This window comes from Amphibacillus cookii (assembly GCF_016908375.1).
Classification (GTDB): Bacteria; Bacillota; Bacilli; order Bacillales; family Amphibacillaceae; genus Amphibacillus_C; species Amphibacillus_C cookii.
This window is the reverse complement of sequence record NZ_JAFBDS010000007.1, coordinates 57672-263373: the sequence shown is the minus strand read 5'-3', so window position 1 is coordinate 263373 and position 205702 is coordinate 57672. Positions and strand designations below refer to the sequence as shown.

Below are 205702 nucleotides of genomic sequence, written 5' to 3'. Positions count from 1 at the left end.
CTATCTATCACCCTTTGCTCGTTTAAAGCACTAGCTTGCTTCTTACTTCTTTTCTTAACATACTGGTTGTTTTGTTCAGTTTTCAAAGATCAATTCAGTTGCTGTCTTTCTGCGACAGCTTTTATATTATATGATATACACCTATTCGATGTCAATACTTTTTTTGAAAAAGAATTGTTTTATATATAAAAGCGCAACTTTTAAAATATAACATAGTTGACTAGATAAAGTCAACTAAATATTTGCCTTGTTAAAGCAACGTGTATAACTATATCATGGCTAACAAGCTGTCGTCAACCATTTTCTTAAATTAAATTCAACCACATAAAACGAACCTTCAATCAGTGGTCGGAGAGCTACAGGATGTAGGTCATGCAGATGTTGCCACAGGACGTGGCGGTCTTAGTCTGTAATCCTTCTTAAAGATGTAGAAGTTTTTTACTCACCCACTAATGGGTAACAGGACATTAGCGTCCGCTAGCTCCCGACTAAATAGATGAGCTCTACTCCTATTTGGAGACAGACGCTTTACGGACGTTATCTGTGATAAAATAAAACAAATATTGACGTTTCTCTTCCTTAACTTATTAGATGATGGCGTCGACAAGGCAACTTTGCTAGTCGACGACCCGATACAACCGATGGAACACTGTTTTCCCCTTTGTCTCAGCAAGTTCTACCTTTATCACCTGCTTATCAACTAAATAATCTACCATCATACTTAAATCCAATTGGTAGTGAGTTAAATCAGGATGGACTTTTAAATCGCCAAACGTCCAGCTTTGCTCTTGGGAAGCCATAACACTACAGAGATGCTTTGAACCTAGTTTCACTTTGCTACTCATCGAAAAATCAATGGCAATCATCATTAACTCTATTCTTTCCGGTAAAGGTTCAGCACTTGTTAATAGTTCATCATATAATTTATATATGGCTGGATCGATTCTTTTTATCTGATTCCAGACAATAAGCTCAGGGTGATAACCCTCTTCAATAATGCTTAATCGTCCTAAGCTGTGTAATGAACTAATTACTTTATTATAGCTATCGAGATAGTTCTCCGTTTCGAATAACTGCTTGGCTTCTCGGTAACTTCGTGTTAATTTGGCAAATTCAATAGCTAACCTTAATTCACGCTTTTCTTCTGGAAATTCTGCCAGTTCAGATCTCAATTCACTAATATATTCATTACGATCAAAGATCACTTTACCTTCTGTTACCCATTGAACCATGCGACGGTATGAACTTGTATCTATCCAAAACAGCAGTTGGCGCTCTTCCACGATGTGCATGGCAGCTGTATAGTCCTTAAACTGATAATGCTTAACATACCACGGCTGTTCTGCCTGGCTAACAACTACTAATAAAATAGCATCAAAGTTATCCGTGATTGGACTTTCATTCAGCTTTTTTTCAATCATAAAGATACCCAATGTTCGGTCATCACTTGCACGTTCTTGATAAATAGATCGTAGTACATCTTCCACAATTCCAACCCCTATACATAAACTTCTCTTCATTAATAAATAGATTCGACACAAATAAACAAAAGTCCTTCAACGTTTGCGCTCAACTCAACTATTATAAAACGAACCTTCTAAGTGGGCGTTTTCGTTCTTCTACCACTGATGGCCAATTGAGGGAATCAGGACATTACGCCCGTTATCACCCTCACCCTCCTCAACCGATTTGCTCTACTCTCTAAATTGAGGGAGGTTTACCGACGGTTATCTGTGATAAAGACATGATTAAACAAGAAGAACCTCAGCTTGGCTCAATCAAATGAAATGTTATGAACGCTCCAAGTGATATAATTTAGCTCTTCAGCTCGAAGTCCAATTTTACCACATTTTTGCGTTTCACAAAAAAACGCCCTTTTTACCATAGGGCAAAAAAGAGCGTAAAGAATTAATGCGTCGTTTTACAATCTGGACATGTGCCGTAAATTTCCATACGGTGATGGCTTACTTCAAAGCCTGTGACTTTCTCTGCCAAGGATTCCACTTCATCTAAGCTTGGATAATGGAAATCAACAATCTTGCCACAAGACTCGCAAATTACATGATAATGCTTGGTTGTGTTGTAATCAAAACGGCTTGATGAGTCTCCATAAGTTAATTCTTTAACGAGACCAATTTCTCTAAAAACACGTAGATTATTATAGACTGTTGCTACACTCATATTAGGAAATTTACCCTCAAGTGCTTTATAGATATCATCAGCGGTCGGGTGGCTTTCAGCATTAATAAGAAATTCTAATACTGCGTGTCGCTGTGGTGTAATACGTACCCCTGAATCTTTCAGTCGTTCTACTGCTTCTTGAAGTTCATCATGCGTGTGATGTTCATGCATTGCCATCCACCTCACTTTCCACAAAATAAATTTAGACTGTACAAAATCACAATAAACGTTCTACATCTTATTTAAGTCTTGTTATTCAATAACTTCTATTATTATTTTATAATCCTTATAAATAGTTTAACTGGTCTATTGCTATTCTGTCAATAAAACGATGCAATTATCACTTATTTTTGCAGAAAAGTAAAGTCATTTGTGATCTAGGTCATTGATCTGGTCTAAAACCCTTTTCTTCATAGGCACTAAATGTATTAACATATCGAGCGGCAACAAATAATAAATCAGACAAGCGATTTAAAAAAGTTAACGTTAACGGATTAATATCAGCTTTAAGTCCTACCGCAATTCTTTCAGCTCGTCTAATTATCGTTCGCGCATGATGTAAATGCGTAACAGTTGGATGCCCAGTTGGTAAAATAAATTGCTCAAGCTTAGGCACCTTTTCTTCCCATTGATCAATGGCATCTTCTACACTGTCCACGTGGGATTGTGTAATCGGCCATGGAACTTCTTTTCCCTTCGGTGTAGACAATTCTGAGCCGACATGGAATAACAACCTTTGCACCATCTCCATACAATTCAAAAACTTTTTACGTTCCGACAATGACCATGTTAAACCTTGATCAACGACACTGCACGAAATACCGATTACTGCATTCGCCTCATCACTCGTTCCATAAGCTTCAACACGCAGATCACTTTTTGGAACACGCTCACCTGAAATTAAACTTGTTTCTCCTTGATCACCGGTTCGTGTGTAAATACGCATCCTAATACCCCCTACTTAAATTAACTTTATTAAGCGATGGTGTTATTCCCTGCATATAATCTTGTAAATTATTTGTAAATATTTCTAATGCTCTCGGCAAATAATGCGCCGATTTACCTGACACATGTGGGGTTAATGTGATTTTGTCATGCTCCCATAACGGACTATCCTTTGGTAAAGGCTCCACAGGGGTCACATCTAAAATCGCATGTTCAAATTGCTGGGCATCCAGCGCTTTAATTAAAACAGTTGGATCAACGGCATCGCCTCGGCCCATATTCAAAAAAATCGCGTCATTCTTCATTTTTTCAAAATGGTTATACTGATAATATCCTTTTGTCTCTGCCGTGCTTGGTAAAAGCGATACCACAAAATCAGCATTACTCAGTGCCTGCTCTAACTGGTGATTTTGATAAACATGATCAAAATATCGGCGTTTCCCACCTGAATGAGTAACAGCTATCGTCGTCATTCGAAAGGCTTGTCCAATCCGCGCCAGTTCTTGTCCAATCGCACCAGCACCAACAATCGTCAGTGTTCGCCCGCTAATTTCCCTGGTCGCTATCGTTGAATCCCACACTTTCTCCACTTGCTGCTCTGCAAAGACTTGATGTTGGCGATAGTGATTCAGTAACATTGCAATGGCATATTCGGCCATCGGAATTTGATGAATCCCTCGTGCATTTGTTACTAAAATATTCCGCTCTATAATCACATGAAAAGGGAGTTGATCGACACCCGCGGAAATGACCATGATCCATTTTAATGCTTTTGCTTTTTTTATATGCGCTTCTTTTATATCTTCCCCATAAGTGATCAAAATTTCAGCTTCAGCTAAAAATGGCTCGGCTTGATCAATATCAGCCATAAACTTAAAAGTTAGTGTATCAAAACGTTCCACTAACATTCTTTCTAAAGCATCTGTTAATTTTGTTGTTGATAATACGAGCATATCGACACCCTCACTCTCTATTCTATTTTCAAATGTAAAGCTATACAGTTGAAATGTCAAAATTAATCCTAAGCTAAGTATACATTAAAAAATCGCTAGCCCGATTCATGATAGAGCTAGCGATTATTCTTATGTTAAATGCTCTCTAATGAAATGCAAGGCATCCTCTACATGTCCATCCACTTTAACATCGTGATAAACTTTCTGCACGATGCCTTCTTTATCAATAATAAAAGTAGAACGTTGATTACCATAATATTCACGATTAGGCTTTTTCTTTAAAATCCAAACACCAAATTCGTCGGCAAGTTGATGGGCTTCATCTACAATTAATGTAAAGGGCAGATCATGCTTTTCTTTAAACTGTTCGTGACTTTCTTTCGAGTCCGGGCTTACACCTAAAATAACGGTATCTAAATCACTAAAGCTTTTATGATGATCTCGGAACGAACAAGCTTCCGCGGTACAGCCTGGTGTATTATCTTTTGGATAAAAAAACAAGACAATCGATTGGCCTTTAAAGTCTGGCAGAGAGAGGTGTTCACCTTCACTCGTTATAAATGGTAAATTAGGAACTGGATCGCCTACTTGAATCGTCATAATACGCCTCCTCAATTATAATTAATGTTAGCTTAACGAACTTTTAACCTTTTCACAAATCATTTGTTTCTTGATCATGTCTAACATAATGCTTATACATCGATAACTTCATAAAGAAAGTTATAGGTATTAAATACCCAATCATCGCTTCAATTAAACTTAAAGGACGAGCAATTCCTATTGGAATAATATCACCATAACCAATTGTAAATAAAGTTACACCAGAAAAGTAGATGCTTGTCCACAATCGATCTAAGAAAGAAGGGGCTTCGACATGACTTTCAGCGATTAAAAGTGTTGATTCTTCAGCTAACAAAGCATACAACAAAGCAAACCCAAATAAGATAGTCAAGTATAAAACAATTAATGTATTAAACAACTCATAGGAGAAATAACTTCTTCGATACGTTTTCGAAAAAATAAATTGATATAAACTGATTAAAATAAGTCCACTAATGATTAAAATAACACTAACTTTCACTTAAAGCCCCCCTGCGTCATCATATGTTTAGTGATAATCAATTATCACACAAACACGTTTCCGAAACAGATTTAGAAATGATATAATGAGATACAATGATATTATAGATGACGTGGAGGTTCGTTCATGGATGTTAAGCCAAGGTAACCTTTAGAACCTTATAAATATGAATCATGGTTCTTAACGATGACACATATAGATAAGGAAATTGACCAAATGATCAAGCCGTCAAGTATGCTTTCCAACAGATGATAGCCTAATTTTTATAATTGGTTACCAATAAATACTTTAGCTTTATTTTCTGATTTTTATACAAGATTATGAATATTTATTTAATTTTGAATTGATTATCAATTTGGAATGTGCTATGCTAATTTTGAAAAAATTATTTTTTTCATCTCATGCTTTATTTTGTCAATTTGTATGACTTCCCTTCAAAGCATGAAAGACATTGCCATCCAATGCTATTGGATGGCCTTTTTTGTTTAATAAATGGGGATTATGGCAATAGAAAAATAAACGGAAATTCCTTTTCCAACTAAGAAGGGAGCACTGATCAAATGAGATTTGGTGCTAGAATGTTTAAGACGGGCTTGGCCGTTGCAATCGCATTATATGCTGCTATGTTAATAGGGTTTCCATCTACTGTTTTTGCTGGATTTGCAGCGGTATTTGCAGTGCAACCCTCGATTTATCAATCTTTTAAAACGATCATTAAACAGCTTCAAGCAAATTTTATCGGTGTCAGTACAGCGACCATTGCATCTTACCTGATTGGAAATGATCCATTTGTCGTTGGGATTGCTGTTGTAATCGTCATTAGCCTATGTCGTTTTTTTAAATTAGAGAAAAGCGCGGTTTCAATTGCTTTGATTGCAGTCATATCCGTTATGGAAACGACAGATATGGAAATATACGAATTCGCTTTTATACGCTTTTCTTCACTGATGCTTGGTATCCTTTCGGCATTCTTGGTTAACTTATTATTTTTACCGCCGAAATACGAAACCACTTTATTCCAACATATCGATCAAGTAACTAAAGAAATATTACAATGGTTAAGAGTGACGACACGTCACCTTTCTGATGATCCTTCATTAAAAAAAGAAATCAAGCGCTTGAGTGGTGATTTAAGACGGATGGATGAGATTTATGCACTCTTCCAAGAGGAACGTGTTTACTTACAAAAAAACCGACTGATTAGAACGAGAAAACTTGTTGTATTTAGACAATTAATTAAAGTCACTCATAAAAGTTTTTCGGTACTTAAATCGATCCAAAGCGTTGACAATCGGGCGGACTTGATTCCTGATCATGTGCGAGAAGAGTTAGTCCAAGAGATTGACCATGTTCTTCATGCGCATGAACATATGTTATTAGGTTTCATGAGAAAAATTAAACGCCATGAACAACATCCCATTCAACATCTATCTGATTCAAATATCCCTAAACTTGTCGATGCCTTGCTGGATCTGTATCAAAAAAATGAGACAGATTACTTAACCTTTTTACCATTAGCGACCATGCTGATGACTTATCATTACGAATTAGAGCATCTGCAAACACTATTAAGTAGTTATGATCAATTCCATACGAGTGAAAAATTAGAAATCCTTCCAAAGCGTGATCTTGAATAGTTCGTGGATCGTTCGTTCTATCTGAAAAAAAGTGATTAAAATAAGCAAAGGATGAACATGAATAGTTGAGTAAATACCGATGATGGCATGCTCAATCTTTCTATTTTGCTCCTTTCCAACCTTGCTTTTATAACTATCAATTATGCTTGCCCCTCATGAATAAAATCTGCTCTTCATAAGGAGCTCACTGCCAAGAACAATTCCTAATATATCTCAATCCGTTCTGCTATCTGATAAAACGAACCTGTAATCAGTGTTCTTCTCCCACTGATTACAGGTTCGTTGAGTGAATCAGGACATGAGCGTCCGGTATCACCTACCTAATTTGCTCTACTCTCTATTTTGAGGAGGGATGGACGGTTATCTGTGATAATAACACGTCGTATAATCCTATTTAAATGTCGTCTGGAATATCTAAATTTTGCACCTGATACAAGTTATAATAATGACCCTGCTTGGCTAATAATTGGTGGTGTGTACCTACTTCAACGATTTGCCCGTGATCAAGAACGATGATCCGATCTGCGTGGGTTATCGTTGACAGACGATGTGCGACAATAAAAGTCGTGCGATTTGAAGCAAGTTTTTCCAAAGCTTCTTGAATAAGCTGTTCACTCTCTAGGTCCAAGGCGGATGTCGCTTCATCCAATATAAGCAGTGGAGGATTTTTTAAAAATATACGGGCGATTGCAATCCGTTGCTTTTGCCCCCCTGATAATTTAACGCCTCGCTCCCCTACCAATGTTTGATAACCATCTGTCAATTCAGTAATAAATTGGTGAGCATTCGCAGCCTTCGCCGCTTCAACAACACTTTCTTGCGAAGCATCTGGATTACCCATCCGAATATTCATTTCAATCGATTCACTAAACAGTAAATTGTCTTGTAACACCATGCCAATATTGTCTCGAATCGACCGTGCCTGAACATCACGAATATCCGTACCATCAATGCGAATGGCTCCAGCTGTCACATCATAGAAACGTGGAATTAGACTAATTAGTGTTGATTTACCTCCCCCACTCATGCCAACTAAAGCAATCGTCTCCCCTTGAGACACTTCTAAGTTAACCTCTTTTAACACCATTTCTTCATACTTTTGATATCGAAAATAAACATTATCAAATTGAACGTTTCCTTTTACTTCAGTTAGCCATGGTGCCCCTTCCTTATCTTCAATGTCATAAGTCTCATCAATAAATTCATAGACACGATCCATTGAAGCAATCGACTGAACTAAAGTGGTTGATGAAGAAATCAAACGGCGCAATGGAGAATAAACACGCTCCATATAATTTACAAACGCGACCATCGTTCCTATCGTTAAATCAGCAGTAATGACAAAATAACTTGCAAAGCCGACAACAAGTAACGGGCCTAAATCCGTGACGGTATTCATAACAGCGAATGTTCGAGCATTCCATTCTGTATGATCGAGGGCACGATTTAAAAAGTTTTTATTACGTTGATTAAATTGTTCTTGTTCATACTCCTCTAAAGCAAAGCTGCGTGTAACAGGGATACCTTGGACACGCTCATGCAAATGCCCTTGTACTTCTGCCAGTGCTTGGGATCGATTACGCGTTAATTGGCGCAATCGACCATAAAAAATTCTAACTGCGATGACATAGACGGGAAATAACATCAGTGAAATGAGGGTTAGTTTAATATCCATCGTCAACATAATGATAACTGCAATAATAATCGTAGACATGTCCAGCCAAATGTTCATAAGACCAGTCATTATAAAATTTTTGGTTTGCTCAACATCATGAATAACACGTGATATGATTTCACCCGTCTTTGATCTTGCATAGAAGCCCAAACTTAACTTCTGAATGTGTTCAAATAACTGTTCACGAATATCAAATAACACCCGATTTCCCACCCACTGAGCCAAGTACTGTCTTAAATATTCGATAGGTGGACGAATAATAGCAAAAATGAAGAAAGCTAGCCCTAATAATGAGAACAATGTATGCAACATCTCATGTTGTGATAAGCTATGATCACCAATGATATGATCAATAATGTAACGGACAAACAATGGCATTAATAAAGGAATACCAAACTTGATGATGCCAATAATAATGGTTAGAAAAATCCTTCCCTTATACGGTTTGACAAAGGATAAGTATCTTTTAATGCTACTCATAAACACCTCTCATTTCTATTAGAAAGCCTAGCACAGACACCCCCATAGCGAATTACTAGCTTTTCTTATACTTAGTCACTTCGTTGCTGGATTTAATACTTTTGCAGCATACAAAAACAAAGCCTTGTCGACTTGATGACAAGACTGCCAAGCATAACGTTATGATGCTTATTTATAACAAATAAGCTAATGAACAAGCCCTTAATATGAACGATAAGTTAAAAACAGCTCGTACAGTTGTTCAATTTGATCATGCGAAAAAGGACCTCTACGTTGTCGAATCATATGAATTAACTGATCAACATTATCCCACAAAATTCGATCTAACACCCCTGGATAATTCATCTTCTCGCGATGTAACCGATACTCATCTTCATCCAATAAGGTATAAGTCATATCAGGAAACACCTTAATATCAAGATCATAATCAATATACTTAACGGCGCCTGCTTCATATACAAAGGGCGAACTAATATTACAATAATAATGAATGCCATCTGAGCGCAACATACTGATTACATTAAACCAATACTTCGTATAAAAAAAACAGATTGCGGGTTCACGGGTAATCCAAGATCGACCGTCACTTTCAACAACACGAGTACGATCATTCGCTCCTATAACACGGGTACTCGTTGACTTTAAAACAGTCGTTTCCTGCCAAGTACGATGAAGCTGCCCATTATGTTTATAGCTTTGAATTTGTATTGGTAAACCTAATTTAGGGCCAGCCATCTTATCTTCCTTTCTTTATCTTATAGCTATTCATATTATAACTTTAATTCAACAGAAATGAAAATAAAACGAAACTTCTATCAGTGGGCGGAGGGCTACAGCACGTAGGTCACATAGACGTGGGCCTACAGGATGTAGGTTATGCAGACGTTGCCACAGGACGTGGCGATCTTAGTCTGTAATCCTTTTTAAAAATGTGGCGGTTTTAGTCTACGATCTTACCCACCCACTAATGGTGAGTTAAGTGAATCCGGACATGAGCGTCCGTTATCACCCACCTTCTACTGTCTATTTTGCGGGGAGATTTTACGGACGGTTATCTGTGATAAAAGGAGAACTATTTTTATCTATCGCTTTTTAAATCTACTATGTAGAAAAGGACTTTCGCTAAGCGAAAGTCCTTTTATGTGTAGGATTTAACAGTTATTGCTTATTTTGTTGCGATTTTTGATTTTGTTGTTTTACGCGTTGCGTATCTGTCTCAGAAGCAAATTCAGCGCCAAATTGACCTTGACCTTGTTGAGCTTGTTTATTTTGACGTTTTACTTGCTCAGCATTTGTTTTCTCTTGGTTTTGATTTTGGTTTTGGTTTCTCGCCATTTGATATCACCTCCACAAAAATAATTTAACCAATTTAGCAGAGGCTATTCTAAAAAAAGCGAACTTATTTTTGTAGCCGTTATATTTGTTTAATAATATGTTGATGTGGAACAGGAAAAGGGTAATCGTTTAATTGATTTAAGGAGACCCACTGGTGGCTTTGAGTTTGTATGTTTATATCCGTAACCTTTATACGATATACCTCAAGTTCCCAAATAACATGAGAAAAAACATGCCGTACAGGTTCTAATTGATTCACCTCAGTAATCGTGGTTTGCCACGATTGTTCTAAAAAGCTAGCTAGCAATTCCTTTTCTATTGCTTTTCTTTCTAACATTGGAAACTGCCAAAGACTTGCTAACAGACCTGTATCTGGCCGTTGTTCAATTAAATAGCGGCCTGACTGATTTTCTAATATAATGGCATAATAAGAGAGAACCTTTTGCTTCTTTGCCTTGGTCTTCACTGGCAATCTATCTTGACTGTTATTGACATAAGCCTGACAATGCTTTTGAACAGGACAAACCTCACATTTTGGAGACTTAGGACGACAGATTAAAGCACCTAATTCCATTAAACCTTGATTAAAATAGGACGGTTCTTGCTCTGATATGATTGATCGTACGGTCAGTTCAAAAATTTTCCGTGTCTTTGCTTTAGCGATATCATCTTCTATTTCTAATAAACGTGAAAGCACACGCATGACATTCCCGTCGACAGCTGGCTCTGGTTGATTGAATGCAATGCTCATAATCGCACCTAATGTATACGGTCCTATTCCTTTTAAATTTGCTAATTGTTGACGCTGATTGGGTACTTGTCCACCATACTTTTCTTTGACTTCTTTCACTGCTGTTTGAAGATTACGCGCTCGTGAATAATATCCTAATCCTTCCCATGCCTTTAGCACATCTTGCTGATCAGCATTTGCTAGCTCAGTTGGGGTTGGAAATTGGTCCATAAACCGTTTAAAATAAGGAATGACAGTATCCACTTGTGTTTGTTGCAACATAATTTCTGACACCCACACTTTATATGGATCTTGATCTAATCGCCACGGTAATTGACGTTGATTATCTTTAAACCAATTAATTAAATCTTGTTGAAAAGCATTTATATTTAATTTCTTTAAGTTGATCTTATACTCATTTGTTTGCATAAATGTCACCCTTTATGTATTGTTTCAATATTGTAAAATAACCATGAGAGGTTTAAGTGTTTATAAATTTGGCTACTAATAAGTATAACAACATTTAACCATTACGTATGATTATATAGATAACGGCAAATAAAAGAAAGGGGTGAGTGTCGATGGATACCGGTACCCATATTGCCATGGGTGTTGCAATTGGTGGTATAGCAACACTTGATCCCATTGTTGCACAAGATCCGATTGTTTTTGGTGCGGTTATGATCGGTACACTCGCTGGCTCACATGCACCTGATTTCGATACAGTACTCAAACTCAAAAGTAATGCCGTATACCTCCGTCACCATCGTGGGATAACCCATTCTATTCCGCTAATTATCTTTTGGGGATTAGCCATTTCGAGCCTGATTTACTTAGTCATACCAGGTCTACCCTTTTTAACTTTATGGCGTTGGACGGCTCTGGCTGTCGTTATACATGTATTCGTAGATATCTTTAACGCATATGGAACACAAGCATTAAGACCATTTTCTAATAAGTGGATTGCGTTAGGTTTTATCAATACCTTTGATCCTGTGATTTTTTCGGCACACATCATCGGATTTATCATCTGGGTATTTGGCGGACAACCAGCATACACCTTTTTAATCATTTACTTTCTTTTGATCCTTTATTACTTAAAACGATATTGGCAGAAGAAAGCACTTGAAAGAAAGATATTACTTTACTACGGTGAGGTTGAGGGTATTTTTACCTCGCCAACAATTAATCAAAATATATGGCGCTTGGCCATTGCTACTCGGAATAGTTTTTATGTTGCTCGCGCCGTCGATGGTAATATTCAGATTATTGACCAATTTGAGCGGATCCCAGTTCCAAATAACCGACTGATGGCAACCGCAAAAACAGATAACAATGTTGCTGCTTTTCTTTCCTTCTCATCGGTTTATCGTTGGGAACAAATTGAACATAAAAACTATACAGAAGTTCGTTTTATTGATTTACGTTATCGTTCTAAAGATCATTATCCTTTTGTTGCTGTCGTTAACGTGTCACATGACCTAAAAATTATTAACTCCTATACGGGATGGGTCTTTTCAGAGGCGAAGTTACAAGATAAATTATTAATTGAAGATATTTAGCACACCGCTTTGGTGGGCTTTTTTCTTTTCTTCATACGATTGAGATGTGTATACTGAAAAAAAAGAAAAGTCGAGGAGATACGATGATTAAATTATTTGTAACAGACTTAGATGGAACTTTGTTAAAAGACAATACATATGTAACAGAACAAGATCGACTTACTATTCAAGCCCTGTTCAAGCAAGGTATCGATATCGCTGTAGCCAGTGGAAGGTCAGATCAAGAAATTGTCCAACTATTTAAAGATATCGAGATCGATGGGCACCGCGTAAGCCAAAATGGAACGTTTGTCGTTGATGTTAATCATCAATTGGTTGTTAAGCAACACTTTGAAGCCAAACTCAGTCAAGCCCTGCTAGCTAAAGTAAAAACATATCCCGTTCATTATTTTATTTCAACTGCTGATCATATTCACTATGATAATGAGACCGATTTTGTCAGGGACGTTCAGAAGTTGTTTAAATTCCCTTTAAAACACTCACCAAATATTGCGGAGGAAATTGGAAGCAACTATAACATCTCTAAGTTTATGTTATTAGCTGAAAAAGAAACCTTATTACCCATTCAGAAAGAGATCAACCAAACATTCCCCGGACAAATTGAAAGCTTCATGTCCGCTTCAAGGTGTGTTGATATCGTCCCTGTCGGTGTTAATAAAGGGAATGGGCTTATTAAATTGATTAAAAAGCTGAACATAAAGCCTGAAGAAGTCGCTGTCGTTGGAGATGCTCATAATGATATAGACATGTTAAGAATGACACCACACAGTTATGTCATGAACAGCGCTGATGATGACGTGAAAAAACAAGCTCAACACGAAGTCGAGCATGTTCACCAAGCCATTAAAGATCTAAAAGAAAGGAAATTGCTATAAAACGAAACTTCAATCAGGGGGTGTCTTTCCCCGCTGATTGTTAGTTGAGTGAATCAGGACATTAGCGACCGTTAGCGCCCACCTATATAGAATGACCTCTACTCTCTATTTTAAATGGGCGGTTTACGGACGGTTATCCGTGATAAACACATCTATTCCCAGTATATAACCCCCTCACTCATCATCTAGATGCATATCAAGGTATCGGTCAATCACTTCGGTATCAAACCCTTTTTGATATAGAGCGGCTTTGATCTTTTGCTTTAACATATAACCACTATACTTCTTAGCTTGGCGTCTCTTTAGCTTTTCCCCTTGGTATAGAACAGCTTGCCATTCTTGTTCATTATCCTTTGGTTGCTCTAACAGTTGAAAGGCTTGATTAATAATCGTACTATCAAATCCCTTTTGAACAAGGGTTTGCTTTTGCTTTAACAAAACTTGCTTATATGAATAGCGACTTGACTTATTTGCTTGTTTCATTAACCATTGCCGAACGCGCTCAATTTGCTCCTCTGTCGTAAAAACCAATAAGGCTTGATCAATTTCTGATTGGTGTACGCCTTTTTCCTTTAACTCCAGTTGAATGCGTTGCGGACCTTTCAACGTTGTATTCTTTTTTGTTGACACGTATGCTTTAGCAAAAGCTTGATCATCTAAAAGTTTCTCACTTTCTAATCGATTAATGATCGCATCAATCTGGTCTTGATCAATCTCTTTCTTAATCAAATAATCTCTCATCTCTTTAATCGATCGCATACGATGCCCTAAATACGTCAATGCTTGACTATAACCTTTATATAATGTATCGGCCTGCAACAAGGCATCAATCGTCGTTTGATCTAGTTCTTGCCCTTTTTTTAAACCTTCTTTAATTAACGTTTCTTCCTCGACACTAAACCCGTACTGTTCTTGTCCTGAGCTGTTAACAAATACATTATAACGATTTTTATTATGCTTCTGGACAGTTATTCTCGTGACTTTCGGCATCTAGCTCACCTCTTTTACGTATTATATCATGGCAAGTAGACCATAAAACACACCTTCAATCAGTGGGCGGAGGGCTACAGGACGTAGGTTCATGTAGACGTGGGCCTACAGGATGTAGGTCCTGCAGACGTTGCCACAGGACGTGGCGGTTTTAGTCTATGATCTTCCCCACCCACTGATGGGTATCAGGACATTAGCGTCCGTTAGCTCCCGCCTAAACAGATGATCTACTCCCTATTTAGACGCGAGGATTTTACGGACAGTTATCTGTGATAAAAATCGATATTATCAAAACTGATAATATCGATTAACTTAATCCATATTAAAGATATCATCAATTAAAGCATTGAGCGAGATATCTTCACTTCTGTTCGCTTGGTTAAAGTAATAATCGCGTCAGCCTTTGCACGATCAAAGTTATCGCCAAAGCCATATCCAGTTGTTACATTTGCCCATTCAAGATCAAGTGCCATCTGCCATACTGGAATCTTAGAATCAGCTTGTACATTTATACAGAGCCATTCTGGATAATCAGCCAGGTGAACGACTTGAATATATTGGTCGAACGATGCAAAAAAATGCAAATCAAAACCGTTTTTCTTCCAATCTAACTTATTAATTAGTAAACACCCTACCATCTCACCACTCCTTTTAGTTCTTAATAAGAACATTTTACTACAAGAGTACCAAAAGAACAACAATATACCCATAAATTGGTGTAAATCATGGTAGGATTACGTCATGAATTGATATTTTTGATATAAATGATAGCGAGTGATAAAATAATGATGCTTAAATTGGCCACAAATATAAAATATTATCGCAAGCAGTATAATTGGACTCAGCAACAGCTTGCAAATGAATTAGCGATTTCAAGATCAGTTATAGCCAAATGGGAAAATGGTGATGTTTTACCAGATTTAATGGCCTTGATTAAACTAAGTCGCTTATTTAATCAAACGGTCGATCACTTGCTTGGTATAAATAGCCAAACTGATCAGCTGTTAAATGATTTTCAGCAGTTTTATCAAACGAACAGCGAAAATGAGCCCGTCATTGATGAAAATTTATTAAATACGATTGATTATTTAGTTAAAAATCCACTTTTAAAAGAACAAATTGAACGCCTAAGCCATTTATCGATTAAGCAACAAAAAGCTGTTCAGCGTATACTTCAAACGACGTTAAATGAGGCAGAACGATTATGATGACGAAGAACTTTTAAAATGCATCCCTTAATTGATGTTACTTTAAAAACGATCTTACAGTCACTACTTTTAATGGATAAGCAATCGCACAGTCTTACTACCAATATAGACCATGCTTCTGTTGAAACAGAAGCATGGTCTATATTTATCAGTTCACTCATTCGATTCTTCCTTAATGACATATTTACAGCTTCTTTCGCCCTTAGCAATACAAGCCACCCTTTCAACTTGTTCTGTTCCAAGGACTTCCTTAAATAACGCCAACTCACATTGACAAGGTTTATCATAACGGTCAGCAATGGCTGCAATCGGACAATTGAATTGCTCAAAACTAACACCATCGATGTTCTCGTCTTCATTAAATTCCGCCATGTAGCCATTATTCTGTTGCACTTCTACTAACTGCTTTACTCGCTCTACAAGGGGGTCATCTTGGTAAATACGACGTTGATACTTCTTACGCATCCGCTTCTCCCTATTATTAAAAAGGGTATCAATCGCTTCATTCCCCATGCTTTCTTGAATATCTTGTAAGATCTCAACCGCTACTTTGTCATAATTATTCGGAAAAAGCTTGTTGCCTTCTTCCGTTAAACGATAAAATATCACCGGTCGTCCCATCGGTTGACGAACGGTTCTTGAGCGAATCAGCTCTTCACCTTCTAATTTCACTAAATGCTTTCTTACCGCCATCTCCGTAATATCGAGATGCTCTTTTAAACCACTCACTGATAATTCTTGACATTTTTTTAATAATTCTAATATTGCTTGACGCGTCGACATATCTTTAGCCATTTCCAACACCTACCCTTATCACTATATTAACGAAAAAAGTTTGTGAAGTAAATAACAAACTCTATTTTTTATAATTATTTATCTGCTTAGTTTGCTAAAATGGTGAAATTTTTCACAAATACTTATGTTTGACTAACAAATATCTAAATTGCTAGATTGCGATTACACACTTCACTATCAATTTCAATCATGTACACGGCTTAATCTAAAATAAGCATAATAACTGACAGAATTCTAATATTAATATATAATGATAAATTTAGTATAGCATATAAGATTGGAGTGTGATTACAATCGGTATTGTTATTGTCGAAATATGCGAAAGTAATCTATTACAAACCATAGAAGCCGAGCAATTATTCGAATCAGAATATCCAGAAGTCTCTGTTCTCATTAGCGATTGTTTATCTTTTTGTGGACTTTGTCGCTTAAAACCATATGCCCTTGTAAACGGACATAGAATAAAAGGAAAAGACGTTGATGATTGTATAAATAAGATTCGGCAAGCGATCGAAGCGGAACTTACCCTTTATCAATAACTCAACGTTCGCACACTGAAAATAGTCATTCAATCTTCTCCTACGTTTAGCACGTTATGTCGTTCTGAAAAGCTAGGGATTCGCTTTTCGCGAGGGCTAACTTTAGAAGCTAAGAGCGCTTCTAAAGTCGATCTTCAACTCATCCTATTCCCGCAGAAGTCTCCCTTTGCTTATCTCCACTTAGACTGGGGATACTTCATGCGATTTCTCCATTTTGCGTGCGATCGTAACTAGCTTTCATACTGTGAAAGTTGAGTCAATAATATGTAACTAAAATATTTAATCCGTATGCCAATATTGGCATACGGATATTTTAACCATCATGTTCCTCCATAACGTAATACGGCGCATATGAATGTCTTGCGCTTTGGTAGTTACTACAAATTAAATTCCTTTACTAAATCAGTTAATTTCTTAGACGATTGACGTAAAGTATTGGCACCGTCAGATATCTCCTCAATTGCACTTGAAGCTTCTTCTACTGAGGCCGACGTCTGTTCAACTCCAGCAGCCGATTGTTCAGATATCGAAGCAATCTCTTGAACCGAACCATTAACTTGTTCGGTATCACTCGCTAATTGCGATAAACCTGACATGACAGTATCAACATGATTAGTCATATTAGAAATCGCCTGCTCAATTGCTTTAAAGCGCTCACCAGTTGCTTCAATATCAATCGTTCCTTGAGCAACTTCCTCATAGCCTTGCTTAAGCGTACCCGTCACTTCTTTGGACTCCGATTGAATCGTCATAACAATATTAGTTATATCTGTAACAGACTCACTGACTTGCTCTGCTAATTTTCTTACCTCATCTGCGACAACCGCAAAACCAAGACCTTGTTCACCAGCTCTTGCTGCTTCAATCGCCGCATTTAATGCCAATAAATTGGTTTGATCTGCAATATCTTTAATAACAGCAATTAACTTCGAAATTTGTTTGGTTTGTTGATCAAGCCCTTCAACTCTCCCTACCGCATTTTTCACAATTTGGTCAATACTGCTCATTTGCTTAATCGATTTTGTCATTGCTGTATTACCTGAATCTGTCTCTGTTAATACTTGATCTGAAGATGCATTAATGGTCTCACTACTCGTATGAAGCGCTGTCATTTTCTCAGCAAATGACCTCATGGTCTCAGCTAAATCTCCGGCATGATTCGCCTGCGTTTCTGTACCAGAAGCTAGCTCCTCCATAGTCGCAGCAATCTGCTCAGTACCTGATTTAACATCATCTGAAGATTGATATAATTGCTCACTCTGTCGATCAACCAACTGAGAGGTTTGTTTAATTTGATTGATCATTGTTATTAACTGCGTTCTCATCTGATTGATTGAACTTGACAAACGACCAATCTCGTCTTTTCCTTGATAATCAATTAATTCAACATTTAAGTCCCCTGTAGCAATCCGATCACTAATGTTAACAACTGATCTTAAATGTTTTGAAACATGACGACTTATGAGAATAACTAAGATAAGACCAATTAAAAATGATACAAGCATTGAACTTATTAAAATAACAAGCGCAAAGTTTTGGCTTTGTTCAGCATCCACTACCGCAGCATCTCGATCGTCAATAATATGCTCACGTAAATATTCAAAGTAAAGTGAAGTTGTTGAAGTTAAATTTGTATAACGATTCACATATAAGCGAACAGTCGTTTCAGCCTCACCAACAATTGGTACCAACTCTTCATAAAACATTTCATCCAAGCTCTGATTATGATCAACTACTTCATTGAAAAGCGTTTCTTGCTGATCGCCATTGATGCCTTCATCTAAATGATCCAATAAATAGTTGACACGTTCCTTTCTTTCTTCAAAATCATTCATATGTGTCTCATTACCAAATTGAACATAGGAAAGCGCCGCTAGTGCTTTAGCGTTGATTTCTGAACTCAATTCATTCGTTAATAAGGCACGATCTCCTTGTTCCTGCAACATTCTCATATCTGATTGGGATTGAATAACTGATAGAGCAACCAAGGTCGTTGAAATCATTAACAATATAAAAATAATTAAAATAGCTAGACCATATTTCCCACCAATCGAAATGTTATGTAAATGAAATGATTTTAATTTCCTTTCTTTTGTTATATCTTTCTTTTTCTTTAAACCGATAGTCTTTGTTATCTTCTTCTTTCTAAAAGGTTTAATCACCTTCACCGCCTCCTTTTGAAACGCTTACATTTTTTGTCGGAATGATAGTTTATCGGCCAAACAAACTATATCTAATATACTATACTGAAGATAATATGAATACAAGTAGTAATTTGATTTTGAATGCAGAAAAGGAAGAAAGTAATATAATAATAACTTGCTAACCTTATATGATTTTTAATCTTCTACAGCTCTTGTTCCTCAAGTTGTCTCCTATCTAAATGGATGAGCGCTGCTCTGTATTTTGAGGTGGGTGTTTTACATACGGTTATCTGTGATAAAGCTATCAAGTCATTTTAATTTCGTGTGTTTCTTAAGATTTATATTTGTTTGTTATTAGGCTAAATTACCTATGTTATTTTCAATCAAACATTGCGATAATAGTAAAAGACTTTCTAAACTTTTTAGTTCGTTTTAATAGACAAACACATTTTTATGCGCTAATATACTATATATAGTGATTGAAAGACATCGACATCACTATATATAGTATTTTTGTTTATCCATGCTTTCAAAGATAAGTCAGCGATACAGTAGAATTTTCAACATTCTTAAATATAAGAAAGACTTACCCCCATTCACTCAGTAACATCGAATGTGCGTTTGTCTATCTATTTTTATTTAATTACATAACTAGTGGAAAAATTCATCTGTAAGACATAAGGAGGACCCCTAAAATGGCAATAGTTACTGAACGTATTGAACAGAAGTTAGATGAGCTTGCTACAAAACACAATGTTGATCTAACTGCATTGAAGGACAAAGTTAATCAAGTGAAAAACAATGAAGAAGAAGCAAACCAAACAGCATTATTTTATGCATTGAACCAAATTGCAATGGATCAGCCGAATTGGACGTTTATTGCAGCCGATTTTTATTTAAATCAACTCTATCGTGAAGCAAGTATCAATAGAAGTTATCATCACCATTTAAAATATGGGAATTTTTCAAAATTAGTTGATCAATTAACAAAAGAAGGTATATATGATCAGGCATTACAACAAGCGTATTCAACAGAGGAGTTAAAGGAGCTAGAACAAGAAATTGTTCCTGAGCGTGATCAATTATTCAACTATATTGGTTTGTTCTTGCTTGCTGATCGCTATTTAGCTAGAGACCACGAGCGCAATCTTTATGAACTGCCACAAGAACGCTTTATGATTATTGCGATGACACTCATGCAAAACGAACCAGTAGACAAACGTCTCGATCTAGTTAAAGAAGCTTATTGGGCCCTATCAAATCTTTATATGACTGTAGCCACACCAACTTTGTCAAATGCTGGGAAAAGTTACGGCCAGCTCTCTTCATGCTTTATCGATACTGTCGATGATTCACTTGATGGTATCTATTTAAACAACTGGGACATCGCTCGTCTTAGTAAAGGTGGCGGGGGCATCGGGATCTATTATGGGAAAGTACGTGCACTTGGATCTGATATTAAGAAATTTAAAGGAAATTCATCAGGCATTGTTCCTTGGATACGTTTGATTAACGACACCGCAGTAAGCGTCGATCAGCTTGGTCAACGTCAAGGGGCCGTCGCTGTATATCTCGATGTCTTTCATAAAGACATCATGAATGGCTTCTTAGATTTAAAAACAAATAACGGTGATGAGCGTCGAAAAGCACATGATATTTTTACAGGCGTCTCTATTCCCGACTTATTTATGGAACAATTGCAAGTGACCGATGAAAATGGAAAGAGTATTGGTGAATGGCATACGTTCTGTCCACATCAAGTAAAGCAAGTGATGGGTTGGAAAGATGAAAATGGCCAACCGCTTGGATTAGAAGATTTTTATGATGAGGTAGACGATAAATACTTTTCAGAAAAATATCAAGAAGCGGTCAATCACCCACTATTACCAAGAAAAACTTATAGAGCAATGGATATTATGGCTAGAATAATGGTCGCACAACTTGAAACTGGAACACCTTATATGTTCTATCGTGATGAAGTTAACCGTCAAAATCCAAATAAGCATGACCGTGGAGTTGGACGTACATCCATTTATTCTAGTAATTTATGTACGGAAATTGCACAAAATATGTCACCAACTTCTATTGTAAAAGAATTTCAAGATCAAGATGGCAACATTGTCATCGTTAGAAAACCAGGGGACTTTGTCGTTTGTAACTTGTCTTCGATCAATTTAGCAGTTGCGGTGCCAGGACAAGTATTAGAGCGACTGATTCGAATTCAAGTACGAATGCTCGATAATGTCATTGATCTAAATACAATTAGTGTTGGACAAGCCCAAGCAACGAATCAAAAATATCGCGCCGTCGGTCTTGGTACATTCGGTTGGCACCACCTTCTTGCTTTAGAGCACCTTCATTGGGAGAGTGATCAAGCTGTTGATTATGCCGATCAATTATATGAGGATATTGCTTATTATACAATTCAAGCTTCAATGGAGTTAGCTGAAGAAAAAGGCGCATATCAGAAATTTGAGGGTTCAGAATGGCAAACAGGTCGGTATTTCGAACGTCGCAACTACACGAGTGAACGATGGACTCAACTTCGTAAAAAAGTGGCCAACAAAGGTTTGCGTAATGGCTGGTTAATGGCTGTGGCTCCTAATTCTTCAACAGCTAAAATTGGTGGTTCAACGGATGGCATTGATCCCATTTATGCGGTAGAGTACGCTGAAGAAAAGAAAAACTTTAAATTTAAAGTAACGGTTCCTGATTTAGATCATGTCACTTACACGTATTATCGTCGTGCACGTCACGAATTAGATCAGGTCTGGAGTATTAAACAAAACGCCCGCCGTCAACGTCATATTGATCAAGGGATTAGCTTTAATTTATATGTTCGACACGATATTAAAGCACGGGATTTATTGAATTTACATTTAGCTGCATGGGAACATGGACTAAAGACAACTTATTATGTACGCAGTACTTCCCAAACCGAAATCGATGAATGTGAAGCATGTCATAGTTAAGGAGGATTTTCTAATGAGCTTTGTCGATACACCTTTAACAAAAATAAAATTACTAAACCCAACCTATCCTAATAAATCAACAGGACTGATTAATGGTCAGTCCTCCGGTTTATTAAATTGGAATGATATCGCCTATCCTCAAATGTATGATTTGTATCAAACTTTGCTATCAAATTTTTGGAAGGCACAAGAAATTAATATGCAAGATGACATTAAACAATGGGACCATCTCACTGAGACTGAGCGTGATGTATTTTTAAGAATTAATACACAGCTCGCTTCACTAGATAGTCTACAAACACCAACAATGACACAAGTGATGGATTACGTGACTGACTCTAGCTTTAAAGCTATTTTTGCTGTTATTGCCCAGCAAGAAGCCGTGCATAACGAATCATATTCTTATATTTTAAGCTCACTTGTCCCAGTGGATGAACAAAATCAGCGTTTTAACCAAGCGAAAGCTGACCCTATTGTTCAAAAACGTAATCAACTAATTCTCGATAGTTATGATGCCTTTCATCAAGAGCCAACACCACAACGTTTATTTGAATTAGCGATCAATTCAATCAATTTGGAAGGGATTTATTTCTATGCGGGGTTTGCCTTTTTCTATCATTTAGCCCGCCAGCAAAAAATGTTAAAAACAAGTACAATGATTAGTTACATTCAACGTGATGAAATGCAACATGCCTATTTCATCTCACAATTTATTCGTATTTTATTAACAGAAAATCCTGAATTAAACACAGATGAGAATATTTCTTTTGCCTATCAAACGATTGATCATGCGGTTCAACTTGAAAAAGAATGGGCTGATTATATTTTAAAAGATATTGAGGGTATTGATCTTAATGAGTTCCATCATTACGTTGAATATCTTGCAAATAAACGATTTCGACAAATCGGCCTCGATAACTATTATCCTGAGCGCGACAATCCAATGGCCTGGATTCACGTCTTTAGCGACGAAATGATGAATGAAACCAAGTCTGACTTTTTCGAACAAAAATCACGCACCTATACGAAAGTTTCATCTTCAAATGGATTTGACGAGCTTTAGAAAGGAATGATCTGATGAAAGCCTTAGTCGTTTATAGTTCAGTCACTGGAAATACAAGCATATTAGCTGAAGCCATCTATCATGAAATGATTAAGCACATCGATCATGTTGATTTTTTAACGATTGACGAAGTTGATTATCAGCAATTGGCGACGTACGATGTATTAGCGATCGGCACTTATACATGGGGAAATGGTGAATTACCACCTGAGATGGACGACCTTTATTACGAAATCGAGCAACAAAGTGTCGGTCACCTGATGACAGGAATATTCGGTACGGGCGACAGCTTCTACCCTTATTTCTGTGGAGCTGTTGATCATTTTAGAGATATGCTTTTTGTTCATACCGAACTTGCCGTTACCTTAAAAGTTGAACTCGTTCCTCAAACAGAAGATTTGAACAAAGTCTCAACATTTTGCAGCCGTCTTGTTAGAACGCGTGTTACTGTATAATAAAAAAACAGCTAGAAATATGCTCTTTTACGCATCCTTTAGGAAATAAACGAGCTTATTTCAAGGTAAAAAGAAAGCGACACTACAATTGAAACCTTGTAGCGTCGCTTCTTCAGGTTCTTTGTCAAATGACGTTGGTGAGAATTATTGCCGATTTTATAAGTGGATGTTTGTTTGATTAGGTGCATTTTGGGCTGGTTTCGATTCAATAGATCTTAACTTAATTTAAATGTCTATCTACACGTAAATTCATACGGGTTCGGTCAGGAAGTGATGAGACTCCTGCAGGAATAGCACGAGCTGAAGATCCACTCATGTGCGCGTTTGGTGCGCACATGAGTTAGCTGAAGCCGTGCCTGCGGAAAGCGAATCACTGGATGACCGAACCCATTTCTATTTTTAGAGAAATAGAAAAGACGTTAGCGAAAGTCTACCCCCATTTCACAAACGCATGAAATGGAGAATTCCCTTCACCAACGTCAAATAGTATACAACCCTTCTTCATGCCTATTCTTCTATTTTAAATTGCTTCATTTGTTTTTCTAATGCTTCACCTGATGCCTGAAGACTTTCTGCTGATTCCGTCACTGTTTTTAATGCTTCCAATTGTTCAGAAGCAGATGCATCTACTTGTTCACTTGAAGCAGCTGTTTGTTGAAGAATTGAAGCAATATTGCTAATGGATTCAACGACATTTTCCTTGTATTGATCAATTTGATTAAGATCCTCACCTATTGTATTAATCGCATTAACCATACGCTGATTCTGTTCTGAGATGTCCTCGAATAATTGCGAAGATTCTTCTGCTACTTGATTTTGTTGAGACGTAATATCTTGTGTCGTAGCAATTTGATTGACGGCTTCATTTGAAACCTTTTGAATGCTCTGAATCATTTCAGATATGTTCGTTGTTGCACCAGAGGTTTGCTCTGCTAGCTTACGCACTTCTTCAGCTACCACTGCGAAACCTTTCCCTTGTTCACCTGCACGCGCGGCTTCAATAGACGCATTTAATGCCAGTAAATTGGTTTGTTCAGAGATATCACTAATCGTATTTACAATCGTACCGATCTCGACAATTTGAGTTGACAAATTATTCACTACAGTACCAATCTCATTAACGACTTGAAGAGATTGATTCGCTCCAGATTTTAACGTTCCCATTTGATCCAGGCCTCGCGTATTAATATCTGCAACTTCATTTGAATACTGCTTTAATTGGTCGGTTTGTTTAACGAGATTCGTTAATTGCTCTGATAAGTGAACCGTTTGCTGATTGGTTTGTTCGGCGAAATCGGCTGCTTCACTCGTTCCTTGCGACACTTGATTCATGGCGCGGCTAATTTCCTCACTAGAAGCAGTCGTTTGTTCTGACACAGCACTCAACTGCTCTGTTGCACCTGAAACCGTATGAACAGACGTATGCACTGATCCGACTAATCCCCGGATGTTTTTGACCATTTCATTAAAGTTACCCGTTAGTTCCCCAATCTCGTCTGATGTCGTTGGCTTGATATAAACCGATAAGTCACCCGCCGCAACATGACTAACTTTTTCATTCAAACGTTGGACAGGTTTTGTGATTCGATTAGAAAGAATAATCGCTATAATAATAAAAAGAATAATAATAACAACTGTAATGACAACCATTTGTACTAGCAACTGATTTAACGATGCATAAGCTTCTTGATCTGGAATAATTAGCCCTAACGTCCAATTAGTCCTCGGGATATGTTGATAATAAATATGCGCATCACCAGCATCCAACTCCGTTTGGTGAACACCTGATTCTTGACCGTTCAGCGCATCCATCAAGGAAGCAAGCTGAGAATCATCAGCCAAACTTCTCCCCACGCCATCATTACCATCAGGATGAACGATAAAGGATTGGTCGTCTGCTAATAAGAACGCCTCACCTGAAGTACCTGTATCAATACTTGCGATGAATTGTTGTAACTGGCCAATATCAATTTCACTTGAAATTATCCCTAACAATTCACCGTTCTCTTGATAAAAAGGAATACTTGTTGTAATTAAGCTTGTCCCTAGAACTTCAGAAAAATATGGTAAGGTCCATGAAACTTCACCTGTATCCGCACCAGCTAGATACCAATCATGTGACGGATAATCATAGTCTGGATCTTCAAATTCATCAGTAAAAATTATTTGATCTTGCTCTTTATAACTATAAGGGCCAAAATATTCGACGTCTTCATGATAGCTATACGGTTCGAACCAAACACCGATCCCATAAGTATCTTCATTTAATACAAGAAACTGTTCAAATACATCTGCATACTCGTCATGGGTTAAATTCGTTCCTATCGTTGATGCCAACGCCCCCATCGAATCCCCCAACCTTTGATGACTGACTAATTGCGTATCAGTAAAGTGAACAATGTCATTTGATAAATAATCCATCTTCTCAGCAATTTGTTGTTCCAATTCCTGTTCTGAGAATTTATAACTAAGGATAGACAGTACGAGCATACCTATGATAACCACGGGAATAAAGATTAAAATCTTTTTTCTAATACTAGTCTTTCTCATCTTGTCCCCTCTTTCTAAAATAAATTATTTTGCTTACCCTTAAAATATCGACAAAATTCGACTTTTGTGAATATAAATCATCATAAACATTCTTTGAAAAACATTCCATTTTAGCGCTAACTATATTTTCTATTAAATCTCCCTACATGCGAATAAGCTAGAAAGCTATTAAATAACACTTATCACAAGGAAGGTGTGGTGCTTAAGACGTGCCTTGAAGCATAGCGATTGTTGTCAACAAAAAGTAAATATTAAATAACGAAAAACCGGGTAACTGTCGTTACAGTTACCCGGTTCGATTTAAATAAATTGAGCTTGATGTAGACGACTATAGGCACCATCTTGTTCAATTAATTGTTGGTGTGAACCTTGTTCTTCGATGCCATTTTTCGTGACCACCACAATACGATCGGCATGTTTGATCGTTGCTAAGCGGTGGGCGATGACAAGCGTTGTTCTTCCTTGTGCCAATTCTTCTAAAGATTTTTGAATAGCGATTTCTGTTTCTGTATCAAGCGCAGACGTCGCTTCATCTAAAATTAATATGGGCGGATTTTTTAAAAACATTCGGGCAATCGACAAACGTTGCTTTTGACCACCAGATAATTTCACACCACGTTCTCCAATCACCGTTTCAAGCCCTTCGGGTTGCATTTGAATAAAATCATCTAAGCGCGCTTTCTTTGCGGCCGCTATGATTTCTTCATCCGTCGCATCCAATTTTCCATATGCAATATTTTCTCTAATTGTCCCCGAAAAGAGAAAGACATCCTGTTGGACAATACCAATTTGGCTTCGTAATGATGCTTGCTTAATATGGCGAATATCAACACCATCAATGGTAATTGCACCACCTGTCACTTCATAAAATCGAGGCAATAAACTGCATAACGTCGTTTTACCTGCACCTGAAGGTCCAACAAATGCAATCGTTTCTCCTGGCGAAATCGTTAAATCAATCTTATTTAAAACTTTTTCTAAACCTTGATAACCAAAATCAACTTGCTGATACTTGATCTCTCCAAGCATGTCTAAATCAATGGCGTCCTCAGCATCTTGAATCTCCGGTTCGGTATCCAGCACCTCAGTATAGCGCTTGAAACCTGCAAATCCCTTTGGATAACTTTCAATTACTGCATTAATTTTTTGAATCGGATTAATTAAAATATTAGTCAACAAAATAAAGGCGACAAATTCCCCGTGGCTTAGATCTGCTCCAATCACAAAGTACGATCCAAACATAAGAGCAGATAAAGTAATTAAGCGCATTAACATATAATTCGCTGTCACGTTTTGAGCCATAATCTTATAGGATGTTAGTTTCGTTCGACGATATTGACTATTATTCTCACCAAATTGCTTTTGTTCATGCGCCTCATTAGCAAAAGCTTTTACAACACGAATTCCACCAATGCTATCTTCCACACGTGCATTAATATCTGCTACATCGTGAAACATACGTCTAAATGTTTGCGTCATCTTTTTATTAAAATGAATCGCAAATATAACAATCAATGGAACGACTGTGAAAATAATTAAGGCGAGTTGAAAATCAATCGACATCATAATGATAAAGGAACCGATCAAAGTCATTAACGCCACAAATACATCTTCAGGTCCATGGTGAGCCACTTCACCTATTTCTTCTAAATCTTTTGTCAATCTGGAAATCGAGTGTCCTGTCTTATTATTATCATAATAACCAAATGATAGCTGCTGCATATGCTTAAACAATTTACTGCGCATATCTGTTTCAATATTAATACCTAGCATATGCCCCCAGTATGTCACAATAAAATGAAGCCCCGTATTTAGAACATAAATAGCCAGTAATCCTAGTGATGCCCATAAGATAACACTCCACTCACCAGCTGGTAATAATTGATCGATAACATAATTAACAGCTAGTGGAAAAGCTAATTCTAGTAAACCAACGAAAATAGCTGATATGAAATCTAAAAAAAATAAACCTTTGTAAGGCTTGTAATAAGCAAAAAAACGTCTTAACAATAGAAATTCCCCCTCTTTATTAACCTTCGAACCTCACTTACATAAAACGAAACTTCAATTAGTGGACGGTTTCGTTTTTTGCCCACTGATTGTTAGTTGAGCGAATCAGGACATTAGCGTCCGTTGCGCCCACCTTTATAGATTAACCTCTGCTCTCTATTTTGAAGCGGGCGGTTACCTGTGGTACAGAGAAGACTCAAAAAATTTAAACTTCATTATACCTATGAAGTTGAATTTTCACAAGAAAATAGCTTAACTTTCATATATAGTCAATTATCTTTTTAGCTAAAACCACCTTAATGTTGAAATGAGTATCTATAAAACGAACCTGCAATCCGCGGACGGAGGGCTACAGGATGTAGGTCATGCAGACGTTGCCACAGGACGTGGCGACCTTAGTCTGTAATCCTTCTTAAGGACGTGGCGGTCTTAGTCTGTCATCCTTTGGCGGTTTTAGTCTACGAGCTTACCCACCCACTGATGGGTATCAGGCCGTTAGCGTCCGTTATCATCCACCTCAATCGATTTGCTTTACCCTTTATTTTGAGGAGGATATTACGGACGGTTATCGAAAGCTGTCACTAGTCTATATATCGTTCTTTTTTTCAATATAGTTCCAATAATACTAAGTTGATTTTCCTTTTTCCTTTGTAAAAACAATCAAATCTCACTTTCACCAATGATTAACTAGGATAAAAAGACTATAAAATAGGAGCGAGTACTTTTAAAATACGCTATCAAACAAACGAATTAGATGGTTGATCAATCTCTTTATATCAACTTCTTTTGACAAATAACCACAATTATTATCATCTTTTTTAAGGCGAAATATCTAGAAATAAATGCGTCAAGATGACTAACGAAATTATGAGATAATATGAAAGGAATTTATACAATATTTTTACAGATAAGGATGGATAATAACTATGGAAAAGAAAAAGGTAAAAGTAGGTTTAATTTTTAGTAGTTTAGCATTATTAGCCGTAGCAGGCATATTATTTTACACGCTTTCGTCTTCACCTGAAGTTAAGCTAGCTCAAGCTTTAGGTAAATCTATTAATGCCTCAACCGTAACGGCTGAGAGTACTTTTGACATGACATTAAATTTTGAAAGTAGAGAAAGCAATGATAGCCTTTATAATGGTGGCTTTCTTGATTTTGACATGGAATCCGCAGTTGAAAGTTTCAACGAGTTAACCGGAACAAGCACCGTTCTGGTTGACAATGAAAATGATATTATTGAATTGTCTACTAATACTGAAATTGCAACTTCAATAGACGGACCAACGTTCAACTTGTCCATTCCTTTAAACATTTACATTGATCAATCCAACGATGAGGTGGCGATGGATTTAGATCCATATGCAACGCTTTTAAAAGATTTGATTAATCTTGTAGAAGGCGATGAGAACGTTACTGATGCTTATATTATGACTGAAGAACAAGAAATGTATGATGAATTAATAAATCTCGTCATCGCAACTGTAGAAGAGGCCATTGGCGGGAAAAAATACACAGATACATTGAATGATGAAAATTATGATTATGGCTATGATGAAGAAGTTGATCAGTTTTTCTTTGAACAAATGCTTAAATTCTTTGCTAAAGAGGAAGTGATTACGGAATCAGATGATCAGATTACTTTAACTGTAAACCAACATCTATTTCTTCAAGCATATGAACATGCAATTAACGAATTGGCTGATCACGATCAATTGTTAACTCGCTATGAAGAGGCTTATGGAGATATTAATGAGGTAATCGACTCAATTGATGAGTTAAAGGTAGCTTTCGAAGAAATAGATTTTGAATTAGAAGTAGCTTTTGAAATTGAACAAGAATTGATTATTGCAACAGACTTGACTTTTACGATGAGTGAAGACGATGGTTTAGAATTATTTGAAGTTGAGGTAACTGCCCATACGACTTATTTATATGATCAAGCGCTTGATTATGTATTTTATGGGGAAGATCGAGAACCGTTCACCGAATCAGACATTGAGTATTTAATGAGTGATATTGAATATGTTATTGACGATTTTCTGACGTCTAGTGCAGATGCTTATTATGAAGAAGCAATGGAAGACTATTATGAAACAGCTTTTACCGAAGAAGAATTAATGTTATTTGAAATGATTGAAGATCGTGAAGCATCACATGAAGACTTTTGGATGAGTGAACAAGAATTTTATGAGTGGATCTTAGAATTAGAATCGGTTGGCCTTATCGAAGAAGGAACAGCAGAATACTATAGACCATAAATGATTCAAGGAATGTCTATACTTCCCGTGCGCATTAGAAAAAACAGTTATCAAATCTCCCCCAATTATAAAATAATAATTGGGGGAGATTTTATTTAAGTACCAGTTGCCCTCAATAAACTTATCGAACAATATGGTGATCTCCAACCGCAAGGCGGATATCAAATTGAATCTAAAATCTCACAGATCGCTTACGGTCTCAACATTACCCATTTACTAAGTCAAATAGACCCTGATACTTTAGTATCTCTTTAAATACAAAGTGAAGCTTTGAGCTGAGGACTTCATCGGGCCATTAATTGCGGGTAAATTCTAAAAAGCGTAAAGCCTGTAATCTGTGACTTTACGCTTAAATTATATAAATCTAGCTTTAATATAATCATAAAAATACTTGAATTAACAAAAAGGCTAGACATAAAAAATCAATCTTATTCAGTGGAGATGTAGCTGCCCGTTAATTAAGATTCTAAATGGATGCACTATTTAGAAAGAGATGCATGGCAAGATTTCACTTACAGTAACCTTGTAATAACAAGGTGTGCAGAAACGGGTCTTGTTCCTCCAGCAACAGGGGTAATAGTTAATGCAGCTGCGTTACCAGCTGGGTTACGAACAGTGAGCACAGAGTTGATTGCTGTTGTTTCTACAATCGCTAATCCTACTATTTGAGAAGTACCGGTTGCACGTCCAACTACGGTATAGTCTAAATCCGCGCCATCAAGAGTCAAAATCAGCTGTCCAGCTTCAGTGACGCTAACTTGAAATAGCACCTGATAAAAACCGATTTCTGCTAGATTAAAGCTACTATCGTCAACACGGACTATTGACGTACCACTTGTTGGTCCATCCTGCGGAAAATCGACATCAGTACCAGGTGCAACTGTAGCTGTGTTATCAGGTGGCATCAAAGCAAAGAAATCTGCGAACTCAATGACTCCAGTCGGACCTGTCGCGCCTGTGGCTCCGGTAGCTCCTGTTGGACCTATTGGGCCTGTGGCTCCTGTGGTTCCTGCTGGGCCTGTGGCTCCTGTTGCTCCTGTTGCTCCTGCTGGGCCTGTGGCTCCTGTTGCTCCTGCTGGGCCTGTGGCTCCTGCTGGACCTATTGGGCCTGTAGCTCCTGTGGTTCCTGCTGGGCCTGTGGCTCCTGTTGCTCCTGCTGGGCCTGTGGCTCCTGTTGCTCCTGCTGGGCCTGTGGCTCCTGTTGCTCCTGCTGGGCCTGTTGGACCTATTGGGCCTGTAGCTCCTGTGGTTCCTGCTGGGCCTGTGGGGCCCGTTGGACCTGTTGGGCCTGGTATTGTTCTGATTATTCTAGCTGGCTTAGGTTCCGGCCTCTTTTGAGGTGGACAAAGTTTTCTTCCAGTTGGGCAGCAGATAACTTCTTTATAACAACATGAACTTTTTTTTCTGCCTTTTTCTTTTCTCACTTTATCACCTCCTTATATCTTAATCTATTCTCAATTAATTTAGGGAGAGACGGCTTATATAATTACTTAACAAGCCTTTATGTTTTACACATATTAAGGCTAGCTTAAAAATTAGATATTATTATAACGACAATTACTATCCTAAATAGGTAATATGTAGTTACAAAAATAAGATTGGAATATAGCGCACTGGAAAGCTAACAAAACTGCTTAAACCTCTCGCTGAAGCTCTTAAGATTGTAAAAGACTCAAAATACAGGGCAACTGTTCATTCTGATCAAGGCTAGCATTACCAACATAGGAAATGGGGTGAAAACCCTCAAGGATCATAAGGTATTCCAAAGTATGTCACGAAAAGGAAAACTGTATCGATAATTCACCAATGGAGAATTTTTTGGCTTATTAAAACAAGAGATGTATTATGGAGAAACACGCTGTATGTTCGAGAAATCAAGAAGAAAAATTGAAGAATATATTGCTTATTATAATAACAACCGTATAAAGAAAAAATTGGCAGTCATGAGCCCGGTTCAATACCGCTTTCACACCAACCAATTAGCTGCTTAATATAAAAACTCTAACTTTTTGGGGCACACCATAATTGAGAGAGATTTTATTTAAGTACACTCTATTTTCTTATACTAAATGACTTTTGAATACAAGATCCTAAAACATGACCACTTAACAATGACAATGATATAACTACGTTACTAGCTCCCATGTATTTAACTTATAGAAGCTAGCGGTTTACTCATATTTAAATGTCCCTAAGGCTAATAAACTAGATAAAAGCGCAAAACCAATTAACAGTGCCATACTTATAAAATAGCTTGATAAATCAATATTAATAGCTGCATGTAAACCATTGATAAACCATTGGTATGGATTAACAACTTGAAGCGTTTGAATCATTTTTGGAGCAGATTCAAGTGAATAAAAAGCATTGCTCAAGAAAATCATTGGCATAGTGATGATATTAGCCACTAAACTCATTTGCCCCTCGCTTTTAGCTAAACTAGAAACAAAAAAGCTTAAGATGACGTAACTAATTGCCGCCAAAAAAAAGACCGGAATAAATAACATAAACGTTTTAAATGAAATACGATCTTGAAACATGAGCAAACCAATTACGATAATACAAACACCAGACAAAATTGCTGTGATCGCGCGAGCCATTGACGTACTAACAATATATTTCCACAGCGGCATCGGTGTTATGTGCAAAAGTTGAAACACGCCCCTCTTTCGTTGCGACAAAATATGAAATGATGTCGTCATGAAAGCATACATCAAAACACTGACTCCAACAATACCACCAATTAAATAAAGGGATTCACTCACATGATCAAAAAAGTACCGAACGATGACTAAACCTATTACAGGTAACAGAATTGACCAAAACAGTAAATACATATCTCTCATCGTCGTTTTTAAGGTTAATGTGAAAATTTTCTTCATCTATTATCTCTCCTTATTTTTAAATCAATTGAAAAAATAGGGCTTCAAGATGATCAACGTTATGAGCGTGTAACAAGTCTGCTGGTGCACCTTGAGCTATGATCTCCCCCTGGCTAAGAAAGATAACAACGTCAGCAATCTTTGTCACTTCAGCCATATCATGTGAAGAGAACATAATCGTCATCCCTTTACCTTTAAGCTCTAGTAGCATATCACGTATCTTTTTTTGTGCTTGTGGATCTAATCCAGCTGTTGGTTCATCTAAAATAACAAGCTCCGGGTTGTGTAATGTTGTTACAGCAATGGCTAGCCTTTTTTGTTGACCAATTGACAAATGTGTTGCGTTTTTCTTCCGCATCGCTAACAAATCAAATGCCTTTAACTTCTCTTCTAACTTCACTTGGTCTAATTTGATATGATAAAAGCTAGCAAATAGTTGGAGATTTTCTTCAACAGTAAAGCCTTCAAAAAAAGGCGTTGCTTGGAGTTGAACACCGACCTTTTCTTTGAAATGTTCGCACCAGTGATTGATCGTTCCACTCGTTGGTGGAATAAGGCCGAGCAACAATCCAATTGTTGTTGATTTACCTGCACCATTTGGACCAATTAGAGCGATGGTTTTACCCTTTTCAATCTTCACATTCAAACATTTGATCACTTGATGTTCTTTAAAGCTTTTTGTCAGTTGTGTTGCTTTAATTAAATCCATTTTACTACCTCCTATTTAATAATGAATATTCAATGTTGAACATTAGAGGAAAATGAAATCGTCTTAATTAAAAGACGATATGTCACTGATCCTTTTCAATAAGTGCCAATGCTTTTTCTACAAAATCTTGCTGAAGGGTGATAACAGCGAACATATGATCAAAAATGAGTTGCGTCATCGGAGGAATCGCATTTTGCATAGCGGCTTTTTTTGTTTCTAAGCCAGCTTTCAATGAATCATACTCAAACTTCAGTGCCTGTTTTTGTTCTATTAGAGCGGTTTTTACATCCTTTGCTTGAATCTTATGCGCAAAAGAAAGACCTGCATAAAGTGTAGTAGGGTAAGTCATAGATGAGTCTTGTAAAGCCTTATAAATTAATGCTTTACTATGTTCTCTTCCTTTTTCTGTAATGTGGTAAATCGCTTTTTGCCTATGACCCGTTTGTTCAATCTGTTTGACTTTAATATAGTCTTCTTTTTCTAATTTTTTTAATGCATTATAAATTGAACCGATTAGTACACCTGCCCACCGCTCTGCATCATTTAACTTCAACATTTGTTTAATATCATACCCAGACATCGGTTGCAATTCTAACATGGCCAGCACTAATAATCGCGTCATCACATCCCTCCTCTTTCCGAATAGTCAACATTGAATAATCATAATATAATATTTTATTTTTTACATGTCAAGTTATTTTTAATACGATATTCAAATACAAAAACTTAGATCTTATATTAGAATCATTAAGCATGTCCGTTTAGGTGAAATGAGCCAGAGGAAAAGCACGCCTGGTGCACCGACGGATAAGAATAAGAGACAACTAATAGAGGATAAATTACAAGCCCAAAATTAACGGAGCTATTTTAGCCTAGGACATAGCCGCATTTCAATTGCTTTAGATAATTATATCCATTTTATCTCTTATATGCAAAAAACACCAAAGGCGTAAAACCCTTGGTGCTGTAGTGGAGCATAGCGGGTTCGAACCGCTGACCTCTACACTGCCAGTGTAGCGCTCTCCCAGCTGAGCTAATGCCCCAGAAATACATGTCCTAAATTATTATAGCGAAACCTCCTCTATTTCTCAACTATAAATCACTAATTTTATTGACAAATATGCCATCGCTTCGTTAAACTTGAATTAACATATAACGGAAGAGGTGAATGTTAGGCCGATGAAGTACTAATCCTATCAACTCATATGATTTTAAATTAAGAAAAGAAAACGAAGCGTCTTTGTAAGCTTTTTTCTTGTGGCTTAATTTAAATTTAGAGAATAGGATGATATCGGCAGAACATTTACACAATAGTATTGAGCGTTCGTTAACCTCTCAATACGTGTATAGCTATGTCTCCTATTCTCTTTGCAAAATAGGAGGCTTTTTTATGCTTCCAAACAGGAGCGGAGTGATAAACATGGCTGTTATTGAATTAGTAAATATTAAACAAGAAACGGATGGAAAACCCTTGTTCGAAATCGACCATCTTCAAATTAAAAAACATGCTCGGATCGGGTTGGTTGGCAGAAATGGTTCTGGGAAATCCACATTGTTAGCGTTAATCGCGGGACAGATGGAGCTAGGTCACGGAGAAATTAAGCGATTTGGCTCTGTTCAACTTTTACCACAGCTAAAAACAACCGAGACAACAGAAAGTGGTGGTGAAGTGACTCAGCGCTATATTGACAATGCGCTAGCACAAAAAACAGACGTTTTATTAGCTGATGAACCATCAACGAACCTCGATCATCAACATATTGAAAAATTAATGAAACAATTGAAGCGGTGGCATGGAGCTCTTATTCTTGTTGCTCACGATCGCGCTTTATTAGATGCACTATGTGATGAAATTTGGGAAATTAATCAACAAAAGTTAAGTGTCTACGTCGGTAATTACAGCAATTATCGCAAACGAAAAGAGCAAGAAGTAGCAGAGCAAGAAGCTGCCTACCAACAGTATTTAGAAAAGAAAAAACAATTAGAGCGGGCACAAATGCTAAAACAACAAAAAGCAGAACGAGCAACAAAAAAACCGAAACAACTAAGCCATTCAGAAGCAAAAATAACTGGTGCCAAGCCCTACTTTGCTAAAAAACAAAAAAAATTACAACAAACAAAGAAGGCATTAGAAACACGGCTGTCCCAACTCGAAAAAGTCGATAAACCTTACCAAACACGAGCAATCAAAATGGATTTACCTGATGCCAAAGGAATACATCAACGGCCGATCATTCGAGTAACCAATTTGGCGGGTCAAATCGAAAATAAAATGTTGTGGCAACCTGCCAGTTTTCAAATTAAAGGTGGCGATCATGTGGCGATAATCGGCGCAAATGGCGCCGGAAAAACCACGTTAATTCATATGATTATCAATCAAGTTCATGGTGTAGAAAACTCATCGGCAATAAAAATCGGTTATTTTCATCAAAAATTAAACACACTTGATCTGCACGCATCTATTTTAACGAATGTTAGTAAAGGAGCGATTCAATCAGAAACGTTAATTCGCACTTTATTAGCCCGTTTGCATTTTTTTGAAGACGATGTGAATAAGCCCGTAAGTGTGTTAAGTGGGGGCGAACGTGTAAAAGTGGTGTTAGCGCAATTAATGGTAAGTGATATCAACACATTAATTTTAGATGAACCAACTAACTTTTTAGACTTAGAAACGGTCGAAGCACTCGAAACACTACTAGCAGATTTTCCTGGCACTTTACTGTTCGTCTCACACGATCAATGGTTTATCGAAAGATTAGCAACAAAATTAATCGTGATCGAGAATCAAACGTTAAAATTATTTCCCGGGACATATCGACAATTTAAGGCACACGATCATCAGCATGATCAACAAGCAAATGATTTAATGATAATAGAAACCCGCCTTTCTGAAGTATTGAGTAAACTCAGTTTAAATCCGAGCGATGAGCTTGAACAAGAATTTCAGGCTTTGTTAAAACAAAAACAACAGCGATTAAACAAGTAATAGCAGCTGATCAGGTACGCACCAATATACCTGATCAGTTCTTTTTTTAGCATCTACATACAGAAAAGTTCTTTATGGTGCTTACCCATAAAACGAACCTTCAATCAGTCGGCGAATGGCTACAGGATGTAGGTTATGCAGACGTTGCCACAGGACGTGGCGGTCTTAGTCTGTAATCCTTTTTAAGGACATGACGGCCTTAGTCTGTAATCCTTCTTAAAGATGTGGCGGTTGTAGCCTACGATCTTACCCACCCACTGATTGGTGGTTGAGTGAATCAAGACATTATCGTTCGTTTGCCCCTGCCTCAATCAATTTGCTCTAATCTCTAGTTTGAGGCGGCGTTTTACGAACGGTTATCTGTGATAAAACAAGTTTTCAAAAACTTAATTGACAATATGAAATTTTTATTTTATTATTTAAGTAAATACTTAAACACTTAATTAATGAAGGGGGAAATGCTATGAAAGAAGCATTTAAGGCTTTATCAGACCCTACTCGAAGACAAATCTTAGATTTATTAAAAGATCGCGACCTTACAGCTGGTGAAATTTCAGAACATTTTAATATGTCGAAGCCAAGTATTTCTCAGCATCTGAAGATTCTTCGACAAGCCCAACTCGTTTTTGATAACAAAAAAGGACAGTTTGTATATTACACCTTAAATACGACGGTGTTTCAAGAATTAGTAGGTTGGGCTATGGATTTTATAAAGAAAGGAGAAAGTGAAAATGAATAAACATCGATTTCCTTTATTATTAATTGGGCTCGCTGTTCTCTTTTGGCTTGTATTTTATCAACAGTTGCCTGAAGATATGCCAATGCAATGGGGGGCAGATGGGTCTGTTAATTGGACTGCACCCAAAATAATTGCTTTTTTATTTAATATAGGCAACATGGCCTTAATGTATTTTATCTTGTACTTTATTCCAAAAATTGATCCTAAAAAGAAAAATTATCGACAATTTTCGAAAGGTTATTATGTAACAATGTATAGTATAGTCGTTCTTTTCTTCATAATCAACGTCTTCGTTGTATTAACTGGAGCAGGTTATGACTTTAATATCCATTTATTAATCCCTATTTTAGTTGGGTTGTTTTTTATCGTTTTTGGTAACTATATGCAAACGCTCAAGACGAATTGGTTTTTTGGTATTCGGACACCATGGACTTTAGATAATGAAACAGTTTGGCGCAAAACACATCGTTTGACAGCAAAAATTTTTATTATAGCTGGTGTTATTTTTATTATCATACCTTTTCTTGAAGAGTCAATCATTATACCACTGTCTGTGATTGTGCTTGCCATCATTTTTATTACACCGATTGCTTATTCTTATATAATTCACAAGAAAAGTCAGCACTAATCTTTAGGAGGTGAGGACATGGAGCAAGCTTTAGAGCTGATTAAACTATTATGGCCACTCATCCTTTTACAATTCATTTTAACGATTGCCGCATTAATTGCTTGGTATCGAACTGAAGAAACGAAAGGTGAAAAGTGGGTTTGGTTATTAATTATTCTATTTGCTAACACAATTGGCCCTATCTTATTTTTTATTATCGGAAGGAGAGATCGCTAGATGCCATTACAAGTGAAACAGTTAACGAAAATATTTGACCAGCACCAGGCTGTTGACCAGATCAGTTTCAGCTTAACCTCTGGAAATTGTATTGCCCTGCTTGGTGCTAATGGGGCTGGAAAAACAACAACTTTACGTATGTTGTCAGGGTTATTAAAACCAAGCTCCGGCTCGATTTCATTCAATGAACTCGCGCAAGGCAAAGATATACGAGAGTTTATTGGTTATTTGCCACAATATCCTGTCTTTCACAACTGGATGTCGGGAAGGGAATTTCTTATTTATGTCGGGAAACTTGGTCATTTATCAAAAGAACAAGCAACAAAACGAGCAGATCAGTTATTAGAACGTGTTGGAATTGCCGAGCAAAAAAATAAACGGATTGGAAAGTATTCAGGTGGGATGAAACAGCGTCTCGGAATTGCTCAAGCTTTAATCCACAAGCCAAAACTTATTATGCTTGATGAACCTGTATCTTCGCTTGATCCGATTGGAAGACGCGAAATATTAAGCCTTTTAGCCGATTTAAAAAATGAAATCACGATTCTTTTTTCTACCCATATTTTAAATGATGCTGAAGCAATTAGTGATGAAATCATCCTAATGCATAAAGGGAAAATTATTGAACAGGGGCTTTTATGTCACTTGCGCGAAAAATACCAAACAAGAAAAATAGAGCTTCATTTCAAACCGTTTGATCATGAAGAAATTCAAAAATTAGATAAATTACCTAGCGTTCTTGAAGTAACACCCCATCAAGAAGGTGTAACTTGTCTTGTTGAAGATACTGAAATAGCTAGGCAAGCGATATTAGAATTAGCGATTGAACAGCATTGGCCTTTAAGCCATTTTTCAATCGGGAAAATGACGTTAGAAGATATGTTTATGGAGGTGATTGATAAGTGAGTGTATTTGTTACGATATTTAAAAAAGAGTGCCTTGAATCTTGGCGTCAATTCAGTTGGTTTTGGGTACCGATTGTCTTTATCCTACTAGCAATTATGGATCCATTAACGACTTATTATATGCCTACTTTATTAGACGCTGTCGGCGGCCTACCTGAAGGAACGATTTTTGAAATGCCTGATGTTACAGCAGCAGAAGCAATGATGATGAGCCTATCACAAATGAGTATGTTTGGTGTACTGATTATCATTTTGTTAACGATGGGAACGATCGCGGGTGAAAGAAAAAGTGGTGTCGCTGAGTTAATACTAGTAAAACCCGTTAATCATTCTCTTTATATAACAGCCAAATGGTTAGCCAAATTAATCCTTTTTCTATCAGCTTTTTTCATCGCCATGCTTTTCAGTTGGTATTATATTAACTTATTATTTGGTACGATAACCTTTACTGATTGGTTTTATATGATGATATTTTATAGTTTATGGATTGGTTTTGTCATCTCACTTACTATTTTTTATAATACCTTTTCTAATAAACCTGGTCTCGTGGCAGCAAAAACAGTGGGAACGTTAGTAATTATGTCACTTTTCAATAGCATTCTTTTCCATCGTCTCCTTTGGTTTCCTAATAACCTTAGCGCACATATTGGACAGATGCTTAACGAAGGAAGCTTATCTCAGGACCTTTGGGCAACCGCGATTATTTTAGTGCTTTTAAATGGTTTGTTGCTTCTTTTTTCTTTTGCAACGTTTAGAAAAAGCACCCATTAATTTCCGGATGCCTTTACCGACCTTAATTTAAATAACTATAAACAAACGCATTCGCTAACGCTTAGTGAATGCGTTTGTTTACTGGTCAACACCTTACCACTTTCTTTTCACGAATAAGTTTCCTTGAATCTATCATTGCGCATCATCAGAGCGAACAATTGGCAGTGTACAACATCGATATGAACCGCCCGATTTAATAATTTCATCGAAAGGAACTTCGATCACCTCATAGCCTCTCTCTACTAATGCTTGGTTAACCTGTTTGTTCTCCGGTAAACTGATGACTTTCTTATCGCCAATCGATAAGACATTCGTACCTAATGTAAATTGTTCCTCTTCTGATACATGGATCAACTGGTAATTTGCTTTAAGTTTATAATAATCATCTTTAACCATCCCATCTTTGTACACTAAAGCGAGATTAGGTGCGATAATATTAAACGTACAGTCTAAGTGTAAAATATTTTCCTTTAACGTAATGGATTCAATTTGATACTGAGGTAATTGATTACTTAATACTTGAATGGCCGCTTCAGTTGTTCGGTCACTAATGCCGATCCAGATTTTCTTATCATCAATTAAGACATCGCCACCTTCAATCGAGTTAATTAATACCTCATGATAAGGAAGGTCTTCTTGTTCTAAAAAGGTCTTTAAATGACCTGTTTCTTCAATCCGTATGTGACTGTTCATTTTCGCTATAAACAGAAGATCTCCAATTGCAAAGCCAATATCTCTAGTAAATACCTGCTCATTCAAAGCTGGATCGGGTGTTATTTCAATAACTTTAACCCCATGATTTTTCATAACTTCAACAAAATAGTGGTGTTGTTTCAACGCTAAATCAATATTAATATTTTCCTCTTTATAACGTTTCTGTGTCTCATTAATTACTTTTTCAATTCGCATATAACGAGGTGATGCTACTATGACTTGCTTTAATCGAGCATATTCTGTGTGACAAGTAATTTCTCGCTTAACGAGCATATCGCGCTCTCCCCTTCTGACCTTTTTATCCAGTATAACAGAGTTTTTCCAAAATCCACCCCACTTAAACCAGATGGTAAACAGGACTAAAAACGAATATCTCATGATTATTCACATAATTAGCTGTATTATACGATTTAAACGGTTCTATTTACATTTAATTGAATATATATTCAATTTTGTTTTTTGAAAATTTTCTAACTTGAGAATAGATTCTCTACCACAATGACCAGATTCATACGAGTATAAAAAGCTATTCATCAGCTATATGAGAGAATAATAATTAACCTTTCCTTACACGCTTGCCGTCAACTCTATGAAAAATCAGTGGGCGTTTTACAGACGGCTATCTGTGAGAAAATCGATCGATTGCATACAAAACAAAAAAGTTAGCTTTTACACTAACTTTTTTGAAAACGCCCAATTATTCTTTTGTTACACAAATCTGATCATCTTTTAAATCAACATATATGCTTTGTATGTCTGCCTCATCTAGTAAGAGGTCTGTTATGCCATCTTCAACTGTTTCTTGAATTACTCGGCGTAATGGACGCGCCCCAAATTGTGGATCATAACCCTGTTCAGCAAGGTATTGTTTAGCTTGAGTGGTTACCTTTAATTGATAACCTTGTGCTTTGAGCTGGTTAGTAAGCTCTTCTAACATCAAATCTACAATCCGAAGCAAATGATCTGACGCCAACTGATTAAAGGTAATGATGGCATCAAACCGATTTAAAAATTCTGGCTTAAAGAACTCACGTAAATGCTCAAACGTTAAAACCACTTCATTATGATCTTTAGTAAAACCGACTGGGTTCTCTTTTATCGTTGAGCCAGCATTACTTGTCATAATAATCACAGTATCTTTAAAACTTACTGTACGACCATGACTATCTGTTAGATGACCGTCTTCCATAATTTGCAGGAACATATGGTGGACATCAGGATGAGCCTTTTCAATCTCATCTAACAAGATTAAACTATACGGTTTACGGCGCACTTTTTCAGTAAGCTGACCAGCTTGTTCATGACCAACATAACCTGGTGGCGAACCAATAATTTTTGAAACCGCATGTTTTTCCATATATTCACTCATATCCAATCGAATCAATGCTTCTTTCGTTCCAAATAACTCTTCTGCTAATACTTTTGTCAATTCCGTTTTTCCTACACCCGTCGGACCAACGAATAAGAACGAACCAATTGGACGATGAGCTGATTTTAAACCTGCTCGACTACGGCGGATCGCCTTAGCTACTTTATCTACAGCATGATCTTGACCGATGACTTTAGCGGCTAACTGTTTTTTAAGGTTTTTCATTTTCGTTTGCTCATCAGCTTGCATTTTTTTTACGGGTACGCCTGTTTTTTCTTCTATAATTGTTTGAATATCTTCAACAGCCACGTCGATAGATGGTGTATCCTCTGCTTGTGCTAATTGTTTCTCTAGTTTTAATTCCTGATGCCGTAAATGAGCAGCTTTTTCATAATCTTCTTTTTCAGCAGCTGCCTCTTTTTCTTTAGCAATGTCAGCCAATCGTTCTTCAAGCATTGACTTATCAGACTGTGCATGGACTAAGTTAAGACGTGAACCGGCTTCATCAATGAGATCAATCGCCTTATCTGGTAAAAAACGATCTTGTATATAGCGTTTTGATAATATGACTGCTTGTTCAATAACAGCATCTGAATAACGCACATGGTGATATTGCTGATAGCGATCTTTAATCCCTTGTAAAATTTGAATCGCTTCTTCAACACTCGGTTCATTTACCATGATCGGTTGAAAACGACGTTCTAAAGCCGCATCTTTTTCAATTTGCCGATATTCTTTTAGCGTTGTGGCACCAATTAATTGAAGCTCACCACGAGCAAGAGCAGGTTTTAATATATTACCAGCATCCATTTGTGAACTTTCCGCCGTTCCTGCACCTACAAGCAAATGAATTTCATCAACAAACAATATCACATTATTACGTTGTTGTAGCTCATTAACAAGCTGTTTCATTCGTTCTTCGAATTGCCCTCGCACGCCTGTATTTGCTACTAATGAAGCTACATCAAGCATGTATACTTCTTTGTTAGCTAACTTATTTGGCACGTTTCCTTCAATGATTTTGACAGCAAGACCTTCTGCAATGGCGGTTTTTCCAACGCCTGGTTCTCCTATAAGAACAGGGTTATTTTTATTGCGACGGTTAAGTGTTTCTATGACACGCTTAACTTCTTGATCACGACCAATAACCGGATCGATTAAGCCAGCTTTAGCTACATCTGTTAAGTTCCGACCTAGCTGATCGAGCAAACCTCCTCTACCTTTGTTTGCTTCCGTTTGATTATTCTGACCTTGAAAGGCAGCAAAGTTTGGGTCATGTCCTGTCTCATCACCTTGGCTGCCAAAAAAGCCTGAAGGGTTCATCGATTGTTGCCTTAATTCCGTGAAGCATGTTTCACACACATGTAAGTGTTCTGTATGTTGATTTATTCGAAGTGTTACATTAACAGTAGCGGGACGTGTTTGGCATTTTTGACAATTCATTTTACTCTCCTCCTTTATTTTGACTATCTTTGACCTTTGACTTTAGTATACTCTGACCTTTATTGACTTTCAAGTGTTTTGCATAAAGCGAAACTCCAATCAGAGGGTGTGAATCAGGGCATTAGCGTCCGTTAACGCCTGCCTCAATCGATTGACCTCTGCTTTATATTTCGAGGGGGCGGTTTATGGACGGTTATCTGTGATAAATATCTTTTAAAGCATTCATCATTGCCTCACGTTGATGGCAATCTGTGTTATGATAGAACTAACTAAAAGGAGGCGTTGAAGATGAAATGTACGATTCAAAGCCAAAAGAAGCAAGCCAAATTAACCGTGAAAAAGCTAACGCTATATCAAAGATGCAAAATCATCCATGCAAAGGGACGCTCTGGAGCTGATTATTACCTCGTATTTCACAAAGATCGATATATAAATACGGCTAAAATCAAACATTTAAAAGATGATAGTTTTATTAAGAAAGCTTTTGATCATGGATTGGTAATCAAAGGAGATCATCCAGCTGTTTATACATTAGTTAACGAGCACGTGTTTATGTGTACCCGTATGACACAAACCATTAATAAACTTAAGCAACGTCAACCCAACCTTGAACAATTAATTATTCTCACCTATTTTGATCAATTTATAGCAAAAGATGAACTGATTAATGCTTTTATTGATTGCTTTCGAGACTATCGACGCAAAGGGAATATACAAAAAGCCTATAATGTTCTTTCCCTATTAGAACACTATGATCGAAAAAATCAATTTGCTAAAGAAATGCTTGCTTCAATGACCTTCCAGGGCTATCAGTCAACATATGAAGAGTATTTTTATTACACACCTATAGATCCCCAACGTTTGTATGATATCTTTACACGTCATGAACGTTCCGTAGATTTATCTATTTTAGTCACCTACCGATTACTGAACCGTTTTTCCTTAACGGATTGGAATGTCTTTCATAATTTTTTATCTTCTTACCCCAAAGACGTACAAGCTAACACGCTTTTTCAATTATTTAAACAGAAGCAGGCGTTAATTAAGTATAGATCATTTGCAGATATTCTTTTAACCCATGCCAATACGAAGCAATTCTTTAAAATTATTTTTAAGGCACCCTATCCACATGACCTTTATCCACCATTATTTATTAAACATATGGGCAACGCCTCAGAAGAACTTATTATGGAGGTATTTAATAACAAATATCCATTACAAGAAGTGATTAAAGATTTTCCAATTAATAAGCAAGAACAAGCGGTTCGTCCAGTGGTTGAAATCATTTTAAAGCATACTTCAATTCATGAGGTGCTCGAATGGTTAAAGAATTTCAATCATACTTTTTCCTTCCAAGCCGCATTAGAGCAGATTAAACAACTTGAAGAAAATCCTGACCAACAAGATCGGCTTGGTGACTTATATAAAATGTTTAACGATCTGGACCATGCCATCAATTGCTACAAATGGGTAATCGAAATTAATCCTAATCATGAATTGACATTAAAAAAGTTGATCACACTACTAAAGCAAAATGATCAGATTGAGGAAGCTGAAGCATACCAACAGCAATTTATTCAGCAAAACAAATACACCAGCTAGCCATTTTGAATTCAAGGTGCGTTTACCGTATCTCACGACTTCCACATATTGACTGAATCGGCCTTCAAGTCGTGTTTTTTCTAGCGCCTGTTACGATCATTATTCTTCAACGAAAACGATCAAAATAAAACGAACCACGGTTTCGTTCTTCACCGACGGATTGCAGGTTCGTTGAGTGAATACGAACATTAGCGGCCGTTAGTTCCCGCCTAAATAGATCCTCTGTGCTTTCTATTTTGAGGCTGAAGTTTTACGGACGGTTATCTATGATAAATGAGAAAAAATTGAGGTGTTAATGTGACGGCAACAAATAAACGATTTAATGCGATTATCGATATTGGTTCAAACACAATGCGTCTGGTTATCTATCTCCAAGAAGAAACAGGGCGTTTTCGTAAAGTTGAAAACGTTAAAGCTGTGGCACGGCTGCGCAATCATCTCGATACGGAATTGAATTTAACCGAACAAGGGACAACGATCTTGATTAATACCTTAAAAGACTTTAGCGAGGTATTAAGTATTTACCCGTTAGAGCATTTTGCTTGTGTTGCTACAGCAACCATTCGGCAAGCAAATAATAAAAAAGCATTAATAAATCAGGTGAAAGCCGAATTAGGTTGGGATATGCGTATTCTCACTGATCAAGAAGAAGCTTTTTATGGTTTCTTAGCAGTTGTTAATTCTACCTCATTAAAAGAAGGAATCACTGTTGACATGGGGGGAGGAAGTACGGAAATCACTTATTTTAATGATCGAAAATTAATCCATGCACATAGCTTTCCATTCGGAACATTAACGTTAAGATCACTCTATAACGACGACCGAACCGATGAAGAAAATGCTGAAATTGTTAAAGGGTTTGTGAAGAAACAACTTAGCTGTCTGGATTGGTTAGCTGATCGACATGTTCCTCTTATTGCTATCGGGGGTAGCGCACGTAACATTGCCCAGATTGATCAAAATGATAAAGCCTATCCTATGGCAGGCTTGCATCAATATCAAATGTATGGTGAAGACCTTGACCGCATTGCGACTCATTTGAAGAGCTTATCACTTGAACAACGCCAAAAGGTTGAGGGACTGTCAAAGGACCGAGCAGATATTATTATCCCTGCAATTGAAACATTTTTGCTACTCTATCAGATTGTTCAGGCTAATGGTCTTATTTTAAGCCAAAAGGGATTAAGAGAAGGAATTAATTATCAATTATTATTAGCAGACCAAAAAGATTATTTGTTTCCCAATGTGCTTGAAGACAGCATACAAGAGTTAGTCATCGACTATGATTTGAATATGAAGCAAATTTTACATGTCCAATTCCTCACAAGAAAATTGTTCAACAAGCTAGTTGAAAAGCATTTAAACATGCTAACTAAAAAAGATTGGCTGTTATTAAAGCATGCAACTTATGTGTTTAATTTAGGCGAATATATTGATGCTGAATCAAACGCACAGCATACTTTTTATTTAATTGCCAATCGAACGATTGACGGTTTAATGCACAAGGATAAGTTGAAAATTGCCTTAGTCGCATCTTTTAAAAATAAAATGGTTTTCAAGCAATTTATCAAGCCTTTTAAAACTTGGTTAACTAAACAAGAGCAAAAAAAGTTGCAATTGCTTGGTGCATTATTAAAGTTCACCTATTCCTTAGACGCTACGAAACGGCAGGTTATCAAAGATTTTGACTTGAAGATTAAACGGAAACAAATGAAGCTCACCTTATATGGTAAGAGCAATGTGAGCGCGGAAATTTATAAAAGTGAAAAACAGAAGAAACATATTGAGAAAGTATTAGGAAAAGATATCGTTCTTAACTTTAAAACTTAACCATTCTTCATATAAGGAGAGAATCAGGTGGAGTTCCTAAATCATTCATTAAACACATTAAGCCATCCTAAATTATTTAATAATCGTGAAATTAGTTGGCTTCGATTTAATAAACGGGTTCTGGAAGAAGCAGTCGATAGCAATAATCCACTTCTTGAACGTTTACGCTTTCTTGCCATTTTTTCATCAAATTTGGATGAGTTTTTTATGGTTAGGGTAGCCGGTTTAAAAGACCAAGTGCAAGCGGGATTTAATCGTAAAGACAATAAATCAGGCTTAACCCCTTTACAACAGTTAGTTGCCATTAGCGAAGAAGTACATCCACTTGTCAAGCAACAACAAGTGTACTATCACTCAATTAAACAGGAATTAGCTAAATACGATATCACCATTTGTAAAATTGAAAAACTCTCCACGAAGCAACAGAAGTGGTTAGCAAAATATTTCGATAACATGGTCTTTCCAGTCTTAACACCGCTAGCTATTGATGCTTATCGTCCATTTCCTTTGTTAGCAAATAAATCTTTAAATATCGCCGTTGTCCTAAAAAATAAAACAAATGATAATCAAGTTAACACAGCAATTATTCAAGTCCCAGCTTTACTCGATCGCTTCATTCATGTCATCGGTAAACACACTTATGTTTTATTGGAAGATGTAATTATCTACTTTCTCAATAAGCTATTTAATGGATTTCAGGTTAAATCAACAACCATTTTTAGAATCACTCGAAATGCAGATATGAACATTCATGAAGAAGGAGCCAGAGATCTTTTAAAAGAAATTGAAAAGGAACTCAAAAAAAGACGCTGGGGGGCTGCCGTTCGTCTTGAAATAATGGGTGAGAAACACGATGGCCAACTGATCAACTTTTTACAACACGTTTTAGACATCGATGAACCTGATCTATACTTTCAAAATGAGCCATTAGATCTTAGCTTTTTATTTGACTTTTATCAGCATCTAAAAACAGATTACGAAGACTTAACATATCAAACACTGATCCCTCAACCAGCTAGAGAATTCAATTCAGCTCAAGATATTTTTGAACAATTGAAAGCTAAAGACATCATGTTACATCACCCTTATGAATCATTTGAAGTCATTGTCGATCTTATTGAAACAGCAGCACACGATCCCAAAGTACTAGCCATAAAACAAACCTTATACCGTGTAAGTGGTGATTCACCTATCCTCGAAAGTTTAAAGCAAGCGGCAGAAAATGGGAAACAAGTAACCGTACTCGTTGAATTAAAAGCTCGTTTTGATGAGGCAAATAATGTTCAATGGGCGAAAATGCTTGAAAAAGCTGGCTGTCATGTTATCTATGGGATTAATGGATTAAAAACACATAGTAAAATTACCTTGATTGTTCGTAGAGGTGATCAGCGGATCGAACGCTTTGTTCATTTAGGAACAGGAAATTATAATGATCAAACCGCTTCATTGTACACGGATTTATCAATCCTAACCGCCCGTCGTCAATTCGCAATTGATGCAACAAATTTCTTTAACTTTTTAAGCGGATATACAAATAAACCTGATTTCCATTATTTATCAATGTCTCCTTATTCGATTCGTGAAGATTTTATAAATTATATTGATGATGAAATTGCGTACCAACATCAATTTGGTAATGGCAGAATTATTGCAAAAATGAACGCATTAACAGACAAATCATTGATCATCAAATTTTATCAAGCTTCTCAAGCAGGCGTTAAAATTGATTTAATCGTTAGAGGTATATGTTGCTTGAAACCAGGTATTCCCGGTGTTAGTGAGAATATCCGTGTCCGTAGTATTGTTGGACGTTTTCTAGAGCACAGTCGCATCTACTATTTTCACAATAATGGTAATGAACGGTATTTGTTGTCTTCTGCTGACATGATGACAAGGAATATGGTCAAACGGATTGAACTCCTCTTTCCTGTTCTTGATCAAAACCATCATGAACGGTTAAAAACGGCTTTACAATTGTTTTTAAGTGATAATACAAACACAAGAGAGCAAGATGCCAACGGCTATTATCACTCCCCTTCATCATCAGATCAAACAAATAAACTTAACAGTCAATTAAAATTATTTGATTTTGCCTATAGACTATTGGATGATGAAGAATAAAATGAAACTTCAATTCATGGGGATTTGTCTCCGCCCACTGATGGCAGGTTCGTTGAGTAAATCCGGATATTAGCGGCCGCCTTAGCAGTTTGACCACTACTCTCTCGTTTGAGGTGGACGGTTATCTGTGATAAAATCAGCTGCGCATTCTTATATGGTCTAGCTAAGCTAAAACCGAATGATTATTTTACCTATCATTCGGTTTTAGCTTAATTCGTATTTATTTTTTGGTGTCATTTCTTTTGACTATGATAGATCGCTTATTAGCAATGAAAGCGAGCTAATGGTTTAATGGATCAGGCAGGTAATCTTGAATAACTAAATCATCTAAAGATTTAAACGTGTAACCTTGTTCGCGGAAAGTTTTAATCATGTGTACCAAAGCTTTTGCATTATCCTCTGAGACGGTATGCAACAAAATAATTGCCCCAGGATGAAGTTGTTTCTCCACTTGTTGATAGGCCGATTCCCAGCCTTTCTTTTGTTCACTATGCCAATCGACAAATGCTAGCGACCAGAAGACATGAATGTATCCAAGCTCACTTGCCCATTTGATCGTATCTTCATTAAATGTACCCCCTGGTGGTCTAAAGTATTGTAACTTATCTATCCCCGTTATTTTTTCTACCGCACGATCTAAATCGGTCAACTCTTTTTCAAAATCAGGTTTAGTCAAACCGGTGGAATCAGGATGATGATAAGAATGATTACCAAGGAGATGACCTTCTGCAACCATCCGCTTAATCAGTTCAGGTTCACTTCTAACATAATGACCAGTGACAAAGAAAGTAGCAGGAACTTGTTCCTCTTGAAGCACATCTAAAATACCTGCTGTATAACCTGCTTCATAACCATTATCAAATGTTAAATAAATATTTTTTTCCTCAGAATCATCAATATAATAGCCACCATATTGTTTTAGCAAATCACCATATGTTCCAACATCAGGCGGTTGATGATCATGCCCTTTTTTAAATCCCCAACCATAGGCATAGATTGACTGTGGCAACATGAAGTTAATGACAGTCATTATAAGTGTTACAAGCACCCACTTCTTCAAATCTTTCACCTGCTTTTTTCTTTAGCTTACCGAAAGATCGAATCAATTATGCAACGGTTTTATAAAATTAATGCAGCTAACCAACCAAAAATAATAAGTGGAATATTAAAATGGATAAACGTTGGTACACAGGTCCCCCAAATGTGATCATGTTTGCCATCTGCATTCAAACCAGATGTCGGACCCAATGTACTATCACTTGCCGGTGAACCTGCATCTCCTAATGCAGCAGACGTACCAATCAAAGCAGCAATCGCAATCGACGAGAAGCCAGCCGCAAGACCAATTGGCACATATAAGGCTGCTAAAATCGGTACAGTCGCAAATGAAGAACCCATGCCGAGTGTAATCAATAAGCCTACCAACAATAACACAATCGCAATTAACGCCTGGTTTGTTCCTAACATCGTTTCTGTCATTTCAACAAATGCTGTAATCGCGCCAACTTCTTGTAGTAAATGACCAAATCCAGCGGCAACAAGCATAACAAACGCAATGGTGCCCATCATCTTTATGCCTTCGGTCATCACACGATCACCTTCACGAAATGGAACAATAAGAAAAATAAACATTAGAATCAAACCGGTTAATGCGCCAATAACTAATGTTTCCGTTAATATCTGGACAATAAGTGCAGCTAAAATCGCGATTAGTGTTAGAGCATGCTTGCGATTAAAGCGTGGACTACTTTGTTTTTGATCATCCGCTGAAACATTGTCTTCTTCCTCGATTTCAATTGGCTTGCGATAGCTTATAAATACAGCAAATAATAAACCAAAAACCATTCCCAATCCTGGTAATGCTAATGATTTAGCTATATCGCCGATTGAGATGGCAAGGCCATTCGTAGCCATTCCTGATTGAATCGTTTGATGAAAAAGCAAACCATAACCGGCAGGTATCGTAACATAAGGTGCTTTCAATCCAAAAGTTAATGCGGTTGCTACAGCCCGACGATCGAGTTTCATTTGATCAAATAACTTAAGTAAAGGTGGAATTAATAAAGGAATAAAGGCAATATGAACAGGAACGAGATTTTGCGATAATGATGCAATCCCTGCAATAAACAACACCATAATCACGCGTTTCCCAGACATAAAATCAATTAAATAACGAACAAGAATAGTCGTAATACCCGTATAGGAGATAGCAACCGCGAATCCTCCTAAAATGATATAACTTAAGGCCGTACTTGATTGCTCTCCCATTCCATCAATGACCAAAAGTATCGCTTCAACTATCGACAAATTTGCCAGTAATCCTGCAATTACACTTGAAATTAATAGTGCAATTAATACATGTACACGTAGTAAACTTAATAATAATAAACTTAATACTGAAATAATAACAATCCATTCCATAACGTTGACTCCCTCTTTTTCTTTAATGCTTTACTATGGTAAAGCATTATTACAAAAAAATCAATCCCTTTTTAAAGGATTGATTGAAAAAATCATGTTAACTTTTGTTCCATCTCCTCAATTAATTTGATTAAACGATCAACGTCTTCTACTGACGCTTGACTCGGTTCCAATTTATCGAGTTGATTGAGAAAAGATTGTAATTGTTTTTTCAATTGATCGATGTTAACATCTTGGCACATATTGAAGCTCCTTTTTTAGCACAGATAATCGTCGGTAAACCGCCCGCCTCAAAACAGAGAGCAAAGGTCTATCGATATAGGTAGGCACTAATAATCTGGCCTGATTCACCCAACGAACCATCCGTGGGCAAAGAACGAAAACCCAAACGGATTGAAGGTTCGTTTTATTAATCCTTTCTATATTAAGTGAAAAAGTCGTGACTGTCCAATCACATTACAAACATGTTATAATGTAAACGAACTTTTATCACAGATAAGCGTTCGTTAACGGACGCTAATGTTCGGATTCACTCGGGCCAACAGGATGTTGGTCACACAAGCGTTTTCGCACGACGCGAAGACGTTAGCTTGTGTTCCATCAGTTGGGGAAAACGGAAACGCCAACGGATTGAAGGTTCGTTTTATTGGAGGTAAAGTAATGGATTTTTCTTGGCAGCGTTTTTTAGAGATCATGACGCTTATATTTGAAAATAATCTAACAAAAATAGCAATTGGTGGCTTAGTCATTTTAATTTTGGTTGCTCTACTTCAACGGCTTGTCCGTTCCATACTCTCTCGTACAACACTTATTGACGGCAAAGAGTCAACAACGATTATATCGCTCAGTCATTCTATTATTAAATATATTGGCTCAATTGGCTTTATCTTTTATGCCTTATCTGTGTTTGGCTTGGACATAGGTGGAATGCTTGCTGGTGCAGGTGTACTTGGTATTGTCATTGGTTTTGGTGCTCAAAGTCTTGTACAAGATCTATTAGCAGGACTCTTTATCGTATATGAAAAACAGCTCCAAAAGGGCGATTGGGTCATTGTAAATCAACAATATGAAGGTTTAGTAGAGGAAGTGGGTTTTCGGGTTTTAAAAATCCGAGCTTGGTCTGGGACCATTATTTCTGTTAATAATGGACAAGTACAAACCATCGAAAATTTCAATCGTGAGAAGATGCGACTAATTGAAACCATTACAACAAGCTTTTATGAGGATCCATCAAAAGTGATGCGTGTCTTGGAAGATGCTTGTGCAGAATTAAATCAACGACTTAGCGAATATCTTAAAAAAGATTTGTCCGGTGACCCTATTGAGCCATTTAAACTAATTGGCATGGGATCACTTAATGATCATTATCATGGCTATAATTATATCATTACCGGCTTATGTCAAGATTTAACCTTTTTTCCGGCATCACGTGAAGCCCGGACTATTATTGCCCAACATCTATATAAGCATGACATTCAGATGCCAGAACAACAAATTATTACGCGTCATAAAGAAACAAATAACTAATTAATTTAGAAAAGCTAGCCCATTCGCTTTTCCCTTAACGAATAGGCTAGCTTTTCTTATCCTATGTTTTGTTATCATGTAAAGCAGGTGATAAGGCATATATTACACATAAGCTACCAACACTCTATTTCTCACTAATAATTAACTCAGATGGAATGCTAAATAATGTTGAATCGGCAGCCATGTTACCACCTCTTCTTCTACAACATTTTTTACTTTAAGCGTTTGATTTCTACCAGTCATCGATAAGTAGACTTCTCCATAAGTTATCATACCTGATTCTTTGACTGCGGCTGCATATGCCTCTAACCTTTCTGCTCCTGCTTCATTTGTTAAAGGAATTTGTTTCTCCGTTGTTGCGCCAAAAGCAACTTTGTATGCAATCGGCCATTCAACGCGCTCTCTAACACTGTTTAAAACCATGGATTGAACCTGATCAGTATTGGCAACTTTATTTTGTGTTCCACCATTGACATGTGCTTCTTCGTTTTGTAAATAAGTGAGCGGGGCACCTGAGACAAAATTTTCATTAATTTTCTGATAAGCCCAATTAACAGACGTTTCCTTTGATTGATAATGAAGCGGCCATCTACCTAAGTAGACCTCACTTGAGTAACCAAATGCAAACTTCGAATTATTTACATCGGTGGCATTAAGTTGCTCAATAAAATGCGGATTGGTAATCTCAACTTCACTCTTTTTTAATAGTTTGTCAACAAATCCTTCAACATCAACATCTTTAATCGTTTCCTGCTTTTGTTCTACTGTGTTTTCTTCTTCTACCGATTGGACATGTGAAGGTAAGTTTTGCGAAAAAGTTGAAATAAAATCTGTTGCTGCGGTTACTGACGAAAATGAAAATGTACAAAGAAAAAAGAGAACTGATACCATATACTTCATCTTTTCGTTTCCTTTCAATTCATTTTTCAATAGTTTACGTCAAACCGATCATTTTTATGTAAAATTTACTTTCCTCTAAAATCTTTATTTACCAGATTTTATATCGATTAAAGCTAGAGAAAGCCCTCGAAGCATTTTACTGATTCAGGGCTATACTAGTTTATATTTCTTTTAATTCGCGATTAAAACCTTTTATGATTAACCATACAGCCATTACCATTTCCTGTAGAGCAAGCGGCATTAATAACAGTGTCGAAACTGATCCAAAAAAATCAAAGATACCTGTTAGTAAATAAAGCATACTTGCAAGAAGCCCCCAACTTGATAGCCATCTTGGTAAAAGTTTGAATTGATACAGTAAATAATAAAGCATTAGAGCGCCAAGACTAAAAACAACCATTGTTATCGAATGGATCAGTTCACCTGCGCCCGACAATAGATAGTCAATGTGTTGAAAAGTGTCGCTACTAGAAACATCTGTACTCATATTACTTAATAAAACAAGCCATAACCAAATAGCCGTTATGATATAAGTAAACGTCTCAAGTGCTCCGCGAAAAATGACATAGCCAGTTGCTAAAGTTTCATGGTACTTTCTGAAAATAGGATAGGTCACGACTGGAACCATTGCCAGTGAAAAGGCCATGATCAAGATAAATAATATGCCTACTTTGACCTCATTCTCACTAGCAGAAACATAGGCAACGTCACTTCCTGTAGTCCAACCTGTAAATACAACACTGAGTATGCCTGCAATTGTTCCAATAATATAAAGCACCCCAACAGACCGAGCGACCTTTTGATTAGCATTCATGTTTTATCCTTCTCTCCCCGCCATTTATTTGTCCTTGTCACTCATTTCATAACTGAACACTTCACCAATTTCGACACCAAATGCATCTGCAATCCGAAAAGCAAGTTCTAATGAAGGAGAATACTTCCCAGCCTCGATTGCGACGATCGTTTGTCTAGATGCGCCCACCTTTTCGGCAAGTTGCTTCTGTGTCATTTCATTTGCAAAAAAACGAAAGCGTCTAATGTTGTTTTTAATCTGCAATTTCTTAGCCATGTTTGATTCCCTTTCTGTAAAAATAAAGCTGTGTGATTGCTTCTAATAACGAACCGATATGAAATGAGATAAAGATAATTTGGATCATAACAGCTGCAGAATAGTCTAAAACGACAGCGATTAACGCGATAACAAAGCCAATTCCAGCAAAAAAGAAGCCAATTCTCATTGATTTAAGTTCAATTAATCGGTCCATTTCATCTGTTACCATTTCTGTTTCAATTGTTTTCTCGATCTCTTTATCATCACTTTCGCACCCGCTTGCCTTTTCTTGTATAGCAATCATAATCGAAAGTAATATGTTAAATACGATTTGAATCACAATCGTCGCCACAATGCTGATCGCAATAAAAAGAAGCATTGTCCTTGCCCAAAACATCAGATCATCCATGGCAACCACACCAGACTGATATTTTCCATAAGCATAAAAACAATAGGTTGTTAAAATCAATAAACCGGTTAAAATCGAGACGATCGTTTTCTTTTCCTGATAGGACATCATCTATCCCCCCTTTTTGATCACAAGCTCTCATGATTATTCAGAAAACCAGTTACTCCGTATTATAAAACGAACCTTCAATCCGGTGGTGTTTTCGTTTTCCCCAACTGATGGAACACAAGCTAACGTCTTCGCGTCGTGCGAAAACGCTTGTGTGACCAACATCCTGTTGGCCCGAGTGAATCCGAACATTAGTATCCGTTATCACCCACCTCAATCGATTTGGTCTATCTCTATTTTGAGGGGGGGTTACGGACGGTTATCTGTTATAAATAACCGGTGTTTTCCCTTTCCATTCCCTCCAGAGTGCATCGTCTGTTATGAGTTCAACGATAAAATGGCTGACATTAATTCTGCTCGTTTTACCTGCATTAAATATCGGACTTCTTACAGGAGATTCATAAACGTCATATTGACTTTCTTGCTCAATATCAACTAATGTATCAGGGCGAACGGCCGTCCATTCAATCCGTTCATCTTCTTCTACCATTTCAGTGACCAAATAATTGGCTGCCTTGATATTATCACGATGAGGTGGAAGTATGAGGCTTAGCAATGAAAAGATAAGTTTTTCTCCAACCGAATTTTTTTCTTGCACTAAATCATTTGTATAAGCTGTTGTACTCATGAGGACAAGTTTTAGCTTTTTGTCCTGCTCTTTTCCGACATTCTCCGTGATTTTTTTTAACGTATCAAAGACTAAATAACGTGGGTTTCCGAACATACCCTTCAACGTCATATTGTGACCAAGGCAGGAAATAATCGTATGGCAATCATATAGAAGTTGCTTCATCTCCGAATCATTTAACTCGCTCACATTACCTTTCACCACTTCTATATAAGGATTTTCTTGTATGTCATTTGGTAGAACTACTTTTTTTCTAATTAAAATCCGTGTCTTAATTTGTCTTTTCATTAATTGTCTGACGACTTGTTTACCAGTAGCACCACTGGCTCCGAAAACAATGACTTTCACCTTCCCCTCACCCTTTACTCATTTGATTTTCCTTCAAGCGGTGTAAACCCTTTGAAAATTAAAAATATAGCAAAGACAAGTTCACCTAAAGCTAATGGCGCATTCAAAAGAAAGTAGAACGGATCCATCAAAGAGATCACATTTAACATCAAAATAATCGTAGCCACAAACGTCAATACAGAACCAACTATTCCCCAAAGCGCTAAATACCTTGGAATAATTCTCATTTTGAATAAGCAAACATAAAGAATAAAGCCCCCAATACTCCATGGTAAAATCATTCCAATATGATTTACAATATCTCGCCCTTGTCTGAGCAATTCAGCAATGATTTCAACAGATAACAAATCCGTTTGACCTACAGCTAGAACACTTTGACTCAACCATAATAAAAGCAACAAAAAGCCAATGCCGAGAAACAAAAATCCTGCCCCAATCATTCGAAATCCGAAATAGGTAATCGCTAACGTTTTGTTATACCACTTTATGATTGAATAGAACAGGACAGCTATCATAACATAGACGACAGCCATTGACGCTTGAAAAAAAGTCGCGATCAAGACTTGACTTTCTATCGCTGGCAATTTCACAAGGTAATCCGCTTCTTCTAATACTGGAATTGAACTAAATATGCCAAATACGAAACTCACTATGAACAATAGTGCGATCGAAACAGCTTTTTTTTTAGTTAAGTTGATGATATCCCCTCCTTTTTAATGTAATTAATTTTATACACATTATATGTTTTATTTTACTTTGTGTCAAATATTTTTTACATTACAATCACATAATATCCAATTATATAAAATGACCCTGCAATCCGTGGGTGAAGAACGGATTGCAGGGTCATTGAGTGAATTGGGACATTAGCGTCCGTTTAATCGATTTGCTCTACGCTCTATTTTTGGGGGATTTACGGACGGTTATCTGTGATTAACATCCTTTTTGCTATGAAAGTTTGCATTCAAGCACACCCAAATAGAGGCTGACCCTCTAAAAGTCACTTTTAACGACCTTTTGGGACAGCCTTTTTTCATTTTACCTTTATCTCAACCCTTTAATTATTAATTTAGTGAAACTAATTCTAATGTTTCAACGATATCAATGCTATCTTCAACAGATCGAATAATTGCACACTTTGCCCGCGCTTTTTCTAGCACACGATAGAGCTTATCAATGTTTAAGTTTCTTCCTTTAACCACAAAATGCAACTTAATTCTTTTAATACGATTGCCATCTTTTTCATCTTTAGTCACTTCACTTCTAATAAAGAAATCATCAACGTGAGTATGATGTAATTCTAATAAATCGGTGAATTCTTGGGCACTCGAACCAGCAATGGCCGATACTAACAAATGTTCCGGTTTATAGCCATGGTATAAATCTTCCGAAACATCCAGAATACCATAAGCTAATTCAACACGAATACCTTCTTCTTTAAATTTAAATAACATAACATCGACTCCTTCTATTCCTTTGGTTATTTTTATCTACCCTTTTTAATTAAGCGATATGCTTTTTATGAAAATGGATTGTTTTTTAAGCGTTAAAGATTTAAAGTTATAGTGGCGCAAACGATTATACACTTTGGAGGTGAAACGAGATGTTCACTAACCAAGCACGTTTCTGGGTGCTGATTAGTTTTATTATGGTTTCAGGATTTGTACAAGGGATGCTACTCCCCTTATTAGCAATCATCTTAGAACAATCCGGTGTATCTTCTTCAGTTAATGGACTACATGCTACTGGTTTATATATTGGCATTCTGGTCGCTTCACCTTTTATGGAGAAACCCTTACAAAAATTCGGTTACAAACCGCTTATTCTATTTGGGGGCGCGATGGTATTTAGTGCTTTAACATTATTCCCTTTATGGCAAAATATTTGGTTCTGGTTTGTTCTTCGTTTCATTATCGGTATCGGTGATCATATGTTAAGCTTTGCTACACAGACTTGGCTGACATCGACTACCACCCAGAAAAACCGCGGTCGCACAATTGCCATCTATGGATTATTTTTTAGCCTTGGCTTCTCAATAGGTCCTTTAATGTCACAACTTGTTTCGATTCACGAACATATACCTTTTATCACAGCCGCTTTACTCTGCTTTGTTGTTTGGCTAATGGTCTGGTTTGTTAGAAATGACTATGTAACAGAAGACGGTACGTCAGTCACGGTTCAATTGGCTGTTACATCTACCTTAGGGAGATTTATAAAAACAACTAAAATAGCTTGGATTGCTTTATTAGCACCGTTCACTTACGGGATTTTAGAAGCATTGCTTCATAGCACATTTCCTATTTACGGTTTGAGAATTGGTCATGGTATCGAACGAATTTCATTGATTATTCCTACCTTCTCCGTGGCAACATTATTAACTCAAGTTCCACTTGGGGCGCTCAGCGATCGTGTTGGACGCGATCGAGTTCTCCCTGCAGTTACAGGATTAGGAGCAATTATCTTTTTACTTAGTGCTCAATTCGACGGCTATTTTTTCGGATTAACCATTACTTTTGCAATAGCGGGTATGTTACTAGGGTCGTTGTTTTCGATGGGTGTGTCTTATATGGCAGACCTATTACCACGTGCTTTACTTCCAGCAGGTAATATTATGTGTGGTATTACTTTTAGTATTGGAAGTATGATAGGTCCCTATCTAGGAGGGCTATTTATTAATTACTTCCCTAAGCTATCCTTTTTTTATATCATTGTAGTTGTTTTGTTTATTATAACTTTTTTATTTGCAATAAAAAAGCAACATGCTCTAATAAAGGAAAAAAATATCTAGCTATAGTAACACAGCTGAAGTAATCAATCTTTTGCTAGCTTTACTGATTTTTAAAAAAGAAGCTCCGAATCATGGCATGATTCGGAGCTTCTTTTTTACATTTATCATATTTATTAATCATATCTGTAAGAAAAGGTGATGATTAAATATAACAACATTTGATAGGAACAACTTGTTCTTTATTTTTTTATTTCTGATTAACGAAACGATTAAAGTATTGTTCTAATTGCTCTTGAACAAAAGCAATACAAATGCATAGTGGCCAGTAAATAAGTGCAACAAGGATATACATGGTTAATGTATCAAAAGTTCGTCCTCCTGCAATTTGCGTTTTCTGAAACAATTCAGGAACGGTAATAACAGCGGCTAGTGAACTCGCCTTAACTAAATCCAAGAAAATATTAGTTAATGGTGGTATGGCTATTCGAGCCGCCTGAGGTAAAATAATGCCAACCAATGCTTTTCGATAATTTAACCCTAATGTGAATGCCGCTTCCCATTGACCGTCATCTACGCTACTTAGCGCAGAACGATTAACTTCAGCTATGTAAGCTGCACTGTTAAGGCCAAAGCCGAGAATAGCGGCTTGAAAAGCAGTAAATTCAATTCGAACAGCAGGTAAACCAAAATAGATAATAAAGAGAAAGACGAGGATGGGCGTTCCACGCATAAAAGAGATGTAAAGACGTGCCGGCCAACGTAACCATCGATTCTGATGATGGCGAGCTAACGCTAACGGTAAACCAATCACCATGCCAATCGCCATACTAATAAATGAAACATAAATGGTCATTGGTAAGCCCTCTAATATAAGTGGTAAATTTTCAATTGCTAGTCTTACATCAAAAAAACCGACCAAACCCATCCTTCTCACTCCTTATTACAAATCTAATCCTTCAATGTCTTCAACGTCCTCTGTCGTTGGTTCAGAGGCATCTTCTTCATAAAATTGTATCGCTAACTCCGATAAAGTTCCATCAGCTCTCATTTCTTCAAGTACTTCATTAATAACATCAGTCAAACGATCTTCATCCTTTTTCATCACAATGGCCTGTTCAGTAGGATGGAATTTTAAATCTGGATGGATCATAATATCAAAATCAGGGAATGCAGCCACACCAAATGTTGACAAATAGTAATCATTGACAATTACATCCGTACGACCAGTCGAAACATCACGTAAGTAAGCCTCATTATTCGCATTACCATAAGTAACAACCTCAGCGCCATAATGTTCGGCAATTTGACTATAAATCGTTGTTGCGCCACCTCCTGCTTTTTTTCCATCTAAATCTTCAAGACTGTGAATACCTGAATAATCACTTTCTCTTACAACCATCGTTGAATAAGAATACTTGTAAGGCTCTGAAAAATTAAATTGTTGCTTGCGATTATCGGTCGCTTCAATATCATTAGCCGCTAAGTCAATCCGGCCACTATCAATCGCTGGTAACATACTATCAATACTCATTTCTTCAAATTGGACCTCTAAATCTAATCGGTCTGCAATTTCTCGGATCACTTCTACATCATAACCTGTTAACTGGTCTTGATCATCATAAAAAGACGCAGCAATAAGTGTCCCGGAAGTCGCTACTGTTAGCTCTCCAGATGCTTCTATTTCACTCCACAAGTCTCCTCCTTGAGTAACTTGATCTTCGTCACCTTGAGTATCCGTTTCGTTATCTTGCTCAGTTCCACACGCTGCCAATAAAAATACAGCAAATAATAGTAACATTAATGTCGTTTTAATACGCAATTTTTGGTCCCCCATTCATTATTTTGTTTGAGTCTGTTATAAAAGATAACAGTTCTTGTCTATTAAATCAAGAAAAAATGCTTCTGTATTATATTTTTTATTAATATCTGTTATATAACAAAATGTTACGAAGTGTTTGTTTTATGTCACAGAATGTTCAAAATTAATTTTCAGAACTAAATTTAAATTGTTTTATTATAAATTCATGATATAATCTAATTATAATAATTATTATTTAATATAACTAAACAAACCTTTATATATCAGTGTTAAATACTAATATTAATGATTATTATTATCAATTAGAAAAGGAGTTGATGATTTTTGTTTTCTTTAACTAAAATTATTACAAATAATAATCAGATTCATTCTCAATTAGAAAAGGATATTTTTTCTAGTGTCAAACATCATTCAGAGCTTATAGCTTCCCTTATCAGTGGGGGGTTAATCATTGTCGCTTGGTTATTCGCTTCATCTCTTTCAGACTTTATGTGGATAGCCATACATCTAGCAGCTTTTGCAATTGGTGGCTTTGCCAAGGCTAAACAAGGTATTCTTGATACATTTAACAACAAAACATTAAATGTGGAGTTGCTAATGATTTTAGCAGCCATTGGCTCTGCCACCATTGGTTATTGGTCAGAAGGTGCCATCCTGATCTTTATTTTCTCCTTATCTGGCGCACTGGAAACATATACGCTTCAAAAAAGCGAGCGTGATCTTTCAACATTATTAAAGTTACAACCTGATACTGCTTTAAGAATTAATGGTGGAGAAGAGAAAGTTGTATTGGTCGAAGATCTCGTAATTGGAGATTTACTTCTAATTAAGCCAGGTGAACGCGTTGCTGCAGACGGCATTGTAGCAACAGGGCGATCAACCGTTGATGAAAGTGCACTAACAGGGGAGTCGATCCCAGTCACGAAATCAATCGGTGATCATGTCTATGCAGGCACCATCAATAAGAACGGTCGCTTAACGATGGAGGTGACCACGGAAGCGAGTCAATCTTTTGTCCAAAAAATTATGGCATTAGTTCAACATGCTCAAAATGAAAAATCACCATCACAACTATTTATTGAACGTTTTGAAAGTATTTATGTCAAATCGGTATTAACATTGGTTGGTATGATGATTATTCTACCTTACTTCCTATGGGGTTGGAGCTTTACTGATACCATTTATCGAGCGATGATTTTACTTGTAGTAGCCTCACCGTGTGCTTTGGTCGCATCGATTACACCTGCTACACTTTCAGCCATTTCTAATGGCGCCCGGCACGGCATCTTATTTAAAAGTGGTGTTTTTATAGAGAATTTAGCGCACGTTAAAGCCATTGCTTTTGATAAAACAGGAACATTGACTATTGGTGCTCCGGAGGTTACTGACTTTTTGGTAAAACCAGGAGAGGATAATATAGAGATTATTAAAAGGGTTACGGAAATTGAAAAGGGATCATCTCATCCGTTAGCAGAGGCTATTGTTCAATATGCTGAAACTTACGAAACACATGAGCAGACTACAGAAATTAATGAAATGATGGAAGAGACTGGTATCGGCGTTAGAGCTGTAGTAAACCACGAGGCATGGGCGATTGGAAATGAAAAAATTGTTAGATCGGAGCAGCAACATGACTGGTTTGAAAGGGCAGCAAAACAGTTAACCACTGAAGCAAAGACCCTTGTATATGTAACCCGTCAAGACGAAGTGATCGCACTTCTGGCATTAAAAGATCAAATCCGCCATGATACGCTTGAAGCCATTCAAACCTTTAAAGATAGTGGGATTCATACAGTTATGCTTACTGGAGATCACAAAAAAACGGCTCAAGCGATTGCTAAAGAAATAAAAATTGACCAATACATCGCCAATTGTATGCCAGATGATAAAGTCCATGCGCTAAAGGCGTTGAAGAATAGGTATGCGACGGTTATGATGATCGGCGACGGCATTAACGATGCCCCTGCTCTCGCTACAGCAGATATTGGTGTCGCAATGGGCGCAGGTACCGATGTGGCATTAGAAACAGCAGATATCATTTTAATAAAAAACAGACTCGAAAAGATGTCGCATGCCTATAAACTGTCAAACCGTATGAATCGAATTATTAAACAAAACGTCTTTTTCTCGATTAGCGTCATTTTAGCATTAATTATTTCTAACCTTTTCCAAGTGATTAATTTACCTTTAGGGGTCATTGGCCATGAAGGAAGTACGATTCTTGTTATTCTTAACGGATTACGCATGTTAAAATAACAGGAAAACCGTCTCTATTTTTAAAGCTAACGCCAAAAGAGGAGCTGACTATTGATAGAAAGCTAAACATATTTGAGTAAAGTCGAGTGATTATGTTTAGCTTTCCCTCCTTATCCCCGCGCTTCATTAATGGACTGCTTTTGCATTATTTCTGTGTGTTTTCTCCCCCATTGATGCATAGCTTCTAATATAGGTTTTAAGGTCTCACCATACACAGTGATTGTATATTCAACTTTAGGTGGTACTTGTGGGTAAACTTTTCTACTAATAATGCCCTCTGCTTCTAATTCACGCAATTGCTTCGTTAGCATCTTCTGAGTCACATGCGGAATGCGATGTTTAAGTTCACTAAAACGCAACGTTCCCTCACTCAGTAGATGTAGCAAAATAATCGGCTTCCACTTACCTACTAATATATTTAAAGCATCACTCACTTGACATGCATTAGGTTCTATCATCATTATTCTCCCCCTCTTCTAATACTTTTTCAGTCTACTCATCTTACTCACTTTTCTGAATGACAGCTTAATAACGTCGTTACTTGTCATTGCTGGCGGACGCTTTCTGAACAGGTCTTAATAGTATCTTTTAAGATACTATACCACTTAAATGTACGTACTTACAAAGAAATGATTTATCACTTAAAATAAGGGTACTATACAGTATAAAGGTAGGTTGATAAGATGGAACAATATCGGATAAATAAGGATGCTGGTTTGGAATTCGGCATCTATACGCTAGGGGATCATTTACCTAACCCTAATCGTGACGAACGGATTTCAGCTTCACAGAGACTACAGGAAATTATTGCATTTGCTCAATTAGCAGATCAAGCTGGATTAGACTTTTTCAGCGTGGGAGAGAGCCATCAGTCATATTTCACGACACAGGCCCATGCCGTGGTGCTAGGTGCAATTGCTCAAGCGACAAATCATATTAAAATCGGGAGTTCTTCAACCATTATTAGTACGTCTGATCCCGTTCGTGTTTATGAAAATTTCGCTACACTTGATCTTATTTCACAAGGTCGAACAGAAATCATAGCTGGTCGAGCATCTCGTGTTGGTTTATTTGAACTACTCGGCTATGACCTTAATAACTATGAAGCATTATTTGAGGAGAAATTTGAACTTTTATTGAAAATCAATAAAGAACAGATCATCAATTGGGAAGGACAATTCCGCCCACCATTACAAGATGCTGAAGTATTACCACGCCCACTCAATCAGACACTACCTATCTGGCGAGCCGTTGGTGGTCATTCAGCAAGTGCGATTAAAGCAGGTAGACAAGGGGTTCCTATGTTCATGGCCCATTTAGGCGGTCCAGTGACCACCTTTAAGCAAACGATTGATGCATATCGAGAGGCGGCGAGTGAAAGTGGACATGATCCAGAACAACTTCCTGTTGCTACAGCGGGATTCTTCTATGCTGCTGAAACCTCGCAGCAAGCCTTAAAAGACTTGTATCCTCATATTAATGAAGGTATGAAAAAAACAAATGGACAAGGCTTCCCAAAACAACACTTTGCTCAAGGTATCGAACGCCATAATGTCATGAATATCGGAAGTCCGCAACAAATCATTGAAAAAATACTTTATCAGCATGAAATGTTTAACCACCAACGCTATATTGCACAAATTGATTTTGGTGGCATGCCATTCGATCAATTAAAGCGAAACATTGATATCATTGGCTCTGAAATTTTACCAGCTATACGCAAGTACACCAAAAAAAACGATAATTGATTACTTTTCACTCGGTCATATTAAGAAAGCAACTAGAAGGTTAAGGAGTTGAAGTTATATTATGAATATAGTAGCACTATCCGGTTCTAATGTCGGATCAAAAACAAAAATCGCAATAGACTACACGGTCGATAAATTAAAAGAAACTGAAGAAAATCACCAAATGGTTTCACTTGATTTATCAGCGTACGATATTCAATTTAGTGATGGGCGTAATTATTTAGATTATAAAGGGGATACCGCATACGTAGCTAAAACAATTATGGAAGCTGATTTAATTATTATCGGAACACCCATTTTTCAAGCATCTATTCCTGCAACATTAAAAAACATTTTTGATTTGCTTCCAACAGATGGATTACGAGATAAAATTGTTAGCATGATTGTCACAGCTGGCTCACAACGCCATTATCTAGTAGCTGAAATGCAACTTAAGCCTATTTTAAATTACATGAAAGCACATGTCGTTGAAAACTATGTTTTTATTGAGGAGAAAGACTACCACATGAAGAAAATTATTAATGATGATGTTTTCTTACGCATTGATCGTTTAATCGAAGATGCGTTCACTCTATCTGAAGTCTACCGTGGCATTCAAAAGAAAAAAGACGCAGCTTATGGTTTTTAATCACTTCGCAATCCATGGTTGTCGACCATTTAGCATGAGTTTTTTATCATAAAGCGAACTTTCTATCAGTGGGCGATGTTGTTCTTCGCCCACTGATAGCAGGTTCATTGAGCGAATCAGGACATTAGCGTCCGTTACCGCCCACCTTAATAGGTTGACCCCTGCTCTCCATTTTGTGGTAGACGGTTATCTGTGATAAAGCAAGAGTAGGCATTTACATATACCTGCTCTTGTTGTTTTTACAGCATGCATAACATATTTTACTTTCGCCCGCGATAAGCAGCAACCATCGCATTAATTTCACCACCGGTAATAATGATGATACCAGAGATATAAAACCAAATCATCATGACAATCACGCCACCTAGGCTCCCGTAAGTAGCCGAGTAATCACCCATCGTATTCACATAAAACGAAAAACCAAATGAAGAGACTTGCCAACCTAATGTCGCAAATAATGCTCCAAATAATGTATCTTTTATATAGACTTTCGTATTCGGTGCCAAACGATATAAATAGAGAAAAACAATAAAGAAAACAGAAGATGAAATAACCCACCTTAACGTATTCCATATTTCAATGAACTCTTCACTCGCACCGAAAAAGGAAAAGATATATAGACCAATCATACGTCCAAACACAGGTAGTAGTAAGGCAACCACAATTAGTATTAACACTGAAATTAACAAGGATATGGCAATTAATCGCCCAAATATAAAAGAACGATTCTCCTCAACACCATACGCCTTGTTTAATGCCCGCATAATGGCATTGATGCCATTAGAGGCTGACCAAAGCGTACCAATAATACCTAAAGATAATAATCCTCCACTACTGGACTGAACCACTTGATCTAAGCTGTTTTCAATCAATGTCATTGAGTCACTTGGAATGTACGTCCGCATCATATTCATGATTTCTTGATAATCAATCGGTAAATAACCTAGCAAGGTCACTAAAAAAATGAGTAGCGGAAATAAAGAAAGTAAAAAAAAGTAAGATAACTGTGCAGATAAACTCGTTACTTCATCATTGGAAAAACGTTTAAATAACGCTAATATAAACTCTTTAACCGAATCAAAATAGTTACTTTTAGCCATACAATGGCCCCCATTCTTTTGATTCTATTTGTGAATTCGTTTCTTTTCAAATTCATCAACTAATAATTCAAATTGCGTCGCCAAATGAATCGTTAAATCTAGGGTTTGCGATGTTACAGCAACAGCGGTATTCACCCCTTGAGAACAACGGTGCGCGATTTCACTGGGATGAGTAGAAACATATAATATATCACGTTTTGCTTTACTAATATTTTTGCTTAATGCTGCTCTTGTTTGAGGGTGTATCAGTGAAAGTGCACCACCTACACATGCCCCTACTAATATACTTTTATAAAAAAGATTTTGGCGCATCAAGTCACATCCTTTTATTTAATTTAGTTGGTTTATTTTTTTTATTTCATCAAGTAAGGCTTGACATCCTGCTTCTATTAATGCATAGGTCTGATCAAAATCACCCGTAAAATAGGGATCAGGGACATTTTTCGTCGAGCTATTATTTAAATAATCCATAAGTTTGGCAACAGAAGCCGCAGGTGCTTCTTTCTTTATCATTGTTAAATCTGAAATATTTTGATCATCCATAGCAATAACATAGTCAAATTCATCTAAATCATCTGCCGTAACTTGCCGTGCTGTAATCCCTTGATAAGAGATTTGTTTTTCATCAAGTTTAGTCTGTGTCCCATGATGAGGCGGTTTACCTGTATGCCAAGAACCCATTCCACCAGAATCAATCACAAAACGATCAGCTAATCCTTCATTTTTAACTAAATGTCTAAAATAGGCCTCGGCCATTGGTGATCGACATATGTTACCTAAACAAACAAATAAAACCTTTATCATACTCTATACCCCTTTTCTTGTTTTTCACACGCCAAACTCGACTAGCCTTTATGTAAATGAGCATATTCACATTGCTGTTAAAGAATAATAAAACGAACCTTCAACCCACGGGCGTCTTCGCTCTTCTTCCACGATTGCTTGTTGAGTGAATCAAGACATTAGCGTCCGTTAGCTCTCGCCTAAACAGATGAGCTCTTTGTGGCGGGCAGTTTACAGATGGTTATCTGTGATTAAAAACTTTTATCAAACCTGTTAACAGCTAACCGTCATCATTCCTTATGAAGTCACCTATTATGCTCGGTAAAGAATAGCTTCCAAATCTGTTGCAGGTAATGGACGACTATAATAATAACCTTGATAGTAATCACAATCATAATCCTGTAATAACTTTAACACCTGTTCTTCTTCAACGCCCTCAGCAACCACCTTAAGGCCAAATGTGTGAGCCAATTGAATCATGGCTTTAACAATTTCTAAGCTGCTCGGTTCTACTAAAGCACTTCGAATGAAAGATTGATCGATTTTTAGAAAGTGAATAGGGAATTTTTTCAAATAACTAAATGAAGAATAACCTGTACCAAAGTCATCAATTGATAAAGAAATGCCCATTTCCTTTAAAGTATGCATGGTTTTAATACAATCTTCAGTATTTTGCATGACACTATTTTCGGTAATTTCAATTTCTAAATAAGTAGGGTCCATACGGGTTTCAACTATAATTTGTTTAATTTGCTCAGCAAAATCGAACCTTTGTAATTCAATAGCAGATACGTTGACAGCAATCCTAATTGGGTCATGTCCAGCTTCTACCCAACGTACATGCTGGTGACAAGCCTCTCGAATCACCCAAGCCCCGATTTGAGTAATAATCCCACTTTCTTCTGCTAAAGGAATAAATGTTGCTGGTGATATCGCCCCCTTTAAAGGATGCTCCCATCGAATTAAAGCTTCTAAACCTGTCACTTCACCAGTTAAAACATTGAGTTGCGGCTGATAATAAAGCTCAAATTCGTTCCGTTGCAATGCCTTACGAATATCGGCTTCAAGCAACAAAATATCGTTATACATTTTATTCATTTTCGGTGTATAAAACAAGCTACTATTCCGTCCATTAACTTTACAATAATGCACAGCGATACTGGCATGATTGATAAGTTCATCATCTGAAAATGCGTCTTTTCCATAATAACTTATACCAATCGAAGAAGTGACAAAAAATTCATTTCCTTGTATGGCGATCGGTTGCTTTATGGCTAGAAGCATTTGTTCACTTAATTCACGAACCAATGGGTGGGAATCATGAATAATAAGACTGAATTCATCACCACCGTAACGGTATAAAACACCCCTTTGCTCAACAAATTGGATTAGCCTATTAGCAATGATATCAATTACTTGATCACCTATCGGTTCACCTAATGTATCATTAATATATTTTAAGCGGTCAATATCACAATACAATACTGCGAACGGTTCTTGTTCACCATTTATTACCGCCTCCTTTAAATCTTCACGAAATTTCGTCCGGTTTGGCAGCTGGGTTAGTGTATCAAAATAAGCAAGTTGCCTCACCCTTGCTTCTGCCTTTTCTAACGAGGTAATATTTATCGATGAACCCACCACTTCAATGACGTCATTATCCTCATAAATGGGTGACAGCATGGTATATAGCGATAATCCATGAAAGTGATGTTTGAAATGCATCTCCTCGCCTTCAAAAGCCTGATCGAAATAACGACTCACTTCAGCAACTTTGTCAGTAAAAAAGATGTTCTCAACCGCTTCCCTGCCTTGACCATTCAGTTTATCCATCAATTTATCAGCAAGCTTACCTTCAAACATTCGAAAACGGTAGCTACCGTTTGCCTTATGTCTATGGACACGAAAAGTCAAATTCATCAACTGACTAAATACCTTTCGATAATCATCATCTAATGCCTCAATTAGACGTTTGTCTTCATGTTTAACATCACTAATATCTGTTCGCAAAACTATAAAGGTAGTATATCGCCCATTCTGGTCAGCGATTGGGATCACACGGGTACGAAACCAAAACATCTCACCTTGTTTCGTAGCTGTACAAATATCGCCTTGCCATACTTCTCCTGAACGAATCGTGTGCCACATCTCTTCATAGAAATCGTTATAATGTACACCTGCATGAAGGATACGATAATGATGATGCAATAATTCTTCTTGTTGATAACCAAGCTGTTGGCAAAAATCATCATTAATAAAGATAATATACCCATCGACATCCATAACCAACATTTGAAAAGTTTTACTTATCATCGTTTTCAATGTCTCATTAAGTCCCAAATAATATTTGAGATAAGGGTAAACCTCTGTGTTGAACTTATCCTTAAGTTCTATTGCTGGCGTATGATATATTTGGTCGAGTATTTTTTCTGTTTTTTGATAGTCAAGCACATGATTAGTTATATTTATTGTCATCTTTTCACCTTTTAATCGAATTGTCTGCAACAACACGTTTTTACTTATTATACCTAATAATTTTAATAAAAAAAAGCAAGCAATGTAAATGATGACGATTATGGATTCATACGCTTATCGAGCCAGAACAAGAATCATCTCAAGTAAGCTACACATTTATTTTATTTGATCAGCAATGATCTGTTGTAATTCTTCGGCTAGTCGATTATGCTTCCACGTTTTATATTGTTTTGGGTATATAGCTTGGCCAATTGTTAAGGTCACATGCGCTGGCTGTACCTTTCCATCCTTCTCTTCTAACATTTTGTATGTCCCATCAATGGTGACAGGTACAATCGGCACTTCAGCTCTCGTAGCTAACCGTAAACTCCCTGATTTAAACGACTGAACAACACGCCCCTTACTTCTTGTTCCCTCGGGGAAAACCACCATCGATTGGCCTGCCTTTAAACTTTCTACACCATCATCAATCACTTTTATAGCAGCACGTCGATTCGAACGGTCAATAAAAACGCATTTTAACTGTATCATCCACTTACTTATAATCGGAATTTTTTTTATTTCTTGTTTTGCAATAAAACCAACGGGTTTATCCAAGTAGCCGAGTAAAACGAGAATATCAAATATTCCTTGATGATTGGCAACAACTAATACCGGTTGATCTGGAAGGTTTTCGCGGCCTTTTACCATTACGGTTGATTTTGTTTTTTCAATAACACGCTTCGAAACCTTTGCAGGCGTTTCAAAGATTTGTTTTGCTTTTTCTGAATAAGGATAATCAGGGGTATTAATAGCTTTTCTTAATTTGGTTAAACTTCCAAGTACTAAAATGGTTGAATATGCATAAATTAAAATGGTTTTCATTTTTAAAAATCTCCCTTTGTTTCTATCTTGTCACATCTGTTCATTATATAAGATTTACCAACGACTTTCGAGCACTAATCGTAACGATATCATATACTAAGGGATAAAATAAACGAACTTTCAATCACTGATTGGTCGTTGAGTAATTCAGGACATTAGCGTCCGTTTCACCTACCTCAATCGATTTGCTCTACTCTCTATTTTGAGGGAGGGATTTTATGGACGGTTAACTGTGATAAATTTTTATCAGCATGGTACTTTTTGCTTTTGTCCTTTGCCTAGAAGACATGCTATACTATTGAACACTGTGGATATAGGTCATACTATGTTCATGAACTCATTACAACTCAGATTACGTACTGGAGGAAAAACACGATGTTTAACCATACAGCAATTGGAATTGATCTTGGTACAGCGAATATTCTTGTTTATACAAAGCAAAAAGGGATTGTTTTTAACGAACCCTCAGTTGTAGCTTTGGACACAAAAACGAATGAGCTCGTTGCTATTGGACACGAAGCAAAAGAAATGATTGGTAAGACACCAAAAAATATCGCTTCGATCCGCCCTTTAAAAGAAGGTGTGATTGCAGATTACGATGTGGCCGCTCAAATGTTGAAAGCAATCTTGCGTAAAGTTGCAAAAAAAATTGGAATCTCATTAAGAAAGCCCATTGTCATCGTCTGTACACCATCTGGAAGTACAGCAGTCGAAAAACGCGCGATTGAAAATGCTGTTAAAAGTTTTGGCGTTAAAGAAGTCCATTTAATTGAGGAACCTGTTGCTGCTGCAATCGGTGCTGGACTTCCGATTAGCGAACCGATTAGCAGTGTCATTGTTGACATTGGCGGGGGGACAAGCGAAGTCGCGATTATTTCATACGGTGGTATTGTCACCTCGCGTTCGATTCGAGTAGCTGGTGATAAGATGGATGAAGAAATCATTCATTACATTCGGCAAAAAACCAACGTACTAATCGGCTATCAAACCGCTGAACGCATAAAAAAAGAAATTGGTTATGCCTTGATTGATCATGATCCAATTTCAATTCAAATTAGCGGACGAGACCTTGTGAGTGGACTCCCTAAAGAAATTACTGTCACTTCAGAGGAGGTTCAAACAGCGATTCGGGAATCTTTAGAGCATATTTTGGGTACTATTCATGCGACATTAGAGGATTCTCCACCCGAATTAAGTGGTGACATTGTCGAACACGGTATTACTTTAGCTGGTGGAGGCGCACTGTTAAAAGGGATGGAAGAGTGGTTGCGTAAGGAATTAGCTGTTCCGGTAAGAATAGCTGAAGATCCGCTAAATGCAATTGCAATTGGTACAGCAGAATCGATTAAACAAATGAGCAAATTTAAAAGGCTTGGGTAATAATACCCAAGCCTTACGTTCAATTATAAATGGACAGTCAATACTTCAGTTTCACCTTTAACAACGGTTTGATTAATATTTTTATCTACAGATGCTACATCACTGGTAATCACTAATGGTGTAATTGTTTTAGCCTTTTCTTGAACAAAATCAAGATCAACCGTAATTAGCGGATCACCTGCATTTACTTTATCCCCTTGTTGAATATGAGCAGTAAATCCTTCGCCATCAAGCATAACGGTGTCTAAACCAATATGGATCAAATATTCAACCCCTGCTTTTGACTTAATCCCCACCGCATGTAAAGTTGGGAATAAATTTACAATTTCACCACTTATCGGTGCCACAATCTTACCATCTGTCGGTTTAAAAGCTAATCCATCGCCCATCATTTTTTCAGAAAATGTAGGATCTGGTACTTCAGTGATGTCTACTGCTTCACCAGTAATCGGTGATACTAACACCTCTTTGTCTACTTTCTCTTCTTTACCAAATAACTTTTTAAACATTTATAGCTACCTCCCAAGATTTTCACTATAATTTGTATTTACCCTACTTCTGTCATTATAAAGCAAAATCAATTTAATTCATATCGATTTTGTTGAATAATTCTTTTAAATTCGACAATTCCTCTGCTGTGAACGTCATCCCTTTTCCCATTTTTTCATGATTTGGTGCCCAGTCTCGCAAATCGTATTTAGGCTCTCGATTGTTCCATGAAATGAGATTTAATTCTTTTTTCCATCCCGTAGAGGATTCTGATAAAACACCAAGCTCTTTTAAAATTTCAAATTGTATATTAGCCATTATCCTTCCTCCTTAATGATAGTCCAATCACTTAATGAATCAATCGTATAGGTTGGCTTAACCTTTATGCTTTTAAGCTCCTCTTTCGTTGTGACGCCAGAGAAAACAAGTAGTGAGTCAATGCCAGCCTGAATACCTGCTAAAATGTCTGTATAATAGTTATCTCCGACCATAACAGTTGAAGCTTTATTAGTACCTAATACTTCTAAAGCTTGTTCTACAATGATTGATTCTGGTTTACCAATAAATAGAGGTTCAACTCCTGTCGTGACAGATAAAACAGAAATAAGTGATCCTGCACCTGGTAAAAAGCCACGTTCACTCGGTAAGGCCACATCACCATTTGTGGCGACAAATTTTGCACCATTGCGGATCGCCAGTGCACCGATCGCTAATTTTTCATAAGTAATATTACGAGCGAGTCCCATGACAACATAGTCAATGGCTTCATCGGTTAGGGTTAAACCTGCTTCTTCTAAAGCTAACGTTAATCCTTCTTCTCCGATAGCGTAAACACGCGCGTTTGGCGCTTGTTCTGCAATATATGTAGCTGTTGCCATACTTGTTGTGAACACATCTTCTTCACGAGCAGGTACATCCATGTCTCGTAATTTCGCCGCTACATCACGAGGATGCTTGGTTGAATTATTGGTTAAAAAAAGATAAGGAATGTTTTGTTGCTTTAAATTTTTCACAAAATCAATGGCTTCCGGAATTTTTTCAGTTCCATTATAGACTGTTCCATCTAAATCGATTAAATAACCCGCATATTTTTTCATTTCGTAACCTCCGATAAAATTTCAAAATTATTTGTTATTTTCTGAATACATGATAATATAGTACATACGTAACTAAAAGAATTATAACTTTTCATATGGTTTAATGTAAAATAGTTTATCAAAATACATTTAAGTGGTATGTTAAGTATGGGAGAATATATAACATACACGTTCAAAATTTTTATATCAAAGAGAGGTAGTAAAAGTCAATGACACGTCATACGCCAAGAGCAATAATTGTTATTTTTGGAGCAACAGGGGATTTAGCTAATCGAAAACTATACCCTTCATTATACCGTTTGTACCGCAATCATAAATTATCTGATCATTTTGCGGTTGTTGGGGTAGCCCGTCGACCATTAACCAATGAAGATTTTCGCAATAATATTAAAAAATCAATTGCAGACTTTCAAGACGACCCAATTGATCACGACGCATTCGCCGCTCATTTTCACTACAATCCTTTTGATGCACAACATTTATCTGAATACCAAAAACTTGATAATTTTATAAATCAATTAGATGATAAGCATCAAGCAGATGGTAATCGTTTATTTTATATGGCAATGGCACCTAACTTCTTCGGGCCGATTGCTGCCAACTTAAAATCACAAGGATTAACTGATAATCGTGGTTGGTCACGCCTTGTCATTGAAAAGCCATTTGGACATAATTATGAGACAGCGCAACAATTAAATGAACAAATTGGGCAAGCATTTTCAGAAGATCAAATTTACCGTATTGACCATTACTTAGGTAAACAAATGGTGCAAAATATTGAAATTGTGCGTTTTGCTAACGCTATGTTTGAACCACTATGGAACAATCAATATATCGCCAATGTGCAAATAACTTCTAGTGAAGTACTCGGTGTCGAAGAACGCGGGCGTTACTATGACGAATCAGGTGCCTTACGCGACATGGTTCAAAACCATATGCTTCAAATCGTTTCGTTATTAGCAATGGAACCACCTGCTAAGCTTCACCCAGATGAAGTCCGGTACGAAAAGATCAAAGTACTTAGAAGCCTTCGGCAATTAGAAGAAAAAGATGTGAATGCATACTTTGTACGCGGTCAATATGATCAAGGTGAAATAGCAGGTAAAGCTGTCGATAGCTACCGTGATAGCAATGGTGTTGCGTCTGATTCTAACACAGAAACCTTTGTCGCTGGTAAATTTATGATCGATAACTTTCGTTGGGCTGGCGTCCCTTTCTACGTTCGTACTGGGAAGCGAATGGCTAAAAAGGCAACAGAAATTGTTATTCAATTTAAAGATTTACCGATTAATTTATACAAGGATAAAGGCGATACGATCGATCCAAATTTACTTGTTATTCGCATCCAACCAGATGAGGGCATCACCATGCACCTTAATGCAAAAAAAACCGATTATGAAACCACAAGCACCCCTATTGCCATGCACTATAATAAAGCTGATCAGAACACAGAAAGTCCAGAAGCTTATGAAGTCCTTATTAAGGATTGTTTAAATGGAGACTCAACGAGTTTTGTCCACTCTGATGAAGTTTCCTTATCATGGAAATTCGTTGACGTGATATCCAAAGTTTGGATGAATGAAAAAGCTGATTTTCCTAACTATCAGTCTGGTACAAACGGTCCAACACAGGCAACCGAACTATTAGCCCAAGACGGCTTCCACTGGTGGGAAATAAATTAAAAGCCAATAATAAAAAGAGCATGAGCCCCATTTTGGCTCATGCTCTTTATTTTGGTTGTTTGTCAAATACCGTTTAACTCACCAACGTTAATACCTTTTTTACCTTACTCCATCCATTCTGTGTGGAAAGTTCCTTCTTTATCAATACGCTGATACGTATGGGCACCAAAGTAATCACGTTGGGCTTGGAGTAAATTAGCTGGCAATGTTTCCGTTCGGTAACTATCATAATAAGCAAGTGCACTCGCAAAACCTGGAACTGGAATACCTCGCTCCATTGCGATGGCTAATACTTTTCTTAATGATGTTTGATAGTTCTCAACAATTTCTTTAAAGTACTCGTCTAACATAAGATTAGCTAGATGTGGATCACGATCATAGGCATCCTTAATTTTTTGCAGGAATTGCGCCCGAATGATACAACCCCCTCGGAAAATCATCGCAATTTCACCATAATTCAGATCCCAACCTCGCTCTTCTGATGCTGCACGCATTTGAGCAAATCCTTGAGCATAAGAAGTAATTTTACTCATATAGAGGGCTTGACGGATCGCCTCAATTAATTCATTCTTATCACCTTGATATGGCATATCCTGAGCTGATGGCCCGCTTAACACTTGACTTGCTTTAACACGTTCATCTTTCATCGCTGAGATAAAACGAGCAAACACCGATTCCGTAACAACTGGAAGGGGCACACCAAGGTCTAATGCACTCTGACTTGTCCATTTCCCTGTACCTTTCTGTCCAGCTGTATCAAGAATAACATCAACCATCGGCTTCCCTGTTTCATCATCTGTTTTTGTGAAAATGTCAGCAGTGATTTCAATTAAGTAGCTATCCAATTCACCTTTATTCCATTCTGCAAAGACGTTATGAAGTTCATCTGCAGATAAACCAAGAATATGCTTTAACATAAAATAAGCCTCACTAATTAATTGCATATCCCCATACTCAATACCATTATGCACCATTTTGACATAATGACCGGCACCATTAGGGCCAATATAAGTCACACAAGGATCACCATTAACTTTAGCAGATATAGCTTCGAAAATAGGTGCAACACGATCATAGGCAGCTTTTTGTCCACCAGGCATAATAGAAGGACCTTTTAGTGCTCCCTCTTCACCACCAGATACACCTGTTCCAATGAAATGAATACCTGATTGATCTAATTCTTTATTACGACGAATCGTATCCTCAAAGAACGTATTTCCACCATCAATGATGATATCTTCATCATCTAATAATGGTTTAAGTGTCTCTATCGTTTTATCTGTTGCTGGCCCTGCTTTAACCATTAACATAATTTTACGCGGTTTTTCTAATGAATCGACAAATTCTTCAATGGTGGTTGCCCCAAAGAAACGCTTCCCCTTTGCTTCGTTAGCCATGAAGTCTTCTGTTTTTTTATACGTACGGTTAAAAACAGATACAGAATAGCCTCTGCTTTCAACATTTAACGCAAGATTTTTTCCCATAACGGCTAAACCGATGACACCAAATTGTTGTTTTGACATGCTTTTTTAGCTCCTTTATCTATGTAATACTAGTTCTATCATACGTGGAAATAGACGTTTTCGCAACTTTGACTGATCGAACTATCCCCCTATATACTAACTTATAATAGATTAGATATGGATGCAATTAAATTTTTGAAAAATTCTATCATTTACCTCAAAGCGCTTTAACTTAAGATAAAATGTTCAATGGCTTGTGCAGCTCCATCTTGGTCAAGCTCTGCTGTCACCCAATCTGCCCTTTCCTTAACAAGCGCCTGAGCATTTCCCATTGCAACACCGACAGCAGCTGCTTCAATCATTTTTAAATCGTTAATGCTGTCACCAACCGCCATCACCTGGGAAAAATCCAAATTTAATTGTTGTAGTAAAAAGTCAATAGCCGAAGCCTTATGTGTGCCCTTTGCATTCAATTCAATATTGGTCAAACTCGAATTGCTGAGTTCAATGGTCGGTAGTTGTGTGAATTGCTCTTGCATTGCTGCCCTAATGGTATCATCTTCAACATCAAAACCAAATTTAATCCATTGATGTGCTAAATAATTATCAGGTAGTGCTTCTCGATAAACTTTCTCATGGGAGACTAACCAATAATATGTTTGATGTTGTTTATGGATCTCGATGATTTTTTCAACAGTCGGTTGGTCAATTGCTTGTCGTTTTAATAATTCCCCATCTTTTGTCCAGATCTCGCCTCCATTTAAGGTAATCATATAGTTCACGCCTAATTGCTCAGCAATTGGGAGACTTGTAGAACGATGTCTTCCTGTCGAAATGACGACTTCTATCCCTTGTTGTTGCGCTTTCTTGATGGCAGTAACCGTAGCTTCAGTCGCACGTTCACCACCATGGCCTACCAGTGTGCCATCTAAATCTAGTGCAACCAGTCTCAGCTCTTTATTCATAAATATTTCCCCCTTTTTCCTAGTTATTTAAACTATAGCATGACCTAATAGCCACGTGAACCATTAAGTTAATCCGTGGTACTTCGTTTTAAAAAAATGGCACTTGCTTAAAACAGTGACAGATAAAGATTTTGTCTATTGACTGCCGGCACACTTTGCTAAAGTCAATTGATACATCTACTCAATATTATTTATCAAAATTACAGAAGCAATCTGAATTTAAGATGAAGTGAGTCGCATGGCTTATTGCTTCATGAATGCACCATATTATGGCGAGTCCTCTGGTTCTTATGAGGTAATGTTTATGTATCCATGTGTTAATTTGACAAAAAGCAAAATATAAGAGATAATAGCATTTAGGCTTCGCCAAAGAAGCAAAGGTAAAATAATGGCATCTGCCAAATGTTTTTAAAAGATTTTGAAATGGAACGCAAGATTAATAAAAGAAAAGCACCGATATGTATGGTGTTAAATTTAGAAAGACTTATTCACACTGGATCGACTTAGGAGTCGTAAGGATATAAGAGAGGTAGGGCTTATATCGTTTAGGTTAAAACATTCCAGGTGGAGACAACCGCGGCAATTAAATAAGGATGAAGATTGCTTCAAATAAGCAAACTAATCCATTCATTAAAATTTATTTAATCATTTTACCTTGCAACATTCATGGGGGCACTTCTCTTTTGAGAAGTGCCCCCTTCCAATTTACATCAAAGTCCCACCAGAAATTTTTAACGATTCTCCTACGATATTTCTTACAGCATCTGTCAAAAGAAATGCAATGGCATTCGCCACTTCTTTTGGCGTAGTCATTCGACCTGATGGGATAGTTTTTTCTATTGCTGTCAACGTTTCCTGATATGATAAACCACTTTCTTCTGCTTTATCACTTAGAATACGATAAGCCATCTCCGTATCGACAAACCCTGGGCATACTGCATTCACGCGAATATTATGTTTAATGGCTTCAATAGCCATCGATTGGGTCCAACCCAGCATAGCAAACTTGGTTGAGGCATAAGCACTATTTCCGTGCGTGCCACGCAGACCAGATAATGATGCAACATTAACAATATTACCGGTTTTCTTAGCCAACATTTTGGTATAAATCAACTGTGTTAAACTAAAGGCTGCTAGATAATTAATATCCATCAATTCACTTATGGAATCGGCATCTAACTGCTCAACGGTTGTCCCTTTTGCTAGACCTGCACTATTGACTAAATCAGAAATAAAACCCAATTTCTTCTCAGCCCCTGTAACAAGTTGCTCTCGGTCATCAGCTTGTGTTATATCTGCTTGAACAACATAAAGCGACTTAGAGTCCATCACTTGTATTAAGTCTTTTTGTAATTGCTCTAGCTTTTCACCATTTCTCCCTGTAATCGTTAATTTTGCTCCCATATTAGCAACGACTTTCGCCGTCTCAAACCCGATCCCACCAGTTGCACCAGTTACTAGTACATGCCTTCCTTTTAAAGCATCACTTGCAAAAATGGTCATCACAGCTTACCTCCATAATGTTTTAATGATTCCCTGATTCTATTACCCATTTAACCACCGAATAAACCCATTTCTCGCCGGCGTTAGTTTCGACCGTGCCCATGGAAAGCGAAGAGATTACTGCGTGCGACGTGTTAACAAATATATTAATTCCACTTACATCTCATGCATGCAAAAGGGATGAATGTTCTTTTTTATTACTCAACTTTTCCATATGAATTTTCGGGCTCAGCCAAGATAGCCTAAAGGAAAATCTCATTTTAAGTATAAAGATTGACTTTGAATATAAATTTTGATTTATGATAAACCTTTTGTTTTAGAGGCACATGTGGATTATGAAGACAGCGGAATGGCGTCACAGAATAAGAAACGTCTTATGCTAGTAGTGTCACATCTTCTTCGTTTTATTTCGCGTCGTTGAGCTTACGCATTCAGTATGAACCACCAGTCTAAGTGGAGATAAGCAAGGGATGAGACTTCTGCGGGAATAGGATGAGCTGAAGATCCACTTGAGGCGTGCTCTTTGCGACTCAAGTTAGCTGAAGCCAGCCCCGCGAAAAGCGAATCCTTTGCTTATCGGAATGAAATAACGTTCTAAACGTATGAGAAAGTCATGCGGCACATCCATGCATAAGTAAAGTCAATAAGCATATTGAATACCGAGTCTATGGCATACGATCAAGGTTGAATGACTATTTCAGTGTGCGAAAGTTGAGTTTATTACAGAAAAACGAATAGTGAAAGCGTTCGATTAACCGTTTTTGCACTAAAAGTCATTTACCATTTATTATGTTAGAAAAAAGATTATATTGACGCCTGAATAAAATATTGGTACGATTTCTTTAATAGTTGAATAAGTCGCAATGATGATTATGGGTAACACTATGATCGGAGCAACTTCTGGAGAGCTCGTATCTTATTGACGACACCGAAGGATTCATAATCTCAGGTAAACGGACAGAAGACAACAAACAATTGTCTACATATTGTTGTCACTGAGGTTGGAGATGGATACTCCAATCTTTTTTAATGTATAGAGTGAAAATATAATTTGAGGTGATAAAGATGCAAAAACGTGCAGTTGTTACAGTAGTTGGAAAGGACCAAGTCGGCATCATTGCTCGTGTAACGAATGTACTTGCTGACCATAACATGAACATTCATGATATTAGTCAAACCATTTTACAAGATTATTTTACGATGATGATGATCGTTGAAATGGCAGATAAAAACCGATTAGATGATTTACTTGAAGCATTTGAAGCAGTGGAAAAAGACATGAACTTGACGATTAGCATTCAATTAGAAGATGTCTTTCAAGCCATGCACCGTATATAAGGAGGGGTATTAATGACAATTGCATATAATGAAATACAAGAAACCATTCGAATGGTACAAATGGAAAGCTTAGATATTCGAACCGTTACCATGGGCATTAGTTTGCGAAATTGTGCTGACAGTGATTTTGAGCGAGTAAAAGCTAATATCTATCATAAAATCACCAAATACGCAGGCCAATTGAAACCTGTGGCTGAGCAAGTTGAAAAAGAGTATGGCATTCCTATCGTTAATAAACGTATTTCAATCACCCCTATTGCTGAAGTACTAGGAGACGCGACTGTTGAACAAGCCGTTGAGTTAGCTAAAGTGTTAGATGCGGCTGCTGAAGAAACAGGTGTTGACTTTATTGGAGGCTACTCTGCGCTTGTTCATAAAGGAGTTACTCATGCTGATCAAACATTGCTAGATGCTATCCCCGAAGCACTAGCAACGACCAATCGTGTCTGTAGCTCTGTTTCAATCGGCACCACACGGACGGGTATCAACATCGATGCAGTGGCTAAATTAGGTGAAATCATTAAAGAGACGGCGGAACGAACAAAAGATCACAACAGCATTGGTTGTGCAAAATTTGTTGCTTTCTGTAATCCTGTTGAGGACAACCCTTTTATGGCAGGTGCATTTCACGGAACTGGTGAGGGGGAAGTTGTTCTTAGTGTTGGTGTGAGTGGACCTGGCGTCGTACTTAATGCTTTAAAACGCTACCCTGATGCAGATTTAGGAGAAGTAGCTGATGTCATTAAAAAAACAGCTTTTAAAATTACCCGTGCTGGAGAACTACTTGGACGTGTTGTAGCAAGCCGCTTAAATGTTCCTTTTGGCATTATGGATTTATCACTGGCTCCAACCAATGCAATGAATGATAGTGTGGCAGAAATTTTAGAAGAAATTGGATTAGAAAGCGTAGGTACGCATGGGACGATAGCGGCACTTGCTTTAATGAACGACGCTGTTAAAAAAGGGGGCGCCATGGCAAGTTCTTATGTTGGTGGGTTGAGTGGTGCTTTTATTCCTGTTAGTGAAGATAACGGCATGATCCGTGGTATAGAAGATGGGTCATTATCACTTGATAAACTTGAAGCAATGACATGTGTGTGTTCCGTAGGACTTGACATGATTGCTCTATCAGGCGAAGCTTCAGCTGAGACATTAGCGGCAATTATTGCAGATGAAGCAGCAATTGGCATGATAAACAAAAAAACAACTGCAGTTCGTATCATTCCTGTGATTGGTAAGGATGAGGGTGAGGTTGTTGAATTTGGCGGGCTGCTTGGCCGCGCACCTATTATCGGTGTTAAACCATTTAGCTCAGAGAAAATGATTAGACGTGGCGGTCGTATTCCAGCCCCGCTTCAAGCGCTTATTAACTAAATGAATACTAACGGTTAAGCATTTTAAAACACCTGTAGTTAGGGACACTTTTTCAGTTATCCTAATTACAGGTGTTTTGTTCATCATACTTTTAGTATGGTTCTACGTCAAATGACGTTGGTAAGTCCTAGTAGTCAACTCAATTATCATGTGTTCACGTTCTAAAGTAGTTAAGCTACTTTAGAACGTGTTTTATTTTTAATTGGTTTATTCGTTGTTCGTTTTACTGGTCTTAATTTGAAGGGTAACAGTATTCGATTTTTGTAATGATTAAACTTACGGTACCCGTATGCGACACGATTTAATACTTTGATCTTATTGTTTATCCATTCGATACGCCCGTTGTTATACGTGTGATTAAAGCTGTTTTTTATGTAAGGCGCATGCTTTCTAAGTGTTTGAATACTTATTTTGAGGTAGGCTGAAAGGCGCTGAGCAGAGAGAATAGGCGAGACTCCTGCAGGAACAGCACGAGCTGAAGATCAACTTGGCAAAGTGATCTTCTTTTCCAAATTAGCTGAAGCCGTGCCTGCGGCTAGGGAGACACTGCGTTTACCAAGATGTCTCCCTTGTGCTTGGGAGAGTGAAAGCGAGTATATTTCCTCTGCGGTTCTTCAAGCAGCATCATTCTGTCATCCTTTAACGATGTTGAAATGAAGATCAAACGATCACTTGAAACATAGAATGGAAAAATGACGTTAGTGCGTTTTTTTACGCACCAACGTCATTTTATTGTACAACCTTTAATATGACCATTCATCCTTCAAACGGCTATACAGTTGATGCAAAATATTGTCTACTTCTGTTAAGTTGTTTAGGTGTTGATCAAGATGAACTTTCGGTAAAATAATTTCGCCTACTTGTCGAGTTAGTGAGGCTTTTTCGTGCTTCGGCAAATCCGGATAACGTTGACAATAGGTTTTAACTAACTGATAATCATGTTCCGTTAATTGATTAATTAAAACGGAGTCAAACGCAATCACATGTTGTTGACTATTCTGTTTGTCCGAGGAGACACTTTTCGAGCGTTTCTTTTTCTTATTTGGCGCCTTGTCATGAACAACAATAGTCCCGGCCATTAGATCGCCTAAACGCTTATGTTTGTTATGAAAAAAAATCATTATAATACCGATAAAATAACCACCTGGTAAATCATCAATAACCCTCAAGAAATTACGAATAAAACTCGATAATAAAGTTAATCGGTGGCCATTATCTTGGATAACCCGAATACCAATTAATCGCTTACCTATCGTCTTTCCATTATAAAAATACTCAAATAAAAAGAAATAACTCCAATTAATTACAAAAATTAACAAAACAGCCCAAGCTAATATCCACAATGAATCCGGATTATAAAATAACAAATATATAATGCTATCAAGTGAAAATAATGCCAATATAAAGATGACAAAATTAAACACGCCAATGATTAAACTGTCTATTAAAAAAGCAGCCGCCCTACTACCAATACCAGCTATTGAAAAATTAATAGATACATATTCTGGTGTTTTTATCTGAGATTGTTCTAACATAATAAGTCGATTCTCCTCTATCTAAATTAATCGAAAAACGTTATAATAGCGATAGCCATAATTTACAAAATAAAAGGTGGATTTTTTTATGCAACTCAAACAATTTATTCAACAGAATCGTCAAAATTGGCAACAACTCGAAGAATACATTCAGCTTTTTGGTAAAAACAGAACAAAACCCTCTCACGATATGATTGAAACTTTCGATCAACTCTATCAAATGGCGACTCAAAATTTATCTTACAGTCAAACGTTCTTTCCTGATTCTGATGTGACCATTCATTTAAATCAATTGGTTAGTCGAGCGCATAATATTCTTTATAAAACAGAACACACATCATGGGCACAGTTACGTACTTTTTTTAGTGAGAAATTTGTTGGTCTGCTGCTTGAACAGTGGCGACCTATTATTATCGCTTTATTATTATTTGCACTCGGCGGTCTAGCTAGCTTTGTGACGGTCGCTCAAAACCCACTCCAACTAGAAGCGATCCTTCCAGGCATGATATCAAACGTACTTAGTCCAGAGCAACTCGAAAGCAACGTGCAGGCCAATCAAGGAAGTGGTGTCGCTGCGCTCATGTCTGCTGCTATTATGACAAATAATATTCAAGTAGCTATTCTTGCCTTTGCAGGTGGCATAACTTTTGGTATATTAACCGTCTATATATTAGTCTATAACGGCATTATGGTTGGTGCTTTAGCAGGCTTATTCTGGCATTCTAGCAGTTCTTATGTGTTCTGGGCTTATATTGTACCACATGGTATTATCGAATTAATCGCTATTTTCATTGCTGGCGGAGCCGGATTGCTTATGGGCTACAAACTTTTTGTTCCTGGAAACTATAAACGCAGTACACAGCTTAAATACCATGCACTGCGGTCGATACAGCTCCTTCTTGGTACAATCCCTTTATTTGTTCTAGCCGGTGCAATTGAAGGATTTATTACACCCGCTGGATTAACGCTTGAGTTAAAGTACGTTGTTGCTATCATTACTTTAATCGGCTTTATTGTTTACATGTTATGGGGGCACTCACGTCAATTAAAGCGCGCTTCGATTTAGTTGATCAATATAATAAGATATAGCAGAAACTGCTAATTGTTCTTCTTCGGCCTCGATCAGATCGAGGCCTTGCTTATTCCATTTGATCATCTCTCGTTTTTTCCAGACCACTTTGCCTTGTGCAATTGTTTTTCGCATCGCTTCATTTAATGAACCCACTTGTAATTGAACGGTTTTCTTCACCCACTCATCTTCGATACCCATGACCACAAATAAATGCTTACGCTGCAATTGTTTAATAAAAAACAGCGCATGTGCATCGATAAAAAACTGATTAATATCACTAAATAAGAGAATCATACTACGTTTACGATGCTGCGTTTGAATATATTGTAATGCATGGGTATAACTTGATTCATTTGCTTCAACCTCAATATTATAGATCGTCTTTAGGATAGTTTGAAGATGAGCCATTCCTTTTGCGGGTGGTATATAAGCTTTCACTTCTTTAGCAAAGGCAACGAGTGACACATAGTCACCATTATTTAAAGCTGCTGTTGCAACGGTTAAAGCAGCTTCAATATGACGTTCCAGCTTATTTCCCTTTTTCAGTTCAACACCCATCATACGCCCACAATCAATCATAATGACCACATGCTTTCCATGTTCAGGCTCATATTCATTAACCATCATTTCATGGAGTTTAGCAGATTGGTACCAGTTAATCTTTCGCGGATCATCACCGACGACGTATTGGCGAACTTTCGAGAATTCACCTAATCCCGTCTTTTGTTTGCGAATTTTTTCCCCTTCATGCAAAAGATATTTTTGGGCATGCATTAAATAATCCCGTGATTCTTCCATATTCGGAATGACTTTTAGTTCATTACTTTGCTCAAAAGTACGTTGTTTTTCCCACAGTCCAAATTGACTTTGATAACGAACATAGATCTTATTTATAGGATACAAACCACGTTCATTCGGTACAATCACCTGTTCAACATTTAGTGTTTGATTTACTGGTAAAACCACACTTTTAGCGGTTTTTGTCTCGATTGTCAACGGTAAGTCATCGGTCCATTTCATCAAGCATGACTTGGTGCTATTATTCTTTATCGTTAGAGTAATCATAGCTTGTTGATGGCGCTCGATTTCATCGGGGCATTCACGCCTTAACGCCAGCTGACCCCGACGAGGTGAAAATGTCAAGTCTACTAAACTCACTAACATCAAACCTATTAACCAAGAACCAAATAGCCATAAATCGAAGAAAAAGTAGCTTAAGCAGATCAGTATGACACTTGCAAAAGCAATCAAATATATGAGGCGTTTTGTTGGGATAACCCCTCTATCTTGGAACAGTAACCGAGCCCACAAGCGTTGCAATAATTTCATCAAGATCTGTCCCCTCCAATTCCGCATATGGAGATAATTGGATACGATGGCGCAAACATGGTCGAACGACATGTTTGACATCATCAGGTGTCACATAGTCTCGATCATCTAGATACGCCCATGCTTGTGCTGTCTTAGCAAGTGCTATCGCAGCCCGTGTACTTGCACCATACTGAATGGCGTCATGTTCACGCGTTTTTCGAACAATGGTTACCATATATTCCATAATCTCTTGATGGACAGTGACAGCCTTAACTTGACGCTTTAATTCTGCCAAGTCCTCTTCTGTAAATAATGCCACTTGATCTTTGGAATTCACTTGTTCAGATAAAACATGACGTAGCACTTCTGTTTCATCTGCTAAACTCGGGAAATCAATGTTTAGCTTAAAAATAAAGCGATCTTGCTGAGCTTCAGGTAATGGATACGTTCCTTCATATTCAATTGGATTTTGCGTGGCTGCCACAAAAAACAATGCAGGTAATCGATAGGTTTCCCCCTGAATCGTAACTTGCTTCTCTTCCATCGCTTCTAGAAGCGCAGCCTGTGTTTTTGCTGGTGTCCGGTTAATTTCGTCTGCTAATAAAACATTTGTAAAGATCGGACCTTTTAATGTCTGAAACTGACTCTCTTTCATATTATAAATCTTACTTCCTGTAATATCACTTGGTAGTAAGTCTGGCGTGAATTGAATCCGATTAAACTGTCCACCTACAAGTGTTGCTAATGTTTTGACCATTTGTGTTTTTCCTGTTCCAGGCACCCCTTCTATTAAAACATGACCATCAGCTAATAAAGCTGTTAGTAAGTATTTTAAATTATCCTGTTGACCGATGATTTTCTCTTGATAATGTGCTAATAAAGGAACTAAAGATTGTCTCATTCTTGCTCAACCTCTCTTCGAATCTGATTAATATATTTTGTCCATTCTATAAATTGTTGCTTATTAATATTCTCTTGTTCAAGTTGCTCAACTAACTTTGCAGTAAATGACTGGATAGACTCTAGTGAACGTTGCTTTAACAAACGAACAAGTACTTGCTCGTACTGTGACCAACTAGCAGTAACTGGTGTACCTGTTTTTTCAAAGATTAATTGTTTAAGATAATCAACTTGAACCACAAGTGCTTCTCGATAGTTCTTCCCTCTAATCTGCCAATTCGCTAGCGCACGTATTCGCTCATCTCCAAAGCGTACCTTTTGTTCGCGTAACTCTCGTGCCATACCAAAACGTTTGCCATTCATCCATAAATAAAGGAGCGTGACAAGGGCTAGTCCGAGTGCTAGCATGATGAAAGGAGCTGGGTATACTTCTATTAGTGGAGAAGAAGTTTCGTATATATGTTGATATGTATCAAAAAGGATATGAGTCGTCGATAAATCAACGGTCTCAGTGATTATGTCTAAGTGCTCTGCTTCTAATATCATTTGATTTGTAAACCAATCAGGCTCAGTAATCACCACTAATTCGCCTTGCCCATAACGCCTTGCCACAGCAATAGCGCCTGCTTGATCTTGAGCGAGAACATCATCATTAGGGAATAGATCAATTCGATGTCCTGAATGAGAAAGAGCCTGATACTGTTGATTTCCTATTTCAACTGTCAATTCCTCTTCTAGATTTAATGCTCGATTTGTATCTAGATTAAAGGTTAGTGACGGATCTTTCGCTATGTAATAAATCGTACCACCAGCGTTGAGGAATGCTTCATAATCAGAAATAGCCTGTTCATCTAAATGAAAAGGGGGATCAAATAAGAATAAGACAGTATCAGTAGGATCTTGCCATTGATTAATCCGTTGATCATAATACTGAACAGGATAATTCAACTGGTCTAAGGTTTGATAAAACCCTCGCACGCCGTCTGGTGCTGGCGATTCGACATGATAGCTTGGATAGTCTTCCAAAGGTTCATCTGTTAAATAATAGCTTGCTATAATTAAAACACTAAAGAGTCCGAGGAATAAAAGCAGCATTTTGTTTTGTTTCAATCGATTCCACATAAAGCTTATTCCCCCTGCTCCAAATGATGAATGGCCTTGATGTAAGCTTGATAAGCCTTTAATTCGACACGTTTATTTCCATAAGTAATTGACTCAAAATAAATGGCAATTTGATAGAAAGCATCTGCTTGCTCACGGCCTATACGCTCTATTTCTTTATAATAGTCCCAATTTGTTTTCCAATTCGCTACCTTTAACCACTCATTTTCTTCGAGTCGAAACAGTAAAATTAAAAAGCGGTACCGGACAGCGCCCTGCAAATCATCAGCTTGCTGCTCCGCTTCAAATTGATCGATATAGTCTTGGAGTGTTTTCGTTTGATACGCCATGGACTGCAAAGGCTGATTACGCTTTAATTGCCGCTTCCTCATCAAGTACCTCGTGATAAACAAAATCAGTAGTAAAGTAAGTATCCCTCCAATCACAAGCATTCCAACAATGATCGCATCAGCAAGCGAGTTCGCAGGCTGCAGATCACCTAACAGATTGGAAAGCCACCCATTAATCCAATCCATAATTTGATCCCAAATCCGTTGAAATATATTGCGTTGGTCTTGATAATATACTTGATAAGCATCCTCTGCTAAAATATCTTCCACCGTATCTCTCAATTGATCGATATCATTCATCTTTTTTTCCACCTATCGTATCGGATCCTCGTCAGTTGTATGGTAATCATCAATCATTTCTTTTAAGTCACTTGCTGTGTGACGAATCTCCAAATCAAAATAAATGACCGCATAACCGACACTGACTATCATTGTCGTAATAATGTTCATTAAATTGGTTAAAATCGTATTTAACACACTGTTGCCTAAAAAAATAAAAGCAATACTGATCATATTAGTCATGAATCCAGAAATCACAGTTAAAGTTAGAAACAACCCAAATATCATCCATGTCCGTCCTTGCGTTAATCGAAAACTTCTTCCTAAACCAGGGGCAGCACGATCAAATAGAACAATTGGCAAGTAAAAACCCCAACGAACGAGCAATAAGCTTACACCGATAAGTACAGCTATGAACACCAAAAACAAAATTAACAAGCCTATAGCTTGATTTGCCATCAAAATATGTAGAGTGATAAAGGTAAGCACAAAGATCGGTACAAAAATCATAGCAAAAGCAATTATCCCTAATAACAATGTACTCCCTATCAATGGGAAAAACCGACTAAATGGCTGTTTGATTATTTCCTTTAATTCAAAATCCTGCTGATCCTTAATACGCTTAACGATTAAAAGAACACCAGCTACGGCAATCGGGAAAATCAACATTTCTAACGCTAGAAGCGCAACGTTTTCAAATATTTCAGCAGGCGTCAACACGATATCTTCAGTATTCACCATATTTATGATTTGGTCAACATACGTCTGTCCTGGTTCAAGGTCCCTAATCCATCCACGACCAGAAAAGACTTGAATAAATATTTGCATCACAAAAATAGGGCTGTAAAAGATTAATAATAAGAAAAAGAGCTTTCCAAACTGTTCTTTGATAAGCTTAAACGTTACATCTAAGATTTCTCCAAATCGCTTCGGTCTTGCAAATAATTTTTCCATAAAAAAACCTCACTTCCATAACTTTAATAATCTATTCTTTCTATTTTAACATTAATTGGATAAATGTGAAGCGTCACAAACAATAATTTAAAATTTTAAATTATTTTGTCAATGTTTGTAACTTTCCATCAAAGAGAATCGTCTGATAATTATAAGACTGACAAAGGGTGAGATCATGCACAAAAAACTACTCTTCATATTATTAATAACATTAACTAGTTTACTAAGTTGTACTTATCTATCAGACAATGCCACTGGCACAAAAGATGAACCTGGGATAACGGGCTATGTCGTCGATCAGTCTGATAACCGTATTCTCGTTGCTAGTGATCAAGCCCAAGATTTAAGTGAAAGCGGTGGCGTTTCTGAATACTATGAAATGATTTGGTTCTTAAATGCACCAACAGACATCCAGTGTGGGGATAAAGTCGATATATGGTATGATACAATAGACGATTCATACCCGGCAAAATCAACACTCCAAGACTATCATATTCATGATCAAGAACCACCAGAAGAAGCTCACTTAACAAGTGCAGATGCCTTAAAAGAAGCATTATCAAAGCAGAGTAATCACCCTAGTCAAATTTTTGCTGTTCGTGATATTATCTTTAATAAAGACCATCTTCAATGGACCGTTTATTTATTTGAAATTTGGAGCGGAGAAGTGGTCGCCATTGAAGTTGAAGAGTAAACGCAACCATCATTAAAAAAGTGACTTTGTTAATAACTCAACTTTCGCACACTGAAAATAGTCATTCAACCTTCTCATACGTTTAGCACGTTATGTCGTTCCGAAAAGCAAGGGATTCGCTTTTCGCGAGGATGGCTTCAGCTCATCCTATTCTCGCAGAAGTCTCACCCTTGCTTAGCTCCACTTAGACTGGGGGGTTCATACTGAATATGATTTCTCCAATTTCGTGCGATTTTCTTACTTTTCATGCGATCACAACTAGCTTTCGTGCGATTTTCTCACTTTTCATGCGATCGTAACTAGCTTTCATGCGATTTTCTTACTTTTCGTGCGATCGTAACTAGCTTTCATGCGATTTTCTCACTTTTCGTGCGATCGTAACTAGCTTTCATGCGATTTTCTTACTTTTCGTGCGATCGTAACTAGCTTTCATGCGATTTTCTTATTTTTCCTGCGATCGTAACTAGCTTTCATGCGATTTTCTTACTTTTCGTGCGATCGTAACTAGCTTTCATGCGATTTTCTTATTTTTCCTGCGATCGTAACTAGCTTTCATGCGATTTTCTCACTTTTCGTGCGATCGCGGATTCATGCGATTTCCTGAGTAAGCCCAACCGCACGAAATAAAGCACTATTTAGCAGGTGCGATATGTGTAAACGCCTGTGGGAGTAGCGGAACATAGCTCACCTGCGCGTCTAAAACCTGTCGTTCCAATCACTTTGACCGCTCCTCCCTATCATAAAACGAACCTTCAATCAGTGGACGTTTTCGTTTGGTTAGTTGATGAATCACGAAATTAGCGCCCGTTACCGACCGGATAATTAGCTTGATCACTGCTCTACATCTTGAGACAGGCGGTTTACGGACGGTTATCTGTGATAAATATTTTGACAAAAAAACTCCCTCAATTAATTTGAAGGAGTTTTTTATTTTTGTGTAATTAGGTCAATTCAAACATACCTGCTGATAATTGATAGTACTTACCTTTTTGTTCGATGAGTTGATCGTGATCACCACGTTCAATGATTTCACCGTGTTCAAGTACCATAATCGCATTAGCCGAACGCACAGTTGACAGGCGATGCGCAATAATAAAGGATGTCTTCCCTTCCATTAAACGATCCATACCTTTTTGAATCAGCGCTTCTGTACGTGTATCGATAGAAGATGTTGCTTCATCTAATATTAACACAGGTGTCTCAGCAATTGCGGCTCTTGCAATTGCAAGGAGTTGGCGCTGCCCTTGTGACAAGTTCCCACCATCAGACTTCAATACCGTATGATAACCATCTTGCAAGTGACAAATAAAGCTGTCAGCATTGGCTAACTTCGCTGCGGCAATCACTTCTTCATCGGTCGCATCAAGTCGTCCGTAACGAATATTCTCCATTACCGTTCCGGTAAATAAGTGTGTATCTTGTAACACCATTGATAAGGAGCGACGCAAATCCGGCTTTTTAATCTTATTAATTTCAATACCATCAACGCTAATATTACCTGATGGGACATCATAGAAGCGGTTAATCAAGTTTGTTATCGTTGTTTTACCAGCACCTGTTGAACCGACAAAAGCTATCTTCTGACCAGGCTTAGCATAAAGCGAAATATTATTTAATACCGTTTTATCTTCGTCATAGCCAAAGATAACATCTTTGAAGACAACATTACCTCGAACAGGCGTATAAGCAATAGAACCATCTGCTTTCACTTCTTTCCACGCAAACGCTCCAGTACGCTGAACAGACTCCGTTATTTCACCTGACTGGTTGTCTTCTACCGCAACCATTGTCACATGCCCTTGATCAAACTCTGGTTTTTCATCTATCACCTTGAAAATGCGTTCTGCACCAGCAAGTGCTGTTAAAACTGCATTAAGTTGCTGTGAAATTTGTACAATTGGCATTGAAAATGTACGAGTAAATTGAAGAAAAGCAATGACAGTACCTAAGGTTAATGTATTCATAATCGCAAATAATCCACCGATCATTGCCGTAATCGCATAGAGCATATAAGATAAATTACCCATTATCGGCATTAAAATATTGGCAAAGGTATTGGCTTGTGTAGCATTCACACGTAACTCTTCATTTAATTCTTCAAACTCTTCAATAACCTTATCCTGACGCGAGAAAACTTTGATCACTTTCTGACCTTCAATCATTTCCTCGATGTAACCATTGACTCGACCAAGCTCCTGTTGTTGCTTGACAAAATAATTAGCACTTTTACCACCAATCGTTTTAACAGCTAGCATCATGAGCGCTAACATGACTAGGACAACGATCGTTAACTGCCAACTAAACACAAGCATCATGATAAATACACCAACAACAGTTATAAGCGAAGTGACAAAACTGGTTACACTGTTTGATAATACTTGTCTGAGTGTGTCGATATCATTTGTATATAAACTCATAGAGTCACCATGAGTGTGGGTATCATAATATTTGATCGGCAGTGCTTCCATCTTTTTAAATAAATCGACCCGCAACTTATATAAAGTACGTGTTGATACACCGACCATTAAACGGTTAAAGATATAAGTTGAGGCTGCACCTACCATATAAATAATCGATACAACGCCAATAACTGTTATAAATCCTCTCATGAGCGCACTATCATCACTATTAATTAGTGGCGCAAGGTAGTCGTCGATAATGACTTGAAGAAAGGAGATCCCGATCACATTGGCTAACGCACTAAGAATAATCGTGATAAACACAATTAATAATATCCATTTATCTTCTTTCATATAACTAGCAATTCGTTTAATGGTATCCCAGATGTTAGTAGGCTTCCCCATCCCTTTTGGACCAGCCATTGGACCGCCAACTGGCTTTTGTGGTCTACTCATGATCATTCACTCCTTTACTTTGCGATTGGTAAATTTCTCGATAGATCGCATTTGTTTTCAATAAGTTGTCATGGGTATCAAAGCCGTTAATGGTGCCATCATCAATCACGATAATTTTATCCGCATCAGAAACTGAGGTCACCCTTTGGGCAATAATTAAAGTCGTAACACCTTGTAAATTTTCATTAAATGCTGTTCGAATTGCTGCATCTGTAGCTGTATCGACCGCACTTGTTGAATCATCTAAGATAACAACTTTTGGATTTTTAAGCAAAGCTCTGGCAATGGTCAATCGTTGCTTTTGCCCACCAGACACATTAACCCCACCTTGACCAAGCACCGTGTCATAACCATTCGGAAGCGACACAATGAAATCATGAGCTTGAGCGGCTTTGGCAGCTTCGATAACCTCTTGATCCGAAGCATTTTCGTTCCCCCACTTTAAATTGTCCTTAATTGTGCCTGTGAATAAAACATTATTTTGCAGAACCATTGCAACTTGATCACGTAATGTTTTTAATTGATAATCTTTAACATTATGGCCACCAACAATGACTTCTCCATTTAAAACATCATAAAGCCGAGGAATCAATTGCACTAAAGTGGTTTTGGAAGAACCGGTTCCCCCTATGATACCAATGGTTTCACCAGACTTAATCGTTAGATTGATATCTTTAAGCACTAAATTATCCGGATCTTGGTTGTAGCTAAAATCTACTTGATTAAAGGTAATACTTCCATCATTTAAATCAAGTGTTCGATCACTATTATCATCATCTAAGACCGGTTTTTCTTCTAAGGCCTCAACAATTCTGGAAAAAGAGGCACGAGAGATAATTAACATAATAAAGATCATTGAAATCATCATTAATGAAATCAGAACCTGCATAATATACATAATAAAACTTGATAGCTCTCCAATATTGAATGTTCCTTGAATAACCATATTTCCGCCAAACCATATAATTGCAACAATACTGGAATATATCGTTAATTGCATAATTGGCATATTAAGAACAACTAGTTTCTCTGCACTGAGTTGTGCATCTCGGACTTTTTTAGCATCTGCTACAAACTTTTCCTCTTCATGGTCTTCTCGAACAAAAGCCTTGACTACACGAATATTAACAATAAAATCTTGTACTTTTTCATTGAGTGTGTCATATTTTTCAAGCATGTCTAAAAATCTTGGATGGGCGTGTTTTCCAATTAAATATAACGTTATCGACAATACTGGAATCGAAATTAGAAAGATTAATGACAGTTGTGGATTGATAGAAACTGCCATAATGGTTGCCCCCACTAACATGATAGGCGCACGTACCGCCATTCTGATCACCATCATAAAGGCGTTCTGTGTATTCGTTATATCTGTTGTTAACCGTGTGACTAGAGATGCTGTGGTAAACTTATCGATATTAGCAAACGAATAGGTTTGAATTTTTTCAAATAATCCCGATCGAATATTGCGTGCGAACCCCATACCAGATATGGCTGCATACTTTCCGCTAAGCGCACCAAAAATAAGGGCGACGAGTGCCATGACCACCATTAATGACCCTACTCGAATCGTATAAGGCATTCCACCATCACCTAAAATACCATAATCCACAATACGCGCCATCAAGAAGGGAATCATCAATTCCAAGACCACTTCCCCGACCACCATAAGTGGTGTTAAAATCGTTTCTCGCTTATATTCTCCTAAAAACGGTAATAATTTCTTAATCATCTGACGTCAACCTCCAATTCTCCTCTACCTTTTAAACTTACATTCCTTCGGCAAATCTTGATTAAGATTTGCTAAGAATGCCTTTAATTTTTCTAAGACATCTTGCTGCTCTGATTGAGATATACCTTGAAAAAGCTTTTCATCAATGACATGCTTATATGCTTTAAAGCGTGCTAAAACAGCTTCACTTTCATCGGTTAAATAGATGAGCTTATTTCTACCGTCAGTTTCACTCTTAACACGTTTAACAAAGTTCTTTTCTTCCAAGCGATTGAGCAATCCCGTTACCGTAGGGTTTGTCAAATGGAAATGCGCTTCGATATCCTTTTGATTTAAAGCTTTATGATGATGCTTAGCTTTGGCTAAAAATAGCAATATATCACCTTGCGACGCCGTTAAATTCTGACTTTCAAAATAACTATTTTTTTCGCGCTCTAGCGCAAAATAAACCAATCGTATGTAGAAAATAATATCGTCTGGCACCGTTAACACCTCCAGCGCTAATATATAGCATGCTATATATTATCTTAATTATTTTTATAATTGTCAACATTTTTAATTCGAAAAGCGAATAATTTTTTTAAAAGCTACAGTGATACTTTCTCGTTTACATGTCGTTCCCTTCTGACTAATAGTTACGCTTACTATAGGAACAAAAGCACTGACTTCTAAACGAAATAAAAAAGCAAACCTATTATTAGATTTGCTTTTTCAATGTCAGATGTTGTCCTATTTTTAAAATAGGACTATTTGAACCGTGTCCTAATTGATTTGATTTTATAATCGGCCAATGATATTTTTGCGCATAGGGCTCGATCAGTTCAACTAGCGCTTCTCTCCCAGACGTTTGTTCCAACTCAGTAAATGTGCCAAGTATTAGCCCGTTCATTTTGTTAAAGTAACCGATTTGTTCAAATTGTGCCAAGAAGGTTGCGATTCGATTTGACTTACCACTTAAAGACTCAAGGAAAAGAACTTTCCCTTCTGGATCTGGTATATAAGGGGTCCCCGCTAACTTTAGAAAACACCGTATATTACCACCTACAATTTGCCCAGATAATACATCACCTTGAATCCAATCATAGTCAAAACTTAATGCTTCTCTAGCATTAAAAAGTAGATTGTATAAACTTCTCTCTTGCAGATTATCCTTATTAGATCCCAGATGCATAATTTGATAATGATAAACTGGGACACAAACCTGACTATATAAACTATTTAACAATACCGTTACATCACTATAGCCAAACAATGGTTTTATATGTTGTTTAATCGTATCAAAATCAAGATAGGGTAACACTTGATTGGCGCTATCGCCACCGGACAAGTCAAAGATAGCCTTTATCTTTGGGTTTTTATAAAGCTTGGTTAGTTCTTGAGCCCGTAATGCTGGGGAACCGCTCCAATACGTACCCTCTTGCCGATAGATCGTTTCAGCTTCAACAGTGCCTAATCCCCAACGTGCAAATAGCTGTTTGATTCTTTCTATTTGATCTTGCTGTTCTAGCTTCCGTCCATCAGAACATGCAATCAAACCAACTTGGTCTCCTTGCTGTAATTCCATTGGTTCCTCCCCTTATCCATTCGGTGATTCCGCTTGATAGATTGATTAAACAATCAGCGTTTACTGTAAAAATCGTCAACTTGATCTTTATGATGATGATCATGCCATAAAAAACCCGCGGTATAGTTATACAAAGAATGTGGATAACCTGTAAACTGATCAATTGCTTCACCATTTAATGTAAAATGGGTAAAGAAATCTTGCTCTGTTTTTTGTCGCAGATGATCGACCAACTTTTGTCGCATCGTTATTGCCTCATCAATTAATTGTTCACTGGTTTTATTTGAGTGTTGTACATAGGCGATTGCCTGGTCATTTATTTTTTGAAAGTCTTCTTCCGTTCTGACATCTGCTCCCTCTGTCATCTGCGGTATGGTTACGTCTAACATATATTGATCCCAAAATCGAATATGTGTGATGATATCAGCTACAGTCCATTTTCCTTTTTCAATAGGCTGAAAAAAGCATTCATCATTGTGCTTTTTTAGCGATTCAAACCAATCCTCTGTCTGTTCAAATGCATCAATTAAATCCTGATAGGTATCCATTATTTCACTCTCCTTTTAATATTAACCATTCTCCAATGCCTGTAATTGTACACAATGGCTTTGTTCATTTCTTCAGCTTATATCACCAATAATACGAACCTTCAATCAGTAGACGTTTTCGTTCTTCTCCCACTGATGGTTAGTTGAGTGGTCAGGACATTAACGTCTGTTACCACACACCTCAATAGATTTACCGCTGTTCTCTATTTTGAGGGGGTTGTTTTACGTACGGTTATCTGTGATAAAGCTTAGCAATACCGATATTAGTTGTACAAGTAGATTACCATATTATTTTCCATTATAACACAATTAGCTGTCTTCAAACGAACTGACATGAAGGAATTAGCAAGATTAAGGGTACTTGTCTTTAACTGAAACGCTAATTATTCGTATACTAAAGTGATGAAAATAGTGGAGGTGAAAAATATGGTTTTACAATTGATGAAACTAGCTATTGAGGCTTCAACAACGACAGCAATTGATCCCGAATCAGAAAAATATTTTTATGTAACCGAAGCAGAAGTCACTCCTGGGACGTCACTAGACATTGATGCAGCTGACTTTTTTGATAATACCGGAACAGCTGTTGTCGAATTACCAGAACTCATAACCGATAACAGTTATTATAATGTATCGGTCAATGGTGTGTTACAAATGCAAGGGCTCACCACTTATACACCAGGAGCAACTGGGGTAGGGTCACTTGAAATTGATGTACCTGCTGACAGTGATGCGATTATTGTGGGTACACCTGTTGTTTTAGAAATTTTAGCATTCGATCCTACTTCAACAACTGAAGTCATAACATAGCGATGATCAAAGCCTTTTTAACAACAAATCAGCTAGGTCAAAACAAAATATCGTTTGTGAGTACGAATGATGTTAAAAACATGCGTTTATTACACCATCTTAATGAAAATATACACCTTTCACAAAGGAGACTTCTCACATCTTCAGTGTCTCCTTAGCTCTGAGACTGCGATTACTCGCCCCACCGAAGGCTTTGTTCCCACTAGAGTGTCGCCTATTCTCTTTGCTAATTGACATCATTATAGTAAAGCGAATGATTCATTTCATCATGAATGAATCATTCGCTTTTGATTTTACCTCTGTTACTTTTGCCTATGTCAAATATAACTTAACAAATTGTAAGATGATGGGTGCATGAGCAACTGGTGGGTGATCTGTTTGAAATCGCAGCTCACCTTCTTTTACTAGATACGTGTTAGTAGGTTGAAGCACACCATTAACATACAAATTTACGATCGTCATCTTTGTCGGATCCAATATCCCTCTATTTCCGTATTCAGTCAGCTCATCTGCATTTGTATAAGTATATTTTTCTCCATCTGAACGCGCGTTATATTGATACGTTTCAGCTCTAACGGTTAGAGCTGAGCGGATCGGAACGCTGACCTTAATGCACTGATTTTTTTTAGTCCAGTCATAGACTTGCGTGCCCTTAATCCTATGTTTGTTCATTGCGATCACCTGTCCTCATAACAGTATATGAACAGAGTGAACATTTAGAGACAGTAAATGGCTAATTATATCCCAATGTCATTGATTAACTGATCAGGCGTAAACGCATCATCAATCAAGTCTTTTTCAGTGACCCAATCGATGACTTCTTGCAGTTCCTCCTCAGTCGGCAGTTGATTGGTTCTAAATACCGGATTTTCAATCGATCCTTTCATATCCTCAGCATAGCCAACGATTTCAATCACAATATCTTCATACACATCGATCGGCGTATCATTTAAATAATCAACCGCTTGATTATAGGCAGTATAAAAGCGTTCAAGTTCTTCTGCCTTTTCATCAATAACATCCTGTGAAAAAGCAGTAACAGATGTATAATAGCCAAGCTCTTTCGCACTACCTAATAAAATATAACCATCATTAAGAGCCAATGCTGAAAAAGGTTCTGGTAAAAGAGCAACGTCTACTTGTTGATTCCTTAACATTTCGAGTCTCACTGGCACAGCAGGTACAATTGTTTTATTCGGGTCATTTTGATCGAGTCCATTTGCTTCTACTATTTTATCAAGTGCATACTCAATTGATGTGTGATCTGAAATAGCAACGGTTTGATCAACAAGATCAGTTATGTCATCGATACCTATATCAGGTCTAGCTATTAATCTAAAGTCTCCATCTGTCACCCCAGTAATCTTCAAATCAACATCACTATTCTGATATAAATTAATTGCAATCATATCGCAAATCATACCGTCTAATTGACCACTTATGTAAGCTGAATCACGATCATTAGCACTATTAAATAATTCTAAGTTAACATCTATGCCTTCATCTTCAAAATAACCGTTTTCTTCTGCAATAACTAACGGTAAAACATCTACTGAGGAAATCGCCCCAAACGTAATCGGCTGCAAGTCTGCTTCTCCAGCTGAATCTAACGAGCATCCCCCTAAGATAAAGATAGTGAATAAAAATAATATTTTTTTCAATTTAATTCCCCCATTTTTTAAATAAATCATTTTCTATAGATAAATGGTCAAGTATTTTCCCAACGACAAAATCAATTAAATCTGTCATCGTTGATGGATGATGATAAAAACCTGGCATCGCTGGCACGATGGATGCACCTAACTGAGACAGTTTTAACATGTTTTCCAAATGAATAGCATTTAAAGGTGTCTCGCGCGGAACAATGACGAGTGAACGCTTTTCTTTTAAAGCCACATCTGCCACTCTACAAAGTAAATTTTTCGCCAGGCCATGACTAATTTCAGCTAATGTTCCCATTGAGCAAGGTAAAATAATAGCAGCGTCAAAATGGTAGGAGCCACTTGCCACTTTGGCAAACAAATTATCATTTTCATTTAAAGAAAAATGCTTGTAATCCTTTTTTAACTTGGCTAACCAATCTTGCACCGAGAGATTTAATTCATATGCGATCACTTGCTTAGCTGTATCTGTTAAAATCAAATCGGTTTCGATGTTATTTTCCAACAATACTTCAACCATTTTTTTACCGTATACACTGCCACTTGCCCCAGTGATTCCGACAACAACTCTTTTCATCTAAAAATCCTCTCTTTATCACTGATAACCGTCCACTGATTAAAGGTTCGTTTTATCAACTCACCAAATAATCGCTAATACACCAAATAACAGAAAGGTCAAACTCACTAATTGATTGATGCTATATGACGCAATTTTGACATTTTTCAAATTGGTTGGTGATACCATGCTGTGTTGAATAATAAATAATAAACTAACAAATATTAATCCGATAAAGTAAACCATGTGAATTCCTTCACTTAAATAACCGACCATGATTAAGAAAATAACCGTTGCAAAATGAAATAGCGACGATATATAGAGGCCAAAACGCAAACCAAACGTCTCTGGTATCGAGCGAATCCCATGTTCGCGATCAAACTGATAATCTTGTGCACCATAGATAATATCAAAACCCGCTACCCAAGCGGTATTCGCTGCTCCCATAAAAAAAGCGACCCATGACATCGTTCCTGTTATTGCAATCCAAGCCCCGACTGGAGCAGCCGCACAACTCACCCCGAGGACGAGGTGACATAAACAAGTAAATCGTTTCGTGTAAGAATAGATCACCATTAAAAACAACGCAATCGGTGCTAGAAAAAAGCATAGTGGATTAAGCATCCACGCTGCTACAAGCATCATAACAAAGCACACAATCGAAAAGATCAATACTTCTTGTTTATTAAGCAAGCCTTGCGGGATTTGCCTTGTTGCTGTCCTCGGGTTTTGAGCATCGATTTTTGCATCAATAACACGATTTAGTGCATTAGCTCCTGTTCTCGCACTTAAAAATGCGACCAAGATCCAAAAAGAAGTTTCAATAGATGGAAAACCACTACCGGCCAATAACATTGCTATAATTGCAAAAGACAGTGAAAAAATCGTATGGGAAAACATGACCAGCGTTCCATAATCATGGATTTTCTTAAACGATTTAATCCAAGCCATATTCACTCCACCTTTTTGTCACAAGTTCTTTTACTTGTTCTGTCATTTCAATATCGTCTGGCCACTCGCGTGTATAACCTTCACTCGGCCATTTTTTCGTTGCATCGATGCCGAGACGATGGCCTAAATGCGGCAAATTTGACGCATGATCTAGTGCATCAAGTGGGCCTTCAGATATGACAATATCACGCTTGGCATCAATATTATTAAAAACTTTCCATGCTACTGTCGAGACATCGCTTGGCTTAATATGCTCATCAACCACGATAATCATTTTTGTATACATCATCTGGCCAAAGCCCCACAATGAATTCATGATTTTTTTAGCGTGTCCTGGATAGCGTTTCTTAATCGAGACAATGACACAATTATGAAACACACCTTCTAATGGGAAGTGGTGATCAACAATCTCCGGAAACTGCATTTTCAATAAAGGCAAGAATATCCTTTCCGTTGCTTTCCCCATATAGCAATCTTCCATTGGTGGTTTTCCAACAATCGTTGTTGGATAAATCGCATGTTTACGGTGTGTGATACATGTCACATGAAAAACCGGATATTGATCAGCTAATGAGTAATAACCGGTATGGTCACCAAACGGCCCTTCTGTTCGATGCGGTTCATTAACGTCAACATAACCTTCGATAATAATTTCCGCGCTAGCAGGGACATAAATATCATTTGTTATAGATTTCACAAGTTTAACCGGCATTTTACGTAAATAGCCAGCAAACATCATTTCGTCAATCATCTTTGGTAATGGTGCGGTAGCAGCATAAGTAATCGCTGGGTCACAACCTAAAGCGACGGATACAGGCATCTTACCTCCCAGTTGACGATATTTTTCATAAATTTCTCGTCCGTCTTTATGTAAGTGCCAATGCATGCCTGTTGTTTGGCCATCAAATACTTGCAGGCGATACATCCCGGTGTTTTGAATATCGGTCTCAGGGTCTTTCGTCATCACAAGCGGTAATGTAATGAATTTACCACCGTCTTTGGGCCAACACTTTAAAATAGGCAGTTTATTTAAGTCTGGCTTTAGGTCAATAACCTCTTGACACGCCCCTTTAGATGAAGATTTAATCGGAAATACGGCTGCTAATCGCGAAAGGCGAGGCAAGGATTTGATTTTTTTCATAAGTCCTAAATAATTGGACATATCAATAAATTCACCTATCCCATCAGCAATATCATCAAGTGATTCTGCTCCTAACGCCATACTCATCCGCTGATAACTTCCCATTGCATTGATAAGAACAGGAAAGGTTGAACCTTTAACATTTTCAAATAGTAAGGCTGGCCCATAAGCTTTTGAGATCCGATCAGTAATTTCCGTGATTTCCAATTCTGAATCTACCTCAGCTTTGATCCGTCTTAACTCTCCTTTTTTTTCTAAAGTTGCAATAAAATCTTGTAAATGCTTGTACAAACTACTTCCTCCTCAACGTCTCTAAACTAGGGAAACAGTCACATTTTAACATAGATCATAACTAAAAACGGATCAACTTTCTTACAATTTTGTTAACTTATTATTATAGTTATTTTAGAAATTCAAGGGAACGCAGCGCTAGCAATTGCTATTTTCAATTGTATGTGAAGACAATCTTAAGCTCTAAACTATATGTTGGTGTGACGGTACAACTTAAGCCTTTGCTCTGAGCAAGAGTGAAGGTGAGATTTTGCGCTCACGCTGTTCCCGTAGGGAGACTGCTGAAAAACTAACCCCTGGAGGTATTTTGAATTTAAAGGATTTTGTACTCACTCCAGTTACAGACGATCGCTTTCCACGGGCACGGCCCATAGCCGTCAAGCTAAGGATCAATTACAGAAAAAGCAAGTCTAGAGCGAATAATTTTCACACAAAATTATATTATTTTCCAATTCGGTGCATGATTAGTAAAAACCACTTTATTGCTTTTTTTTAATATTACGCTGTTAAAAGTGGCTGTTGATTTGCGATCCAGGCATCTCGCTTTCCGCGGGCTCGCGCTGAGCCTCCTCGTTCGCACAGAACGCTCACTGTGGGGTCTCATCGTCTTCGCTTTTCCCGCAGGAGTCGAATGCCTTCCTCTCCAATCAACAAAGTTAAAAAACAATAAGCTTTGGCAAAACCCAAATATTAATCTATACTACTTTGAAAGTTCGTTCATAAGTAAGATGACGGCTATGGGGCACGGCCTCAAGTAATAAAAAAAGACCGGTGAAAATTTTATGTTAAAACAACAAACATCCCTTTCGTTAAGTCCTTATATACAACTCTATGATGCGCTTATTCCAACTCGTTTGAGTTGGGAGCTTTACAGACGGTTATCTATGATAAAAAAAGCTGACTTATGATTTCTCATAAAGCCAGCTTAATCATCTATCTTCTATTGCTTTTTGGATCAAAAGCATCACGAAGACCATCGCCAATAAAGTTAATCGCTAAAACGGTTAGAAAAATACCTAATCCAGCAGGAATCCATGCTTCCGGGTGGTTTCGCAAAATCCGAATATTTTGTGCTTGTGACAACATATTCCCCCAAGTCGGTGTTGGTTGAGGAATCCCCATCCCTACGAAACTTAATCCTGATTCGAAAATGATCATTTGTGCCATCATTAATGTGGCATTAACCGTTATAGGGCCAATCGCATTAGGGATAAAATGTTTAAATATGATGCGAAAATCAGAAGCACCAATCGCTTTAGCACCCAACATAAACTCTTGCTCTCTCAATGATAGAAATGTACCTCTAATGATACGCGTTAAGTTAGGCCAACTGGTTAGTGCGATTATCGTAACAAACAATGTGATCGTGATCTCAGGTACAATCGAAATAATCGTTAAAGCAAGAACAAAAAATGGTAGTGCTTGCATCAAATCGGTAAGCCGCATAATTAAATTATCGATTTTCCCACCATAATATCCTGCAATTGATCCTAAAGTTGTTCCGATCATCAACGTGAAGACCATTGCACTAAAGCCGACAATCAATGAAATTCTTGAGCCATAAAGCAATCTTGAAAAGTTATCGCGTCCTGATCCATCTGTTCCCAATATATGTTCACTACTCGGTCCATTCTCAATTAAAAGTAAATTACTTTTTGTTGGATCATGGGTTGCCAGTAGATCGGCAAATACTGAAATAAGAATAATACTCACTAAAATAATAATACCTACGATTGCAAGTTTATTTTTTCTAAATCGTGCAAACGCTAATTGAAAGGGACTTTTGCTTGCCTTAATCTTGTTAGGTTCTTGACCTTCCGGCGGTCTAATCGGTTCAACAGATGGCGTTTCTTGTGCATTAAGTTGTTGCATTATCGTTCACCTCAATCATAACGTATTCTCGGATCCACAATGCAGTAAAAAATATCAGCAAGTAGATTCCCTACTAAAATAAAAACGCCAAATAATAAACACATAGACATAATAACCGGATAGTCTTGATTCATAACGGACTGCAAGAATAGAGTTCCAAGACCAGGGAAATTAAAAACCTGTTCCGTAATAACCGCACCACTCACTAACGCACCAAATTCGAATCCCATTAATGTAACAATGGGAATTAAAGCGTTTCTTAACGTGTGCTTATAAAGGACACTATTACTGGTCATCCCTTTAGCTTTAGCCGTTCGAATGTAATCACTACCTAGCACATCTAACACTTCAGAACGCATATATCTCATATAAGTGGCGGTTCCAGCTAATCCAAGCGTAATTCCAGGGAGAACAAGGTGATGGAGTCGATCAATTAAAGCTGTAATACCTGTTAAGTTATTACTCGTTATGGTACCTTGTGAAGGAAACCAACCGAAGTTAATTGAAAAAATGTAAATAGCTATTAAGCCAAAAAAGAAGTTCGGAATTGCTAAACCTAGAAAACCGAAGCCCGTCGCTCCATAGTCCAAGGCAGAATAAGGCTTGCGCGCTGAATAAATCCCTATAGGTATTGAAATCATTAATGTAATAGCTAACGCAAAGACACCCAAATACATCGTATTCGGAAAACGTTGGCTAATCAAGTCTAATACAGATCGTCCATTGTAATAGATTGATTGACCAAGATCACCACTAAGAATGCTTGTCAGCCAATTAAAATACTGCACAGGAACCGGGTCGTTCAAGCCTAATTCTTCTCTCCGCAATTCATAAACTTCCGGGTCAATGTTTGGATCGAGTATTTGACCAGTAAAAGGATCTCCCGGTGCAGCTTGGGCAAGGGCAAATACAATGATCGTTAATGCCAATAACATCGGTATAAAGATTAAAATTCTTCGAATGATATACTTATACATGGTGAGAAATCCTCCTTAGAAAAACACCAATTCGCTCGCCCCTTAGCGAATGGGTTAACTTTTCTTATACTTGATTCTTTGAAATGTTCATACTATCGCTTCCCACTCTTTACTAAAACTTTATGTGCTACTCACGTACATGCACAAAAAAGGGCGGGTATGTACATGTTACCTTTGCACATACCCTCATTTTAATTTATCTGTATATGCCTAATCGCTTTGACTATTATGAAAAAACTTTAAATATGATTGTCAATGATTTACTCACTTACCCACCATAAGTGTGTTTTATTTGTAAAGCGATATGGTAGTGGATCGACACCATGGAAACGGTCATTGTGTGCATATAGTTTATTTTGCGCATATAAAATAACAGCTGGTAAGTCTTCTGTGTAAAGCTGTTGCCATTCTGCATAAACATCAGCACGATAATCTTGTTCAAAGGCATCAGGTGCAGATAGTGCATCTTGCATCAATTCATCAGATTCTGGGTTGTTCCAACGTGAATAGTTGTATGCTGATCTTGTTCCCCATAGACTTGATGGATCTGGATCAGAACTAGATAAACTCCAACCAATAAGGTAAAGGTCCCAATCTGTATTATCATTTTCTAATTCTTCAGCATATGCTGTAAATTCTTTAGGTTGTCTTAAATTGACTTGAATACCGATTTCTTCAAGGTTTTCAGCAATAATCGGCGCTGAACGTTCACGTAATTCATTACCGACTGGATAATCTAAATTGAGAATCCATTCTTCTCCATTTGGATCTTCACGGAAGCCGTCATCAGTGACATCTACATAACCCGCTTCATCTAATAGTGCTTCAGCAGCTGCAGGGTCATATTCATTTTGGTTAACGTCATCGCTATAAGCCCAAAATTGTGGTGCAATTGGTGAGTTGATCACATCACCACGTCCATATAGCAAGCCTTCAACAAAGCCAGGACGATTAATCGCCTGAGCGATTGCTTGACGGACAAGTGGATCTGCAAGCTTCTCGTTTTCCTCCCAGTTATCTGGGTCAATAACACCATCTTCTACATCACTTGATGTGCGGTGATGGAGTTTAAAGCCCATTAATTGATAACCAAAGTCTGGTTGTTCGATGATCGTCACATTACCAAATCCTGATACCGTTTCATAATCAGCAGCAGCAACGCCTTCAGGATCCGCAATAAAGTCAATTTCACCCGTTTCTAACAATCCAGTCATAACGGATTGATCAACTATTCGCCAGGTGATTTCTTCTAGATACGGTGTGCCTTGCCAGTAGTCTTCATGACGTGTTAAATTATATTGTTCCCGCTCAACCATATCTGTAAAAGCAAATGGACCGGTCCCAATTACTTCACCAGGATCTAAAGAAGCCGTATGTGAAGGAATATCAGCTACTGGTATATCAGCAAATACGTGCTCAGGAATAATTGGAAAACTAGAATAATACAAAGGATTGACATTCGGTTCAGCAAAATGGAAAGTTACTGTATAATCATCATCTGCTGTTACCCCTTCAAATTCATCAGTCTCACCAGCATTATATTCCTCATAACCTAACAAATTCTCAACATACACTGTCCGTACACCACCGGCAGCTACATAATCAGGATCAGCTAATGCTGAATAAGTATAAACAACATCATTCGCAGTAAACGGCTCACCATCATGCCAAGTCACGCCTTCCTCAAGTGTAAACGTAATCGTTGTTTGATCATCATTTGTTTGCCAATCACTCGCTAAACTTGGGATGAATTCTAAGTCATTATTTTGTGAAACAAGGCTCTCATGCGTAATAGATAAAATATTATTCTCGTATGTCTCTGTGTAAAAAATCGGGTTGAATAATCCAGTTGGTGCCGAGTGCATCGCTCCAGTAATCGATCCACCTTCAACAGGTTCACCACTAGATGGATCTTCTGCCTCACCTTCATCTGTAGCGGGTTCTTGATCATTTGTCGCATCATCAGCGTCATCGCCACAAGCAACTAACACCACACTAAAAGATAGTAACAGTAATAACATCAGTAAAAACTTTTTCATTAAAACTCCCCCTTGATTTAAATTTGATAAAAATTTTGACCAATTAATTTTTAAATCTAAGCAATCACCCCCACAGCTAGCGTTAATGACAGGTGTCATTGTTAAATTATTTATTATCATGCAAATGGCAAGCAACAGAATGGCCATTGTCACGATTTAACAAATGAGGTCGCTCAGTCGTACATCGATCATGAGCGAGTGGACAACGGGTTCGAAACGCACAACCTGACGGGGGATCTGACGGACTTGGGAGGTCCCCTTCCAGTACAATCTTTTCACTCTTCTTCGATAAATCAGTCACAGGGACAGATGACAATAATGCTTGGGTATAGGGATGGAGCGGATTATTATAAATATAATCTTTAGGCGCAATTTCAACAATTCGCCCTAAATACATAACCGCTACGCGATCACTTATATGTTTGACCACACTTAAATCATGGGCAATAAACAAATAAGTCAGTCCAAATTCATCCTGTAGATCAGCCATTAAGTTTAATACTTGGGCTTGGATCGACACATCTAATGCCGAAACGGGTTCGTCACCAATAACGAATTTCGGATTAATTGCTAATGCTCTTGCTATACTAATACGCTGACGCTGTCCTCCAGAAAATTCATGTGGATATTTATTTCGATCATCAGCACGTAGGCCTACCTTCTCTAAAAGATTCAAAACTTTTTCTTTTCTTTCCTTCTTTGTTAAGTCCGTTTGAATCAGCAGTGGCTCCTCTATTAATTCACTAACACTCATTTTTGAATTTAGAGAAGCAAATGGATCTTGAAAGACAATTTGCATATCTTTACGATAGGGTCTCATTTTCCGATTTGATAAATCCGTAATATCATCATTTTCAAAATAAATCTTACCTTCTGTTGGTTCCAGCAGACGAATGATCATCCGCCCTAATGTTGATTTACCAGACCCAGACTCGCCTACAATACCTAGAGTCTCACCTTTTTTAATCGTCAAGCTCACATCATCAACCGCTTTGACATGACCGACGGTATGTTTTAAGACTCCACCCTTGATCGGAAAGTATTTTTTCAAATGTTCGACTTGGATCAGCACATCATCTGCTATCCTTGTGTTGTCTTCACTATTTTTAACTTCCATCATTAACCTCCTATGTACATTAAAGCCTATATCGCATTATTTGAATAAATGACAACGCACCTCGTGTCCATCACTTTCTGGAATAAGATCAGGATTCGCATGTAGACATTTCTCCATGACATGTGGACAACGCGTTGAAAATCGACATCCCTTCGGAAAGCGATGGGCTGGCGGCACTGTCCCTTTGATAGCGCCTAGTCGATCCGTCTGCTTATCAAGGCTAGGAAGGCTAGCAAGTAACCCATTTGTATAAGGGTGTTTAGGATCATTAAATAACGTTTGTTTAGTAGCTGATTCAACAATTTGTCCACCATACATAACCAAGACACGATCCGCATATTCTGCTACTACACCTAAATCATGGGTAATGAGCAAAACACCCATATCAAATTTATGCTTCATCTCGTCAATTAAATCTAGTATTTGAGCTTGGATCGTTACATCAAGAGCTGTCGTCGGTTCATCAGCGATTAACAATTTTGGTTCACAAGCAATAGCAATCGCGATCATGACCCGTTGACGCATACCACCCGAAAGCTGGTGAGGATGTTCTTTTATCGTCTCTTCTGCTCTAGGGAAACCAACTAATTTCAATAATTCAATCGCCCGCTTTTTAGCAACCGAACTCGACATCTTTTTGTGTTTTCGCAGCACTTCAACAATTTGGTTTCCTACTGTATAAACTGGGTTAAGCGCTGTCATCGGCTCTTGAAAGATCATACCTACTTCTTTGCCACGAATTTCAGTCATTTTCTTATCAGATAAATCAACAATATTTTTCCCATTCAAATAAATAGCACCATCGACAATTTTCCCAGGCTTTTCAATTAAGTTCATAATCGATAATGAGGTGATACTTTTGCCACTCCCAGATTCCCCTACTAGCGCCAATGTTTCTCCAGGCTCAATTGCGAAATCAACATGATCAACTGCCTTAGCAATTTCATTATCATCTAAGTAAAAATACGTTTTTAAACCTTCTACCGATAAAACAGTAGAGTTCGTCATATATACACCGCCTCTTTAGTTCAGTATCGTTTTCAAAATATTATTTAAATTCAAAACAAAACAATTTTTATAGAAAAATATAACAGTATATGTTAAACGGCATGGCCATTATCCCCCATGAAAATGTATCAAATAAATAATTAAAGGTTTTAATAGAATAATAAATTGCTTGGTTGTAAAATTTGTTTAATATAGTGAGTTTGTGGTCGTTCGAAGTGGTTACTTGGTAAAGTGTAAAATACTAAAAAGATAACGTCAATTTGTTTGTTAAATAAGTTAACGTTAAATGTTAATAATAATAACACGACTGATTATGTAGGTTTTAAGCTTCTAATAGCAACAGTATATAGGAAAAGGGAATTTATTACCATGGTTTTTTGAAAATTTAATAAAGTTTTTTTGTAATTCTTGTAATAATTTGTTCAAACTTTATCACATAGATGACAAAAAGGAGGAAAATCATTTAGTGAGCTATCTTCCTATTCGTTTATTTAACAAAATAGGAAGATACTCAAACATGTATTTTTTAATTACTTATCTTTATTAAAGGTTTTGTTAAAGTATTCAGAATTTTTCAGTTAAACCGTTAGTTGAGAATGACTCTGATTTAACCACGCGTTGAGTTGATTAAGCTGATTCTGAGCAGCCAAATAACCGGCTTGATGAAGACTATCCAGCTTTTGCGGATCTTTCTCCGCTCGTTTAACTTGCTCGTGAGCGTCTGGACGAATAACATAAACATCTCCAGCTTCTTCACGCGCTTCGATAAATGCAAGCGTCTCATTATAAACTTGGTGTCTTATTTCCAAAGCCTTTACGAGGTTTTTATAGTGCGGGTAGATAATACGTGCAGTCATCTTAGCACGGAACGGTTTCTTCCGATATCCTTTCGGACGCGTCAAAATGACGACATGTTTTTTATTACCAGCTTCAATTGACTTTCTTATTGGAATCGGATCGACAATTCCCCCATCTAATAATGTATAGCCCGCTAATTCAACAGGTTTACCTACTAATGGTAGACTACTTGATGCTTTAACAGCTTCGATGACATGATCAGCATCACTTTTTTCAAAATATACAGCCTTCCCTGTTTGACAATTTGTTGTCGGTATAACAAGACGCTCTGCTGTCGACTGAAATGTATCATAGTCAAAAGGAATCAATTCGTTAGCAATATCATTAAAAAGAAAATCCATATTAAAAATGCCTTTACCTTTAAATAAATTTCTATAATTTATGTAACGGGGATCATTAGCAAAGTTTACATTAACTTGACGACTTCTATCTTTTTGTCTCGATAGGTATGATAAAGCATTACAAGCCCCTGCTGATACACCAACAACGTAAGGGAAATAAAGCTCATGATCCATAAAATAATCCAGTACACCTGCCGTATATAAGCCGCGCATACCGCCACCTTCTAGAACAAGACCCACATTTGCCTCCATAACATTCACCCTCTCTAACTATTAATTACCAAGTATAGCAAAGAAATGCCTCCAGTACCATTGATTGATATTATTTCAAGTGTATAAAATGAGTCGTCATAGCATAAATATAATCGATACATCAAAACGAAAGGAGCTTACCCTCATGAATGAACAGACCCCTTCTTTTGTAAATGTGATCGATACTTATGTTTATCAAACCCTACAATCAATTGAACGTTCTGAAATAGTTGTTCAAACCACGCAAGGGACTGTAACAGGCTTATTACGATCGGTCATGCCAGATCACATTGTCGTTGAGTCTGGCGGATCTCCGTTTTTTATTCGCACCCAACAAATTGTTTGGGTTATCCCAAGAAATTAGGAGGCAAATTAGATGTTTAAACGTGAAAACCGTATGCTCATTGCCCTCCCAATCCCTGAACACGGTGACCCCAATGCAGCTTCGGCCGTTCAGGAGCTATTAGGGGGTAAATTTGGTGAAATGTCTACATTGAACAATTATATGTATCAATCTTTTAATTTTAGAAGGAAAGATAAATTAAAGCCTTTCTATGATTTAGTTGCAAGTATTACTGCTGAGGAATTCGGTCATGTTGAACTTGTTTCCAATGCCATTAATCTATTATCTAGGGGGAATACATTTTATACTGGCGATCCGGATGTTACACCATTAAGAGAAGGAAAAGATAGCCGCAATACCTATCAATTTATTGCAACTGCACAAACGGCATTAGCTGGAGATTCAATGGGGAATCCTTGGCGAGGGGATTATGTGTTTAATAGTGGCAATCTCGTACTTGATTTACTACACAATTTTTTCTTGGAAGTTGGTGCCCGCACACATAAAATGCGAGTTTACGAAATGACCGAGCACGAGACAGCACGAGAGATGATCGGTTACCTATTGGTTCGTGGAGGAACTCATGTATTGGCATATGCCAAAGCATTAGAAATCGCAACAGGTGTTGATGTCAAAAAGATGGTCCCCATTCCTAATTTATCAAATAGTAAATTTGATCATGCTCAGAAGTTTGAAGAACAAGGCCTCGATAATGTGCTATATACATGGAACGATGTCGGTCACTACGTTGATATTAAACAAATTTGGAAAGGTGAAAATCCTGAAAACGGTGAAGCATTAGTCGTCAAAGAAGGCGCACCAGAAGGCGCACCTATTCCTCATTTAGAAGATTTGCCTGAAGAATTTGCTCCAGGCATCGATCGAGATGATTATCAACGGATTGCTAAACGCCTAATGGAAAACATGTAAATCTATTAACCTACAGGAAAAACGCTTGACATGAAATGGCTATTTTATAATTTCTAAACCATTTAACAAAATCGGCATAGCTGTTTCAATTAGTTGTTCCGCATCAATGGATTGGTCATTTCTCCATTCATTTATAACGCCATATATCGCCCAACTAAGCATAACAGAGGTTAACCTTAACTCCTTGTCTTTACTTGAAGCGGTATTTTTTAATAAGATATGATAAAATTGATCCGCTAACTCGCGTTTAACCGTCACTTCAATAGAAGATTTAAAGTTATGATAACTACGCTCGCAACGTGATGAAAGATCATTGTGGAACGCAATTAATGATAAGAAGACCTTGCGAATCGCTGCTTTATTTATTTTTTCACAGTCTGATAAACGACTAATCACATGTATCAACAAGTCTTCTTTTAAGGTTTGTTCGATTAAATCATATTTATCTTTGAAATGGTAGTAGAAGGTAGCCCGGTTAATCGTGGCCTCTTCTGTGATATCTTTTACTGTAATCATATCAAAGGATTTCTTGGCGGATAACGTGATAAATGCATCCATTATTAACTTACGTGTTCGCTTAATTCTGGGATCTGTTTTTTTGCCCATATTTCCTACTCCATTCTTTCAACATTTCTTTAAAATTGTTGTTTATACAATATTTCTTGAATTTTATTGGTTGTCTCGAATTAAAAATATCTTTACACTACAAATTATACAGCACTTGGAACTTTTTTAAAAAGATTTGCTCACAACTGGGCAAAGGTGCTGAGAATACTATATCGTTGGGGGACTTTTTAAAATGAATTTACTCGTTGTTAAAGCCAATAATCGCCCGTCTGATCAAGCGATTAGCAGCAAAATGTATGATACATTTATCGAAGAAGTATCTAAAGCAAGTGACCTTAATGTTAAAACTTATGATGTTTTCGCAGAAGATACGCCCGTTCTAGGTCAAGAGCTTTTTAGTGGGTTTGCAAAAGTGGAAGCCCATGAAATACCGTCAGAAAGTGAGCAACGTCTATTAGATGCCAAACAAAAGGCAATGGATTTGTTTAGCGAAGCTGATGTTATTGCCTTCGCCTTTCCACTGTGGAACTTAACAATTCCAGCGAAATTACAAACATTTATTGATTATATCTTCTCTGCTGGGTTCACATTTAACTATGCTGAAGATGGCAGCTTAATTCCATTACTTCCAGAGAAAAAAATCATTTTACTTAATGCACGTGGTGGCGTCTATTCAACACCTGAAACTGCACCAATGGAAATGGCGGTAAACTATATGAAGACCACATTTGCTGGTGTGTTTGGCATGGAAATTATTGAAGAAGTGATCATTGAAGGGCATAATGCTCAACCTGATCAAGCTGAAAAAATTATTAGCCAAGGTCTGGAAGATGTAAAAGAAGCTGCTCAACGATTCATTAATTCTTAAACCATTAAAAGCAGGTAACCCCAATAATCGGTTACCTGCTTTTACTCTAATATAGTCTCATTCGAAGTTGCTTATGTAGATAACGGTAGCAATCCAGATTCTCCATCCCAATCGTGTTTAATCAAAAGCTCACCACAATGTCTCCATTGCATATGTTTGCTTCTGCGACGACGCTTTAACGTAAATCATTTCCACTAACAAACCTTCAATCAGCGGGCATTTTATCGACAGTTATCTGTGATAAATATATTTAAAAGCGAACCTTAACTTGAAACCGTTTCGTACAACGTGGACATTTCGTTTGATGGACACCTCTTTTACGTGGTAAACGTAAAACCGTTTGACAATTTGGACATTTACGATAACGATGTGTACGAATATCTGCTAATCTTTTAACAGCCAACCTTAATTTGGTTTTAATTCGTCTCCAGAACTTAAGGAATTTTTGATTTTCAGCATAGCGTTTACTCACATTTTTAGAGAATACACGATAGATAGCAACAACAATGAGTAACCAGAGCAATAAACCAAAATACGGATTATTGATGCGTTGATTTAAAGCGAGTAATATAAAATATAAAATTAACATCGCCACATACAACTGGTCGACGCCATAGCGTCCTTGCATAAACCGTGCTAACTTTCTTTTTAAACGTTCCATTATTCCACCTCATTTATCCGAACAAAAAAGTAATCTCCGTTAGAGAAAGCTATATACATGGTCATATGTTTTGGGCTAACTTCATTAGTTCTTTTAACTGGACTTGCTCACCAAGTACAATCATAATATCGTCTGTTTTAAGGAGATAGTTTTGTTTAGGGTTAAAAATCATATGATCTTCTTTTTTTGACTTTATCGCAATTAAAATCAAGTCTGTTTCCTCTGCTATATTCGCTTCTTCAATAGATTTTCCAACTAAATAAGAACCTTGTTCTATTTCCACTTCATTTAAATTAAGATCAATATGTCCTGAGTGCGTAATGGTATCCAAAAAGGCAATAACAGAAGGTTTTAATAACATGGAGGCCATCCGGTGCCCACCAATTTCATTAGGTGATACGGTTTTATTTGCACCAGCACGAATTAACTTATCGTGAGAATTAGGTGTAATCGCTCGCGCAATGATGTTCAACTGCGGATTCATTTCTCTTGCGGTTAATACGGTATATAAATTATTAGCATCCGTTGACAGACTGGTGACAAGCCCACTTGCCTTTATGATATTTGCTTCATCTAAAGCTTGATCAGTTGTCGCATCTGCATGTATGACAGCGATTCGATCTTTTTTCAACTCTTCAACTTTATTCACATCCTGTTCAACAACGACAAAATTTGCATTTTGTTGCTGTAAAACATGAATAACTTGACCACCTGTCTCTCCAGCTCCACATACAATAATATGATCGTTCATTTTATTAATCTGTTCTTTCATTTTACGCTCCCTCCATACTTGCTTTACCGTACCCTCAAAAAAATAACGCATAAGTGCTGAACCTGCATAACCGATCACACCAATACTCATAATGATCAGCAGAATTGAAAAAATCTTTGCTTCCGCTGTCATAGGAGCGACTTCACCATAACCTACCGTCGATATGGTTATAGTCGCCATATAAAGAGCATCTATCCATTCCACCTCTAATAATAACAAATAACCTAAACTACCAAAAATAACAAGGACCAAAAGTAAACCAATTAAAAAGAAGATTCTTTTTCTATGTTTCATTTAAAAAACTCCTAAACGAATTTAATGCACACATGTATTACGCCTCTTTTTCAATTTGGTCTTTACATATTTTGCTTTTATATTGATTGGCTAAGCGCAAACCAAAGTCTAAATAGCTTTCTTGTCTTTGTTTCATCTCATTAACGATTTGTTCAGAAGGTAATAGAAGTCGATTGTGTAATTTGTCACGTTCTCTTGCAATGACACGCCGAAAACGATCACTACCATTTGCTTGGTCAATGAATTCAGCAATCTGATTGAGTTTAGTGAATATAGCTTCACCCCATTCATTCAACTCGATTTGTTGGCACTCTGATTTTAAGAGCCTTAAATAAGGTAACCGACCTAATAAAGCAACAAGTTGATGATTTTTACTCGCACGAATCAGTGCTTGGCTAGAGGTCGGATCACTGTCTTCAAATAAACAGAACAAAACAAAGAGATGAACAAAATCGATTTGTGTTTTACTAACTCCCCATTTACTAAACGGATTGATATCCAATAATCGAATTTCTATATATTCAATCCCCCGTTGTTCAAGTGCTTCAATTTGCGATTGATTACCCTTCACTTTCCCCTTAAAACGGACTGGTGCATAAAATTCATTTTCATTTTGTATAATTGACGTACTTAATTGCAGACGTTCTCCATTATATTCTACACCATATTGTCGATATTGTTCACTTTCTGTTGATAATAGTTTCTTAATATCTTGAATATAAGCAGTTAGACTATTATAAGACACTTGATATTGCTCTTGTATTTCCGTTGAATAACCAAACCGACTTGCTCTTAAGGAAGTCGCACACTTTTTAAAAAGCTGTTTTTCTTGGTTTAAATCTTCGCAACCCTCAGAGACTTTCTGCAATTCCTTTTCTATAACCGAATCATAACTTTGATCTGCGACAGGTGAAGCACCAAAAAGATAGATTAATAGCCAGCGATATTTAATAAAATTACGACTTATTTTCATATATACTTTATTTTTAAAAGATACAATATCTTCACCTTGATGAAAATGTTGGTGCAACAGCTGAAGCAAATGATTTCCTAAAGAATAATTATAGTGAATACCTGATATCATCTGCATTTTTTTTCCATAACGTAAGGCAAGACCTTTTCGATATATTTCTTTTTCTTGTCCTTCTAATGAATGATCAAATTTAGCAATGGGAATAGCTTGCTCCTCTGGTAACCGTGGAGGCATACTCATCGGCCACATCCGTTGATCGCCAATCCCCTGATCTGCAATTAAAGAAATTTCCTTTAACTCCGTATACAGACGGTCAATAGATGGATGTGGACGTGTGACAAACTCCAATTGATTCTCAGCAAAATCAACAGTAATTTGACTATTCATCCGTTTATTACCAAATATATCTGGGTGATCAGTTAAAGCAATATGCCCCTCAGTGGTTATTCGCTGCGTTTCTCGTTCGATTCCCCATAATCCTTCTAATAATAACTTCTTCCGATCCGGATGGTCAAACAAACTAATCATCTTATTAAATTTTTCATCCATTATATCCCATCCCTCTATATTTAAGTCACACTTTCTAGTTTATGTACACATCATGCCATTCAGAATCTTATACGATTTTTCATGTCTATTCCCACTTCTTAGCATACCCAAACCTAAGTGTCATTGACAAATATCCACCCTTCCTATACACACTTAATTATAAAACAAAACTTCAATCCGTGGGCGCGGAAGATCGTATACTAAAACCGCCAGATCTTTAAGAAGGATGACAGACTAAGACCGCCACGTCCTGTGACAACGTCTGCATGACCTACATCCTGTAGGCCCACGGATGGTTAGTTGAGTGCCTGGAAGTCTTATTGGTCGACCTTCACTTCTCACTATAAATCTAAAAAGAAAAATAGTGGGTAAAGTAATCTGTCGATCACCTTACCCACTAACCTTAATATGTTTTTTGTAGAGAAAACCATTATAAAGTCCTGTCATTATATAAATAAATAGCTAATACTAAATATACAGCAATGTTTCCAGGAGGGACTAAAATAAAAATTATTCTAACTATGGTTGGTGATATGCCAAAGAATTCAGCTATACCCCCACAAACGCCAAATAAAGCTTTGTTTTCAGATAACCTTAATCTTTTCTCCAATGTAACCCCTCTTCCCACTATTTTGATACAAACTATATTATTATAGTTTATTTCCCTTTACAACCGAAAAGATAGACAAATAATCTAAAGAACCACAGATGAGCATTAATGATTTTAATGTACCTGGAAGATTTGGAGAACGTAGATACAGAATCTATTGGAGCACCGCTGTAGTTAACATGGAGTACTTTATTAAAGCCAAAACTACTAATGGTAAAGTAAGAATCACAGATGCTTCAGGACTTAATGTTACCCTTATAGGTATGACTGAGGAAAATCGTAAATTCACTTGGAATTCAAAAAGAGCTGAGTATACAGGAACTGGTAGAGTATACGTCGGTGTGGGAAGTATAGGCTTGCGTCTAACGGCTGAAACTTCTGGTACAAGAATAAAAACTTCTGCAAGACCCTTTAGTAAAAAGAAGTAGAAGTTAATAATTAAGGTATTCAAAATAGATTTTTACATATAAATATTGGTATTAATCAAATTAGATAATAAAATAATTGTAAAATTGGAATTTTTATAAACAAATTTATAATAGTATTATCAATATGATATTTGTAAATAACTCAACTTTCGCACACTGAAAATAGTTATTCAACCTTGATCGTGTTCAATAGACGCGGTATTCAATAGGCTTGTTGACTTTACTTTTGTATGGATGCACCCGCATGCGACCTTCCCATTACATTTAGCACGTTATTTCGTTCCGAAAAGCAAGGGATTCGCTTTTCGCGGGGATGGCTTCAGCTAACTTGAGTCGCAAACATCACGCCTCAAGTGGATCTTCAGCTCATCCTATTCCCGCAGAAGTCTCACCTCTTGCTTATCTCCACTTAGAATGGGGGTTCATACTGAATGCGTAAGCCCAAACACACGAAATAGAGCGAAGAAGATGTGACACGACTAGAATAAGAAGTTTCTTAATACTGAGACTCCATTCCGATGTCTTGATCTACATGGTGTAAATCTAACGTCCACGGATTGAAATGGCGTTTGGTGAGATCTTGAAAGACAACCATTATTAAGAGAGATGTGACGATTTAGCTGGTGAGATATGTGTAGACTCCTGTGGGAGTAGCGTGAGCTTGAGATCCACTTTGCAAGTGGTTTTGACTTGGCAAAGTTAGCTCAAGCCACGCCCACGGAAAGCGGAACATATCTCACCTGCGCGTCTAAAACGAAAGTTTTATAATCAATCGAAAATCTACATTCAAAGGCAACGCTTATATTTAATATTAGTTCTATCCTTATGCTAGCTTGGCTGAACCTAAAAATTTAGATGAGAAAGTTGAGTAAATAATAAAAGCTACCAGTACGCTAACACTAGTAGCATGATAGAAATGCACCCTTCAAAAGGGTCAGCACTGCCTCGATTATAATAATCGGTGAAAGTAAATGTAACCATTAACGTTTCGTATACTGTCATAATTTCGCTAACTTGTCAATGAGCATTTTTTCAAAGGGCTTTGTTAAAGTTTAATGGTGATATGATAATAAAAATCAGAACTTCTAATTTTAGGAAGTTCTGATTTTTATTATCATCTTACTCCTATAGTTGGAAGATATGCCTTCACAACCGCTAAGGATAAGACGAACCTTTAATCCGTAGGCGTTTTACGGACGGTTATCTATGATAAATACCTAAGATTAATCAATCATGGAGAAGGGATGGAACAATCAATCTTAGAGGGCCCTTAGGAAATGGTTGTCTTTCTAGCACTTGGATCCAAATGACCAGGTAAATATTAATCGATAAACCTTAACTTTTTAATGGCATGGACAGGCCGTCAAATTACTATTTTCTTTTATTCAAATCCTATTCCCTTCGTGCTATAAACACCAATAAGATAAATGGTTAGGCAACTCCAATTGATTTAAAACAGCTTTCAAATCGATCAATAATACAGGTTTATCTTGCACCCAAGTGGATAACTGCTGATTTAATGCAGTGACTAATGACTGATGTGGGACAAGTAAAATAATTACATCTGCATCCAATAGGGTAGAAACGGGAACAAATCGATCTCCAGTTACCTCCTGATACGCTAATGGTGAAACGAGCGGATCTGAAGCCGTTACATTGGCGCCTAATCGCTTCAAGGTTTTAATAACCTCAATTGCTTTAGCGTTTCGTAAATCAGCCACATTTTCTTTAAATGCCACACCTAAAACGTGGACCTTCAAATCTGAAAATTCTCGCTGTTGTTGATCAGCATAGGTCTGAACACGCTTAATCACAAAGTCAACCATCGACTCATTTATTCGTCGTGCTTCCTTTAGAAAAGTGGGAGAATAATTAACGTCTTCAGCTTTTGTTATTAAATAATAAGGATCGACACCAATACAATGACCTCCTACTAATCCTGGTTTAAAAGTAAGGAAATTCCATTTTGTCTTTGCTACCGCTAATACATCTTGAAAGTTAATGTTGAGTTGATCGAAAAGTTGGGACAGTTCGTTCATAAACGCGATGTTAATATCACGTTGCGCATTTTCAACAATTTTTGCTGCTTCGGCTACTTTAATGGTACTTGCCCGGTAAACAGGAGCATCTAATACACTACAATATAATTGCTCTATTTTATCTAACGTTTCTAAATTATAGCCAGAAATGATTTTTCCAATCGTTTTAAAGGTATTTTCTTTATCGCCAGGATTAATGCGTTCAGGGGAATAACCGATTGAAAAATCGCTACCCACCTCAAATCCTGACGCACTAGCCAATAAAGGCAAGCATACTTCTTCTGTTGCTCCTGGATAGACCGTTGATTCATAAATAATAATCGCTCCACGTTTCATATGTTTACCTACTTGTTTTGAGGCCGTCTTTATATAAGACAAATCTGGCTTTTTATCCTCGTCTATTGGTGTTGGCACTGCAATAATAATATAATCACATACAGATAAGGTTTCAATCTGATTAGTAAACTGTAAGGTTGTATCCTTTAATTCCCTTTCATCAACCTCCCCCGTTAGATCTATTGCCATCTTCAGTGCATCGACCTTACCTTTATCAATATCGTATCCAATCGTATGATATTTTTCGGCGAAAGCCAGTGCAGCAGGCAAACCAACATAGCCTAATCCAACAACGCCAACTGTTGAATAGTAGGAACGTACGACAGCTTTATCACTCATCACTATTTTCCTTTCCTATTTATTAAAATCTATTATTTTATATGTGTTTATAACGTCACATGTTCTTGAGTTTATTAAAAAAGGCAGAATCACTAATCCCATTAAATCAATATTTTTACCTATTTAGTGCCGTGCCACAACCCACAAAGCTATCATATGGTAACGCGAGAATGATTCAGAAAGGAGTATGCATAATATGATCCCATTATTAGATTTGCAAACACAATATCAATCTATTGAGGCTGAAATACTAGAAGAAATGAAAGCTGTATTAAGAAGCGGACAATATATTTTAGGTCCTTACGTGGAAAAGTTGGAGCAACAAATCGCTGAAAAAATCGGTGTTAATGAGGCAATCAGTGTAGCAAGTGGTACGGATGCACTCACACTAACACTTATCGCCTATAATATTGGACCAAAAGACGAAGTCATTACTACACCGTTTACTTTTATTGCAACAGCAGAGGCAATCTCACGCGCAGGAGCTACCCCTGTTTTTGTTGATATTGATCCAACGACAGGATTAATTGATGCTAAAAAAATAGCAGATAAAATAACCGCAAAAACAAAAGCAATAATTCCTGTCCAACTCTTTGGCCAGTCTGCAGACATGGATACCATTAATCAAATCGCTAAAGCACATCAGCTTATTGTTATCGAAGATGCTTGTCAGGCATTTGGGGCAACATATAAAGATAAACCCGTCGGTTCATTAGGAGATGCTGGTTGCTTCTCGTTTTTTCCAACCAAGAATTTAGGTGGGATTGGTGATGGTGGCATAGTAACAACAAACGATGAAACGGTCGCTCTTCGGCTTCGGCAATTGCGTGTTCATGGCAGTGATAAGAAGTATTATCATCGTGAAATTGGTGTCAATAGTCGGCTCGATGCGATTCAAGCCGCGATTTTACTCATTTGCCTAAAACATATCGACAGATGGAATGAACAAAGAAGAAAGCTTGCCTATCATTACACGCAACACTTGAAAATAATTGATAACATAACATGTTTAACCGAAGCTCCAGACAACAAACATGTCTACCATCTATTTTGCTTAAAAAGCTCTAACCGAACAGCAATTATGGAAGCATTAAGTGCTCATGATATTGCCTCAGCTATTTATTACCCGCTTTGCTTACATTTGCAAGAAGCCTATCAGTTATTAAATTATAAATTAGGGGATCTCCCTAATGCTGAGCATTTATCAGAAACGATCTTTTCGGTTCCACTTCACCCATTTTTAAGTAACGAGCAACAAACTCAAGTTATTGAAGTGATTAGAGAGGCTGCTCAATCATGAAGAAATTACGAGTAGGTATAATCGGCTGTGGCTTTATCGCTGAAAAACACGTAAAAACATTGAATCGTTTATCAGAACAATTCACGTGTTACGGCTTAGTCGACCAAAAGCTAGAAAGAGCAAAAGCTGTTAATAAACTCATTTATCAACCAGTAGAAGAACTCACTTTATATACAGATTACCAAGCGCTAATTGAACGAACAGACATCGATGTTGTTATCATAACTGCTCCATCCTTTTTACATGGAAAAATGGTTATAGACAGTTTATTGCATGATAAACATGTTATTGTCGAGAAACCGCTCAGCTTATCTTTAGAAGAAGCTGACCATATTATTGCGTGTTCAAAAAAGACAGGGAAGCACGTGCTCGTTTGTCACCAGATGCGTTATCGACCACTTTTCCAAAAAATCAAATCACTTTTCGACAAACATCAATTTGGTCAACCTTATCTTGCTACTTCCTCTATTTTGCTTAATAGATCCGAGCAGTATTATAAAGAAACCGATTGGCGTGGCACATGGCAATATGATGGTGGGATGTTACTGAATCAAGGGTTACATGTAGCCGATTTACTAATCTGGTATTTGGGCGATATTGATTGGATTTTTGGAAAGACAACAAATTTTTCGACATGGAAAGAAACAGAAGATCTTGCCCTCAGTATGTTTAAATTTAAAAATGGTGCTTACGGAAGCGTAACGGCTACTTCACAAGTACAGCCACATAATTTAGGTTATCAACTACAGTTTATTTGTGAAGATGGCACATTGGCGATAAACGGACCTGCCCTAAATCATATTGAACACTTTCACATTAAGCATCAACGGATGTCCGCAGACAAATTAATAAATATCTCAACTGACACTGACGACCGTTATTATATGTATCAAGATTTTTATCAAGCATTAACTGATGAAAAGCATCAACCATTGATGACTGCTTCAGAGGCGAAAAACGTACTAAGTTTCATTTACAGCCTTTATCAAGCTGATAAGATTAATCAAACGGTTTATCCACCGCTAACAACTTTTTCTACTATGAATATGAAAGAAAAGGATGGTGAGCATAATGATAAGTAAATCTGCTTATATAGGCGAACAAGTCAAACTCGGTGAAGGTGTCATTATTGAAGATGATGTCTTTATTGGGGATTACGTTTCAATTGGGCACCACGTTGTAATCAAGAAAGGAACGATCATTGGAGACTATGCAACGATTGGAAATTTCAATTCATTAGGGCAGCAACCTTCCGGAAACAAGAATATGATTACCTCAACCGAGCAGCATTATGAGCCTTTATTAATTGGAACTGGTGTTAAGACCGGTGATCATTGCGTTATTTATTGTGCTACGATTCTTCATGATCATACCTTTATCGGTGATTTAGCAAGCATTCGAGAACACGTTATTGTTGGAAAAGAAAGCGTTATTGGACGACAATCGATTATTGAAAACCATACGATCATTGGTGAAAAAGTAACGATCCAAACTGGCTGCTATGTAACTGCTCATATGCTTATTGAAGATAGAGTCTTTCTTGGACCATGTTGTTCAACTTCAAATGATAAATATATGCGATCCGGTGGAAATGCTTTAAAAGGACCTGTTATAAAAAAGGGAGCTAAGCTCGGTAATCACGCTACTTTATTGCCAGGCGTTGTGATAGGAGAAAATGCTTTAGTTGGAGCAGGTACGACGGTAGTAAAAGATGTACCACCCTCTCAAACTGTAATCGGTCCACCCGGACGAATCAAATCTGTTTAATAAAACGAACCTTCATCAGTAGATGTTTTCGTTCTTCGCCCGCTGATTGAAGGTTCGTTGAGTGGATCAGGACATTAGCGTCCGTTATCACCCACCTCAATCAATTTGCTCTATTCTCGATTTTGAGGGGGTTTACGAACGGGTTATCTATGATAAAGCGGAACCTCCCTCAGTGAAGGCTTATATGACTTACTGAGGGGTTCCTGTACATAGAACGCTTCTTAGAAAAAACACGCATAGATCAATTCTAGAAATGCATCTCAAATTTCTTATATTTTGGCATTCAAAGCTTCTACTTCTTCAATTCCAACTACTTTATGAAAGCTTTTTTCTTTTCTAACTTAGAGTAGAGCTGGATTTAACTGCAATTATCCCCATACCATTCGCTTTGCTCAACGTGCAAAACGTCATCAAATATGTTTTTTCAACCTTATCCCTCACTTCCACATCATTTTTGAAATAGAAATTGTACCGCATGTTAATACGGCGTAAGTTACAGCTAGCTCTTTACCTATTTCTTTATTAAACAAATATAATCCATTCACATATTTTTAATTATATACACTCTATTAAGTGAACAGCCTTTTCAGATTAATTCTTTTTACATACTATATGTTGAGCTAAATTTCTATTAACTCTAGTTATTTAGCTTAATTCAACGAAAGGAGGATTTTTATGTCTATTGAAAATTTAATTGCCAATGGTGGGTTTGAAACAGGCGACCTTACCGGTTGGACATTTTTAAATACCATTGCAACCCCAACACAATCGCTTTCAGGTAATTTCTCAGCAAGATTTCCAAGCGGCGCAGCTCAAGCCTTCATTTCTCAAACTGTTCCAGCAAATCCAGGAGAAAACTATCAATTCTTTGGTTCTTTTGCTAAATTCACAACACAACCAAGTCCAATTATCCAAATCCAATTACAATACCTAGACGCAGCCAATAATGTCATTGGTACTGGTCTAGATTTTATTATTCCTTATAACTCATTACCAATCGTGGTGGATGATAATTGGAATACAATCTATCAAACATCAACTGCTGCACCAGCCGGCACAACACAAGCCCAATTAACAATTACCAAACCTACTAGCGCTCTTACTACACCATTTATTTTTATTGATGATGTGGCATTGCTTAGAGCGGATGGCACAAACGGAGCACCTGGACCGACGGGACCGATGGGACCGACGGGCGCTACTGGACCTACCGGCGCTACCGGGCCGACGGGCGTTACTGGACCTACCGGCGCTACTGGGACTACTGGAGCCACTGGACCGACGGGCGTTACCGGACCTACCGGCGCTATCGGACCGACTGGTGTCACTGGACCTACCGGCGCTATCGGACCTACGGGAGCAACAGGAGCTACCGGATCGACCGGCGCTACTGGACCTACCGGCGTTACCGGGCCTACCGGGGCCACCGGAACGACTGGAGCCACTGGGACTACTGGCGTCACCGGAACGACCGGCGCTACTGGATCTACAGGTGCTACCGGGCCTACTGGAGCCACCGGAACGACTGGACCGACTGGCGCTACTGGACCTACAGGGGCCACTGGGCCGACGGGGGCCACTGGGCCGACGGGCGCTACTGGACCTACCGGGGCCACTGGGCCGACGGGGGCCACTGGGCCGACGGGGGCCACTGGGCCGACGGGCGTTACTGGACCTACCGGGCCTGGTATATTTGTATGGGGAGATGAAACAGTCATTTGGGCTGACTCAGCCGCTCCAGGCCCTGGAACCGGAACGCCATCTGATCCTTACAATTCTTTACAAGCTGCTATAAATGCTGCAACCAGCAATGCATTAGCTACCACTTTTGGTATGAGAGCAAGATTAACGATCTTAATTGCAAGTAATTCAGTTTTTGATGAAGATATTGTCATTCCACCCGCCAGACATGTACAGCTACTTGGGTTAGGCCCATGGGTTTTAGGAAACGCTGATTTAGCAAATTTCGGGTCTTCAACTCCAAGAAATATAACAATACAATCTAATCAATCAGCAGAAAATGTCTATTTAACACAAGGACCAGAATTTGTTGCTCGACCTGTTACAGTTGTGGGAACTTTAAATAACGGAACATCGGTAAGCACCCACACCAACTATACCAACGGAGCTATTATAAGTGGAGATATTATTTTTCAAAATACTGATCCTATAGATCCATTTAATACGATAGAATTTCAACTTCTTAACGCAAGAGTTGAAGGTGGCATAATTGCTGATCCAGTAGATCCGCATTTTGGGATTCTTAACACCTATATATTTAATAGCAGATTAAACAACATGATTAAATCTGGATTAAGAATAAATCGTATGGTAGATACACGCATTGATGGAGAAATTAATGTTACTGGCTACTCAAATATCTTAAATTGTTGGATTCGCGGAAGTGTAACTGTTACTTCAGCTATTTCAGATGTTCCACCAACAGGAGTATATAGCACCCAATTTGATACAATAACTTGGACTGGTCCCCTTGTCCTAGACTCTGAATCAAATTACTACTTTATAAATAGTGCATCTAGTTTGGTCGGGACCAAAACAATTTTATTTAGCATTACCTAAAAATAAAGTAATTGTTTTTAGAAAATAATTACTTTCAATATTTATTAATCTACTAAAAAGCTCGTAATAAAATGGCATACTGTATAATCATTCATAAATACAAAGCCTGAGTATGTACAATTTTTTGTATAAATATACTGCTTTAAATAGAGATCATATAAAAAGGAAGACCCTTTTTATAGAACAAAGCTACTCCACCACATTCACAGAAAATGGGTCTTCCAAATGAACAGCTTACTAGAAACTTACCAAAGTGATCTTGTTTTGTTACAACTGGAATTATATAAGTTTTTGCATAACCGCGATCTCAGCAATAATTCATCAGCTCACAAAGCTGCACTCATTCTTTGCGGTTATCACCATAGTCAATCATAACGTATTTGATCTAGTAGTTGTGCTTCTATTATAATGCTTCAATTTTTATTTTTGAAAATTATGTCCTCCCACCCATATACTATCACTTACTCGCTTCCAATTGTTTGACCACCTAAAAAAATACTAAGAAATGGTCCCAAGGTCAAGGACAAGCAGCTACGCTGTGGCTCAGCGATTAAATAAATTGTTATTATAAACATTTAAATTGATTTTTGTGTTTAATCATTAGCTATTACATCTTATAAATTCACCGTTTTTTACTTCTAAAACTTTATTCACTAGAATTAATATCAAAAGTCAAAATTAAAATTGGACTAAATAAATCAGCTACTCGCCTTGTCCAAAGACAGAACTTCACATACTATATGTTGAGCTAAATTTCTATTAACGCTAGCTATTTAGCTTAATTTAGCGAAGGGAGGATTTTTTATGTCTATTGAAAATTTAGTTGTTAATGGCGGCTTTGAAACAGGTGATCTTACTGGGTGGGCATTTTTAAATACCATTGTAACTCCAACACAGTCTCATTCAGGTATTTACTCAGCAAGATTTGCTAGCGGGACAGTTCAAGCTTTCATTTCTCAAACCGTTCCAGCAAATCCAGGCGAAAGCTATCAATTTTTTGGTTCGTTTGCTAAGTTCACAGCACAGCCTAGCCCGATTATCCAAATTCAATTGCAATATCTAGACGCAGGCAATAACGTTATTGGTACTGGTCTAGATTTTATCATTGCTTACGACACACTTCCTACTGTTGTTGATGATAATTGGAACGAAATCTATCAAACATCAACCGCTGCTCCCGCCGGCACAACACAAGCCCAGTTGACAATTACCAAACCTCCTAGCGCCCTTAACACACCATTTATTTTTATCGATGATGTGGCATTGCTTAGAGCCGACGCCACAAATGGTGCGCCTGGACCTACCGGACCGACCGGCGCTACCGGGCCGACCGGCGCTACTGGACCGACGGGGGCCACTGGACCTACTGGCGTCACCGGACCGACGGGGGCCACTGGACCTACCGGCGTCACCGGACCGACGGGGGCCACTGGACCTACTGGCGTCACCGGACCGACGGGGGCCACTGGACCTACCGGCGTCACCGGACCGACGGGCCCTACTGGACCTACCGGAGCCACTGGGCCTACTGGCGTTACTGGACCGACGGGCGCTACTGGACCTACCGGGGCCACCGGACCTATCGGCGCTACCGGACCGACGGGCGCTACTGGGCCTATCGGTGCTACTGGACCTGCCGGTGTCACCGGGCCGACCGGCGCTACTGGACCTACCGGGCCTACTGGACCGACGGGGGCCACTGGACCTACTGGCGTCACCGGACCGACGGGCCCTACTGGACCAGCAGGAGAAACTGTCACAGAAATATCAGCTTCTGCATCTAACACAACTGGTGAAGTTATCGCAGTAGTATTAGGTGGTACTCCAGTTTCCCTGCCGAATGAACAATCTCTAAACGGTATAACAGTAGATGGAACTGACACTGAATTCACTGTTCCAGAAACCGGACGATATTATATTGCTTATAATGTTAACATTACTGCTTCCTTACTGTTGGGCACACGCATACTAATTAACGGAAATCCAAACACTGCTTCTACTTTAAATCCAGTCCTAACTGCTTCAAGTTTCTCTAATGACTTTATCACACCTCTTACAGCTGGCGATACTATCACTCTCGAACTCTTCGGATTACTTGGTGCAGCAACCTTACAAACTGGAGCTGGAGCGAACTTAACAATTATTCGATTAGAGTAATGCTAGTTAATTTTATTCTATATTTAACTAAGGATGGGGATAGGCTTCACGTATCCCCTCCTTTTAAGATTGATATAAAAATCTAATTATATAACCTTTTCGACAATTTAAAAATTTATAATTTTAAGCACTTCTATTATACGATTTTATAACCACTTGAACGATTGTATCGAGAAAATAGATTAATAAAAGACTTGGGTTTTAATAATTTTAATCACGTTTTATAACATTTACAGCTTTTAAAAAGCAATAGCATGTCAAGGAAATCTTTGAGTTATCAAATACTTTTAACACGTTTACAAACTAGATAACTGATGGTATTTTGTACAGTTTAATTCAGAAAAATTCCTATCATTCATATATTTTATATTTGTTTAAACTCTATCAAGTGAAAAGCCTTTTCAGATTAATTCCTTTTACATACTATATGTTGAGCTAAATTTTTATTAACTCTAGTTATTTAGCTTAATTCAACGAAGGGAGGATTTTTATGTCTATTGAAAATTTAATTGCCAATGGTGGGTTTGAAACAGGCGACCTTACCGGTTGGACATTTTTAAATACCATTGCAACCCCAACACAATCGCTTTCAGGTAATTTCTCAGCAAGATTTCCAAGCGGCGCAGCTCAAGCCTTCATTTCTCAAACTGTTCCAGCAAATCCAGGAGAAAGCTATCAATTCTTTGGTTCTTTTGCTAAATTCACAACACAACCAAGTCCAATTATCCAAATCCAATTACAATACCTAGACGCAGGCAATAATGTTATTGGTACTGGTCTAGATTTTATTATTCCTTATAACTCATTACCAATCGTGGTGGATGATAATTGGAATACAATCTATCAAACATCAACTGCTGCACCAGCCGGCACAACACAAGCCCAATTAACAATTACCAAACCTACTAGCGCTCTTACTACACCATTTATTTTTATTGATGATGTGGCATTGCTTAGAGCGGATGGCGCAAACGGAGCACCTGGACCTACTGGGGCTACTGGACCGACAGGCGCTACTGGACCTACGGGCGTCACCGGATCGACGGGCGCTACCGGACCGACCGGCGCTACTGGACCTACTGGAGCCACTGGACCTACTGGCGTTACTGGACCGACTGGGGCTACCGGACCGACCGGCGTTACTGGACCGACCGGGGCCACTGGGCCGACCGGCGCTACTGGGCCGACCGGCGTTACCGGGCCGACCGGCGTCACTGGACCTACCGGCGTTACCGGACCGACCGGCGTTACTGGACCGACCGGCGCCACTGGACCTACAGGGCCGACCGGCGCTACTGGGCCGACCGGCACCACTGGACCGACCGGCGTCACTGGACCTACCGGCGCTACTGGACCGACCGGCGTTACCGGACCGACCGGCGCTACCGGACCGACCGGAGCCACTGGACCGACCGGCGTCACTGGACCTACCGGCGCTACTGGACCGACCGGCGTTACTGGACCGACGGGAGCCACCGGACCGACTGGGGCTACCGGGCCGACCGGGGCCACTGGACCGACGGGCGTTACTGGACCGACCGGCGCTACCGGACCGACCGGCGTTACTGGACCGACCGGCGTTACTGGACCTACCGGCGCTACCGGACCGACCGGGGCCACTGGACCGACGGGCGTTACTGGACCGACCGGCGCTACCGGACCGACCGGCGTTACTGGACCGACCGGCGCTACCGGACCGACCGGAGCCACTGGACCGACCGGCGCTACTGGACCTACTGGAGCCACTGGACCGACCGGAGCCACTGGACCTACCGGCGCTACTGGACCTACTGGAGCCACTGGACCGACGGGGGCCACTGGACCTACGGGCGCTACTGGACCTACGGGAGCCACCGGACCGACCGGGGCCACTGGGTCGACGGGCGCTACCGGACCGACCGGCGTCACTGGACCGACCGGCGTTACCGGGCCTACTGGCGCTACTGGACCGACGGGGGCCACTGGGCCAACGGGCGTCACTGGACCTACCGGCGCTACTGGACCTACCGGTCCGACCGGCGCTACTGGGCCGACTGGAGCCACCGGACCGACCGGCGCTACTGGACCGACCGGCGTCACCGGACCTACGGGCGTTACTGGACCGACGGGGGCCACTGGACCTACTGGGGCTACCGGACCTACCGGCGCTACTGGACCGACGGGAGCCACCGGACTTACCGGCGCCACTGGACCGACGGGAGCCACCGGACCTACCGGCGCTACTGGACCTACCGGAGCCACTGGACCGACGGGCGCTACTGGACCTACCGGAGCCACTGGACCGACGGGCGCTACCGGACCGACCGGGGCCACTGGACCTACTGGCGCTACTGGACCGACGGGGGCCACTGGACCTACCGGCGTCACCGGACCGACGGGGGCCACTGGACCGACGGGCGCTACTGGACCTACGGGAGCCACCGGACCGACCGGGGCCACTGGACCTACCGGCGCTACTGGACCTACGGGAGCCACTGGACCTACCGGCGCTACTGGACCTACCGGAGCCACTGGACCGACGGGCGCTACTGGACCTACCGGAGCCACTGGACCGACGGGCGCTACCGGACCGACCGGCGTTACTGGACCGACGGGCGCTACCGGACCTACCGGCGTTACTGGACCGACGGGCGCTACCGGACCGACCGGAGCCACTGGACCTACCGGCGCTACTGGACCTACTGGAGCCACTGGACCTACGGGGACCACTGGACCTACCGGCGCTACTGGACCTACTGGAGCCACTGGACCGACGGGCGCTACTGGACCGACGGGAGCCACCGGACCTACCGGAGCCACTGGACCTACCGGCGTCACCGGACCGACGGGGGCCACTGGACCTACTGGAGCCACTGGAGCCACTGGACCTACTGGAGCCACCGGGCCTACCGGCGTCACCGGACCGACTGGGGTCACTGGACCTACTGGAGCCACCGGGCCTACCGGCGCCACTGGACCTACTGGAGCCACCGGACCGACTGGCGTTACCGGGCCGACCGGGGCCACTGGACCTACTGGAGCCACCGGACCGACCGGCGCTACCGGACCTACCGGTGCTACCGGACCGACGGGAGCCACTGGACCGACGGGGGCCACTGGACCGACGGGGGCCACTGGACCTACCGGCGTCACCGGACCGACGGGGGCCACTGGACCTACCGGCGTCACCGGACCTACCGGCGCTACCGGGCCGACTGGAGCCACCGGACCTACCGGGGCCACTGGACCTACTGGACCGACGGGAGCCACTGGACCGACTGGCGCTACTGGACCGACTGGCGCTACTGGACCTACAGGGCCGACCGGCGCTACTGGGCCGACCGGGGCCACTGGACCTACTGGCGCTACTGGGCCGACTGGGGCTACTGGACCGACTGGGGCCACTGGACCGACGGGCGCTACTGGACCGACGGGAGCCACTGGACCGACTGGCGCTACTGGACCGACTGGCGCTACTGGACCGACGGGAGCCACTGGACCGACTGGCGCTACTGGACCGACTGGCGCTACTGGACCGACTGGGGCTACCGGACCGACTGGCGCTACTGGACCGACTGGCGCTACTGGACCGACTGGCGCTACTGGACCGACGGGCGCTACCGGACCTACCGGGGCCACTGGACCGACTGGGCCAATTGGACCTACTGGACCTGCAGCCGCAGACCTATTATTTAATAATGAAGATGGAGCAATTATAGTTTTTGACGATGATACTGTTCCATTAAATACAGAAGTTACAGTTGTCACCGTTGATAACGTCAGTTTGGAAGAAGCTCAAGAAGTGAAAATTGACTATGCTTTATCAATTGAATCAGACAATGATGCAGATAATGTCTTAACCTTAGAAATTAGAACTTACCGTGATACGGATCTTATTCAGACACGTAACTTTACTAGAGGACTATCGTCGGCAGGGACTCAAAACTTCCCTATAGGTAACACTTATGTCGATGTAGCTCCATCAACAGATACGTTTGAATACAGTGTAGTAGTAATCGTAACAACAGCTACTAACGTCAATCTCGTTAATGCAGTTAATAGAGATTTAAACCTCATTGTCTTTACTGAATAATTTAAAAAAGGAAAGGGAGTACTCCCTTTCCTTATCCATCTAGTTAAAAGGAGTTAACAAAATGATTACCATTAGCTTATGTATGATTGTCAAAAATGAAGCAGATGTATTAGAGCGATGCTTAGCAAGCGCAAAGGATATTGTCGATGAAATCAATATTGTTGATACAGGCTCAACCGACCAAACCGTTGAGATTGCCAAAGGCTTTACTGATCGGGTGTTTTTTTATAAGTGGACGGGGGATTTCTCGGCGGCAAGAAACGAATCGATGAAGTACGCAACGAAAGATTATATCCTTTACTTAGATGCTGATGATGTGATTCTACCTGAAGATCAAAAGAAATTCCTCAAATTAAAAGAGACATTAGATCCTAATGTAGATGCCGTTTCGATGTACTATCATGCTGGCACAGACGATTTTGGCAATGTGACGTTGAAGTATCGTTTAAATCGTTTGCTAAAGCGTGCAAAGGGCTTTAAGTGGCAAGGGGATTGCCATAATTATCTTAATGTTACCGGGCATATTATCAATTCAGATATTGCCATTACCCATAAAAAGCTTCATCATTCTGTCGGAAGAAACCTTAATATTTATCAAAAACGCAAAGAAAGAGGCGATCAATTTACAGCACGGGATTATTTCTATTATGGCAATGAGTTGCGTGAGAATGGCCATTATCAAGAAGCGATCGATAGCTACAATAAAAACCTTAAATTAAAGACAGGATGGATAGAAGACAAAGTTTATGCTTGTATTAACAAAGCAGATTGTTATCGGTTTTTAAATCAAGCAGAAGAGGAACTTGCTGCCCTCTTTCAATCCTTAAATTATGCTAAAGTCCCAAGACCAGAAATATGTAGTCGTTTAGGGTTCCACTTTCAAAGCCAACATGCCTATCAGCAGGCGGTTTTTTGGTATGAGCTAGCGACCCAATTAGAGACAGATCCCAATAAGTGGAGCTTCACTTACCCTGCTTACTCGACCTGGTATCCACATTTACAACTTTGTGTATGCTACTATAGACTGGGTAACTTTGAAAAAGCCTTTGAACACAATGAGAGAGCACGCGTTTACCGTCCAGAAGACGAACGTATTTTATATAACAAGCAATTACTTGAAAATAAGCAAGCTTAGCTGCGTCACACCATTGAGCATGACTGCACATCAATGGTGTGACGTTACTCTAAAAACAACCACTTAATCAGTTCCCCTGCCATTCATTTAAAACAATGTTGCTTGATGCGATCATATTTAGTTTCAGCAATCGTTAAAATGAACAAATAAGTAGTGCTGCATCGCTATTCTCCTTTGTCAGATTTTGTCCTATATTATACCAACAATGAAAGCGTTCACTACTTATTGATTGTTCAATAACTTTTCCCTTACCCTATTATTTGCGTAACTGCGCACGTTTATCAGCCGCATCGGATCTTGCTTGTGCCTGTCTATCCTCCTGATCTGCTAACTCCTCAGAAAATTCAATATCAAGACCATCATTCTTCTTTCTCTTAATTTTGTTTTCATCTTGGCCAAGTTTGTTTTTTTCATCCATTAAACTAACCTCCAAATTATGTTTAAGCTTAGTATGGATAAACGTTATAATTTTATAAGTGAGTCGGATTTTCCAGAAAAACTTGTATCTGAAAGTTGTGTAAGTGCTAAAAACACCCGAAAAATTTGAGTGTGTTCTCAAACATTCAGGGTGTTTCGTCATCTTGATTGACTTAACTGTAGGTAGGCAGCCAATCTCCGTGCGTTTCGATTAGGTTATCACATAGTGAAATAATATCATCAATCGATAATTCTGCTGCTGTATGCGGATCCAGCAAAGCAGCTTGATAAATTTTTTCTTTCTTTAACGTTTTTGCTGCTTCAATCGTTAACAGTTGTGTATTAATATTGGTTCGATTTAAAGCAGCCAGCTGTTCGGGTAAAGCGCCGACATATGTTGGGCTCACACCACTAGCATCGACTAAGCAAGGCACTTCAACGACAGCATTCTCAGGTAAATTAGAAATTAATCCACCGGTATTTAAAACATTCCCTCCGATTTTAAAAGGTTGGTCCGTCTCAATAGCCTCAATAATATACGAACCATATTCATTTGTACGTTCGTGGGTGAGGTTTTGATTGTTAACCATATCATCACGCATTTGTTTCCAACCTTCCATTTGATCAATACATCTTCTTGGGTATTCATCAAGTGGGATATTTAATGTTTCAATTAACTCCGGATAATTTTTCTTAATAAAATACGGGTGATACTCAGCGTTATGCTCTGACGATTCTGTCACATAATAACCGAACTTATCCATCAACTCAAACCGTACCATATCGTGATGCTTGTCTTTCTGTTTTTGTTTTGCACGGCGTTTAATTTCCGGATAAAGATCCTCACCATTTCTAGTGATTTCCAATAGCCATGCCATATGATTGATACCAGCAATCTTCCACTGAACATGATCTTTCGGCAAATCCAATTGATCGAGTAAATGATCAGCACATACTTGGACACTGTGGCATAGTCCCACTGTTTGAATTCCTTCACCAATCATGATATTTGTTAATACCGCCATTGGATTGGTGTAATTTAAAAACAGGGCATCTGGGCAAACCTCTTTAATATCTCTTGCAAATTCCTGCATAACAGGTATCGTTCTTAAGTTACGAAAGATGCCACCAATTCCTAGGGTGTCAGCAATCGTTTGTTGTAATCCATATCTTTTGGGTATGTCAAAATCGGTGATTGTACATGGATCATAACCGCCTACTTGAATAGCGTTAACAATATACTTTGCCCCGCGTAACGCCTCTTTTCGATCACGGTAACTTTTTATCGTAACCTTCGATCGTAAATTTTTCTTTAAGTTCTTTAACATCGATTCCGAATCTTCAAGCCTTACTAAATCAATGTCGAACAGAGCAAATTCGAAGTCTTGTAGCGCCTCCACCTCCATACAATCTCCTAGAATATTTTTAGCAAAAACCGTACTGCCAGCACCTAAAAACGTTAATTTATTCATCGCGCTCATCTCCTTTCGTTTACTGATCACTGTCATTCTAAAGCAGAGAAAGCGCTTTATCAATTGTTAATAAAAATAAAAAGGATAAAATATTGCTGTTTTAATAAAAAACCAATAATCGAGCACGTGGCGGTTTTAGTCTGCGGTCTTAACCACCTCCTGATTTTAGTTAGTGAATCAGAACATTCGTGGCCTTACCATCCCCTTTAATAAATCTGCTTTACTTCTTATTTTGAGGGGGATTTACGGACGGTTATCTATGATAAATATTACCTTTCAAAAAAACGCAAAAGATTGCAAAAGATTGCGAGTTGTGATAATTTAAAGGTAAGGAGAGAAGATCATGCTAATTGAACAACGATTGGAAAAAATAAAGGCAATTATTGAGGAAGAACGAAGCGCCACAATGGCGTATTTAGCAGAGAAATTAAAGGTGTCAAAAGATACGATTCGTAGAGATTTAATTAAGTTAGAGCATCAGAACATTTTACGAAGAACGCATGGTGGCGCAGTTTCAATAGATCGAGAGGCTACTATCTTTAATTATCAGCAACGATCGAAAAAACACAATCAAATTAAGGAACAGATTGCTTATAAGACTGCTGAATGGATTAAAAACAATTGTTCGATCATCTTTGATTCCTCTACAACAGTTGAGGCAGTGATTCGGAAACTACATAATAAAACGATCTATGCGATCACTAATTCGCTAACACATGCCATTTTGTTAGCCCAATTCGAAAAAACAGAAGTAACCGTACTACCAGGTGCATTGCATAAAGAACAACTTTTTCTATATGGCTCTGAAACAGTTAAAAAAATTGAACACTATCATACGGATTACACGATTTTAGGCGTTTTCGCTATCTCTGCTGATGGGCTTTTCATCCATACAGAGGCAGAAGGTCTAGTCAAGCGGCAAATGATCGAGCAAGGCGATACCGTTATCGCTGTAGCTGATCACACTAAATTAAACACGACCGGCTTGTTTAAAGTCTGTGATTTAAATGCGATCGATGTATTAATCACTGATCACGTACCACAACAAGAATTCTTGACATGTTTACAAAATAACAATGTAAACATTATAACTTTAGATTAAAGGAGCATCTAAATGACCAACAACCCTATTACTTTTGAAACATGTCCTGAACCTAACACATATACCGATGTAGCACCGATAACTTTAACAGATCAAACGATAGAAGCAAGAAAAAATAAAGTATTACAAAAAATGCAAGAAGAAAAAATCGATGTGTTAATTATTTATGCTGACAAAGAACACGGCAGTAATTTTGAATACTTAACAGGCTTTATCCCCCGATTCGAAGAAGGACTATTAGTGATCGATAAATCAGGAAAAAGTACCGTAGTGCTTGGCAATGAAAATTTAAAACTAGCCAATTTATCACGTATTAAAGTAGATCTCATTCATAGCCCATTATTCTCACTACCCAATCAACCGATGGAGAATGACGATAAATTAGAAAATATTTTCTCTCACTTAAAACTACAAAACCAACAACGAATCGGCTTAATCGGATGGAAAATGTTCACAACATCTGTTCAGCCAGCTGAACAGATGTTAGACATCCCTTATTTTATAGTCGACGCATTAAAAAACGCAACAAAAGATGATGTCGAATTAGTTAACGGCGCCTATTTGCTTATAGGCGATCACGGTGCACGAACGACTAATAATGCAAATGAGATTGCCCATTATGAATATGGAGCGAATTTAGCATCAACACGTATGTTAAAGGCTTTAAACGCCATTGAAATCGGGGCAAAAGAAACAGACATTGGCCAACATTTGAATGCTGAAGGTCAATACAATTCGGTGGTAACTATTGCTGCTACCGGGAAAAGATTTGAAAAAGCTAATATTTATCCTAGCTATAAACAAGTAAAACGAGGGGATCCGATGTCACTAACCGTCGGCTATAAGGGCGGGTTATCTAGTAGAGCAGGTTTAGTTGTCGAAAATGAGCAACAACTACCTGAAGATCAAACTGATTATCTAGAAGCAGTGGCAAAGCCATACTATCATGCTGTCGTTACTTGGCTTGAAACGATAAAAGTGGGAATAAAAGGCGATCAGCTTTATCAAGCGATTGAGCGTGTATTCCCTAAAGAAAAGTATCATTGGCATCTAAATCCTGGTCATTTAGTAGCTGATGAAGAATGGATGGCTTCACCTATTTATAATCATTCTTCAGAGCCCCTAAAGAGTGGGATGATTTTTCAAATTGATATTATTCCATCTGTCCCTGGATACACAGGAGTAAGTGCGGAAGAGTGTGTTGCGCTAGCCGATCAAACGTTGCAAGCTAACATTAAAAAGCAATATCCCGAATTATGGGAAAGAATTCTCTCTAGAAAAGCGTATTTGCAAGATATACTTAATATTGAAGTGAGTCCAGATGTTTTACCGTTGTCTAATACTGTTGCTTACTTACGTCCTTTCTATTTGGCTAAAGATAAAGCTTTGAAAGTAAAGCGAGCTAGATAAAAAATAGAAAAGCTTGAAAGAACAAGCGATGAGAATAGGGTTAGGACACGCATGCGATTCATGCAATGCGCTTACTAAACTTATGTTGTGATGAATTGACTAACTTGAAGATCTCATACAGATAAACATCAATTATGACCTGAAATGTAAGAATATAAAACGAACCTTCAAATAAGGGGGGGCATTTTCGCTTTTCGCCCACTGATTGCAGGTTTATTGAGTGAATCAAGACATTACCGTTCCCGTTATCACCCAGCTCAATCGATTTACTCTACTCGCTATTTTGAGGTGGGTGGTTTACGGACAGTTATCTGTGATAAAAAATGGCTCTTAATTAAGAATCGGAAATGTTTACAGTCACATAGACAAAAGAAGGGCAATATGTATGCTTTTTCGACGTCTTTATTGAATAACAAATACGCTGTTTGTCGATGTTATAACCCTACAAACAGCGTATTATGATTTATCTAGATTTAGCAAAATTCAAGTAGCGCTATTCAACCGTTACAGCAGTTCCGTAAGCAATAATTTCTGATGCTGCCCCCATAACAGTTGAAGACTCTAACCGCATAGAAATAACTGCATTCGCATCTAAACTCTCTGCCTCGGCTGTCATGCGATCGAGTGCTTTTTTCCTCGCATCGTCCAGCATTTCTGTGTAAGCCTTTATTTCTCCACCGACGATCGTCTTAAATGATGACGTAATATCTCTACCTATATGCTTCGACTGCACCGTACTTCCCCTCACCAAACCCTTTAACGCTTTCACTTCTTTACCAGGCACAAAATCAGTCGTTACAATAATCATGCTCTCCACTCCTCTATTCTTCATCTTTTTGAAAATAATCATAAAACAGGCGATAACCTTCTATAATTTACCTTAGCCTATCAATGGAAGGAAAGCAACATTTTTTTAAATCACTGGTAAACACTATCTATATACATGTGATTATTATCTCGTTAACTGATTTTTAAGCCCACGCATGGGTAACATCTTTTACATCATGATTTTACGAAGATTTCTTTAAATTTTTGTTAAAAGGCACTCCTACACCTGCTGATCCTTTTAGGTAAAACAGGCTAAGAATACCCACTGTCAAAATCGTACTCATAAGATATGATGTGTGGATAGGTAAACCAAAACCAATTGATGCAGTTAAAATATAGGTAATGACCGCCATTGTTATAAATAGGGCTGGCACCATGGCAACAATATAATGTTTCTTTTCATTGTAAAGATAGACCGTACCAATCCACAATGCAATCGCAGCCATCGTTTGGTTCGCCCAAGAAAAATAACGCCATAACATCGTAAAATCAATGGTGGTTAGAAGAACCGCGCACCCAAAAATAGGAATTGCAATGAACAGGCGATTTATGATCTTTTTTTGCCCGAGCTTAAAATAATCTGCAATCACCATTCTAGCGCTTCGGAATGCTGTATCACCAGAAGTGATAGGCAAAGTAATAACACTGATAATAACAATCGTTCCAATCACTGAGCCTAATACTGCACCAGCAGCTTCTGATACAATACCACCCGTTCCAATGGTATGAATGAGTTCATTTAATGTAACTGGTCCGTCAAATAAACTCATCGCCGCAGCTGCCCAAACCATTGCCACTAAACCTTCTGCCACCATCATCCCATAGAATATTTTCCGCCCGTTGCTTTCTTTGTTCACCGTCCGAGCAATAATAGGCGACTGCGTAGCATGAAAGCCAGATAACGCTCCACAGGAAATGGTTAAGAATAGTAAAGGAAATATTGCTGTTCCTTCTGGGTGTTGATTGTTAAAGCTAAGTTCAGGAATAGGGGCTTGCTGTAAAACAAGTCCGATTCCCATTAGTACTGTACCCAAAAGCAAGGTCGCCCCAAGATACGGATAAATACGGCCAATGACTTTATCAATCGGCATCATCGTTGATAAAATATAGTAACAAAAAATAAGAATGATAAGGATTATTAATGGTGTAAAGCCGTCAAACATGTTATAAATGAGCTCTGCTGAAGACGAAACAAACACTGTCCCCACAAGTAATAGCAACAATACCGAAAAGAAATTGACAACATGACGCATAGCTCTTCCTAAAAACTTTCCCGTTAATTCTGGAAGGTGCGCACCACCATTCCGAATTGAAATCATCCCCGTCAAATAATCATGCACACCACCGGCGAAAATACAACCAATGGCAATCCATAGAAAAGCTACCGGACCATAGAGCGCTCCCATAATTGGGCCAAATATCGGCCCCACACCCGCTATACTAATTAATTGGATCATAGCATTCTTCTTTGTATTCATAGGTAGATAATCAACATTATCTTGCTTGCTATACGCTGGTGTTTGTCGACTATCATTTATACCAAAAACTTTCTCAATGATTCTTCCATAAGTGAAATACCCGATTATTAGAAATAAAATACCCGCTAAAAAAGTATACACGATGATCATCCTCTCTCTTATATTTAACCGCTTACATAAAGTATAAAAGAAGGAATGACTTAACCGCGTATACGAATGACAACATGTTTTAATCGAGCGTTAACATGTTCATTTTGCAAGACAACATACACATTTTTATTACAGTTCTAATTGATCCCGTAAACCTTTAATATAATTTCGACTGACCGGTAATTGATCACTTTCACCTGAGACTTTTAAATGATAAGCACCATTAAACCACGGTGAAATACTTTGAACAAATGTAATGTTGACTAAATAGCCTTTATGGATGCGATAAAAAGGATAAGGCTTTAATCGGGCTTCGATTGCTTTTAAGCTTAACTTACTATGATAATGACCAGATGTGGTAACAATTTGCGCATGCTTATCCAAGTAATAAATATATTTAATGTGATCAGGATTAATATAGATCGTTTTTTCGTCATCATCTACAGCCAGTTTTCCCACGCGCTGTTTCTGATTATTTTCCTGTGGAGATCGTTTATCCTTCATCCGCTCAATGGCTTGAAGCAGTTGTTTCTCATCATAGGGTTTTAGTAAATAGTCAACGGCTTGATAACGAAATGCTTCAACCGCAAACTCTGGATAAGCGGTGGCAAAAACAATCAGTGGTGGCTTTTTAAGTCCCGTAATTGTTTTGGCTACTTCCATCCCATTCATGCCTGGCATGTCCACATCCAAAAAGACAACACTTGGCTCTTGATCAATGATTTTAAGAATAGCTTCTTTTCCAGAACTTGCTTCATCAATGACTTCGATATCGTGATCATAACTTAATAAGTATTTTAATTCTTCACGGTTGTACGATTCATCATCAACAATGATCGCTCGAATTCTATCACTCATCAAAGCTTCCCTCCAACCTTGGAACAGAGAATGATACTGTTGTTCCATTATTTTCTTCACTCTTTATCTGTAATGCTGAAGCATGGCCAAATGTCAGTTCTAAGCGCCTATTAATATTGTATAAACCCACGCCCGTACCCGTTTTTGAATCTATGATTTTGTTTCCAATGCAAGTCAGTTGGTCACGAGCAATTCCTTTACCATCGTCTTTTATCATGATCTCAACATGTTCTCGCTTAGTTTTAACTGCTATTAAAATCGAACACGATCGCTCAATATCTTTGATGCCATGTTTAATTGCATTTTCTACAATTGGTTGCAGCGTTAAAGGGGGGAGCTTTGTTTGCAAAGCCGTAGCGTCAATATCATAGTTGATTTGTAGCCTTTCCGAAAATCGCGTTTCTTCAATGGTTAAATAGGATTTTATATGGCTTAATTCCGCTTCAATTGTTGTTATGCGTTGATTTGAAGCCTTAATATTTTGGCGGATAAACTGCGATAACGATTGAATCATCTCCCTAGCTTTATTCGGATCTATTCGAATCAAAGCATTGACGGCACTTAGTGAATTAAACATGAAATGTGGACTCATTTGTGCTTGGAGTGCATTAATTTCCGCCTTTTGAGCGAGTTGATAAGCTTCCTCTGCTTCTGACAACTCAATTTGATTGCTTAACAAAACACTTAAGCCACTGACTAATTCAATCGCGGCATTCTTCATATGATGCTGATCTGCATAATAGATTTTCAATGTCCCGATTGTTTTCTCTCTACTTTTCAATGGGGCGATAACCGCAAATCTTAAGGTGCAATTCGGATGATCACAGTGAATGCCTTTTTTAGTCGTCACATCAATTTCGCCATTATGAATAACCTCCCTTGTCGCTTCCGTTTGAATCGGGTCACCTGAACGATGATGGTCACTTCCCTGGCCAATATGCGCTAGAATGTCAGATTGGTTGGTAATCGCTACTGCAATAGGCTTTGTCTCAGAAAAAAGAATGTTGCAGACTACTTCTGCTGACTGGGCAGTCAAACCATTTCTAAGGTGCTTAATCGTTTGATCTGCGATCCGCAATGTTTGTTGCGCATGCGAGGCACCAACACGATCCTCTTTCTCCTGAACACTTTTAATAATCAGTAAAAATAAACCACAACCCAGTCCGTTAGCAATAATCATTGGAAAGCCAATCATCTGTACTAATGCGATGACACGATCTAGCGGTCTGGATAGGATAATGATCATCACCATTTGTATCGTCTCTGCTAATGCGCCGAGTAGAATAATGACAGGGATTGAAGGCATTTGTTTGTATTTTTGGTTGTATAACCCGCCTAGCAACCCTGCTATAATTGAAGCGAGCCCACACGCTAAACCCGTATAGCCACCTAATAAAAAACGATGACCACCCGCAATCAAACCAGCGCCTCCCCCTACTTTGTATCCACCAAAGATGCCAGCAAGCACAACACCAATCACCCGAAAATTAGCGATTGCTTCATTTGTTTCAATCCCTAGGAGTGACCGTTCATACTGAAACGTATCTAAACTCAACGCAAAGCCAGAGTACGTTCCAATAATGCCAAACACCCCAAAGAAAACCATCGCTGCATACGTTTGCTTAGTCGTCATCTTTGTTACCGTTAACATGTTGCGTGAGAACTGTAATCGCGTAACAACAAAGGCAATTGTCACGATAATACCCAAACGTTCAAGCATCATAAACAATATTTCTAACATATGTAACCTTCCCCTCACGACGTTAAATCATCTAAAAATTAACTGCCACTGTTTTTCATTCATCTCTTTCACTTATACCGTTCAGCCTTACATTTACCTTATTTTAACACAGGTAGAATTAGCTTGGACAGCTTTCTTACTATTTCTTAACGTCACATATGGAAGGGTGACAGCACTTTCTTTAATTCCAGTGCTATAGCTCATCATTACAACAATTTATATCTAACCCCTACATCTGTTTTCTATCTACTTTAATGAAACGATCTTAAAGTAATATTTAAGGCTTATCATAAATTCATAAACTTTTTATTTCGTTGGCAAGTTTACCTACTGGTGCCATGATAAAAGATCGCAATCAAAACTAATGGTGCTTTTGATTCCATAGGTTAAAACCATATAGCAATTAGATTTTCTAAGTAATCTGTAAATCATCAAGGTAAACAGAGTAAAATTTGGTATAATAGGAAGGAACGTAGTATGTTTTTATTGGGGAGAGAATTAAATGGGCCATTCAAAAAAAACACCAAAATATAAACTAATTGAAAATTACATATTGCAAAAAATTAAAGGTGGCGAGTATCAAAAAGGAAGTCCAATTGAGACGGAACAAGAGCTAGTCGACAAGTTCAATGTTAGTCGTGTAACAGTTAGGCAAGCGACAAATAACTTGGTTGCCAAAGGATTCTTGTCACGCAGTCAAGGTAGTGGAACATATGTAACAAATCAAAATGTAATGGAAAGATCAACAAATGTAAAAAGCTTCACTCAAGAAATGCTCGAATCTGGAAAAAAGGCGTCAACCGAAATCATTGAGTTTAAAGTTATACCAGTCAGTGAAGAAATTGCAAAGAAGCTACTTATTAAAAAGGATGACCCTATTTATTATATTAAACGCTTGCGAAAAGCAGATGAGATTCCAATGATGCTCGAGACGAATTATATGGATGTAAAGCGATATCCTAACCTATCTTATGAAAGCATTTGTGGCTCGAAGTATGACTTCGTGGAAGAAGTCACAAAAGAAGCAATCGATCATTCTCACCATATTGTATTGCCGATCATGCCATCAGATGAAATGGTTCACTTCTTCCATTGTGACCCCACAACTCCATTACTTAAAGTGCTAAACTCGACCTATCTATCGAATGGAGAGCTATTAGACTACACTGAATTAGTGCTAAATGTAGATGAATATCAGTATCAGTCAGTAAGAGGAAAATAAAAAGATGTATTAAAGTGTCAGCGGATTTTTCATCCACTGGCACTTTATCATTATCAAATGATAGGTTAAGACCCCCTTCTTTCCATATCTACAAATGATAATATATTTATTTTATTTATAAATACATTTAAATACTATAAAATGAGCTTAAATTAATGATGTGTTTACGCTCTTTAAAAAACAGCTATACACCTCATGAATACGGACATTAACATCCGTTATCCCCATTTAAACAGATGATCTCTTCTCTCTATTTTGAAACAGATATTTTACGGACGGTTATTAGCAATAAATATAATTTTATTTAATTTATTAATACATTTTATAAAAATGTATTTACATTTTAATTTAAGCGTTGTATGATTGAATTGAAAACGATAACATTTTCGCGAAAACTGGCTAACCGTTTTCTTGTTCTTGAAAAGAAGGCATACTACAGATGGAAAGGAAGGGATTCACATGAAAGATCAATTAGTTGAATTTGGTCAACGGTTGGGTAAAGCTATTTTGCTACCAGTGGCTATTTTACCAGTAGCAGGATTGTTGCTCGGCGTATCCGCTGCTTTATCAGGAGATGCAGTAGTTCAGACTTATCCAATTCTAGATAACACCGCTCTACAAGCAATCTTACGTATTATGAATGCAGCTGGATCAGGGGTTTTTAATGCGTTACCACTTATTTTCGCTATTGGGATTGCCGTTGGATTAGCTCGCAGAGAAAAAGGCGCCGCAGGATTAGCAAGTGTCGTTGGCTACTTCGTTCTGATTATAACTATTAATGCGCTTTTAGACATTACCGGACAACTAGCAACAGCAGATATTGACCCTCGTCTCGTTGGACAAGGTGCCCAATTTGGTATTATGACACTACAAATGGGCGTATTTGGCGGGATATTAGCAGGGATAATTACAGGTTTGGTCCACAATCGCTTTTATAACATTAAGTTACCAGAGTTTCTTGCGTTTTTTGGAGGTTCTCGCTTTGTCCCAATTTTAAATACCCTTGTTTTTCTAATAGTAGGTTCAATCATGTTTATTTTATGGCCGTTTATCGGGAATGCTATCTCAGCCTTTGGTGAGTTCGCTACCGGACTAGGTACATTTGGTGCATTTTTGTACGGGTTGATGTTAAGAACATTATATCTGTTCGGCTTACACCACGTTTTCTATTTACCATTCTGGACAACCGCTGCTGGTGGAACATTAGAAGTTGGCGGGGAAATGTATGAAGGTTTTCAAACTATTTTCTTAGCACAATTGTCAGACCCGAATACAACACAATTTTTTGGTAATTTAGCACTCTTTAATAGTGGTCGTTATTTTCACATGATGGCTGGAATGATTGGTATTGTCCTTGCTATGTACAAAACTATTCCTAAAGGGCCTAAGAGAAAAGCAACATCTGGATTTCTGCTTTCAATAGGACTAACCGCTTTCATCACTGGGGTAACTGAGCCTATTTCATTCGCATTACTCTTTGCATCACCCATTTTATTTATAGCAGAAGCTATTCTTTTCGCAAGTAGTTTTGTATTAGCTAGCTTATTTAATATCACCATTGGTTCAACTTTCTCAGCTGGATTGGTTGAATTCTTACTGTTCGGCGTTTTTCAAGGTAATGATAAAACAAACTATCTATGGATTATTTTATTATCTATACCGGTTATGTTTGTCTATTACTTTGTGTTTAAGAAATTGATTTTAAAATTAAACGCAAAAACACCAGGACGTGATGATGAAGAAATTACTGATGAAGAAAAAAAATTAAATGCTAAATATGAAACCGGCCAAGCACATTACATTGTTGAGGGGCTAGGTGGTTTTGATAACATTACAGATATAGACAATTGCGCAACGCGGTTACGTGTTTCCGTAAAGAAACCAGACCAAATTGATGCAGAGGCATTAAAGAAAACCGGTGCAATGAATACGGTTGTTCGCGGTAAAGCCATTCAGGTTATCTATGGACCAAAAGTCAATATAGTCAGAACAGATATCGATGAGTATATCGATAAAAATAATATTGAACATTTAAAACAAAAATAAATAATACTGGCGCTCTATTTGATTGGTATATCAAATAGAGCCTTCCTCAATCTTTCAAACCAAAAGGGGTGCAATAAAAATGAAAAAAAATATTATTTATATTCATACACATGATAGTGGTAAAGTATTAAGTCCATATGGCTATAATGTACCCACACAGTCATTACAGGCATTCACCAAAGATGCTACTATTTTTCGAGAAGCGTATTGTGTTGGACCAACCTGTTCACCTAGTCGTTCTGGACTCTTAACTGGGATGTACCCACACAGCAACGGCATGTATGGATTATCTCAGCGCGGATTCAAACTTCACGATTATAACCAACATTTAGTTAATTTCTTAAAAGAGAACCACTACCATACTGTTTTAGCTGGAATACAACACGAGGCAGGTAGTTATATTGATCATGAACAAGGCGCAAAGATCATTGGATACGATCAAGATATTAGTGCTGATAATGCTGGCATGCCAGAAGAGGAGCTTGTTAAATGGGACTATGACAATGCTTTTAAAGTAAAGTCATGGCTAGAAAATTATCGGGAAGATAAACCGTTTTTCTTATCGTATGGACTGTTCTCCACACATCGTAAATTTCCAGAAAAAGGTCATGATAATCAAGAAGAAATTAACGCTAACTATATTATGCCTCCTGATCCACTAGCTAAAGAACGCACAATACGCGAAGATTATGCAGGTTATTTAAAGTCCGCATCGTGGTTTGATGAAAGTTTCAAAGTTGTGATGAATGCCATTAAGGAGAATGGCTTTTATGAGCAATCCATTATTATCTTTACAACAGATCATGGGATAGCCTTTCCATTCAGTAAGTGTAATCTTTTTGATACTGGCATTGGTGTCTCTTTGATCATGCGTGTCCCAGATAGTCAAATGCACGGAAAAGAGATAGATGGACTTATTTCTCAAGTTGATGTCTTTCCCACGCTTTGTGATTTAATTGGTATTAGAAAACCGGACTACCTACAAGGTGAGTCTTTTGCAGAAATGTTCGAGCAGCAAGATACGAGTGGACGAGAAGAAATTTTTTCAGAAATTAATTATCATACTTCCTATGAGCCTGCTAGGAGCGTAAGGACTAAACGTTATAAATATATTAAATTCTATGATCGTGACTATTTAAAAATAAATCGTACCAATATTGACAATTCCATCAGTAAAGTGTTCTATCAAGAGCATGGCTTAGAAAAAGCCCAAAAGCCTGAAGAAGCACTGTATGATCTCTACTATGATCCTTCAGAAACAAACAATGTTATTGAGCACCCTGACTATCATGACGTAGTGATAGCAATGAGAGAAAAGCTACTTGAGCATCAAACAAAAACTAATGACCCTATTTTAACAGGGCATTTTCAGGTTCAAGAGGGTTGGAAAATAAATAAAAAAGAACACTACAACCCAAGCTCAAAAGATCCAGATGACTTTTTAAAAATAGGCGAGTGATGAAACAGTTGTACCTAACACAACCCGAAAGGATGACTCAGTGTGGCTATATCCGAATCACAAAAAGCCCTAATTAAACAATTAAAAGATGGTTTAATCGTTTCTTGCCAGGCAAAAGAAAGTGATCCCATTTATATACCTGGTATTATCGAAAAAATGGTGGCCTCAGCTATATGGGGAGGGGCAAACGGCCTAAGAATCGATACGCCAGAGAACGTAAGCATGATTAGAACACAAACAGAACTACCGATTATTGGACTTTGGAAGCTTTACAGTACTGAATCAGACGTATTTATTACGCCTACAATGACCGCTGTTGATGCAATAATCAAAGCTGGAGCTGATATTGTGGCAGTAGATGCAACAAATCGTAAAAATGCGCAAGGCGAAATGGCGTATGAAATAATTAAGAAAATAAAACAGGCTTACCCACACATATTAATTCTAGCTGATATTCGAAATGATGAAGAAGCAAGTCAAGCATTGGATTTAGGCGCTCATATGGTCGCACCGACACTCTATCGTTTTGATCCTAAAGCTAAATCTACAGAACACCCTGATTTTAATATGCTAGCTCGAATCGTTAAAGCAGCAAAGGGGAAGGGTTACGTGTTAATGGAAGGTAAAATACACACACCCGAGCAAGCCGTCGAAAGTCTCTTTCTTGGTGCCCACTCTGTTGTAGTAGGCAGTGCGATTACACGACCGCATCTTACGACACGGAGATTCACTCAAAAAATGAGTCATTACGAAAATGAAATTCCATTATATTACTAGGATGAATCAAGGAGAAATGACATGTATCTTATATATTTCTTGATTGGCTTTATAGCGACTGTTTTAGGTGCAGCAGCTGGTCTTGGTGGAGGTATTATTATCAAGCCCGTCCTAGATTTCTGGGGGCAATCAAGCTTGGAACTAATCGGTTTCCTTTCAGCCGTGACCGTTTTTTCTATGGCTTCCGTATCTTTGCTCCGTACAAAGAAAAGAACCATAAAAATTGAGAAAAAACAAAGCCTAATGATTGCATTTGGTTCCATAGCTGGTGGCTTTATTGGAAAAGGACTATTTACTATTCTAGTAAATCATCTGTTACCCACTAGAATAGTAGGTCTTATCCAATCGATTTTATTAATTGGCATTTTACTTATCATTGTTCTTTTTATCAAATTCCGTTTGTATGTTAAAACTTATCAAATAAAGAACAAACTCGTAATTTTTTCGGTTGGCTTAGCGCTAGGTGTCATTTCTGCATTTATAGGCATTGGCGGTGGACCACTTAATGTCGCTATCCTTGGTTGGCTTTTTTCCATGAACACCAAACAAGCTGCTTATCATTCTATCTTTATCATCTTTTTTTCACAGCTGTCAGCAATCATAATCACTCTACTAACAGATGATATCCTTCTATACGATTTAAGCATGTTACCCGTTATGGTTCTAGGTGGTATAGTTGGAGGGATCGTAGGTTCTAGGTTATCTGAACGATTATCAAGCCTTCATGTTGAGTATATCTTTAACACAGTGATTATCATCATTATTGTTATTAATCTTATTAATATTTTTCAATTTATTCAGTTCCAAACAAGTTAGCAATCGTTCCTATTTCATTGTAAATGTGAGCATAGTGCATAGTGACCTGTAGACCGATTTAAACACTAACATCCGAGGGAAGTCAGGGTTATTAAATGGCTTAACCTTTTTCGAAAAGTACTTGCCACAGGGAGGGAAACAAAGATGACAATCCATTCATTAAAAGACCACGTTAAGATAACAAGTGTGATGTGGAAAACAGTGTCTGAATCGTGCAATCTGGCATGCGACTACTGCTATTATAGTACCTGTGAAGGGAGAACAGGTAAAGCAACTCAGATTGATTCCATTACGTTAGAAAAGTTTATTAAAGAGTATATGGAAATGTCACATGGTTTAGTCAATTTCGTTTGGCAAGGTGGTGAACCACTACTTGCAGGGATTGATTTTTTTGAACAAGTTGTTTCCTTTCAAAAAAAATATAGCACGAAATATAAAAGAGCGAAAAACTCTATTCAAACCAATGGCACCTTAATTAACCAGCATTGGGCTGATTTCTTTGCTGAACATCAGTTTTTTATTGGCATTAGTTTAGATGGACCAAAAGAAATTCATGATCAACGAAGAGTAACAAGATCAGGTCATCCTAGTTTTGATCTGGTAATGCGTGGCGTGAATTATTTGCAAAGCGCTGGTGTGGAATTTAACATTCTGACAGTCATTCATGAAAACAATGTTCTTCGTGGTCATACGTTAATGGCATTTTATCGGGACATGGGCTTTACTCATGTGCAATTTATTCCTTGTATGGACTTTAAGGCACAACATTTAGATCAACCTGGCGTATTTTTAATTACAGCAAAAGAATACGGGGATTTCCTGTGTGAAATTTTTGATTATTGGTATAATGATGGTTATCCAATGCTCTCAATACGATTCTTCGATAACTTATTAACCGCCTATTTAAATCACACGCCTGAACACTGTGTCCATCAAGAAACATGTCCTAGAACCATTGTATTTGAGCAAAACGGAAATGCTTACCCTTGTGATTTTTATATTGATGACCATTATCTATTGGGGAATATTAAGGTGAACAGCTTTAAAGAAATTGCAACACACACTAATATGGATAAGTTTTTAAAAGAAAAGCCCCTATTGCCCAAGCAATGTCAAGGATGTGAATTTTTACATTTATGTCATGGCGGGTGTCCTAGAAATCGACTCAAAGAAAACAATGAAGTTGGTGTTGAATATTTCTGTGAAAGCTATCAACAGATTTATCGTTATGCTGATCAACGTCTACAATCACTTGCCAATCGAATTAAACGAGAAAAATTACTTGCTTTAATTCATGCCGGTTATCCTTTACCATTAAAATCTGAGCCCTGCATATGTGGTAGCGCTAAAGCGTTTAGTACATGCTGTGAGACCTTACTAGTAAGTAGAAAAAACTGAAGCTGGAAATGTAGCCACTCTGCTAATTATAAACAGTTCAATGCTACAGTATTAAAGAACTTTCTAGCAAAGAGAAGAAAAGGGGAAATGAACAATGCCTAATGATCAAAAACCATGCTGCAGTGCTTCTCGTCAAATGCTTAATGTTGAATTAGAAGGCCATAAAAAAACAATTATTCAACCCGCTACAGACACAAAATTTTCCGATAAATTAATTGAGATTCCAGCAGGGGCATTTTTAATGGGTACGGACGATGCTGATGGTTTCCCTGACGACGGCGAGGGTCCCATCCATACTGAAGTTGTGGATACATTCTTAATTGATTCACACACAGTAACAAATAAAGAGTTTGCTATCTTTATTGAAGAGACTGGCTATCAAACAGATGCTGAAAAATACGGCTGGTCGTTTGTATTCGATGCACTTATTAAGAACAAAAGTGCTCCCTCTGTTAGAAAACTTCCTGGATTAGCATGGTGGTATGCTGTCATGGAAGCTTATTGGTATCAACCAGAAGGAAAAGGAAGCTCAATAGAAAATCGATTAGATCACCCCGTTGTTCACGTCTCATGGAATGACGCACATGCCTTTGCAAATTGGGCTGGAAAAAGATTGCCGCAAGAAAAGGAATGGGAATACGCAGCTCGTGGTGGCTTAGTCCAAAAAAGATACCCCTGGGGAGATGAGTTAACACCAAATGGTGAGCATTATTGTAATATATGGCAAGGTGAGTTTCCTTATCACAATACAGAAGAAGATGGCTACCTTACAACCGCACCAGCAAAGTCATTTCCACCTAATGGCTACGGCCTTTTCAATATGTCAGGGAATGTATGGGAATGGTGCTCAGATCAATTCACCATAAATGGCAAACGAGATTTACGAAGAAAAAATAGTCGCGTAACCCGTGGAGGCTCTTACTTATGCCATCATTCCTATTGCAATCGTTATCGGGTTGCCGCAAGAACATCAAATACCATAGATAGTTCGTCAAGCAATATGGGATTTCGTTGTGTTAAAGACTCGAGGATCGATTAAGTCATGCCTTCAAGCACACTGATGCTATACGCTCCACAATCTACTAGGATTAGTGGAGTGTATCGAAGTAAGAATTAATTCTTCTTTCACGCCTTCGTTATTCCTCTTTTTAAATTTCTACCAATCAGTAAATGCTAAAAATAAAATTTATTTTTAGCATTTGTGTCATACAAAATTTGCATTTAGCATTATTTCATATCCTTTTCTCTCTGTTCTTTAAATTAGATGTTTTAAACTCCATAAACTGGAGTTAAATGTCGTTAAACACGTTGTTTAAGGACGCGGTATGACCGTTGGGAATTGAGTTTGACGTACATGAGTCCATTCTAAAATCAAAATGAAGAATCGTAATCCGATTCGGTGTTGGATTGAACCAGAGAATGGGCAAATACAAGGAAAAGCTATTGGTGGACTGACGTCGTCCGATATTAAGTCAAGCGCTTGATGATAAATACTGGCCAAACCAAGTTCTTAAAAGTCTATTTGGTAGATATGAGACTGCACGTTGGACTTAAATGAAACCGCCGTATACCGAACGATACGTACGGCGGTGTGAGAGGACGGGAGTTAATCGCTCCCTCCTACTCGATTGTTGTTCGCCAAATTAAGACAAAAGACCTCTATTTTTAGCAGGTTTCTCTAATAATTAGCTTAGGTTCAATTTCTTCGTAATCCAGTTTTACAATATTCAATTCATTATATATATAATGAAAGGCATTTTTAGCTTGCTTCTCCAGGTAAGTGTCAACAGTCGTAATATTCATCAATTGTCCAAAATTTGAATTATCAAACCCTATTACTTCACAGTCTTCAGGAACTTTAAATCCATTTTTTTTAATAGTAGATATAAATTCTGTTGCTACATAGTCAGAATATATGACGATCGTTTTAGGAGCTTTATCCCCTAAAGATATCCATTTTTCTGCCGCATCTACTCCTGCATTTATTTGAAAAGAGTAAAAAATTTTCCAATAATTATCTGTATTATGATTTTTCTCGAAGGTTTTGATGGCTTTCAAGCGAGCTTGAGTGTTTGAATTATTTTTATCATTAAAAATGTGTCCTACCTTATGTGTATTTTTCGAGTAGATATATTCTAATATTTGAAGATAAATCGGATAATGATCAATATAAGAGGAGTAAATCTTTTTAGAATCGATTCTCCTCCAAGTTGATATGGGGCCGAATTCTGCATACGGAAGTATTTTTTTCCAGCTACTTCTTTTTTCAAGCAAAAAGACGCCATCTAATAATCTCATCATCATTAGATTAAGTATTTCTAACTCTTCTTGCTCAGTCTTTTTGAAGTAAACATTTACTCGATAATCATATTTTTCGGCTATTTTAACAAAGTAATGGATAAAGTCTCCAACAGATGGATAATAGTCATTAACTAAGAATCCGATTGTATTTGTTCGCTGATATTTCAACTGTCTGGCAATATGATTTGGGACATATCCTAATTCCTTAACAGCTTTTAAGACCTTTTCTCTAGTTTCTAAACTAACATAGCCATTTCCACTGATAACTCTAGACACAGTAGATTTGGATGTTTTAGACAATTTTGCTATATCTATAATAGTTACCATAATTAACCTCCGTTGAATGTGACTTTCATTCAAATTAAAAACAACAAAGATTTATCACAAATGACCGTCCGTAACCCCCCTTCAAAGGTGGGGGTTACGGAGGCTAATGTCCTAATTCATTCACTCAACGACCCATCATTGAGTGAAGAGCGAAAACGCTCACTGATTGAAGGTTCGTTTTATAAAAAAATTCATTCTTTTAGTGTTTAAATTCATTTTACTCTATTTCATATTGATTTGAAATTGGTTATTCTTTTAACCAATCTAATTTTTAACTCATCAATCTAGAAATGACCTAAGACTATACAAGCCTTAGGTCACAGTTCTTCAAAATTAATTTACTAATACTTTATTGCACTTATCTAGAATATCTTCTGGTACTTCTTGACCGATTCCTGGTCGATCAGAGATTTCAATGTATCCATTTATCGGTTTATCACTATATTTCCCTAAACTCTGCGTAAAATCACTTAGATTCCCAACATGGTATTCATGAATTAAAAAATTGGGTATTACGGCAGCAACCTGTATAGCAGCGGCGTTAGAAATAGGTCCCCCACAAACATGTGGTTGGACTAAAATATCATAGACTCTTGCCATATCACATATTTTTTTCACTTCTGATATTCCACCACTATTAGCTAAATCGGGCTGAATAACATCTAAGCTACGCTCTTCAATAAATGGTCTGAAGCCATACCTTGAATATATACGTTCACCTGAAGCTAATGGGATTGCTGTCTTATTTTTCAGTTGTTTCATCAACTGTGGATTAAGCGGACCACAAGGTTCCTCTAAATAATAGATGTTATAATCTTCGACTAATTTGATAATTTGTATTGCTGAGTTAATATCTGTTTTAGCATGTAATTCAAGAATAATATCAACATCCTCCCCGACTGCTGTCCGAATAGCTGACATTCGTTCTTTACAAAGCTTCAATTTTTCATTTGATAACATTCCATCATTTCTGTAATTTTTATTGCCATTAATGTCTCGTTGTAACGGATCAACTTTGATTGCATTGAATCCTTCAGCAACAGCCTTGGAAGCTGCCTCAGCATACTCAGAAACTCCCCCTAATGGCTTAGTGTTTTTATCCCAGCCAAACTGTGTTTGACTCGCATAGGTTCTGATTTTGTCCCTAGTTTTTCCACCCAACAGTTCATATACAGGGACATTCAGTGCCTTTCCTTTAATATCCCAAAGCGCAATGTCAATGGCACTAATCGCTGAGAAGATAACGGTACCTCCTCCAAGCCCCCAAAACGTTTCCTTATAGAATTGATCCCATATTTTTTCAATATTATTGGGATTTTCTCCAATAATCATTTGTGAAAAATCTTTTAACTGACCAATTGCCGCATTTTTACTGTTTCCATATGCCAGTCCTGCTTCTCCGTACCCACTAATCCCTTCGTCAGTATTTATTCTGATGAAAATGGGTACATTAGGTGCATGGGTATCATAATCAGCACAAAATATTTCAATATCTGTAATTTTCATACAACATCGCCTCCGAAATTATTAGTAATTTGCAAAATACTATCATCACTTGATAATGATTTTTTATCTGTTACGCCAACATTTTCTTTATTTGCGTTCAAAACTAAAACAATAACTGTATCATCAAAACCTTTCTCTTTTAAATAGTCTAAGTCTACTTCCACTAGTTGATCTCCAGCTTTAACCGTCTCATCTTTTTCAACAAGTAATTTGAAACCAGTGCCCCCCAGTTTAACAGTATCAATGCCGATATGAATCAAAATTTCAGTACCATCATTGCTAACGACCCCAATAGCATGACCTGTTGGATAAATCATTGAGACTCTACCATTTACAGGAGCATAAATCTTTCCCTCTCTTGGACATATACCTATACCGCTCCCCATACTTCCAGAAGCAAAAGCTTCATCATTCACTTCGGTTAACGGAACCATTATACCATCTACTACGTTTTTGATTTCTTCTTTTACTTTTTTCTCAGATTTATCAGTTGTTAATGTCTCTTCTTTATCTATTTTTACAAATAAATATGTTAAAACAAAGGACAGTACCAGTGCTATAATTGCAGTAATTAATGCATTAATAAAATTTCTTGGATCATCTCCTATAAATACAGGCAGTGATAGGAAACCCGCTGAAGCAAAAGCATATCTGACCACACCTGTTAACCCTGCGTATAGCCCAGCAATTCCTCCTGAAATCATGACAATTGCAAGTGTTCTCTTATATTTCAAAGTAACCCCATATAATGCAGGTTCTGTAATTCCTGATAGAGCTGTAATTGAAGCAGATAGAGCAATTTCTTTTTTTGCTAAATTCTTACTTTTTAGCCCTACAGCAAGTGCTGCTCCACCTTGCGCTATATTACTTCCTAACATTCCAGGTCCCATCAAAGTTTCATATCCTAAATTGGATACTGACAAAATGGCAAATGGCGTAATTGATAAATGCATGCCCATCATAACAAGAAGCGGAGAAAATATTCCCATTATTGTCGGAACAGTCCACGGAGCGTAAGTATTCAACCTTTCAATGATGAAGTAAATACCTTCGCCAATGTATGCTCCCAAAGGACCAATAACAATTAATGCAATTGGAGCTGTAATTAATAAAATTAGTACTGGTCTTAACATCGTTTTTATTAGATTTGGCGTAAATCTTTCAACAACACGCTCTACATAGCTCATTATCCAGACGACTAAAATAATTGGGATAACTGTAGATCGATAAGAAACGGAATAAACAGGCAATCCGAGTAACGAAATATCAGAACCGCTTGCAACTAACTCTATAAAAATAGGATGTAGTAAAACTCCTGCCATAACCATAGCCATAAATGAGCTTGTTTTAAACTTATTTGCTGCGCTATTAGCTATAAAGAAAGGTAAAAAGTAAAATGGGGCGTCAGAGATCATGTCAAGTAATTGATAACTTTGAGATTCAGCACTGACACCGAAAATTACCAATAAGGCCAGCAGAACTTTTACCATCCCACCTGCGATAATGAGTGGAATAATAGGAGCCATGATCCCAACCAATGTATTTATTCCAGTTTTGAACACATTTTTTATGCTGAACGGTTCTTTTGCTTGTGCATGTTGAGTAATCTCAGAACTCCCTTCAGAAGTCTTAACACCGTGAGCAATCAAGTTATTATAATATTTATCTACTTCTGCTCCAATAATAATCTGATACTCTTTACCTGACTTTATGGTATTTATAACACCTGGTACCGCTTTCAATTTACTACTGTTAAATTTTGAATCATCTTTGATTATAAATCTTAACCGTGTCATACAGTGATATAGTTCAACAATATTATCATGCCCGCCAACACCTTCAATTATCAACTTGGAAATATCTTCTTGTTTCAAAGCAAATCACCCTTTATATAATTTTTTTCTACTTTATTGATAATTACAGGCCTGAAACAATATGGAGTATCATTGACAAGCCTGTAATTACTATTTTAGTTCTCAATTTCTAAGGAAGCTTGGCTACAATCGCATCCTTTACAAATACGCCTTTGTTTTCTAGTTCTTTGATTTTCTCAGAGAACTGAGGTAAGTACTTTTTATTTGCAACTAACATTTCATCTAATAAATGCTTAGCCTTCTGACCACTTAGAATCAAAGGATTCATTAAAAATGCTTGAAGTGCTAATCCATAGTCTCCTGTCACAGCTGCTTGGATCGTGACCAGCTCCATATTTTTCATCAATTGAATCCATCCCCTTTCAGCAGGTTCAAAAGGGCCGAATGTTAGTGGGATCGCTCCGGAAGAACCAATCAGTGATGAAACCTCTACGACATGATCAATAGGCAAATCAGGAATCGCACCATCATTCTTAGTTAATACAACCATGTGCTTTTTTGTATTTCCATAAATAGATGCAATAGATTCACAGGCAGCATCACTATAGTAAGCTCCACCTCTTTCTGCCAGCTGTTTTGGTTTATAATCTAAGTTTGGATCCTTGTATAACTCGAATAACTGTTCTTCTAGTTCAGCAACTTGTTGTCCTCGAGTTCCATTATTACTAAATTCTTTTAAATTGTGTTCAAGCATCTCTTCCTCATGGTAATAATATCTATGGTACCCACAAGGTATCAAATTCATTTCATCTAATTGTTCTTTGAAAAAAGGGACATCAAAAATGTTTTTAGGTAGTCCGGCATCTTCTCCTTGAGCCATTTTCCCAATGATTTCTTGCGTGATTTCTTTTCCCTGATCATCCCAAACTCGATGCCAGTGAAAATGATCTATTCCTGCAAATTTGTAGGTCAACTCTTCTAAATTCTTATCAATTAATTCAGCTTCACTCATCATAGCCATAACTGGAACATTACATAGTCCGATAACTTTATCCCATTTCCCGTACGTCATAATCGCTTCTGTAATCATTCCACTTGGATTTGTGAAATTTACCAACCAAGCATCTGGACATAATTTCTTCATGTCTTCTACGATATCTAAAATGACCGGTATGGTTCTAAACGCTTTAAAAATTCCACCTGCACCATTCGTTTCTTGCCCTAACATGCCGTAGGAGTTGGGGATTCTCTCATCTTTTATGCGAGATTGTAATAATCCTACTCTGAACTGGGTAGTAACAAAATCCGCTCCTTTTAAGGCCTCTTTCTTATCCAAAGTCATATGAATCTTCCAGTTTAGACCAGCTGCTTCAACCATTCTTTGAGCCATGGCACCAACAATTTCAAGCTTTTCTTTCCCCTCTTCGATATCCACTAGCCATATTTCGCTAATTGGCAGCTGATTTCTACGATTAATAAACCCTTCAATTAATTCAGGGGTGTAGCTCGAACCTCCGCCAATTGTAACAATTTTCAAGCTGTCTTTATTCACGATTTTAACCTCCTGTTTGTTTCTAAAATCACTATAATTTGTGGGAACGTTCCCATGTCAATAACGTTTTTTAAAAATTTTTTTCACAAAATATGTATCAATTAAAGCAAGTCCATCAACCTTACTTACAAACTATCAACATGCTGTAGGAGCCAATCAAAGACTAAGTGAAATATTGCTGAAGTCCAAAGAAGATTTAAGACTACACGAAGATGTTTCAAATATCGATTTTATTTTCTAATTTATAGATCAAAAACCCCGCACCTTTGTTTATAAAAACCATGTGCGGGGTAACATCTATTAAAAAACTTCTATAATTATTCTGATATTTTGAAGTGACTAACCTTCTTTGATAGATCTTCTGCGAGTTGAGCTAGTTGATCAGCACTTTGTGTCACTTCTTCCATTGAGCCTAGTAATTGTTCCGAGGAAGCAGCTGTTTGTTCAGTACCAGCAGCTGACTCTTCTGAAACAGATGCAATTTCTACAATTGATTGATTCATTTTTTCACTATCCCCTACAATTTTAGTTAAATGGGTAGATATACTTTGAAACTTGGTTACCATATCACTTACAGCTTGATTAATCCCTGTAAACTTTTCACCCGTGACAGCTATTTGTTTTGAGCCTTGTTCCACTACTTGATAACCATTTTGAAGCGAGTTCATTACATCATTTGATTCTTTCTGAATACCAGTAACAATGTTTGTAATGTCACCAACTGAAGAGGTCACCTCTTCAGCTAACTTACGAACTTCATTTGCCACTACTGCAAATCCTTTGCCATGGTCACCTGCTCGTGCGGCTTCAATAGCTGCATTGAGCGCAAGCAAATTTGTTTGCTCTGCAATCCCTTGAATCACTTCGACTAGTTTTGAAATTTCTTTTGACTGTTGATCAAGTCTTCCTACTTTTTCTACTGCATCTTCTACTATCCGATAGATCATATCCATTTGGGCTACGGATTCTCCCATTGATTCTTGCCCTTGTTCGGTTTGTTCAATAATACCTTGGGACTCTTTACTCATCTGTAGTGTATGATTACTAGCCACAGTTACCTTCTCAACAAAGCTTTCCATTAATTCAGATATTGTTCCGGAGGTATTTGCTTGTGATTCTGCTCCCGAAGAAAGCTCCTGCATGGTTGTTGCTATTTGCTTGCTTCCTTCTGTCACTTCGTTTGCTGAATGCGTTAAATCTTCACTATTCCTTGACAAATGATCCGTTGCATCTGAAACACTTTTTATAACATCAAGTAATGAATCTTGCATTTTGTCTGTAGCATTTACGAGATCACCAATCTCATCTTTCCTTTTCATAAGCTTTTCAGGCACTTCATGCGTAAAATCAGCATTCGCAAGTATATTTAAATGTTTAGATACCTGTGTAATCGGTTTGGAAAGAAAATTCGCTACAAAAAAGGCCGAGGCAATGACAAGCAAGATCGCAGCTGATATAAAAAGCGTTGATAAACGAGTCATAGCATTAACTTCTGCATACACTTCGTCGGTAGGCGCCGTTACTACGACTTTCCATCCAGATTGACCGACAGTGGAAAATGTTGCAATCTTCTCATCCCCTAAGTTATCTGTATAGGTCACGTGCCCAGTATCTTTCGCTAATATTTCTCCCTCAAAAGCTTGAAATGTTTCCTCGTTTAAATCAAGATCGTTATAATTCTGACCTCTGATTTCCTGATCGGGATGATAGATGAAATCACCATTTGCCGATAATAAAAAACCAAATCCGGTATCGGCAATTTGAATTTTTCCTATAGTATCAGAAAGCACATCCAGCCCGACAAAGCTGGCAATGACACCATTAAAATTATCATCTTGATCAAGTACAGGTACAGCAACAACGATTTGCTCGCTTCCCGTTTCCGCATTTACAATGATATCACTCACTGCGTATTCTTTCGTTTCAGCGGCCTCCTGGAAATAATCTCTATCCTTCAAATTGATACCAGGGGTACGGATATTGCCATCCTTGTTGACAACGCTTGAAAGTTCTACATCTGAATCACTTATTTGCAAATAATCCAGAACGGAATCTATATAGTCGAAGTCCATCTCTTGAAACTCCGGATGCGCATCAAGATTGTTTGAAAGTTGCAGTGCCTTGTTGTCAAGCCAATCGCTCAATGAATTCCTATTCATCTCAGCCAGTTCTGTCTGTTGCGTCTTAATATTATTTTGTAAAAAAGAACTAAACTGACTTGATTGCAAAACGGCTAAACATAGAAGTGGAATAAGTGCGAGGCACAGCATACTTAGCATAAATTTAAACTTCAGGGTACCAAAAAACTTCTTAATATTTCGAATGATATTCATTGTGTCACTCCTCAGTGATGTAGTATGGAACATTTATCCCAAAAAACGATAGCTTTTAGTGCACAATGTTTATCAAACCTTATGTAATGCGATAAACGAGCACACTTCCATTAATAATGAAGTTAAACGACGTTTTTTGTCAGATAATATTACTATACCTTTTTATAGCACTAATACATAGTGAAAAATGACACCATTCATCTCGTCACATAGTAATATTTTGAAGCAAAGAATGGTATAAAACGAACCCGAAAGTTAGACTTGTTTCAGAGCAGTAAACCTGCTCTGTTTTTTATGCTATTTTATTCATTTCTTCATGTATTTCTCGATACTCACCCGGGCTAGCAAGTGATGATGAAGACTTTATGAGGCGAAGGCGGGTTGAACTTGGCGATTGCCAAGCCATCTCTGTAGACCACTTTGTTTTTCACCGAACGACCTAAACCTGTTGTTTGAACCGCTAGTTAGGTTTATATTGCTGATTTTCTGCATTGTTTGCCGTGGTATTTGCCGATGTTTGGCATATTCTCTTAATTAAGATTTTTGGTATCGAAAAGACGGTAGCTACCACTTTATGATTGCTACCGTACTCTACTCATCTTTATTCTGACTATTCCTACTTAACAAAACTGAATCACCTATAATTTTATTAAAAGCATTAGTGCCGTTATCTAAAAGTACTTTGATAGATGTGCTATAGAATTTTTACTATACCATGTGTAGCCTTTCTTTATTAGCCAATATCAATTAATCTACTCCCATTACATTTTTTACTATCTTCTCATAATCTTTATCACTCTCATGAATATTCAAGTTCCATTCTCTTGAAAGCTTCTTTAGCCACATAAAATCCCATACATAATTAAATAATACAGAAACTCCCAAACCAAATGAATAGTTATCATCACTTATAGTAAATTTATTTCCTTCTCTATCAACATAATAAACAACATAATTTTCAGATTCTTCACTTAAACATAATGCTTCATTTTTCATTGAGAAAATCTCGTATAACTCTCTATCAAGAAATTCATTGAAAATTCTCTTGACATATTCTACACTCACATTATCTTCAAAATCTGCCTCTGAAGGTCTAGGATTTAGTTCATCTTCTACACTCAACATTGCCAAAAAATATAAGTAAAAATAAGATATTGATTCACTTTCAAGAGTGGCAATCAATTTATGGCGATTACGATTTATTTTATATATTAAAAATTGGTCATTTTTACGTTTCATGTATAGACTCACTTCAGGATCTAGCATTGAAGTATTTGATAGGTATCTCATTATTTCAATTTTTTCGTCATCTTTTTTAAAACAAGCAAAAAATTGATCATCAAGATTATTCTTTAATTTTTCGAACATAAGGCATCTTCCCTTTTAATTTATTTCAACCAAATATTTTCCTTTAATCAACTCATCAACAGAAAGAATATTCCCTTGATTATCTATGCCATATAATTGTACCCCACCACCGGGTTGTTCGAACCATGGGGCTGTTTTACCTTCCAAAACTTGAAATGGTTTTCTAACTTTATATTTATGATAAACTGCTAACTCACTATGCGGAGCTAGAGCACGCTGACCATATGGTGTACCTTCTATGGCTAAAAATTCACCCCCAGGTTCACCGAATCTATCAAAGATTTCCCCAATACTTGTCTTTCTTTGATGAATCACACCTTCAAACCCATCATTTGCTGGCCAATGAATTTGTCCGTTGATCTGATCATAATATTTTGGGTTATCATAAACAGGTTTATATTTTGTATACAATTCTCCACTTGGTTTGTAATCCCAGCCACTTAATTTAACACGATCCTCAACTCTTATGCCACTTTCAGCATAATCCCAAAATTGATTATACCTCTTCGCATCTTGAGGACTCATTTGTTCCGCAAAGGAAGTGGTTATTTTCTTTGTACTTACTGTATTCGGCGTTGCTTTTTTCACCATATTGTTAATATGCCCACTATCCATCACACGCATCGGCACGTCTGGAACATTACCTGCGAAGGCGGGTTGGACTTGACGGTTGCCGAGCCATCTCTGCAGACCACTTTGTTTTTGACCAAACGAGCGGAATGTGTTGTTGGAACCGCTGATTAGGTTCATATTGCCGATTTTCTGCATTGTTTGTTTACCAAGGTGTGTACCCAAAATCAAGAGCTTTTCAAGTTCATCAGACTTATCCTAATGTTAACACTTATTGTACACAAATACAGAGAACCTAAAGTCTAATGTTTAGGTTCTCCTCGCTCCATTTTCTTTATTTCCAACCATAATGCCCTAAAAATTTATCAGGTATTCTCAATTCCAACTGTTCTTGTAGTTCTTGGCAAAAAACATCCATATCCGCTTTATCATACCATTCTTGGCTGTTTTTTAATTCAATCATATTTCCCATATAATAGACCACAACCTATACTACCTCTATTGTAACTGAAATTCACAATGTTCTTTAAACTTTTTAATAACTTCTTTTGCTTTTTTCTTAGTATTTGAATTATTCGGTATTACAAAAACTCAGAACTTTAATCAAATTCCTCCAAAAACATAGTATTTCCGCAACTCAAAATAATCATTGTTCTTATTGACCCTCAAATAATTAGTAAGCTCTTTATATATGGGTTCAAATTCCTCAAGTAATTTCACATAATTGTATAAAACAACATAAGCCCTGCTCAATTTAACTTCTTTAACAATATAATTTTTATTATAATATACACTTGCTGTATCGCCATTTCTATAAAGATTAATATTATTCTCTTTATGATTTTCTATCGAAAAAAAATCATTGTTAATTTCTTGTTTAAGTAATTTCTCTACATTGTCTAGCTCATTATTATTAATTAGCTCGCGAATTTTCCTTATAAAGGCTAAATCCTGACAGGGTTGTTCAAAATTACTTTTGCATATAACTATTGCTATTGCTATTGCTATAGAAAAATCAATATCTTCAACATTTATCTCGGCTACTTGTTTTTTTTCATTTCTTGATACCAAAAAAATGAAATATTTCGAATCATATTTTTGTATATTAACGTGCTGATCAGGTATCACTAAGTTATTATCTACAGGGTAAATTTTTGTAGAATTATCCTTTTCAATAATTGAATATTTGTTACTATCAAGGATTTTTTGGAATTTTCCAATCAACTTTTATCACTATCCCTGCCATATAAAATGTCAACTCGCCTAATTCTCGTTCTTGTCAGCCAATCCAAGTATTAAAATGATACTCCATGATGGTTTAACCACCATGAGTATTGAATTTCATAAATAACATCGTTTACTTTGTTCCTAAAATATAATCCCTTTATTTTTATAAAAAATGAATAAAAATCTAAAATAAACGGCTATCCCAAAAGATAACCGTTTATTAATAGTTCAAAACTCTATTTGTCGGAGTTGTTTTCTAACTCTTTTAGAAAATCTGGGTCTACCCAAACTTTTTTCACTTCATATCCTTCTACTTCTGATTCCTTTATGCTATCTCTCTCAATAGAATTTAAAAACTCTTTAAATGAATCTGCAATAAAATACAAATCGTTAATAGCTATTTTTCCTTCTTCATATTTAAATTCTTCTTCATGATCCCAAAAGTAAACATATCCATATTTAACTTCTGATAGATTTAAACATACCAAATTCCCACCTGCATCTCTTCCTATTGGAATACAAGTATTAGGTATTCTATTTTTATATGTTTCAAATTGGTTTATTAAATCATCGTCTGACCCTAATCCAAACATAGATGTCAAAATAAACTTTTGCTCTCCATTTTTATAATAAGTACTAATGCTATTTTTCACATAGCCACCATTATGATGTCGTAAAAATTCAATATAATCATTTGGTAACTCGTAACCAATCTTTTCAGAAAATGCAATTAATTCATTTTCATTAAATCCTTTATTTGAAACTATATTAATCATAATACACCTCCGTTATTTTTCTATGGTCTAAGCCCTTTTTTAATCAATGAAGCGCCACCAGTATGTCTTACTTCTCCATGAATATCACTTGGAACCAACATCATTGTCTTTCCATCTTCTACGTGATGCCATGTATATCCTGCTGGAGTATTTTTGAGACCTAATGCCTCATTAGCTTTTTTGAAATCATAATAATGGTCGCCGATTAATCCGTTTATTTCTAAATTAGCTTTTGAATACCGACTGAAGTCAGGAAAACCTTCTTTAGAAAACTTGACACCTTCAGGATACTTTTTGCCTAAATCACCACTTAGTTTATAGACTTCTCCTGCATATTTTTTATTTATTATTCTGACCCCATCTAAAGCATTACCCGTAACCTTACCAACATTCCCACCATCAACACGCTTCGAATACACAACATCCAACTTCTTATTAATATGCCCACTATCCATCACGCGCATCGGCACGTCTGGGACATTGCCAGCGAAGGCGGGTTGGACTTGACGGTTGCCAAGCCATCTCTGTAGACCGCTTTGTTTTTCACCGAATGACCTAAACATGTTGTTTGAACCACTAGTTAGGTTCATATTGCCGATTTTCTGCATCGTTTGTTTGCCTAGGTATTTGCTTTGGCTGAAGATGCTTGGTGCGAATGGCAGACTGGCGGCGATTCCGGTGCCAAGACTCGCACTGCGCTGTTCGGCTGTTAATTCATTACCAAAAACATCTTTGCCTGTGATATATTCGGAGAAGCCATTGGCGGCAGCTAAACCGTAAAGCCCCATCTCTGCCTTTTGAATCGCCGAAAAGGCGTTGGCTGTTTTATAGATATCTAAGCTTGTATTAACCGCTTTGACGCCTTTGGCGGTGGCGTATATGCCTTTGCCACCTTTGATCGCTTTGCCTGCCCAACCGACAAATGGGATAAAGCCAGCGGCGGCTAAACCTGCGTACGCGATCCGCTGTCCGGCAGTATATTCGACGCCAGTAACCGGATCGACCCCTGTCGAGGCGCGGATCGTGTCGTAATAGCCGGTCACTTCACCGACAAAGGTTTTCGTTCCGTCCCAAAGCACTTCATACCACGCACGATCTTGCAGTTCTCTTGCATGGGCTTGTTCTTGTTTGTGGGCGAGATATTCGGCGGTGTAGGTTTCCGCATTCTCAATATTTTTGTAGACCTCACTGTTGTGATAAGCGTTGGCATCAAAGTGGATCGTTGATACGTCACCACCTTGCATCGTTGCTAACAGGAGTTCATCAAATAATGCCACCATAAATTGCTGTTCGACTAAAGAGGACTCATAGTCTTCGGCTAAGATGTGATCGACATCCTCAACCGCCTCAATCGTTTCCACCCGCTTCTCATGCAACTCGCTCATCTGTTCGTCAAATCCATCTCTTGAGAACGGACGGAGGGTCATAATGTCTTCGATCTCACTAAAGATCTGTTCTAATGTTTGGTGTTGATCACTGACCATTTCATCTGCCTGGACTTCACGTTGGGCAAGATCTTCACTCAAAAACTGGCTATCTACCTTTGTTTGATCGCCTAATTCAAAGTCAGATAAGGTACCTGATACCCCTTCAAAAAAGGCAATTTGATGATCGATAAAACGATACCAAGCATCGATCACATCCATTTGTCCTTGATAGAAACCTTTAATCGCTTCAGCCCCGCGGCCATCAAATCCATCTAAATTGACGATTTCTTCAAAGGATTGACGAAGCTGTTCAAATTGATCTCGATAATCTTGGTAATGCTTGACTCTTGCTTCCATTGTATCACGTAATCGCTCTGCATTTAACTGTTTCATCGGATTAACCTCACTTGGATAGAAAATATAACGAACCTTCAAAACGTGGGTGTTTTCGTTTTCCCCAACTGATGGAACACAAGTAACGTCTTCGCGTCGTGCGAAAACGCTTGTGTGACCAACATCCTGTTGGCCCGAGTGAATTCGGACATGAGCGTCCGTTACCGCTCGCCTAACTAAATTTATCTCGGCCTTCTATTTTGTGGCGGGCGGTTTACGGACGGTTAGCTGCGATAATATACTACCGTATGATCGATGCGTCTTGTTCTTGGATTAAATCAATATTTGCCCTCGTGTCTTCAAGGTTATACATAGTCACTTCTAAGTAGATATTAATTAAATCATTAATATCGCGCTCACGTTCTTTAAATTGTTCAGCATAGTTTAAATGATTACCCGTTAATTTAGAATTAGGTGGAGCTTTAACCGAAAATGCTTCTATATCGCGTTTGCATTGTTCAATTTTCGCAACAACTTGTTGATGATTCAGCTGTATCGTTGGCATTAGAAGAAAAGCTCCCTTCTTATATGACTAATTTTACTAGAAACTTCATCGTAAACGTCTTCACCGAAATCGAGTAGTCGATTTACTTCATTGGCAATATTGTTTAATGCACTCAACCCTGAACGTTGTAATTCTAGTGAATTGATTTTTGATTGGATCGTTGATTGATATAGATCATAAGAGTGGTTACCAATCGACAGCATTACTTGATAAACGTCTTCTCGCTGTTCTTCGAATTGATTCGCTCGATCACCTACCCAACTATTCTGTAAGTCCGGCTTCTTTAACTCTTTAATTTCTTCTAAGACCGTATCTTGTTCTGTCTGAATCTGACTTTTAGCTTGCTCTAGTCGTTCAATTCTTTCATCAAGATTGTCTGTTCTTAAATTGATTTCGTTTTGCAAGCCACTTACCGAAGACCAAAAACTCATATTTACCACTCCTTTATTCGTCATAAGATTAATCTTGTGCTGTCGATTTGTAATAAATATAAAGAATCACACTTAAACCAATTATTAATAAGATGGATGCAGTTGCCAATAATAACAAGAAGGAAGGCGCATCGCTATCCACTTCGTTAGTAGGTTGCTGGGCAATAGCTGATACCGGTTCATTAAACAGGTCTAATTCAAGTGCTTGATTGGTAATCGTATGCGTCGCTGTCGTCGAAGAAAGGAAAAGCTGATCAATTACCGTGTCTTGATCAAACCTAATATTCCCTTCAAAAGACAATAATCTCTGTTCTTCTGATATTTCACCAATCGGTTGAGAATCACGACGACGAATAAACTCCGTCGTCCGCTCTCTTCGTCCTTCATACTGGTTTGGGGTTAAATGGTCAAAATTAAAATCTACATTCGCCTGTAAATCAGGTAACGCTATAAACAACATCGTGACTATCAATAACATTGAGCCTAATAATCTAAGCGGTTTGTTCATCTAATCTACCTTCTTCATTGTTGATCAGTCGATGACGTTCAATGAAAATTTGGGCAGTAACTAATAATCCAAGTAATAATGATAAAACAATCATGGCTGTTGGAAATAAGGAACGGCCACTATATTGCATCGACATATACACACGTGACATCGGATCGGTGAAACTAAAGTTCGGGGTCGTTAGTGCTAATAATGGTGTGACAAAAAATCCAACCATACCTACCGCAATAAACCAACCAAACAAGCGGTGCAACGTGAATGCCACTGTCACCATGGCTGAACTGACAAACAATAATAAAATCGTATACACTGTCCATTCAATCATGCTAGATTCGGCTAATTGATAAATATTTAAACCAAATATACTAATAATAAAACCAACGAGCGTATTTAATAAAACAAAGAGTGTCACTCTTAACCATGTTGGCATCATCGTAAAGTAGTAGCTCAAATAACCAATTAATAAACTTGCTAACAACACACCAAACAGGATCACCACTGGTGGAACACGTGATTCTGTACGCTGAGTGGTTGTTGAATTCGTTAATTCTAGCGGACGGGCTAGAAAATCATAAACATCATCATTTGACTGTCCATCAACAAATGTATTCCCTAATACTGAAAACACATCATCTCGAACATATTCTGTTGTTTCTACATTAGATGACCACTTTTGATTTAATGTATCTGCATCACTTTGAACAGATGTGACCTCACGTTGTAAGTCATCCGTGTATGCTGTAATCGTTGATTGACTATCTTCAGTCACATCTAACCAAGCATGAATCGAGCCGAATTGATCATTAATTTGTAATTGATTTTGAACAATCGGCTCATGCGCTGTTCCTGTTTCTGGTGTAGGTGTTTGACTGCCTAATTGTGTCTCTGGCTGCTGAATTTGTTGTAAAATTGCTTCAGCATCTGTTCTTACCTCTGTTAAACTTTCTATTAAATCCGCTTGATTTTCTTCGATCACCAGTTTATAGTCGGCCATAAATTGCGTGAAGCGATCTTCTAATGCCATCAAACCATCGTGTGTCGTCGGTAAATCATCTGACAATGTATCCCAGTATCGTTGTTCTCTATTCGTCACCCGCAAAATCTGATCCATTTGATTGTTTAAACCTGGATTTTCCATGACACGTGTTTTTATTTCATTATCATTACCCATCCGTATTAAAACCGCTTGATATTGATCAAGGTAAGCATAGTAGCTTAATAGATCAATAACTTGGCCTGTATACAAGGGCTGATCAAATAGATCACTTAATGCTTGCCGTCTACGATTCGACAATTGGTTTGATCTTAAAATCGACGCTTCTTTCGCTTCAATTTCTTCAATAATATCTGTTAAGCCACTGACATAATAATCAAGTTGTTCACGTAATTGGTGATTGACATCAAGTAGAGCGTCAGCATATTCTGTTAAGCGCTGCTTTTCCTCGCGTAAGCTTTCCTCCGCACCACTTAATTGCTCAAGTTCCTCTACTAATGCTTGATTTGCCCGTGTAAGTGATTCAATTTGTTGCAACACAAGCAATTGTGCGTCGTCTTTTTCTGTTAACGTCGTTTGAATCTGCTGTATATCGACTAACATCGCCTCTAAATGGCCTTGCAGTTCAAGTAGCGGGTCAGACAATGGTTCAGATTGATTGTCAATCACATCTAGCATCAACTCAATCTGTTCTTCAACATCTTCAAGCATCGCTAACTCATCTTCAAAGGATGGCAAATCCGGGTCTTCATGCTCATCTTGCTCTTGATCTTCTTCTGTTTCTTGCTCTCCTCCATCTTGACCTTCTTCCCCTTCTTCAAGAATTGGATTGTCATCAGGGGGATCGAGGATTAATAATTGATCCTCTTCGCCTAGCACTGTTCGCAAGCTGATGATCTCATCTTGATAGCGATTTAAAGCCGTTGTATCGACAAGTTGTTGATAATAATCCAAAACACGGCTTTGATGGTTAAAAAGATCTTCTGTTTGCGTACCAACATGCTGGTATCGGAACGTTTCTAAGTTTGAAAATACTTCCTTATTTTTTTTGATATTATCTTCTAATGTTCCCATATCACCAATCATTTCTGTTTGATGATCATTTAACAATTGTTGTGCTTGTTGAAAGGTTGGTAATTGATTGTCTGTCGCTGTATCAATTTGTGCAATGGCATCAGCTTGAATATCACTTAGTAATTGCTGTTGCTGTTCTTGATAATCCTCATACGCATTAACATAGTCAATAAATTGCGTTAATTGATCGGTCACTTGATCAATGAGCTGTTCCTGATCATTTTGTTGCCTGGTCATGTCTTCAATTGAGCTTTGTAATCCATTGATCATCGTTTGTTGTTCTGTAATTTGAGTAGCTAAATCTTCAGAACTCGGCTGATAGAAAGCAAGCATGGTCTCTTGGAAGTCTAATTCTGCCTGTAAGATCCGATCAAACTGGTCCCGAACGTCTTCCATATCCGTTGACACATAGTACCAATACAGTTCGGTAATACTATCATTCGTTCGATTAATCACACGTTCCACTTCGCGTTGGGCGCGTTGGGCGTTCACGGTGTTCAATTGATCTTGAAGTCGATAATCAAAATTTATTTTTGTTGGGTTTGCTTCGTCATAACGCATCACATTAGCCGAGAAATCTGACGGGATATAAACAATCGCATCGAACTCCTGTGATTGCAGGCCATTTTCAGCAGCACTTCTCCCTAACACGCGCCATTCATATGAAGACTCTTCCTCAAACAAATTAAGTATTTGTTCGCCTAATCGAATATCACTATTGTCTGTTTCCAGACCACTATCTTCATTAACAACTGCAATGGCTTGCGTTGCATTTTGCCTTTCTTGCATCGGGTTATCGCCGATCATCATAAAATAACTAACAGGTGCCGCAATAATCACAAGTAAAGCGGCAATTAATTTAATCATGTCCTTTTTCATTAGGATATACTCACCTTCTCTCTTTCAGTCGCAACATATGGAATCTGCATCCGGACTTCTTTGCCATTCTCTACAAAGTAACCATAGCCTGTTTGGAAATCCGGTTCTTTCCGTTCATATGCTAAATTAAATAACGTTTGATCTGTCTTTTTCATTAATAAAATCGCTTGACGAACTTGTTTTATTTCAACAGTTAAAGGATCAAAGCCTTTGGTTAGCTCGTTGTTATTTCCGGAGACCATCAACTGGAAACCTAAATGACTATAAGATTTGAGCAGTTGTACGATCCGTTCTTGAACACGGTTATCAACCATCCGTAAAAATCGAGCATACCCATCAATTATAAAAGCAGACACTTCAAATTGTGGCAACGGTTGTCCCGAACTCACTGCTGACAGATAAGCTTGTTCTCGCTCTTTAAACATTGCTTCTGTTTCGTCTAACCACTGTTCAATCGCTTCTTTCGACTCAATATAATTCACTTTTTCATTTTGAACCAAGTTAGAGAAGCCTCGATCAATTGAATCAAATAGTGTTAATCGCTCTGACATCGTAGTAAGTAGCTGATTAACGATATGACGCATCACATTTGTCTTACCACTTTGGCTCCCGCCGATCACTAAGCAATGATTGATTTTATTCAGATCGATCATAATTGGCTTCACGAGCTCTTCATGTAAACCGATTGGGATGACGCCTGGACGATCGTCTTGTTTAACGAAATCTTTGAAATGCGCCGTCGTTAAGTTTTTCGGAAGCATTGGAATCGGATCTGGCTGAACAACATCGTGATAGCTATGATTTATCTGTTTAATCTCAGCCTTCAATTCCTCTAATTGCTGGTAATCATCTTCTCCACCAACAGGTAAGACCACTTGTGCTAAATAAGGATCTGACATTTTTACGATCGCTCGACCTGGGACATTTTCTAAGGCAAATGGCACCCTACCTAGCATCGCATAACCTTCAGTCGGGTCTAGTAAATAATGAACAATTTTAGTTTTTAAGTTATTCATCAATGCTTGTCTTACTGCATTGACACGCGTTGAAGAGATGATAAAATATATCCCTAGTGATTGACCATCTCGTGCAAATTGATTGATTTGAGTCTCTAAATCTTGCAGTTCATCTTTTACGACATCAAAGTTATCAATCGTAATAAACCATAGCGGAATCGGCTCCTCGGACAAATGGTTGAACATCTTAATCGAGCTAACCTCAAACTCTTGGAATAGCACTTTCCTTCTACTCATTTCATTTTGGATTAAGCTAACGAGTTTATTTAATTTCTTTTCTTCATCAAGTAAAAAATAATCTGCGGTGTGAGCCAATTGTTTAAAAGGTAAAAGCCCACCATTACCAAAGTCCATGAGGTAAAAGTGCAATTGATCTGGTCGATAAAGACGAGCAAATTGCAAGAGTAGCGTATAAATCGTATAGGTCTTGCCATAGCCAGAAGAACCAAAGATGCCAATATTTCCATCTGCCATAGGTTCATACCCAATCGGGGTCTGGCTTTGTTTTTCTGGTTCATCAACGATAGCGAAGATCAGCTGCTCTTGTGTTGAAGGTTGCTCAATGTCATTAAAGTATAATCGCTCACCTAACGGCGGTAGCCATGGGCTCGCTAACTGTTCGAAATTCATTTCTTTATGAACGGCTTCAATTTTATCAACAACCAAATCCATTTCTGTTCGTGCTTCATGACCAGAGCTTTGGGCGGTTGAAAGCTCTGACAAAGGAACAAGACCTAGATCAGTGACTAATGCGACCTCATCTTCATTCGTTGAGCTCTCATCTTGATAAGGCGCACCACTCCAAGCAGATTGGAACAGTTGATAAACCTCATTACTTCCTACTTGTAAATAACCACGTCCAGTTACGGTCAGCGCTGCTGCATCAGCATTTTTTAATATTTCTCGACTATCCTCGGCATTTTGCACCTTAAGCGCGACCCGAAAACGGGCATTACTCCAAATTTGATCATCAATTACCCCGCCTGGCTTTTGTGTTGCTAAAATAAGATGGACACCTAAGCTTCGTCCAATCCGGGCGGCACTAACTAGTTCTCGAATAAAGTCTGGTTCTTCTGTCTTTAATTCAGCAAACTCATCAGAAATCAAGAAGAGGTGCGGTAACGGTTCACGTGTTTCACCTTGTTTAAAGAGCTTCGTATAATCATTGATATGATTAACTTGATATTGATCAAATAAGCGCTGGCGTCTTTTTAGTTCACTTTTAATCGACGCAAGTGCACGTGCACTAAAGTTTTTACTTCCTTCAATATTGGTGATTGTCCCTAATAGATGGGGAATATGACGAAACGGCTGTGCCATTCCTCCCCCTTTATAGTCAATTAATAGAAACGCTACTTCATACGGATGGTAATGAACCGCTAATGATAAGATGTACGTTTGTAAAAACTCACTTTTACCAGATCCCGTCGTTCCCGCTAATAAACCGTGCGGTCCATGCGCTTTTTCATGTAAATTAAGTGAAACAATATCTTTCTTTCCTTTTAATCCAATTGGTGCAGCTAATGATTTAGCAGACGCATTGGTAAGCCAATTTTCCTTAATTGGTAATGCGTTAATATCTTGAATATCAAGCATTTCTAAAAAAGAGACGCGTTCTGGGATTGAATTTGTCATCCCTACTTGATGATCGAGTGTTCTTAATGTGCGTGCATACGTTTCATTATCTTTTAATTGGTGTTGATCGAGTGTAAATGGGATTTGCACCGCACGCTTATTTTCGATCAAAATATCACCTTGATTCGCATTAATATAGCGAATTAAAGTATTGATATGATTAGAAAAACTTTCCTTCGCTTCAGCTGCAAAAATAACAGATAAACCTAAATCGTGATGTTCACCTTCTAAATATTCTAAAATAACATGTTCATTAATGAGTTCTTGATTAATAACAATAAATAGAAAATGTGGTTTAAATCTGATTTTTTCCTTATCTTCTTCTAAATCACGCTCACGGATCCATTCATAGATAGATGTTAGCAATTGATCACGTGTCCGCTCATTATAAATAAACCCTTTGGCATAAGACTGTGGTAATTGAAAATGTGGCAAACGCTTTAGCCACTGCCATTCCGGGTAGTCTTTTTCATCAAAAACCAATACAAAGCGCAAATCATGATAACTATGAAAGAAAGCAAGTTGACCGATAATCTGATGCAGTTCTCGTTTCCATACCACTTCTTTACCAATTAAACCAATTGCCCCATCAGCTAAGTTGGCCGTGACAGGCAAATCTTTAAGTTCACGGTATGTACGTTCCAATAATTGCGATTCTTCTAATAGTTCATCCATCTCGCGATTTGACATATCTGCAGCATTAACCGTTATTTGATAACTAGATGGCACCGTCCCTGTCCCTAATCGGAATTGAAGGAAGTCTTTGCTATCCAGGGTCCGTTCCCAAATGCGATCAGATACTTGTGCCGTCAAATACTTCATCCGCTCGAACGTTGGGAAATGAAATTGCATGACAAAGCGTTGTTTTTCTGAGACCGCTTCTAATTCTGTTCGTTTCTCTTCCAAATAGTTTGAATAAATCCGTTTACGCTTTTCTTCCCGCTCTGCTCTGAGCTTCTTATCTTTAAAATATTGTACCGTTGATGTGACTAATGTCGTCATAAACATAACGACAGATACTAACATAAAGATCCCACGCGGAATCAAAATCGCAATTAATGACATAATGATCAGCATCATTAATGGCGGTAAAACAATCATCCACAAACTTTTGCCCGTATGATCGGGTTCTTGTCCTGGCAATGAAAATTTCACCTTGTTATCAGGTAACTCATAAACCATCCGAGGTGTTCGACGATAAACGGGATAGCGCTTCTGCATTTCAGATTGTGGAACAACCACCTCTTCTAATTCAATATCGACGAAATGTGGATGCCTTATTTCAAGTACATCCTCTTCAAAAAAAGCTAAGTGGAAGCGTTTATACACGATCTGATCTCCAACTTGATAATGGATCTGGTCAACACATCTCTTCCCATTTAAATAAAGATAAGCATCGTCGTTATTTAGCTTAATTAATTGCTGGTTCGGATAAATGGTAAGGGGTGCAGTTGAATGATATGTCTGTTTAATCGTTGCCTGTTGCTCATCCGCTTGCTCCTCTAATAGATGAATTTCCTTAAGCGGATCAACATAATAACTGGCGTTTGTCTGCCATTTATTTATCCAATAAACGTGCACCTCCCCATCGATACACGATATTGCCTGTTCTTGTCCATGTTCCAGCTCAACTGTTTCAGCTAAGCTTGTTGACTCAATCATTAAATGTCCTTGGTCTGTACACGTTAAAGAAAAGCTATCTTGATGATTTAATTCAGCCAAAGTCACCGTATCATCCAACTCGGGACCGACAGTTATTTTTTGTTTAACTTTTATCGGGTAGTAGGTGAGCTTATCTTGGTCATATATTGATACAATCCCCATGTCACACCTCCTAGCTTGACTCATCTTCGGTCATTTCTTGTTCTGGGTCTAATTCATTACTACTTTCCTGTTGTTCTTCTATTTCACGCTGATAGGCGTCAATTTCTGTTTCAATTTCATTCAATTGTTGCTGGCGTTCATCACTTGCCAATGATTGATCAGCTCTAATTAACTCTCGCTGTTTAATAAGTGCATACAAAATCAAGTCGCGATCTTCAATAAAGCGCGCCGTTTCGAGTGCTTCTTCTGATGCCCCACGGCCGATATTAATCCAATATTCATAATAAAGCGGATCAGATTGTGGGGTAATTGTATTGCGAATATTTTGCCGTTGATCCTCTGTTAAAGATTCCGTCATCACATAAGCATAAGCTAATTGATATTGCGTAACCTTTGGTAATTGATGCATCTGATAGGATTGCAATGTCGAAACCACTTCACTATACGATTGATTTAAAAAGCGACTATGTGCATCGGTAATATTGGCTTGTCTAGGTCCGATAATAAAAATAGAATAGAATGAGTAAATTAAGACTGGTATAAGTAAAATTATCGTTAACCATAAGCCATAGCGATAGCCCTTCCACTTCTTAATGGGTACGTGTTTGATTTTATCCGCTTGCTGATCCTCTTGCTTCATCACTTGTTCAAGAATTGTTTCTAAATCAGACCATGTATTTGCAGAAAAAATATCCTTAGCTACCTTTGACAGCTTTATTGTTTGATAATGTTTTAAATAGCGCTCAAAGGTAAAAGTCGGGTCAACGAGATAAGCAAGCATAGCCTTTGTTTCTAGCAAACATTGTTCATGGTCAATTTCATATGGTGGTAAACTCTCCTTTACACCATAATGTAGAAAATAAGGCGATAGGCCTTTACTAATCACTAAATTTTCAGGACTGATCACAAGATGAAGTCTGGACATGTGATGATGTTTAATTTTATCAATCAATTGATAGCCAACTACACTTCGTTCTTTTCTTGTCAAACCTTCGCAGTCATTATTGTAATAGCTACCCGCTTTGATTTGGTAGGTCATCTTTAATTCATCTTGCCCCATATCAATCTGCCGATTAACCACATCATCGATCGATGATAGAAAATTAATTTCAGCTACTTGATCAAGTTTGATCGTTTCTTTTTGAAAAGAAAAAATAACTTGATCTTGTTTTTGATCAATACTTGCCTGTATTCTCTCTTCAAGATAACTTCTGTTCTTATCATTCATCGTTATTCTCCTTATTGATCACCATCTAATTCCAATACAAAATGTATTTTGACTCATGCGTTAAGTCTGATTAGGGATTATTTCGATACAATCACCCGTTGTAATGCCTGCATCAACCAACCTGATATCACTAGTGACCACCTTATCCTTATTCATCACCCTAATCCAAGATGCAGGGTTCGGTTTATCTAACGAATCAATTGCTTGACCGACAATCTCGATCATTTTCTTAACGGTATGATAATCTGATAAACGAATATCAAGTTCAGGTTGATTAAATGGTTTTAAACTAACTGTAATTTCAACATACATTTAAAACACCTCAATGTAGGAAAGAGCCCTCATCAAAGATAAGCGCTCTTTCACTGTTTCATTCATTTTTAGCTGCGAATTTGACTTGCGACTTGTTGATCAGCATCTTCTAACGCTTTAGCAGAGCTGTTCAATTGTAATGAAATGTCCTCTAACAATTGTTGCATTTCAGTGAACGAAGGTCGTAGTGATTGATACTGCTCACTAAAAGCGCGACTCGCTTGCCCTTCCCACATCGTTTCTAATTCTTGAATCATATTATCTAATCTGGTGATTTGTTCACCGACTTGACTACTTTCACTACTATAACGATTAGACATGCTGACTAATTCTTCTGGCGTAACGCGAATCATTCCTGCCATATTATCCACTCCTTTTCAATGTCAATACATATAATTCCTTTTACACGCTTCTATTTTACATGAATTTTCGCGAAAAAAAATAGAATATAGCAAAAACAGGGATTTCAAACCAGATCGTTTTTCATTTTTAGGACTAATCGTTCATAAAAATTTATTTTTTATATGCTATTTTCTTACTATTTCTTAATAGACTCGATCATTTATCAAACTAAAGACTGATAATTAAGCAGATTTCACCACCATAAGACATTTGAACTACAAACAGAAAAAGCCCTCTTTATAAGTAAAAACACTTAAAAGAAGGCAGTTGTTTATTATTATATCATTCGCTTATCATTTATATACAGGACTTTAAACGCCCTACTTTTTTTTAAGGTTGTATACTATTTGACGTTGGTGAAGAGAATTCACCATTCCATGCGTTTGTGAAATGGGGGTAGACTTTCGCTAACGTCTTTTCTATTTCTCTAAAAATAGAAATGGGTTCGATCATCCAGTGATTCGCTTTCCGCAGGCACGGCTTCAGCTAACTCATGTGCGCACCAAACGCGCACATGAGTGGATCTTCAGCTCGTGCTATTCCTGCAGGAGTCTCATCACTTCCTGACCGAACCCGTATGAATTTACGTGTAGATAGCTAAGTTAAGATCTATTGAATCGAAATCAGCCCAAAATGCACCTAACCAAACAAACATTCAAGCAGCATAATCCAACTTGAATATTTGTGAAATGCATCTATAAAATTGCCGGCAAAAATTCTCACCAACGTCATTTGACAAAGAACCTCTTTTAATCTATCGTATTTACATCTTACATGTACTTAAATTGAATTGCCCTAATCTCGAGTCCTGGTTTATATTCAAGTTCGAGTTGATAATAACCTGCTTCTAGCTCAATTTTCTGTAGTTTTTGCTTAAACCATTTTCCATCAGTGCCATTAGTTTGAACGGTCGCAACCGTTTGGTGATTTATCATGATATGACAAGCTGTTTGTGCCAAATCGGTTCCAGACGATTTTACCCACGCAAACATGCGATACGTTCCCGGAGCTGCGATATTCACAACAATCGAAGGTTTTGACTTAAATTCCACCATTCCATCCGCATTTAAGTGAAGCAAATCACCATCACCTGTCTCGATATCAATAGGTGTGATCTTTCCAACCGTATCTTCTAATACATGTTCACGTTTCATTACAGGTAGTTTCATTAGAGCACGGCAAATATTAGCAGCAGAACGCTGTAATTCTCCAAGTGTCAGTTGGCCTTGTTCTAAGCCATACAACGTAAGATCTTGACTCGCATTCACTTCTGCACCATAGTTATTAACAACCATATAGAGATCGTTTTGTGCACGAATCATATGATGGGTATATTTCCGATCAGGTTTCCCCGCATCAATCGGATCGTTCATTTGCGCCCACCAATCTGTCATCACGATGCCTGTAAAGCCCCATTCCCCCCGAAGAATCGTCGTATTTAAGTCATAATTCGAAGCAGACCAATGCCCATTTATCGGATTATAAGCTGTCATCACCGCTAGTGCCTCACCCTCTTTAACCACCATTTCAAAACCTTTTAAGTACAGTTGACGCAATGCTCTTTCAGATACAACTGCATCAACTTTATTGCGTTCATGTTCTTGACTATTACAAGCAAAATGTTTAGGTGTGACTTGTGCACCACCTTTTTTGATCCCTCTTGCTGTTGCCACCGCAAATACGCCTGTTACGAGCGGATCTTCAGAGAAGTATTCAAAATTTCGTCCATTTAATGGGTGCCTCCTCAAATTTAAACCAGGACCCAGTAACAAGTCAATTTGATTTCGAACCAATTCTTTCCCTTCTAATATATAAAGTTCCTCCACCAGTTTCTCGTCCCAAGTGGCGGCTAGAAGAGTACCAATTGGAACTTGCGTCGCTTTGTGTCCACTATCCATTCGTATGCCTGAAGGGCCATCAGCTGTACAAGCTACTGGAATATTATAATGAAGCAATTGGTCACTAACACCCCCAAATGCTGAGGCGGTGCCTGGTGTTACAAGCGGACTACTCATTCCTTCACCACGTACAATCGTCGCTAGATCAGTATGTGATAATTGAGCAATAAAGTCGTTAAGGGTTACACGCCCTTCATTAACATCTTCGAGCTTAAAACCTTTATCACCGGTCTGCTTCAGCGCTTTTGGCATGCGTGCTTTAATTCGATCGGCCATCTTGATTTGCCGAACCGGTACCTCTTCATATTTCTGTTTAAAGCTACCGTTTACTCTTTCTTGATCTGGCTTTATCCGCTGAAATGATTGAACCGGTGCCATCGCTTCTTCTAATTGTTCCAGTATTTGAAGTTTTTCTATAAAATAACCTTGTTTACCATTAATATTAATTCGCTTCGTATCACGAACACTTGAACCCACATGCAAAAAGTAAGTACCCGGTTCTAATACATATGCGGATCGATAACCAGTTGCTCCCGTATCATCATAGGATTTAAAGGCATCTGTTCGAAACTGAATCAGCAGTTTCTGCGCTTCACCAGGTACTAATCGTCTTGTTTTTTTGAAAGCAACTAGTGCTCGTCTAGGTTGACCTAGCTTCCCTTGAGGCGCTTCGACATACACTTGAATCACTTCTTTACCTGCAAAACGAGGACCGGTATTTTTAACGGTAACCTCTACTTCTATCTGTTCAACTCCATCCCTATTAATGGTACGGGCAGAGTGATCTGACGCTTCAAAAGTGGTATATGACAAACCAAATCCAAATGGAAAGCGCACTTTTTCTGGTGCAAATGTTTCAAAATAGCGATAGCCCACATAAATATCTTCTTGATAGATATTTTGCGTCTGGTTACCGTGATTGATATGTGAGGGATAATCTTCTATTGAATGAGCAATCGTATCGGTGAGCTTACCACTTGGCGTCACTTCTCCAACTAATAGATTCGCAATCGCACGTCCACCTTCCATCCCACCATGCCAACTGTAGATGACAGCTTGTACCGGGCTATCGTCAAGCCAACTCATATCAATAATATTAGATGTGTTTAACACAACCGCAACCTGATCAAAATAACGCGTAACCCATTGAATCATGTGTTTCTCATCTGCCGTGAGCAAATAACTTCCCGGCGCATTGGCATTATCTTGATCTTCCCCCGCCGTACGCCCGATCACAATAATCGCTTTCTCTGATGTGGCTTCTGCTTTTGCTACTACCGTTTCTGATAAAGGCATCTCCTTTTGATACCAAGGCTCCGCAGCCCAACCTCCCCCGCCATCATCAAAGGGATGTTGGGCAATCCACGATTGATAGCACGCTGCTAAATCTTCATTAACGATAACCGACGCCTTTTCTCTTAAGCTATCAATAAGATTGGTCGTATAATTGACGTTCACACTTCCCCCAGATCCTGTGCCACTGCGATAATAATCTTTTTGAACACGGCCAAACACAGCAATGCGTTCCTGATTTTGAATCGGTAACGTTTGGTTGTCATTTTTTAATAATACTGCACCATTAGCAGCAACTTTCCGACTAAAACTGGCAAACCCTTCAAGTGGTACACCTAAATATTTATTTGTCACGGTTTATTCCTCCCCACTGTTCACTTATATCCTCACTGTAACAGAAAGCGATTACAAATAAAACATGAAAAAACAGAGCAAAAATCTATGAAAAACAAGCGATGTTTTAACTTTTTTATATCTGGGTATTTTAGTGAGCAAGGAGGAATGAAGCTTATGTTAAAAAAACTAGACACAAGTGAAGCGAACATTTTAGAGTATCATATTAAAGGAAATATTAGCAAAGCCGAAAATGATATGCTATTAAGGGATATTCAGCATACCATTGACAAGTTTGGTGAAGTGAAATTGTTAGTTAAGTTAGACGATATCCCATTAACTGATGCATCCGGTCTAAAGGATCGACTTGTATTTGCAAAAGAACATCTAGACAAAATTGAAAAGTATGCCGTCGTCACGGATATGAAAATTGCCAACGCGGTTAAAAAATTGCTTGATCCATTAACAGATATGGAGTTTGAAACCTTTCCACCAGAAGAGGAGAATGAAGCAAGACATTGGTTGAGGTAACACCGATAATTAGAGGTTGATATTAAGCAAGTATAACCAAGAAAATCGCCGAATGCCTAATCATTCGGTGATTAATATGACGGATCATAAATAACGATATGGCAAAATACTTCATATTATTCTAGCAACATTAAATAAACGCCATAGCTTTTACCTCGATGTCTCATCTGTGCGTGATAAGCAACTCTAAACCCATTTTTCAAATAGAATCGCATCGCTCGTTCGTTGCGTTCATTGACGTACAATGCTAATCTAGCATATCTTTGTTTTAAGGATTGAAGCACTTTAGAGCCTAGCCCTTGTCTTTGACATTGCGGTTCTATTGCTAAGCAATGAATATAATAGTAATCATCTGGAATTTCACCTGAAAATAAATCGGATATTTTAGTATTTAAGTGCTTTTTACTATAATAATCAAATTTACTTAATGCTTGCTTTACAACTGCATTATTAAGCTGATTTAATTCATGAACTTTCTTAATTGAATAAAAAATTGTAATGCCGGCAAATTTCTGATTGCTCCGTACCGCATATAAATATTTGGGTGAGAAATAACTACAGCCTTTCTCAATACATTGAGCCAGAATTGCTCTTGACTTCTTTCCAAAACCAAGTTGGTGAAGGTCAGGATCGGTTGAGTAAAGTAAGTTGATCACTTGATCGACATGATCGGTTTCGACTTGATGTCGTTTTATATAAACGGTCAAAATGATCATCTCCTTTATCGGATAATTTTAAACAAACGTATCGTTCATTATATCTTTACCATTTTCAATAATTTAAAAACCCGCATTTGCCTATTTCTAAGCAAATACGGGTCTTACATGTTAATTGTTTGATTTTGTTTTAAACCCAGTTCATCTAATCGCCAGAGATACATAGATTTCACTCAATTACTTTCTCTTCAGCACTGCGTGAGGCGTATGGTTTACTTATCCTTCTTCGTTGCCCGATAAAATTTATGGCCGCCAGACAGGTTCGAAACATCTGTAAAGCCATGATTCAATAAAATATTTTGCACTGCATTACCTGTCGTCCCACTGTTACAATACGTAATCGTTGGTTTATCTTTGTCTAATTCAGCTAGCTTCGCACGGATATCTGCATGTGGAATATTGACTGCTGAATCAACATGAGCCGTGTCGTATTGCTTCGTCACGCGCGTATCAATGACCTGAATATCTTCTTGTTGATCAATTTGTGCTTGAATATCTTTTGAAGTCCTGATTGGTCTACCTTTGCTAATTGCATTATCTAAAATCATTCCACTGTAATGAATGGGATCTTTCGTTGTTGAATATGGAGGAGCGTAAGCCAAGTCTAGATGGAAAAGGTCTTCTGCTTTTGCCCCATAGGTGATCAGTGTAACGATCACATCAATTCGCTTATCGACACCTTCACGCCCAACAATTTGCGCACCGAGCAGACGGCCCGTCTCACGATCAGCAATCGATTTAATACACATTTCTTTACCATTAAAATAGGCAGGTTTATCCGGTTTAATATTATGGGAGAGCACCACATTATACCCTGCATCCTCAGCTTCCTGTTCAGTTAAGCCGGTATTAGCAATCGTCAGATCAAACAATTTATAAATACTCGTGCCGAGATTACCTCGATATTCAAGTGTGCCACCCGACAAAACATCACCAGCAATTCGTCCTGTTTTATTGGCAGTCGATCCAAGTGGACGATAAACAGCCTTACCCGTTATCATCGAGAATGTTTCAATACAGTCGCCACACGCATACACATCCGGCACATTGGTCTGCATGGTTGTGTTCACTTCAATAGCACCCGTGCTCCCTAATTTGACGCCCATTTGTTCTGCCAGTTTTACGTTTGGTTTAACACCAGTCGCCATAATCACTAGCTCTGCATCAAAAGCTTGTCCACCTTCCAAAAACACTTGGTTTTCAGTAATTTCCGTGATGGTCGCTTCTTTTAAAATCGTGATAGCCTTTTTCTTTAATTGATCTTCCAAGTATTCCGCCATATCTTGATCGAGATTTGGCGTAATCTTTGACATTTTCTCAACAATGGTGACGTCAATACCTTCACTCTTTAAATTTTCCAACATTTCAAAACCAATAAACCCCGTACCCGCAATAACAGCCGACTTCGGTTGCTTATCTTCAATAAATTGACGAATATCACGCGCATGTTGAACATGGCGCAGCGCAAAGACATGCCCATGATCAACACCTTGAATTGGTGGCAGCACCGGTGAAGCCCCAGTTGCGATCACAAGCTTATCATACTGGTCGTCAAACTGCTCACCGGTAGCAAGATTTTTAACGGTAACCATTTTTTCTTTTGGATCAACGTTGACCACTTCATGTCTTGTAAAAATATCAATATTATATTTTTTCTTAAAAAAGATAGGATCCCTTGGGGTTAACGCATCAATATCTTCAATTTCACCACCAATATAGTATGGCAAACCACAACCTGAATAAGAAATATCTTGATCTTTTTCATAAACGACAATCTCTGCATTATCGTCATTACGACGTGCTTTTGCAGCAGCTGAAGTTCCTGCTGCAACAGCACCGATTACGACTAACTTCATATTTTGATCCTCCCATTGTTAAGATGAGTAAATTAATTGCTTTAATTGTTCTCCTTTAAGATCATCAGCAAACCATTTCACCACTGCATAATGTCCATCAGTAAGTTTAGCCACTCGATTCATCCATTCTAATTCACTGCCTGCTTTTGCTTTCAAAATGGGATGGGTGGTCTGAGTAGCTTGGAGGCTTGCGTTGATGACCCACCATTTTTGCGTGATTCCTGCACGCTTCAGGTCTTCAGATAATCGTGTTGCTTCATAGACAGGGGTGGCCTCTGGATATGTCACAATCACAACAGCTGTCTGTGCTTGATCTCTCAACTTTGGTAATAAACGGCTAACAGATGGGGGCGTATCCCCTTGCGTCCGTTCAATTTCTTTATGGTAGCTCTCCGTTGCATCAAGCAATAATAACGTATGACCAGTTGGTGCAGTATCAATAACGACCACTTCATCATCAGCTTGATCAACAATCTCAGCAAACGCACGAAACACAGCAATCTCCTGCGTACAAGGTGAGCGTAAATCTTCCTCAATATAAGCAAGATCGTCACCTTTCATCGTTTGACGGGCTTTCATTAAAACCGCTTCTTGATACTTTTTTAATTCGACTTGTTCATCAATATGGCTTAAGCGGATATGATCACTATCTTCGATCACATACTGAAGGTGTGCAGCTGGATCTGTCGTTGTTAAATGCACCTTCTTACCACGCTCAGCTAAACCTAAAGCAATCGTCGCGGCAATTGTCGTTTTACCTACCCCACCTTTTCCCATCGTAAATATAACCTGCTTATTTGTATTTGCTAAATCCTCTATTACACCCTCCAAATGAGGCACTTCAATAGGTGGTCCTGGATTTTTATCCTCGGCTCGATCTTTTGTTAATAGGGCACGAACATTCGTTAAGCCAGTTACGTTGTATGAACGTAATGGAATTTGATAAATGGGCAAGTTTTTCAATTGATTAGGTATATGTTTAAGTGCCTTTTGCTGCTTTTCAAAAAGAGCAATCGATAGCTGATCTTGATAGTCAGTCAACACCCCATTCACAACTAACCACTGATTGACCACCCCGATTTCCGCTAACTCTTTTGCTGCTCGTTCAGCCTCTTTTAATGGAGGTAATTCAGGCCGTGTAACCAAAATCAGTGTGGTCAAGGCTTCATTAGCTAAATTCTCGACGGCTTGCTGGTAAATGACTTGATTTCCCTCCAAGCCAGACAACTGTCCCAAACAAGATGCTCCATGCGTACTTTCACTAATAAAGGAACTCCACGCAGAAGGCAACTGCAACAGCCTTAACGTATGACCAGTTGGCGCAGTATCAAAAATAATATGGTCATAATCTTTGGCTGCTTGCTCATCAGTAATGAAATTTGAAAATTCATTAAAGGCAGCAATTTCTACTGTGCATGAACCCGATAATTGTTCTTCCATATTTTCAATCACGGCATCAGGGAGTTTACCACGATATGGCCCAACAACCGACTCTTTATACTCACTAGCGGCTTGTTCGGGATCAAAATTAGCGACGACAAGATTAGCAACAGTTTCGATCGCTACGCCTTTATTATTCAGTTCTGTTTCAAATACATCTTGAAGGTTTGAAGCAGGATCTGTGCTAATCAACATAATCTTTTTCCCGGCATCTGCCAAGGCAACTGCTGTTGCGCAAGCTGTTGACGTTTTCCCTACGCCCCCTTTTCCGGTAAAAAAGATGTACTTTGTCAAATGCAAATCTGCTGGATTAAAAGCCTTCATGTTATCGATCCTCCAATCTTTTAACAACAAGAGCCATCATTACAACCGCAATCATCAGCTATCACATTAAATTTCGCTTGCAAGTATGAAGTTGACAGATTTAAATGTTGGCAAATTTCTTCATTACTTGGATACGCTTGTTTCTTCACCACTTCGCCATCGACCATCGTCACGGGTAATGCTTCCACACCTTCTTGATTGAGAATCGAATGAATTGTCCGGTTATCGACAAAAATTTGTGGGTTATTCGTTAAGTTATAGCGTTCTACTAGCACACCATTTTCTCGTAAATTGTTAAGAACTGTTGACAACCTTAATAATTCTTGATCAACAGAAGGACCACAAACTCCAGTATCACAACACATTGCTGGTTCAAAAATCACCATTCTACTCATTATTAAACACGCTCCTTTTTCAATTAATCATCTCGTTACACATTCACTTTTCTGATCAACGCATCTGTTCTAAACTTGGACAAACCGCCTGACCATGGCAAATACAAGTATCTGTCTCTGAGATAAGCTCAGTCAAAAACTGTTTAACTTGATGACTTTGCACAGGATTTAACCGATAGAAACTCCATAACCCCTGCTTTCGACTATCCACTAATCCACTATCGATTAATACTTTCATATGATGGGACAACGTCGGTTGTGTAAACTCGAATTCCTCTAAAATATCACAAGCGCATTTTTCACCACATGATAAAATATCAATGATTTTTAATCGATTCGGATCAGCTAATGTCTTAAATAGTTTGGCAAAAGCCACATACTGATTATTCATAACATCACCCTTACATAGATTGTCATCTATATATAATATAAATGATTATCTATATAGTTGCAAAGATTCCGAAGAAATTTACAGAAACTTAATAAAATGACCCATTAATGGGCGTTTTCTTTCTTCTCCCACTGATGGGTCGTTGCGTGCATGAGGACATGAGCGCCCGTTAGCTCACAGCTAAATAGATGAGCCCTGCTAATCTATTTAGAAGCGAGGGTTTTACCGGCGGTTATCCACGATAAGCACTATACATTTGAGAAATGTTATTAACGGATTAGTTGGGCTTAATTGACTTCATGCTAAAGGTGAGATAAGCCAAGAAAGAATAATAATAACGCAGCTATGAAGTCTGACTTTTCACTAATAAATCCTATTGAAACTTTATTTCCAAATTTAGACCCCGCCCAAATAAACAAAAAACTCGTTATCCCTGCAAATAAGCTAGTTAAAAATATAGGGTAATGAACAAGTCCCGCAGATACGCCTAAGGTTACCGAATCGATGCCTAAAACAACCCCTAAAATGATCGCTCTTTTGATTGTGCCCCTTTTTACGGCTGTTTTAATGTCAAATGTTGTGTTTTTTGATTTTATCCCTTGCCAGACGAACCAAACACCTAATAATATAAAAACAGACGCACTAATATAGGCTGCTGTATCTGCTGTTAAAAATGCAGATGCTTGCTCTCCCAAAAGTAAGCCAACCATCATGGTAACAGCTGATATCAGTGCAATGACAGTGATGCTACGATTGCAAAGACGTTCTTTTAACCCCAATGAAAAGCCTACACCCAAATCGTCTAGGTTTGAAGAAACTGCTAATAAAAGCATTTGTCCGAGTGTCATTATTTCTGCTCCTCATACATAAAAATACTTCCTTCTATCATTATAGTCATCTCTTTGTCATCGCGCTATATACGAAAAAGAATCGATCAAAAAATCACGTTCACTCAAATGGGTTCGTTTTCTTAGACTTCGCACTTTCGCTTTATTTCGTGCGGTTGAGCTTACGCATTCAGTATGAACCACCCGTCTAAGTGGAGATAAGCAAGGGGTGAGACTTCTGCGGGAATAGGATGAGCTGAAGATCCACTTGAGGCGTGAGCTTTGCGACTCAAGTTAGCTGAAGCCATCCCCGCGAAAAGCGAATCCCTTGCTTTTCGGAACGACATAACGTGCTAAACGTATGGGAAGGTCGCATGCGATACATCCATGCAGAAGTAATGTCCACAAGCCTATTGAACACGATCAAGGTTGAATGGCTATTTTCAGTGGGTGAAAATTTGAGTTATTTAAATTCAACACTTTCTTAACATGGAAAAGAAGCGACCCCCAAAAGGAGTCGCTTAGCATTTGATCAATAGCCGTGCAGATAACATCCCTATCATCAGCAGATCTATTAATTAAACCGATGTTCGAGGTTTAGCACTAAAAGACACAGGCTTCTAAACTTTACATAGGCTACCTTAGTAGACCATCATATCTGAAGGTTTTCGCCATTTAGATGCCTCACCTCTCATTTAATTAAATCTTTATAAAAGATAACCTAAAAATTGTGTGACCAAGATAAAATAAATTAATAATCCTGAAATATCTTTAATCGTTGTAATAATTGGATCTGCACCTGCAGCTTGATCAGTACCAAGCTTAAATAGAACAAATGGAATAAAAAAGCCTAATGTGGTTGCCAGTGTCATCGTGATAGCCAAGGCTAAGCCTACCGCGATCCCTAACTCAGGAAGTCCCTGCCAAGTAGATGCGATAATTCCCGTTGCAATACCAACCAAGACCCCCATACTTAATCCAACGAGTGTTTCTTTTCCTAGATGTTTTATAAATTTCTTTGTGTTGATGTTTCCTAAAATTAATCCACGGGCAAAAATCGTCGATGACTGTGTTCCAGCATTACCACCCATATCCATAATAACCGGAATAAAAATGGCAACAGCAGCAATCGCTTCTAGCGCTTCTTCGAAAGCTTCTATAACTACACCCGCCATTAGTCCACCGATCATGGTAATCACTAAGAAAGGTAACCTGACCTTCCATATTTGAAACAAAGAGCCATTGACTAATCTTTCACTACGATCAGACTCTCGACTATTTAAATCTGCCAAACCTGCTTTATTAAATATATCTTCGGTCGTTTCTTCTTCAAGAATATCCATCGCATCATCAAAGGTGATTATCCCGACTAATCGGCTTTCGCTGTCTACTACAGGCAAAGCTAATAAGTCTAATTCTTGTAGCGTCCGAGCAACCTCTTCTTGGTCTGTGTCCGTAGATACTTTAATAATCTTTTTATGCATGATCTCTTCAAGCTTTTGTTCTGGCGCAGCCATAACAAGCTCTTTTAAAGAAACGACCCCTTCTAATGTTCTACTTTCATCAGTAATGTAAATCGTATAAATCGTTTCTTTATCTTGCGCATGGACACGTAGTTTTTCTATTGCTTCGGCTGCTGTATAACTTCTTTTAAGCCTTACATATTCCGTGGTCATAATTCTGCCTGCTGTTTCTTCCTCGTAGCCCATCAAAAGTGCGGTTTCCTTTCTTTCTTCGGGTGACAATGAGGCGACTAGCTTTTTAGTTACCTTCGCCGGCAATTCATCTAATAATCTGACCCGATCATCTGGCGCAAGTTCATTAATTAATTCACTTACTTTCTCTTCAGTGAATGATGCTAATAATTCTTGCTGTAAATAGACATCTAACTGCTCAAAGACAAGCAAAGCCTTTTCTTTTGATAACAAACGATAGATAAGCACTTTTTCATCTGCTGAGAATGTTCTTAATAAATCCAATATTTCAATGTCTTCAGCTTGATTTAATATTTTCTTTAGTTCGTCCATCTTTCTGTTTTCCAAGTAAGCCCAAACATCATTTTTAAATTTTTCCACAATAACCCCTCCATGATTATTTTTTCCCCGAGCATTATTAGCTTAAACCAGATCGAAATATACCATTCACCACCATCCATTTGGGCTCATCTCCTTATATTTCACAATTGATATAACTTGTTAAGCGCTAGAAAATAAAAAAAACGACTCCCAAAAGAAGAGTCGTTTTCAACATATTTAACAAAGCTCTAATAAAAGCAACAATTAGCTGCCATTACCGAACTATTATATACGGACTCCTCGTCTGGGTTTTAGCACTAAGTGACGTAGATTTAAAGCAATAAACCAGCTATCTTAAGCAGACCTTAATCCGATCGTGCCTGTTCTACCCATTGGCGTCTCTCGACATTTTTGGGCAATAGCCTATGTTCACTTAGGAGCCTCTCCTAACAAGTTACATGTTATTTTATTCGTTTTTTATCATACATAGCTCACTAACTGTTATCAATGTTTTTTGAAAATCAATCTGTTTTCATGCGGTATTTTCCTTTTTCGTGCGTTCGCGCTATCTTCACCTTCGATCGCTTGAAAATACGAGCGTTCGCATGAAAAAGGTTAAGTAAGGGATTTAGCGATTATCGCGGTTGTGATCATTTCTGTCACAATAAATGATAGCCAGACCCCCGTCATATTAAAAAGATAGGCAAAGAGTAAAATAATTGGAACGATTAAGACAAAACTTCGAATAATCGATAATTTAAATGCCAGGCCAGCACGTTCAATTGCACTTAAATAAGCGATTGAGATAATATTAAAACCGGCAAAAAAGAAACCAATAAAATAAATCATTAGACCGGTTTCTGCCATTTCAGCTAAAGCTACACTATGATCACGGTTAAAAACACCAATAATAGATGTCGAGCCAATCGTGACCACACCATAAATAATCAACGCCAATAACAGGGCAGATCCTACACCGTAAGCTAACATTTTTTTCGTTTCGCTGTATTTTTGTGAACCAAACAAATGACTAACGATCGGTTGAATCCCTTGTGCCATGCCAGTATAAATGGCAATAACAACAAAAGCGATATTGGCTATAATGCCATATGCTGCGACGCCGGTATTTCCAGCCAACCTTAAAATAACCATATTAAATATCAGGATTACTACACCAGTAGATATTTCTGTTACAAATGCAGAGATGCCAAGTGTGATAATCTTCCAAAAAATAGCTAGTTTCCACTTAATTTTTTGCAATACCAATGTGTTTTTTGTTGATTTAAAATGTAACACTAGCAAAGCGAGGCTAATAAACGGCGTTGCACCTGTTGCCAGAGCTGCACCTAACATCCCCATATCTAACACGATAATGAACAGGTAATCCATGACAATATTTGCAAAACTACCAACAAACATCCCTGCCATCGCTAGTTTTGGATTTTGATCATTTCTAATAAAGGCGACCAACATATTATTAAACACAAAAAACGGTGCAAAGAGCATAATAACTTTCAAATAAATACTAGTCATTGGTAATATCTCTACATCAGCTCCAAGTGCACCTGCTAAAAAATCTGAACCGACGAACCCAATGAGCATACAAAGTAAACTCAAGATCGCTCCCAAAGCCAACGCATGATTAAACACACTTGCCGCACTTTGAGGTTTATTTTGAGCGCGTAAAATCGTGTACCAAGTTGCTCCACCAATACCAATAAGCAAGCCAAATCCAGATATTAATGTGAAGATTGGCAAGGCCAAATTGAGTGCAGCTAAACCCGATTCACCGACACCATTGGCAATAAAAATCGTATCCGCTAAAATATAAACGGATAAGCCAATCATTCCAATCACATTCATGCTGACATACTTAAAAAAGGTCTGAAAATCGCCTCTGACCTCCATTCTAATCCCCCACTTTCACCTCGCATCCTAGCGAATCTGTTAACTTCTCTATAATACGTTGGTACTTCTTTGTTAAGCTTTTTACACTTTCTAATTTGCATGTAAAAAGCACCAAGCAGATACCTACTTCGGCCTAGAGGTATCATGCTCCGTGCTTCGTTTGCTTTACCTGGTGGCAAAGCTAACACCGTGTTATTTTAATAAGCATAACTCTAACAAACCTCAATTCACCTGTCAACTTGATTAGATCATTCCCTACTGGAAAGGACATCCTATACTATGATTAGCTATTAAGACTTACTATTTCACTGTAAATATTCAGGTAATGCGTTCATATACATTGCCAATGCATTATTATTTTTCTTTAGTACCACAACAGTCTTGGAATTAGGCCATGCATAAATCGTTGGATAATCAATTTCATCATAATCGGGTTGAATAGCAAAAGCAAGTTGCTCTTTAACAGTTGAAAACTGTGCATTAATTCCGGGCTTGTTTCCTCTAGCATCTATCCGAACCCAACGCTTTAATGCTTCGAAATAAACAGCATTTAATGCATGAATGCAGTAACCTTTTTCCGGTGTATCAAACAACATTAAACGTTGATAACAGAAGCCCGTAGGAATACCTGTCGCTCTCAATAACGCGGCTAGCAAATGTGATTTAGCATAACAAATTCCTTCTTGATACTGCAACACTTCAGAAGCACAACAGGTGATACGTTTACTTTGAATATCCCAAGAATGGGCAATTTGATCCCTTACAAAAGTAAAGGCACGCTTCACTTTTTCTCGTTCATCATCTGCACCTTCAAAAAGTTCTTCGACCAGTGCTTGAATAATTGGACTTGAATAGTTAATCAGCTCGTTTTCGCATAGATAGTGTTCTAGCCGTTCATTTTGTAATAAATCCTTCAACATACCACCCACTCCCTTATGTTAGTATTGATTATAACAGATCAGCCAAACACGCCTAAGCAAACTTAACTTAAACCTGTAGAATAAAGACGTCGTAAAATTTGATCTGTTTTCCAAGGTCAATAACCTTAAATTACTAACAATTATACAGACGTAGATTATAAAGACAGCGGAATGGCGTCTCAGAATAAGAAACGTCTTATGCTAGCAGTGTCACATCTCCTTCGCCTTATTTCGTGCGGTTGGGCTTATGCATTAAGTATGAACCACCAGTCTAAGTGGAGAAAAGCAATAGGTGAGACTTCTGCGGGAATAGGATGAGCTGAAGATCCACTTGAGGCGTGCTCTTTGCGACTCAAGTTAGCTGAAGCCATCCCCGCGAAAAGCGAATCCATTGCTTTTCGGAACGAAATAGCGTTCTGAGCGTATGAGAAAGTCGCATGCGACACATCCATTAAGATAGATGTTACGATTTAGCAGGTGCGATATGTGTAGCCTTCTGTGGGAGTAGCGGAACATAGCTCACCTGTGCGTCTAAAACGAAAGGTTTAAATCTATATTCAAAGGCAACGCCTATATTGAATATGAGGGTTACCCTTATCTTGACTGAACCTGAACATTTAGATAAGAAAGTTGACTTACTAAAAAATAAATATGAGGAGCTGATATTTATCACTAATATACGAACGAAAGCACTCATTACTGATCAGGAAATCCTTAGTGCTTTCCCTGTTATGCAACAACTTCGTCAACATTTGGATCAACAGACATACCTCGAACTTGTCAAGGAAGCACAAGAAAAGGATCGTTATTATCTATTTGCTTTGATTAATGGTAAAGAAATCTTATCTATAGTTGGGTTCAAACCAATGATCACCTTGTATTACGGAAGATTTATCTGGGTTTGTGATCTTATCACTGATCAAATCCACCGTTCAAAAGGCTATGGTGAAAGATTACTTCAATTCGTACACCAATGGGCAAAAGATAATCACTATCAATCGGTCGCATTATCATCAGGGTTACAGCGCATTGATGCTCATCGCTTTTACGAAGAAAAAATGGATTACGATAAAGTAAGTTATGTTTTTAGAAAAACTGACATTCACTAGCGATTTACCGAATGTGATCGTTTAGCTAATCCTACAAAAGCGTTAGGCGCTCCCCATATAAGGGAAACCTAACGCTCTTTGTTTATCATCAGCACCAATAGGAAATAGTTAACTAAACATGAAAGGAGACAAGTTTTATGAAACGATTAAATTATGCTCTATTATTTGTTTTTCTAAATTTGTTTTTATTCGGTTGTCAACAGCATGAGCTTTTCGATCAAGAAATAACATCGATTGACATTTTAACGTGGGATGATCAAGAACAAGTCGGTAAGTTAACAGACCCTGATTTCATCGCAGAACTAGCGGATCATCTGGAAACGGCTGAATCAGCTTCAACTGCTAATCTTGATATTCCCAATCCTGATTACCTTTTACGTTTTAACCACCAAGAGGAAACGATTCAGCAAATCGGTTACTACAATGAAGAAAAAACCTTCAACCAAGTGACGGGACAATTTATCAATATCGAATCTAGCGAACTTTATAACGTCAGCATCGACTTAGCTATTGATGACTAAAGCTATTTTATATATGAATAGAGAAATAAGCCAAGAATCTTGATCTCAGCTTATTTCTTTATTCATATTACTTATGTTTTTTGGTTTTTTTGTTATGGTGTTTCTCCATCTCGCTAACCGGTTCATTGGCAAATTCGTGATCAAATTGACGAGACATGGTTTGTTTTTTCGCCTGCTGATCATTTACCGGTTGATTTCGATAGGCATCATCTCTTTTAGACATGTTCACATCCCCCCTTTCGCCATTAGCTTTTGCAAAAGAGAAAGATTTTATCACGGATAACCGTCCGTAAACCACCGCCCTCAAAATAGAGCGTAGAGCAAATCGATTGATGGGTGATAACGGACGCTAAGGTTCATTTTATCTAAAAGATGCTTTTTAAGGTTCAAGATTTAAAATAGAAAACCAACCAAGATAACGCCTAGCACAAGTAATGGAGCAGGTACTTTTTTTGTATATAACGCCAAAATGGTGATCATCATGATTATTACATTATCGATAGCAAAACCATTACTTTGCATAATAATAAGGGCAGAAGCAGCGATCAACCCTCCAGCAACAGCATTTACGCCTTTCAAGGATACTTTTATTCCTTGAATTTTTTTTAGGTTTTCCCAAACAGGATAAACAAAATAAATCAGGAGTAGCCCCGGTAAAAAGATTCCAATCCCAGCGGCGATCGCACTAGCAATTTGATATAACGGTGCACCTTGACCTGCAAGTCCACCTGCATAGGCACTAAAACTAAACATGGGACCTGGCATGCCTTGAACTAATCCATAACCCGTTAGAAATTCATCCGCACGCATAAAGCCATTAATCTCAACTAAATCACTAAACATAAACGGAATAACAACTTGCCCGCCACCAAAAACAAGATAGCCGTAACGATAAAAGCTTTCAAAGATCGACAGCAACGTGCTGTTAGTAAATATCGCCAAAACAATTGATCCAACAGCAATGATTATAAAAGCAAAGAAATAAATCCAAGGCGGATTCAATTTTACTCGATACCAAATTTTTTTCTGTTTAGACGTCAAGACCGTGACTAAACCTCCAATAATCAAAACAAACGGAAATACCCAAGCCTGTCTGAAAAAGAACGTTGTCACCGCACCAAAAATAAGTAAACTGACCGTGATCCGATCTGAAATAACTTTTTTACCGATCCTAAGTGCAGCAACCATAATAAAACCGACTGCCATCGGACCGATATAACGCAATCCATCTTGTGAAAATTGCATACGATCTAAAAACGCATATAGAAATGAAAACAGTGTCATCAACGTTAAAACCGGCAATGACCAAACGAGCATTGTCAGAAGCGCTAGCAATGGTCCACCTTTTTTATGTCCAACGGCAACAATGGTTTGCGTGCTTGATGGACCAGGTAAGATACTGCATAAAGCAATTAATTCGACTAATTCCTCTTCACTTAAATACTGTTTTTTTGTCACGAGTTGATCGGTAAAGATACCATAATGTGCTTCCGGTCCACCAAAAGCACCCAATGAACAAATAAATATATCCCATAAAAATGATCGCCAGCTTGTGCTTTCCCCTTTGTTTGGTTTTAATACCTTCATTCCCTACTCCCTTCGCTATTTCATTGATTCTTATCTGTTTTTAAGCTATGATAAACATACATCATCATCGATATTGAAATTCGATATCGACAGTTATATATAGAGCTTATCGAAGGAGTATGCAAAATGCAAGAACAAATATTACGAAAATTTTTCCTCGGATTCATTCAAATTCACATTCTTCATCATGCTAATGTGGAGCCCTTCTATGGGGCATGGATGATTGAAGAGCTAAAGGAACATGGATATGATATGAGCCCAGGTACACTTTATCCAATCTTACACACTATGGAGGCAAAACAACTTTTAACAAAGGAAAGCCGAACAATTCATGGAAAAGTACGTAAATATTACACCATTACCGAGTTAGGTGAAAGGGTCTTAGAAGAAGCAAAGAAAAAAGCATATGAGTTATTTAAAGAGATAAAAGACTAATCGAATCCCTATGAGGACCTAGACGTTGCGACAAAAAAGCCAGAGTAAAACAACCGTTTCACTCTGGCTTTGCATGGATTTATAGCATTATCTATGTTGCTAACGTAATACTAACAACAATACGGTTTCATTTCCGATCTTTTCTCCTGTTTTTTCAAAACCGAGCCGTTCATATAAGGCGATCGCTACCTTGTTTTCAGGTTCTGCAGAAATTCTTAGTTCACTTTGATCAAAATGCGCTTTAAAATAGTCAATCGCTTGCTGTAAAGATTGTGTTCCATATCCTTTTTGCTGATGTTTCTCGTCAATCATAAATCGCTCAATCCACCAAGAATCGTTTGGATAATCAGCATCCCCCAGAAAAAAACTAAACATAATAAAACCAACCATCTCTTTATCATGATAAATGGCAAAAGGCATACGATCAGCTTCATAATTTGCTTCTAGTAAGGAGTACCAATTGGGCGCAACGAATAACTTTTGGCTTTCTGCTACAGCTAACTTCGCACATATTTTATAATTATTTTGGTCAACTTCTTTAAACACAATCTTCATATCTGTACTCCTTTAATTTATTCCAACAACTTGACTACGTCTTTCTAAATAAATCGTATCTCTCCACTTATCTTCCATCTTACCAATCCGTTCAAAGTAACCGACTTGGCGAAAACCAAGTGATTGATGCAAAGCAACACTTGCTTTGTTCTCTGGAAAGATCCCAGAGTGAATCGTCCAAATCCCTTCTTGTTCACTTGATTCGATGACCTTTTTTAACAGCGCTCGCCCTACGCCATTTCCTCTATAATCGCAACCAATATAAACACTTACTTCTGTTACACCACGATAAACACAGCGACTTGAAGTCGGACTAAGTGCCGTCCAACCTAAAACACGATCACCTTGAGTAGCGACCCAACGACAAGCCTTTAAATGAGAAGCATCCCATGCTGTCCATGTTGGTGCTTCGCGTTCAAAGGTTGCATGCCCACTAGCAATCCCTTCTTCATAAATTCTTTTCACTTGTGACCAGTCTGTTGGTAACATTTCTCTTAAGTGATATTTGATAAGATCGCTCCCTTTGATATGATTGGTTTCATATCATCATAATTTACTATTATACTATATTAGAGAGATCAGGAGCACACGATTGTTAACAAAGAAGACAACATTTTTTCTCTGCTGTTCTGAATAAAGTCAAGCTTTTATTGATGTTCTGTCTGGCTAATGCGCAATAAACAAATAATCCATCGGTGTTCCCCAATTTTCACAGCGATTATAACTTGGATAGGAAGATTCAAAACATATTTTGATTGGTGCTGAATAGAGTTGTTGATGTGCCATTAAAAAAGCACGATCTCCAAAGAAAATCGCCTCTAATGCTAGGGGAAGCTCTCGTCTAAAATTTTGATCGCGACGCTTAACCGTTGCAATATCTCTTCCACCTAGATAAACCTTGACAGACAGTATACAAGTTCCATTTTCAATACACCATTCAGCTAACACTTCATCACGCATCTGTGTTATTTTGTCATAAGCATAATTTAGAGCAACCGTTAAAAATAAGCATCCGGTTTGATCTGAATGTGTCAATGTATATTTCCTACCACTGATTGGATCTGTTACATCCAAAGGCGCCTTAAATGTTACCAACAAATGATCCGGATTAAATATATTCAAAACAACCCCTACCTTCCTATTGTCTAATATCACTATACGAACACACGAACAATTTTAGTCTTAAAATATATTTACTCAACTTTCTCATCTAAATGCTCAGGTTCAGCCAAGATAGCATAAGGGTAGACCTAATATTCAATATAGGCGTTGCCTTTGAATATAGATTTTCGATTGATTATAAACCTTTCGTTTTAGACGCGCAGGTGAGCTATGTTCCGCTTTCTGCGATCGCACGTAAAATGGAGAAATCGCAGTCAGTATGAACCACCAGTCTAAGTGAAGATAAGCAAGGGGTGAGACTTCTGTGGGAATAGGATGAGCTGAAGCCATCCCCGCGAAAAGCGAACCCCTTGCTTTTCGGAACGAATAACGTTCTTAACGTATGAGAAGATCGTATGCGGCACATCCATGCAGAAGTAAAGTCAACAACCCTATTGAATACCGCGTCTATTGAACACAATCAAGGTTTAATGACTATTTTCAGTGTGCGAAAGTTGAATATTTATTAAAGGATTTAATCGATTTCTGTAGAATTTTATACAGTAAAGGTACTCATTGTTTTAGAAAGGAGTTTATATGAAATTTAGCTTAAAGGAAAGTCTAGTTTATTTACTATATTTAATAGGGCTTCTACTATTACTTTGGGGTATTACCAATCAAGAACTGCAATTCGAACAGAGAGGAGATTATCAGCTTTTCCGTTCGGTACTTATTGTCAGTTTGCTCTATATTGCAGTAGGCTTCTATCTGGCCATTCCAATAATGATCAAACGATTTAAAAATCACCATAGATGGTTATTTAATTTGAATCGATTTCTTTTTGTCAGTCTACCACTATTTTTATTTCCTTATCTACCTATGATCTTTTCAAATATCGAACGCCCACAGTTTATTTTGACCACATCTTTGGTTACATGGGAGCTAATGTTGGTGATTGCAGGCTATACGATGGTGACTAGTTTTGAGAAAGAAGAGAAACTGTTCTTTTAGAAGCGCACAGGCAAATAATTGACACCTATTGGAATGTATTCGACTTGATGATTAAAGGGAATTTAATGAAAAATATGGAAATATATGATACACTTAGGTTATCTAAATTCATGATATAAACAATACTGCTTGTTCAACTAACGAGCAGTATTGTTTAAGAAGAAAAATGCCGCTTAAGTTAACTATATTTATATGAGTTTCTTTAAAAAAGGAATCGTATAAATATTGAATTAATTTAAGTACAGGATAAATCTAAACAGGGAAGGAAGATTAGATGAAAAAAACCTTAAATAAATTATAAACTTTTATTATTAAATTAAGTTTATATCATTCTCGTGCCCCTCCGATGTAATTTTTCATTCGAAAACTAACTATTTTAGGAGGGAAATAAATGAGGAATGAACAAGAAATGATGGACTTAATAATAAATTTCGCAAGGGCAGATGAGCGTATTCGAGCAGTCTATATGAATGGTTCAAGAACGAACCCTAATGTATCAAAAGATATTTTTCAGGATTATGATATTGTTTATGTTGTGACAAAAACAGCGTCTTTTATAGAAGATAAGACATGGATTAACGAATTTGGAAGTTTAATAATGATGCAAGAACCTGACAAAAATGATTTTGGTAGAGAAAATAATTTTGACTTCAGCAAATCTTATGGTTTTTTAATGCTTTTTACAGATGGAAATCGTATAGACCTTCGCATCCAAAAAAAGGAAGTTATGTTTGAGGAGTATGGAAAAGATAAACTTACTCTCCCCTTAATGGACAAAGATAATCTTTTGAGTTCCATCCCTTGCCCTACCGATATTGATTATCATGTAAAAAAGCCATCAAAAGACGAATACGATAGTTATACAAACAATTTCTGGTGGTGTTTACAGAACGTTGCAAAAGCCATTTGGCGTGATGAACTCCCATATGCAAAACGCATGTTTGAATATACGACGAGAGATTCCTTGGATAAAATGGTTAATTGGTGGATTGGGATACAACAAGATTTTCAAGTTTCCACTGGAAATTTAGGGAAGTATTTTAAGAAATACCTTCCAGAGTTATATTGGAAGATGTACAGAGAAACTTATTCTAATTCTGATTATACAAATATGTGGGAATCAATATTTATCACTTGTGAATTGTTTAGAATCTTATCTCAAGATGTCGCTGAACATTTTAACTTCACATATCCAATTGATGATGATAAAAACATGACTAAATATCTTAAAGATGTTAGAAAATTACCTTCTTATGCAACGACAGTATATTAAGTGAATGATAAGCACCCCTACAAAAAAAAGTAGGGTGCTTATTCAAGTAGATTGACACGTATTTTAAACACATTTTCTTACATAAAACGTCTTCAATCAGTGGGCGTTTTATGTACAAGTATCTGTAATAAAAACGTAAAAATTCCAACTCAAATTTGAGATGGATGTAATCACTCATGTTCTAGAAAGATGCGATTCATATTTTCTCTTATGTCAATTTCAAATCATCAATAAAAGACTGCACACTCGTATAAATCGCATCAGGGGTTATTGAAAATGCGCTCGTTTGACTTTCTGTAAGCCACTGCACCCCTATTGTACGTACACCTGCCCTTTTACCCGCTTCAATGTCAGCGTTACTATCTCCCAGATAGATTGCCTCTGCAGCTTCAACCCCCATAATCTTCAATGCCTTTTCTATACCTTCAGGATCTGGCTTAGCATGGCGCACATCATCACCAGTAATTACAGCTTGAAAGTCATAATCAAGACCAAGGGCGTCAACAGAAATCTCAAAGCTTTGACGGGCTTTACCGGTTACGATAGCTAACTTGATGCCTTTATCCTGTAAAAGCGAGAGCATCATTTGAATGTCAGCATTTGGTTTGACTAACCGATTATGGTGCGCTTTATATTGCTGATAAAACAACGTAATTGCTTCTTGTTTTCGTTCGTCTTTTAAGTTTTCTCGAATAATACCTGTTTCAGACGGTCCAAACATCGCCCTTATTTCTTGATTTGATAAAAGACGATCATCATATCTTTGAAAAACGTGTTGAAAAGCCTGATAACAAACAGGTAATGTATCAGCTAATGTGCCATCAAAATCAAAAATAATTGCTTTCATTTAATGCTCTTCCTCCCCATCACTGCTATCCTTTTGATTGTTATTCCCTATAACTTAAAAGCTAAAACACCACTTTCTCTTATCTCAAATCCCTTATAACCTCTATTAACTATCGATAAGAACTCTGCTGACTGATTCATGCTCCCATTCATTTTTACAAAGATCTTATCGCCAAAAGTCGCATATCCTAAAGAAAAAGCTAAATGGAGTGAAAATAATGTATTATCACATAGTTAAGGAAGGCGAAACGTTATCAATCATCGCACGCGATTATCGGGTGAGCTTAACTGATCTAATCCAAGCAAATCCACAAATTAATCCTGATATGATCTTCGTTGGACAGCCATTGATCGTCCCAGGACTTCCGAACCCAGAGCAGCTACCCTACCAAATTCATGTATCGATTGCGCAACGAACACTTACCTTGTTAAGTGATCATGTACCACTAAAAACATATCCGATAGCCGTAGGGCAAATTCTTAGTCAAACACCGATCGGGCAATTTGTGATTATTAATAAAGCGCCTAATCCAGGTGGACCTTATGGTACGATGTGGATGTCATTATCTAAACAACACTATGGTATTCATGGCACGAATGATCCATCATCAATTGGCAAGGCGGTTTCACGAGGCTGTATTCGGATGTATAATCAGGATGTTGAAGAACTAGCCGCTACCATTCCAATTGGCACACAGGTCACTATTACCCCATAAAGTTCTTTAAAAAAGGAATGTTCTATTTCAACAACTGGCACTTATGATCTAAAAAACACCCATCTTTAATTAAATGAACCTTTAATCAGTGGGCACTTTCGTTCTTTGCCTACTGATTAATGATTTGTTAAGTGAATCAGCCCCCCCCCTCAACCGATTTGCTCTACGCTCTATTTTGAGAGGGGTTTACGGACGGGTATTTGTGATGAAATTATCGGATGCTCTTAAGGTCGGGGCTATCATTAACCCATCCACATCACCCAAACAAACAGTGACCAAATAGAAATAGGCAAGCCTAAAATACAATTTATTCTCGTAATTATCATAAATTCTCGTCTTTTTACATATTTAGAAATCCAGCAAATAAGCGGGATCATTATATAGATGCCAATACTCGTGAAAGTGACAAGCGTTATCGCTGTTGTTAATGTCACTGTTGGAACATATTCATTTATAGCGTAAGCCAGATCTTGACCATATAAACCGAAAAAGCTAGCAATAATAAGACAAAAGGTTACAATAAAATAAATGATAGATGCCTTCAAGTCATCTACACCTTCCTTCATTTTAACTTTGATTCCAAACCATCAGCTTAAACATAGTGGAGAACCATTACCTACACAACCGCTATTTCTTTAAACCCCACGTTTATTCCCCCATACTAATGTATGCAGCTGTGGAAGCACTCTAACTTTATTTAACTTTGATGATTCAAGTGTTTTATTAATCAACCATTGATATTTTTCCAATAAGAGATCCGTTAGTTTTGGTAGATTTGATTCGGTTAAATGGGCATTTCCTACTTGCAAATAAAATAATAGATCAGGATAACGTTGATGAACCGCTTCAGCATAATCAAAATCTTGATCATCAAAAATAACTATTTTTAATGAGGTATGTGCTAGCCGATTGTTATCTCTTAAGTGATCAATAATCGTATCTAGTTTATTCCAATCGGTTTTCATCCCGGAACTTGGCGGTTTAGGTGATAATGTTAAATCATCAATCAATAAAAACCATGGTTGCCAACGCGTCCCTTGTGTTTCTATCGCGACTTCTAATTGATTTTGGTGTAAAAGATCAATCAGTTGATCAAGATCTTTTAATAAAGCGGGATTTCCTCCTGATATCGTAACGTGATCGAATTGATCTTGACCGATGGCGTTGAGTCTCGTAATAATCTCCGAAGCTGTCATCATCTTAATTTCGTCTTTTGCACTGCCATCCCAAGTAAACGACGAATCGCACCACGAACAACTATAATCACACCCTGCGGTTCGAATAAACATCGTCTTCCGTCCTACCACCATACCTTCCCCTTGAATCGTCGGTCCAAAAATTTCTAAGACCGGATAACGCTTCATCACATCCATTCCCTTCTAGCTTCTGCATAGCTCGTTGGTGTTTCATAAAGTTTGACAAATTCGACTTGTAAGTCACCTTCTTCTTGAATATTTAAGGCTTGCTCCATCATGGAATAAATCCAAACAACCATATTTTCTGCTGTTGTATTCATTGTCGGCAAGCTCTCGTTTAAATATTGGTGATCAAGGTAAATTTCAATTTGTTCTTTCCAAATTTTTTTTATTTCACCAAAGTCAATAACAAGGCCAATTTCATTCGTATATCCACTAATACCAAAGATCACTTTATACGTGTGGCCGTGTAAGGTGGCGCATTTTCCTTGATAAGCATGAAGGTGATGTGCGGCATCAAACGTAAAGGCTTTGCTAACTAAAACCCTTTTTTTATGTGATTTTAACTGATCATGTTTAATATCAACACCAAATTTTTGTAAGTGTTCTACAATTTTATAGTTATGCATACTCAGGCCTCCTTTTAAATGATGATACCATTATATTTTCAATTTCAAAGCTTAGACTAAACATGTTAGTCCGTAGCTTATGATTGGTGTAAGTTTATAAAACAAGCCTTCAATCAGTGTGGGGGCGGTATTCTCCGACTGATTGGTCGTTGAGTGAATCAAGACATTAGTGACCGTTAACCCCCGCCTAAATAGATGGGCTCTATCTTCTATTTTGAGGTGGGCGATCTACGGACGGTTATCTGTGATAGACTAATATAAACATAGGACATACTAATAACGAAAGAGGGACGTGACATGGATAATATTAACCAACTTCAAAGATTGATTGATAAAACCAATCATATCGTATTCTTCGGTGGTGCAGGGGTCTCAACGGAAAGTGGCATCCCTGATTTCAGAAGTCGTGATGGTTTATATAACCAGATCTATACGTATCCACCAGAACAAATCTTAAGTCATTCATTTTTCACAATGAATCCGCATATGTTTTTTAATTTTTATAAGCAAAAATTACTTACGTTAGATGCCGAGCCAAATCCAGCCCACGATCAACTTGCTAAACTTGAACAAACGGGAAAGCTCAAAGGTATCATCACGCAAAATATTGATGGCCTCCATCAAAAAGCTGGTTCACGTCACGTGATTGAATTACACGGAACGATTAATAACAACTATTGTCTTCATTGCCATAAGCATTATTCGGCTTTAACGATTAAACATGCAGAGACGATTCCAACCTGTGCATGTGGCGGTATGATTAAACCAGATGTTGTCTTATATGAAGAGCCACTTGACCAAGACCTTTGGCAAGCAGCCATTTCATTGATCAGTGATTGTGAACTACTCATTATTGGTGGTACTTCTTTAATGGTCTATCCAGCAGCCTATTTGATCGACTACTTTCAAGGCGATCATCTTGTCGTTATTAATAAAACAGAAGTCAATCAGCACAAAGCAGATTTATTTATTTCTGATTCAATTGCAAGTGTATTTTCCAAACTGGAGATCAGGTCTTAAAGCTTGTTACTTTTCTTGTTTAATCCATAATAATATTTGACTAATGAGTGCAAGAATAGGTAATTCTAACAACGGCCCTATGACTAAGGTTAAGGCAATTAAAGGCTGATCCGAAAAAGCAGTCATAGCAATTGCTAGTGAAAGTGGCGAATTCCTTGCTAATGTCGTTAAACTTAAACTTACCCGATCAGACTGGCAAAACCTCAACCGCTTTCCTATCGATTGTGTTACAAATAAATTAATAAAAAAGAACAAAAATATTGGTGCTAGCAGCCAGCCCAGCATATCTAAATGTTGAAACAACAATCTACCGTGTGTAGCAAACATCGCTACAATTGCCAAAGCGAGAAATATCATTGGTAAGGTACGCAACGTTGGCATCACTCGTTCGCTAAACAAGGTGGATTTTTTCAGAACGATTTGCAGTAATCCTGCTAACGTAATCGGGATCAGCAAGATAACGATAATACTTTCCAACAAATAAGTGGGTTCAACCATGCCGGTTGTTTGTGTAAACAGCAATAGATAGATTGGCAACAGTACAACTTGAAGCACTAAATTTAAAGGGAGTATGGCTGTCGATAAAGCGACGTTTCCTTTCGCTATGGATGTGAAGATTAAATACCAATCTGTACAAGGGGTCACCATTAACATGATAAAACCAATATATAATGAAGGCTGATTCCCCAAGAAAATTGTTGCTAATCCCCAAGCTAAAAGCGGTGTCCAAACAAAATTAATGAGTATGCTCGTTACAGTGAAACGGACATTTTTGAACGCTTGCATCACATTAACTAGAGGAATATCTAAAAAAGTGATAAAAAGCATCACGATTAAAAAAGGGGTGATCAGTCTGTCTGCATGGATTTGAATCGATGAGACTTGCCCCAAAGCTAAACCGATCACGACCGCTAAGAAAATCATCAGTGTATATAATTTCTCAATCAAATTCACAGTGTACCCCCTAATCTATCTTTTCAAAATAACCGAAGTTGTTGTGATGCTAAGTCCTGATAGCCAATACCCAACATCCGTTGCAGGGCTTGGGCATTATTTGCCGCATCTCCACCTGAATTATTATTGAACAACAGATAGATGTCTTGTGACTGTTCTTCAAGTGCTTTGATACGCTGTTTCCATTCCAATAATTCTGCTTGATTATAATTATATAGATACCTGACTTCCCGCCAATTGGTAGACTTTGTTTTCGGTCTGTTCCACCCGTGAACATTTCGACCATGAAATCTAATCAGCGTTGTTTGCTGATTGGTTGCTACAGGGACGATTGGAATTGAACCATCACCAGCTTGGGGTTCATCAGCGATGGTATGAATCCAGTTGTCAGTTCGCA

General features: G+C 37.9%; 179 protein-coding genes, 1 tRNA gene, 1 pseudogene and 2 riboswitches (1 of these 183 running past the window's edge). Of the genes and pseudogenes, 59 read left to right on the top strand and 122 right to left on the bottom strand.

Features of this window, described 5'->3' with window-relative positions; genetic code table 11:
• Nucleotides 1-617 precede the first annotated feature (617 nt).
• The 6 genes from JOE23_RS11970 to JOE23_RS17945 form a co-directional block, all read right to left on the bottom strand.
• Entirely contained in the window at nt 618-1487 is an 870-nt protein-coding gene (locus JOE23_RS11970; RefSeq protein WP_204438673.1) for a nucleotidyltransferase-like protein, read from the bottom strand.
• 421 nt (nt 1488-1908) lie between these two features.
• Nucleotides 1909-2352 carry a peroxide-responsive transcriptional repressor PerR gene (perR, locus tag JOE23_RS11965; RefSeq protein ID WP_275581492.1) on the bottom strand — a complete coding sequence of 148 codons (444 nt, stop codon included), beginning with the start codon at nt 2350-2352 and terminating at the stop codon, nt 1909-1911.
• A 211-nt stretch (nt 2353-2563) separates the two neighbouring features.
• A complete protein-coding gene (locus JOE23_RS11960; protein WP_204438671.1) occupies nt 2564-3127 on the bottom strand; it encodes a cob(I)yrinic acid a,c-diamide adenosyltransferase in 564 nt (187 codons plus the stop codon).
• A gap of 1 nt (nt 3128) precedes the next feature.
• Nucleotides 3129-4079 carry a D-2-hydroxyacid dehydrogenase gene (locus JOE23_RS11955; protein WP_204438670.1) on the bottom strand — a complete coding sequence of 317 codons (951 nt, stop codon included), beginning with the start codon at nt 4077-4079 and terminating at the stop codon, nt 3129-3131.
• Between the two features lie 129 nt (nt 4080-4208).
• Complete coding sequence (gene bcp / locus JOE23_RS11950) at nt 4209-4679, bottom strand: thioredoxin-dependent thiol peroxidase (RefSeq protein ID WP_204438669.1); 471 nt, start codon at nt 4677-4679, stop codon at nt 4209-4211.
• 52 nt (nt 4680-4731) lie between these two features.
• Complete coding sequence (locus tag JOE23_RS17945; protein WP_204438668.1) at nt 4732-5160, bottom strand: ion channel; 429 nt, start codon at nt 5158-5160, stop codon at nt 4732-4734.
• 560 nt (nt 5161-5720) lie between these two features.
• Between JOE23_RS17945 and JOE23_RS11940 the strand changes: the two genes are divergently transcribed.
• Nucleotides 5721-6797: an FUSC family protein gene (locus JOE23_RS11940; protein WP_204438666.1), complete on the top strand. Its 1077-nt coding sequence runs from the start codon at nt 5721-5723 to the stop codon at nt 6795-6797.
• 394 nt (nt 6798-7191) lie between these two features.
• On the opposite strand, the gene JOE23_RS11935 is transcribed toward JOE23_RS11940, so the two are convergent.
• From JOE23_RS11935 to mutY, 4 genes are all read right to left on the bottom strand, one after another.
• Nucleotides 7192-8952 carry an ABC transporter ATP-binding protein gene (locus JOE23_RS11935; RefSeq protein ID WP_204438665.1) on the bottom strand — a complete coding sequence of 587 codons (1761 nt, stop codon included), beginning with the start codon at nt 8950-8952 and terminating at the stop codon, nt 7192-7194.
• A gap of 201 nt (nt 8953-9153) precedes the next feature.
• Nucleotides 9154-9687 carry a nucleoside tri-diphosphate phosphatase gene (gene ntdP / locus JOE23_RS11930; RefSeq protein ID WP_017473711.1) on the bottom strand — a complete coding sequence of 178 codons (534 nt, stop codon included), beginning with the start codon at nt 9685-9687 and terminating at the stop codon, nt 9154-9156.
• A gap of 423 nt (nt 9688-10110) precedes the next feature.
• Nucleotides 10111-10287 (bottom strand): gamma-type small acid-soluble spore protein, encoded by a 177-nt coding sequence (locus JOE23_RS11925; RefSeq protein WP_204438664.1) that lies wholly within the window; start codon nt 10285-10287, stop codon nt 10111-10113.
• Between the two features lie 79 nt (nt 10288-10366).
• The gene (mutY, locus tag JOE23_RS11920) at nt 10367-11446 is read right to left on the bottom strand and encodes an A/G-specific adenine glycosylase (RefSeq protein ID WP_204438663.1); all 1080 of its coding nucleotides are present in this window, start codon (nt 11444-11446) and stop codon (nt 10367-10369) included.
• 152 nt (nt 11447-11598) lie between these two features.
• Here mutY and JOE23_RS11915 point away from each other — a divergent pair, with 152 nt between their 5' ends.
• Complete coding sequence (locus JOE23_RS11915) at nt 11599-12579, top strand: metal-dependent hydrolase (RefSeq protein WP_204438662.1); 981 nt, start codon at nt 11599-11601, stop codon at nt 12577-12579.
• 83 nt (nt 12580-12662) lie between these two features.
• Nucleotides 12663-13454, top strand: coding sequence for an HAD family hydrolase (locus JOE23_RS11910; protein WP_204438660.1), 792 nt, complete (start codon nt 12663-12665; stop codon nt 13452-13454).
• A 174-nt stretch (nt 13455-13628) separates the two neighbouring features.
• On the opposite strand, the gene recX is transcribed toward JOE23_RS11910, so the two are convergent.
• Nucleotides 13629-14444: a recombination regulator RecX gene (recX, locus tag JOE23_RS11905; protein WP_204438659.1), complete on the bottom strand. Its 816-nt coding sequence runs from the start codon at nt 14442-14444 to the stop codon at nt 13629-13631.
• A gap of 338 nt (nt 14445-14782) precedes the next feature.
• The gene (locus JOE23_RS11900) at nt 14783-15082 is read right to left on the bottom strand and encodes a hypothetical protein (RefSeq protein WP_204438657.1); all 300 of its coding nucleotides are present in this window, start codon (nt 15080-15082) and stop codon (nt 14783-14785) included.
• A 147-nt stretch (nt 15083-15229) separates the two neighbouring features.
• Between JOE23_RS11900 and JOE23_RS11895 the strand changes: the two genes are divergently transcribed.
• Nucleotides 15230-15652, top strand: a complete 423-nt coding sequence (locus tag JOE23_RS11895) for a helix-turn-helix transcriptional regulator (RefSeq protein ID WP_204438656.1) — start codon at nt 15230-15232, stop codon at nt 15650-15652.
• Between the two features lie 153 nt (nt 15653-15805).
• On the opposite strand, the gene JOE23_RS11890 is transcribed toward JOE23_RS11895, so the two are convergent.
• Entirely contained in the window at nt 15806-16447 is a 642-nt protein-coding gene (locus JOE23_RS11890; protein ID WP_204438655.1) for a helix-turn-helix transcriptional regulator, read from the bottom strand.
• A 293-nt stretch (nt 16448-16740) separates the two neighbouring features.
• On the opposite strand from JOE23_RS11890, the gene JOE23_RS11885 reads away from it, so the two are divergent.
• Nucleotides 16741-16986 (top strand): DUF1450 domain-containing protein, encoded by a 246-nt coding sequence (locus tag JOE23_RS11885; RefSeq protein ID WP_204438691.1) that lies wholly within the window; start codon nt 16741-16743, stop codon nt 16984-16986.
• Nucleotides 16987-17363: 377 nt separating this feature from the next.
• On the opposite strand, the gene JOE23_RS18190 is transcribed toward JOE23_RS11885, so the two are convergent.
• On the bottom strand, nt 17364-19148 hold the full coding sequence (locus tag JOE23_RS18190) for a methyl-accepting chemotaxis protein (protein WP_204438654.1): 1785 nt from the start codon (nt 19146-19148) through the stop codon (nt 17364-17366).
• A gap of 677 nt (nt 19149-19825) precedes the next feature.
• On the opposite strand from JOE23_RS18190, the gene JOE23_RS11875 reads away from it, so the two are divergent.
• From JOE23_RS11875 to JOE23_RS11865, 3 genes are read left to right on the top strand one after another with little or no spacing between them, the layout of a single operon-like run.
• Nucleotides 19826-22102 (top strand): ribonucleoside-diphosphate reductase subunit alpha, encoded by a 2277-nt coding sequence (locus JOE23_RS11875; RefSeq protein WP_204438653.1) that lies wholly within the window; start codon nt 19826-19828, stop codon nt 22100-22102.
• Nucleotides 22103-22115: 13 nt separating this feature from the next.
• Nucleotides 22116-23165, top strand: a complete 1050-nt coding sequence (locus JOE23_RS11870; protein WP_204438652.1) for a ribonucleotide-diphosphate reductase subunit beta — start codon at nt 22116-22118, stop codon at nt 23163-23165.
• Between the two features lie 14 nt (nt 23166-23179).
• Complete coding sequence (locus JOE23_RS11865) at nt 23180-23620, top strand: flavodoxin domain-containing protein (RefSeq protein WP_204438651.1); 441 nt, start codon at nt 23180-23182, stop codon at nt 23618-23620.
• Nucleotides 23621-24127: 507 nt separating this feature from the next.
• Here the strand turns inward: JOE23_RS11865 and JOE23_RS11860 are convergent.
• Both JOE23_RS11860 and JOE23_RS11855 read right to left on the bottom strand, forming a co-directional pair.
• On the bottom strand, nt 24128-26170 hold the full coding sequence (locus JOE23_RS11860) for a methyl-accepting chemotaxis protein (RefSeq protein WP_204438650.1): 2043 nt from the start codon (nt 26168-26170) through the stop codon (nt 24128-24130).
• Nucleotides 26171-26470: 300 nt separating this feature from the next.
• On the bottom strand, nt 26471-28180 hold the full coding sequence (locus JOE23_RS11855) for an ABC transporter ATP-binding protein (protein WP_204438649.1): 1710 nt from the start codon (nt 28178-28180) through the stop codon (nt 26471-26473).
• A gap of 926 nt (nt 28181-29106) precedes the next feature.
• Between JOE23_RS11855 and JOE23_RS11850 the strand changes: the two genes are divergently transcribed.
• A complete protein-coding gene (locus JOE23_RS11850; protein ID WP_204438647.1) occupies nt 29107-30441 on the top strand; it encodes a hypothetical protein in 1335 nt (444 codons plus the stop codon).
• A 512-nt stretch (nt 30442-30953) separates the two neighbouring features.
• Here JOE23_RS11850 and JOE23_RS17935 read toward each other — a convergent pair.
• The gene (locus tag JOE23_RS17935) at nt 30954-31865 is read right to left on the bottom strand and encodes a collagen-like triple helix repeat-containing protein (protein WP_239585395.1); all 912 of its coding nucleotides are present in this window, start codon (nt 31863-31865) and stop codon (nt 30954-30956) included.
• Between the two features lie 402 nt (nt 31866-32267).
• Between JOE23_RS17935 and JOE23_RS11840 the strand changes: the two are divergent.
• Nucleotides 32268-32432, top strand: a pseudogene (locus JOE23_RS11840) (IS3 family transposase); the annotation flags it as partial.
• A 180-nt stretch (nt 32433-32612) separates the two neighbouring features.
• Here the strand turns inward: JOE23_RS11840 and JOE23_RS11835 are convergent.
• From JOE23_RS11835 to JOE23_RS11820, 4 genes are all read right to left on the bottom strand, one after another.
• Entirely contained in the window at nt 32613-33323 is a 711-nt protein-coding gene (locus tag JOE23_RS11835) for an ABC transporter permease (protein ID WP_204438645.1), read from the bottom strand.
• Nucleotides 33324-33342: 19 nt separating this feature from the next.
• Nucleotides 33343-34032 (bottom strand): ABC transporter ATP-binding protein, encoded by a 690-nt coding sequence (locus tag JOE23_RS11830; protein ID WP_204438644.1) that lies wholly within the window; start codon nt 34030-34032, stop codon nt 33343-33345.
• Nucleotides 34033-34114: 82 nt separating this feature from the next.
• On the bottom strand, nt 34115-34654 hold the full coding sequence (locus tag JOE23_RS11825) for a PadR family transcriptional regulator (RefSeq protein ID WP_204438642.1): 540 nt from the start codon (nt 34652-34654) through the stop codon (nt 34115-34117).
• Nucleotides 34655-35002: 348 nt separating this feature from the next.
• A tRNA-Ala gene (locus JOE23_RS11820) sits at nt 35003-35075 on the bottom strand.
• 377 nt (nt 35076-35452) lie between these two features.
• Here JOE23_RS11820 and abc-f point away from each other — a divergent pair.
• The 6 genes from abc-f (at nt 35453) to JOE23_RS11790 (ending at nt 40277) form a co-directional block, all read left to right on the top strand.
• The gene (gene abc-f, locus JOE23_RS11815; RefSeq protein ID WP_204438686.1) at nt 35453-37018 is read left to right on the top strand and encodes a ribosomal protection-like ABC-F family protein; all 1566 of its coding nucleotides are present in this window, start codon (nt 35453-35455) and stop codon (nt 37016-37018) included.
• Nucleotides 37019-37481: 463 nt separating this feature from the next.
• Complete coding sequence (locus tag JOE23_RS11810) at nt 37482-37757, top strand: autorepressor SdpR family transcription factor (protein WP_017473733.1); 276 nt, start codon at nt 37482-37484, stop codon at nt 37755-37757.
• Nucleotides 37750-38385 (top strand): SdpI family protein, encoded by a 636-nt coding sequence (locus JOE23_RS11805; protein ID WP_204438641.1) that lies wholly within the window; start codon nt 37750-37752, stop codon nt 38383-38385. The genes JOE23_RS11810 and JOE23_RS11805 overlap by 8 nt, the downstream gene beginning before the upstream one ends.
• Before the next feature lie 18 nt (nt 38386-38403).
• Nucleotides 38404-38601: a PLD nuclease N-terminal domain-containing protein gene (locus JOE23_RS11800; RefSeq protein ID WP_204438640.1), complete on the top strand. Its 198-nt coding sequence runs from the start codon at nt 38404-38406 to the stop codon at nt 38599-38601.
• Complete coding sequence (locus tag JOE23_RS11795; protein WP_204438639.1) at nt 38602-39507, top strand: ABC transporter ATP-binding protein; 906 nt, start codon at nt 38602-38604, stop codon at nt 39505-39507.
• Nucleotides 39504-40277 carry an ABC transporter permease subunit gene (locus JOE23_RS11790; RefSeq protein ID WP_204438637.1) on the top strand — a complete coding sequence of 258 codons (774 nt, stop codon included), beginning with the start codon at nt 39504-39506 and terminating at the stop codon, nt 40275-40277. The genes JOE23_RS11795 and JOE23_RS11790 overlap by 4 nt, the downstream gene beginning before the upstream one ends.
• Before the next feature lie 132 nt (nt 40278-40409).
• On the opposite strand, the gene JOE23_RS11785 is transcribed toward JOE23_RS11790, so the two are convergent.
• Entirely contained in the window at nt 40410-41264 is an 855-nt protein-coding gene (locus tag JOE23_RS11785) for a dimethylarginine dimethylaminohydrolase family protein (RefSeq protein WP_204438635.1), read from the bottom strand.
• Nucleotides 41265-41688: 424 nt separating this feature from the next.
• Complete coding sequence (locus JOE23_RS11780; protein WP_204438633.1) at nt 41689-43803, bottom strand: ATP-dependent Clp protease ATP-binding subunit; 2115 nt, start codon at nt 43801-43803, stop codon at nt 41689-41691.
• 288 nt (nt 43804-44091) lie between these two features.
• On the opposite strand from JOE23_RS11780, the gene JOE23_RS11775 reads away from it, so the two are divergent.
• From JOE23_RS11775 to JOE23_RS11765, 3 genes are all read left to right on the top strand, one after another.
• Entirely contained in the window at nt 44092-45405 is a 1314-nt protein-coding gene (locus JOE23_RS11775; RefSeq protein WP_204438631.1) for a tetratricopeptide repeat protein, read from the top strand.
• Between the two features lie 297 nt (nt 45406-45702).
• Nucleotides 45703-47235, top strand: coding sequence for a Ppx/GppA phosphatase family protein (locus JOE23_RS11770; RefSeq protein WP_204438629.1), 1533 nt, complete (start codon nt 45703-45705; stop codon nt 47233-47235).
• Between the two features lie 27 nt (nt 47236-47262).
• Nucleotides 47263-49356 carry an RNA degradosome polyphosphate kinase gene (locus JOE23_RS11765; protein WP_204438628.1) on the top strand — a complete coding sequence of 698 codons (2094 nt, stop codon included), beginning with the start codon at nt 47263-47265 and terminating at the stop codon, nt 49354-49356.
• Nucleotides 49357-49636: 280 nt separating this feature from the next.
• On the opposite strand, the gene pdaA is transcribed toward JOE23_RS11765, so the two are convergent.
• The 3 genes from pdaA to JOE23_RS11750 all read right to left on the bottom strand — a co-directional run bounded on the left by pdaA (nt 49637) and on the right by JOE23_RS11750 (nt 52019).
• Nucleotides 49637-50416 (bottom strand): delta-lactam-biosynthetic de-N-acetylase, encoded by a 780-nt coding sequence (gene pdaA / locus JOE23_RS11760; RefSeq protein ID WP_204438627.1) that lies wholly within the window; start codon nt 50414-50416, stop codon nt 49637-49639.
• A 59-nt stretch (nt 50417-50475) separates the two neighbouring features.
• Nucleotides 50476-51777 (bottom strand): Na+/H+ antiporter NhaC family protein, encoded by a 1302-nt coding sequence (locus JOE23_RS11755; protein WP_204438626.1) that lies wholly within the window; start codon nt 51775-51777, stop codon nt 50476-50478.
• Between the two features lie 92 nt (nt 51778-51869).
• The gene (locus tag JOE23_RS11750) at nt 51870-52019 is read right to left on the bottom strand and encodes an SE1561 family protein (RefSeq protein ID WP_204438625.1); all 150 of its coding nucleotides are present in this window, start codon (nt 52017-52019) and stop codon (nt 51870-51872) included.
• A 418-nt stretch (nt 52020-52437) separates the two neighbouring features.
• Here JOE23_RS11750 and JOE23_RS11745 point away from each other — a divergent pair, with 418 nt between their 5' ends.
• Nucleotides 52438-53304 (top strand): mechanosensitive ion channel family protein, encoded by an 867-nt coding sequence (locus JOE23_RS11745; protein ID WP_204438623.1) that lies wholly within the window; start codon nt 52438-52440, stop codon nt 53302-53304.
• Nucleotides 53305-53445: 141 nt separating this feature from the next.
• Here the strand turns inward: JOE23_RS11745 and JOE23_RS11740 are convergent, their stop codons facing one another.
• The 7 genes from JOE23_RS11740 to JOE23_RS11710 form a co-directional block, all read right to left on the bottom strand.
• Nucleotides 53446-54204, bottom strand: coding sequence for a YfkD family protein (locus JOE23_RS11740; RefSeq protein ID WP_204438621.1), 759 nt, complete (start codon nt 54202-54204; stop codon nt 53446-53448).
• Between the two features lie 160 nt (nt 54205-54364).
• Complete coding sequence (locus tag JOE23_RS11735; RefSeq protein WP_204438619.1) at nt 54365-55018, bottom strand: DUF4386 domain-containing protein; 654 nt, start codon at nt 55016-55018, stop codon at nt 54365-54367.
• A 24-nt stretch (nt 55019-55042) separates the two neighbouring features.
• A complete protein-coding gene (locus tag JOE23_RS11730) occupies nt 55043-55273 on the bottom strand; it encodes a helix-turn-helix transcriptional regulator (RefSeq protein WP_204438617.1) in 231 nt (76 codons plus the stop codon).
• On the bottom strand, nt 55266-55772 hold the full coding sequence (locus JOE23_RS11725) for a hypothetical protein (protein ID WP_239585393.1): 507 nt from the start codon (nt 55770-55772) through the stop codon (nt 55266-55268). Before JOE23_RS11725 ends, JOE23_RS11730 begins: the two co-directional genes overlap by 8 nt.
• Nucleotides 55773-56031: 259 nt before the next feature.
• Entirely contained in the window at nt 56032-56748 is a 717-nt protein-coding gene (locus tag JOE23_RS11720; RefSeq protein WP_204438613.1) for an NAD(P)H-binding protein, read from the bottom strand.
• 14 nt (nt 56749-56762) lie between these two features.
• Nucleotides 56763-57398 (bottom strand): DUF4386 family protein, encoded by a 636-nt coding sequence (locus JOE23_RS11715; RefSeq protein WP_204438611.1) that lies wholly within the window; start codon nt 57396-57398, stop codon nt 56763-56765.
• A 414-nt stretch (nt 57399-57812) separates the two neighbouring features.
• Entirely contained in the window at nt 57813-58202 is a 390-nt protein-coding gene (locus JOE23_RS11710; protein ID WP_204438609.1) for an OsmC family protein, read from the bottom strand.
• Nucleotides 58203-58351: 149 nt separating this feature from the next.
• On the opposite strand from JOE23_RS11710, the gene JOE23_RS11705 reads away from it, so the two are divergent.
• Nucleotides 58352-59536, top strand: a complete 1185-nt coding sequence (locus JOE23_RS11705; protein WP_204438607.1) for an MFS transporter — start codon at nt 58352-58354, stop codon at nt 59534-59536.
• Between the two features lie 187 nt (nt 59537-59723).
• On the opposite strand, the gene JOE23_RS11700 is transcribed toward JOE23_RS11705, so the two are convergent.
• Both JOE23_RS11700 and JOE23_RS11695 read right to left on the bottom strand, forming a co-directional pair.
• Entirely contained in the window at nt 59724-60401 is a 678-nt protein-coding gene (locus JOE23_RS11700) for an amino acid ABC transporter permease (RefSeq protein ID WP_204438605.1), read from the bottom strand.
• A gap of 15 nt (nt 60402-60416) precedes the next feature.
• Entirely contained in the window at nt 60417-61295 is an 879-nt protein-coding gene (locus JOE23_RS11695) for a transporter substrate-binding domain-containing protein (protein ID WP_420827539.1), read from the bottom strand.
• A gap of 324 nt (nt 61296-61619) precedes the next feature.
• On the opposite strand from JOE23_RS11695, the gene JOE23_RS11690 reads away from it, so the two are divergent.
• The gene (locus JOE23_RS11690) at nt 61620-63551 is read left to right on the top strand and encodes a heavy metal translocating P-type ATPase (RefSeq protein ID WP_204438600.1); all 1932 of its coding nucleotides are present in this window, start codon (nt 61620-61622) and stop codon (nt 63549-63551) included.
• 110 nt (nt 63552-63661) lie between these two features.
• Here JOE23_RS11690 and JOE23_RS11685 read toward each other — a convergent pair whose 3' ends face one another.
• Nucleotides 63662-64012: a winged helix-turn-helix transcriptional regulator gene (locus JOE23_RS11685; RefSeq protein ID WP_204438598.1), complete on the bottom strand. Its 351-nt coding sequence runs from the start codon at nt 64010-64012 to the stop codon at nt 63662-63664.
• A gap of 222 nt (nt 64013-64234) precedes the next feature.
• Between JOE23_RS11685 and JOE23_RS11680 the strand changes: the two genes are divergently transcribed.
• Together JOE23_RS11680 and JOE23_RS11675 are read left to right on the top strand one after the other, a co-directional pair.
• Nucleotides 64235-65299 (top strand): LLM class flavin-dependent oxidoreductase, encoded by a 1065-nt coding sequence (locus JOE23_RS11680; protein WP_204438596.1) that lies wholly within the window; start codon nt 64235-64237, stop codon nt 65297-65299.
• 61 nt (nt 65300-65360) lie between these two features.
• The gene (locus JOE23_RS11675; RefSeq protein ID WP_204438594.1) at nt 65361-65927 is read left to right on the top strand and encodes an NADPH-dependent FMN reductase; all 567 of its coding nucleotides are present in this window, start codon (nt 65361-65363) and stop codon (nt 65925-65927) included.
• A 260-nt stretch (nt 65928-66187) separates the two neighbouring features.
• On the opposite strand, the gene JOE23_RS11670 is transcribed toward JOE23_RS11675, so the two are convergent.
• From JOE23_RS11670 to JOE23_RS11650, 5 genes are all read right to left on the bottom strand, one after another.
• Nucleotides 66188-67027, bottom strand: coding sequence for a YihY/virulence factor BrkB family protein (locus JOE23_RS11670; protein WP_204438591.1), 840 nt, complete (start codon nt 67025-67027; stop codon nt 66188-66190).
• 24 nt (nt 67028-67051) lie between these two features.
• The gene (locus tag JOE23_RS11665) at nt 67052-67339 is read right to left on the bottom strand and encodes a hypothetical protein (protein WP_204438590.1); all 288 of its coding nucleotides are present in this window, start codon (nt 67337-67339) and stop codon (nt 67052-67054) included.
• Nucleotides 67340-67357: 18 nt separating this feature from the next.
• Complete coding sequence (locus tag JOE23_RS11660; RefSeq protein WP_204438589.1) at nt 67358-67831, bottom strand: low molecular weight protein-tyrosine-phosphatase; 474 nt, start codon at nt 67829-67831, stop codon at nt 67358-67360.
• Between the two features lie 291 nt (nt 67832-68122).
• On the bottom strand, nt 68123-70285 hold the full coding sequence (locus tag JOE23_RS11655; RefSeq protein WP_204438588.1) for an EAL domain-containing protein: 2163 nt from the start codon (nt 70283-70285) through the stop codon (nt 68123-68125).
• 156 nt (nt 70286-70441) lie between these two features.
• Complete coding sequence (locus JOE23_RS11650) at nt 70442-71149, bottom strand: lysophospholipid acyltransferase family protein (RefSeq protein ID WP_204438587.1); 708 nt, start codon at nt 71147-71149, stop codon at nt 70442-70444.
• Between the two features lie 375 nt (nt 71150-71524).
• On the opposite strand from JOE23_RS11650, the gene mreBH reads away from it, so the two are divergent.
• Nucleotides 71525-72529: a rod-share determining protein MreBH gene (gene mreBH / locus JOE23_RS11645; RefSeq protein ID WP_204438585.1), complete on the top strand. Its 1005-nt coding sequence runs from the start codon at nt 71525-71527 to the stop codon at nt 72527-72529.
• 23 nt (nt 72530-72552) lie between these two features.
• Here the strand turns inward: mreBH and JOE23_RS11640 are convergent, their stop codons facing one another.
• The 3 genes from JOE23_RS11640 to JOE23_RS11630 form a co-directional block, all read right to left on the bottom strand.
• Nucleotides 72553-73038 carry a PTS sugar transporter subunit IIA gene (locus tag JOE23_RS11640; protein ID WP_204438583.1) on the bottom strand — a complete coding sequence of 162 codons (486 nt, stop codon included), beginning with the start codon at nt 73036-73038 and terminating at the stop codon, nt 72553-72555.
• Between the two features lie 73 nt (nt 73039-73111).
• On the bottom strand, nt 73112-73336 hold the full coding sequence (locus tag JOE23_RS11635; protein ID WP_204438581.1) for a YdbC family protein: 225 nt from the start codon (nt 73334-73336) through the stop codon (nt 73112-73114).
• Nucleotides 73336-74115, bottom strand: a complete 780-nt coding sequence (locus JOE23_RS11630) for a TIGR01457 family HAD-type hydrolase (RefSeq protein ID WP_204438579.1) — start codon at nt 74113-74115, stop codon at nt 73336-73338. Before JOE23_RS11630 ends, JOE23_RS11635 begins: the two co-directional genes overlap by 1 nt.
• A gap of 209 nt (nt 74116-74324) precedes the next feature.
• Between JOE23_RS11630 and zwf the strand changes: the two genes are divergently transcribed.
• Nucleotides 74325-75797, top strand: coding sequence for a glucose-6-phosphate dehydrogenase (gene zwf, locus JOE23_RS11625; protein ID WP_204438577.1), 1473 nt, complete (start codon nt 74325-74327; stop codon nt 75795-75797).
• 104 nt (nt 75798-75901) lie between these two features.
• Here the strand turns inward: zwf and gndA are convergent, their stop codons facing one another.
• The 3 genes from gndA to JOE23_RS11610 form a co-directional block, all read right to left on the bottom strand.
• On the bottom strand, nt 75902-77320 hold the full coding sequence (gene gndA / locus JOE23_RS11620) for an NADP-dependent phosphogluconate dehydrogenase (protein WP_204438574.1): 1419 nt from the start codon (nt 77318-77320) through the stop codon (nt 75902-75904).
• A gap of 167 nt (nt 77321-77487) precedes the next feature.
• Nucleotides 77488-78225 carry an HAD family hydrolase gene (locus tag JOE23_RS11615; RefSeq protein WP_204438572.1) on the bottom strand — a complete coding sequence of 246 codons (738 nt, stop codon included), beginning with the start codon at nt 78223-78225 and terminating at the stop codon, nt 77488-77490.
• A gap of 705 nt (nt 78226-78930) precedes the next feature.
• A complete protein-coding gene (locus JOE23_RS11610; protein WP_204438570.1) occupies nt 78931-79728 on the bottom strand; it encodes an SDR family NAD(P)-dependent oxidoreductase in 798 nt (265 codons plus the stop codon).
• Nucleotides 79729-80618: 890 nt separating this feature from the next.
• A riboswitch (glycine riboswitch) is annotated at nt 80619-80699 on the top strand.
• 94 nt (nt 80700-80793) lie between these two features.
• Here JOE23_RS11610 and JOE23_RS11605 point away from each other — a divergent pair.
• Nucleotides 80794-81066, top strand: coding sequence for an ACT domain-containing protein (locus JOE23_RS11605; protein WP_204438567.1), 273 nt, complete (start codon nt 80794-80796; stop codon nt 81064-81066).
• Nucleotides 81067-81078: 12 nt separating this feature from the next.
• Complete coding sequence (locus JOE23_RS11600) at nt 81079-82440, top strand: PFL family protein (RefSeq protein WP_204438565.1); 1362 nt, start codon at nt 81079-81081, stop codon at nt 82438-82440.
• Between the two features lie 170 nt (nt 82441-82610).
• Here the strand turns inward: JOE23_RS11600 and JOE23_RS11595 are convergent, their stop codons facing one another.
• Together JOE23_RS11595 and JOE23_RS11590 are read right to left on the bottom strand one after the other, a co-directional pair.
• Complete coding sequence (locus JOE23_RS11595) at nt 82611-82844, bottom strand: transposase (RefSeq protein WP_338021914.1); 234 nt, start codon at nt 82842-82844, stop codon at nt 82611-82613.
• Between the two features lie 339 nt (nt 82845-83183).
• Entirely contained in the window at nt 83184-83975 is a 792-nt protein-coding gene (locus JOE23_RS11590) for an RDD family protein (protein ID WP_204438562.1), read from the bottom strand.
• A gap of 88 nt (nt 83976-84063) precedes the next feature.
• Here JOE23_RS11590 and JOE23_RS11585 point away from each other — a divergent pair, with 88 nt between their 5' ends.
• On the top strand, nt 84064-85041 hold the full coding sequence (locus JOE23_RS11585; protein ID WP_204438560.1) for a stage II sporulation protein M: 978 nt from the start codon (nt 84064-84066) through the stop codon (nt 85039-85041).
• Here JOE23_RS11585 and JOE23_RS11580 read toward each other — a convergent pair.
• The 5 genes from JOE23_RS11580 to JOE23_RS11560 are packed head-to-tail and all read right to left on the bottom strand — an operon-like array spanning nt 85021 to nt 89942.
• Nucleotides 85021-86376, bottom strand: coding sequence for a DUF58 domain-containing protein (locus tag JOE23_RS11580; protein WP_204438558.1), 1356 nt, complete (start codon nt 86374-86376; stop codon nt 85021-85023). The genes JOE23_RS11585 and JOE23_RS11580 overlap by 21 nt on opposite strands.
• Nucleotides 86330-87259, bottom strand: a complete 930-nt coding sequence (locus JOE23_RS11575; protein WP_204438556.1) for an AAA family ATPase — start codon at nt 87257-87259, stop codon at nt 86330-86332. Before JOE23_RS11575 ends, JOE23_RS11580 begins: the two co-directional genes overlap by 47 nt.
• Nucleotides 87256-88380 (bottom strand): DUF4350 domain-containing protein, encoded by a 1125-nt coding sequence (locus JOE23_RS11570; protein WP_204438554.1) that lies wholly within the window; start codon nt 88378-88380, stop codon nt 87256-87258. The genes JOE23_RS11575 and JOE23_RS11570 overlap by 4 nt, the downstream gene beginning before the upstream one ends.
• A gap of 5 nt (nt 88381-88385) precedes the next feature.
• Nucleotides 88386-89009: a DUF4129 domain-containing protein gene (locus JOE23_RS11565; protein WP_204438552.1), complete on the bottom strand. Its 624-nt coding sequence runs from the start codon at nt 89007-89009 to the stop codon at nt 88386-88388.
• 12 nt (nt 89010-89021) lie between these two features.
• Nucleotides 89022-89942: a hypothetical protein gene (locus JOE23_RS11560; protein WP_204438551.1), complete on the bottom strand. Its 921-nt coding sequence runs from the start codon at nt 89940-89942 to the stop codon at nt 89022-89024.
• Nucleotides 89943-90117: 175 nt separating this feature from the next.
• Between JOE23_RS11560 and JOE23_RS11555 the strand changes: the two genes are divergently transcribed.
• Nucleotides 90118-90636: a DUF3221 domain-containing protein gene (locus JOE23_RS11555; RefSeq protein WP_204438550.1), complete on the top strand. Its 519-nt coding sequence runs from the start codon at nt 90118-90120 to the stop codon at nt 90634-90636.
• A gap of 941 nt (nt 90637-91577) precedes the next feature.
• On the opposite strand, the gene JOE23_RS11550 is transcribed toward JOE23_RS11555, so the two are convergent.
• The 5 genes from JOE23_RS11550 to JOE23_RS11530 form a co-directional block, all read right to left on the bottom strand.
• Entirely contained in the window at nt 91578-93491 is a 1914-nt protein-coding gene (locus tag JOE23_RS11550; RefSeq protein WP_204438549.1) for an ABC transporter ATP-binding protein, read from the bottom strand.
• Nucleotides 93484-95223 (bottom strand): ABC transporter ATP-binding protein, encoded by a 1740-nt coding sequence (locus JOE23_RS11545; RefSeq protein ID WP_204438548.1) that lies wholly within the window; start codon nt 95221-95223, stop codon nt 93484-93486. The genes JOE23_RS11550 and JOE23_RS11545 overlap by 8 nt, the downstream gene beginning before the upstream one ends.
• A gap of 24 nt (nt 95224-95247) precedes the next feature.
• The gene (locus tag JOE23_RS11540; RefSeq protein ID WP_204438547.1) at nt 95248-95706 is read right to left on the bottom strand and encodes a MarR family transcriptional regulator; all 459 of its coding nucleotides are present in this window, start codon (nt 95704-95706) and stop codon (nt 95248-95250) included.
• A 214-nt stretch (nt 95707-95920) separates the two neighbouring features.
• On the bottom strand, nt 95921-96787 hold the full coding sequence (locus tag JOE23_RS11535) for a S66 peptidase family protein (protein WP_204438546.1): 867 nt from the start codon (nt 96785-96787) through the stop codon (nt 95921-95923).
• A 53-nt stretch (nt 96788-96840) separates the two neighbouring features.
• Entirely contained in the window at nt 96841-97335 is a 495-nt protein-coding gene (locus JOE23_RS11530) for a DinB family protein (RefSeq protein ID WP_204438545.1), read from the bottom strand.
• 426 nt (nt 97336-97761) lie between these two features.
• Between JOE23_RS11530 and JOE23_RS11525 the strand changes: the two genes are divergently transcribed.
• The gene (locus JOE23_RS11525; protein WP_204438543.1) at nt 97762-98145 is read left to right on the top strand and encodes a DUF4183 domain-containing protein; all 384 of its coding nucleotides are present in this window, start codon (nt 97762-97764) and stop codon (nt 98143-98145) included.
• 312 nt (nt 98146-98457) lie between these two features.
• Here the strand turns inward: JOE23_RS11525 and JOE23_RS11520 are convergent, their stop codons facing one another.
• The 11 genes from JOE23_RS11520 to JOE23_RS11470 all read right to left on the bottom strand — a co-directional run bounded on the left by JOE23_RS11520 (nt 98458) and on the right by JOE23_RS11470 (nt 111209).
• Nucleotides 98458-98817, bottom strand: coding sequence for a DUF4183 domain-containing protein (locus JOE23_RS11520; protein ID WP_204438541.1), 360 nt, complete (start codon nt 98815-98817; stop codon nt 98458-98460).
• Between the two features lie 65 nt (nt 98818-98882).
• Nucleotides 98883-99806, bottom strand: a complete 924-nt coding sequence (locus JOE23_RS11515) for an ABC transporter substrate-binding protein (protein WP_204438538.1) — start codon at nt 99804-99806, stop codon at nt 98883-98885.
• Nucleotide 99807: 1 nt separating this feature from the next.
• A complete protein-coding gene (locus JOE23_RS11510; RefSeq protein WP_204438536.1) occupies nt 99808-100383 on the bottom strand; it encodes a UbiX family flavin prenyltransferase in 576 nt (191 codons plus the stop codon).
• Nucleotides 100384-100443: 60 nt separating this feature from the next.
• Nucleotides 100444-101313, bottom strand: a complete 870-nt coding sequence (locus JOE23_RS11505) for a UbiA-like polyprenyltransferase (RefSeq protein WP_204438534.1) — start codon at nt 101311-101313, stop codon at nt 100444-100446.
• Complete coding sequence (locus tag JOE23_RS11500) at nt 101300-102745, bottom strand: menaquinone biosynthesis decarboxylase (RefSeq protein WP_204438531.1); 1446 nt, start codon at nt 102743-102745, stop codon at nt 101300-101302. The genes JOE23_RS11505 and JOE23_RS11500 overlap by 14 nt, the downstream gene beginning before the upstream one ends.
• Before the next feature lie 933 nt (nt 102746-103678).
• Nucleotides 103679-104617 carry an oligopeptide ABC transporter permease gene (opp4C, locus tag JOE23_RS11495; RefSeq protein ID WP_204438529.1) on the bottom strand — a complete coding sequence of 313 codons (939 nt, stop codon included), beginning with the start codon at nt 104615-104617 and terminating at the stop codon, nt 103679-103681.
• An 11-nt stretch (nt 104618-104628) separates the two neighbouring features.
• A complete protein-coding gene (locus tag JOE23_RS11490) occupies nt 104629-105594 on the bottom strand; it encodes an ABC transporter permease (RefSeq protein ID WP_204438527.1) in 966 nt (321 codons plus the stop codon).
• A gap of 260 nt (nt 105595-105854) precedes the next feature.
• Nucleotides 105855-107633, bottom strand: coding sequence for an ABC transporter substrate-binding protein (locus tag JOE23_RS11485; RefSeq protein ID WP_204438524.1), 1779 nt, complete (start codon nt 107631-107633; stop codon nt 105855-105857).
• Between the two features lie 106 nt (nt 107634-107739).
• Nucleotides 107740-108750: an ABC transporter ATP-binding protein gene (locus JOE23_RS11480; RefSeq protein WP_204438523.1), complete on the bottom strand. Its 1011-nt coding sequence runs from the start codon at nt 108748-108750 to the stop codon at nt 107740-107742.
• Between the two features lie 36 nt (nt 108751-108786).
• Entirely contained in the window at nt 108787-109758 is a 972-nt protein-coding gene (locus JOE23_RS11475) for an ABC transporter ATP-binding protein (protein WP_204438522.1), read from the bottom strand.
• 578 nt (nt 109759-110336) lie between these two features.
• A complete protein-coding gene (locus tag JOE23_RS11470; RefSeq protein WP_204438521.1) occupies nt 110337-111209 on the bottom strand; it encodes a patatin-like phospholipase family protein in 873 nt (290 codons plus the stop codon).
• A gap of 145 nt (nt 111210-111354) precedes the next feature.
• On the opposite strand from JOE23_RS11470, the gene JOE23_RS11465 reads away from it, so the two are divergent.
• Nucleotides 111355-111573 carry a YuzF family protein gene (locus JOE23_RS11465; RefSeq protein WP_204438520.1) on the top strand — a complete coding sequence of 73 codons (219 nt, stop codon included), beginning with the start codon at nt 111355-111357 and terminating at the stop codon, nt 111571-111573.
• A gap of 12 nt (nt 111574-111585) precedes the next feature.
• Entirely contained in the window at nt 111586-112482 is an 897-nt protein-coding gene (locus JOE23_RS11460; protein WP_204438519.1) for a manganese catalase family protein, read from the top strand.
• Between the two features lie 39 nt (nt 112483-112521).
• On the opposite strand, the gene JOE23_RS11455 is transcribed toward JOE23_RS11460, so the two are convergent.
• Nucleotides 112522-113088, bottom strand: a complete 567-nt coding sequence (locus tag JOE23_RS11455; RefSeq protein WP_204438517.1) for a TetR/AcrR family transcriptional regulator — start codon at nt 113086-113088, stop codon at nt 112522-112524.
• Between the two features lie 193 nt (nt 113089-113281).
• On the opposite strand from JOE23_RS11455, the gene JOE23_RS11450 reads away from it, so the two are divergent.
• Nucleotides 113282-113917 (top strand): FMN-dependent NADH-azoreductase, encoded by a 636-nt coding sequence (locus tag JOE23_RS11450; RefSeq protein WP_204438515.1) that lies wholly within the window; start codon nt 113282-113284, stop codon nt 113915-113917.
• 250 nt (nt 113918-114167) lie between these two features.
• On the opposite strand, the gene JOE23_RS11445 is transcribed toward JOE23_RS11450, so the two are convergent.
• The 4 genes from JOE23_RS11445 to JOE23_RS11430 form a co-directional block, all read right to left on the bottom strand.
• Nucleotides 114168-114578 (bottom strand): TFIIB-type zinc ribbon-containing protein, encoded by a 411-nt coding sequence (locus tag JOE23_RS11445; RefSeq protein WP_204438513.1) that lies wholly within the window; start codon nt 114576-114578, stop codon nt 114168-114170.
• Nucleotides 114579-114639: 61 nt separating this feature from the next.
• The gene (locus JOE23_RS11440; RefSeq protein WP_204438510.1) at nt 114640-115644 is read right to left on the bottom strand and encodes a potassium channel family protein; all 1005 of its coding nucleotides are present in this window, start codon (nt 115642-115644) and stop codon (nt 114640-114642) included.
• Between the two features lie 37 nt (nt 115645-115681).
• The gene (gene gshA, locus JOE23_RS11435; protein ID WP_204438508.1) at nt 115682-117166 is read right to left on the bottom strand and encodes a glutamate--cysteine ligase; all 1485 of its coding nucleotides are present in this window, start codon (nt 117164-117166) and stop codon (nt 115682-115684) included.
• Nucleotides 117167-117596: 430 nt separating this feature from the next.
• A complete protein-coding gene (locus JOE23_RS11430) occupies nt 117597-117776 on the bottom strand; it encodes a PspC domain-containing protein (protein WP_204438506.1) in 180 nt (59 codons plus the stop codon).
• A 98-nt stretch (nt 117777-117874) separates the two neighbouring features.
• Here JOE23_RS11430 and JOE23_RS11425 point away from each other — a divergent pair, with 98 nt between their 5' ends.
• A complete protein-coding gene (locus JOE23_RS11425; RefSeq protein WP_204438505.1) occupies nt 117875-118204 on the top strand; it encodes a DUF5626 family protein in 330 nt (109 codons plus the stop codon).
• A 1406-nt stretch (nt 118205-119610) separates the two neighbouring features.
• On the opposite strand, the gene JOE23_RS11420 is transcribed toward JOE23_RS11425, so the two are convergent.
• Nucleotides 119611-120918, bottom strand: coding sequence for a nucleotide sugar dehydrogenase (locus tag JOE23_RS11420; protein ID WP_204438504.1), 1308 nt, complete (start codon nt 120916-120918; stop codon nt 119611-119613).
• Nucleotides 120919-121114: 196 nt separating this feature from the next.
• Between JOE23_RS11420 and JOE23_RS11415 the strand changes: the two genes are divergently transcribed.
• The 7 genes from JOE23_RS11415 (at nt 121115) to JOE23_RS11385 (ending at nt 133929) form a co-directional block, all read left to right on the top strand.
• A complete protein-coding gene (locus tag JOE23_RS11415; RefSeq protein WP_204438503.1) occupies nt 121115-122218 on the top strand; it encodes a DegT/DnrJ/EryC1/StrS family aminotransferase in 1104 nt (367 codons plus the stop codon).
• The gene (locus JOE23_RS11410; RefSeq protein ID WP_204438502.1) at nt 122215-123300 is read left to right on the top strand and encodes a Gfo/Idh/MocA family protein; all 1086 of its coding nucleotides are present in this window, start codon (nt 122215-122217) and stop codon (nt 123298-123300) included. Before JOE23_RS11415 ends, JOE23_RS11410 begins: the two co-directional genes overlap by 4 nt.
• Entirely contained in the window at nt 123290-123985 is a 696-nt protein-coding gene (locus JOE23_RS11405) for an N-acetyltransferase (RefSeq protein ID WP_204438501.1), read from the top strand. The genes JOE23_RS11410 and JOE23_RS11405 overlap by 11 nt, the downstream gene beginning before the upstream one ends.
• A gap of 675 nt (nt 123986-124660) precedes the next feature.
• A complete protein-coding gene (locus tag JOE23_RS11400; protein ID WP_204438499.1) occupies nt 124661-126565 on the top strand; it encodes an NTTRR-F1 domain in 1905 nt (634 codons plus the stop codon).
• Nucleotides 126566-127369: 804 nt separating this feature from the next.
• The gene (locus tag JOE23_RS11395; protein ID WP_204438497.1) at nt 127370-128722 is read left to right on the top strand and encodes an NTTRR-F1 domain; all 1353 of its coding nucleotides are present in this window, start codon (nt 127370-127372) and stop codon (nt 128720-128722) included.
• 490 nt (nt 128723-129212) lie between these two features.
• Nucleotides 129213-132794 (top strand): NTTRR-F1 domain, encoded by a 3582-nt coding sequence (locus JOE23_RS11390; RefSeq protein WP_204438495.1) that lies wholly within the window; start codon nt 129213-129215, stop codon nt 132792-132794.
• Nucleotides 132795-132855: 61 nt separating this feature from the next.
• Nucleotides 132856-133929 (top strand): glycosyltransferase family 2 protein, encoded by a 1074-nt coding sequence (locus JOE23_RS11385; RefSeq protein WP_204438494.1) that lies wholly within the window; start codon nt 132856-132858, stop codon nt 133927-133929.
• Nucleotides 133930-134185: 256 nt separating this feature from the next.
• Here the strand turns inward: JOE23_RS11385 and JOE23_RS11380 are convergent, their stop codons facing one another.
• Nucleotides 134186-134347: a YfhD family protein gene (locus tag JOE23_RS11380; RefSeq protein ID WP_204438493.1), complete on the bottom strand. Its 162-nt coding sequence runs from the start codon at nt 134345-134347 to the stop codon at nt 134186-134188.
• A gap of 172 nt (nt 134348-134519) precedes the next feature.
• Nucleotides 134520-135818 carry an alpha-glucosidase/alpha-galactosidase gene (gene melA, locus JOE23_RS11375; protein WP_239585391.1) on the bottom strand — a complete coding sequence of 433 codons (1299 nt, stop codon included), beginning with the start codon at nt 135816-135818 and terminating at the stop codon, nt 134520-134522.
• Nucleotides 135819-136161: 343 nt separating this feature from the next.
• Here melA and JOE23_RS11370 point away from each other — a divergent pair, with 343 nt between their 5' ends.
• Together JOE23_RS11370 and JOE23_RS11365 are read left to right on the top strand one after the other, a co-directional pair.
• Nucleotides 136162-136920, top strand: coding sequence for a DeoR/GlpR family DNA-binding transcription regulator (locus tag JOE23_RS11370; RefSeq protein WP_204438492.1), 759 nt, complete (start codon nt 136162-136164; stop codon nt 136918-136920).
• 12 nt (nt 136921-136932) lie between these two features.
• Nucleotides 136933-138330: a M24 family metallopeptidase gene (locus JOE23_RS11365; protein WP_204438491.1), complete on the top strand. Its 1398-nt coding sequence runs from the start codon at nt 136933-136935 to the stop codon at nt 138328-138330.
• 493 nt (nt 138331-138823) lie between these two features.
• On the opposite strand, the gene JOE23_RS11360 is transcribed toward JOE23_RS11365, so the two are convergent.
• The 4 genes from JOE23_RS11360 to JOE23_RS11345 form a co-directional block, all read right to left on the bottom strand.
• Nucleotides 138824-139138 carry a YbjQ family protein gene (locus JOE23_RS11360; RefSeq protein WP_204438490.1) on the bottom strand — a complete coding sequence of 105 codons (315 nt, stop codon included), beginning with the start codon at nt 139136-139138 and terminating at the stop codon, nt 138824-138826.
• A gap of 202 nt (nt 139139-139340) precedes the next feature.
• Nucleotides 139341-140777 (bottom strand): carbon starvation CstA family protein, encoded by a 1437-nt coding sequence (locus tag JOE23_RS11355; RefSeq protein WP_204438489.1) that lies wholly within the window; start codon nt 140775-140777, stop codon nt 139341-139343.
• Between the two features lie 138 nt (nt 140778-140915).
• Complete coding sequence (locus JOE23_RS11350) at nt 140916-141644, bottom strand: LytR/AlgR family response regulator transcription factor (RefSeq protein ID WP_204438487.1); 729 nt, start codon at nt 141642-141644, stop codon at nt 140916-140918.
• Nucleotides 141637-143385, bottom strand: a complete 1749-nt coding sequence (locus tag JOE23_RS11345; RefSeq protein WP_204438485.1) for a LytS/YhcK type 5TM receptor domain-containing protein — start codon at nt 143383-143385, stop codon at nt 141637-141639. Before JOE23_RS11345 ends, JOE23_RS11350 begins: the two co-directional genes overlap by 8 nt.
• A gap of 502 nt (nt 143386-143887) precedes the next feature.
• Between JOE23_RS11345 and JOE23_RS11340 the strand changes: the two genes are divergently transcribed.
• The 7 genes from JOE23_RS11340 to JOE23_RS11310 all read left to right on the top strand — a co-directional run bounded on the left by JOE23_RS11340 (nt 143888) and on the right by JOE23_RS11310 (nt 152142).
• Complete coding sequence (locus JOE23_RS11340) at nt 143888-144607, top strand: GntR family transcriptional regulator (protein ID WP_204438483.1); 720 nt, start codon at nt 143888-143890, stop codon at nt 144605-144607.
• A gap of 459 nt (nt 144608-145066) precedes the next feature.
• Nucleotides 145067-146653, top strand: coding sequence for a PTS transporter subunit EIIC (locus JOE23_RS11335; RefSeq protein WP_204438482.1), 1587 nt, complete (start codon nt 145067-145069; stop codon nt 146651-146653).
• Between the two features lie 79 nt (nt 146654-146732).
• Nucleotides 146733-148112: a sulfatase family protein gene (locus JOE23_RS11330; protein WP_204438481.1), complete on the top strand. Its 1380-nt coding sequence runs from the start codon at nt 146733-146735 to the stop codon at nt 148110-148112.
• A 42-nt stretch (nt 148113-148154) separates the two neighbouring features.
• Nucleotides 148155-148889, top strand: coding sequence for a putative N-acetylmannosamine-6-phosphate 2-epimerase (locus JOE23_RS11325; protein WP_204438480.1), 735 nt, complete (start codon nt 148155-148157; stop codon nt 148887-148889).
• Between the two features lie 21 nt (nt 148890-148910).
• On the top strand, nt 148911-149705 hold the full coding sequence (locus JOE23_RS11320; RefSeq protein ID WP_204438479.1) for a sulfite exporter TauE/SafE family protein: 795 nt from the start codon (nt 148911-148913) through the stop codon (nt 149703-149705).
• A gap of 144 nt (nt 149706-149849) precedes the next feature.
• Nucleotides 149850-151103 carry an anaerobic sulfatase maturase gene (locus JOE23_RS11315; RefSeq protein ID WP_204438477.1) on the top strand — a complete coding sequence of 418 codons (1254 nt, stop codon included), beginning with the start codon at nt 149850-149852 and terminating at the stop codon, nt 151101-151103.
• A gap of 94 nt (nt 151104-151197) precedes the next feature.
• Nucleotides 151198-152142 (top strand): formylglycine-generating enzyme family protein, encoded by a 945-nt coding sequence (locus tag JOE23_RS11310; RefSeq protein ID WP_204438475.1) that lies wholly within the window; start codon nt 151198-151200, stop codon nt 152140-152142.
• A gap of 626 nt (nt 152143-152768) precedes the next feature.
• Here the strand turns inward: JOE23_RS11310 and JOE23_RS11305 are convergent.
• The 20 genes from JOE23_RS11305 to JOE23_RS11210 form a co-directional block, all read right to left on the bottom strand.
• Nucleotides 152769-153731 (bottom strand): LacI family DNA-binding transcriptional regulator, encoded by a 963-nt coding sequence (locus JOE23_RS11305; RefSeq protein WP_204438473.1) that lies wholly within the window; start codon nt 153729-153731, stop codon nt 152769-152771.
• A gap of 333 nt (nt 153732-154064) precedes the next feature.
• Nucleotides 154065-155237: a mandelate racemase/muconate lactonizing enzyme family protein gene (locus JOE23_RS11300; protein ID WP_204438471.1), complete on the bottom strand. Its 1173-nt coding sequence runs from the start codon at nt 155235-155237 to the stop codon at nt 154065-154067.
• Nucleotides 155234-157111 carry a beta-glucoside-specific PTS transporter subunit IIABC gene (locus tag JOE23_RS11295; protein ID WP_204438469.1) on the bottom strand — a complete coding sequence of 626 codons (1878 nt, stop codon included), beginning with the start codon at nt 157109-157111 and terminating at the stop codon, nt 155234-155236. Before JOE23_RS11295 ends, JOE23_RS11300 begins: the two co-directional genes overlap by 4 nt.
• A gap of 109 nt (nt 157112-157220) precedes the next feature.
• Nucleotides 157221-158603, bottom strand: coding sequence for a family 4 glycosyl hydrolase (locus JOE23_RS11290; RefSeq protein WP_204438467.1), 1383 nt, complete (start codon nt 158601-158603; stop codon nt 157221-157223).
• Nucleotides 158604-158920: 317 nt separating this feature from the next.
• On the bottom strand, nt 158921-160936 hold the full coding sequence (locus JOE23_RS11285) for a methyl-accepting chemotaxis protein (protein WP_204438465.1): 2016 nt from the start codon (nt 160934-160936) through the stop codon (nt 158921-158923).
• Between the two features lie 747 nt (nt 160937-161683).
• Nucleotides 161684-162304, bottom strand: a complete 621-nt coding sequence (locus tag JOE23_RS11280) for a hypothetical protein (RefSeq protein WP_204438463.1) — start codon at nt 162302-162304, stop codon at nt 161684-161686.
• A gap of 15 nt (nt 162305-162319) precedes the next feature.
• On the bottom strand, nt 162320-163072 hold the full coding sequence (locus tag JOE23_RS17930; protein WP_239585389.1) for a TNT domain-containing protein: 753 nt from the start codon (nt 163070-163072) through the stop codon (nt 162320-162322).
• Nucleotides 163073-163208: 136 nt separating this feature from the next.
• Complete coding sequence (locus JOE23_RS11270) at nt 163209-163346, bottom strand: hypothetical protein (protein WP_239585388.1); 138 nt, start codon at nt 163344-163346, stop codon at nt 163209-163211.
• A gap of 131 nt (nt 163347-163477) precedes the next feature.
• Nucleotides 163478-164098 carry a hypothetical protein gene (locus tag JOE23_RS11265; protein WP_204438461.1) on the bottom strand — a complete coding sequence of 207 codons (621 nt, stop codon included), beginning with the start codon at nt 164096-164098 and terminating at the stop codon, nt 163478-163480.
• Between the two features lie 239 nt (nt 164099-164337).
• On the bottom strand, nt 164338-164877 hold the full coding sequence (locus tag JOE23_RS11260; RefSeq protein WP_204438460.1) for an SMI1/KNR4 family protein: 540 nt from the start codon (nt 164875-164877) through the stop codon (nt 164338-164340).
• Nucleotides 164878-164897: 20 nt separating this feature from the next.
• Nucleotides 164898-166697: a T7SS effector LXG polymorphic toxin gene (locus tag JOE23_RS11255; RefSeq protein ID WP_204438459.1), complete on the bottom strand. Its 1800-nt coding sequence runs from the start codon at nt 166695-166697 to the stop codon at nt 164898-164900.
• Between the two features lie 241 nt (nt 166698-166938).
• Complete coding sequence (locus JOE23_RS11250; RefSeq protein WP_204438458.1) at nt 166939-167202, bottom strand: DUF5344 family protein; 264 nt, start codon at nt 167200-167202, stop codon at nt 166939-166941.
• Nucleotides 167202-167633, bottom strand: coding sequence for a YwqH-like family protein (locus JOE23_RS11245; RefSeq protein ID WP_204438457.1), 432 nt, complete (start codon nt 167631-167633; stop codon nt 167202-167204). Before JOE23_RS11245 ends, JOE23_RS11250 begins: the two co-directional genes overlap by 1 nt.
• 28 nt (nt 167634-167661) lie before the next feature.
• Nucleotides 167662-168141 carry a type VII secretion EssA family protein gene (locus JOE23_RS11240; RefSeq protein WP_204438456.1) on the bottom strand — a complete coding sequence of 160 codons (480 nt, stop codon included), beginning with the start codon at nt 168139-168141 and terminating at the stop codon, nt 167662-167664.
• A complete protein-coding gene (gene esaA / locus JOE23_RS11235; protein ID WP_204438455.1) occupies nt 168125-171088 on the bottom strand; it encodes a type VII secretion protein EsaA in 2964 nt (987 codons plus the stop codon). The genes JOE23_RS11240 and esaA overlap by 17 nt, the downstream gene beginning before the upstream one ends.
• Nucleotides 171088-175563, bottom strand: a complete 4476-nt coding sequence (essC, locus tag JOE23_RS11230; RefSeq protein WP_204438454.1) for a type VII secretion protein EssC — start codon at nt 175561-175563, stop codon at nt 171088-171090. Before essC ends, esaA begins: the two co-directional genes overlap by 1 nt.
• 10 nt (nt 175564-175573) lie before the next feature.
• Entirely contained in the window at nt 175574-176791 is a 1218-nt protein-coding gene (essB, locus tag JOE23_RS11225) for a type VII secretion protein EssB (protein WP_204438452.1), read from the bottom strand.
• 60 nt (nt 176792-176851) lie between these two features.
• Nucleotides 176852-177103 (bottom strand): EsaB/YukD family protein, encoded by a 252-nt coding sequence (locus tag JOE23_RS11220; RefSeq protein ID WP_204438451.1) that lies wholly within the window; start codon nt 177101-177103, stop codon nt 176852-176854.
• A gap of 68 nt (nt 177104-177171) precedes the next feature.
• Nucleotides 177172-177465, bottom strand: coding sequence for a WXG100 family type VII secretion target (locus JOE23_RS11215; protein ID WP_017472961.1), 294 nt, complete (start codon nt 177463-177465; stop codon nt 177172-177174).
• An 810-nt stretch (nt 177466-178275) separates the two neighbouring features.
• Nucleotides 178276-181050, bottom strand: a complete 2775-nt coding sequence (locus tag JOE23_RS11210; RefSeq protein WP_204438450.1) for a glycoside hydrolase family 3 C-terminal domain-containing protein — start codon at nt 181048-181050, stop codon at nt 178276-178278.
• A 156-nt stretch (nt 181051-181206) separates the two neighbouring features.
• Between JOE23_RS11210 and JOE23_RS11205 the strand changes: the two genes are divergently transcribed.
• Nucleotides 181207-181560 carry a SpoIIAA family protein gene (locus JOE23_RS11205; RefSeq protein ID WP_204438449.1) on the top strand — a complete coding sequence of 118 codons (354 nt, stop codon included), beginning with the start codon at nt 181207-181209 and terminating at the stop codon, nt 181558-181560.
• Between the two features lie 116 nt (nt 181561-181676).
• Here the strand turns inward: JOE23_RS11205 and JOE23_RS11200 are convergent, their stop codons facing one another.
• The 9 genes from JOE23_RS11200 to JOE23_RS11160 all read right to left on the bottom strand — a co-directional run bounded on the left by JOE23_RS11200 (nt 181677) and on the right by JOE23_RS11160 (nt 192352).
• Complete coding sequence (locus JOE23_RS11200) at nt 181677-182267, bottom strand: GNAT family N-acetyltransferase (protein ID WP_204438448.1); 591 nt, start codon at nt 182265-182267, stop codon at nt 181677-181679.
• A gap of 221 nt (nt 182268-182488) precedes the next feature.
• Entirely contained in the window at nt 182489-184132 is a 1644-nt protein-coding gene (locus JOE23_RS11195; RefSeq protein ID WP_204438447.1) for an FAD-dependent oxidoreductase, read from the bottom strand.
• An 18-nt stretch (nt 184133-184150) separates the two neighbouring features.
• Nucleotides 184151-185896, bottom strand: a complete 1746-nt coding sequence (gene arsA / locus JOE23_RS11190) for an arsenical pump-driving ATPase (protein ID WP_204438446.1) — start codon at nt 185894-185896, stop codon at nt 184151-184153.
• Between the two features lie 20 nt (nt 185897-185916).
• Entirely contained in the window at nt 185917-186291 is a 375-nt protein-coding gene (gene arsD, locus JOE23_RS11185) for an arsenite efflux transporter metallochaperone ArsD (RefSeq protein WP_204438445.1), read from the bottom strand.
• Between the two features lie 55 nt (nt 186292-186346).
• Nucleotides 186347-186682: an ArsR/SmtB family transcription factor gene (locus tag JOE23_RS11180; protein WP_204438443.1), complete on the bottom strand. Its 336-nt coding sequence runs from the start codon at nt 186680-186682 to the stop codon at nt 186347-186349.
• A 302-nt stretch (nt 186683-186984) separates the two neighbouring features.
• Nucleotides 186985-187530, bottom strand: a complete 546-nt coding sequence (locus tag JOE23_RS11175; protein WP_204438441.1) for a manganese efflux pump MntP — start codon at nt 187528-187530, stop codon at nt 186985-186987.
• A 686-nt stretch (nt 187531-188216) separates the two neighbouring features.
• Entirely contained in the window at nt 188217-189584 is a 1368-nt protein-coding gene (mgtE, locus tag JOE23_RS11170) for a magnesium transporter (protein WP_204438439.1), read from the bottom strand.
• A 229-nt stretch (nt 189585-189813) separates the two neighbouring features.
• A riboswitch (M-box (ykoK) riboswitch) is annotated at nt 189814-189985 on the bottom strand.
• A gap of 154 nt (nt 189986-190139) precedes the next feature.
• The gene (locus JOE23_RS11165) at nt 190140-191432 is read right to left on the bottom strand and encodes an MATE family efflux transporter (RefSeq protein ID WP_204438437.1); all 1293 of its coding nucleotides are present in this window, start codon (nt 191430-191432) and stop codon (nt 190140-190142) included.
• A gap of 305 nt (nt 191433-191737) precedes the next feature.
• A complete protein-coding gene (locus tag JOE23_RS11160) occupies nt 191738-192352 on the bottom strand; it encodes a transglutaminase-like domain-containing protein (RefSeq protein ID WP_204438435.1) in 615 nt (204 codons plus the stop codon).
• A gap of 731 nt (nt 192353-193083) precedes the next feature.
• On the opposite strand from JOE23_RS11160, the gene JOE23_RS11155 reads away from it, so the two are divergent.
• Together JOE23_RS11155 and JOE23_RS11150 are read left to right on the top strand one after the other, a co-directional pair.
• Nucleotides 193084-193461 (top strand): GNAT family N-acetyltransferase, encoded by a 378-nt coding sequence (locus tag JOE23_RS11155; protein ID WP_239585402.1) that lies wholly within the window; start codon nt 193084-193086, stop codon nt 193459-193461.
• A 137-nt stretch (nt 193462-193598) separates the two neighbouring features.
• The gene (locus JOE23_RS11150) at nt 193599-193982 is read left to right on the top strand and encodes a hypothetical protein (RefSeq protein ID WP_204438433.1); all 384 of its coding nucleotides are present in this window, start codon (nt 193599-193601) and stop codon (nt 193980-193982) included.
• Between the two features lie 67 nt (nt 193983-194049).
• On the opposite strand, the gene sspO is transcribed toward JOE23_RS11150, so the two are convergent.
• Nucleotides 194050-194205 (bottom strand): small acid-soluble spore protein O, encoded by a 156-nt coding sequence (gene sspO / locus JOE23_RS11145; RefSeq protein WP_017472949.1) that lies wholly within the window; start codon nt 194203-194205, stop codon nt 194050-194052.
• 170 nt (nt 194206-194375) lie between these two features.
• Nucleotides 194376-195569, bottom strand: coding sequence for a chromate efflux transporter (gene chrA / locus JOE23_RS11140; protein WP_204438430.1), 1194 nt, complete (start codon nt 195567-195569; stop codon nt 194376-194378).
• A 126-nt stretch (nt 195570-195695) separates the two neighbouring features.
• Here chrA and JOE23_RS11135 point away from each other — a divergent pair, with 126 nt between their 5' ends.
• On the top strand, nt 195696-196004 hold the full coding sequence (locus JOE23_RS11135; protein ID WP_204438429.1) for a PadR family transcriptional regulator: 309 nt from the start codon (nt 195696-195698) through the stop codon (nt 196002-196004).
• A 99-nt stretch (nt 196005-196103) separates the two neighbouring features.
• Here JOE23_RS11135 and JOE23_RS11130 read toward each other — a convergent pair whose 3' ends face one another.
• The 3 genes from JOE23_RS11130 to JOE23_RS11120 all read right to left on the bottom strand — a co-directional run bounded on the left by JOE23_RS11130 (nt 196104) and on the right by JOE23_RS11120 (nt 197681).
• Nucleotides 196104-196559, bottom strand: coding sequence for a GNAT family N-acetyltransferase (locus JOE23_RS11130; protein ID WP_204438428.1), 456 nt, complete (start codon nt 196557-196559; stop codon nt 196104-196106).
• Between the two features lie 12 nt (nt 196560-196571).
• Nucleotides 196572-197048: a GNAT family N-acetyltransferase gene (locus tag JOE23_RS11125; RefSeq protein ID WP_204438427.1), complete on the bottom strand. Its 477-nt coding sequence runs from the start codon at nt 197046-197048 to the stop codon at nt 196572-196574.
• A 177-nt stretch (nt 197049-197225) separates the two neighbouring features.
• Nucleotides 197226-197681: a staygreen family protein gene (locus JOE23_RS11120; RefSeq protein ID WP_204438426.1), complete on the bottom strand. Its 456-nt coding sequence runs from the start codon at nt 197679-197681 to the stop codon at nt 197226-197228.
• Nucleotides 197682-198257: 576 nt separating this feature from the next.
• Between JOE23_RS11120 and JOE23_RS11115 the strand changes: the two genes are divergently transcribed.
• Both JOE23_RS11115 and JOE23_RS11110 read left to right on the top strand, forming a co-directional pair.
• The gene (locus JOE23_RS11115; RefSeq protein ID WP_204438425.1) at nt 198258-198671 is read left to right on the top strand and encodes a hypothetical protein; all 414 of its coding nucleotides are present in this window, start codon (nt 198258-198260) and stop codon (nt 198669-198671) included.
• Between the two features lie 391 nt (nt 198672-199062).
• Nucleotides 199063-199944 (top strand): aminoglycoside 6-adenylyltransferase, encoded by an 882-nt coding sequence (locus tag JOE23_RS11110; protein WP_204438424.1) that lies wholly within the window; start codon nt 199063-199065, stop codon nt 199942-199944.
• Nucleotides 199945-200152: 208 nt separating this feature from the next.
• On the opposite strand, the gene JOE23_RS11105 is transcribed toward JOE23_RS11110, so the two are convergent.
• On the bottom strand, nt 200153-200791 hold the full coding sequence (locus JOE23_RS11105; RefSeq protein ID WP_204438422.1) for an HAD family hydrolase: 639 nt from the start codon (nt 200789-200791) through the stop codon (nt 200153-200155).
• Between the two features lie 217 nt (nt 200792-201008).
• Between JOE23_RS11105 and JOE23_RS11100 the strand changes: the two genes are divergently transcribed.
• Complete coding sequence (locus tag JOE23_RS11100) at nt 201009-201506, top strand: L,D-transpeptidase family protein (protein ID WP_204438419.1); 498 nt, start codon at nt 201009-201011, stop codon at nt 201504-201506.
• 242 nt (nt 201507-201748) lie between these two features.
• Here the strand turns inward: JOE23_RS11100 and JOE23_RS11095 are convergent, their stop codons facing one another.
• The 3 genes from JOE23_RS11095 to queD form a co-directional block, all read right to left on the bottom strand.
• Entirely contained in the window at nt 201749-202072 is a 324-nt protein-coding gene (locus tag JOE23_RS11095; RefSeq protein WP_204438418.1) for a hypothetical protein, read from the bottom strand.
• A gap of 69 nt (nt 202073-202141) precedes the next feature.
• Nucleotides 202142-202870, bottom strand: a complete 729-nt coding sequence (gene queE, locus JOE23_RS11090; RefSeq protein ID WP_204438679.1) for a 7-carboxy-7-deazaguanine synthase QueE — start codon at nt 202868-202870, stop codon at nt 202142-202144.
• The gene (gene queD, locus JOE23_RS11085) at nt 202870-203331 is read right to left on the bottom strand and encodes a 6-carboxytetrahydropterin synthase QueD (protein ID WP_204438417.1); all 462 of its coding nucleotides are present in this window, start codon (nt 203329-203331) and stop codon (nt 202870-202872) included. The genes queE and queD overlap by 1 nt, the downstream gene beginning before the upstream one ends.
• Before the next feature lie 297 nt (nt 203332-203628).
• Between queD and JOE23_RS11080 the strand changes: the two genes are divergently transcribed.
• Nucleotides 203629-204351 carry an NAD-dependent protein deacylase gene (locus JOE23_RS11080; RefSeq protein ID WP_204438416.1) on the top strand — a complete coding sequence of 241 codons (723 nt, stop codon included), beginning with the start codon at nt 203629-203631 and terminating at the stop codon, nt 204349-204351.
• Nucleotides 204352-204357: 6 nt separating this feature from the next.
• On the opposite strand, the gene JOE23_RS11075 is transcribed toward JOE23_RS11080, so the two are convergent.
• Both JOE23_RS11075 and JOE23_RS11070 read right to left on the bottom strand, forming a co-directional pair.
• Entirely contained in the window at nt 204358-205305 is a 948-nt protein-coding gene (locus JOE23_RS11075; protein WP_204438415.1) for a bile acid:sodium symporter, read from the bottom strand.
• A 23-nt stretch (nt 205306-205328) separates the two neighbouring features.
• Nucleotides 205329-205702: the final stretch of a DUF72 domain-containing protein gene (locus JOE23_RS11070; RefSeq protein WP_204438413.1), read on the bottom strand. Its footprint extends 478 nt past the window's final position; 374 of the gene's 852 nt are visible here — the last part of the coding sequence; its start codon lies off the right edge, out of view; its stop codon occupies nt 205329-205331.

Bases quoted from the DNA above. Each gene is read 5' to 3' on its own strand.
- perR (WP_275581492.1), bottom strand. From the start codon at position 2,352: ATGCATGAACATCACACGCATGATGAACTTCAAGAAGCAGTAGAACGA.
- JOE23_RS11960 (WP_204438671.1), bottom strand. From the start codon at position 3,127: ATGCGTATTTACACACGAACCGGTGATCAAGGAGAAACAAGTTTAATT.
- JOE23_RS11955 (WP_204438670.1), bottom strand. From the start codon at position 4,079: ATGCTCGTATTATCAACAACAAAATTAACAGATGCTTTAGAAAGAATG.
- bcp (WP_204438669.1), bottom strand. From the start codon at position 4,679: ATGACGATTCAAGTAGGCGATCCAGTTCCTAATTTACCATTTATAACG.
- JOE23_RS11940 (WP_204438666.1), top strand. From the start codon at position 5,721: ATGAGATTTGGTGCTAGAATGTTTAAGACGGGCTTGGCCGTTGCAATC.
- JOE23_RS11935 (WP_204438665.1), bottom strand. From the start codon at position 8,952: ATGAGTAGCATTAAAAGATACTTATCCTTTGTCAAACCGTATAAGGGA.
- ntdP (WP_017473711.1), bottom strand. From the start codon at position 9,687: ATGGCTGGCCCTAAATTAGGTTTACCAATACAAATTCAAAGCTATAAA.
- JOE23_RS11925 (WP_204438664.1), bottom strand. From the start codon at position 10,287: ATGGCGAGAAACCAAAACCAAAATCAAAACCAAGAGAAAACAAATGCT.
- mutY (WP_204438663.1), bottom strand. From the start codon at position 11,446: ATGCAAACAAATGAGTATAAGATCAACTTAAAGAAATTAAATATAAAT.
- JOE23_RS11915 (WP_204438662.1), top strand. From the start codon at position 11,599: ATGGATACCGGTACCCATATTGCCATGGGTGTTGCAATTGGTGGTATA.
- JOE23_RS11910 (WP_204438660.1), top strand. From the start codon at position 12,663: ATGATTAAATTATTTGTAACAGACTTAGATGGAACTTTGTTAAAAGAC.
- recX (WP_204438659.1), bottom strand. From the start codon at position 14,444: ATGCCGAAAGTCACGAGAATAACTGTCCAGAAGCATAATAAAAATCGT.
- JOE23_RS11900 (WP_204438657.1), bottom strand. From the start codon at position 15,082: ATGGTAGGGTGTTTACTAATTAATAAGTTAGATTGGAAGAAAAACGGT.
- JOE23_RS11895 (WP_204438656.1), top strand. From the start codon at position 15,230: ATGATGCTTAAATTGGCCACAAATATAAAATATTATCGCAAGCAGTAT.
- JOE23_RS11890 (WP_204438655.1), bottom strand. From the start codon at position 16,447: ATGGCTAAAGATATGTCGACGCGTCAAGCAATATTAGAATTATTAAAA.
- JOE23_RS11875 (WP_204438653.1), top strand. From the start codon at position 19,826: ATGGCAATAGTTACTGAACGTATTGAACAGAAGTTAGATGAGCTTGCT.
- JOE23_RS11870 (WP_204438652.1), top strand. From the start codon at position 22,116: ATGAGCTTTGTCGATACACCTTTAACAAAAATAAAATTACTAAACCCA.
- JOE23_RS11865 (WP_204438651.1), top strand. From the start codon at position 23,180: ATGAAAGCCTTAGTCGTTTATAGTTCAGTCACTGGAAATACAAGCATA.
- JOE23_RS11860 (WP_204438650.1), bottom strand. From the start codon at position 26,170: ATGAGAAAGACTAGTATTAGAAAAAAGATTTTAATCTTTATTCCCGTG.
- JOE23_RS11850 (WP_204438647.1), top strand. From the start codon at position 29,107: ATGGAAAAGAAAAAGGTAAAAGTAGGTTTAATTTTTAGTAGTTTAGCA.
- JOE23_RS11835 (WP_204438645.1), bottom strand. From the start codon at position 33,323: ATGAAGAAAATTTTCACATTAACCTTAAAAACGACGATGAGAGATATG.
- JOE23_RS11830 (WP_204438644.1), bottom strand. From the start codon at position 34,032: ATGGATTTAATTAAAGCAACACAACTGACAAAAAGCTTTAAAGAACAT.
- JOE23_RS11825 (WP_204438642.1), bottom strand. From the start codon at position 34,654: ATGACGCGATTATTAGTGCTGGCCATGTTAGAATTGCAACCGATGTCT.
- abc-f (WP_204438686.1), top strand. From the start codon at position 35,453: ATGGCTGTTATTGAATTAGTAAATATTAAACAAGAAACGGATGGAAAA.
- JOE23_RS11810 (WP_017473733.1), top strand. From the start codon at position 37,482: ATGAAAGAAGCATTTAAGGCTTTATCAGACCCTACTCGAAGACAAATC.
- JOE23_RS11805 (WP_204438641.1), top strand. From the start codon at position 37,750: ATGAATAAACATCGATTTCCTTTATTATTAATTGGGCTCGCTGTTCTC.
- JOE23_RS11800 (WP_204438640.1), top strand. From the start codon at position 38,404: ATGGAGCAAGCTTTAGAGCTGATTAAACTATTATGGCCACTCATCCTT.
- JOE23_RS11795 (WP_204438639.1), top strand. From the start codon at position 38,602: ATGCCATTACAAGTGAAACAGTTAACGAAAATATTTGACCAGCACCAG.
- JOE23_RS11785 (WP_204438635.1), bottom strand. From the start codon at position 41,264: ATGCTCGTTAAGCGAGAAATTACTTGTCACACAGAATATGCTCGATTA.
- JOE23_RS11780 (WP_204438633.1), bottom strand. From the start codon at position 43,803: ATGAATTGTCAAAAATGCCAAACACGTCCCGCTACTGTTAATGTAACA.
- JOE23_RS11775 (WP_204438631.1), top strand. From the start codon at position 44,092: ATGAAATGTACGATTCAAAGCCAAAAGAAGCAAGCCAAATTAACCGTG.
- JOE23_RS11755 (WP_204438626.1), bottom strand. From the start codon at position 51,777: ATGGAATGGATTGTTATTATTTCAGTATTAAGTTTATTATTATTAAGT.
- JOE23_RS11750 (WP_204438625.1), bottom strand. From the start codon at position 52,019: ATGTGCCAAGATGTTAACATCGATCAATTGAAAAAACAATTACAATCT.
- JOE23_RS11745 (WP_204438623.1), top strand. From the start codon at position 52,438: ATGGATTTTTCTTGGCAGCGTTTTTTAGAGATCATGACGCTTATATTT.
- JOE23_RS11740 (WP_204438621.1), bottom strand. From the start codon at position 54,204: ATGAAGTATATGGTATCAGTTCTCTTTTTTCTTTGTACATTTTCATTT.
- JOE23_RS11735 (WP_204438619.1), bottom strand. From the start codon at position 55,018: ATGAATGCTAATCAAAAGGTCGCTCGGTCTGTTGGGGTGCTTTATATT.
- JOE23_RS11730 (WP_204438617.1), bottom strand. From the start codon at position 55,273: ATGGCTAAGAAATTGCAGATTAAAAACAACATTAGACGCTTTCGTTTT.
- JOE23_RS11725 (WP_239585393.1), bottom strand. From the start codon at position 55,772: ATGTCCTATCAGGAAAAGAAAACGATCGTCTCGATTTTAACCGGTTTA.
- JOE23_RS11710 (WP_204438609.1), bottom strand. From the start codon at position 58,202: ATGTTATTTAAATTTAAAGAAGAAGGTATTCGTGTTGAATTAGCTTAT.
- JOE23_RS11705 (WP_204438607.1), top strand. From the start codon at position 58,352: ATGTTCACTAACCAAGCACGTTTCTGGGTGCTGATTAGTTTTATTATG.
- JOE23_RS11700 (WP_204438605.1), bottom strand. From the start codon at position 60,401: ATGGGTTTGGTCGGTTTTTTTGATGTAAGACTAGCAATTGAAAATTTA.
- JOE23_RS11685 (WP_204438598.1), bottom strand. From the start codon at position 64,012: ATGATGATAGAACCTAATGCATGTCAAGTGAGTGATGCTTTAAATATA.
- JOE23_RS11680 (WP_204438596.1), top strand. From the start codon at position 64,235: ATGGAACAATATCGGATAAATAAGGATGCTGGTTTGGAATTCGGCATC.
- JOE23_RS11675 (WP_204438594.1), top strand. From the start codon at position 65,361: ATGAATATAGTAGCACTATCCGGTTCTAATGTCGGATCAAAAACAAAA.
- JOE23_RS11670 (WP_204438591.1), bottom strand. From the start codon at position 67,027: ATGGCTAAAAGTAACTATTTTGATTCGGTTAAAGAGTTTATATTAGCG.
- JOE23_RS11665 (WP_204438590.1), bottom strand. From the start codon at position 67,339: ATGCGCCAAAATCTTTTTTATAAAAGTATATTAGTAGGGGCATGTGTA.
- JOE23_RS11660 (WP_204438589.1), bottom strand. From the start codon at position 67,831: ATGATAAAGGTTTTATTTGTTTGTTTAGGTAACATATGTCGATCACCA.
- JOE23_RS11655 (WP_204438588.1), bottom strand. From the start codon at position 70,285: ATGACAATAAATATAACTAATCATGTGCTTGACTATCAAAAAACAGAA.
- JOE23_RS11650 (WP_204438587.1), bottom strand. From the start codon at position 71,149: ATGAAAACCATTTTAATTTATGCATATTCAACCATTTTAGTACTTGGA.
- mreBH (WP_204438585.1), top strand. From the start codon at position 71,525: ATGTTTAACCATACAGCAATTGGAATTGATCTTGGTACAGCGAATATT.
- JOE23_RS11640 (WP_204438583.1), bottom strand. From the start codon at position 73,038: ATGTTTAAAAAGTTATTTGGTAAAGAAGAGAAAGTAGACAAAGAGGTG.
- JOE23_RS11635 (WP_204438581.1), bottom strand. From the start codon at position 73,336: ATGGCTAATATACAATTTGAAATTTTAAAAGAGCTTGGTGTTTTATCA.
- JOE23_RS11630 (WP_204438579.1), bottom strand. From the start codon at position 74,115: ATGAAAAAATATGCGGGTTATTTAATCGATTTAGATGGAACAGTCTAT.
- zwf (WP_204438577.1), top strand. From the start codon at position 74,325: ATGACACGTCATACGCCAAGAGCAATAATTGTTATTTTTGGAGCAACA.
- gndA (WP_204438574.1), bottom strand. From the start codon at position 77,320: ATGTCAAAACAACAATTTGGTGTCATCGGTTTAGCCGTTATGGGAAAA.
- JOE23_RS11615 (WP_204438572.1), bottom strand. From the start codon at position 78,225: ATGAATAAAGAGCTGAGACTGGTTGCACTAGATTTAGATGGCACACTG.
- JOE23_RS11610 (WP_204438570.1), bottom strand. From the start codon at position 79,728: ATGACCATTTTTGCAAGTGATGCTTTAAAAGGAAGGCATGTACTAGTA.
- JOE23_RS11605 (WP_204438567.1), top strand. From the start codon at position 80,794: ATGCAAAAACGTGCAGTTGTTACAGTAGTTGGAAAGGACCAAGTCGGC.
- JOE23_RS11600 (WP_204438565.1), top strand. From the start codon at position 81,079: ATGACAATTGCATATAATGAAATACAAGAAACCATTCGAATGGTACAA.
- JOE23_RS11590 (WP_204438562.1), bottom strand. From the start codon at position 83,975: ATGTTAGAACAATCTCAGATAAAAACACCAGAATATGTATCTATTAAT.
- JOE23_RS11585 (WP_204438560.1), top strand. From the start codon at position 84,064: ATGCAACTCAAACAATTTATTCAACAGAATCGTCAAAATTGGCAACAA.
- JOE23_RS11580 (WP_204438558.1), bottom strand. From the start codon at position 86,376: ATGAAATTATTGCAACGCTTGTGGGCTCGGTTACTGTTCCAAGATAGA.
- JOE23_RS11575 (WP_204438556.1), bottom strand. From the start codon at position 87,259: ATGAGACAATCTTTAGTTCCTTTATTAGCACATTATCAAGAGAAAATC.
- JOE23_RS11570 (WP_204438554.1), bottom strand. From the start codon at position 88,380: ATGTGGAATCGATTGAAACAAAACAAAATGCTGCTTTTATTCCTCGGA.
- JOE23_RS11565 (WP_204438552.1), bottom strand. From the start codon at position 89,009: ATGAATGATATCGATCAATTGAGAGATACGGTGGAAGATATTTTAGCA.
- JOE23_RS11560 (WP_204438551.1), bottom strand. From the start codon at position 89,942: ATGGAAAAATTATTTGCAAGACCGAAGCGATTTGGAGAAATCTTAGAT.
- JOE23_RS11555 (WP_204438550.1), top strand. From the start codon at position 90,118: ATGCACAAAAAACTACTCTTCATATTATTAATAACATTAACTAGTTTA.
- JOE23_RS11550 (WP_204438549.1), bottom strand. From the start codon at position 93,491: ATGAGTAGACCACAAAAGCCAGTTGGCGGTCCAATGGCTGGTCCAAAA.
- JOE23_RS11545 (WP_204438548.1), bottom strand. From the start codon at position 95,223: ATGATTAAGAAATTATTACCGTTTTTAGGAGAATATAAGCGAGAAACG.
- JOE23_RS11535 (WP_204438546.1), bottom strand. From the start codon at position 96,787: ATGGAATTACAGCAAGGAGACCAAGTTGGTTTGATTGCATGTTCTGAT.
- JOE23_RS11530 (WP_204438545.1), bottom strand. From the start codon at position 97,335: ATGGATACCTATCAGGATTTAATTGATGCATTTGAACAGACAGAGGAT.
- JOE23_RS11525 (WP_204438543.1), top strand. From the start codon at position 97,762: ATGGTTTTACAATTGATGAAACTAGCTATTGAGGCTTCAACAACGACA.
- JOE23_RS11520 (WP_204438541.1), bottom strand. From the start codon at position 98,817: ATGAACAAACATAGGATTAAGGGCACGCAAGTCTATGACTGGACTAAA.
- JOE23_RS11510 (WP_204438536.1), bottom strand. From the start codon at position 100,383: ATGAAAAGAGTTGTTGTCGGAATCACTGGGGCAAGTGGCAGTGTATAC.
- JOE23_RS11505 (WP_204438534.1), bottom strand. From the start codon at position 101,313: ATGGCTTGGATTAAATCGTTTAAGAAAATCCATGATTATGGAACGCTG.
- opp4C (WP_204438529.1), bottom strand. From the start codon at position 104,617: ATGCAACAACTTAATGCACAAGAAACGCCATCTGTTGAACCGATTAGA.
- JOE23_RS11490 (WP_204438527.1), bottom strand. From the start codon at position 105,594: ATGTATAAGTATATCATTCGAAGAATTTTAATCTTTATACCGATGTTA.
- JOE23_RS11485 (WP_204438524.1), bottom strand. From the start codon at position 107,633: ATGAAAAAGTTTTTACTGATGTTATTACTGTTACTATCTTTTAGTGTG.
- JOE23_RS11480 (WP_204438523.1), bottom strand. From the start codon at position 108,750: ATGGAAGTTAAAAATAGTGAAGACAACACAAGGATAGCAGATGATGTG.
- JOE23_RS11475 (WP_204438522.1), bottom strand. From the start codon at position 109,758: ATGACGAACTCTACTGTTTTATCGGTAGAAGGTTTAAAAACGTATTTT.
- JOE23_RS11470 (WP_204438521.1), bottom strand. From the start codon at position 111,209: ATGGAGGCAAATGTGGGTCTTGTTCTAGAAGGTGGCGGTATGCGCGGC.
- JOE23_RS11465 (WP_204438520.1), top strand. From the start codon at position 111,355: ATGAATGAACAGACCCCTTCTTTTGTAAATGTGATCGATACTTATGTT.
- JOE23_RS11460 (WP_204438519.1), top strand. From the start codon at position 111,586: ATGTTTAAACGTGAAAACCGTATGCTCATTGCCCTCCCAATCCCTGAA.
- JOE23_RS11455 (WP_204438517.1), bottom strand. From the start codon at position 113,088: ATGGGCAAAAAAACAGATCCCAGAATTAAGCGAACACGTAAGTTAATA.
- JOE23_RS11450 (WP_204438515.1), top strand. From the start codon at position 113,282: ATGAATTTACTCGTTGTTAAAGCCAATAATCGCCCGTCTGATCAAGCG.
- JOE23_RS11445 (WP_204438513.1), bottom strand. From the start codon at position 114,578: ATGGAACGTTTAAAAAGAAAGTTAGCACGGTTTATGCAAGGACGCTAT.
- JOE23_RS11440 (WP_204438510.1), bottom strand. From the start codon at position 115,644: ATGAAACATAGAAAAAGAATCTTCTTTTTAATTGGTTTACTTTTGGTC.
- gshA (WP_204438508.1), bottom strand. From the start codon at position 117,166: ATGGATGAAAAATTTAATAAGATGATTAGTTTGTTTGACCATCCGGAT.
- JOE23_RS11425 (WP_204438505.1), top strand. From the start codon at position 117,875: ATGAGCATTAATGATTTTAATGTACCTGGAAGATTTGGAGAACGTAGA.
- JOE23_RS11420 (WP_204438504.1), bottom strand. From the start codon at position 120,918: ATGAGTGATAAAGCTGTCGTACGTTCCTACTATTCAACAGTTGGCGTT.
- JOE23_RS11415 (WP_204438503.1), top strand. From the start codon at position 121,115: ATGATCCCATTATTAGATTTGCAAACACAATATCAATCTATTGAGGCT.
- JOE23_RS11410 (WP_204438502.1), top strand. From the start codon at position 122,215: ATGAAGAAATTACGAGTAGGTATAATCGGCTGTGGCTTTATCGCTGAA.
- JOE23_RS11405 (WP_204438501.1), top strand. From the start codon at position 123,290: ATGATAAGTAAATCTGCTTATATAGGCGAACAAGTCAAACTCGGTGAA.
- JOE23_RS11400 (WP_204438499.1), top strand. From the start codon at position 124,661: ATGTCTATTGAAAATTTAATTGCCAATGGTGGGTTTGAAACAGGCGAC.
- JOE23_RS11395 (WP_204438497.1), top strand. From the start codon at position 127,370: ATGTCTATTGAAAATTTAGTTGTTAATGGCGGCTTTGAAACAGGTGAT.
- JOE23_RS11390 (WP_204438495.1), top strand. From the start codon at position 129,213: ATGTCTATTGAAAATTTAATTGCCAATGGTGGGTTTGAAACAGGCGAC.
- JOE23_RS11385 (WP_204438494.1), top strand. From the start codon at position 132,856: ATGATTACCATTAGCTTATGTATGATTGTCAAAAATGAAGCAGATGTA.
- JOE23_RS11380 (WP_204438493.1), bottom strand. From the start codon at position 134,347: ATGGATGAAAAAAACAAACTTGGCCAAGATGAAAACAAAATTAAGAGA.
- melA (WP_239585391.1), bottom strand. From the start codon at position 135,818: ATGAATAAATTAACGTTTTTAGGTGCTGGCAGTACGGTTTTTGCTAAA.
- JOE23_RS11370 (WP_204438492.1), top strand. From the start codon at position 136,162: ATGCTAATTGAACAACGATTGGAAAAAATAAAGGCAATTATTGAGGAA.
- JOE23_RS11365 (WP_204438491.1), top strand. From the start codon at position 136,933: ATGACCAACAACCCTATTACTTTTGAAACATGTCCTGAACCTAACACA.
- JOE23_RS11360 (WP_204438490.1), bottom strand. From the start codon at position 139,138: ATGATTATTGTAACGACTGATTTTGTGCCTGGTAAAGAAGTGAAAGCG.
- JOE23_RS11350 (WP_204438487.1), bottom strand. From the start codon at position 141,644: ATGAGTGATAGAATTCGAGCGATCATTGTTGATGATGAATCGTACAAC.
- JOE23_RS11345 (WP_204438485.1), bottom strand. From the start codon at position 143,385: ATGTTAGAAATATTGTTTATGATGCTTGAACGTTTGGGTATTATCGTG.
- JOE23_RS11340 (WP_204438483.1), top strand. From the start codon at position 143,888: ATGGGCCATTCAAAAAAAACACCAAAATATAAACTAATTGAAAATTAC.
- JOE23_RS11335 (WP_204438482.1), top strand. From the start codon at position 145,067: ATGAAAGATCAATTAGTTGAATTTGGTCAACGGTTGGGTAAAGCTATT.
- JOE23_RS11330 (WP_204438481.1), top strand. From the start codon at position 146,733: ATGAAAAAAAATATTATTTATATTCATACACATGATAGTGGTAAAGTA.
- JOE23_RS11320 (WP_204438479.1), top strand. From the start codon at position 148,911: ATGTATCTTATATATTTCTTGATTGGCTTTATAGCGACTGTTTTAGGT.
- JOE23_RS11315 (WP_204438477.1), top strand. From the start codon at position 149,850: ATGACAATCCATTCATTAAAAGACCACGTTAAGATAACAAGTGTGATG.
- JOE23_RS11310 (WP_204438475.1), top strand. From the start codon at position 151,198: ATGCCTAATGATCAAAAACCATGCTGCAGTGCTTCTCGTCAAATGCTT.
- JOE23_RS11305 (WP_204438473.1), bottom strand. From the start codon at position 153,731: ATGGTAACTATTATAGATATAGCAAAATTGTCTAAAACATCCAAATCT.
- JOE23_RS11300 (WP_204438471.1), bottom strand. From the start codon at position 155,237: ATGAAAATTACAGATATTGAAATATTTTGTGCTGATTATGATACCCAT.
- JOE23_RS11285 (WP_204438465.1), bottom strand. From the start codon at position 160,936: ATGAATATCATTCGAAATATTAAGAAGTTTTTTGGTACCCTGAAGTTT.
- JOE23_RS11280 (WP_204438463.1), bottom strand. From the start codon at position 162,304: ATGTTCGAAAAATTAAAGAATAATCTTGATGATCAATTTTTTGCTTGT.
- JOE23_RS17930 (WP_239585389.1), bottom strand. From the start codon at position 163,072: ATGCAGAAAATCGGCAATATGAACCTAATCAGCGGTTCCAACAACACA.
- JOE23_RS11270 (WP_239585388.1), bottom strand. From the start codon at position 163,346: ATGGGAAATATGATTGAATTAAAAAACAGCCAAGAATGGTATGATAAA.
- JOE23_RS11260 (WP_204438460.1), bottom strand. From the start codon at position 164,877: ATGATTAATATAGTTTCAAATAAAGGATTTAATGAAAATGAATTAATT.
- JOE23_RS11255 (WP_204438459.1), bottom strand. From the start codon at position 166,697: ATGAAACAGTTAAATGCAGAGCGATTACGTGATACAATGGAAGCAAGA.
- JOE23_RS11250 (WP_204438458.1), bottom strand. From the start codon at position 167,202: ATGCCAACGATACAGCTGAATCATCAACAAGTTGTTGCGAAAATTGAA.
- JOE23_RS11245 (WP_204438457.1), bottom strand. From the start codon at position 167,633: ATGAGTTTTTGGTCTTCGGTAAGTGGCTTGCAAAACGAAATCAATTTA.
- JOE23_RS11240 (WP_204438456.1), bottom strand. From the start codon at position 168,141: ATGAACAAACCGCTTAGATTATTAGGCTCAATGTTATTGATAGTCACG.
- esaA (WP_204438455.1), bottom strand. From the start codon at position 171,088: ATGAAAAAGGACATGATTAAATTAATTGCCGCTTTACTTGTGATTATT.
- essC (WP_204438454.1), bottom strand. From the start codon at position 175,563: ATGGGGATTGTATCAATATATGACCAAGATAAGCTCACCTACTACCCG.
- essB (WP_204438452.1), bottom strand. From the start codon at position 176,791: ATGAATGATAAGAACAGAAGTTATCTTGAAGAGAGAATACAGGCAAGT.
- JOE23_RS11220 (WP_204438451.1), bottom strand. From the start codon at position 177,103: ATGTATGTTGAAATTACAGTTAGTTTAAAACCATTTAATCAACCTGAA.
- JOE23_RS11215 (WP_017472961.1), bottom strand. From the start codon at position 177,465: ATGGCAGGAATGATTCGCGTTACGCCAGAAGAATTAGTCAGCATGTCT.
- JOE23_RS11205 (WP_204438449.1), top strand. From the start codon at position 181,207: ATGTTAAAAAAACTAGACACAAGTGAAGCGAACATTTTAGAGTATCAT.
- JOE23_RS11195 (WP_204438447.1), bottom strand. From the start codon at position 184,132: ATGAAGTTAGTCGTAATCGGTGCTGTTGCAGCAGGAACTTCAGCTGCT.
- arsA (WP_204438446.1), bottom strand. From the start codon at position 185,896: ATGAAGGCTTTTAATCCAGCAGATTTGCATTTGACAAAGTACATCTTT.
- arsD (WP_204438445.1), bottom strand. From the start codon at position 186,291: ATGAGTAGAATGGTGATTTTTGAACCAGCAATGTGTTGTGATACTGGA.
- JOE23_RS11180 (WP_204438443.1), bottom strand. From the start codon at position 186,682: ATGAATAATCAGTATGTGGCTTTTGCCAAACTATTTAAGACATTAGCT.
- JOE23_RS11175 (WP_204438441.1), bottom strand. From the start codon at position 187,530: ATGACACTCGGACAAATGCTTTTATTAGCAGTTTCTTCAAACCTAGAC.
- JOE23_RS11165 (WP_204438437.1), bottom strand. From the start codon at position 191,432: ATGGAGGTCAGAGGCGATTTTCAGACCTTTTTTAAGTATGTCAGCATG.
- JOE23_RS11160 (WP_204438435.1), bottom strand. From the start codon at position 192,352: ATGTTGAAGGATTTATTACAAAATGAACGGCTAGAACACTATCTATGC.
- JOE23_RS11155 (WP_239585402.1), top strand. From the start codon at position 193,084: ATGCAACAACTTCGTCAACATTTGGATCAACAGACATACCTCGAACTT.
- JOE23_RS11150 (WP_204438433.1), top strand. From the start codon at position 193,599: ATGAAACGATTAAATTATGCTCTATTATTTGTTTTTCTAAATTTGTTT.
- sspO (WP_017472949.1), bottom strand. From the start codon at position 194,205: ATGTCTAAAAGAGATGATGCCTATCGAAATCAACCGGTAAATGATCAG.
- chrA (WP_204438430.1), bottom strand. From the start codon at position 195,569: ATGAAGGTATTAAAACCAAACAAAGGGGAAAGCACAAGCTGGCGATCA.
- JOE23_RS11135 (WP_204438429.1), top strand. From the start codon at position 195,696: ATGCAAGAACAAATATTACGAAAATTTTTCCTCGGATTCATTCAAATT.
- JOE23_RS11130 (WP_204438428.1), bottom strand. From the start codon at position 196,559: ATGAAGATTGTGTTTAAAGAAGTTGACCAAAATAATTATAAAATATGT.
- JOE23_RS11125 (WP_204438427.1), bottom strand. From the start codon at position 197,048: ATGTTACCAACAGACTGGTCACAAGTGAAAAGAATTTATGAAGAAGGG.
- JOE23_RS11115 (WP_204438425.1), top strand. From the start codon at position 198,258: ATGAAATTTAGCTTAAAGGAAAGTCTAGTTTATTTACTATATTTAATA.
- JOE23_RS11110 (WP_204438424.1), top strand. From the start codon at position 199,063: ATGAGGAATGAACAAGAAATGATGGACTTAATAATAAATTTCGCAAGG.
- JOE23_RS11105 (WP_204438422.1), bottom strand. From the start codon at position 200,791: ATGAAAGCAATTATTTTTGATTTTGATGGCACATTAGCTGATACATTA.
- JOE23_RS11100 (WP_204438419.1), top strand. From the start codon at position 201,009: ATGTATTATCACATAGTTAAGGAAGGCGAAACGTTATCAATCATCGCA.
- JOE23_RS11095 (WP_204438418.1), bottom strand. From the start codon at position 202,072: ATGAAGGAAGGTGTAGATGACTTGAAGGCATCTATCATTTATTTTATT.
- queE (WP_204438679.1), bottom strand. From the start codon at position 202,870: ATGAAGCGTTATCCGGTCTTAGAAATTTTTGGACCGACGATTCAAGGG.
- queD (WP_204438417.1), bottom strand. From the start codon at position 203,331: ATGCATAACTATAAAATTGTAGAACACTTACAAAAATTTGGTGTTGAT.
- JOE23_RS11080 (WP_204438416.1), top strand. From the start codon at position 203,629: ATGGATAATATTAACCAACTTCAAAGATTGATTGATAAAACCAATCAT.